Origin of the sequence: Alkalibacterium kapii, assembly GCF_007988865.1 — a bacterium.
In the GTDB taxonomy this organism is placed as follows: domain Bacteria; phylum Bacillota; class Bacilli; order Lactobacillales; family Carnobacteriaceae_A; genus Alkalibacterium; species Alkalibacterium kapii.
On the sequence record NZ_BJUY01000001.1, the window covers coordinates 1 to 204,912 of the forward strand.

A 204,912-nucleotide genomic window follows, 5' to 3' on the forward strand; every position below is an offset into this window, starting at 1 on the left:
CAAAGTAAAATAGTTCTTCAAATTTCTTATCTAAAGCTATACATAATATTAATGCTAATTTAGCAGTAGGATTGAATTGTCCAGTTTCAATTGAACTTATAGTATTTCTAGAAACACCAACCATATCAGCTAATCTTTGCTGAGATAGTTTAGCCTTTTTTCTTGTTTCCTTTAATCTATTTTTTAATATTAATTGCTCCATAAATTAACCATCCAAATCAAACAAGGTCCTATAGCAATTAATAGTCCACCAATTGAACTAATTAAATCTGTTTTCTCTTTATTAGCAAAATATTTTCCTAAATATTCAAAACCTATATATACTCCATATATAGTAAATAAATGAATGAAATCTTTATCATTTATATATTTGATAATCATAATTATAAGTATACCTATTGTCGCTGCTCCTAAACCCCATTGACTCCCTTTTTGAGCTTTATAATTTTTAGCTTCATCATTAAACAAATTTTCTTTTTTAGCTCTTTCTAAGATTTCATCTTTTTCCATAAAAATCCTCCTTGCAAAGTTTACTTGTCTATATTATATTTTAGCCAAGTAAACTTGTCAACGATTTATATATATCAATATGATTTATTTTAAAATTTCATATATTATCTATACGATCCTATTTTTGTTATTTATCTATTACTTCAGTAAGACAATACCACTAAAATACTTTTACCCTACTTGATTTACAACTTCATTTCCTGATATATATATTACTCAATTGAATCATCACCCTGATTTTGAGCATAAAAAAAGATGATTTCTTTAAATTCATCTTTTCTTATTTAGATATGAAATTATAATTATTTAAACTAATGCCATATAATATAAAGAATATGCCTTAATTATAATGTTTTTTAATATAAAACAATCCAATTATAAAAACTATAATTGTGATTGGATAGTTAATACACTTATTTATACTGGATAAAAACATCCCTGCTACAATCCAAAAAACAACTGACATAAATATTAAAAGTAATATTGATCGCATTTTATAATTTTTCCATTATCACTTCCTTGTATCTCCACACTCTAGGTTAACAACCACTGAAACATCGAAATACTTTTTCAGCTCTTTTTTCTTGAAATTATGCTCATCTTTTGTAAAGACAAAATGGTCATAAAAGTGCTTGAATCTCAGGATTTCTATATAGTTTGCTTTTGTATCAACGCAATGCACTCCACATGGCTCGTCTGCGGGAACATATCTACAGGCTGCACTTTTTCTGCGGTGTAGCCGCCTTCTATCAGCAGGGCCAGGTCGCGTGCGAGTGTAGCAGGGTTGCAGCTGACGTAAATCATCTTCTTGGGCTGCATTTCAAGAACAGCGTCGATGAATTGCTGATCCAGTCCTTTTCTTGGCGGATCAACGACGACTAGGTCAGCGGAGCGGCCTTCTTTGCTCCATTCCACCATTACGTCTTCTGCTGCACCGACATGGTAGGTGACATTTTCTATTCCGTTGAGTTCTGCGTTTCGTTTAGCGTCTTCAACTGCTGGTTCAATGATTTCAATGCCATAGACCTTTTTGGCTTTTTCAGCTAAAGCAAGTGAGATTGTGCCAATACCACTATAAGCATCGATGACAGTTTCTTCACCTGTCAGTTCGGCAAACTCAAGCACCTTGCTGTAGAGCACTTCAGCCTGCGAGGTATTGACCTGGAAGAATGAACGATGAGAGATTTCAAACGTGTGATCCAGAAGTTTATCGTGATACTTGTCTTCCCCATGAAGCAGGATAGCTTCCTGCCCTAAAATAACGTTTGTCTTTTTTGGATTCACATTCTGAACGATACTGACAACCTCCGGCAGTTCTTCCAAGATGTCCGGAACGATTTTACTGATCGGAAACAGTTTTGGTGTACGTGTCACGAGAACGATCATCATTTCTCCAGTATGATAACCCCGTCGGACAAGGATATGGCGCAGGTTGCCTGTATTATCTTTTTCGTTGTAAGGTTTGACGCCATAGGTTCGCATGATATCCCGAACGGTCAGAATTGCCTTGTCTATTTCCGGGTCTTGGATTTTAAAGTCTTCCATAGGGATCAAGTCGTGACTGTTTTTTCTGTAGATTCCTGTTTCCAATTTTCCCTTGATTTTTCTGACAGGGACCTGGGCTTTATTACGGTAGCCGAAAGGATTTTCCATCCCCATGACGTCATGAACAGGCATATCAGGCAGTTTGGCTATTTTCTGCATAACGTTTTCCACTTGGTCTTTTTTAAATTTAAGCTGACCTTCATAAGTAAGATGCTGCAGGGGCATGGTTCCTGATTGTGCGTAAGCCTTGTCTTTTATTTCTACGCGATCGGGACTGGTATTGATGATTTTAATCAGCTTGCCGACGCCATATGACTTCCCTACTTTGATCACTTTGAATTCGACAGTTTCGCCTGTTAAGGCCCCTTCAATGAATATAGGGTAATGCTCGATTTTAGCCACTCCCAGCCCTTCATGGGTCAAATCATTGATTTCTCCCTGATAGGTTTTGTTCTTTTCTACTGGCGCTTCGAATTTCTTTTTATGGTTACTCATGTTTTTCTCCTTTTTCTAAGTTGCATGGTTTAGTTATACAAAGTATACAGGTTTTAGTGACAAGACGAAAGCGCACAGTTTTTAGGCTGCGCGCTTTTTTTAATCATCTTTATTTTCAAATTCACGTACACGTTTCTTGAACTCTTCTTCTTTTTCTTCGGCCATCAAATCACGCGTATTGATAGATAAATGCATTCGATCAAGATCGGTCACGATTTCTAAATGCTGCTGGTACATCGTGAATTCAGCAGGCGCATCGCCGCCGTATTCACCGTCGATATTTATCATGAGCTGCTGGTTATTCTGTGTTTCAGCTTTAACGTAGCTCGTTTTTTCGTATAGTACTTTTGGATGCTGTATATGTCGGCCATCATTCATCAGCATCGTAATCAAACGCAGGATTTCTGCAAAATTAGTGGTTTTCACAACAATCAAAGTGAATTTACCGTCGCCTAGAGTTTTATCGGGAGCGATTTTTTCAAATCCCCCCACAGAATTTGTCAAAGCAACAAACACCAATGAGGCGATCCCTTCGTAAACACCGTCATCGTAAGTGATTTTGACTGGAACTTTACCTACGCGAGGAAGCAGTTCTGCCCCTTTTACAAAGTAGGCCAGTGAGCCAAACAAAGATTTCATGTTAGCCGGCACTTCATAAGTAACTTCTGTCAAAAAACCAGCTGCTCCAATATTCATAAAATACTTATCATCTGATTTTGTTTTGACTCTGCCGATATCCATATGGACCGTTTGATTCTTATGAATAAGCTGTGCTGCTTTAACGTAATCATATCGCGGTATTTTTAGTGCCCTCGCGTAGTCATTCGTCGTCCCTGATGGTATGATCGCAAGCTTTGGATGCTTTGAATGTGGTGACATCCCGTTGATCACTTCATTTATCGTGCCGTCACCACCTGCAGCTATGATCAAGTCGAACCCATCTACAGTACACCGGTCTGCTTCTTTCTGTGCACTCAAAGGTTCCGGCGTCGTACAGAAGGTACTGGTTTCATATCCTGCTTTTTCATATTCATTCAATATATCTGGTAGTTGCCTTTTTAGTGTTTCACGACCGGATGTCGGATTATAAATCAATCGTGCGCGTTTTTTCACCGTACATCCACCCCCTTTTCAGATCGCTCCTAGCGTTTATCCATTTCTTCTTTTAACAGTTTATTGACTACGCCAGGATTAGCTTTTCCTCTTGTTTGTTTCATAACGTTTCCAACCAGAAAGCCTAACGCACGGTCTTTACCGTTTTTGTAGTCTTCGATAGACTGTTCGTTTTGGTCAAGTGTTTCCATGATAATAGGCAGCAGTACTTTGGGATCACTCAATTGAACCCAGCCTTTTTCTTCAACAAGTGCTTTCACGTCTTCACTGCCTTTGGTAATCAGTTCTTTGAATACTTTTTTGGCGATTTTTGAAGAAATCGTTCCATCTGCAATCAAATTGATCATCTCAGCGAGCGCTTTAGGTGTCAAGGCTGTCTGATCGATTTCCATCTGTTTTTTGTTCAAATAGGCTGAAACTTCTCCCATCAACCAGTTGGATGCCTGCTTTGGATCTGCGCCATGTTGAACTGTTTCCTGGAAGAAATCAGACATTTCCACAGTGGCAGTTAAAACGATGGCATCATATTCGGGCAGCTGATAGTCTTTCACGTATCTCTTTTGTCGTTCTTCTGGCATTTCTGGAAGTGATGTTCTGATTTCATCGATCCACTCGTTACTTATTTCCAGGTTTGGAATATCAGGCTCCGGGAAGTAACGGTAGTCACTTGACCCTTCTTTCACACGCATCAAAATCGTCTCACCTGTCGCTTCGTCAAAACGTCGGGTCTCCTGCTGGATCGCTCCACCGGCATTCAGTATTTTCTCCTGACGAGTTATTTCATATTCCAGACCTTTTCTCACATTGTTGAACGAGTTCAGGTTTTTAAGTTCCGTTTTTGTTCCAAAAGATTCCTGGCCAACAGGTCTTAAAGACAGGTTGGCATCACAGCGCATCGACCCTTCCTGCATTTTCACATCTGATACACCCGTAAACTGGACCAGCTGTTTGATCGTATCAAGGTAAGCTTGAGCTTCTTCAGGTGAGCGCATATCCGCTTCTGAAACGATTTCTATCAAAGGCGTTCCCTGACGATTAAGGTCGACATAAGAAGAGCCATCTTCACCGTGCGTGTTTTTACCGGCATCTTCTTCAAGGTGGACACGTTCAATGCGTATCTTTTTCTTTTCACCTTTGACTTCAACCTCGATCCAGCCTTCATATCCAATAGGTTCGTCAAATTGAGAAATCTGATAAGCTTTTGGATTATCCGGGTAAAAATAGTTTTTACGGTCGAACTTTGTGTGATTTGCAATACTACAGTTTAAAGCGAGTGCCGCTTTCATTCCATATTCTATTGCCTGTTTGTTAACGACCGGCAATACGCCAGGATGTCCCCAGTCAATAACGTTGGTATTCGTATTCGGTTCAGCTCCAAAATGGGCTGGAGATGGGGAGAACATTTTGGACTCAGTCTTTAACTCCACGTGTACTTCTAATCCAATAACAGGTTCCAAATTCATCCTTATTCTCCTCCTTTAAATACTGGTTTTTTGGTAAGATGGTTTGTTGCTTTTTCATAGGCATAAGCAGTCCTGTAGATCGTTTGTTCATCGAAGGGTCTCCCGATGATCTGCATACCGATAGGCAGTCCTTCTGAAAAGCCACAAGGTATGGAAAGTGACGGAACCCCTGCCAGATTCACAGGGACAGTTAAAACATCAGCCATATACATTGCCAAGGGGTCTTCTATCTTCCCACCGATTTCAAAAGCTGTGGAGGTTGTCGTTGGGGCAACCAGAACATCCACTTGTTCAAAGGCTTTGTCAAAATCCTGACGAATAAGTGTACGTGCCTGTGCCGCTTTTTTGAAATGAGCATCATAAAAACCGGAGCTTAGTGAAAAGGTACCAAGCATGATACGACGCTTCACTTCCATCCCGAAGCCTTCTGAACGGGACTTAACATAAATATCTTCTAATGAATTAATATTTTCAGAACGGTAGCCATAACGAATACCATCAAATCGCTGTAAGTTACTTGAAGCTTCTGAAGAGGCGATAATGTAATAAGCTGGAATACCGTATTTTGAATGAGGCAGACTGACTTCTACGATTTCAGCACCCATTTTTTTATACTCGTCGAGTGCTTGACGTACGGAACTTACGATAGCTGTTTCTTTAGCGTCTTCATGGAAATATTCTTTTGGTACACCGATGCGAAGACCTTTAACACCTTTGTCGATATTTTCTGTGAAATCAGGTGTTTCTCCACGATAAGAAGTCGAGTCTTTATCGTCTGTACCACTGATTGCATTTAAAACAAGCGCGTTGTCCTTCACTGTGCGTGTAAAAGGACCAATTTGATCGAGACTTGACCCGAAAGCAATCAATCCGTATCGGGAAACCCGGCCGTAAGTCGGTTTCATCCCCACAAGTCCCGTGAAAGATGCCGGCTGACGGATCGATCCTCCTGTATCTGATCCAAGAGAAACTGGGATTTGTCCGGCAGCAACAGCCGCGGCTGACCCTCCTGAAGATCCACCAGGGACTTTAGTGAGATCCCACGGATTACGTGTTGTTTTCAAAGCAGAATTTTCTGTCGATCCGCCCATGGCAAATTCGTCCAAGTTCAGTTTTCCTACAGAAATCATCCCTGCCTGTTTCAACTTTTCTACAGCTGTTGCGTCATACACCGGAACAAAGTCTTCCAGCATTTTAGAAGCCGCTGTTGTACGAACACCTTTGGTTGAAATATTATCTTTGATCCCAACGGGTAAACCACTCAAAATATTGTTTGGATCTATACCATTTTTATCTGCTTCTCTTGCTGCTTCAAGTGCTTCTTCTTTATTTAGCGTAAGGAATGCTCCAACTTTTTCATCTGTCTCTTCGATCTTCTCATAAACCGATTCGATCAGTTCGACAGCTGTCCATTCTTTATTCACTAGTTTTTCATGCAACTCTTCTAAAGTGTAATCTAAAAAATTCATCAGGCTTGTCCCTCCCCGTTATCGAACATATCGGGAACTTCAATGTATCCATCTTTTTGGGTTTTTACATTTTTAAATAGTTCTTCTCTATCTGTCCCTTTTACTGCTTTGTCTTCTCTCCAGACATTTGTTTGCTGGAGACCATGATATGTTCCTTCTACACCTTCTGTATCTAATTCCTCAAGCACTTCAACCATTTCGACGATCTGGTTCATTTCTTCAGTAAATGTCTGTATGGTTTCTTCATCTATTTCAAGTTTTGAAAGTTTAGCCACATGCTTGACCGTTTCTTCGTTTATAGCCATAAAACCCTTCCTCCCACTTCTTTTATCATGTTGAAATTATTAATTAAAGATATAAACGTCGTACTCATCCTGGTTACCCTCGCGATTGAGGTAAGATTCTAAACCATTCAGAGATTCTACGTTTATTTGAGTCGGTACATTAGCAGGCAAATACGTTTTACCCGCTTCATTTAAGAATTGCGTAAAGGCAATAATTTCTCCTTTACCGTAAAACTGCGTGGTCACATTGATTTCCAGATTGACGATCTGCTCTTCGATATAATGAGCAAGCCCGGTCACGCCACTAATATTAGGGAAAAAACTTTCGACTTCTGATCTAAAGTTGGCAAAGTTGTTCCCCTCGGCACTCTGCATACCTTCTAGTGGAAAGATGACACGTTCTTCATTGATTTTATTCCAGTCAGAGACCTCTGATTCACTGCCCTCGCTGAGTCCTTCAGCAATAAAAGTTCCTGGAGCGAGATCATCCCGGCTCGATTGTTCATATAAGCCGATCATTACGGGGATCGTTTCCAGACCCGCAACATTTCTGATACGGGAGACGATTTCGTTTCCGATTCTTTTTCCTTCTTCCAGAACTCTTTCTCGAGGGATTTCCTGCTGGTAGGTTGGCTCATATTGTTCGAGCTGGTAATAATCCACTGAGTTTAATGCCAGACCTATGCTGACGCCTGCGAGTTTGAGCCCGTTATCTGTTTCTATATAATAATTTTGTTCAAGTATCGAATTCAAGACAATCGGCTCTCGTTCGCCAGCATCCTTATTGTCACTTGCAGGTGGATTTAATCCCTGCATCTGTTCATCAGTTTCCTCGTCTTCTTGATTTGTTGTTTCTCTTTTCAACCAGTTTGTAACGAGATCAGCAGACAGGTACTGACCTTCTTGGAAAAAATGTTCTTCTGTAGAAAAATACTTTTGCGAATGACGCATCAAATCGATCTCAAACATACGCATATTCACATTTGAATTCAAATTGCGTGTGATTCCTCTGTTTTCACTTGGGGCGTATGTGCCTTCTTCTGTGATGACAGGGCGGTAATAATCTGAATCGATCTGCTCTTTTATGATGGTTGTTTCATTTTGCCCTTTTACGCTTTCTTCCATCTGGTTATCTTCCTGTCCTGTCTCTGACGCACCATCTTCTGCTGGATTACTACAGGCTGCTAGGAACAAAGTTTGAGCAAGTATTAAACCCAGCATGGTTTTCTTTTTCATTTGCTCTCACTCTCTTTTTTAATCATTCATCAATCTCCTCAAGGACTTGCTGTTCATTCAGCACAGGGATGCTGAGTTCATTAGCTTTGTCCAGTTTGCTGCCGGCATCTTCTCCGGCAATCAGATAGTCAGTATTTCTTGACACGCTCCCTGTGACTTTTGCTCCGCTATTTACAAGTTTTTCTTTCAATTCACTGCGTGTAAACTTTTCGAGTTTACCAGTGATGACGATTGTTTTATCTGTAAAAAATGTTGTTTTTTGTTCGATTTCTTCTTTTCGTTTCCCTTTATATTCCATATTGACAGCTGCTTCTTTCAGCCTTTTCAGTAAATGGTCCACTTCTTCAAGCGCAAAGAACGCTCGAATGCTTTCTGCAATGACTTCTCCCATACCTTCGATTGCCTCGATTTGTTCTTTTGACGCTTGCCGTAAACCTTCCATGGTCAAAAATTCTTCGGCCAGTAAGCGGGCTGCTTTCGTCCCCACATGCCGGATTCCCAAGCCGAATATAAGGCGTTCCAGAGAATTTTCTTTGGAGTTTTCTATTGCTTTAAGCAAATTTTCTGCTGATTTGTCTGCAATTTTATCCAATTTCAGCAACTGATCTTTTTTTAAATAATAGAAATCAGCCGGACTTTCAACGAGCGCTTCATCATACATTTGTTCAGCGATGCGTTCACCCAGTCCATCAATATTCATGGCATTACGAGAAACAAAATGAGACAGTTTTTCCTTAGCCTGAGCAGAACAGGCGGGATTCATGCATCTTAAAGCTACTTCATCTTCTAAATGCATTAGTTCACTTCCGCACACTGGACAATGCGTTGGGTAATCATAAGGCTGACTGTCATCCGGTCGCTTGTCTTTAACAACCTTTATCACTTCTGGTATGATGTCGCCGGCTTTACGCACCACGACAGTATCACCCAGTCTGATATCCTTTTCTTTCATAAGGTCTACATTATGAAGACTGGCTCTTTGGACTGTTGTACCGGCAAGTTGAACGGCGTCCATAATAGCTGTAGGTGTTACTACCCCAGTTCGCCCCACGGACCATTCAACTGTCTGCAGACGAGTTTCTGCCTCTTCTGCCGGGAATTTATATGCAATCGCCCACTTTGGTGCTTTGACTGTGTAACCGAGTTTTTCCTGATTTGTTAATTCATTTACTTTAATAACGATGCCATCGATTTCATATGGCAAGTCGGATCTTTTATTCTGATACTCTTCTACAAAGTCCCATACATCCTCGATCGACTCATAGACACGTCGCTCCGGATTCGTTTTAAGGCCGAGTTCATCCATCAAATTTAAGGCACCGGATTGACTGTCGACTGCTTTTCCTTCCAGCCTGGGAAGTGAGTACAAGAAAACACTGAGGTTCCTTGATGCCGTCACTTTTGGATCCAGATTACGGATCGTCCCTGCTGCTGCATTTCTCGGATTGGCAAAAACGGCAGCGCCTTGTTCTTCACGTTTTTGGTTCAGTGCAATGAAAGAAGTTTTTGGCATGTATATTTCACCGCGCGCTTCAAGTGTCAGCGGTTCTTTCAAATTCAAAGGTATAGAACGGATCGTTTTCACATTCGTTGTGACATCTTCACCTTCTGTCCCGTTTCCTCGTGTAACGGCTTGTTTGAATTTACCCTCTTCATATTTAAGAGAAACGGCCAGTCCATCCATTTTCAGTTCACACTGATATGCATAGGCAGAATCCAATGCTTTAGAAATTCTTTGGTCAAACTCCTGAAGCTCTTCTTTTGAAAAAGCATTGTCTAAACTCAGCATTGGTGTGTCGTGCTGTACTTTGGAAAATCCTTCCAGTAAAGCACCGCCAACACGCTGAGTCGGTGAATCGTTTTGAACCAGGGTCGGATACTTTTCTTCCAGTTCAACTAACTCTCTGTATAAGCGATCATACTCTTCGTCTGGAATAGTCGGCTGATCCATAACGTAATACTGGTGACTATACTGGTCAAGTAAAAGAATCAGTTCATCGACTCGTTTTCTCGCTTGATCAAAACTTACATCTTCAGCCATTGTCTTGTCCTTTCTGCATTAAGATTTTTTAACAGTCTATATTTTTTCGATCGGTGCAAAACTTGCCAGTAAAGGTTTGATTCCTACTCCAGGAAAAGCAATATCCAGCTGCAGGTCATCTCCTTCACCACTGATCTTTACAACTGTTCCGATATCCCACACTTTGTGTTTAACCTTCTCACCAACTTGCCAGTCCAGTTTTTCTGCTCCACTGTTTCCTGTTGCGTGAGTCACATACTTCTTTCTTTTCTTCGTCTTTTTATCGAAGGGGTCATTCGCCTGATTGCCAAAGCCTTTGTAAGTACTGCTTGAAAAAGGCTTCAATGAATTGGATTCTTCTATATTTAAAATATTATCGTCGACTTCATCTAGAAACCGTGAAGGACGATTTGACTGCACACGACCGTATAAGGCACGAGACATGGCATTCGTGAGAAAGAGTTTTTCTTCGGCACGTGTTATGCCAACGTAAGCCAGCCGTCTTTCTTCTTCCAGTTCATCTTCATCCATTTCAGCTCGTGATAACGGGAAAAGTCCTTCTTCCATGCCGATAAGAAATACGATCGGAAACTCTAAGCCCTTGGCAGCGTGTAAAGTCATCAAGGTAACTTCGCTTGTCGGTTCTTCTTCCAGTTTGTCTATATCTGAAATAAGTGACAGGTCTGTAAGGAAGGCTATCAGGCTGTCATCTTCCTGCTCTTCTTTATCAAACTGATTCGTTACTGTCAGAAATTCTTCAATATTCTCGATCCGTGTTTCGGCTTCCAGTGTCCGTTCTTTCTTCAAAGTCGGCAGGTAATCTGACTTGTCAAGAACTTCCTCAGTCAGTTCAGTTATGGTCAGGAACTCAGCCATCTTTCTGAAATCCTGGATCATCAAAGCAAAGCCTTCAACTTTCTTGGCGGCACGAGTGGATAAATTGATGCTGCTTGCATTCAAAGCCGCATCATAAAGACTCCATCCCATTTCTTCTGCAGCCAGTGCAAGTTTTTCCACTGTACTTGCGCCGATCCCTCGTTTGGGTTCGTTGACGACACGAGCAAAACTTAAGTTGTCCTTTGGATTAGCGATCAGTGTAAGGTATGCCAAAACATCTTTGATCTCTTTCCGGTCGTAGAATTTATGGCCGCCGATCATTCGATAAGGAATATTTGTCTTGATCAAGGTTTCTTCCATGACTCGAGACTGTGCATTGGTACGGTAAAGTACTGCGAAATCTCCGTATTCACGATCTGGATTTTTTTCAAGTTCATTTTTTATATTCTGAATGATATAGCGTGCTTCTTCGTGCTCATTTCCTGCCCTGTAGTAAGTAATAAACTCGCCGCCATCTCTATCAGTCCAAAGACGCTTATCTTTTCGTTTTGAATTGTTGGATATGACATCATTTGCCGCTTTCAAAATATTCTTGGTGGAGCGATAATTCTGTTCCAGTAATATGACCGTCGCATCAGAGTAATCTCGTTCAAAGTTTAAAATGTTTTCCATATCAGCGCCACGCCAGCCGTAAATACTCTGGTCAGCATCGCCTACCACACAGATATTTCTAAATCTTGCTGCTAAAAGGTTGACGAGTTTGTACTGGGCATGGTTGGTATCCTGGTACTCATCCACATGAATATACTGGAATTTTGTCTGATAGTATTTTAAAACATCTGTGTGTTCTTCAAATAGACGAACAGTCAGCATAATGAGGTCATCGAAATCCAGTGTCTCAGATTGTCTAAGTTCACGCTGGTAACTATCATAACAATCTGCTACGATTTTGCCAAAATAATCCGTTGCTTCAACCCTGAATTCTTTCTCATTTTGCAACTTGTTTTTTGCGTTGCTGATTTCAGACAGGATCGCTCTCGGATTGTATTTTTTTGGATCGATGTTTTGTCGTTTCAGTATTTTTTTAATAAGTGTCAGTTGTTCTCCAGGATCAGCAATCGTAAAGTTTGTGCTGTAGCCAATGTGGTCGATTTCTCTTCTTAAAATACGAACACACATCGAATGAAATGTCGAGACCCAGACATCGCGCCCGCCATCTTTAACGAGTGACGCTACCCGGTTTTTCATTTCGGATGCCGCTTTATTTGTAAAAGTGATCGCTAATATGTTCCACGGATTTACGCCTTTTTCTTGAATCAGATAAGAAATCCGGTGGGTCAGCACGCGTGTCTTTCCGGATCCTGCTCCAGCCATGATCAGTAAGGGGCCATCCGTGTGCGCCACCGCTTCTCTTTGTTTCGGGTTCATCCCCTGTAAAATATCTTCTCGCAGTACCACTGTTTTCATCCTTTCAGGTGTTCATACATTCTTATATTATAACAGAAACCAACATTCTCTTTCCATAACTCTTAATAGAGTTTATGCAGAATATCGATTGGTGATTGTTTCTTAATGTCATTATTAAAATCTTTAAACGATAGTAATGAATTACGTTAATGTAGACGATTTTGAAAGTAAACTGGCAAAATCATCCTTCTGAAAGAGCCTTCTTCAGTTATCTTAAGAAGTCGAGACGAAAAAATGTTAAACTGCTTAAGTTTAGGCTCACTCTTAAGGGGTTTTAACTATTATTTCAATGACTGCTTAAGCTACTGGTTTATTTCAACTAGTTTTGTCCTTAAAAAACAAAACTGCTTAAGCAAAGCTCCAACTCTACCCTTCACCAAATAAAAGAAGGTATTTTTCGCCGGGCCGAAAAATGTCTATTTAAAAAGTCCTTACTCAAACATAAACCTTATGGTAAACTAGGATTTTTTTTGATGTTCGGCTGGTTCAAGCCACTAATCCTATTTATCTGTCGAAACTTCACTATTTTCATCTTCTTCACTTAAACGAGCTCAAAGAAAAAGAGATCATCTATGCGATGACCTCGTTATTTTTCTGACTTAATTTTTTTAATGGATGTTTTGTTTAATCAAAGATATCTGACAACTGTTCCAATGTTTTTTTAAGCTGGCTCGTTCTTATTACTACATGTCCTAACTCTTCTCTATCCCCCTCAGAGAGGTTGCTGTTGTAGAATGTAAATAGCCAGTCTGGCTTAATCTGTGCCTGGGTGAATGCCAGTTTTTTTTCATCATTTTTCATCAGTTTCATAACCAGTGTATCAGAAAGGATTTCATCCACTTCTACGGGCCAGCCAGTGACTGCCTTGATCAAAGCTTCGTATTGTGAAAAGTGGGGATAGTTGAATGTATAATGCAGAGCCCGATGAGGATGGGCAATGATTTCATTTACATATAGTGCGCCACTGCCTGTGGAAAAAATTTCGATTGCCATGACCCCTACAAAATCTATTTTACTTGCAATCGTATGGCCGATCCGTTTTACTTCCTGCTCCGTTTCATCATTTAAACGCGCCGGAGCAATTGCCTGATAAAACTTGTCACTCTGATACTGCATTTCGGTTATGGGAAAGGTTGAAATGTCCCCCTCGCTGTTTTTGACCAGAGCCAGACAGATTTCTTTATCGGATGGCACCCAAGCTTCAAGTACACAGGTTCCTCTAGAGAGATAGTCATTTGACGCTTCGATATCCTCTTCATTAAATAGGACGTAGTTTGACTTGAACCGCTCATCAGTACTATTGGGTTTCAAAACACATGGAAAACCGATACTCTTCACAGCTTCCCTAATATCATCCAATGAAACGATGGTTGCGAAAGGTGCAATGTTAACTTTCACGGATTCCAGGAATGCTTTTTGCAGCATACGGTCTTGAGAAACAGCAAGCAATTCTTCGCCTTGAGGCACAGCTACTGTCTTTTTCATCGTCTCCACCATACTTGAAGGAAACGCATCAGATTCATAAATAATGACGTCGCTCTTTAAAGCGAGATCCATGCAGGCAGTTTCATTTGATAAGTCTGCCTGGATGAACCAGTCAGCTACGTTTTCAGCTGAACATTTTTCATCAGGATCCAGCAAGCGGACATAGTACCCTAACTTTTTAGCAGAAAGAGCCAATAACCGCCCAACACTGCCGCCTCCAATAATACCGATTGTACTCCCCGGTTTAATCCAATTTGTCATTACTTTTCACTCCATGGTCATTTTTCATCAAAAGGACTTTCCAGTGGCTTGTTTTTTACTTGCTTTTTGTTTTTCTTCATTCGTTTTGTCCAGAAACCTCCATTTATATACCTCGGTTCATAAGAAACCATAAATGCCTTTGGCTCGATTTCGTGGATCAGGCGGTATAATCCTCTTTCATTTGACCGTGGTGTTAAGATTTCAAGGACATAGCGGTTCCCTTCTCTGCCATGGGCCTGACTGATTGTCACTCCAAAACCTTCTCCACGCAGTTCTTCGGCAACTTCCCAGCCATTTTCCGGGACAATGGTCGTAACGAGTATATGACCGAGTGCCAGTTTATCTTCTATTTTCATTCCCGCATATATTCCTGTACCAAAACCGACTGCATAAGCAATAATGTTCATTACATTATCTAGATTGTCTAAAACAAGTCCCAATCCTACAACATAAATAGCCACTTCAATCATTGCAATAAAGGGCGCAACTGCCTGATAGCCTTTCATCGTCAACATCATTCTTAACGTACTCAAAGTAACGTACACGACGTTGATTACAAAGATTGTTAGAATTATTTCCCAGTTAAAATTCAATGTATCACTCCTGTATTGAAATCTCATTCATTATGCAATAATAGCTGAGACATTGAATATTGTCTCAGCCTAATCGTTAGTAATCAATGTGCTTACACTTGTTAATCTTGCTCATTTTTGAAATTTATGTGAGTATCATCATTTTGTTTGTTTGTTTCAAGAATAAGTGTGGAGATTCTCGAGCCTTCCATTTTATCAACGGTCAGGCAAAAGTCCTGAACACAGATGTATGCGTTTTCCTGTTCTCTGGGTATACTTCCAAATCCGGTTATAAAATAACCAGCTATCGTATCAACATCTTCTGAATCGATCGACAAATCAAAGTAATCATTGAATTTATCAAGCGGTGTTGAGCCATCGACACTATAAGTAGTTTCATCGATTTGTTCGATTAGACTATTTGATTCATCGTATTCATCGTCTATTTCTCCAACGATTTCTTCCAGTAGATCTTCCAGCGTAACGATACCTACGACACCACCGTATTCATCATTTAAAATAGCCATCTGATTCTGTGTCTTTTTCATTTGAAAAATCAGATCATCAATGAAAATTGTTTCCGGTACGAATAAGGGGCGGTTACTGATTGCTTTCAAGTCGATTGAATACAAAGGCTTATGTTTCGACGCTTGTAAGAGATTTTTGACATGAACGATACCAAGGATATTATCTTTGTCTTCAAAATACAAAGGAACGCGTGAGTGCGGTGTTTCCAGCATCTCTTCTATATTTTCTTCGTTCGGGTCATCATAATCAAGCATGAAAGCATCTGTTCGAGGTACCATGACTTCGCGTGCAATTTTGTTATCCAGCGATAATACACCTTTGAGCATTGAAAACTCATCGATATCGATGACTTCGTGCTGGTGACTGTGTTCGATGAAAGAACGAAATTCTTCCCGGGTAATAGCTTCATCATTGGTAAGAAAATCTATAGGTAAAAGTCGTTTCATGCCTTTTATGGTTATATTAAGGAGCCAGACGATAGGCATGGAAATGTATCGCAGCACTAAAACAAGACCTGACAATTTCATGGCAATCGTGTCCGGGTTCTGTTTTGCGATAGCTTTAGGAAGCTTTTTTCCGAATGACAAAAGTACATAAGTCAATACGATGGCACTCATGATTAAACCAAATACTTGTGACGAAAGAATTGGATTTGTCAGAGATTCAATAATCTGCGTAATCAATAATACGGTTATACCACTTGTCAGCACTGCTGTCAGGGACATTCCTACTTGAATGGTCGTTAAGAATTCATCTGCATTTTCCAAAATCCTCAAAATGCGCTTGGCTTTTTTGCTGCCATCCAGGGATTCTTCCATTATTTTATTTGGATTGATCGATATCATAGCCATTTCAACGGCTGAAAAAAATCCATGTAATACGATTAAAATAACAATAACTACTGTCGGCCCAATAAAGGGCTGTATACTCCAGGGGTCGCTGTTCATAACTTGTCTCCTTTTAAATTCCAATCATGTAAAAACACAGTCACTATATCATATTAAAGTCTTTCTTACAATGCTTTTCGCTCTCATATTTACTTATTTTATCAAAGGTAATATCGACTTCAGGAACGGCTCAAATCGTTCTATAACATCACCGCTTTTTTGTCCTTCAAGTTGTCCAACAAAGGAATAAGAGGTGTCTTCTTCATCAAAAGCATACAAAAATCCATTTGTAATATTGCCGTCATCTCCAGCGATTTCCGCTGTACCTGTTTTGGCTCCTACTTGATAATTCAATTCGTCCAGCACGTGAGACGTACCGTTTGGATTATTTACTGCTTCTACAAGGTACGCCCTCACACGTTCAGCATTTTCAGCTGATATAAGTGGTTCTGTTTTCAGTTGTGTCTCTTCTAAAAGCAGTCGTGGGTATACGAAGGTTCCTTTGTTTAATACCGGAGAAAAGTAAGTCTGCTGGTGAATCGTATTCATCAATACTTCTCCCTGTCCGTATGCTGTATCGGCCAATAAAGCCGGCTTATCGATCGTATTGTCATTGGCTGGCTGCGCAGGTTCCATAGCAAGTGGAAGTTCCAACGATTCTCCGAATGGAAACTGCAGCATACCCTCAACAAAATTCTCCGAGCCCATTTCGAGTGCTTCCATAGCAAAAAAGATATTATCTGAATAAACCAGTGCGTCGGAAAGATCCACCTCAGTGACCGTATCACTGACACGTGTGATTTTTCTGTCTCCGAACTCTTTTATATCCGGAGACCAACTGAGACCTTCGATCGTATTCTTTTTATCTGGCGTTGTCGTCCCAGATTCCAGGAGTACGAGTGAAGTTAAAATTTTAAATGTTGATCCAGGCGCGTAGCGTGCCGTGAAACGATTTAAAAATGGCTGATCTTTGTCGTTATTATAGGCATTGTAGTCTTCTGTTGAAATCCCTCTTGCAAAACTTTGCGGATCATATGAGGGGGAACTCACTAGTGAAAGGAGCTCGCCACTACGCGGATCCATAAGTGACGCCGATCCCGGTTCTGATTCGAATGCCTCAAACAACTTTGTCTGAATTTCACTGCTGATAGTTAAACTTAAGGAGCGACCGTCTATTTTTTCTTGTTCCACAAGGACTTTTTTGGTTTCGCCTTGATCGTTGACCAGCGTTATTTCTCCTCCCGGTTCACCTCGGAGTTCCTGGTCGAAGCGGTATTCTAATCCAGCTTTACCTATGATTTGCCCAGTCTTAAGAGTCGGATCATTTTCGATATCTTCTGCAGATACCTCGCCCACATAGCCAGTAAGATGCGCCGCAGCTTCTCCTAAAGGATATATCCGATCTGTGATTTTTTGATACAAGACACCAGTTACTTCTGGCGTTTCTCCAACGTCAACAGTTTTAAATGGAACAAAGCTTTCCTCATTGACCCAGTTCTGATCAAGCAGTTCCAGTAGTTGTTCTGAAGAAACATCAAAGGTTTTACTTATATTTTTCAGCCGTTCGTCGCGTTCTGTTCCGTCGCCCAACACTTTAGGATACAGCCCCGCTTCATAAGCATCGCCTAAACCAGCCAGCATATTTCCATCTCGGTCGTAAATAGAACCGCGATCCGGTTCTGAATAAGAAAGACTGACCGTGTCCCCTTTTTCCATGCCGGGGAAGAAAAGCGAATGATTCCAAACGACCGCTTTTGACTCTTCTGTTTCCTTGATGTCTGCCTGATAATCCATTTCGCCTGTATTACCTAATACAGTGCTCATGTCAGTTGTATACTTGAACGAATAATCATCAGTTTCTTCATTATAGAGAATTTCATGACTGGTTACTTCGATCGTTTCTACACCAATCGTCTGAAAAACAGACGCATATCTTTCAGACAGCTCTTCATCCGTGTATCCTTTTGTCTCAATTGATTCCAGATAGAGCACATCGACATACTCTTTAAAACGCTGTTCTGTTAATGCTGATAAATAATCGTCCACCAGTGTTTCAACTTCATTTTTACGTTCCTTAGCTAATTGTTCCTTTCTCCAGTTCTGGTAAAAGAAAAAACCACCGAGAAGAACGACTAGGAGACCAACGACCCCTGCTGCTATTCTTATAGTTTTTCTATTTGACTGTTTGCGCTGATTATTATTTTTCACGTCCGAACTCCTTTTCATAAATAGGTGGGCGTTCCTTCGCTGATTTGCTTTTTGCCGCTTGCTGTCATTTAATTTTTATTATCGAAACGATCCAAATCATACGTTTCAATGATGTCAATGACTTTTTTTGGATATGAGGGATCGGTGGCATATCCTGCTGAATAAAGAGCCTGTGCAGCTTCTTGGTAGCTGGAAGCTTCCTGCACATCTCTGTATAGCTTGGGATTCCACTTTGTTCCGCCACTGATAAGTTCGGCGTAATCACGGACAGATGCTTCAAGGGAAGGGTAACTTCTAAAAGAAGCAAAGACTTCTGTCCATTCTTCCTCATATTCTCGTGTTTTGTACTGACGCCCATTTGACTGCCCTTTTATGCCAAAATAATTATTTTCCTGACGAGACAACCCACTCTGACCCCAGTTTGATTCCAGAATAGCTTGGGCGATCGCCACACTCGGTCTAATCCCGTGAGATGATTTTAAAGGGACAACATAACTAGCCACTTCTTTTATAAATTCCTCTTTTGTCCAGTCTGTTTCTCTTTCTGTATCTTTCTCTATTGTCTGACCAATCAGAGCTATTGTACCAAAAAAAGTCAGTGTCAAAACAATCAGAAGTTTTAGAACGGGTGACCGGTATTTTTTCTTCCTGTAGCTCAGAACTTATCCTCCTTATCTTTTTTTATCTTTTATTTAATATTTATCTATAATTCTCTATTCGTCTATTGTTATTACAATCCTATTCAGTCTATAGTCATTTTAACACATTATATGATATCCCAGTAGATTTTAAACTATAGTATTCTTTTAAAAACGGAGAAATTTAAAACTCCCTTCTAGTGTGAAAATTTGTAAATGACCGTTTTCCAGCCAAATAAATTCACGTTTTGAAGAGAGTTTTGTGTTTTAACCTTTCAGTGCTTCTGTAATTTTTTTCAGTTGTTCATTCACTTTATTTTTTTCTATAAATCTCGCAAATCGCATCACTTCTTGTCCATTTACAAAGAGTAATACGACCGGAATAGTAAACACTGTATACTCTCCGGCGATATTCGGCAGTTTCTGCACATCTGCCTGCATTGACACGATTTCCGGATAACTTTCAATTATCGGCTTGATCTGGGGTAAAACCGCATGACATACAGAACAATTTTCACCATACAGATATAATAAGGCTAAGTCATTATCTTTAACGAATGTTTGTAACTCTTTCAGTGAATCTGCTTCTTTAAATCCTTCCATTGTTTCCACCCCTTTTTAAGATCATTATTCTTACGTGTAAATTAATCCTGCGTTTTCAGTGCTTCCACCATATCAACATTCTTTAATTTAAAGTGCATGACTATCATAACTAAACTACTGAAGAAAAACATCAACAGGAATGAATAGAGATAACTCGACCAGGCAATCTGATCGACAAATCGCATAACGTCCAGTTCTGCTGTCTGCAGCACAAACTGGTGCATGAAAATCCCCAGTACAAAACCAACAAGGATACCCATGACCGTCAGTACAAAGTTCTCACGGTAGACATACATTGTTACTTCTTTATCATAAAAGCCGAGAACTTTGATGGTAGACAATTCTCTGATGCGCTCAGACACATTTATATTCGTCAGGTTATACAAAACGACAAAAGCGAGTGAGGCAGCTGAAATGATCAAAACAACTGTAACGATATCCAAACTGTCCATTGAGTCCTGGAATTCTTCTTTTATAGAAGAAACGAATGTTATGCCCAGGACACCATCTTCTTCTGTCAGTTTTTCACCCAGTTCATCTTCGTTGATCGAGTCTTCATATTTAAGCAGACTCGTATTATAAGAAATATCTTCATCGATGACCTGCTCATAGTATTCTTTTGACATGTATACATAGTGTTCGACGTATTGTTCAGAAATACCAGCGATATCGATTGTTGCCGTTTCGCCTTCTTCCCATTCCATTTCCACCGTATCTCCGATGTTTACATCCAAAAGATCAGCAAGTTTATCCGTAATGACCGCACCCTCTTTTTTTAAATCATACCTGATCGACTGGTCGTTTCGGTCCCTCAACACAACAAAGTCCTTGAACATTTCTTTGTCATCTGGAACCAGCAGGGTGGCATCTCGCATTTCGCTGTCTTTCTCTACGGTAACACTTTCCTGCAGTGACTGCAGTTGTTCTTCGAAACCGTCAACCTCATCCAGAGTCTTGGCAATCGACTGCTGTTCACTCTCGGTTGCATTGGGATCTTCAGTTACTATAGCCTGATACAAATTGATTTCTCCAAATTGAAGATCTGTTATATCAGCTATTGAATCGGAAAGTCCAAATCCAGTTAGAAGTAAAGCCGTTCCTCCTGCTACACCAAACAGGGTCATTAGCATACGTCGTTTATATCTGAATAAATTTCTTGACGATACTTTTTGAGTAAACGAGAATCTTTTCCAAATAAATGGGAGTCGTTCCAAGAAAATACGTTTCCCTTTTTTTGGAGCTTTTGGTCGCAGCAAGGTTGCCGCATTGCTGCGTAAAGATAAACGCACAGACACCAGAGTAGATAATCCAGTAGCCAGTAAAGCCGCTATTATTGAAATCAGCGCATAGTTCCAGTAAAATTGCGTCTGAGCTTCCGGCAGATTGTAAAGTGTGCTATAGGCATCAAGAATCACATTCGGGAATAACCAGTAGCCTAAAAACAGTCCGATCACACTACCAAATGAGGTCGCAATAAACGCATATATAAAGTACTTAGCTGCAATCGATGTGTTCCCGTAACCAAGTGCTTTCAGCGTGCCGATCTGATTTCTGCCTTCATCGACCATACGTGTCATGGTCGTCAATGAAATCAGCGCAGCCAGCATAAAGAAAAAGACTGGAAAAATTTTGGCAATTGCACTAATGCGATCAGCATTTTCACTAAACTCTTCGTATCCAGGATTGGATGTTCTGTCTTTTACAAAATATTCCGGTTCTTCCAGTTCAGCCAGCTGTTCTTCAGCATCTGCTAGATCTGCTTGAGCTTCCTCTATTTCTTTATTGGCTTTGGCTTCCTCTTCTTTAAATTCTTCTAAACCTTCTTGATAATCTGCTTCAGCTTCTTCCAGTTCAACTCGTGCTTGTTCCAGTTCTTCTCTGGATGCAGTAAGTTCCTGCTCCAGCTGATTTTCAGCGTTATCAAGCTCCTCTAGGCCTGCGATGATTTGTTCTTCTTGAGCCTGAAGCTGCTGATAAGCAGCGGTACCTTCTCTTTGAGCTTCTCTAAGCTGATTTTTATTTGCCTGTACTTCGTTCAACGCCTGATTTAAATTGTCACGTTCATTTTCAATCTCAGCACGTGCATTCGCTTCTTCAGACTCGAGTTCGTCCAGTCCCGCTTCATAGTCCGCGTATCCTTCGTCGATTTCATTACGGGAATCTTTCAACTCCTGCCGGCCTTCTTCAAGTTCCTGTTTTGCATCTTCGATCTCTGTATAGCCGTCGTTTATTTCTGTTTCGATTTCTTCATATAGTTTGTCGTACCTTTCTTCAGGTCGACCAGAAAAAACTTCTTCCACATCATTTGTTTTTTTCTTTATAAATGACTGATAATCCTCTGTGTAAGATTCATACTGTGAGGACTGGTCAAATAAGACATGTGCATCTGTATAAATGTCCATGTCAAAGACCTCGGATAACACTACAGAAAAACCATCTAAATTACCGTTCCCGATCGTTGTATTCCCTCTATTTGAACGTTCAATGTATAAGGGACTCTTCACAAAGCCGACAACCTCAAAAGTACGCTCAGTAAGTACATCATCCTGATCGTCAGAGGAATCTTCATTAAACGTCACACTGTCACCTATAGCATACTCATCAGCATAATTACTAGTATGATCCAAGGCTATTTCATCAGTTGCTTCCGGCAATCGCCCTTCAATGATTTTTAACGTATTGACGTTTTCCAGATTTTCATTCCATCCATATACCTTTGAGGTCAAACCCGTTCCACTTAAAATGACATCTTTTGTATAAAGATAATTGATTTCGGCATTTTCAACTGAGTCAAGTAATTCTTTGTCTTCATCTGCAAGTCCCATGGTCGAAAACACATGTAAATCGCTTAAATTCTGTTCATCATAGTATGAATCAGCCGTATCGTTCATCACCGGCCCGGTTGCACTTAATCCGGCATAAAAGGCCACTCCGATCAGAATGATTGCAAAAATAGACAGAAAACGGGTTTTACTTCGCGTGATTTCTCTGAATGTGTCTTTCCATAATGCGCTTTTTTTCACTTCCAACCCTCATCTCCTATATATTTTACCATTCAATCGATTCAACTGATTGTGGATGTTCATTCACTGTAATATCTCTTACTTTTGCGTTTTTTATGTCGATCACACGATCAGCCATTGGAGCAATAGCACGGTTATGTGTGATAACAACGACTGTCGCACCAAATTCATCCTTAGACCGGCTCAGTAAATCCAGCACTTTTTTTCCTGTCTCAAAGTCCAAAGCCCCCGTCGGCTCATCACAAAGTAAAAGTTTAGGTTGCTTAGCCAGTGCTCTGGCGATAGCCACACGCTGTTGTTCTCCACCTGACAGTTGGGCGGGGAAATTATCCATCCGGTCTTCTAGCCCGACACTAATGAGGATCTCCTCGGCATCCAGTGCATTAGGCGAGATTTCCGCGGCTAATTCAACGTTTTCTTTAGCAGTCAAGTTAGGGATCAGGTTATAATTCTGGAAAATAAATCCCACATCGTTACGTCTATATTCCGTTAACTGTTTTTCTTTGAAACCGACGATGTTCGTTCCATCTATGATGACATCCCCTTCGTCAGCTGAATCCATTCCACCTAGAATATTTAAAACCGTCGTTTTCCCAGCACCACTGGGACCAACGATCACAGCAAATTCATTCTTCTCTATATCGAAAGTGATGCCATCGTTGGCAACAACTTCCGTTTCTCCTGACTTGTAACGCTTGATTTCATCTTTTACTGTTATATAAGCTGTCATATTTATTCGTCCCTTCTATACTTGTTCCTATCTAGTTATTTTATCATACACGTTTCAATAAAGGCTATATTTTCGAAATCTTCAGTAAAAATTCAATAATAAATCATATCTTGAACAAAATAGACGCCAAGACATTTTTAAAGCTGTGTCACTTGTGTACATCACTCCAAGAAAACTGAAGTCTTTATCTAGCCAAAAAGCAGAAAAAGTTCAATCTTTTAAAATCATTTATAATGGAATATCGATAGACGTTAAAGAGGCTGGACTTTTTGTCCAGCCTCCCCCTACGATCATTTAGCTCTTTCTAAGGCAAACACTTTTAAATAATCTGACTCTGGATGGTGTTTATTTACGGGAAAATCTTCCGGTAAATCGAATTCCTCTAAGAGATATGCGTCAACATTCAATTCCTCAAATGCCTGATTGACGTCTTCAAAAAAACCATCTCTCGTTACATTCCATGCGTTGGTAGAAGTAATGATTAAACCACCCGGCGCAAGAACTTTGACTGCTTCTTTGACTAATTCAGTGTAATCCTTGTCTACACTGAAGGTTCTCTTTTTAGTCCGTGCAAACGTCGGAGGATCTAAAACGATCAGATCAAATACCAAACGGTGCTTCTGTGCATAATCCAAATATGAGAAGACATCCATGACCCGGATTTCATGTTGTTCGCTGTCTAATCCATTGACCTGGAATTGTTCTTTAGTTCGTTCTTTACTCCTGTTGGCGACATCCACGTTTACTGTTTTCACTGCGCCCCCCATCGCTGCAGCAATAGAAAAAGCTCCAGTATAGCTGAAAGCATTGAGAAACGTTTTTCCTAATCCCCATGATTCCATTATCTTTCTTCTTACGCTGCGCTGATCAAGGAATAAACCTGTCATCCAGCCCTCATCAAGATAAATATTATAACGAATACCATTCTCTTTAACAACAAGGGGTTCAACAGCTTTTTCCCCTTCAATGAACCGACTTTTATGAGGAGCTTTGGGATAACGATATTTTTCGTAGATCCCTTTGAAATCAGAGATCACTTGCTTGAATGCCTGAATGATCATATCTTTATGCTGATATATGCCTTCGCTATACCATGAAAAAACATAATACCCTTCATAATAGTCTATCGTTAATCCACCGATTCCGTCACCTTCTCCATTAAAGAAACGGAAGGCTGTTGTTTGATCATCAGCATAAAATGCTGTCCGTCTGTCATAAGCAGCTTTAAATAGTTTGCTGAAAAATGCCTCATCTATCTGATCGGATTCATTCAAAGAAAGAACGTATCCGATCGTTTTTCTTTCCTTTCCGATATAACCATAGGCAACAAACCTGTTGTGTCTATCGACCAATTTGACGAATTCACCTTCAACAAGGTCATCTTTATTAATAAAATCGAGCTCAAGGAGAAGAGGAAACCCCTTAGAAATTCGATCCGTTGCTAATTCTTTTATTTTTAATACGTTCATGACGCGCTCCTTTTTGTCCTTACATTTTTAAAATCACAACTAGTACAGCATATATCCATGTTATCTAAAGAAATATAACAATTAAAAAGTGGACGCTGATTGGCTGTACGTCCACTTTTCAGATTTAATTCAGTTTATCTACTTTAGGCTTTATCTCAGGATCCAGTGTCTGAATAAAAGCATTGAAATTCATTTCATCGATCAGCTCAGGTGCATCTGATTCATAAAGTGTTTCACTGGATAATCCTTTTCTTTCTTTTAATAATGTTTTCCCGTCTTCAGCTTTCAAGTTTTCCAGCTGATCAGCATAGATATATTCATTAGGTTCATAACCTTGAATCGATGTTGGCGAATAAAAACGCAGCAAGTCAAGCATCATGACCTCATCAGAATGTCTTAATTCTTCTCTCGCTTCATTACGGAGTTCCTTAAGTTCTTTCGTTTCTGTTTCAGAAAGTTCTTCTGTAATATCTACGCCATCTTTATCATAAACAGTTTGACCGATAAATGTATAGTCTTCAGTCATAACACGACCATTTCTGAGTGGTACTGTATTGTCATGTTCGCCAGACAGCAGATCCTGTCCCATAAATAAAAACTCATCTGTTTCAATCCCCAGCAAATGAAGAAGTGTCGGCAGCATATCTACTTGTCCGCTGTAAGTCTCAAACTCTTTACCATTTCCTGCACCTGGAACATGCATGATCAGAGGGACACGCTGCATTTGCGCATCATCGTATTCATTCCACTCTTCTCTCTCTTTACCGACTAATTCGGCTAGACGCGGGTTGCGCATATTCGATATGCCATAATGATCCCCGTAAAGAACAACGATGGAGTCTTCATACAGACCACTGGCTTTCAGATAATTAAAGAATTCTTCGATAGCCTGGTCGAGATAATTAGCTGTCGCAAAATACTGATTGATTGTATCGTCAGATGTTTGTGCTAAGGGGAACCCCTGGTTTTTTTCATCTAAAGGATATGGAAAATGATTTGTCACCGTCACGAACTTAGTGTAAAAAGGTTGCGGTAACTGCTCGATATATTCGACAGAATCTTTGAAAAACAATTTGTCTTTCAGGCCGTATTCCAGCGATCGGTCTCCTGATACATTGTAAAAGGATGAATCGAAGAAATAATCATATCCAAAATTTCGGTAAGTGTCTGTTCTGTTCCAGAAAGAACCCACATTCCCATGAAAAGCAGCAGAGGTATAGTCCCCTTTTTGCTCTAAAATGGCCGGAGCCGCATGAAAAGTATTGGTTGATCCCAGCGTTTGAAACGCACTGCCTTCTGATAATCCATATAGTGATGTTTCAGCTAAAACTTCTGCATCACTTGATTTTCCCTGTCCTGTCTGATGAAAGAAATTGCTGAAACTGTAGGAGTCTTTGTTATGAAACAGGCTGTTGACAAAAGGCATGACCTCGTGTTTGACTCCTGTTTCATCCTCTAATTCATAATCGATCACAAACTGCTGCACACTTTCCATCGCAATGACGATCACATTTCGGTCTTTAGCTGCACCAAAATATTGTGGATCGGGTTCTGTATAGTTAGCCCTGGTGAAATCGATAATATCATTTAATTGAGTTTCGTCTGCACTTGCCCTGATCTGACTGTTTTGAGCTGTTTGGAAAAGATCATAGCCAGCAAAGAAATTCAGACCCATATATTTAACAATATAATTTCTGTCAAAGGTTCGAGTCAGCAACTGTGGGCGATCTATTTCCGCCAAAGTCAGATTCCCTGCAAAAAGCGCTAATCCTAATGCAGTAACAGCAAAAATTTCACGTTTTTTCACTGGCTTTTTATAAAATTTCAAAATACTCTTCTGTTTGCGGATGTACATGCCTATCAGTAAAAAGACGTCAAACCAATAAATGAAGTCCCAGGGTCTCATCATCGCAAAAGTTGAAGCAATGACTCCCTTGGAAACATTATTGGAACCAACTAGAATGTTGGTTGTCAGAAAATCTGAAAATTCTCTATAATAGAGTACATTGGTGTAAAGCAGCAGCGTTGCCGAAAGTAGTAATCCCAGCAAGACAAAAAATGATGTTTTAGGTTTCTTGAAATAAAGAGAAATAGAAAAGAATATGAGTGTTATTGCCAATGGATTTATCAAAAGCAGGAAATGCTGAACAAAACCGGACACACCCAATTCGAATTCGATCCAGTACGCGGCGTATGTTTTAATCCAGAATAGTAAGCTGACTATACCGAATAACATATTCCTTTTATTGAAAAGTTGCTTCTTTTTAAACATAGTAAGTCCTTCTTTTTTTATTTTTTTGAAAATAGTTTTCATTGATCACAGAATTTTTTATTCCATTTAAACTAACCCTTATTATAATGGAAATAAGGGTTAGTAATCAATACTAATATCTTCATAATAGACGAGGCTGGGTCAAATGTCCCCAGCCCTGTCTATTTTACTGTCGATAATTTTAAAATCTGCTCTTTTAGTTAGGCTGATCGAATATTTACGGATAATACCATCAAAACTTAGTTATCTAGTATCTATTCGCTCAATGACAAGTCTAATTCTTTTTTATGCTTTGTCTGGAAACGTAATGGTGAACGCTGTTCCTTCGTTGGGTTCACTTTGCACAGTAATACTGGCCTGATGAAGTTGTACTAGTTGCTGGACGATCGCCAATCCTAAACCAGACTCTCCAAACTTTGTTTTGGTTCGAGATAGATCTGCTTTGTAATATCTTTCCCATATGTTTTCCATTTGAGACTCAGTCATACCGATCCCTGTATCTCTGATGGCTATTTCGGTACCTTCAGCAACTTTTTTACTTGTTATTTTAATCGTACCATTTTGTGTGAACTGCAAAGCATTTTTGATTAAGTTGACCAAGATTTGCTTCAATCGGTCATAGTCAGCATAAACATACAATCCCTCCATCTCACCAACGATCAGTTCGTTTGAAGATTCTTTAATGATCTCTTTCATCTGTTCACTTATTTCTTCAACGATTTCAGCCAGTGGGATATGATGCTTACTTAAAATGATACGATTGGAACGGATATTTTCGTAATCCATATTTTCATTGACTAAACGAATCAGTCTCCGCGTTTCTTTTCTCATCAGTTTGATGCTGCGCAACCGCTGATTTTCTGGAATTACATCATGTTCCAAGCCTTCAAGCAAGCCATTGATCGTTGTTAATGGTGTGCGCATCTCATGGGCAGCATCCTGCATAAAACTTTTTCTTCGTTCTTCTTGATTAAATACTTCGTCCTGTGATTCTTTCAAGGCAATCACCATTCGATTGAAATCTCGAGTTAAAAAATCTATTTCATCGCGTTTATTGTGTTCGAGTTGAATATTATAATTGCCGCCTGCCACTTTATGCGCTGCTTTACGCAACCGATTGACCCGTTTCACCTGATAATGCGCGAAAATCACACTCATAAATATAGCTGCAATAGCTGAAATAAGGAACGCATTAAATAAGTTGCCTTTTAATTCTCTCATTTGACGATTGATATGACTGATTGGTGCAGTCACTGTAATAAATCCCGCAAAGTTCTGATCATTCTCATTGAAATAAGGTAAGTAGACCAGAGTTGTTTCACTAGGGTTCCCTAACAAATCTTCACTGTGTGTAGTTAAAGAAATCCGTTCTCCTGATTTCAGCTGATCCAGCTGTTCATCATCAACGTTAGCTCGAAAATTATCAGGAAGATTCGGATACAGAATCCTTCCTCCATCGTCAAACACAAAAAAAGAGACTTCCTGCTCAGCCAGGACACGACGTATCGTATCCAGCTGAGTAGGATTCAAGTCTTCATCAATAACAGATTCAGCATAACTGAACAATCTGCTTTCTGTATCATTTAAAGCTGTTCTCCTGCCAAAAAGCACTAATGAAATGATCGTAATTGTCATTAAAAGAACAATCACAGCTAAAAAACCTAAAAACTGTTGAAAGAAATAAGGGAGCTTCATTTTATTCAATCGTTTTGGTATCATCGAACTTATAACCTACTCCCCAAACTGTTTTGATCACTTGCGGTCCATTTTCAGAAACTTTCTGCCTTAATTTTTTTATATGTGCGTCGACTGTCCGCTCATCTCCAAAATATTCATAATCCCAAACCAGTTGAAGCAGCTGTTCGCGCGAAAACACGCGTCTTGGACTGTTTGCCAAGGTGAACAGCAAGTCAAACTCTTTAGGTGTCAAATTATTTAGCGGTTGCTCATATAAGCTGACTTCACGAGTCGTGCGGTCCATTTTCAAATGTTCTGTCTCGATGTCATATGTTATGTTATCAGCAGCCAGAGAATCGCTGTGACTTACTCGTCTTAAAAGAGATTTTATTCGTGCAACGAGCGTCAAGGGACTAAACGGTTTTGTAACATAATCATCCGCTCCAATTTCCAAACCAATCACTTCATCGCTCTCAGAATCTTTAGCAGTTAACATGATAACTGGAATGGTCTGAGATTCTTTTCTGATTTCTTTGCAGATAGTTATACCATCCATGTCAGGCAACATAATGTCTAATATAATCAAATCAAATTTATCTGGAGAATCAAGGTATATGTTTAAACCCTCTTTCCCATTATGAACAAAGGTTGCTTCCCATTCTTCTTTCAGGAAAAACATTTCAATCATTTCACATACGGATTCATTATCTTCAATCATTAAAATATGCATAATTTTCCTTCTCTCTTAGTTGATTCAATCTTATTATACATACCATAGTTGAATTTTTTGTGTAAATCAATGCATGAAACTTAGAAATCTTTTCATTTGTGACAGTAAAATGACTAGTGCAGGATATGTACCGGTTCAAAGTGAAAACCTGACAGCATACCCTGCACAGCTCATTTGGAATAAATTACTTTTTTACTTTTCTTTGAATAAATTCGATGTCTTCGACCAGCATTTCCACGACAAATTTTGTTTCGTTCTCGTGTGTCTGATACTTACGGGACTGCATTTTTCCATTAAGAGCTATAAGATCCCCTTTTCCACAATACTTTTCCATAATTTCCGCTTTTTTCCCCCAAGTAACGAATGGGATAAAGTCTGCATCAGAGCTTCCATCTTTTTTGAATGGCTTTCTCACTGCCAGTACATTATTCGTCACACATCTGTCCTCTCCTATATTTCTTAACTCAATTTCTTTTACTATTCTTCCAACTAATGCAACTGTATTCATGTGATTCCTCTTTTCTAGTTTTAGTAGGAAAAAAAAAGACCCTTTCCTCTAATTATAATATTGTTAAAAGAAAAAATTTCTCACGAAAAAAAAGAGCGATTTACAGAAAAATTAACATCTTTCCGTAAATTGCTCTTTTGTGAGTGTTTAAAAAATATAATCTAAAATATTCTGCCAAATTTCAGGATTGAATACATCCATCGGTTCTCCGGCTCCACCAATGACACTGTATCCAATCATGGTGCCTATTATGAAGGCTGCAGCAATCAATAAAATAACCACAAGAATTTTCAGGATATATATAAGTATGTCTTTAAAAACTGTTTTCCAGGTCACAAGGATTCACCTCATTCAATTCATGACTTAAACTGTTCTTATCTTCTTCTGCTTTTCAGATTTTCAAGAAGGATCCCTGTGCCAAGCGCAACAGAATCCAGCGGGTTTTCTGCTTTGAATACAGGCACCTTCAACTCTTCGGCAAATAACAACTCAATGCCATCCAGTAATGCGCCGCCCCCTGTGAGGATGATGCCCCGATCAATAATATCTGCGGATAATTCAGGAGGGGTCTGTTCAAGAACAGCTTTTGCCTGTTCAACAATGATTCCTATCGACTCCTTAGTCGCTTCAAGAACCTCAAGAGAAGTGATGGTGATCGTGCGTGGTAGACCTGTCACCATGTCTCTTCCTCTGACATCCATCTCATCGTTACGGTCGTGATCATACATCACGCCGATTTCTTTCTTTATTGTTTCAGCTGTCCGCTCTCCTATAAGCAGCTTGTGTTTCTTCTTGACAAAATGTGTAATATCATTGTCAAGAGTATCACCGGCAATTTTGATAGAACGGCTGGTTACGACTCCACCCATGGACAATACAGCAATATCACTGGTTCCTCCACCAATATCGATAACCATATTGCCGCTTGGCTGAAAAATGTCCATTCCTGCGCCAATGGCAGCTACCTTTGGTTCTTCTTCGAGATACACATTTTTACCGCCGCTCTTTTCAGCGACTTCTATAATCGCTTTCTGCTCGATTGCTGTAATATTCGTCGGACAGCAGATCAGTATATTCGGTTTGGATAAAAAGCCTTTTACATTTAATTTATCAATGAAATATGTCAGCATTGCTTCAGTAATGTCAAAATCAGCTATGACACCACCCTGCAGCGGACGGATCGCTTTGATGTTTCCTGGTGTTCGTCCCACCATCATATAAGCGTCCTCACCAACTGCCAGAACGTCGTTTGTTTTTGTGTCTAAAGCGACAACAGATGGTTCATTTAAAACAATACCTTTTCCTTTTACGTGGACAAGCACATTTGCTGTTCCTAAATCGATGCCAATATCTCTAGCCATCGTGTTTCTCCTCTCACCTATTATTAACTGTCAATCTTTTCGGGATGCTTATTAAAAATAGTTTTTCTCTACTAATGATACTTAAGATTTAAAAAAAGAGCAACACTTAATTGCTTTTCCTATCTTTTGCTCTGCATCACTGGACATAAGAAAAAGAGAACGGCAAACGAAGCCAGGCTTCTTTCTCCGTTCTCTTACTATTTCTATTTAAGCAGAAACTACTTTATTTCCGCTTGTATCTTTTGTTTTTTCATTGATTCGTTCGATATCAGCACCTAATGCTTTTAATTTATGGTGGAACCTGGAATATCCTCTATCTAAATGGTGGAGTTGGGTCACCTGAGTATGTCCTTTTGATACAAGGCCAGCTAATATCAGTGCGGCTGATGCACGCAAATCTGTTGAAGAAACTTCTGCACCCTGCAGTGTCACTCCACCTTGTATAATGAGACTCTGTCCGTCTATTTTGAATGAGGCATTCATTTTACGAAGTTCTTCCATGTGCATAAAGCGATTTTCAAAGACAGTTTCTCTCATAATACTCGTTCCCTCAGCTGTTAACTGAGCAATAGTCATAGGTGCTTGTAAATCTGTTGGAAAACCAGGATAGGGCTGTGTTTTGACATCTGTCGGGACCAATTTCTCCGGGCCGATCACTTTAAGTCCCTCAGTCGAGTCTATAAATGTTGTTCCCATCTCTCTTAACTTGGAAATAAGAGGTTTATTATGTTCACTAACTGCATCTTTGATCAAGATCTCGCCTTGTGTGATAGCTGCAGCCACCATGAACGTACCGCTTTCGATACGGTCTGGAAGAACAGAATGGTCTGTTCCAGAGAGTGATTTCACTCCTTTGATACGTAAAGAATCTGTTCCGGCACCAATGATTTCGGCTCCCATTCTGTTCAGGAAGTTAGCTAAATCAACGATTTCCGGTTCCCGTGCAACGTTTTCGATCACACTGGTCCCCTCAGCCATTGTTGCGGCCATCATTATATTCTGGGTGGCTCCGACACTTGGGAAGTCCAAGTAAATATGAGCAGCCTTCAATTTATCTACAGAGGCTTCAATGTAGCCATTCCCGACAGTCACATTCACACCCATTGCTTCAAACCCTTTTAAATGCAAGTCGATAGGACGAGAGCCTATCGCACATCCACCAGGCAAAGCAACTTTCGCATAACCGTTCCTTGCAAGTAATGGTCCCATGACAACGATAGATGCCCGCATTTTGCTCATGAAATCAAAAGGCGTTTCCGCATTCAATTCCTTTTCAGCATTTGTCTCGATCGTCTGATTTTTTTCATCAAAGCTAACGTCAACATTTAAATGTGTCAGTACTTCGTTCATAATATAAATGTCTGAAAGAAGTGGTATATTATCTATAACATTTGATCCTTTACTCGCTAATAGTGTAGCCGCTAAAATGGGCAGTGCAGCATTCTTCGCTCCATCTATATTAACAGATCCCTTTAGCTGCTTCCCCCCACCTACTATAATTTTCTCCATTCTATGTCCTCCATTTTCCTGTTCCAGTGATTCCCTATCTCATGTCTGATTTAAAAAGTTAGTAATAATAACATCTCAAAATAAGTGCTGTTCTAAACACACTTGATATAGTATATCAGAAAGTTTATTGAAGAGGAACATAATATCCTCCTATCTTTCATGACATCTTTGTGACAGTGAAGCTGTTTTGTTACGGCTCACGCCAGCCTTAAAATAAGAAAAATATGTTCTGCAGCGAAAGAATAAAATCGATAAAAAAGTTGCTTACTGTGTAACCGATAGCTATTGAAACAACGATATACAGCGTCCGTGCTTGCGGAATATGGTTCTTTTTTATTGACACATCAGTCTTTAAAGCCTGCATCGACCAAAAAGCTACAAATATGAAAAATACATGTGAGACAAGATTTATCAAAGACTGCATCACGACAAGTGGCATACGTTTCATCCTTTCGTAATTATAGTAGCATAAACTCTCATATATTTCATTTGTTATGCATGTTACAGAAATAAAACAGAATCAGTAATGAATGTAAAAAATAAATCTATACTATTCGTCCATAGTTTATTGATGTTACAACAAGCAATTGTGGGGAAAGTATTTCTAAACACAACCTCTGTCGCTTTGTGAAGGCGAGAAAGATTGATAACTACCTTGTTTTTAATAACTGAAAAGGTGTAAATAATGAGGTCTGGATCTGGACGCTTTTCTAATAATAGTCACCTAAAGTCCTTGATGAGAATAGGAAGTGTGTTGGAAATGATATAGACTTAAACAAAATTAACATTTAAGCTCAGCCTCCCGGAAGACACACCGCCTACCGTGGTCTCACTATACATGGGATTTGAGACTGTAAAAAAGCTCTCCAGATAAATCTAGACAAAATAAAACAGGAAGGCCAGATACTTCGCTTCTGATCTTCCTGTTTTTTCATGATTACATTGTACCGAATAATCGGTCTCCAGCGTCACCTAATCCGGGTATAATATAACCCTTTTCGTTTAATTTTTCATCTAAAGAAGCAGTATAAATATTAACATCCGGATGGGCATCCTGTAACACCTTGACCCCTTCTGGTGCTGCTACTAAACAGACAAACTTGATGTTCGTTGCACCACGTTTTTTCAGTGCATCGATAGCCGCTACAGCAGAACCACCTGTGGCCAGCATAGGATCGACAACTAAGAGTTCCCGTTCTGATAAATCAGAAGGCATCTTTATGAAATACTCGACCGGTTCCATTGTATCATGGTCACGATACATCCCTACATGACCCACTTTAGCTGCAGGAATGAGATCCAGCATGCCATCGACCATTCCTAATCCAGCTCTTAAAATAGGAACGATAACGACCTTTTTACCTGCTAATTGTTTCTGTACCGTTTTTACTATCGGTGTTTCAACTTCAACATCCCGCAGCGGCATCTCTCTTGAGACTTCATAAGCCAGCAAACGTGCGATTTCATTAACAACTTCACGAAAATACTTCGTACCTGTATTTTTATCTCTTAAAATCGTCAACTTATGCTGTATAAGCGGATGATCTATAACTTGAAAGTTTCCCATGATCAGGCTCCTTTATATCCATTTCTATCTCTTTTATTATTGTACAGAAAGTTTACAGAACTTTCCAGAAAAATCATGCTTCAGTATCCTGTAATCATAGAATCCGGCTTGCCGCTTTTTCAAGTCGATTCATGTAAGCTGTACCGATTCCTTTTTTATTATATGGCTGAACCACGATAGCCGTGATATTTTCTTCGTCCATTTCTCTTAATGACTTGAATAGTCTGGCAGCAGCCTGCTGTGGCTGATTTATTTCTCCCAATGACAACCCTTTTCTCTGGTCAGTTTTTAATCGTTCCAGCCAGTTACTGCTTGTCAGCACGCCTAATGTCTCACCGTCTTTTTCCAATTTATCTATAACCTTCTTTGCCTCATCTAAGCGGGCAGGCAAAATCCAGACAGGTTTCTCTGGTGAATAATGCTTGTACTTCATGCCGGGAGATTTAGGTGCTGACTCCAACTTTTCTGATGGGTTGTTTTCAAAGACCTCCCCCAGTACCGCTCTAAGCTCTTCTACCGTGACGCCTCCCGGTCGGAGTATGGTCGGTTTAGCCGGATCAGTTAAGTCAAGGACGGTCGATTCCAAACCTATTCCTGTCTCACCCCCATCAATGATTGCTCTTATTTTACCATTCAGATCACTTTTGACGTGGCTGGCATTCGTTGGGCTTGGTTTTCCTGAAGTATTCGCGCTGGGTGCAGCTAAGGGTACCCCAACACGGTCAATGAGTTTTAAAGCAAGAGGATGATCCGGCATTCTCACGGCTACCGTTTCAAGTCCTCCTGATACGGATGAAGCGATCGGTCCTTTTTTATTTAATATAAGTGTACAAGGCCCCGGCCAGAAATGGTTGATAACGGTTCTGGCTGTGTCAGGTACAGCTTCAACATAATTTTCTAATTGTTCTAAAGAAGAAATATGAATGATCAGCGGGTTATCCCCCGGCCGTCCTTTAGCTTTGAATATTTTTTTGACCGCGGTTTCGTTTGTTGCGTCTGCTCCTAATCCATATACTGTTTCAGTTGGGAACGCCACTACTTCTCCTTCTTTTAAATACTTTGAAGCTAAGTCTAACTGGCTGACTTCAAGAAAATCTGTCTGCATGTTTATCTCCTTCTATCTATTGCTTATCCTTTATTGACATGGAGCGTCCGGTCATTATTATTAAAATCAGTCCTTATAGCTATGTCAGCCTCTGGGAAATAGGTTTGAAGCATCTCTTTTAATCGTCGACCTTGTCTATAACCGATTTCCAAAATCATACATCCTTCTGGCCTTAATCTTTCAACTGACTGTTCGGCTATTTTCTTGTAAAAGAAAAGGCCATCTTCTTGTGCAAATAGAGCAATGTGCGGTTCAAAATCAATAACCGATTCATCCATCACACTCTTTTCAGATTGACTGATGTAAGGAGGATTGGATAAAATCAGATCAAATTCCCCAGAAACATCTGACATCATATTACTTAGATGAAAGGTGACATCCGCGTTGAGCCTGTGGGCATTCATTTTGGCAACATCAAGGGCTGTCTGGCTGATATCCACAGCAATAACTTCATCTTGCGGACGCTCGAGTTTATGACTGACAGCAAGAACGCCCGAACCTGTCCCTATGTCCAAAACACGTAGAGGACGTTCCGGCAGATTTTTAACGTATCTGTGAAACCATTCTTCCGTTTCTGGCCTGGGAATAAGTGTTGCGTTTGTTATCATGAACTTTCTCTCATAGAACCACTCATGGCCGACGATTTGCTGCGGTGGTCTTCCTTTTCCCGCTTCTTTGATATCTTTGATATATCGATCCCGGGCTTGTTTTGGCATTATTTTATTCTGGCAGCTGACAAAATCCGTCAGAGTTAAGCCAAATCGCTCCTGAAGCAACCATTTGGCGATATTAGGGTCCCGTTTATTTTGTTTTAAAAAAGAAGAAGCCCAGGAGAGGACTTCCGCATACGTTGTTGCTTCTTTAAACGTTTCAGTATTCATTGTTCTTCAGCTGCTCCATTTTTCGGGACGTTTCCCACATCAAAAGAGGTTCAATGATTTCATCCAGCTTACCTGACAAAATCTGATCCAGTTTCTGTATTGTCAAGTTGATACGGTGGTCAGTCACACGACTTTGAGGGAAATTGTACGTACGAATCCGCTCAGAACGATCGCCTGTCCCTACTGCTGATTTTCTTTCTGCATCCACTTCAGCTTGTGCTTCCTGAGTGATTTTGTCATAGATTCGTGAGCGCAGTATTTTCATCGCTTTTTCTCTATTTTTAAGCTGTGACCGTTCATCCTGCATAGCCACAACGATCCCTGTCGGCTCATGAGTCAGTCTAACTGCCGAAGCCGTCTTATTGACGTGCTGTCCGCCTGCCCCACTGGCATGATAAATGTCTACTCTGATATCATTCTCATCGATATCTATCTCAACATCTTCAGCTTCAGGCATAACAACGACTGTAGCTGTTGACGTGTGAATACGCCCCTGAGATTCTGTTTGCGGGACACGCTGCACACGATGGGCCCCGTTTTCATATTTTAATTTTGAATACACATTCGTTCCTGTGATCATCAGTGTTATTTCTTTAAAACCACCGGAGTTTCCAAAACTGGTATCCATTACTTCCGTCTTCCACCCTTGGCCGTCAGCATATTTCTGATACATTTCAAACAAATCACTTGCGAATAGCTGGGCTTCATCACCGCCTGCTGCCCCCCGGATCTCCATGATAATGTTTCGTTCATCATTCTCATCTTTAGGAAGCAGCATGATTTTTAGTTCGTTTTCAAGTTTTTCTTTCTGTTCCTGAAGGTCATCACGTTCTTCCTTAGCAAGCTCTTCCATTTCACTGTCAAGAGAATCCTTCAGCATCTCTTCTGTATCTTCCAGTTCAGAAACAATCGTTCTGTATTTTCTAAAAGATGCCACAGTTTCTCTTAAATTCGCCTCTTCTTTACTTAGCTTCATAAAGCGTTCAGTGTCGCTTATGACTTGAGGATCACTGAGCAGTTCATTCAGTTCATCATAACGATCTTCCACTTCTTCTAATCGGTCAAACATACTCATTCTTGTTCCCTCTCTCTTCTTCACAGTCTATTAAAGGATTATTATAGTGTTTTCTACATACTGGATAATAAGATTCGTTCCCGCCGATAGCAATCTGCTCTCCTACATAAACAGGTCTTCCTTCATGAACCCGCAGATTCATAATTGCTTTTTTATGACAGAACCAGCAGATCGTTTTCATTTCTTCTATTTTATCTGCTAAAAGCAGTAATTCCTGGGACCCCTCAAAAAGTTCATTCCTGAAATCGTTTTTCAGTCCGAATGCCATCACGGGTATTGAGAGTTCATCAACGATTTTGGCCAACTGGTTGACATGTGCTTTGTTTAAAAACTGTGCTTCATCGATCAGTACACAGGCAATATTTTCCGGCAGTGCTTCAACGACAGAAAAAATATCCATGTCATCTTTTACAGGAATCGCTTTGCGCTTCAATCCGATACGGCTGGAAATATACCCAACCTCATCGCGATTATCCAGCGCACTGGTGAACAAGACCACTGGCTTCTCCTGTTCTTCGTAATTGTGTGCGACTTTCAAAATTTCAACCGATTTTCCACTGTTCATTGCTCCATATCGAAAATAAAGCTGCGCCATGTCTGATTACCTGCTTTCCTTAATGTATCGTCTTTTCAACTTCTTCACTGTCTACTTTTAAAGTATTCGATCCTAATAAATTATAAGTGATGAGACCAAAAAGCACAAGTAAACCTAAGCATGAATTCCATATTAGGTGTGATTCTTTTTTATTTAAAAACAGCCGGTCAAAATGTTTTGAGCGTAAGATTATCCTTATTTGAACTGATAACTTTATAATTTTCGTCATATAAATTAATGTTTCTTCCGCATATAGAGGAGTTATGTGCTAAACTAAAGAAAAAAGTGATAGGAGTTATAACATGAAGAAACCTCTATTTTTAAAAGGTGTTTTCAAAGAAAAAATTTGGGGTGGAAAAAAATTAAAGACACTCTTTGATTATTCTATTCCAAGTGATCATACAGGTGAGTTATGGGCTATAAGTGCACATAAAAACGGCGCCAGTACTGTTTTGAATGGTCCGTACAAAGGCAAGCAACTGGATGAGCTGTGGTTAAATCATAAAAACTTATTTGGAGATGCAAAGGAAGAAGTATTCCCTTTGCTTACCAAAATCATCGATGCCCAAACTGATTTATCCGTTCAAGTTCACCCGGATGATGTTTATGGAAAAGAACATGAGAATGAATTAGGTAAAACAGAATGCTGGTACATTATCGATGCTGAGGAAGGTTCAGAAATCTTTTACGGACATCATGCTCAAACCAAGGAAGAACTGATGATGCTGATAGAAAAGGGGCAGTGGGATCAGTTGCTTAGAAAAAAACAGGTCAAAGCCGGTGATTTCTTCTACGTCCCAAGTGGAACGATCCATGCTATTGGTGGCGGTATTGTGATCCTGGAAACGCAGCAGTCAAGTGATACCACTTATCGTGTTTACGATTATGATCGTATTCAAGATAATGGCGAGACAAGAGAACTGCACATAGAGGATTCCGTAGCAGTAACGACTGTACCTCATTCAGATCCAGAACTCAACATAACGGTAGAAAATAAGCCTGATTATAGCGAAGCGACCCTCGTATCCAATTCTTTTTTCACTGTTAAAGAATGGAAAACAGATGGAAAAGCTGCTTTTGAAAGAGAAGGGCTTTACACACTAGTCAGTGTTTTAAACGGTGAGGGAACGTTGTGGGTAGAAAATGAGTCTTATTCTCTCTCAAAAGGCAATCATTTTATTCTTCCGCATTCAGTAGAGAACTGGATCATTGACGGCACGGTCCATATGATTGCTTCTCATCCCGGAAAGTAAATCATTCTGATTATTTCTATAGAGTAACTGATGGTTTTTCATTTTGACAAAAAGTTTTATGTGACTACTTTCCTTGACTTTGATCCTTTCATTAACTACAGCCTTTAGCTTCTTTGGTAAAGAAAAGCAACCACTATGATTTTGTATTTTGATTTAAATAAAAAAGAGATTGGGAAAGTAGCCAATCTCTTTTTTGCTTATATTTTATTATTTAAAATAGCACCTTTAAAGCACCCTCTATTCGTTTTTCGAAAAGGGACAGCGTGTTATTTTCATCTTTTTTATACACCTTGTAATTGTTCATCAGTCGATTGGAATTGTGCGTTATATAAATCAGCATAAAACCCTTCTTGTTCCATAAGTTCTTCATGATTCCCAGTCTCAATAACATCGCCGTGATTCATCACTATAATTTTATCCGCATCTCTTATAGTTGATAGCCGGTGAGCAACGACAAAACTTGTTCTGTTTTCCAGAAGTTTGCCCATTGCACGCTGGATCAGTATCTCTGTTCGGGTATCAACAGAGGAGGTTGCCTCATCCAGTATTAAAACTTCTGGATCGGCAAGGAAAGCTCGCGCTATTGTGATCAATTGTCTTTGACCTTGAGAAATGTTGGTTCCTTCCTCATTCAGCACTGTATCATAACCATCTGGTAGACGTCTGACGAAATCATCTACGTGCGCGGCTTCTGCAGCTTCCAGTATATCTTCTTCGCTAGGATTTTCTTCATGGCTGCCGTATTTTAAGTTTTCCCAAATCGTACCATTGAACAGCCAGGTATCCTGCAGTACCATCGAAAATTTACTGCGCAGCTTATCCCGTTCTATATCTCTGGTATCTATTCCTTCATATCGAATACTACCGCCTTTGACATCATAGAACCGTTCGAGTAGATTGATCAGTGTAGATTTACCCGCTCCTGTTGGACCGACAACGGCAATCATTTCGCCTTCTTTTACTGTCAGGTTGAAATCGGTCATTAGCAGTTCATCCTCGCCATAACCAAACTCAACATTTTCAAATTCGATTTTATAATCCGTGTTTTCTTTAGGTGCCAGTCCAGATTCCGTTTCTTTCATTGGCTCTTCATCCAGCACTTCGAAAACACGCTCACAGGAAGCAATCGTCACTTGAATCGTATTAGCCAAGTTGGCGAGTTGTCTTACTGGTTGTGAAAACTGGTTGACATATTGGATAAAAGCTTGAACATTACCCAGGGATACTGTACCATTCGCGACACCGATTCCTCCAACGATCGCTACCCCAAAATAACCCAGGTCTCGGGCAAAACTGACTAAAGGCATCATAATACCTGTTAAGAACTGTGCTTTCCATGAGGATTCATTCAATTTGGCACTCTGTTCGACAAATTTCTCTATCTCAGCTTCTTCTCTATTATAGGTTTTAACGATCGTGTGGCCAGAATAGGTTTCTTCAACTTGATCATTTAGCGTACCCAGTCTTTTCTGCTGACGAGCAAACTGCTTCTGAGACTTTGGCGCGACATATCCTATCAATAAAAAACTGATAGGTACTGTAACGATCGTAACTAAGGTAAGCTGAATATGATACTGAACATAACGATCAAAACAGTCACAAACTGTACCACACTCATAATGAACTGAGTCAGTGTCTGCTGCAGCGTGTTGGCTATCTGATCCATGTCGTTTACAGCTCGTGACATGATATCTCCATTAGAATGTGTATCATAATATCTTATTGATAAAGTAGACATTTTCTCTTTCAGGTCTTTACGCATGTCATATACAGTTTTCTGGGCAATGTGCGCAGTGATATATTGCTGGAAATATCTGAATACTGCTTGGGTAACATAAACGATCGCTACTGTGATCAGTATGTTTTTTATATATTCGAAGTCGATAGGGAAGGTATCGACCACTTCCCCAGCTTCTCTCATCATTTGACCTTCCTGGAGACCGCGATAAATTTCGGTAGTTGCTTTCCCCAAGATATAAGGAGCTAGAGTAGCCAGTATGGTGGCGCCTATAACTAAAATAAATGTAGCGACCAGCCCCCAGAAACGAGTTGACATATAACGGACCAGCCGCAAAGTTGTTCCCCAGAAATCATCGGCTCTTTTTGCTTTTAAATGAGCGGCGTTTTTTGTGTCTTTCGCCATTAAATGTCCTCTCCTTTCAGCTGAGATTCCATTATCTCCTGGTATACTTTATTTGTTTCTTTAAGTTCTTCATGTGTTCCTTTTCCTACCATTCTCCCTTTATCGAGAACAATGATTTCATTTGCATCGACTACGGTACTGATACGCTGAGCAATGATAACAACAGCTGTATCTTTTGTTTCTGGAGCTAATGCTGCACGCAATTTTGCATCTGTTTTAAAATCAAGCGCAGAGAATGAATCATCAAAGACTAGGATATCCCCTTCTGTTACCAGGGCTCTGGCAATACTTAACCTCTGTCTCTGACCTCCGGAGAAATTACCTCCACCTTGTTCAACATGGCCGTCCAGTTTTTCCGGTAAACTTTCAACAAAATCTTTTCCTTGTGCAATATCTAAAGCATGCCATATTTCTTCATCAGTAGCATCTGGTTTTCCATATCTTAAATTATCTCTGATCGTTCCTGAAAACAGTATCGCTTTTTGCGGAGCAAACCCTACTAGCTGTCGAAGTTCGCCCTGTTTGACATCTCTAATGTCTATGCCGTTGACTTTTATTGAACCACTTTCGATATCATACAGACGTGGGATCAAATTAGCGAGAGTGGTTTTACCGGAACCTGTACCACCGATAATGGCTAAACGTTCCCCTTTTTTCAATGTAAAGTCAATGTTACACAAGGCAGGTTTTTCCGCTCCAGGATATCGATAAGTTACATCTTCAAAGGACAAAGTCCCTTTACTTGTGTTTGTCAATGGCTGCGGATTTTTGGGGTCTTTGATAATATTCGGTGTATCGATGACTTCCAGGACTCTGGATGCAGCAACTTGACCGCGCGGCAGGAAGAAAAGTGCTTGTGAAAACATCATGACTCCGATAAGAATCTGCATAGCATAAGTCATAAAGGCTACCAGGTTCCCTACTTGCATATCACCGACACTGATCAATTGTGAACCAAACCAGATGATCATGATGTTGGTAATACTAATAGCGAAGGTCATAGCCGGCATCATGAACGCTAAACGTGTAAAAGCTTTTATAGAGGTAGATGCAAAATCCCAATTTGCCTCGTCAAAACGTTCTTTTTCATATTCATCTTTATTGAATGCCCGAATGACACGTATACCCGTCAATCCTTCTCTAAAGACTCTATTCAGTTTATCGGTTTTCAACTGTAAAGATTTAAAAATCGGACTCGTTGCTCTTAAAATTAAATACAGTAATAACCCTAAAGCCGGAATAGATATCAGAAACACAAAAGCTAACTGCGGTTCTCTTGTAAAAGCCATGATTCCTGCTCCGATCATAAGAAGCGGAGAAAGAGCCATGACACGCAGTACCATCATCATTACAAATTGAATCTGCATCACATCATTCGTTGTTCTTGTGATCAGAGTCGATGTTCCGAATTTATCGATTTCTTCGTTGGTGAAATAGGCAACGATGGTATAAATTTTTCTTCTTATTTTATCCCCCAGACCTTGGGATTCTTTTGCAGCGAAATATACATTACCCAAAGCGGAAGTAATTGTAACTAGTGTAAAGCCAAGCATGATAAAACCAGTCTGTATAATATAATCGATATCTCCGTCCGCTACACCATTATCAATGATATTAGCAGTGATGGTCGGCATAGCAAGCATCCCGACGATCTGCACCGATAAGAAAACCAGACTCAATAATATGCGCCATGGATTCATCCATTTTCCTAATCTAATCATATCTCTTCCTCTTTCTTGTTTGAAATGGCAATACCATAAATAATCCATTCCAATCGTTTAATAAATAAATCTTGAGTGTCTTTTACTGACAACTCTTTCCAGAACCCTTCCATTATCGTATCATTCAACATACTTAAAATATACTTCAGGATTTCCAGTAGGTCGTTTTCAGTGTTGACCTTAATGTTGTCTCTATTGACGACATCAACGATACGCTTTGCTTTAGGAAGCTGAGAATCTGTGCCTTTGAAATCGACACGTACTTCCCGGTTGATTTGATAGCTCATATGGAGATACATGTTTTCAAAAAAACCGAATTTTTCCGATTCCATAATATACTTGATATATTTTTCACTGAACAGTTTATATCCTTCGTGAAAATCACCATTTTTTTCCTGGAAACTCTTAAGCATTAAATTATGAGAATTATACCTAAACTTGCCGATAAGAAAAAAATACAAATCTTTTTTGTCTTCAAAATATTGATAGAAACTTCCTCTGGAAATTTTTGCATTTTTGACAATATTTGAAATACACGCGTCATTCAAAGATTTTGAAGAAAATTCTTTCATTGCTCCAGCAATCAGCCGTTCTCTTTTATCTTCAGGTAAATTAAAAAATGTTTGAGTAGGCACTCGAATACCTCCTTAGACGTGAAAATTAAATATGACAACTTGTCATATTATGCTATTATATGTGACAAGACGTCATCATGCAAGTGAAAGATATCAAAAAATTATCTCAGTTGCCATTATGGGCAACTGAGATTCATTATTTATTTCGTTTCTTCTATTATACCCTCAGGTCTTTCCATTGTATCCTCTTCCTCATATAAATCAGAATAATTCTTGTACCACTGAAAAATCATCGACACTATTATTTTGATGATCGCATAGCCAGGAATACCAAAAACTACTCCCATCACACCGAATAAGCGTCCGGCAATAAGTAAAAGAAAGATAATATTCACTGGATGGATCTTCAGCGAATTACCTAGAACTTGAGGGGAGATCACTCGACCTTCAAGCAGTTGTTCAACCCCGAAAACGATGAGCACTTTGAAAAGCATAAAAGGTGAATCTACAACTGCGATTATTAGGGCGGGTATTGTTGCAATAAAAGAACCCAGGTAAGGAATCAAATTCAAAAATCCTGCAAATATACCTAAAGTCAACGCAAAATCCAAACCGATGAGTGAAAAACCGATATAAAACATTATCCCCACGAATATTGCAACTATCAGTTGTCCTCTGACGTAAAAGCTTATTTGCCTATTGATATCAGAGAAAAGCTTATTTACTGTTGGCCTGATCTTTGTAGGTATAAACCGGGACAGTGCGTGAGGGATTTCTTTCCCGTCTTTCAGCAGGTAAAAAAGTACAAAGGGTGTTGTAAATAAAGTGATGATCACACGAGTGACCGTGCCAATGAAGCTGCCTATGCCGCCGACTGTTGCGTTTAAAACAGAACTAGTCTGTTCCGTAATGGTTTCAATAAAGGATGAACTTTCGGTTTGAGTCATGAAATTAGAAAAAATACCAATGTTGAACAAGTTCTCGACTTGTCCAATGAAATTATCCCAGTATGACGGCCAGATATCTATAAGTGACAGGACTTGCCTCTGGATGATCGGCACAATGTAATTCATACCTCCTATGATCACCAAAATCACGACACTAAATACAAAGGCTATCCCAGTATTTCTGGAAAATCGTTTGCTTTCCAGCCAATCGACCAGCGGCGTCAGAAGATAATAAAAAATGACCGCAAAAATAATTGGAGGCCCCACGATACTGAAAGCTATTTTTAATGGTTCAAATATATAGGAAATTTTAGCGATCATAAAAATATTCAACGCTAAAAGAAAAAGAACAAGCAGGGCCGCTACAAACTTATTATCTATGATTTGTTTAAAAAACCACGTATTGTACCATTTACTGGCCTGGCTTTTTTTATCTTCGCTATTCACTTCTTTCACCTGCTTTCTACTCGTTGCCTCTATTTTAACATACTCTTACACTGAAAAGGCAAATAGATATACTCTTGTGCTCATTTTATTCATGTTTTTGTACCCTTATCATTTAATCTGTTATACTGGATAAGAAATTCAAATTAAATTGAGGAGGAATAGCATATGTCCCAAAAAATTTTACTGGGAACGTATACTAAAAGAAAAAGTAATGGTATTTACAGTATAGAATTAGACAAAGAAACAAAACAATTAAAACAGTTGAAAGAAGAAATCAATGTTTCTACTCCAACCTATCTGGCTGGCAATAATGATTACAGTCTCCTTTTCTCTATTGCTAAATCTCCCGAAGGAAATGGCGGTATTGCATCTTATCATTATGACAAAGAAAAAGATGCTTATACAAAAATCGATGGTGCTTTTTTAGAGGACAGTGCCCCTCCTTGTTATATTGCTTATGACGAATCGAGACAACTTGTCTATACAGCTAACTATCATAGGGGAGACGTTTCAGTTTATCGGACTTCACCGGAGGGTCACCTAACTTTAGTCGATACGGATACCCATTCAGGGAAATCTGTGCATGAGAATCAGCAGTCTCCTCATGCTCATTATTTCGATATGACACCGGACGGAAAATTCCTTGTTTCCTGCGATTTAGGTTCGGATGAAATTATTATCTATACACTCAATGAACAGGATGAATTGTCAGTTTACGATGCCATATCTGTCACCCCAGGGACTGGTCCGCGACATATCGTTTTTCATCCCAACAACCGCTTCGCCTATGTGTTAGGGGAGTTAAGCAGTGATGTGATCGTTTTTAATTACAATAATGAAAATGGCACACTTTCTTCGGTCCAAACGATTTCATCTATCCCTCAAGATCATGAAGGGTTTAACGGAGCTGCGGCTATTCGGATCTCTTCAGATGGCCGATTTTTATATGCCTCTAATCGCGGACATGATTCCATTGTCATTTATAAAATAGCGGAAGATGGCACATTGTCTCTTGTTGATTATGTTCCGACAGAAGGAGTCACACCTAGAGATTTCAACCTTGACCCATCTGAACGCTTTATAGTCGTCGGTCATCAGGATTCGGATAATTTAACTTTGTTTGAAAGAAGTGAAGCAGACGGTATGCTCACTTTACTGCAAAAAGATGTATTCGCTCCTGAGGTAGTATGTGTCAAATTCCCATCAAGTGAATAACTGTAAACAGTGACTGATCGTATACTGGTCGTTTATCTGCCTTACTGATCTATAAAATTTCAAAAAGCGGCTGGGTCATAGTGCCCAGCCGCTTTTTGGTGTTTCGAATCGAATTTATTTAGATGTCACTGTACCGATTTCAGTCCCTTTAGTTGTTTCTCCTGTTGTGTTCAAACTATAGTCATCCACTTGATCCATATTAGTAAACACGACAATGACGGTGTCTTTCTTGCCCGCATCTTTTAAGCCCGCAAGATCGACTGTTGATATTTTTGTTTCAGAAGTCACTTTGTCTCCTTCTTTTACCAAAGTGTCAAAAGGACCGCCTTCAAGTTCAACAGTATCGATACCGATATGCACAAGAACTTCGATGCCATTATCCAGTTCCAGACCAACGGCGTGCTGGGTCGGAAATACACTGACGACTTTTCCTGAACCGGGTGCGTAAACATCTCCATCACTCGGCGCTACACCAAAACCATCACCCATCATTTTTTGAGAAAAAACTGGATCTTCCACTTCTTCAATTGGTATAACCTTTCCGTTAACTGGACTTGTTAAAGTAACTTTTTGACTCTTTGACTCTTTATCGTTACCTTTAAGAAAATCAAAAATCCCCATAAATCTCCCTGCTTTCTTTTTCATATTATTTTTTTGGATTGCACCTTTCATTATATTAATCATAGCACATACACCTCGATTCATAAATCAAAATGATTTTTTTGTTAGATTTTTTAATATAAGTGGTATTTTCCCATCAAGTTCGATATTATTAGAAAGCAAATATATTTATTGAAGGAGTTATTTACGTGTTTATAGAAATTATCAAGTCAATTATTTTAGGTATCGTACAGGGAATAACCGAATGGCTCCCCATAAGCAGTACCGGCCATATGATCCTTGTGGATGAGTTTCTGGTTTTAAATACCAGTGAAGCATTTAAAGAAATGTTTCTCGTCGTCATCCAGCTTGCTTCGATTCTTGCTGTGATCATAATATTTTTCAAAAAACTCAATCCGTTCGATGGAGATAAGAATGACATAAAAAAAAGAGAAACATGGCATATATGGTTTAAAGTTGCAATCGGGGTGATCCCAGCTGGTGTTTTCGGATTATTATTTGAAGATAAAATAAACGAGATTTTCTTTAACTGGCAAACGGTATCTGTTGCTTTAATATTCTACGGGATCGCATTTATTGTGGTCGAGCGGATGAACAAAGGAAAAAGACCTAAAATCACGAACTGGGAACAGCTGACGTATCGTGTTGCTTTGATGATCGGGTTCTTTCAGGTGCTGGCACTTATCCCAGGTACATCCCGGTCGGGAGCAACTATTGTGGGTGCGATCCTGATTGGAACGGCACGCCCTATCGCAGCAGAATTTTCTTTTTTTCTTTCCATACCTGTTATGGTCGGAGCGAGTATGCTAAAACTGTTCGGTTTTGGTTTCAACTTTACACCTGAGGAACTTATCATCCTACTAGTTGGCTGCTTATTCTCATTTGCTGTTTCCATTTTTGCCATTAAATTCTTGATGAATTACATTAGAAAAAATGACTTCAGTCTATTTGGCTGGTATCGAATCGTAGTTGGAATCGTCGTTATCGGATACTTTGCCCTACTTGGCTAAAGGAACATAAAAAGAGACCAGAAGGCTGCCATGGCCTTTCGGTCTCTTTTTATTAACTACCTTTTAAATCAGAAAGTATGTGGCAAGTAAAGTCAAAAGGAATAAGCCACTAACGCCCCAAAGGACAGGGGTCAGCTTATCTTTTTTACCAATAATGATCTCAACGAATGGGTAAGCGATAAAGCCATACGCCATACCATCAACGATACTTCCTGTAAGGGGTATAAGTACAATAATAAGTACAAGAGGCAACCATTCGATAGTTTTATCCACTTCTATAAACCGCACTGTGAAAGCCATAGAGAATCCTGTAGCCACAATGACAGGCCCCACTGCTTCTGATGGAATATATGATAAAAACGGGGCTAAAAATAAAGCAAGAAGGAACATCATACCTGTAGTGACAGCTGTCAGACCTGTTCTGCCACCTTCGGCTATACCGGCTCCGTTTTCTGCCACTGGGATGGCAGGACTTGTCCCGAGTAGCCCAGAGATGAAACTGGCTATTGCTCCAACTTTATAAGCCTTCATGCTTCTTTTTCCATCTTCCAGCAAGGCTTCGATCATACCGATCGTTTCAAACATCAAAAGCATCGTTAGCGAAAACACCCCGAGTAAAAACTCGACAGAGAAGAATTGGCTGTAATCGATCGCAGTAACAAGCTCACCAAAATTAAAAAGTGGTTTCAAGTTAAAAGATACAGGTACAAAAGATTCAAAATAGATGAGCCAGTAAAGTAAAGTTGTAAATAAAATCGTATATAAAAAGCCGCCTTTTACATTAAAGCGTTTAATAAGCAGTACAAAAATAAGACCTATAATTCCAACTGTATTCCACTTTAGATTTCCCTCAACGATAACACCCATGTTTTCAAAGCCTATCAGCATCAGAAAAAGTCCGATACCCACAGTGATCGCCTGTTTCAGCATTTTCGGTATAGCCTGACTAACTCTACTCATCACGCCCAGTAAAGCAAGCAAAGAGAAAACTGCTCCCGATACAACAACAACACCTAAACTTGACTGCCAGGTCAAACCAATGGCAGCGACCAGAGTGAACGTAAAGAAGGCATTTTCGCCCATACCCGGCGCCATAGCTAAGGGAACATTCGCAAACCATCCCATAAGCATACTACCAATGGCAGAAATAAATATTGTTGAAAAAACACTGAATTCACTTGGGACTCCTGCTTGACCAAGAATCATTGGGTTAACAAACAGAACGTAGGAGATTGAAAAAAATGTTACAAGTCCAGCTAAAATTTCCTGTTTCACTGTCGTTTTATTCTGATTTAAATTAAATCGTTCAAACATCTACATAGCCTCTTTCCTATTAATTGACAACATTCCTCAGTGTACCAAGGTTTTATTGATTTGAAAAGAAAAACTTGTCTCATGAAAAAAGACAAGTCTTTCATCTATATTATGTTAAAGGTTCATCCAGCGGCTGTACGCTATCTTTTTGTTCGCTGTGTTGTTTTACTTTCCAGATATCATCGGCATAACGTTTTATTGTATAATCAGCTGAAAAAGGTGCAGACGAAGCAATGTTTAAAAGCGATTTTCTGGTCCATTCGTCAGTATTTCTATACAAAGCATCCACTTTTTCCTGTGCTTTTATATATGATTCGAAGTCTTTTAATACAAAATATTCATCATTATAATTGACTAAAGAATCAAAAACAGCATAGCCTTCTCCATTTAAACCAGGAATTGTGTCGTTCGTTAAAGCATCCAGGGTGTGACGCAGTTTTTCATTTGACTCATAGATGCCTTTGGAATTATAATTGCCGGCAGCTTTAAGCTCATACACTTCTTTACTGGACAAGCCGAAAATGAACATGTTTTCTTCTCCAACAAAATCCTTTATTTCGATATTAGCTCCATCCAGTGTCGCTAATGTCAATGCACCATTAGCCATGAGTTTCATGTTGCTTGTGCCAGAAGCTTCCATGCTGGCAAGAGAGATCTGTTCACTGATATCCGCAGCGGGTATGATTTTTTCTGCAAGTGACACACCATAGTTTTCAAAAAAGACAACTTTCAGCTTATCACCAACATCGGGATCATTATTGATCAGCTCGGCTAATGAATTGATCACTTTGATTATCTGTTTTGCATACATATAACTGGGAGCTGCTTTTGCTCCAAATATAAAGACCCGTGGAACGAAATCTTTCGATGGATTTTCTTTTATATCCAGATAGCGATACAAAATATGCAGCATATTTAAATGCTGACGTTTATAGGCATGCAGTCTTTTGATTTGAACATCAAAAATCGCTTTCGGATTCACTTTAATTCCTTGTAGTTCTTCAATATAGTCAGCCAGACGCTGTTTATTCTCAAATTTGACCTTGGCTAGTTCTTTGATCGTCTTTTCATCTTGTTCAAATCCTTTAAAGACTTTAAGTTCAGAAGGATTTTTCTTCCACTCTTCTCCGATTTTTTCATCTAATAAACGAGTCAGTCCAGGATTAGCCAGATGCATCCAGCGCCTTTGAGTGATACCATTCGTTTTATTATTGAATCTTTCAGGATACAGTTCAAAGAAATCTTTCAGTACATCCTCCATTAAAATCTCGGTATGAAGTTTTGCGACCCCGTTGATACTATGGCTGCCAATAACTGCCAGGTGAGCCATATTGACGACACCATTCTGTAGAATTGCCGTTTGCCAAGTGATACGGTCTCCGTAAATAGGCGCTGTCGTATCTACAAAGCGCTGATTGATTTCTTCAATGATCATGTAAATTCTAGGCAACAAGTCTTTCATCATATCGATCGGCCATTTTTCCAGCGCTTCTCTTAAAATCGTGTGGTTAGTATAGCTGCAGGTTTTGAATGTTATTTCCCAAGCCTGTTCCCACGACAAGTGCTCTTCATCAAGCAGGATACGCATCATTTCTGGAATGACTAAAGCCGGATGGGTATCATTGATGTGAATAGCTACTTTATCCGGTATATTTTTTCTTGGCAGATTATATTTCTTGTAATGACGAAGGATAGATTGGACTCCGGCAGAAACCATGAAATATTCCTGTTTTAATCTTAACAGGCGTCCTTCGTAGTTTGAGTCATCAGGATATAAAACTTGAGTGATTTCTTTTATAGGTTCTGTCGCTTCAAGTGTATGATAATTTTCTTCTTCTTCCACAGGGATTTCAGCAGACCAGAGTCTCAAATTGTTGACTACATTGTTCCTGTATCCAACCATCGGTGTATCATAAGGAACAGCTAAAACATTTAATGTATTTTCGTATTTTGCTTCCATATAACCCAAATGGTTTTTCTCCAGCCAGACATTTCCGCCAAACTTGACCATGCAGGTAGATTTATCATTACGTGTTTCCCATACATTTCTATAGCGTAACCAGTTCTCCGGCAGTTCGACTTGATATCCATCCACGAACTTCTGTTTGAAAAGGCCATACTGATACCTTATACCGTTTCCATTTCCCGGAACACCGAGAGAAGCCAATGAATCCATAAAGCAAGAAGCCAAACGTCCCAGTCCACCATTTCCAAGGGCCGGATCTGCTTCTGCTTCTTCCAGCTCCTCTAAAGACATGCCCATTTCGTTCAAACCTTCTTTGATCGTATCAAGTAAGCCTAAATTATAAGCGTTGCTTTCAAGCTGTCGACCCGGTAGAAATTCCATTGAAAAGTAGTAAACTTGTTTCACACTATTTTCAACATAGTCTTCTTTTGTCTCTTTCCAATTCCTTGAAAGATAATTTTTTATATACAAACCTAAAGCATTATATAATTGTTCTGTCGATCCTTCTTTGTACGAATAAGCATACATACTTTGAAACTGTGATTTAAATTCTTTTATAAATGCTTTAACTGTTAGTGTCATAATAGCCCTCCATTTGTTGGTCATCAGTATACCCTAAAGGCAAGAATAAAAAAAGATGAACCCTTGATCATTATTTAGTGGCCTGAGATCCTCCGTTTAATAGTTATTGCATATTATCCAAGCTTAATTTAAATTAAGTTAATATAATAACATTTGACAAAAAACCTACTTTTGAAAAAAAGCCCATATGATCTCTTTCTTGAGGTCATACGGGCTTTTAATGGGATGGTTTATTTTAGTAAACAAGACACTTATAATGTTCGACATACTCCTGGGCTGATTTCTCCCAGCTGTTATTTGTATTCATTGCTCTGATCTGCAACTTTTTAAAACTGTCGGGTTTATCATAGTAAACTGTCAAAGCTCTGTCGATCGTGTTGAGCATCGTAATCACATCAAAATCATAGAAGCTGAAACCAGTACCTTCTTGCTGAAATTCGTTATATGGATCGATTGTATCAACAAGTCCACCCACTTCGTGCACAATAGGCAATGTCCCGTAGCGTAATGAATTGAGTTGTGATAAACCACAAGGCTCAAACTGCGAAGGCATCAAAAACAAATCCGAACCTGCATAGATCCATTGAGCAAAATGACTGTCAAAATGTATCACTGCCTGAAACTTCTCAGGATATTTTTCAGTGAAATACTTGAAGGCTTCTTCAAAATATGGTTTACCAGTCCCTAAGAGGACCAATTGGACTTTTCTGAATTTGAGCAGTTCATCCATCGCATCAACAATGAGCTGCACACCTTTTTGTTCATCCAGCCTTGTGACGACCCCAATCAGGGCAGTGTCCGCCTCTATGGGCAGACCTACTCTTTCCTGCAGCGCTTTTTTATTTTTTGCCTTTCCATTTAAGTCGTCTACAGAAAAATTAAATGGGATCGTTGGATCTTTTTCCGGATCATAGGCATCATAATCTATCCCATTGACTATACCCACTAGCTTATGATCGACATTTCTGAGGTCTCCGTCCAGTCCATATCCAAACTCGGGTGTTTTGATTTCCTCTGCATAGGTTGGGCTGACTGTGGTAACAAGATCTGAATAATACAAGGCACCTTTCAGCCAGCAGACTTTATCTCCATATTTTAATCCCTCTTCGTTAAAAGCCGCATAGCCGATATTATAAAAATCAGATAGGATATACTGGTCATAAACACCCTGATAAAGAATGTTATGAATCGTGATTACTGTTTTGATATCTTTTAAAGCATTGATCCAGGCGTATTTATCTTTAAGTAATACCGGAACCATTGCTGTCTGCCAGTCGTTGACATGCAGGACATCAGGGATAAAATCGATTTTCTCCAACATTTCAATAATGGCCTGCTGAAAAAAGGCAAACCGCTCACCGTCATCGCCGTAATCGTATAGATCCGGACGATCAAAGTAAAATAAATTATCAATAAAGTAATAGGTCACTGAATCTTTGACCAGTTTTTTTACTCCGCAGTATTGTTTTCGCCAACCGACTTCTACTGTAAAATCAATAACATCTTCCATTTGTTTTTTCGTTTCCTGATCCATTTTTTGGATAAAGTAAGGGAGAACCACTCGCACGTCATGACCCTGGTCCGCTAACTCCTTGGGTAAAGCCCCCATAACGTCACCCAGTCCTCCAGTTTTGAAAAACGGCGCACATTCAGAAGCGGCAAATAGTAGTTTCATTTTTTTATTCACCCTTTTCTATTTCTCCTTCTGCATAGATGATACTGTCTTTGGCTACAACTATCGGATTTTCTGGTGTGCCTTCCAGCCTGGCTCCTTTTTTCACGTAAACATGCTTGTCAAGGATCACATAATTTAAATACGCATCTTCTTCAACATAAGAATCCTGCATGATGATCGAATTATTTACTTCTGCTCCTTCTGCTATGTTGACTTTTCTGAAAATAATAGAATTCTGAACTTTCCCGTAAATTTCACAATCATTTGCGAACTGGACATTATTTATCTCTGACTTTTTACCATAATAGGTGGGCGCTGAGTTTTTTGGTTTTGTCAAGACAGGATTGGCTCGGTAAAACAGCGCATTGAAATTATCTTCGTTCAGCATATCCATATTGGCCTGGTAGTAACTGTTGATATCTTCGATCACTTTCAGATATCCGGTGTATTCATAGCCAAAAACCGTCTTGTCAGCATCCAGACTGAACTGAATCAGATTTTTCACAGTAACATCTTTTTGCTGTTGTCTTGCTGAATAAAGATGATTTAAAAATGTCTCTTTATCTAAAATCATCATCTCCATATTCAGCAGAACAGCTTCCTCTTCGTCTGTCAATTCGTCAAGAGAATGTAGTCCCGCAATACGTTCCGAATCATTTTCGCTCATAATAAGAGATGTGTGGGTGGAATCTTTACGGACGTCCTTTCTTTTTATCTTTTTATAAATCACTGTAGCGTCGCTTTCTTTTTTCTCATGGAAACGTACCAGAGAATCAAGTTGGATATTTGACAGCATACTCGACCCCATCAGCAGAACATAATCCGCATTGGAACGTGAAACGAAATGATAATGATCATCATAATAGTTTCCTGTATAAAGTTCAGTATCTGCCAGTTCTGCCTTAAGATTGATATGAGAATGTGTAAACACACCACCTCCGACACTTGATTCCAACCCCCATGTAGCGCCGGAGCGAATATGGTCATAAAGGGAGTGCCCGGATCCTGCAATAAACAAGGCTGCAGAAGATGCTTCGATACCAGTTAAACTCGAAAATGGAAAATCGATCAATCTATATCGACAACCAAAGGGTAAAGAAGCTACCGGTCTTCTGTTAGTCAAAGGTTTTAACTTTTCACTGTTTTCTACTAAATTTAAAATAGGTGCGATTTTAATTCTCATCTGAGTAACCTCCTACTTCTTCATCATAACCTACCACTTCAATCGTATCCGTAGTCCCAATAATTTCTGTCCCATCATGAATATGGGCGCCTTCTCCGATAATGGCTTTTTCTATTCTTACATTTTCTCCAATCACCGCATTAGGCATGATGAACGAGTTTTTAATATAAGAATTTTTACCTACTTTTACACTGTGAGAAAGAATAGAATGTTCAACTTCTCCAGCTACATAACAGCCATCCGTAATCATGGAGTCCGTAACTTTAGCACTCTCAGTCAAAAACTGCGGTGTCGTATTTGGATTATTTGAATAGATCCGCCAATTCCTATCTCTTATATCAAGTTCATGTTCAGCGTCTAAAAATTCCATATTAGCATTCCAGAGACTCTCGATCGTTCCAACATCTTTCCAGTATCCTTCAAAAGAATAAGCATAAATAGCTTCATTATTTCTTAAGTAGGCGGGAATGACATGATGCCCAAAGTCTGTTAACTGTCTGTTTTTAGCCTGATTGTCGACCAGATATTTTTTCAGTCTGGCCCAGTTGAAAATATAGATACCCATTGATGCCAGATTGGATTTGGGTTTTTCCGGCTTTTCCTGGAATTCGATAATACGATCTGTTTTATCTGTATTCATCACCCCAAACCTTGACGCATCTTCCCAAGGAACGGGCATAACGCCAACAGTCAATGTCGCTTCTTGTTCCTTATGATAATCAAGCATTTTCTGATAATCCATTTTATAAATATGGTCCCCCGATAAGATAACGACATATTCAGGATCTTTTTTATCTATAAAATCTATATTCTGAAAAACAGCATGTGCTGTTCCTTTGAAGAATTTCTCGCCATCCATACTTGAGTAGGGCTGCAAGATCGTTGCTTCGCCATCATGTCTGTTCAGCCCCCAATTTGCACCATTTCCTACGTGGCTGTTCAAGATAAGCGGCTGATACTGAGTCACTACTCCGACGTCAGTGATGCCCGAGTTGGCACAGTTCGATAAAGCAAAGTCGATGATACGGTAATTTCCACCAAAAGGAACAGCGGGCTTGGCGATTTGCTTCGTCAGTTTTCCTAAACGGGATCCCTGGCCTCCAGCTAAAATCATTGCGACTGTTTCTGTTTTCATTTGTTTTCGGAAGTGTCTATTGACCTTCCTTCCCTCCTCGTAATTACTAGATTTTTATTCTGTTTTATTTAGGTACGCCATAAATGCGTTTAGGTTTCAAAACAACAACACTTAAAGCAGGTAGAATGACCTCTGCAGCGTAGTTTTTACCGTGGATCGCTTCTTCAATCGTTCTAATTATTCCCTGTGGTTCAGTCCATGTGCCTCCTAAACTGCTCCATTCTGTATTCCATACTTCTTCATACTGTCCTTTATAAGGGACACCTACTTTGACGTTTTGTCTTTCTACTGGAACAAAGTTACATAAAACGATCAGGAAATCTCTGGGTTTTTTCCCCTTACGGACAAAAAACAGGGTCGTTTCTTCTTTATTATCTGCATCCAGTATCTCCAATCCTTCAGACTGATGATCTACTTCCCAAAGAGCGCGGTGTTCTTTATAGAAAGCGTTCAACTGTCGAGTGAATTCGAGATGCCTGGCATTCATCGCATCATTGAGATTATCCCACACAAGGCCTTCCTGGAATCTCCATTCAAGAAACTGGCCGAACTCTGCGCCCATAAATTGGAGCTTTTTACCGGGATGCATCATGCGGTAGCTTTCAATCGTTCGCAGCCCGGCAAACTGATTATAGCGATCTCCAAACATCTTGTGCATCATCGATTTCTTGCCATGAACAACTTCGTCATGAGAAAATGGCAGAATATAATTTTCATTGAAGGTGTACATAAATGAAAAGGTGATCAGGTTGAAATGATTTTTTCTATACAAGGGATCCATTTCAAAGAAACGAAGTGTGTCATTCATCCAGCCCATATTCCACTTATAATTAAAACCAAGTCCCCCTTTATGTACAGGGTGAGTGACTTTGGGCCAGGCAGTACTCTCTTCTGCCATCATAAGCGTATCCGGGTGTCTTTCAAAAATCACTTTATTCATGTGCTGAATAAAAGCCACCCCTGCTTTATTGATATTTGTTCCTTCATCATTTGGTTTCCATGGTCCTATATCATAGTCCAGATAGAGCATATTACTCACCGCATCTACCCGGAGTCCATCAAGATGGAACTGTTCCAGCCAGAATAAGGCATTGGAAATAAGGTAACTTCTGACTTGATTTTTCCCTAAATCGAAGTTTAACGTGCCCCATTGAATATTACTGGCCTGATCTGGATCGCTGTACTCGAATTGAGCTGTGCCATCATAATACGCAAGCCCGTAATCGTTCCGATTAAAATGACCAGGCACCCAGTCCATGATGACTCCAATATTTTCCTGATGAGCAGTCTCGACAAATTCCTGAAATTCTTCTATAGTGCCGTATTTAGAGGATAAAGCATAAAAACCAGTTGCCTGATAGCCCCAGCTCGCATCAAGAGGATGTTCCATCAAGGGCATGAATTCGATATGTGTATAGCCCATTTTTTTAACATAGGGGATCAGCTCTTCTTTCAATTCACTGATTGTATACCACGAACCGTCTTCATGTTGTTTCCATGAACTCATATGAACTTCGTAAATATTCAAAGGGCGATCATAAAGCTTCAACCTTTTACGATTAGCCATCCACAGGCCATCTTTCCATTTTTTGTCCGGCAGATCACGGACTACTGATGCATCATTCGGTCTAACTTCAAATTCATATGCAAATGGATCTATCTTGTAAGCGACTGACCCATCTGCCTGTATGATTTTATATTTATAACAGTCACCCTTTTTGGGCCGTGAGTCGGTAAGTTTGAACATCCCCGTTTGTTCAACTTTTTCCATTTGGTCAAGCTCAGACCATGCATTGAAATCTCCCACCAGATAAACCTCTTTTGCATTCGGTGCCCAGACAGTAAAGCTGTACCCTTCACTTACTTTGTTGCATCCCATATTGGTATAACTGTCGTAAGAAGTCCCCTGGTTAAAAAGGTAATAGGATGTCAAATCATCACTACTGTAATTTGAATTTTTTTCATTCTCGCTCATACAAATCCCCCTTTGTGAAAAAAATCACTCTAAAATTCAAAACAATAAAACAAATTATTTATTATGCCATTATTGTAACTTAATAAATGAACTATACCAAATTTTTTAACTTGTGAAGATTTCCCAAATAAATTATTAAAGCGCTTTTATATCGGCCTCAAGACCGATGACATCTTTTCTTTTTAATGGTATGATGGATTCATGAAAGTAATTGCAGAATTCAAGAGGGGAGGTTATATACAAATGGAAGGATTACTACTAGGTTTAGGATTTATAGGTATCGCACTTGCCATCCTCACACCCTTTTTCAAAAGTGGCGCCGGTCTTGCATTAGTAAGCATGGCTGCTTATTTCCACTTTATAGGAACTGAAACTTGGCTGCCCATCGTACTTTTCACTGCAGGTTTGCTGCTGATCGTTTTTGAGATTTTCGTGCCGGATTTTGGAGCGGCAGGGATTTTCGGCATCATTCTTTTAATATCAGGGCTGTACTTAACACTGGGTGATTTCACCCAGACGATAAGGGATTTAAGTTTGTCTGTCGTCATTACAGCCGGTGTCGTCATCTATCTTATTAAAAATGGCTATTCACTATCTAATGTAAACAAGCTTATTCTGCAGACCAATGTCCAAAATTCAACTGATAGTGACGTGCTTGAAAAGGCAAAAGTAAAAGTGAATGACGAAGGTGTTGCTGCTACCCCTCTTCGTCCATCAGGTAAAGTGACTTTTGGTGATGATTCCACTTTGTACGACGTATTAAGTACTGAAGGACACATATCAAAAGGCTCTGCAGTTATTGTAGACAAAGTCAAAGGCACTAAGATAACAGTAAGAAAAAAATAGATTGGAGAAATGACCATGGGTATTTTAGATAATGGATACATCGGAATTATCATCACCGCAATAATAATCATTGTATTGATCAGTATCTTCCTGCGTTTCGTTCCTGTAGGTTTATGGGTCACAGCTTACTTTTCAGGAGTAAAAGTAGGAATCGGTACGTTAGTGGGCATGCGTCTTCGACAAGTCAGCCCCCATTCAATCATCCGTCCTTTAATAAAAGCCACAAAAGCTGGACTGCAGCTGTCAACGGATGAACTGGAAGCTCACTATCTGGCAGGGGGAAATGTCAACGCCGTCATTGACGCACTGATTGCCTCTCACCGCGCAGAAATCGATCTGGAATTTGAGAAAGCTGCCGCTATCGATCTGGCCGGACGAAACGTGTTTGAAGCGGTTCAAGTTTCCGTTAATCCCAAAGTTATTGTGACACCGGATATCGCTGCCGTGGCCAAAGACGGTATCGAAATCATTGCAAAAGCTAAAGTTACTGTTCGTGCAAATATTGAACGCTTGGTTGGTGGTGCAGGCGAAGATACGATCATCGCCCGTGTAGGTGAAGGTGTCGTTACAACTGTTGGTTCTGCCGAAAGACATTCAGACGTTCTTGAGAACCCTGACATGATTTCTCAAACCGTGCTAGGCAAAGGACTGGACGCCGGAACAGCGTTTGAAATCTTGTCTATTGATATTGCTGACGTGGATGTTGGTCGAAATATTGGTGCTAAACTGCAGACAGAACAAGCAGAAGCTGACAAAAACATTGCCCAGGCAAAAGCTGAAGAGCGACGTTCCATGGCGATCGCCCAGGAACAGGAAATGCGGGCTGAAACGCAGAAAATGCGTGCGAAAGTTGTTGAAGCTGAAGCTGAAGTACCTATGGCCATGTCAGAAGCTTTACGAAGCGGTAATTTAGGCGTCATGGATTACTATAAAATGAAAAATGTCAACGCCGATACAGAAATGAGAACAGCCATATCCGGACAGTCAACTGAAGAAGAAGAGTGATAACTATGCCTCTTATATTTGGTTGGATCATTCAATTAATCGTCTTTTTTGCTATCGTTTCTTCTATCGCAGGTTTCTTTTCTAAAGCTACCAAAAATGCAACTAAACAAAGAAATGTGAGTGACCCGAGCGAAGTTGAAGCACCCAGAAAAACGAATGAAAAAATAAGACGCAATGAAAAACATTCAAGAGAAAAAAGTGAGCGACTTAAAGACGTGTCGAAATATACACGTACTAAAAGAGCAAGAGACCGTGTACGGGAGTCCTATAAGCCTATGATCAAAGAAGTGGTTACAATAGAAGATCCTTATCGTGCTAAAAAAGCGGATCACTCCCCTGCATTTGATAAAAAGAAACTTAAAAGTGCTGTTATTTATAAAGAAATATTAGATAAACCTGTTTCTATGCGAGATGACTGGTAATCGGTCAAAAGTAAAAAGCTTCAAACAAGATGGACGTTTTTGTATACGTCATGTCTGTTTGAAGCTTTTTTATTCTAAGTGAGTCATAAAAAAATCTCTTTTTATTTCAATAAATCTTTCAATATTCCTGAGGATTTGAAATAAAGTTGCCCGTGTTTCAAATTCTTCTCTTGTTTTAGGTAAGTCTGAGTTTCTATAATGACGATATAAAGCAGAAATGTGTTCCAGCTGAGCCAGTACTGGGTTTTTTTCATGAAGTTGTTCGGAGAGGTCATTGAACAATTCTGCAAGCATGTCATTTTGTTTCTTTTCAAGTTTGATTGCACTAATATTCTCAATGTCCATTCTCAATAAATCCAACTGTCTGGCTCTCATATCTATATAATCCATATAATATTCACTATTTTCCATTAAGCGATTTTCATAATCCAACAAAGCGACTTCTTTTGTTTCATCGAGTAATACTGATAGTTTTCGAGCTTTCAGTTTCAGCTCCCTGTATACTGTCTCGCCCATCAGGTAAGTATAAAACAGACGTAAAAACTGACGCAGTTCTTCTTCGATTGCGTTTATCCTCTGTTTTAAATCTTCCTCATAAGAAGGCATCCACATATTGAAACTTATCGCAGTCACTACACCTATAAGCACCAATAAAAATTCGTTTATCTGCATGTTTAAACCTATGTTCTCTGCTATGATGAAATGACTAACAAGAACCGAGGAAGAAGCAATGACAGATTCAAGCCCAAGCTTAAATGCCGTTGGAACGAAAAACAGCAAAAACAAGCTGAACGTCCAAACTGAATACCCCAAAAAATAAAATATGATCGAAGCTATGATAAACGCGATCACCGTTGCGCCGATTCGCTGTAAAGCAGTTGTTATAGACTGTTTTTTGGTGTCAGAGACACTCAATATAGCCACAATCCCTGCAGCATAAGGAGACATAAGTCCCGCACTTCGTGCAATGAGTATGGCGATCGAAGTAGCCAGGATCATCTTGATCATTTTGATATTCTTATTCAACTAATTTATCCTCTCTTTCGATAGGATGCTACTGCATTATTTTCTCTTTTACATTTGGCCATCGCTACAGCGTCCCCGACTTTATGATCGATATCAATAGCCATAACCCCATGATTCCTGCGCCAATGAAAATGATTATAGCAAAAATGGAAACACCTGCAGCTTCTGCCATGACAAAAATAAAAGCTGAGGCAAGGATGAGCGCTGCAATAATAACCGCAAACACTAAGCGGTTGACCATTTTGTTGACTTCCAGCCATTTATCCTCAAAATGTACCAAATCTAGATGGACTAACAATCTTCCATTGTTAATGGTATCCAGCGCTCTCTTGAGTGCTGACGGGAATTTGATTGAATCTTTGACTAATTGATAGGCGTTTAGTTTAATTTTTTCAGAAGATATCGATTCGAAAATTTCAATGTCATCGCTTGCCTTTACATAATCTGATGCGATTTCCATAATGTTGATATCCGGGTGCAGGTCAGTTACAACACCTTCTAAAATGGTCAGCGTTTTTGCTAAAAGAATAAAGTCATTTGGCATGACCATCTTATACTTACGTGTAACGTGTAAAACGTCTGCAAAAAATGAATTTAAATTGATTTGGCCAAAACTTTTTGAAATGTATGACTGATAAAATTCATCCAAATCTTCTGAAAACTCAAACCGATTGATTTTTTCTTTTGTAATCGCCATTTGAAGCAAAAGATTCATAAGTTGATCAATATCTTCAAATACAATGGCCCGCATTAATTTGATCAGATCTTTCTTTACAGATTCTGATAATTCCCCTACAATACCAAAATCTATAAACATGATTTTATTGTCACTTAAAATAATATTCCCTGGATGAGGATCGCCGTGGAAATAGCCATCCTTGAATATTTGTGAAAGAATGGAGTAAACCAGTTTTTCTGCTATATCTGTTTTATCATAACCAGCTTTTCTGATTTGATCTAGATTCAAACTTCTTATCCCCTCGACAAAATCTTCTACGAGCACCCGTTTTGACGTATATGGCAAGTAAGGGGTGGGGACACCGACAGCCTTGTTATTTTTATTTAACTGTTTGAACTTTATGAGTGCTTGCCCCTCGTTTCTAAAATCCAATTCTGTTTTTGTTGTTTCTTCAATTTCATTGAAAGCAGCTTTTACATCTACCAGCATTTCTTTGACTGTCTCCGGAGCTATGGAAACGATGCGGGAAAAAAGTTTTATATCTCTCAACAGATTTTCTTCGATTTCAGGTCGCTGGACTTTAATTACAACGTCTTCACCCGTTAAAAATTTTGCCCTGTGGACTTGAGCCACTGAAGCACTGGCTGTAGGTTTTTCTTCAACCCATTCAAAGACATCTTCAAGGTTTTCTTTAAATTCCTCATAAAATATTCGCTTTATTTCAGAAAATTCAAATGGACTTGCATCCTCTCTTAACTTTGAAAGCTCTTCTATGTAGTTAGGAGGCAATAAATCCTGCCGCGTCGATATGATTTGACCAATCTTTATAAAGCTTGGACCAAGCTCTTCAAAAGCCAGACGCAAATTTTTAGCATCTTGCTCTTTGTGCTTTGTTCGCAAGCGTGTACGGTAAATATGTCCAAAACCATAAGAAGCTAGTACGCTGGCAATTTCTCTCAAACGTTCTCGGTTACTTTTCACTTGTCCGCCTCCTATCTGTGAGTTAAAAAGAGGTGCTGACCAAGGATATGATCAACACCACCAACCTTATGAATCAGTAGACTTATTTTCCAGTTTGTTTTCTAATTCTTTCACTTTTTCTTCTAATTCATCTATATCCTGTCTCTGTGCTACGTTCATTTCCAGCAAGACAGCTTCAAGTGTTTCTTTGTCTTGAGCAGAGAGATTACTATTTTTCTTTTGAATCAATTCTTCTGTCAGCTTCTTACCTTCCGATACGGTCAATTTCCCGCGACTGACTAATTTATCAACTTGTTCTACCGCCTTCTCAACGGCAATAGCTGTTGAACCAACACCGATCAACAACGCTTTTTTTATATCTTCCAACATACGATGACCCCTTTCATTATTTTACACTCTTATTATAACATTCCTTTTGACTTATGTCAGATATTAGCCCATCGAAGCATGATTCTAAGGGACACTATTCCCAGCAGCCCGGTAAATATCATACCATTCCTCACGTGTAATTTTCACTTTGGATGCTTGCGAATAATTTTTTATGCGCTCGGGAGTCATTGTGCCTAGAATGACTTGCATTTCCGCCGGATGTCTCAAGATCCACGCAATAGACATCACCTCGTTATCCACGCCGTACTTATCGCCGATCTCTGACAATCTATCATTTACTTTCTGATATTTTGGATTATTTAAAAAGACACCATCTTCTGCATGAACAGGCGACCAGGGCTGAATGGTCATATCATTTAAACGACTATAATCCAGTACAGCACGATCGTGATCCAATGCATTTTCATCCTTAGTGTTGACATGTATGCCTGCATCGATCATTCCCGTGTGCATGAGACCAAACTGCAGCTGATTCGTTATCAGTTCCTGGTCGATATACTTTTTTAAGAGTTCGATTTGTAGCGGGCTGTGATTACTTACACCAAACTGTTTAACTTTACCTGCTGAGTGCAACTGGTTAAAGGCTTCAGCGACTTCTTCAGGCTCCACTAATGTGTCTGGGCGATGCAAGAGCAACACATCCAAGTACTCTGTACCTAAGCGTTTTAGTGATTTCTCTACTGATGATACGATGTGTTGCTTAGAAAAATCATAGTATCCTGATCGTATACCTGTTTTTGATTGCAGAAAAATATCGTCTCTATTTATGAATGTGTTTTTGAGCGCGTCTTTGAATCGTTCTTCTGATTCACCTTTTCCATAAATATCTGCATGGTCGTAAAAATTGATTCCTTCATTATACGCGGTCTCAATCACTCTTGATGCTTTTTGTGTATCGAGTTCTGACATACGCATACATCCTAAAGCGATTTCAGAAACATTTAAATCTGATTTGCCTAATTTTATTTCTTTCACGATAATTCCTCCATATGATTAGTACATTCAGTTTACTCCATATAGAAATAAATTGCTAAATTAACACTTGAGAAATCAACAGAATCAAGTTGACATTCAATCCTTTCTTAATGTGACAAAAATATGTCAAATAGATTACTTATATTAAATTAATTTAAATGTGACAAAAAAGTGTCAAATAGTGTTGCATTTTATATTTATTCATCTAAAATAGTAATTGTAACATCTTGTTCACACTTTTCTAAATTCTTAAATCGAGTACATATACTCACACCTGGACTTTTGAAAGGAGTCATCGATCATGATTACATTGTACGTTTCTCCAAGCTGTACATCTTGCCGAAAAGCTAAAGCCTGGTTGGAAGAACAGAAGTTACCTTTTACCGAAAAAAATATTTTCCATGAGCCGCTAACCAAACAGGAAATCAAGCAGATACTTAGTCTGACTGAAGAAGGGACAAGTGAGCTGATTTCTTATCGCTCACAAGCTTATCAATCTTTGACCCTTGATATTGAAGAATTATCCATGAATGAATTATTGGACTTATTTACAGAACAACCCAGTCTGATACGTCGTCCAATTATAATGGACAATAGAAGACTTCAAATTGGCTATAACGAAGAAGAAATAAGATGCTTCCTTCCTCGTGAGGTCCGAGAAATCGAATTGGCAGAAATACATCGACAATTGGCTATTGCTGAATTAGCCTGATTTTAAAAAGAGTAGGATCTCCTACTCTTTTTTGTTTTTTGTATCATAATAGTCGTCATTGTAACTTTTATTGATTTCTTTACGCTTTTTACTGTCTGTCCCGTTTTGACTGGTCTCTGATTTTTCTCCTTTATTTATATTGTCTTTGCTGTCCTCTGATTCTTCTTCGTTGTGCTCTTTTTTTTCATAAAAAAAGACATTGTGGATTATTTTTAGTACAGGTCTCATCAAAAGAAAAAAACCGGCGAAAATAAAGAGATACTGTCCCAAAGTCTTCATCTCTGTAAATGTTTGAAGTATACTACCGATCAAATATAACCCACCAGTGAATAAATCGTTGATTAAAGAAACGATCGTGTAATAATTTTGGAAATAAATCCTGAAGGTGCCTATTTTAACAATCACATCTTCTGCTTTTCCTGGATCAAGTTCGCGTTCTTTTTTTTCGATCTCAGGCTTTTTTGGTTTGAATAAGTCCTTGCCACCCATTCGCATCTCACCTTTCACTAATACGGTTACTTATAGAATAGCAAAAACAGACTACTTGGTCATGAAATTAGCCTTATATTATTTTTATTGAAAAGTAATAATTTTCTATATATCAAAAAAGAACTCAGAGTCATTCTCCAAGTTCTTTTTCAGCTCTTCTCTTTAGTGCTTAGTCATTCGTAATGAGTTCCAAAGGTGCTGCAATATAATCTTCGATGTCTTCACCATCGAAATAATCATACGCTGTCTCCATTGCTATGCGACCCATTTCTATAGGCTGTTGTGCAATCGTAGCGTCCATGCGTCCTGCTTCAATAGCCTCTAGTGCATCATCATTACCATCAAACCCGACAACAACGATATCTTCTGCTAAACCGGCAGCTTCAATTGCTTCAAGAGCGCCTAAAGCCATTTCATCGTTTTGCGCAAAGACAGCTTCTACATCTGAATTACTTTGAAGCATGTTTTCCATAACTGTCAAACCTTCTGAACGGTTGAAATTGGCTGTCTGGCTATCCACAACGTCCAGCCCTTCTTCGGCAACATTCATGAATCCTTCTCCTCGTTCACGTGTGGCGGATGCTCCTGGAACACCTTCCAGCTGCACTGTAGTTGCTCCTTCGCCAACCAGATCGATGATATACTGCGCAGCCATTTCTCCACCTTCAACGTTATCCGAGGCAACCAGTGTGATTACTTCTCCACCTTCAGTTGAACGGTCGATCGTGATTACAGGGATACCGGCACTGTTGGCAGATTCGATAGCTGGTTCAATGGCAGCAGAATCGACTGGATTGATCAACAGGATATCCACTTCCTGTTGAATAAGGTCATTGATATCGTTCAACTGCTTTGCCGTGTCATCTTGAGCATCAACCGTGCTCACTTCTGTTCCTTCAGATTCAGCCGTATCAACGACTCCTTCTTCCAATGAAACAAAGAATGGATTGTTTAATGTTGAGACCGAAAGTCCAACAACCATCTCGTCTGGTTGGACATTCTCGACTCCTTCTCCACCGCTGTCTTCCGTGTTGTTTCCTTCTAAACCTGTCGTTCCACAAGCTCCTAGTAGTAGTGCAGATGCTGTAAATAAAGCAGCAATTTTTTTCATTTTTATTTCCTCCTAATAGTTTTTATACATATTTTTAATATTTTTAATCATTTTTTCTGTCTAACAAGACAGCGATGATAATAACGATACCTTTGACGACCTGCTGATAAAAACTCGATACACCGATCAAGTTCAGCCCATTATTAAGAGTTCCTATAATAAGTGCCCCGACAAGTGTGCCAAATAAACGTCCACGACCTCCTGAAAGACTGGTCCCGCCTAAAACAACCGCTGCAATAGCATCCAATTCATAGGATGTCCCTGCTGTTGGTTGAGCTGAATTCAATCTGGAAGTTAATATCATTCCTGATAAGGAAGCCATAAATCCGGAAATAGCATAAACAGCTATTTTGATTCGGTCACTTTTTATTCCAGCAATATATGAAGCATTCTCATTCCCTCCTATAGCAAATGTTTTTCGTCCAAATGTCATCTTGTGTAAGAGGACAAATAAAATACCAAAAGCAATGGCCATCAAGACAACTGGGAAAGGTATACCGAAAAGATACCCTTTTCCGATAAATTGAAAGAAAAAGCTGTCGCCGATGCCCGTTATCGGGTTTCCATCTGTGTAAACCAGTGTCAAACCACGGTAGATCGTCATTGTAGCCAGTGTTGCAATAAACGGTGCTGTTTTACCTTTTGTAATAACGATCCCGTTCACGGCACCTAACAATCCCCCGATGAGCAAAGCACCAAGTACAGCTAAAACAGGGTTCCAGCCACCAGCGATCATTCCTGCGCCTAATGCTCCACTTAGCGCTAAAGTCGATCCAACAGACAAATCGATTCCGCCGGTAATGATAACGAACGTCATCCCGAAAGCAATAAGACCATTAATAGATACCTGACGGAGTAAATTCAAAATATTACCGATCTGAATAAAATTAGGATTCATGATCGTTACAAAAATCATCAATACAATTAAGGCGAAGAATGGCCCCAGTTTTCTTAACATTTCACTTCTTTTTTCTTTATTTTTTGACATACTACTTGTTTCTGTACTCATTTGGCTCCTCCTGTCGCTAAAGTCATAATTTTTTCTTCTGAAAGTTCCGCTTTATCCAGTTCTCCAGCAATATGTCCCTCATGAACAACAATCACGCGATCGCTTATTCCAATTATTTCGGGTAAGTCACTGGATACCATAATGATCCCAACACCGCGTTCAGTAAGTTCTTTCATCAGCATATAGATCTCACGTTTTGCACCAACATCGACACCTCTTGTGGGTTCGTCCAAAATCAGGACCCGAGATCCTGCCCCGATCCATTTGGCCAGAACAACTTTTTGCTGGTTCCCTCCGGAAAGTGTTTTTACGGGTACTTCGCCGCTTACTGTTTTAACCGTAAGACGCTTGATCAATAGATCAGCAAATTCTTTTTCTTCTTTGGTGTTGATCCATCCTGAACGGCTGAATTCAGATATAGAAGGCAGGGATATGTTTTCCCTCAAAGAATCCTCAAGTATCAATCCTTCTTCTTTCCGATTCTCAGTTAAAAATCCTATCCCTTTCTCAATAGCATCAGCAGGTGATTTTATCGTTATTTCTTTGCCATCTAGCTTCACTTTTCCCGAAACCGGCTTGTCGATTCCAAAAACAGCACGCATAATTTCTGTTCGGCCAGCTCCCATCAATCCGGAAACGCCTAAGATTTCTCCTTGTCTGACATTGAAACTGATATTTTCAAAATCTTTACCATCACTTAGATTCAAAACTTCAAGCAAGACATCTCCATTTTTTGTTTCAATATCAGGATAGTAATCATCCAGATCCCGACCGACCATTTTTCGGACGACTTCATCGTTATCAGTTTCTGCCGTCGGTTTCGTATCAACGCTGACACCGTCCCGCATCACCGTGATCCTGTCACTGATAGCAAAAATTTCTTCCATCCTGTGGGATATATATATAATTGCAACATTTTTTGCTGTCAATTTTTCAATAGTGTCAAATAATACTTTTATTTCACGGTCTGTAAGTGCAGCTGACGGTTCATCCATAATGATGACTTCAGCATTTGACATAAGCGACTTTGCAATTTCGACTAATTGCTGCTGTCCAACAGACAGCGTTCGCATTTCTCTATCCAGGTCAATGTCGACGCCTAAATCTTCAAACAATTTATATGCTTCATTACGCATTTCTTTTGTTTTGATCCAGCCCCAGCCTGTTTTTAACTCTCTTCCCATAAAAAGATTTTCAAGAACTGTCAGATCAGGCCACGTAATCATTTCCTGATGTATAAAACTGATCCCGTTTTCTTCTGCTTCTTTCGGATTATCAAAGGTTCTTTCTTGTCCATTAATGATGATTTTTCCTGAATCATATTCATGTAATCCTGTCAGTATGTTCATCAGAGTTGATTTTCCGGCACCGTTCTCGCCCATTAAAGCATGAACTTCACCTGACTTGATGTTTAAATCAACGCCTAAAAGCACTTTATTGCTTCCAAAACTTTTGACGATCTCTTTCATTTCTATTTCCACTGTTACACCTCCTAGAAAATAACACCAGATTGTAAAATGACATTGGAATAAGGTGTTGCTTCGCCCGTTCTAATGATAGCTTTTACATTTTTTGAGCGGTGTTTCATTTCTTCATGAGAAACCCATTCTACGTCTATATCATTTGTCGCATTTTTGATTGCTTCTAACTGTTCCTGGTTATTACTTTTTATTTCGTTAGCTATCATGTACTTTTCTACTTGCATTTCTTTTAAAACAATATCAAGGACATCAATGAATCGCGGCTTTCCCATATCGATGGCCAAATCGATTTTTTTAACTCCTACAGGAATAGGGAGCCCAATATCGGCAATCATAATTTGATCTGTGTGTCCAAGATCAGCGAACACTTTACTTATTTCGCTATTCAATATGCCATTCTTTTTCATATACGCTACTTCCCTTCATTTCTGCTATAGTGGGTATTCCTGTCTGTGCTCCTTTTTTCTGAATCGAAAGCGAGGCTGCTAAATTACCAAATCGAATACTTTCTTCAATAGATAACCCGCTCGACCAGGCTACTGCAAAAGCACCATTGAAAGTATCTCCAGCACCTGTCGTATCGACCGGGATCACTTTATTAGCCCGCACCAGTCGTACTTCTATCCCATCATGGTAATAGACACCTTTAGAACCCGACGTAATAAGTAGTTTATTCGGGTAGCGCTTTAAAACCTCCACCATGTCTTCTCGTGGAAATAAAACTGAAAATTCTGTTTCATTCGGCGTAAGAAAACGTACTTTTTCAATTGATGCTTCATTCAGTTTTCTAGCTGGTGCAGGATTATAAAGGACCGGCGTGTCGATTTCGGAACAAAGGTCTATCACTTTCTCAATCGCTTCAACAGGCACTTCGTTCTGTAAAATAACTAAATCACTTGCTTTCAATGTTTCTTGAGCTTTTTCGATACGCTCGGCAGTCAGCGCATTATTGGCTCCTGGAATATAAATAATGCTGTTATCGCCATCTTTTACAGTAATCATAGCAGATCCGGATGTTAAGTGTGTAACCCGTTCCACATCGTCTGTAATAATTCTATTTTCTTTTAAATTATTTAACAGTTCGTCTGCGAACGTGTCTTTTCCTACTGTTCCGATCATTGACACCTCTGCACCTAAACGTGCGGCAGCAACGGCCTGGTTCGCGCCTTTTCCCCCGAAAGCTGTTGATAGATTCTGTCCTTCTACTGTCTCTCCTATATCTGGTCTTTTGTCTGTTTCAATTATAAAATCTGTAGAGATGCTCCCTACTACGGTAATCTTAACCATTTATTCATCCTCGCTTTCTATTTTTTTCTCAGAGAATCTCTGATCATTAACTTGGGATCCAGCTTTATCCGCTTTTTACTTATTTTATTTTTATTTATTAAGCGTATCAGTAAATCAGAAGCCTGATAACCAAGTTTAAATGCCGGCTGTGATATCGTAGTCAGACCCGGATAAACGAGCTGACTGAATGGTATGTCATCATATCCGATCACCTGAATGTCATTGGGTATATGCAAGCCTCTCGTTTGAGCTTCTTTCATTACAGCCAGAGCAAATAAATCATTGCTCGCCAGTACACTGTCTATTTTTTTATATTTTCTGAAAATAACCTCAGCTGTTTCTTTAGCTTCTTCAATAGTGAATGACCGTGTCTGGTGTATCTCGTAGTTGACATCTGTTGGATTTAACACTGATAAGATACCTATCAACCGATCGATCGATCCAGGCACAGATTTTGGTCCTGCTATAATAAGCACATTACCAGGTTTCCTGTCCATGATTGCTTGAGCAGCCAGGATACCGCCTTTGACATCATTTGTATACACAGCATAGTCATCTTCTTCCAGTACCCGGTCAAGCATAACGATAGGCATGGAATGATTCTGACTGACCGTTCCCTCTACTGCTGATAAAACACCAGCCACATTCTGCTGTCCAAAAAGAGTCATGTAGTCCTGTTTTAACTTGCTGCCTTCTTCTACATTCCCAAGAATCACACTGTACCCATTTTCACGTGCATTCTCTTCGATACCTTTCATCAGCAGAGGAAAATAGGGATTTGAAATATCAGGCAGCAAAAGTCCGATCATTTTGGATCTTTTCTGGTATAACGACCGTGCAACTTCGTTAGGAAAATAATCTAACGCTTTGATGGCTTCTTCCACTTTCTTTTGTGCCGCTTCACTTACATAGCCGTTTTTGTTTAATGCCCGGGAAACAGTCGCTACAGAGACTCCTGCATATTTTGCTACTTCTTTTATCGTCGCCATTTTTTCACCTGCTTCAAAGCTCATTGATATACTGTTTCGATTACTAGTTGTGATCGGGTGTGTAACCGATTACAGTTTTATAATACCATACCTTTTTGAAAATGCAACCGTTTTTCTAATAAATTTGGAAAAAATTTGAAATCTAAACTTTTTTTAAAGTCAATTAATTTTAAATATTATTTTGTGCAAAAAAAATACGGACAGTTTGGCCTGTCCGCATAGCTGCAACCTTTTGAATTAGGTGAGGTTCACGTTCACATCGTGAATGCCTCTGATACCAACTTCCTGTTGTGATGATCAAACATCTGTATCCTGCATGAAGTTTCCACAAACCGTGGAAACATTCGACTCATCGCATGAAACTAATATAGCATATTTCATTCAGCTTCACAATACTTTTTTATTAAGTACGGTTTCCAGCCAAGTCTTGGCAATATATCCATGTCCAGCAACGGTTGGATGGACGCCGTCTTCACCTGTATAGTAACTGAACCCATTTTTTATCCCTTGAGTATTTAAAAGTCCATCAAGCGGGATCAGTTCCGCCTGATATTCTTTCGCCATTTTCCTAACGATCTGAATACGTGGATCCAGGTCATTACGCCAAATCATGCGGTCTTTGGGGTAAGGAAGCACAAAAGGTTCCATTAAAACCACTCGTGCATCCGTGCGTTGATGAAGAGATTTAAGTAAAAAACGGTAATCCGATTCAAATGACTCCAGTTCTTCTTTGGTCACTTGTTTATTTTGATTTTGGTTGCTTCCAGTGTCGTTGATCCCTATAAGCAAGGTCACAACATCCGGATCGATATCAAGACAGTCTGTTTCCCATCTGCTCTTTAAATCACTTATTGTATCTCCTGCAACTCCTCTGTTTAAGCAAGTCAGTCTCTTTTCCGGCATGATCGTTTGAAGATACGCAAAGATCAGTAGTGGGAATCCCCGGCCTAAATCTGTCGGATCCACTTTGTCTCGTCCGCCATCTGTAATGCTGTCTCCAATAAATAATAAAGTATCCCCAGTTATTATTTTCATATCAGTTTTCTCCTTAATTCTAAGACTCGCTCTATCAAGATATCGTACGGGTGTTGCTCATTTACATACCGGCTTTATAACTTTGACTTAATTTTGCCCGACTTTCATCATAACGTCAAGCTTTATTAATCATTTTTACCGATAAGGCAAGAAAAATACGAAATAATGAAAAGGCTTAATAAGTTGTTGACATTCTAATTTGTATGCGTTATCATTTAATTAGAAATAAAGTTAGTAGCAATACTACTCTTTTTCATAAATCATCTCCTTTCTATGCAGGCGCCTTTGCGGAAACAAGGGCGCTTTTTTTGTCTTTTTTTATTCTTCATAGATTTCTAAGGGCAGTCCATCAGGGTCTTTAAAGAAGGTGAATTTTTTACCAGTATAAGGATCTATCCTTATTTGTTCACATTTTATTTCTTTCTTATCGAGTTTAGATACGGTCTTGTGGATATCCTTCACACCAAAACAGAGATGTCTGAGTCCAGCTGCTTCAGGGGCGTTTGGTCTTTTGGGTGGATTAGGAAATGAGAAAAGTTCGATCTGACTTTCTCCTGCTTTTAAATCACATTTATAAGAATGCCGTTCTTCTCGGTAAGCTTCGTTGATGATGGGAAACTCGAGCAGTTCTGAGTAAAAATGCCTGGAGACGTTATAGTCGCTTGCAATGATTGCAACATGATGGATAGTATTGAACAAGTTTATCTCTCCTCGTAATTAATTGATAGAAAAGGTATAGTAACTTTAAAGGAACAATTCAGTTACTCTACTTTTTTAGATTGAAGGCGTTAAGTATGGATACAACTTTAGTTATTTTTAATCAGCTGCTTCAGATGTATATTATAATGATGTTTGGTTTCGTGTTAGTAAGATTTAATTATTTGAATATGGAGGGCAGCCAGCAATTAGCACAAGTGGTGACTAAATTCATCATCCCGATCGTCATAGTGATGTCGTTTCAGAAGGATTACGACTCCAGCCAGCTCTACTTATTGTTTAAAACGTTTATCGGTACGTTGGCGATCATCCTTTCCAGGATAGCGCTGGCGCATACTCTCCTTAGAAACCGATCCAAAATCGACCGGTACGCTGCTGTATTTTCTAATAACGGTTTTATGGGTATTCCTATTGTTTTAGAACTTTTAGGATACGAAGGCATCTTCTACCTGTCTGTATATATCGTGACCTCTACTGTATTTCAATATACGTATGGAAAGTGGATGTTGTCGGAAGGACGAGAAGTCATCACGCTTCTTTCCATACTAAGTAATCCTGCTAGTCTGGGTGCTTTCATTGGCCTCGGGCTTTATCTGTCGCGTATTTCCTTGCCTACGATATTGTATAACAGTCTGGATACGATCGGCAGTCTGAGTTCTCCTTTAGGTATGATCTTGCTTGGCGGCTATCTGGCCCGCAGCAAAGTCAAGGATATATTCTTGAGAAAAGCCAACTACTGGACTGTTGCTGTCCGGCTAATTATATCACCAATAATCGGTATTTTCCTGTTGTGGGTACTGCCCATAACCCATCCATCAGTCCTTCTCATTTTGGCGATCACTAACGCTACTCCAACAGCTGTCAATACGGCAATCTTTTCACAGCTCTACGGGGGCGATTATGAATATGGTGCCCGTCTCATTGTGCTGGCAAGCCTACTATCTATTGTGACTATCCCGCTTATGATCAGTCTGTCTTCTGCTTTCTTCTTGTGATCTATTCAAAGTAGAACGAGAAAATTTCAGATAAAGGATAGGTCTAAAAGCTGATACCTGCCTTGTACCTAAATAAATAATGTTAAATTTTGTAAAGAAAATAACTACTCTTTTGAATCGTCAAACTTTTGGCTATAGAAAAGACGGCATCCAATGCCAGACATTGGATACCGTCTTTTTTATTATGATGCGCACGAGAAGACTCGAACTTCCACGGGGCATCTGCCCCACCAGCCCCTCAAGCTGGCGCGTCTACCATTCCGCCACGTGCGCTTTAAGTCTAACAAAAGTATCTTATCAGTCTCGCTGTCAATTGTCAATATCCTTGTCATAAAAAAATATCTGTTAGTTATGATTTTTCGTATTATATGATAAGGTTGAAAGAGACAGTAATTTAAGTAAATTTATAGAGGAGTGACGTCAAAATGATAAAGAATGTCGTATTCGATATGGGGAATGTACTCATCAACTACGCTCCAGAAGATTTTATAAAGTCATTCACACCAAATACTAAACATCAACGATTATTACTTGACGAGGTTTTTTATTCGGACTTATGGCAGCAGTATGACCGGGGGACTCTTACAAAAAATGATGTTGTTGAAAAAGCTTCAAAAAACTTACCAGCCGCTCTTTCTGCATCTGTATCAGAAGTTATGGACACATGGCATGAAAAAATGACACCCATTTTAGAGATGGAAAACATTTTGAAACGTCTTAAAGAAAACGGCTACAGTCTTTATCTGTTTTCCAATGTTTCCCATGATTTCCATCACATCAAGCGTATCGTCCCAGGCTTAAACTACTTCGACGGTTTATTTATTTCTTCGGATTGGAAGAATTTGAAACCTGAAAAAGAAATATACCAGCAGTTTTTTGAACATTTTAATCTGGATCCTTCAGAGTGTTTCTTCGTGGATGATTTAGAAAAAAACATAAAGGGTGCCACAGTTTTTGGGATGGATGGTCATGTCTTTGATGGAAATATTTCCAAGCTCGAAGATCACTTTCGTCACGTTGGTATTGATATTTAATTTCAAGAAAGAGCTGATGATCAAATATCATCAGCTCTTTATCGGTTCAACAAATTGTAATTTACCTCTGCATTTAGCACAGACATATTTATCTGTGTCAAAACACCGCTGTCGTTTGACCACTGTTTTACATGTTAGACACTGATATTTAAGAACTCTTTTAGGTTCATTCTTCCCTGTTAAAGATGGGGTAAATCGGAGCCCGCCGACTTCTTTAAGCAATTTTTTGAATGTTTTATCTTTATGCTGATAGCCCTCTCCACTCAAGTGTAAGTGATAATGACACAGTTCGTGTTTAATGACACCAACCAGTGTGTTTTCATCTGTTTTTAACAAGAGTTTTGGATTAAAGTCTAAATTATGCGTTTTAAGGTGATAGCGGCCACCTGTCGTTCTCAATCGTTTATTAAATACTGCTTTATGCCTAAAAGGTCGATCAAAAAAGTTTAACGATACTGTTTCAACCAGCTCTTGTAATTCTTCTGTTTCCATAAAGTTTCCACCTTTTAAAAAAGAGACCATTGATATTTTGCCCTCTTTTTTAATGATTTTACTTGTCTGCATTTTGAATCATAGTAAGTCCGATACGTCCTTTATTCAAATCTACAGAATCGATCCAGACTTTAACGATGTCACCCACTGCAACTACATTACTTGGGTGTTTGACGAAAGAATCACTTAATTTAGAAATATGAACTAGGCCATCCTGTTTCACACCGACATCCACGAATGCGCCAAAATCGACGACATTCCTGACTGTTCCTTCTAGCTCCATACCTTCTCTTAAATCTTCCATGGTCAAAACATCCGTACGTAAAAGTGGTGCCGGCATGTCATCACGCATGTCACGTCCAGGAGCAACAAGCGCTTTTTTGATATCTTCGATCGTTTCAATGCCGAGACCTGTTTCATTGATGATCGTATCATCATCGACCAGTTCCAGACGAGCTTTCAAATCAGCTGTACCTAAATTTTCTTTTGACAAGCCGGTCATTTCAATGATTTTTTCAGCTTCTTTGTATGTCTCCGGGTGAATACCCGTATTATCGAAAGGTTCTTTTCCATCCGGAATACGCAGGAAACCGACAGACTGTTCAAAAGCTTTTGGCCCAAGGCGCTTCACTTTTTTAAGTTGTGAGCGATTGGTAAATTTGCCGTTTTCTTCCCGGTAAGTCACTACGTTCTCTGCTGTGGTTTTAGTCAGTCCGGATATATGTTTCAGCAATGCAGCGCTGGCTGTATTGACGTTCACGCCTACCTGGTTGACCACAACTTCTATAACAAAGTCCAGCTGATTGCTCAGTTTTTTCTGGGAGACATCGTGCTGATACTGACCGACCCCGATAGCTTCCGGATCGATTTTAACCAATTCAGCCAACGGATCCTGAAGACGTCTGGCGATACTGACGGCACTTCGTTCTTCTACTTGTAAATCAGGAAATTCACGACGCGCCTCCGCACTAGCTGAATAAACCGAAGCCCCTGCTTCATTGACAATAACGTAAGCTACTTTTTTATCCACTTCTTTAAGTGACTGGGCAGTGAATGTTTCTGATTCACGACTGGCTGTGCCATTGCCTATCGCTACAGTATCTACATTAAACTTCATGATCATATCCAAGAATTTCCCTTCAGCTTCCTGGCGTTTAGCGGCTGGCGCGGGTCTGTGAGGATAAATCACATCAACCGCAAGAACCTTCCCTGTCGCATCGATAACTGCCAGTTTACACCCAGTACGGTAGGCAGGATCCAGACCTAAAATGATCTGATCTTTTAAAGGAGCCTGCAATAGCAGATTTTTGAGATTCTCTCCAAAGACATCGATCGCCTGTTCTTCGGCTTTCTCGAATAATTCATTTCTTATTTCCCGTTCGATCGCCGGGCCGATAAAACGTTTATAGGCATCATTAATAGCCTCTGTTACTTTTTCGGTTGCTTCCGTCTGTTCTCCATAGGGTAACTCTTGTCTTTTCATATAGCGATTGATATAATCTTCATCCACTGCTATGCTTACAGAAAGAATATCTTCCTTCTCCCCGCGGTTCAAAGCTAGTATCCGGTGAGAAACTAAGCTGTCCAGTGATTCTGAGTAGTCATAGTACATCTCAAAGACACCTTTTTCATCGGCTTCTTCGTTCTTTGCTTTAGAAACGATTTCACCTTTATTATAGGTGTATTCTCGGATCCACTCACGATAAGTTGGATTATCCGAAATATATTCCGCTATGATTTCATGTGCACCTGCCAGAGCATCTTCTGTAGACAAAACTTCAGAGTCTTCGCTGATATATTTTTTGGCTTCGTCGTTTAAGGAGCCCGAGGGATAACTTAGTATCCATTCAGCTAAAGGTTCAAGTCCTTGTTCTTTAGCAATCGTTGCTTTAGTGCGGCGTTTTTGTTTATAAGGACGATATAGGTCCTCTACACGCTGCATCTGATTTGCAGACTTGATTTCTTTTTCAAGTTCCGGCGTCAGTTTGCCCTGTTCTTCAATGGAAGTCAAGACATCCGATTTACGTTTCTCCAGATTAGTTAAATAAGTATGGCGTTCTTCGATCTCTCTGATTTGAACTTCATCTAGTGACTCGGTCGCCTCTTTACGGTAACGAGCGATAAAAGGGACGGTATTACCATCGCCTAACAAGTCGAGTACGGATGTGATTTGTTTTTTCGTGTAACCTTTTAAATCCTTTATTAATAGATTCAACACGTGTTTATTTTCTTCAGTCAAAATGATTCATCTCCAATACTTTTGTTCAACTCATTTAGTTTAGCATAAATTTTTTGAAAAATAGAGTGCGAACTTTCTCTAATAAGTGCTCGCTTAAATAGTTTTGATTGTTGCATTCGACATTACAGCTCCAAAAATGCTCACTCAAATAAAATTCATCACTGAGTTCGACATTTCTACTCCAAAAGTGCAGACTCAGATAGTTTTAACCGCTGAGTTCGACATTTCTACTCCAAAAGTGCATACTCAGATAATTTTAACTCTTGAGTTCGACATTACAGCTCCAAAAATGCTCACTCAAATAAAATTCATCACTGAGTTCGACATTTCTACTCCAAAAGAGCAGACTCAGATAGTTTTAACCGCTGAGTTCGACATCTCTGCTCTAAAAGTGCATACTCAGATAATTTTAACTCTTAAGTTCGACATTTCAGCTCTAAAAATACTCACTCAAATCGTTTTAAGTTCTGAGTTCGACATCGTAACTAGAAAACTGCATACTCAAATAAACTAGAACGGTGAGTTCGACATAGCTCTAAAGACTTCAACGATATATCTCAAGTGCCTTTGATAGCATAACATTATAACTAGTGAGTGGTAAGTAAAGTATTATGAATTTCTATTTTCTATTAAAAAAGAGCGAACCCTAAACAGGATCCACTCTTAAATATCAAATACGAAGAGACTTCTTTCCAGCTGGTTTTTCAGGCGCTTGTCTCTCCAATGCTTGCTGCTTCCTAAACAAGGAGAAATGAACGTTTTGTCTTCTTCATGGTGTATTTTTCTGAAGTGTACATGACCCATGATACTATACTTTATAGATTCAAAGTCCTTGTACACTTTTTCATAACTTTTTGCACCAAGAAAAGCATTGGCAAAGTCATATATGCGATGCGGCAGCGGAACAACAAATTCCTTGTGCGTGGCGATATGCGTCATCAATATGATATTTTTATCTTTTACAGTGCTCAAATCTCTATACAGTTGACTTAACATTTCCCGGCTGACTTCTTTATCCTTTTGATTCCAATCTACAAAATGCAAGTCGTTCCAAGATGCAAATCCGTACTTCTTTTTTTCAAACTGTTCCTCAGTATACTTCTGGTGATCTGCATAACCGTAGTCATACCAGCCGGGTGTTCCAACGATCGCCCAGTCTTCATTTAAATCATAAGGTTTACCCACCAGGGAGTACTTTTGCTGATTAAAAAAGTGATTGATTTCGTGACTGTCTGTGACGTCATGATCTTTAGCCCAATAATCATGATTACCCGGAACAAACTTTACAGGTATACCACTTTTATCTGATAACTCTTCTAGAAACGCATGGCTTTCCAGATAATGATTGGATATATCTCCGGCTATCAGCAACACATCGATAGCCTTTGCTTTCACCATGGTGTCCAAGAGAGACAACGTCGTTTCGTCTTTTTCAAGGATCCATTTATTTCGATCGATATGCAGATCAGACAGTGTTCCTATTCTCATGTTAACTATGAATCCTTCTTTCTTAGATAATTAGAAAATGCGTAGCCTTTATTCTCCACTTCATAGTGATCCACGATCCCATCTTTATCGAAAACAACACCATGTATCACTCCGCCATATACTGCGCCACCATCAATCCCGATTTTCCCGTCTCCTGAATCCCATATATCTGTATTTGTCTGCTTTTCATTCAACATTGCTGTAACGGTATGCCCAAAAACAAAGGTTTTATCTGTTTTGTTTGGCTGATCGTAAAAACCTTCCCTTATCCATACATAATCCCGTTCTGTTGAGTCACGCCAATCTTTTAGAGTCAAATCTACGCCGGCATGCACGAATACATAATTCTCCCACTCGTAAATGAAGGGTAAAGATTCGATAAATGGTTTCAACCAGGGTGCCTCTGATTGTAAACTGGCGGCAAGTTCAACGGCATCGTATTTTCCTTCTTCCAATTTAAGAAAAGACTGGATCGTTACCATGCCACCATTCATTTTATAATTTGCCGCCGCATATTGAGGTCTGTTTAAAAAATTCAGAAGCATTTCTTCATGGTTCCCTCTTAAACAGACAGCACCTTCTGTATCGACAAGTTCCTTAGCTAATAAAAAGCAGGCTTTAGGGTCTTCTCCTCTGTCACCTAAATCTCCGATCAGGATCAACTGTTCTTCATCAGGCTTCCAATACTCAAGAATCTCTTTGAACATCGTTATCTGTCCATGGACATCACCGATCACAAAAACTTTATTTTTCATTTGAGTATTCCCTCCTAAATATCATGGATTAAATCACTACTGTATTCATAGTTTACCACATATCAAACACGCACTCTAAATGGATACTCTTTAACCTAAGCAAAAAGGGCACTTAAGATTCGTGTACTTTTTACTGGATACCAAAAAAACGAATAGATCCTATAAGAGGCATCTACTCGTTCTTTGTAGCTATTCATTGACTGTTAATTACATAAAGGATCAGTTTGTTGTCTATTTTTTAAATCAAACCAAGAATCACAAAGTTGAAGATAAACAAAGCTGTCGTTGCCCATAAAACAGGATGCACGACCCGGACCTTTCCTTTAACGACTTTCGTGATGATATAAAATAAAAATCCAGCTGCGATTCCGTAAGAAATACTGTAAGTGAAGCCCATAAAAATCGATGCGAAGAAAGCAGGAATGGCTTCTTCCAAGTTGTTCCAGTCGATTTCTGAAAATGCGGACATCATGAGAATACCCACAACGATTAGAGCCGGGGCTGTTGCTGCTCCTGGAACGACCGACATCACTGGCGAGAAGAAAGCCGTCAGCATAAATAACGTCCCGGTAGTTAAACTGGTCAAACCGGTACGGCCACCCGCGCCGATCCCAGCTGTACTTTCAACAAAAGTAGTGACAGGCGATGTGCCGAATACTGCACCGATCGATGTTGCAACTGTATCGGCAAGCAAGGCTTTTTCCATTTTAGTATTCAAGCCATTCCCTTTACCCATGGCTTTCTCGTCCTCAAGAGTGAATATACCTGCTTTTCTCCCTGTACCGATAAAGGTTCCGATCGTATCGAAGACATCTGTTAAGGTAAATGCAAAAATCGTAATGAGTATAAGTGCATATCGTGATGGATCAGCTAAAAGAGAGCCAAGTCCCTGCGAACCAAACGCTGCTCCAAACGTCGTTCCGAGCTCTCCAAAGGCAGACAGTATGGAATTAGCCGGATTACTGAGTCCAGATAAATCAGTCACACCCATCGGAATACCAATAATCGTAGTCAAGACGATCCCGATCAGTATCGCTCCCTTAACTTTGGCGATCATCATCACTATCGTTATGACTAAACCTATCAATGCAAGTAATGCATAGGGATTGGTAAAGCTTCCCATGTCGGGAATGATGCCGCCCCCGGTCACTACAGTATTGATCGCCCCGTTGATCTCAGTTCCTGCAGTGTAAGGTTCATTGTTTACAGAAATGATCGATTGTCCTTCAGACGTAAACGACAGCAATTCTGCATTCTTTAGACCAATGTATGCGATAAACACGCCAATGCCCCCGCCTATGGCATGCTGCAGTGATTCTGGAATCGCATGGATGATTTTCTTTCTGATCGAAGTAACAGTGATCAAGATGCCTACAACACCTGTTAAGAAGACCATGAACAGTGCTTCCTGCCAGCTAAAACCGAGTGCAAAGACGACTGTGTACGTAAAGAATGCATTCAAGCCCATCCCCGGGGCCTGCGCATACGGTACATTTGCATATAAAGCTAAAATGAGCGTACCTACCGCAGCGGATATGACTGTTGCTAAAAACACTGCTTGAGTCGGCATGCCAGTCAACGCCAATATTTGTGGATTAACGAATATGATATAAGACATGGCAAAAAACGTTGTCAGTCCGGCTGCAATTTCTGTTCCTGCTGTGGTGTTGTTCTCTTTCAAGTGAAAGAATTTTTCAAACAAAGATAAAACCCTCTTTCGTAATTTTTCTCCATTTCCGTGGAGTTACTCTAAAGGGTTACCTAATAAAACAATGGGTAAAATAGATGTAAGTAAAAAAAGACGGTTTCCCGTCTTTAATCAACTACACCATAAACAATAAATACGTATTGTTTAATCTAATAGTCAATCCTTTAAGGGGATTGGTAGAAACTATAGCCCATATCGCTAAATTATATTAGATAACACTTATTAAGATGATTCAATCATAATATAGCACTTTGATAAATGCAAAAAAATAACGGAAATTTAATTGTAATTTAATTTAAAACATTCGTAAACAAACGCAAAACGAACATTATAAGATTAGAAAACATTTACATTTAACTAAAAAAACGAACATTAACGCAACTTTATCTATCGTTTTATATATTGCGATTTGGCCTTTATACAAGCTTGAAGATTTCATGATTTTCTTTCATATTATTAGAAAGTCACTCTTTCAACCTGTATAATTAAGAGAGTTAGTTTTTTTACAATAATATAAATAGAGAAAGGACGTTTCAAATATGAAAGGAAAAAAATGGATAGGACTAGTTTTATTTCTAGCTTTTGTAGGGTTTGTCGCCTATAGTATTTACAGCAGCCAGCAGGGGGAAGAAACAGTGACTGTCCGTACAGCCGATGTTATGAAACAAGACATTACAGAAACGATCGTGACTACAGGAATAATCGAACCGAGTGAATCTCAGCAGATCGCTGGGCAAGGCGTGGTTTCTGAATTGAATGTTTCCGTGGGAGATACTGTTGAAGAAGGCGATACACTAGTCACTTATGTGAACGGGACCTCTTACGAAGCAGAATTCAATGGGACGGTCACAAAGGTCAATATAAAAGAAGAAGCAGCCGATACCAATGCTCAGCAGGGGCGCCCGTCACTTGTAGTGGAAAACTTGAACGATCTGCAAGTGGCTCTGCAGTTATCACGTTCAGATGCCAGCGAAGTCGAAGTAGATCAGAACGTTGTTTTGACTTATCACGATAAGGAATTTGAGGGAACGGTATCGGAAATCGATCCGGTAGCTACTCAGCAGCAGACTCAAACAGGTGTGGCTACTTTATTGGGCGCAACTGTCACTTTTGACTCAGACACCTCAGACTTGATCGCCGGTTTCGAAATCGATACGGATATCATCGTTGACTCTAAGGATGATATCATGGTTATTCCAGTAGAAGCCCTTAACTATAATGAAGATAACGAACCTTATGTGTTTACTGTAAACGATGGCCTTGCAGAACGCAAAGACATAGAAACAGGTATCCAGTCGGAAGCCAGTATTGAAGTTGTAAGCGGCGTATCTGAAGAAGATCAAGTAATCTTGTCTCCAAGTTCCAACATTGAAGATGGTATTGAAGTTGAACTAGAAAACTAAAAGGAGGATATCTCGTGATAGAAATTACCGATATAGAAAAAATATATCGTTTGGGTGGAGAAACTATAAAAGCGCTGGATAAAGTGACTCTTTCCATTGAAGAAGGAGAATTCACCTCCATCATGGGTCCAAGTGGTTCCGGTAAATCCACCCTTATGAATATATTAGGACTGCTCGACCGATTTGACAGCGGAAAATATATGCTTAACGGAACTGATGTGACTGGATTATCCGATGCGGAACTGGCTAATATCAGAAACAAGGAAATTGGTTTTGTGTTTCAATCCTTTAACTTAATGGCGCGCATGAATGTACTAGAAAACGTTATGCTTCCGCTTGTCTATGCAAAAGTTCCGACTGCCGAACGAAAAAAACGAGCGACAGAAGCATTGGAAAAAGTAGGACTCGGTGACCGTCTGTATCATTTGACCAATGAAATATCCGGCGGTCAGAAACAGCGTGTCGCTATCGCCCGCTCCATTGTCAATCGCCCTTCTGTTTTAATGGCCGATGAGCCGACAGGAAATCTGGACTCTAAAACAACGGAAGACATTATGCGTATTTTCCAGGATCTGAATGATGAAGGGACAACGATCGTCATGGTAACTCATGAACCTGAATATGCTGTCTACACGAAACGCATCGTTCACTTTAGAGACGGTCAAATTACGGAAGACGAAACCATTACACCTGAAAAGCTTTCAAAAGCGGAGGTAGATTAAGTGTATATCAAAGAAAACTTCAAAATGGCTCTGGATAGTATATTTGCAAACAAGATGCGTTCGTTTTTAACGATGCTGGGGATCATTATTGGTATTGCTTCAGTTATTGCAATTCTATCTGTAGGTAACGGTGCCGCGAAGGAAATCACAAGTACATTCAGTGATTTAGGAGCAACTACGATCGATCTATCTGCAAATAATACAGAGGATCCAAACGATGCACTCAAACAAGAGGACCTGGTCGTTTTAAAAGATTCCATAGAAGAGATTCGTTATATTTCACCCAACCAGCAAATTACGGGAACAGCGTCTACTGACATGGATTCCCGCCAGGCTGTCCTTTCATATGGGACTCCTGATTTACAATATGTCAGCCAGGCAATGAGTTCCAACCTAGTCCACGGACGTTATTTCAACCAAGTGGATTTCGATGAGAACAATGATGTAGTCGTTATCGATACGGATGGTGCTGAAGCATTGTATGGACGAACGGACGTCGTCGGCGAGACGCTTTCCATAAACGTTTCCCAGACACGTCTTGATCTTCGGATCGTAGGAGTCGTGGAAGGTTCGTTTGCTGACATGCAGGGTGCGTTTGACACAGATCAGATCCCCTTATTCATGGCCATGCCGCAGTCAACGCTCGGACAGCAGCTGCCTCAGCTGGCTGGTATGAATTCAGCTATCATAGAAGTAGAAGATACAGAACAGATCGAACCTGTTTCCAATCAAGTCGTTCGACTTCTGGAGCTGCGCAATGATGCAGTTGGCGATAACGTCTATAATGCCAGGAATTTCCTCCAGGCTCTCGATCAAGTAAATAATGTTCTAAGTCTCTTTATCAACTTCATCGCTGCTGTTGCAGGTATTGCCCTGCTTGTCGGTGGAATCGGAGTTATGAATATTATGCTTGTTTCTGTGACTGAACGAACGAGAGAAATCGGAACGCGGAAAGCTCTCGGTGCCACTACTCGAACTATCTTGATCCAGTTCTTGATGGAAGCCATTATCTTAAGTCTGATCGGCGGTATGATCGGTCTGACTCTTGGTATATTGCTTTCAAATGTCATTGCCAGTGCACTGAATATCGTACCGGTCTATACTCTCGGAAGTGTTGTTCTGGTTCTTGCCTTCTCGACTGCAGTAGGTGTGTTCTTCGGAATTTATCCTGCGCGTAAAGCGGCAAAACTCAATCCTATCGATGCTCTAAGGTTTGAATAAGTTTAAATAATTTGGAAAACAAAAGCCCTTTGAAATCATTCCTGATTTCAAAGGGCTTTATCTATATATTTAGAGCACAATGACAAAGGAGTCGCTTAAAGTAATTTCAAAATAACGAAATTAATAATAAATAAACCAGTTGCGATCCATAAAATGGGATGTATACGACGTGCTCGTCCTTTTACAACCTCTATGGTGATATAAAAGAAAAATCCAGCTGCTACGCCGTACGCTATGCTGTAAAACAAACCCATTACAACAGAAGCAAAGAATGCCGGGATGGCTTCTTCCATTTTACGCCAGTTTATTTCAGAAAAAGCGGTAAGCATAGTGAAGCCAACAACAATCAGTGCGGGTGCTATGGCAACTCTTGGGACAATCGATATGACTGGCGAAAAAAAGATTGCAAGTAAAAAAAGTACGCCAGTAATTAGACTTGTTAGGCCTGTACGTCCGCAAAACTTTGATTCCTGAAGCACTTTCCACGAATGTAGTGACAGGTGATGTTCCAAGCACAGCTCCAACTGAAGTGGCGACAGTATCAGCAAAAAGTGCGCGTTCCATTCTGGTTTTCAATCCACTTTCTTTCTGGATTGCCTTTTCATCTTCTAATGTAAAAATCCCTGACCTTCTGCCAGTTCCAATAAATGTACCGATCGTATCAAAAAGATCCGTTAATGTGAAGGTGAAAATAGTGAAGATGATTAGGATGTAACGAGAAGGATCCGCTATTAAAGACCCCAAACCTTGTGGACCAAATGCTGCTCCAAACGTTTTTCCTAGTTCACTAAAGTTTGATAGAACTGAGTATGCTGGATTATTAATAATCGAAATATCTGTGACACCGATTGGGATACCCACGATAGTCGCAAAAATTATGCCGATAAGGATGGCTCCTTTTACTCTTGCAATCATTAATATGACTATAAAAATAAGGCCTATTATTGTGAGTAAGGCAAAAGGATTATTCAAACTTCCCATATCAGGACTGATTCCGCCTCCAGTAACTAATGAGCTGAAAGCATCGATAACCTCCTTACTGATAGTGTAAGATTCGTTATTCAAAGACATGACCGCCTGATCATTTGGCATGACTGTCAGTAATTCTGCATTTTTTAAACCACTGTAAATTATGAATATACCAATGCTTCCTCCGATAGTATATTGTAAAGATAGTGGGATAGCTTTAATGATTTTTTTTCTGATTCGAGTTACTGTAATTATAGTCCCGGCAATACCTGTTAAAAAAACCATACATAATGCTTCCTGCCAAGTAAATCCAAGTGCAAATACCACTGTGTAAGTGAAAAAGGCATTCATCCCCATACCTGGTGCTTGAGCGTAAGGTACATTTGCATAGAAAGCCAGAAAAAATGTACCTACAGCGGCAGATAAAGCAGTCGCTAACAAGATAGCTTGTGTCGGCATTCCTGTCAGTGCTAATATCTGAGGATTGATGAACAGAACGTAAGCCATAGAAAAAAACGTCGTCAGCCCCGCAGTAACTTCTATTCCAACAGTTGTTTCATTCTTCTTCAACTTAAAAAATTGCTCTAGCATTGGAATAACCTTCTTTCATATATTCCAGCTCACATCACCAATCAAACTTTGGTAAGGGAATACTTGATTCATAAGATTAAAACTTTTGTAAAGCAAATAATTTTATCACTGAAATAATTCATAACCCTTTTCAGACTCATTTAAAAAGATGCATATGCGTGTCGCTAGTTCTAAGTTTTTCATTTGCTGACTCAAATGGTAAAGTCTTTAAGTTAACTGATATTGGACTTGCTTCAGCTGACTTAAATGGTAAAGTCTTTGAGTCTACCGATATCGCAGCTACTTCAGTTAACTCAAGTGATAAAGTCTCTGGGTTAACCGATATCGCACCTACTTCAACTAACTCAATTGATAAAGTCTCTGGGTTAACCGATATCGCCCTTACTTCAACTGACTCAACTGATAAAGTCTCTGGGTTAACCGATATTGCCCCTACTTCAGCTAAATCAAACGAAAAAGTTTTTGGGTTTGCCGATGATGGTTTCACTCCCGGCTCAAATGGAAATAAAAAAAGACGGTTTCCCGTCTTGGATCAACTAATATATAAACAAAACCGACTGTTTAATCTAATAGTCAATCCTTTAAGGGGATTGGTAGAAACTATAGCCCATATCGCTAAATTATATTAGTAAACATTTGTTAATCTGATTTAATTTTAGTATATATACATGTATATATCAATAGACTTTTAACAGTTGGACGTTTTATTTATCTAACTGACCCTTACACTTGGCAGTTACGAAATAACTATAGGCGTTTAACGCATAGTCACAAATTCTTCAGCTGCTGTCGGGTGTATGGCTACGGTACGATCAAAATCTTTTTTAGTCGCGCCCATCTGAACAGCTACAGCGAATCCCTGAAGCATTTCGTCCATTCCTTTTCCGACACCATGTAATCCAACAATTTTTTCGTCTTTACCCACGCAGACAAGTTTCATATAGGCTTTTTGTCTGTTAGCTGTGATGGAACTATGCATAGAGGTAAATGTCGATTTATATATTTTAACTTCACCTTCTGGATATTCTTCTCTAGCCTGCTTTTCTGTCATACCCACTGTGCCTATAGGTGGATGTGTGAAGATAACCGACGGAATATTTTTATAGTCAAAATACTCATCAGGTTTGTTATTGAATAGTCTCTCAGATAACGAGCGGCCTGCAGCAATGGCGACTGGGGTCAGCTCTGCTCGTCCCGTCACGTCTCCCACTGAATATATGTTACTGCTGGTCGTATTCTGGAATCGATCGACCTCTACATAGCCTCCGGGATATAGATTGACTCCAGCAGCTTCTAAGTTTAGATTCTTTGTATTAGGCACGCGACCTGTAGCCCAGAGTATTTCTTCCGTTTCGTGGGTCGTCCCATCCTCAAAGTGCAATACGTATGAATGCTCTTGCTTTTTTTCAACACTGACGAGCGTTTTGTTCACATGAATATTCATGGTCTCATTTTTTGTTAAAGCTTGATATCCTTCACAAATAATAGAATCAAAGTTGTAGAGGGGGGCTGGTTTTCGGACAAACATATGAGTGTCTACTCCAAAGGCATCCAGTATCCCACTCATTTCCACACTGATATATCCACCGCCGATCACTGCTATGCTTTTTGGCAGTTCCTCAAGATAGAAAACATCATCTGACACGATCCCGAATTCGCCACCTGGTATATCCAGTCTCTTTGGTTTTCCACCAGTTGCAATGAGGATATGTTCTGCGGTTATATTCTGATTATTAACTTCTACTGTGGACTCGTCGACAAAGGTTGCCTTGCCTTTTATGAGGGTGACGTTATTGGAATCGAGTCCTCTTTTATAAACGGTATGCAAAAATGAAATATACTTCTCTCTATTTTGTCGCATTTTCTTGTAATGAAAAATCGGATCCTGTTTCAATTCGATCCCATAGTCTTTGGCATATAGATCCAGGAATTCCAACATTTCAGCAACATGCCACATGACTTTTTTTGGTACGCAGCCTAAATTGACACACGTTCCTCCAAGTGCATTTTCTTCAATCAAAGCAACACGGGCGCCATGCGTTCCTGCACGATTAGCTGAGGCTATTCCCCCACTTCCCCCACCTATCACTAAATAATCATAATCAAATTCTTTGGTCATTATTTATTCCCCTTATTCGTTATTGGCTCAACATCAATAAAATCATATGTTTTACGTTCTGCCTCAAAGTAGTATTTTCCTAATTCGTATTTGTATTTTTCCCTTTTGTCCCAAGGCTTATGCTTGCCCAGGTAATGGATGAACACAACCTTATCCTCAATCATCTGAAAATTGTACTTGTTTGGAAAAATCACTTTAAGCTTTTCATAGACCTTAGGATTCATATTATAAATACGCCAGTCTTCTTCTTTTATATCATTGACATAAAGCATATTGAAAATGTCCTGATCTGGTAGAATGAGTATGGATTTGTTTTCTCTGATTGCTTCTACGATTTGGTCAGGATTCCCGACCCGTCTTAGTTTTTCCAAATTCATCAGTACGACACCCGAGTTGAAATAGTTCTCTGATTCAAAATTACCTAGTCGTATGTTATTAAATGGCTGGATCCATTTTGTTTTATACTTATAATTTGTAGCAATAAAAGAATGTCCATCGAACGTCTTATTGTAAAATGTACGAATATCACCGACATTGATGATATCCGGATCTAAATATAATATCCGGTCGATATCAGCAGGTAAAATATACGGTGCAAACATCCAAAGATACATCTCCAGAGAATAATATCGAGTGATAGCTAATTTGTCTGATGGTTTGAAAAAGTCCTTGCAATAGATAACAACTAATTCGTGATCGCCGTTTTTCTCAACAAAAGTTTCTAATTCCTTTAATGTTTCTTTACTGATCCCTGCATGGAGTAAGTACATGCGAAATGATTCGTCCGGGTGATTTTCAATAATAGAGTGAATTAGCACACGCAACGGATAAACATAATTTTCATCTAAAGAAAATAACAAATTGATCATGTCGGTCCCTCCAATCCTATAGCTTCTTAATAATATTATACCGACTATTCAATAAAAATACACGTGAAGGACATTTTTATCGAGTTAAAACTGAAAAATACTGCTGCCGGTACTTCTAAAGGCCAACTCAGCATAATCTTTTCTCTTTGCAACACTTCTTAATTCTACTATAATTAGAATTAACACGTAAAGAGGAGAAAACCTATGGAGGATATGAGTAAGAAAACCTTGTACACAAAGTTATTTAAATCCACCTTTTTTCTGAGTATGTTTACTTTTGGAGGTGGGTATGTCATTGTTCCTTTAATGGAAAAAAAATTCGTGAATGAACTGGGCTGGATCAATGAAGATGAAATGCTTGATTTGATAGCCTTAGGTCAGTCATCGCCTGGACCCATAGCAGTTAACACTTCAATCCTTATCGGTTACCGTATGGCTGGTGTCCCAGGTGCAATGGTCACTGTTTTAGGGACCATCATTCCTCCGTTACTGATCATGACAGCTCTGGCGTATATTTATATAGCTGTAAGGGATAATGCCATCGTCAACAATATCCTGCTTGGTATGCAGGCGGGCGTTGCCGCCATCATCGTCAATGTCGTATATGATATGGGTAAGCGAATCGTTGTCCAGAAAAAAATCATCCCTATTCTCGTTATGGCAGCTGCTTTAATAGCGGGGATCGTTTATCAAGTCAATATTTTATGGCTTTTATTCTTTTCTGGAGTCATCGGTGCGCTGACAACGTTCTGGAAACTCCGACAAAAAAATAAGGACGATGAAAAATGATCTATTTAAATTTACTTTTCAGTTTCTTTCAAATTGGATTACTCAGTTTCGGTGGTGGCTATGCTGCCTTGCCCCTCATCGAACAGGAACTCATTCATGACCAGGGCTGGATAACAAATCAGCAGTTTATTGATGTGCTGACCTTATCTGAAATGACTCCAGGCCCCATAGCCATAAATGCTGCGACATTTTCCGGAAACCAGATTGCAGGTATTTTAGGTGGTGCTGTAGCTACTGTGGGTGTCACCCTTCCTTCTGTCATTATCGTTCAGCTACTGGCTTATTTTTATTTCAAATACAAGAACATTGAAATGGTGCAGGGTATCATCCAGGGATTAAGACCAGCAGTCGTTGCTTTGATTGCATCAGCCGGACTCACGATTTTCCTGACTGCAATGTTCGGACACAGTGACTGGCCGATCGATTTGACCGAGCTGAATTATGTCTCTGTTATTTTTTTCGCTATCGCCATCTTTTTTTTGAGAAAGTTCAAAGCAAGTCCTATTCACGTTATTATCCTTACGGGTATTTTAGGTGGGATAGTTTATTCAATTGGATAATAGTAAATAGATTGGTGTGCTGATGCAACTGAACATCGATCTATTTATTATATTATGGATCATTACGTAGTTAACACATTTAAAACAAACAATCAAAAGAGGGATCATTATGGCTATTGATCAATTGGAAACTCTGACTCGTTTATTGCTGGCAGCACTAGTTGGGGGAATGATAGGTTTTGAACGGGAACTAAAAGGACGAGATGCTGGTATACGTACGCACATGCTCGTGAGCTTAGGTGCAGCTGTTATTACGATGATACAACTGGAAGCAAGCGATTGGCTTCTGGATTTTTCAAAGAACAATCCCGAACTAGCCAATGTATTGACGTCAGATATTACTCGTTTAACTGCTCAAATAGTAAATGGGATCGGTTTTCTTGGTGCCGGAACAATCATCGTCAGTAAACGTACGGTGACTGGTCTTACGACTGCAGCTTCTATATGGGCTGTGGCCAGTCTGGGTATCTCTGTTGGTATGGGTTATTATTTTTTAGCACTGGCGGGTGCTGTGATCATGCTGATTGTCTTGAGACTTTTGAAAACATTATTTAAAATCGACCGTACAAAACAGCTGGAAATAAAGTACAAATATCGGAATGAAACCTTGGATTATCTAGAAAAAAGTTTTATGGAACATAATATTTCAGTGGTCAATACGGATCATTGCATTACTTACCTGGATGATGGAACCAGCTACTGCGAAGACCTTTACACGTTACACTTACCCAATAACTTCAATACGATGGACTATATTTCTAAAGTGGGTTCCCATCCAAATGTCTTGAAAATAAATACGATCAAAACACATTTTGATACTTAATATTATCTGCGCGAATAAAAAGAGGTTGAAACGATGGTTTCAGCCTCTTTTTTCTTGTTTAGTTTTAAACTGTCTGTGTCTGTCTTATCTCTTCTGCTATTTGATTGATTTTTCTTAAGCGATGATTAACACCAGACTTTGAAACGCCGCCATTGGGTAAAAGGTCTCCCAATTCTTTTAAACTAATATCAGGATTTTCCACTCTAACAACTGCCATTTCTTTCAACTTTTCAGGCAGCGTGTCCAAACCTTTCATCTGTTCAATCAACTTAATATTCTCAATTTGCCTTGAAGCTGCATCAATGGTCTTATTTAGATTGGCATTCTCACAGTTCACTAAGCGATTAACTGAATTCCGCATATCTCTGACAATACGCACATCTTCAAATCTGAACATACTACTGGTTGCACCAATCAGTGCTAAAAAGTCGGCAATTTTTTCAGACTCTTTCAAGTAGACAATATATCCGTTTCTGCGTTCATGAACACGTGCATTCATATCAAATCGCTGCATCATATCACAGATATCATTGTTATGTTCTTCGTAACTAGAATGTATTTCCAGATGATAACGACTAGTATCCGGACTGTTGACAGAACCTCCAGCCAAAAACGCTCCTCTTAAGTAAGACTTTATTTTTTGCTTATTGTTTTTTATTTCTGCTTGAACATGCCCATGATAAAGCATGCCGTCCATGATGCCCAATTCTTTTAAAACGACCTCAGACCCGCCTTTTAAACGTACGATATACACATTATTCTTTTTTAGTTTCATCTTTTTTCTGACAAGAAGTTCTGATTCAACATCAAAATTATCTTTGATCAGAGAGTATATTCTTCTGGCAATAGCTGCATTTTCCGTCTGTATGTTCAGCAAAAACTCATGATCCAGTATACTCAATGTCCCGTTCATTCTTATTAAAGCGGCCAGTTCTGCTTTAGCATGTTCTGGATGCACTTCCAGCATGGTTAGTTCTTTTTTTACTTCAAATGCGAATGACACGCTTTTCACTTCCTCTTAAATGCACATCTGCTTTATATACAGCATTTATTTTATAAATATTTTTTGATTTTTCTTTGACTATTGAAAGCTGTTTTAAATATTTCTTCTGCAACTTTCTCGCCGTTATGGTAAACACTTTTTTCTGTCAACAGCAAAAAATCATCTGATATGATCATAGGTACTTCCGCTTTCAGTCCTTTAAAATCATGCTCAACTTGAAGGAGATATTCTTCGTTGACTTCCTGTTCAATATAATCACTTGGTACAACACCAATATTAGTCAGAGCGATATCTATGAATTTTGTCCCTAAATGTTTATGCAGGACTTTGATGTGATCAGCATCATTCAAGTCTTCTGTTTCTCCTAACTGCGTCATGATATTGGATATATAAACGACTTTTGCTTCTGTTTCCACCAATGCTTTACCGATGTCCGGGATCATAATATTGGGCAGAATACTTGTAAACAAGCTTCCGGGCCCCAAAACGACCATGTCGGCATTCATTATAGCCGAGATGACTTTTCTGCTCGCTTTGACCGGTCGCTCTTTTGTAACGCAGGTTACGGATACTTTATCGATTTTTTTTCCTTTTTTCGGGATTTTCGATTCTCCAGTTTCTCTCGTGCCATCTACATATTCAGCATGCAGATTCAGTGGTTCTTCAGCGGCTGGATAGACATGACCTTTGATATGCATCATTTTAGCCAGCAGCTGTATAGCTTCATAGATATTTCCATGCATATCTGCCATTGCAGATATGATCAGATTTCCTATAGTATGACCACTTAGATTACGATCGTCCGTTCTGAAACGATATTGGAATATTTCTCGCTGGAGCTCGGGGATTTCAGATAGTGCGGTCAATACATTCCTCAAATCTCCTGGAGGAACAGCGTTGAAGCTTTTACGTAAAACACCACTGCTTCCCCCATCGTCAGCAACTGTCACGATTGCCGTGATGTCCGCATCTTTTTCTTTTAAACTTTTCAATATAACAGGTAAACCTGTTCCTCCACCGATAACAACTATTTTGGGTTTTCTCTTTTTAAATGTTTCCTGTCTCATGATCGCACAGTTGACTCCTTTGCTTTATCCTTGTCACGATGAGAAACATTCACATGATACCCATCCGTTTTGATGCTTTTTGCTATTCGTTCTACCAATGCAACCGACCGATGTTTTCCGCCAGTACAGCCAATGGCAATAGTCACGTTGCTTTTTCCTTCTTTTTTGTAACCAGGGAGTGTAAAATCTATTAAATCAATGAATTTCTTATAAAAGGTGTCTGTTTCAGTCTGCTGCATCACATAATCGTAAACAGGTTTATCAAGTCCCGTCTGAGGTCTCAATTCTTCTATATAATGAGGATTGGCCAAAAACCTTACATCCATAACGATATCAGAATCGATTGGAATGCCATATTTAAAACCAAATGAAACAATTTCGACTCGAAACATTTCTTTTTCTTTTTCTTTGAATTCAGTGATCAATTTTTTTCTCAATTCACGCGGTGTCAGCTTTGTTGTATCTATGACGAGCTGTGCACGCAATTTTATATCATTCAGTAAATCTCTTTCTCTTTTTATGCCCTCGATCGTTCTTTCGTTTTTCGCCAGAGGATGAGCTCGTCTGGTTTCTTTGTACCGTGTGACCAGTTCTTCATTCGTGGCTTCGAGAAAAACGATCCGTGTAGTGATATGAGGAGTATTGTCCATAGTAACGAGTACTTGATTTATTTCTTCAAAAAAGTCTTTCATCCTCAAGTCCATTACAAGTGCTATTTTACTGAACTGTCCAGTTTCCCGTACAAGTTTCCAAAAAGTCGGCAATAAATTCGGCGGCATATTATCTATACAGTAATACCCCATATCTTCGAAACTCTGCATTGCGACCGTTTTACCTGCACCGCTCATTCCCGTAATAATGACAAGTTCAAGCTTCTCGTTCATACTACTCACTCCTGTTTTAATCTGTAAGTTGCTGTATCCCTGTTGTTTCTTTAGTCTACTTATTATAACATTCCTGGTGTGTCATTACTAGCACTCAGAAAAGATGTCTGTGTTAAGTTTCAGAACATTTCATTTCTTTGTCAAATCGCAGAATAAAAGCCGATGCCAAACAAAAATCGTTTGACATCGGCTTCCCTTTTGATTTTATTGTTCGCTGTATTTTAAAAATCGACTCTAGAACGTATATCTTCTTCGAAAGCTTCCATCTTTTCAGTAACGGCTACACCTGAGTCGTCACAAGCTGAAAGGTAAAATTTGATTTTTGGCTCAGTACCAGATGGGCGAACCGCGATCCAACTTGAATCAGCCAGGGTATATTTCAATACATTTGCTGGTGGCAAGTCAATTGTTTCTGTGGTGTCACCAGTTTGCCTTGTTTGCGTTTTAAAATCTTCCATCTTCACAACTTGTATATCTCCAAATTTATCAGGTGTTTTTGAACGGAATGTTTGCATGATTTCATTGATTTTTTCTGTTCCTTCCATTCCATCCATTTTTACAGAAATAGTCTTTTCTTTATAGTGACCATATTCGTGATAAAGTTCATGGATAGTATCAAATAAACTGTATCCCTGCTCTTTGAAATAGGCAGTCATTTCAGCAACCATAACAAGCGCTTGAATTGCATCTTTATCTCTTACAAAAGGTTGTATGAGATAACCATAACTCTCTTCGAATCCGTACATGAAAACATTGGAATGATCTGCTTCAAAGGCTTTGATTTTTTCTGCTATAAACTTGAAACCAGTCAGAACATCGATTGTTTTCACGCCATACTTATCACCTATAGCAGTGGGCAGGTTACTGGATACAATAGATTTGAGCATCACACTGTTTTTAGGCAGTGTTTCTTTTGTCGAGAGTGCTTTAAATATATATTCAGTCATTAATGCAGCGATCTGATTACCAGTCAGCACTTCATAATGTCCTTTAGCTGTTCTCACAGCCACTCCAAGACGATCGGCGTCGGGATCAGTCGCTATAAGAACATCGGCGTCTACTTCAGTCCCTTTTTCAATAGCGAGTTCAAATGCTTCGGGATCTTCCGGATTTGGTGATTTTACTGTAGTGAAATCAGGATCGGGCTTGGATTGTTCTTCTACAAAATAAACATTTTTAAAGCCAATTTGCTCCAAGGCTTTCTGACCAAGCATTTGCCCTGTACCGTGAAGTGGAGTAAAGACGATTTTCAGCTCTCTTCCCTGTCGGTCTGTCAAGTCCCCGTCGATCGTAACTGTCTTGACCGCTTCAAGGTAGGATTTATCTACCTCTTTTCCAATAAATTTCAGTAATCCTTCTGCTAGGGCTTTTTCTTTATCCATAGCTTTAATGGACAGAATGTCTTCGACACTTCTCACATAAGTAGTTAATTCATCTGCTTCTTTTGGCGGCAGCTGACCTCCATCAGCGCCATAGACCTTATACCCATTGTATTCTGGGGGGTTATGACTGGCTGTTATCATAATGCCTGCTGCAGCTTTAAGATGTCTAACAGCAAAAGATAACTCTGGTGTTGGTCGCAGTTCTTCAAATACATAGGCTTTGATACCATGTTCGGCTAAAGTCAAAGCAGCTTCCACCGCAAATTCCTTAGACATATGACGGGAATCGTAGGCAATAGCAACGCCTCGATCTTTTAGTTTTTCACCTTGATTTTCTATGAACATGGCCAGTCCTTCAGTCGCCTGACGAACAGTATAAATATTCATACGATTCGTTCCTGCTCCAATGATCCCGCGCATTCCTGCTGTTCCAAACTCTAAAGATGTATAAAAGGCATCCTCAAGTTTAGCTTCATCATCTTTATGTTTTTGTAAATCCTGCTTTAATGATTCATCCAGCTCTGAATAATTGAGCCAGTTCTGATACTTTTCTTTCCAATCCATTAATATCCCTCGTCTCTAATTATATTTTTCAGTCGCTTCTTATGTTTTAATTGTATCATTTCTCCCTCTATTTTGCATGAAAAAAGAAAAGATATATCTTCTATCCAACTTAGATGTGTTTTCTGCTGATGCCAGGTTTATTGTAGAATATAAAAAAAGAGCTTGAGAGCGACCTCAAACCCTTTTTTCTCTAATTTAAATGTTTTGTTTCTCAATCTGTTCCTTCAACTCTTCAACATACTGATAAGCTGCATTACCAGCGACTGATCCGTCACCAACTGCAGTTGCTACTTGTCTCAGTACAGTGTCTCTGACATCTCCAACAGCAAAAATACCAGGTACTTGAGTCATCATGTTTGCATCTGTTTCGATCCAACCCTCTTCATCGGTGATCGGTAAGGATCTGAATGCTTCTGAATTAGGCAGCAGTCCGATATAAATGAACGCTCCATCCGTTTTTACAGTTTCGATTTCACCATTTTTGACATTTTTTATTTGTACTCCTGTGACACTTTCGTCTCCGATGATTTCTTCGACCACTGAATCCCAAATAAATTCGATTTTTTCATTCTTAAACGCACGATTCTGGAGGATTTTTTGTGCTCTAAGCTCATCGCGACGGTGAATGATCGTCACTTTATCAGCAAATTGGGTCAGGTAAGCACCTTCTTCAACAGCTGAATCGCCACCGCCGACAACGACGATTTCTTTGTTTCTAAAGAAGGCACCATCACAAACTGCACAGTAGGATACTCCTCGACCATTTAATTCAGCTTCGCCTTTAACACCCAACTTTTTGTGTTCTGCACCTGTAGCGATAATAACTGATCTAGCTTGATATGTTTCACCAGATGTAACGACTTCTTTTTTTGTTTCATGGTCAACGATTTCAAGTACATCGCCGTATACATGCTCGGCTCCAAATTGCGTTGCACCTTCCAGCATCTTCATTGACAAATCTGGTCCTGTTATGCTTTTAAATCCTGAGTAGTTTTCTATTTCAGCCGTATTGTTCAACTGACCACCCGGTATGCCTTTTTCCAGTATTAATGTTTTTAAGTTTGAACGTGAGGCGTATAAAGCAGCTGTTAAACCGCCAGGCCCTGCACCTATTATAATAACGTCATAAATAGTATTTGTATCTTTCATTTAAGTTTTCCTTTCGTTGAATACTAAGTTGTTATTCTTGAAATAATTACTTACTTTTAGTAAGCATTCGACATTCTTATATTACCAGATTTTAATTTTTTGTCAAGCATATAAAATCCTTCCATAATCAACAGCACTTAAATGTTCTGTTTACCATGAAAGGAAGATGTTCTGCTGATCATTTATTCTCGTTTTCTAGTCTGAATGGATACGTCTACAGTAACCTTAATTATTCTGCTTTACCTTTACGCTGCATGAGATTGCGCAGTACATATTTTACTTCAGCATCATTATACAAAACTTCGTATATCGCTTCAGTTATCGGCATTTCTATACCATGCTCTTCAGCCAGTTCGAAGGCAGCCTGTGTAGTCGAAACTCCTTCTACGACCATTCCCATATTTGAAAGCACTGATTCTATTTTTTTACCTTCACCTAACTGATAGCCCGCTCTCCAGTTTCTTGAGTGAGGGCTCGTGCAGGTGACAATGAGATCCCCCACACCACTTAGACCCATGAATGTTAGAGGATCGGCTCCCAACTCTAGACCAAGACGACTGATTTCAGCAAGTCCCCGAGTGACAAGCCCGGCTTTCGCATTATCACCATAGCCAAGTCCAGCAATGATACCTGCTCCGATAGCAATGATATTCTTCAATGCTGCACCGATCTCAACACCTATGATATCTGTATTTGTGTACACTCTGAAATAATCATTTATGAATAGTTCTTGTACGTACTGAGCACTTGTCTGGTTCAATGATGCGGCAGTGATCGTAGTTAAATCACGCTTAACGACCTCTTCAGCGTGGCTGGGTCCAGATAAAGCAACGATGCCTTCAGTATGATCGTCTGACAACTCTTCTTCTAATATAACAGAAATGCGTTTATGTGTTTGCTGTTCTAATCCTTTAGAAGCATGGATGATCGTCAATTTTCGATCGATTATCTTGTTTAACTCTTTTGCCAGTTCACGTATGCCACTCGTTGGTATAACTACAAGGATAGCATTCGCGCCTGAAACAGCCTGCTTTAAATCAGTCATTGCAACGATTTCTTTCGGAAATTTAAATTCTTTTAAATAGCGTTTGTTCGTACGGTTAGTGTTGATTTCATTTTTTTGAGATTCTTCTCTCGTCCAGATATTGACCTGGTGTCCGTTTTCCACTAAAACGCTCGCTAAAGCACTTCCCCATGATCCGGCACCCAATACAGCTATTTTACTGCTCAATTTCTTCCCTCCTCGTATTTCCATGTTTCAATTATTTTTTTCTCTGATCATATTTTTTCTTTTTTTCACGGAATTCCTTTTCTGGTTTTATCCCTTCAGAATAATAAGGCGGTTTAGGATAGTCATAAAAACGTCTATAAATCAACAAGCCGATGCTTGTAATCAACAGAAGTAAAGAAAGGACCTGGGAGACACGAAAATCTCCAATATAAAGACTGTCAGTTCTCATTCCTTCAATGAAAAAGCGTCCTAAGCCGTACCAGGCTAAATAACCTAAAAAGATTTCGCCTCTCAACATCAGATCTTTTTTAGCTCTTAATAACATGAGCACTACAAAACCAACCAGGTTCCATACAGATTCATATAAAAATGTAGGATGATAATAGGTTCCTCCTATATTCATCTGTTCAATAATAAATTCAGGCAATCGAAGGTTCTCCAAAAATTGACGACTGACTTCGCCTCCATGTGCTTCCTGATTGATAAAGTTTCCCCAGCGGCCAATAGCTTGGGCAAGCATCACATGAGGCGCTAATATATCTACTAAAAGCCAGACAGGGACATCATTTTTCCTGCTGTACCAGTACATTGTGATGAAACCCAGGATCAGTCCGCCATATATCGCTATACCGCCCTCCCAAATGAAAAAGATACGTATGGGGTCAGCTAAATACGTTGGCAATTCGAATAAAACATAATATATTCTTGCGCCGATCAGCCCCATCGGTATCATCCAGAAAGCCAGATCTACTATAAAATCTTCACGGATCCCCAGTTTATCTGCTTCTCTTATGCTGAGCCAAACAGCTAAAAACATCCCGGTGACTATGATGATGCCGTACCAGGCTACTTCTATTGGCCCCAGATTAAAAGCAACCGGGTCAATACTTCCGATCATATTCTGCATATATAAATCTCCCATCTATTCTTCCTCTGTGTTCTTCTTGATTAAATTATTCAGATTATTTTCAAACGTTTTTGTAGCGTCGTAACCCATCTCTTTAGCACGGATGTTCATTGTGGCAATTTCTATAATAATCGATAAATTTCGTCCGACCCTTACTGGAATAGATAGTTTTGGAATATCGACATTGAATATTTGCATTTTATCCAAATTATATCCTAGTCGGTCATATTTTTTGTTGCGGTCCCAATGTTCAAGATTTATGACAAGGTCGACTCTTTTTTTCAAACGTATAGCTCCGACCCCAAATAGATTTACGACATCGATGACTCCGACCCCTCTTATTTCAATGAGGTTTCTCAGTATTTCAGGAGGTTCTCCAACGATGCGCCTTTCATCCATCATGTAAAGTTCGACTCTGTCATCTGCGACTAAGCGATGTCCCCTCTGAATGAGTTCGAGAGCTGTTTCAGATTTACCTATCCCCGAGTCACCTATTATAAGAACCCCCATGCCATACATGTCTACGAGTACGCCATGTTGAGAAATACGTTCAGCTAGTCGTTCTTCGAGAAAATTAGTTACGTTGGAAGATAAACGTGTAGTAGAACGTTTTGAAAGAAGAACAGGTATTCCTTTTTCTTCTGCAGCTTTTAAAAGCTCTCTTGGCGGTTCCTGATTTCTAGAGACTAAAAAAGCAGGTGTTTCAGCTTGACACATACGCTTCATGACAATATAACGTTCATCGCTTGTCATTTTTTCAGCAAATGATAACTCAGTTTTTCCTAACAGCTGTACCCGATCTACCGGATAAAAATTGAAATACCCTGTCAGTTCCAGCGCCGGTCTTGACAAGTCACTAACTAGAATTTCTCTGTCGAGATTTTCTTCACCAACGACGACACGAATATCATCCATGGAGTCGACCAATTCTCGTATTTTAACAGAAGCAACCATTGATTATCTCCTTTGTATATTGATAAAAGCATACCTTCATCATATCACATCTAACAATGTCATAATAGAAATTTTGAATAGACGCCATGAAAAAACAGAGTAGAATATTCTACTCTGTTTCTTTAAACCTTTAGTTACAAGTAATGCTTGTTTCAGCTTTTTTATATATTGGCACTATTGAAATAAGCATTAAGTGCCGACACGATTACAGCTACTACTAAAGCAAGGAAAAATGAACTGAATCCGAAACCACTGACCAGTGCGGCAGTCAGCCATAACATCAAGCCGTTTATGATCAGATAAAACAATCCCAGAGTCATGATCGTTATTGGTAAGGATAAAATAACAAGGATCGGTTTCACGAGGACATTCAATATTCCAAAAACAACAGCAGCTATTAATGCCGTCAGCCAGGACGATATAATAAAGCCATCGAGGAACCCCGCTAATGCCAGGAAAATCAATGTATTAGCTAAAATACGCTGCCACCATTTCATTGATTAAAAGTCACTCCAATCCTCTTCTTCAACTTTCTCTGCTTCTTTTCGTTTAGGTTTTTCATTATATTGGCTGAAAGAAGCAGATCCTTTACTGTTATTGCGAGTAACGTGGTCACCATCGGGCATAACAAGCGCCAGCAGCAGATAAATCGGTACCGTTGATCCAACGCCGATAAACGTAGCCACAACGACGATGACTCGGAGCAGGACAGGATCGATATTGAAATATTCACCTAAACCACCCAAAACTCCAAATATCACTTCATTATTTTTTGATTTCGTCAGTTTTTTCATTTATAACCCCTCATTTCCTTTCTGATGAATTTTCCGTATCTTTCAATAACACATTACCAGTTGTAGTAGAAACATTAAAGTCAAACGATGTTTCCTCTTTGATTCTTTTGAATCGTTTTGTTTTTTCAGATTTTTCTTCTATTTCAACGTTACTTAAACGGCTCTTTATTTCTCCAAAAGTTGCTTTGGCTTTACCTTCAATGGTAACATTATCAGGAATAGCCAATTTTACATTTCCATTGACAGTTGATGCTCTAAGTCGCTTCACTGCATCACTCTTAAGGGATACTTTTACTTCTCCGTTAGTTGTAGTGAGATTAGCACTCTCGATTTCACCTTCATAAGCCAGGGAACCATTCACAGTGCTGGCAAGTAGATCTTTAAGCTGACCATTTTCTACTGTGATCGAACCATTAGATCCTTTAGCCTCAAGCATCGTCCCTTTCAAGCCATTGAAGAGGATCGACCCATTTGTTGATTTAACAAAAATATCCTGTACCGACAGATCACTTACTGCAATTTTCCCATTCAACATATTAATTGAAAGATAGTCATACGTGATTTCAGGCAACGTAATTTTCAAATCAACATACACACGTTTATTGGGAACGTGAATAAGCAGCTTGTCTTCATCAGCAGTAACTGTGCTACGCGCTTCAAATGATTCTTTTGGTGTATTCTCATTCATTTTTCCATACAGTTTCCCTTTTGCAGCTATCGATACTGTTTCAGGTTCCCCTTTTTCTATTGAGATTTTCCCATTTGCTACCTTGATATCGATGATCGTCGCTTTAAAATCGTTCAATGTCCACTCTTTGCTGTAATTTTTAGTAGCTATTGAAGGAAATTTCAAATTAACATTCTTCCAGTCAAAATTATCCAGAACACTGTCGACAGATGAGCGCAGAGTCGTTTTTAAATCTTTATCAGAGGCCTGATTTATCTTCTTTTTGAACAATGAAGACATTTCTTTGCCTGCTTCTTCGATTCTCTTTCCTGCTTTTGATAACTCCTCATTCGCTTCTTTTTTCCAATCTTCAGGAATGTCAAATTTAGCAGTCGCTTGTTTTGCTTTCATTTTCCATTGTTTAACTTTTGATCGGTTCAATGCTTTAGCAGTTTCTTCTTTCTCCTGTTTCAACTGGTTCTTTTTTTCTTCAAGAACATGTATCCTGTCTTTCAATTCTTTTAAGCGGTCATCATTTTCCAGTTCTTCTTTCGAGAGTTCTACTTGATCTAACTGCTTGAATAACTGATCGATTTTATTGCGAAGTGATAAAATTTCATTTGTATTATCGACGTCATCCAACTGTTTGACCAGTTCCAGTTCTTTTTTAACAAAAGATATTTCTTCTTGTATAGCTTGTTCCTTTTCCTTTGAGTCTGTCTCGTTATCTTTCACAAAACGATCATATTGAGCTCTTTTTTCATTCAATTCTGATTCGACTTCTAAAAGCTGCTGATCCAATGTATCCAGTTTGACTGAATAAGTGTTTATTTCTTTGACCAGTTCTTCGATTTCCGTTTCAGCATTGTCCTTATTCTGTTCGGCTTGCTTTCCATGAGATTCTACTTTGGACTCAGTTTCTTTTTCACTGGTAAATTCTTCTTCTTCAACTTTTCTTTCTTCTTTGCTGATCGTATTTTCCAGAAGATCCAGTCCTTCTTCAGTTGAAAGTATGCCTTTTTTCATCAAGTCTATAATACGTTCTTTTTCACTCATTTTAAAGTCCTCCTATAAACGTTCTTCTGATCACTGCATAATGAATTATCATCTATATTCATTATGCAGCAATTATCAACTAATGTCATAGGACTTGCGACTGATTTTTTTGATTTATCGATCCGGTATTCGTTGAATTCAGAGTTCACATCATTTTTTTGTCTGGTGCTTTTCAAGGATTTTATTTAAATAGTAGCCAGTATAGCTTTCTTCGCATGCTGCAACTTCTTCAGGGGTTCCTGTCGTTATGACGGTCCCCCCACCTTCGCCACCTTCAGGTCCCAAATCTATGACGTGATCCGCTACTTTTATCACATCAAGATTATGCTCGATCACAAGAACAGTATTGCCTGCTTCTACCAGGCGGTCAAGTACTTTCAAGAGCCTGTCAATATCATCTGCGTGCAAGCCAGTCGTTGGTTCGTCCAGAATATAAAAGTTGTGACCGTTTTGTCTTTTGTGCAGTTCACTCGCCAGTTTCATCCGCTGGGCTTCTCCACCAGATAACGTCGTTGCCGGTTGACCAAGTGTCATATACCCCAGCCCTACATCAATGATCGTTTGAAGCTTGCGTGCGATTTTAGGAACATTGGAAAAGAAGCTGACCGCTTCTTCTATCGTCATTTCCAGTACATCTGCTATATTTTTACCTTTGTATTTTACTTCCAGTGTTTCAGAGTTATAACGTGTGCCATGACAGACTTCGCACGGGACATAAACATCAGGAAGAAAATGCATTTCTATTTTCAAAATCCCATCCCCCTTGCAGGCTTCACATCTTCCGCCTTTCACGTTGAAGCTGAAACGGCCTTTTTTATAGCCTCGCATTTTTGCTTCATTCGTTTTAGCAAACAAGTCACGTATATCATCAAACACGCTGGTATAGGTCGCAGGGTTACTTCGAGGTGTACGGCCAATAGGGCTCTGATCGATATCGATGACTTTTTCCAGCTGCTCATATCCTTCGATGGTCTTGAATTTACCTGGACGCTTTTTGGATTTCCCTACTTCTCTTGCGAGTGCTTTATGCAGGATCTCATTCACTAAAGAACTTTTGCCGGAACCAGACACACCTGTAACCGCAATAAATTTACCAAGCGGAAAATCGACATCAATATTCTTTAGATTGTTTTCTTCTGCCCCTTTGATTTTAATATATCCTTCATTGCTGGTACGTCTTTCGTCTGGTATAGGAATTTCTTTTTCCCCTGAAAGATACGCTCCTGTAATGGACTGAGGCGCAGATGCAATTTCAGCTGGGGAACCTACAGCTACGACTTCTCCACCTTTTTCTCCAGCGCCTGGCCCAATATCCACAATATAATCGGCTGCACGCATGGTATCTTCATCATGCTCGACTACGATCAGTGTGTTCCCTAAATCTCTCATTTTCTTGAGTGAGTCTATCAGACGGTTATTATCTCTCTGGTGCAGTCCGATTGAGGGTTCATCGAGTATATATAAAACGCCCGAGAGATTGGACCCGATTTGAGTCGCCAGTCGGATCCGCTGCGCTTCGCCGCCGGATAACGTTCCTGCTTTACGGTTTAGAGTTAAATAATCTAAACCAACGTTTCTTAAAAAGGATAGCCGGTCATTTATTTCTTTTCTGATTGGTTTAGCTATCGCTGTGTCGTTTGCTGACAAATCCAGTGTTTCAAAGAACTCTTTTGCATTTTCAATAGAAAGCTGATTCACTTCCCCAAGATCCCGTCCTTCGATTTTGACGGACAAGGCTTCCCGGTTTAAACGTTTGCCATGGCAGACCGGGCACTCCAGTTCAGTCATATACTGCTGCATCGTTCTGCGGGTGTAATCACTGTTGGTTTCGTGATATCTTCGTTTAACGTTGTGAATGACCCCTTCAAAAGGAATCATGGTATCTCTTACACTGCCATAGTCATTTTTATAATGAAAATGAAATTTTTTCTTTTTTGATCCATACAAAACAATATTCTGTTGTTTTTTAGGTAATTTTTTAAAGGGAACAGTCATATCGATTCCGAAGGCTTCACAAGCTTGAGAGAGCATTTGAGGGTAGTAGTCCGAGCTAATGGGTTGCCACGGGAGTAAAGCGCCGTCTTTCAAAGACAGAGACTTATCGGGGATGACCAGATCGATGTCCACTTCGAGCTTCGTACCTAAGCCATCGCATTCAGGGCAAGCGCCAAAAGGAGCATTGAACGAGAATAACCGCGGCTCCAGCGGCGGCAAAGTGAATCCACACACCGGACAGGCGTAGTGCTCACTGAAAAGCACTTCTTCACCACCGATGATATCTGCTATAACGTAACCTTCACCAAGTTTTAATGCCGCTTCAAAAGAATCAAACAAACGCGCACGGATTCCCTCTTTTAAAGCGATTCGGTCTACGATCACATCGATGGAATGATTGATGTTCTTATCTAATTCAATTTCCTGATCGATATCAACGAGCTCTCCATCGATACGTAGTCTAACATATCCTTCGCTTTTTATTCTTTCCAGTACCTTTTTGTGCTGTCCTTTTTTCTCTTTAATAACAGGAGCCAGAACCTGAAGTCGTGTGCGATCGGGATATTCCAGTATCCGGTCGACCATCTGTTCGATCGACTGACTTTTTATTTCTGTTCCATCGTTCGGACAAATCGGAGTGCCTATTCTCGCATACATCAATCTCAAGAAATCATTGATCTCCGTTACCGTCCCGACGGTTGAGCGTGGGTTGTTGCTGGTGGTTTTCTGATCGATCGAAATTGCAGGACTTAATCCTTCAATACTGTCCACATCCGGTTTGTCCATTTGTCCCAAAAACTGTCTCGCGTAAGAAGACAGCGATTCGACATACCGTCTTTGTCCTTCAGCATAAAGAGTGTCGAATGCCAGAGAACTTTTTCCTGAACCAGACAATCCTGTCATGACAACTAATTTATCTCGTGGGATTGTAATATCAATATTTTTTAAATTATGAGAACGTGCACCACGTACCTCAATTTTGTCATTAGCCATACTTTCATCCTATCTTGATTAATAATTGTTTTTTGGTTTATATTTCTTGAATTATTTTATTGCCTTTAATGTTTAATAAGTTGTTAAAAGAGAGAAAAAAAGTTGTCCCTCTTTTCTCTCTATCTCTAAACTATTTTACCATATTTATTCATCTATGGCGAATGTCTGTTCTATCTTGTGATTATTCAGGATATTATGGGTTATTTTTTCCAATTCAGATTGATTCGTAAATTCTCCTCTAATTAAGTCAGGCAGAATCTCTGTTAAAAAATACTGTACGCTCTTCAATTCTTTGAATTCCAGGATAGTATCCAGTGACTCCTGATAGATTTCATTAAACAAGGGTTCCGGATTTCCTTTTTGGATTTCGCCGAATGATTCGTATAAAAGGTCTACTTTATCCGCTACTGACAATATTTTACCTTCCATCGATTCATCTTTTCCTTCTTTCAGACGTTCGTGATAGATTGCCTGAAATTCTTCTGGGAACTCTTGCTGGATAAAGTGATGGGTCATTGATTCCTCAACATGAGCGAGACGGCCTCTTAAATCGGGATCAGCATACTTCACAGGTGTTTTTATATCTCCAATAAATATTTCAGCATAGTCGTGGTTTAACGCTTTTTCATAGAGTGCTTTCCAGTTTATCTTGTTGCCTCTGTTTTCTTCAACAGTGCCTAGAAATTGGGCAATTTTTGTTACTTTGAACGAATGCTCTGCTACTGAGTGTTCTTCGTATTTGAATTTTCCAGGACAGCGGTATATCTTCTCTAAATCACTTAAACTTTTGAAATACTCATGGATACCCATCATTTTCTCTCCTTTTTGGTAAAGTCACTCCATAGTATCAAATTATGCCCAGTGTTTCCACTTTTTAGTTTTCAAGAAATTAAATATCCAGTCTACTTTAATCTAATAAGATATTTCTTCCAGTAAAACCAAGCCCAGATCATGAGCGTCTTCTTCATAGATAGGTGTTTCTGTCATAACGAGTTCTCCATCGATGCGTTTTATTTTAAGTTTACTGTATGAACGGTTATCAAATAATGATTCGGTCAAATCTTCAATTATACTTAAAGAATGCTGATTAGATTCCACAAGAACATCTCCTACTTCGATAGCCATCCTGTCTGCAGGACTATTGGGTCTGACAGCAACGACGCGCAGGCCATCCTGGTCGGGTCCGAATTTAAAGGCCCATTTTCTTTCTCTTTGTCTATGTCTATATAAAACATAAATTCCTCCAGCTAAAAGAATGACCAGCCCTATTGTGCTTAAAGCTTCGATATAAAATGTCAGACCAAAAACGATCCCATTCACTATAGCCAGAATGATAAAATCTTTTATAATAGCTTTTTTTGCTGATGCCGGCATTTGCGCTTGTACGGTGTATCTGAAACCTATTAATACGGGAAGCAGTAAAAAGGAATAAGTATCATTGCCGATAGAAAAAACAGGCCACCACTCAAATAGAGCAGTCATCGTGTCTCCTGGTACTACCACCGCTAAAGGGACTAGCCATAAAGGTGTCATCCGGAAGCGGGCAACGAGTTTCCCTCTTTTTGTTTTCAAAAATCTTGGTACATATTTATTTAGACTTTGTTTATATAGTACTCCAATTGTACTTATCAGTATAAGTAAAGCTAATAGATAAACGACCTGGCTGCTTTTATCAGTCATTGCCGTCTGGCTGACGATGGGACTGTTCCACTGTTCTAAAATTTCTCCAAACAAAGATGTATCAGTCACAAACATGTTCAATAACACCATAACTAGTCCGGAAACACTGAAAGTAAATATCGGATGAATAAATCGGTACCCCAATCCCAAAAGTAAAAGAGTAGTGATTTGATAGATGATTATCCAGTCGATAGTAACCGGCATCCCTATAAAAATAGACAGTATTGAGAGAACGGCCCCTGGTATAAGTCCCCATGTAAGCAAACGTTTGATTTCATAATTTTCTTTGTAAATGACTGTCCGTAACTGATTTCTTGAATACTTGAATCGTCTGCTTTTAGATAAGAATGTTAAAACGATACCTAAAATAAACGTGGGCTGCAATACAAATAATAAAAGCGCAAGTGCTGCATTCTGGAATAGTGTCATAATATTCATCCTTTAAATTCTGTATTTTCTTTATTTTATCATACAAAAGCTCAACTTACTTTATTTAGACAAAAATAGCCCTTAATGTGAACAGTTCGGTTCACATTAAGAACTACTAAACGCTTTTATATATTTGATTTAGCACCAATATACTATGCAACTTGCAAATATATTACATTTCTTTTTCTCAACTTATTTAGGTTGTCTCAATTAAACTTTCAGAAACTTCCTTATCGACAATGCTGATCCAATACTTCCAATCACAACACCAATTGCAAGAAGCAGCGCTATAAGCTGAATCAGGAATGGGTTAGGTGGGAGCAGACTGAAATATGTGCCGGACAAGAAATTCATTATCGTGTCGAACCCGCTGAGATAAATATAAGAAATAATCGATACCGGGATCAATGCGCCGACAAATCCTATCAGAGCTCCTTCTATAAGGAATGGCCACCTGATGAACCAATTGGTCGCACCTACCAGTTTCATGATTTCGATTTCTGTTCTTCTCGAAAAGATTGTAATTCTGATCGTGTTGGAAATCAAAAATATCGCCGTAAAGATAAGCGCAATGATAATGACTGCACCAATGTTACGGACGGTGTCCATGATTTCAAATAACCGATCAGCCTCTGCTCCACCGTAATTGACATCATCCACTACCGGTCCGATTTCTTCTGCTTCCGCTGCTACTTCTGATGTAAATTGAGGCTCAGTCGTATTCAGAACAAAAACGTCATGCAAAGGATTGTCGTCTCCTTCAAATAAACCGAATTCTTCACCGTAGCTTCCCATAACATCATCAAGCTCTTTTTCTCTGCTTCTAAATTCTATGTCTTCAACGTTTTCGATTGCTTCAAGGTCACTTCTAAGCGCTTCTCTTTCTGCTTCTTCTGAACCTGTCGCAACATAAACCCTCACGCTCACATCTTCTTCAACATCTGAAGCCAGTTTGTTCACGTTCATCAACAAAGCGATCAGACTGCCTACCAGCAGTAAAGTAATGGCTACAGCACTGACAGCTGCAAAAGTCATCCAGCCATTACGAACGATACTTTTAAATGACTCTTTAAAGTGTCTTCCAATTGTTCTAATTTTCATAACCGTACTCCCCTCTTTCCTGGTCACGGGCTATGCGTCCATTTTCAACAGCTAACACACGATGTCTCACGCGGTTAACGATTTCGCTGTTGTGTGTCGCCATGATTATCGTCGTTCCATGGCTATTGATTTCTTCAAGCAGGTCCATAATACCTTCAGCTGTCTCAGGATCCAAGTTCCCTGTAGGCTCATCTGCGATCAATACGCGCGGCATATTGGCGATAGCTCTGGCTATTGCTACACGCTGCTGTTCCCCACCTGATAGTTCGTTTGGGAACATACGAACTTTGTGCTTCAATCCGACCATATCTAAAACTTCCAAAGTTCTTTTTTCTATTTGTTTTGGATTTTTATTTACAACTTGCATGGCATACGCAACATTTTCGTATACAGTCAGACGGGGGAGTAATTTAAAGTCCTGGAAAACAACGCCGACATGTCTTCTGAGAAACGGTATTTTTTTGTTTTTCAGATTCATCAGATCAAATTCGCCAACTTTGACGGTCCCTTTAGTTGCTATTTCTTCACGATAAATCATCTTTATAAAGGTTGACTTACCTGCACCACTTGGCCCGACCACGTAAACAAATTCACCTTGTTCGATCGTCACATCTAATCCGTTGATAGCTGTGATGCCGTTAGGATATTTTTTATAGACATTTTTCATCTCTATCATTTAATATATCACCTATCTATTCATTATTGTTATTCGTTCTGGTAAGCGAACATGAGCATTTCACTTGCTTTTTGTAACCTTATTTATTATAGCATCATTTAAGCAGATGTCTGTTTTAATAAAATTACAATCTTGTTTCAAAGAAAAAGACTTAATCTTATTTTCAGGCTTCATATTACTATATAGATAAATCTTGATCAGTCTCTCTATAAGATTATATTTGTTAATATGACAGGCTATAGAGCCTCCTTGATATTCTAGTTTCATAAAAATAAAGAGATTTAAAGTCACGTATTTAATGTTACAGACCTCTTTACATTCCCTTTTGACTATGGCTAAAATGTGACAAATTATGAGTTCGAATCAACACTGAGTTGGACGTCGGTATTCTCAATTTTCATACTTGTTTGTAATTACAGTTCCCTCTGTCGACTTATCTAGTTTGTTATTTGTTCCAGAAGTTTCGTGCTAATAGAAATTATTGCGACATGTTTTTGCGGTTTGGTTTCCAAAAAGGTGTTCCAATATCCATTTAGCGACATGTTTTAGTTACTTAGTCCCAAAAAGATGCGCCAATATCCGTTTTGTGACATGTTTTAGTTGCTTAGTCCCAAAAAGATGCGCCAATATCCATTTAGCGACATGTTTTAGTTGCTTAGCCCCAAAAAGGTGCGCCAATATCCGTTTAGCGACATGTTTTAGTTACTTAGCCCCAAAAAGGTGTGCCAATATCCGTTTTGTGATATGTTTTTGCGACTTGATTATCAAAGGCTGTTCCAATATATATTTGAGTAGAGAGTTCTTTAAAACAAAGCGTATAAAAAAACAGAGTAAATAATCCTACTCTGTTAAAAAGTTTAACTTTTTGATGTCACTATAGTTTGTCCCGATCTATTTGTACATTTTATGATAGCTTGTATTAATAAGCTTATTCCATCCTTTGAGCTTCGATGCTGGAGAGCCAGTGAGTTAGAGACATTACTTCAGATTTTACTTTGAACTATTTCGATAACTACTTCTTCATTGTCGATCTTAGATACGCATCGATGAATGGATCGATATCCCCGTCCATTACGGCATCCACATTGCCTGTCTCTGTATCTGTACGGTGATCCTTGACCATGGAATACGGATGGAAGACGTAGGATCTGATTTGGGAGCCCCAGCCGATTTCTTTCTGCTCGCCCCTTATCTCAGCCATCTCCTGTTCTTTCTCTTCCATTTCCTTCTGATAGAGTTTGGCTTTCATCATGTTCATTGCCTGCTCTTTGTTTGCCATTTGGGAACGTCCCGCCTGACTGGAGGTGACGAACCCCGTTTCTTTATGCGTGATTCGTACAGCAGAATCTGTTTTATTGACATGCTGTCCACCAGCACCGCTTGCTCTAAATGTATCGACGCGAATGTCATCGGGATTTATTTCAATATCGATATCATCACTTATTTCAGGGATCACATCGATCGAAACAAAGGAAGTATGTCGTCTTCCACTCGAATCAAATGGAGAAATACGCACAAGCCGGTGAACCCCTTTTTCTGCTTTCAACAGACCATAAGCATTTGTTCCGGAAACTAGGATAGTTACACTTTTGATTCCAGCTTCATCTCCACTTTGATAATCTAAAACTTTGTAGGTAAAACCTTTTTTCTCGACCCACCGTGTATACATACGATAGAGCATTTCGCCCCAATCCTGCGATTCCGTTCCGCCAGCTCCCGGGTGCAGTTCCATGATAGCATTGTTTTTATCATAAGGATCACTCAATAGCATATCCAGTTCGAATTGATTGACTATTTGATCAAGTTCGGTCAGATTCGATTCGATTTCAGCGCGAATATCCTCGTCCTCTTCTTCTTTCAGCATGTCCAGCAAAATACTTGTCTCTTCGATCATTTCTTCCATTTTACTGAAGGTCTGGGTGACTTCTTTCTTTTCATTGGCTTCTTTTATTATATTTTGAGCTTTTTCCTGATTATCCCAAAAACTGGGATCGGCCATCATATGATCGAATTCAGCTATATCTGTTTCCAGTTTTTCTAAGTCAAAGAGACCCCCTGAAGTTTTCGACATTGGTTCTTGCTTCATTTAATTTACTCGTCATTTCACTTATTTCCATAATTTGCCTCCATTTATCGATTATATGGAATGAAAGGAACGGATCAGCATCCGTTCCTTTCGCTCAATTCTTACCCTAAACGTGTTTTTACTTTTTCATCATTGGAACGATTTGTTTTTTCTGACTTTCGGCGGACTTGTTTTTTGTCGCTGCTTGGTTTAGCCTGTTCTCGCTCAAGGTTTTGTCTAATCTGGGATTTCATCAACAGACGAGTGACTTCATATTCAATTTCACCGATCATTTCTTCAAACAATGTGAATCCTTCTTGCTGATATTCTGTCAGCGGATTGAACTGACCATAAGAACGCAACCCGATCCCTTGTCTCAACTGATCCATCTGGTCGATATGGTCTGTCCATTTTCTGTCTACGACGCGCAAGACAACAACTTTTTCAAACTCTAGCACTTGCTCTTTACCATTCAACTGAGATGTTTTTTCTTCATAATGCGCTAATGCCAGATCAACAAGCAGTTTTTCGATTTGATCAGCAGACTTGCCTTTAAGGTCTTCTACACTCAGTTCTTCTGGATGAATAAGAGTTGAATGGGCAAAGTCTTCTATGTGATCCAGATTCCATTTAGATGAATCTTCCTCTTGCGTATTCAACTGTACATAACGCTGAATTGTACGCTTGATCATAGGAACAGTCGCATAGTTTAATGACTCATTTTCCATAATAACTTCCTGACGCTGTGAGTAAATGACTTCGCGCTGTTCCCGCATGACATCGTCATATTTTAAAACGTTTCGGCGGGTATCGTAGTTGTTACCTTCCACACGTTTTTGAGCAGACTCCACTTGACGGCTGATCATTCGACTTTGAATCACCGCGTTATCTTCAGCGATTTTTAACTGTTCAAGAACCATTCGAATACGTTCAGAACCAAAACGTTTCATCAGGTCATCTTCAAGTGATAGATAGAACTGAGAAACACCGGGGTCTCCCTGACGACCGGCACGTCCTCTCAGCTGGTTGTCGATACGTCTTGATTCATGTCGTTCTGTTCCGATAACAGATAACCCGCCCAGCTCTTTTACACCAGGGCCTAACTTAATATCTGTACCACGACCGGCCATGTTCGTAGCGATCGTTACTGCTCCGGGTTGACCGGCATTGATAACAATTTCAGCTTCACGGAAATTGTTTTTAGCATTCAATACTTCATGAGGGATGCCTTCTTTTTTCAGCAAATCACTGATCAGCTCAGAAGTTTCGACAGCTACAGTCCCTACAAGGATCGGTTGCCCTTTGGCATGTCGCTCTTTGATATCAGCTACGACAGCTTTGAATTTGCTTTCCAGTGTAGGATAAAGCAGATCATCGCGATCATCACGAATCAGAGGTCTGTTCGTTGGAATAGCTATAACATTCATATTGTAGATTTCCCTGAACTCTTCTTCTTCCGTTTTCGCTGTACCAGTCATTCCTGACAGTTTTTTGTACATGCGGAAATAGTTCTGGAAAGTAATCGTCGCCATCGTTTTGGATTCTTTTTGAATCTCGACATTTTCTTTTGCTTCAATAGCCTGATGCAGACCATCAGAATAACGACGGCCTTCCATGATACGTCCGGTAAACTGATCAACGATTTTAACCGCGTTATCATCCACCACATAATCGATATCTAAAAGCATAATGTAATTAGCTCTTAAAGCCTGATCCAAGTGATGCACGAGGGCCTGGTTTTCGATATCGTATAAATTTTTCACATGGAATGTGCTTTCAGCTTTTTCGATACCTTCTTCAGTCAAAGAGATAGATTTAGCTTGTAAATCTATCGTGTAATCTTCTTCCTCTTTCAGTCCTTTTACAAAAAAGTCACATCGTGTATAGAATGATGTGGATTTATTCGCTTGGCCTGAAATTATCAGAGGTGTACGGGCTTCATCGATAAGGATGGAATCGACTTCGTCCAAAATAGCAAAATTCAAAGGACGCTGCACCATTTGTTCTTTATAAACCACCATGTTATCTCTCAGATAATCAAAGCCTAGTTCATTGTTCGTCGAATAGGTAATATCGCAGAGGTAGGCTTCTCTTTTTTCAGCAGACGTTTTTGAGTTGAGGTTCAATCCGACCGTCAAGCCCATCCATCGGTACAGCTCACCCATCTCTTCGGCGTCACGTGTAGCCAGATAGTCGTTTACTGTAACGACATGTACACCTTCTCCTGCTATCGCGTTTAAATAAACAGGCATGGTAGCTGTCAACGTTTTACCTTCACCTGTTTTCATCTCGGAAATGTTTCCTTCGTGTAATGAGACGCCACCCATCAACTGAACTCTAAACGGATAAAGTCCCAGAACCCGGCGAGCCGCTTCTCTGATTGTCGCAAACGCCTCAATCAGCATATCATCAAGTTTTTCACCTTTAGCATACCGGCTTTTAAATTCTTCTGTTTTTGCTTTTAACTGTTCATCTGTTAAAGCTTCCATTGAACTGCTTAGAGCTTCGATTTGATCAGCAATTTTTCCATATCTTTTAAGGACTTTGTTGTCATTTTCAAATATTCTTTTTAATAAATGAGCCATGAATGTAAATCTCCTCTATCGTTTCTTTTCTATTACGATACTTTTTGAACTTCTCATACTGTCCTATCATACCATTATTAAAGGTCAAATAAAAGGCCTCGCAATACATATATATTGGAATCAAGTCCTTCTGATCGAAATATAAGAAAAGGCTTACACTAAAAAGCGCTAATGTGTTAAGATTGACTCATAATATTATCGAGGTGAACAGTAATGCAACGCTTATTTTTTGTCCGACACGGAAAAACTGAATTGAATCTGGGAAAGTATATTCAAGGTGGAGAGATCGATTCCCCCTTGCTTGAACAAAGTTTGATAGATGCCGGTAAAACAGGTAGATATTTGAATAATAAACACATCCAGCATGTGATCGTCAGTCCTCAGGAGCGTGCTGTAAAGACTGCCGAAGAGATCACGAAGGAATTCACTTCTCCCTATACCGTAGACATCGCTGAAGGGTTCAAGGAAATGTTCTACGGTGACTGGGAAGGTCAGCTTATTGCAGATGTGGAGAAACGCTACCCTACTCTCTTTAAATATCTAACGCACCACCCTGAGTTATATGATCCAAAAAATATCAAGGGCGAGACCTACGAAGAGCTGACAAGTCGAGGCAGACAAACGATCATGGATGCCGTCAGCCAATATCCAGAAGGAGACATCCTTTTTGTGGGTCACAGTATTCTGATTATGTGTACTGTTCTGTCCTTATTGGGAAAAGGTGTGGAAGAATACCGTTCGTATCCGTCTTTGGATAACACAAGCATCACCGTCTTAAATTATGACGGCCACCACTTCACTCTGGAAAAATGGAACGGCACGGAGCACCTGTAAAAAGTGAATTGATTACTTTGAAATAACTTTTTAATAGACAAGTTTTGTTACCTCTAGTGATTGGATCACTTTTGGAGCTGTTGTTCGGGAGTGTTTGATAATTACGGGTTGTTGAAAGGGTGTTGTGGATACTTCCTGGGAAATTTTGATGTGAATCCATTTCTAAATGCCTTGTGTGACGACTTTTTGAAGATTTTCAGATGCAACTTGTCTCTAAACGGGTTTTGTAACTACTTCAAATGAATAAGCACTGTTGAACATGTCGCAATACTATCTTAAGAATCATTTGATTAACTATATAAAGAACGAAAAGAGAGCGGGATAAACATCCCGCCCTCTTTATTTAGCTTTAATTATAATGGCGCTGGATTTGACGAACTAGTCTGTTTCGATCAGTCCGTATTTTCCATCGTTACGTTTGTAGACAATGCTTGTTCCATTTGTATCTGCATCTTCAAAGATAAAGAAGTTGTGCCCGAGCATATCCATCTGAAGGACGGCCTCTTCGGCATCCATAGGTTTCAGACTCAAACGTTTTGTTCTGACGATCGCTGCACTCAAATCTTCTTCTTCATCATCTTCGACGTTCAAATCAGCCCATAGATCGTTATCAACTGGCTGAGGTGCGTCGACACCCTGTGATCGTCGGTTTTTACGATTTATTTTTGTTTTATATTTTCTCATTTGTCGCTCCAGTTTATCGACAACTAAATCTACGCTTCCGTATAAATCTGGGGAAGTTTCCTCTGCGCGCAACACCACGTAAGGCAGTGGAATAGTGACCTCTACTTTTGCCGTTTTGTCAGAGTATGTTTTCAAATTAACGTGTGCATTGGCTTCTGGCACATCATTAAAATATTTCTCGATTTTTCCTACTTTCTTTTCTACGTACTCTCTTATGGCTTGAGTCACCTCAATGTTTTCTCCTCTAACGTTGTATCTAAGCATAATCCTTCACCCTTCCAAATCTAGTATAGTCTCAATTAAAAACAGCAATCAAGACCACCATTAAGCAATTCTATTTCAATTGCTTAATTCAATTATACCTGATAGCGTTTGCTTTCTCAATCAAAGTACATCTTTTTCATCAACTTAAATCACCTGAATAATGAGAAGGTCTGAATGTCCTTTGGCTGACACGTTTTAATGGCATCGTAAGCATGGAACATGGTTCTTCCTGTTGTATATAAATCATCTACAAGAATGATTTTCTTTCTTTTCAACTTTTGTTTCATTTCACCATCGACTATAAAGGGTTGGGGGGGCGTCAATCTGTCCTGCTTATTCTTTTTTGCTTGTTTTTCTTCATCTCCAATATTTTCCAGGACTTTAATAAAAAGTATACCCGCGCTTTCCAATAAGAGTTCCACTTGGTTGAAACCTCTTTTTTCCATGCTTTTACTGCTCGATGGAATCGGAATGACTGCTGTATCTTTTAGCGAAGGTTCAAAGTGATTCTTTAACGCATGAGAAAAAAGCAACGACAGTTCACAGTCGCCCATGATTTTATATTTTTCCATATAATCTTTGGCGAAAGAATTATAATAATAAAGACTGTAGTGTTTAAAAGAATCATTCGGGTAATGTTTGCTCCAATCGATGCAATCTTGACACCTTTCTTTTTTTGACGGCTTACAGCAACTGACACATTTTTCTGTAATGTCAGATACTAAGTCTAATCGACTGAAACAGTTGCTGCAGATATAAGGCTTTTTTGGCTTTTCAAAAAACAGTTGTGAAAAAGACATTGGCAGTTCGATTGCTTCTGAACACCACAAACACCGGCTCATTGAATCAGTCCTTGTCTTCGTGCCAGTGCATTCATTCGTTTTATCTGTTTCACTGCACCTTTTATTGCTTTTGTCCATTCTTGGTGATAAAAAGTGACTTGCCCTTTCGGATAGTTTTTTGACCGTCCTACTCTTCCAGCAATTTGAACAAGGGCAGATTCAGTAAAAACAGTATGATCAGCACGCCAGACGATCACATCAATATTTGAAAAGGTCACCCCTCTTTCCAGAATGGTTGTCGTTATTAAAAAATCCAGTTCCTCTTTACGCATTTTTAAAACTTTTTCTTTTCTTAGTGGATCTTTAGAATGAACGCATTCAAAAGTGACCTCTTTGAAAATGGAAGCAAAAACAGGTCTTATCTTTTCCATCAAAGTCACAGTAGGTATAAACAATAAAAATTTCTTCTTTTTCTGGATCATCTCTCGCATATGTTTAATGAGTATTGTTTTTTCAATATTTTTTCCAGTGATCATGTTATTTTTGTGGCAGTGCATTTTTGGCACTGGTAAAGTAAAGCCATGATAACGTGCAGGAAGGATCACTGCTTCTATCTCTTTATTTCGTATTCGTTTCTGCATTTTTTTATCTGGAGTAGCGGTCAAATAGATAAGGCTGGATATCTTTTTGCGTGATTTTTCTGCAGCAAATCGGAGTGCTTTACTCATATGAAAAGGAAAGGCATCCACTTCATCAACAATCAAAAGATCAAAGGCTTCCTGGAAGCGGTACAGCTGATGGGTAGTGGCAATGACCACTTGGGTGTAGCAATAGGTGTCTTTTGCTCCACCATACAACAGGGCTACCGACACGTTCTTGAATGCTGTTTTTATTCTTGGCGCTAACTCCAGGCAGACATCTACTCGAGGCGAAGCTATACATACTCGTTTGTTGTTTAAAAGGGCGTTTTCTAACCCTTTGAATAGCATCTCTGTCTTACCCGCACCCGTTACTGCCCAGAGGATCATTTCTTTATTTTTACTGATCGTCTCATTGATCTTATCTGAAGCTTTTGTTTGCTGGTCTGAAAGAGTTCCTTCAAAAAATAGACAAGGTTCTGTCAAATGCTGAAATCGACCAGGGTCAGGCATTGAGTATAAAGAAGCACAGGCTCTTACTTTCCCCAAACTGATACATTCGCGACAATAAATGCAGTTTGCTCCGCATATACAAGGGTATGTTTTAGTTAAATTAGAGACCGTTCTGCATCTGGCACATATTTTCTTGCCCTTATGAGTTATGAAAGCAGGTTGTACAGACAGGCGCCTCGCTATATCTTCTGTCAGTAAAACGGGTAATTCTTCTTTCAATAGGCTTCTGCCGTATAATAATGATTCATCCATTTCTTCACTCCTAAACGTTTGGTTACTATATATATTTACCAACGCTTAAAAAAGTAACTTTTTTTCCAAATAAAAAGACATCAGGACTCTGATGTCTTTAACTTATATTAAAATAATAGCAAATTATAATCTATTGATATCCATCGTCCACGCCATCCCTACGGCACCCTCTCCAATATGAACACCCACAACAGGGCCTAAGAAGCTGAAGGTAAATCTTACCTCTGGAAATCGGTGTGCCAGTTTTTCTTTGAACGCCTGGGCTTCTTCTTCACAGAAAGCATGCACAACGGTCGCTTCGATCGGATAATCTTTTTCTCTAATAGATTCTTCAAGTAGCGTTTCGATTTTCTTCAACGCTTTCTTTTTAGTTCTGATTTTATCCCAGACAACGATTTCTCCTCCTCTAAAGGTTAGAACAGGCTTGATTTTCAATGCCGTTGCGACACCACCCGCTGCTCGAGATAGACGTCCGCCTTTAATAAGATTTGTTAAATCATCGACAATAAAATATATTTCAGTCTCTTTTTTTATTTCATCCAGTTTTTCAATGATTTCATTGACTGAAAGACCCTTTTTCGCCAATTTTGCGGCAGCTCTTACGAGAAAAGCTTGACCGGCAGCAGCCATTTCAGAGTCATAGGGGTAAATATTGATGTTACTCATCGAATTAGCTACGCTGTATGCATTTTGAAATGTCCCTGATATACGGCTGGATAAATGAATGCTGATGATAGCATCATAGTTTTCTTCCAATTCATGATAAAGTTTAGTCATTTCACCGACAGTTGGCTGGGAACTTGTTGGAAGCTGATCCACTTTTCTTACTTTCTCAAAAAAAGTATCAGATGTAATGTCGACTTCTTCTTTAAATACTTCATTTTGGAATATTACGGATAGCGGTACAAAATAAATGTTGTCTTGTTCGTATTCTTTCTTGTTTAAGTAAGCAGTACTATCTGTTACAATAGCTATACGCATTTTATCACCTCGTTTTCTTGAAAGTTGATCTGGTAATCACTTTTATACTATAGCATGTTTCTTTTTAATCTCCAACACTAAGACTATATTGAAAGGTGCAAAAAAATGGAAAATCACCGCACGATCAAGCAAAAAGGCTCTCACGAAATCACGATAAAAAAATCTCGTTTTATTTGTACGATTGAACGAACAGAATCAGAAGAAGAAGCCCAGGCGTTCATTGAACGTATAAAAAAAACACATTGGAAAGCGACACATAATTGTTCAGCCTACCTCATCAACGGACAGACATTGATTCAGCGGGCTTCAGATGATGGAGAACCAAATGGGACTGCAGGCATCCCTATACTGGAAGTACTGAAAAAAAAGGAACTCCTGAATGTGACAGCCGTGGTCACACGCTATTTTGGCGGAGTCAAGCTCGGTGCCGGCGGCCTGATCAGAGCATACGGGAAAGCGACAAGCAGCACCCTCGAAAGATTGGGAATCGTTGAAAAAAAGCTTCATCGCTTTGTATCTTTGACTGTATCATATCCTGTAAGTGGTAAACTTCAGAATCTCCTTGAAGAATCGCCCTATATGATTCATTCGATCGATTATACTGAAGAAGTTACGTTTCATTGCCTCATACCAAGTCCAGACATCGATCATTTCAAAGAAAAAGCAACTGACTGGACGAATGGAAGCATTTCTTTTCAAGATGGGAAAGATGCCTGGATAGAAACCCCAGTAAAATAGTAGAAAGTGTAATGTTTTTTATTATCTTTTGGTGGTAGCTTTTTTTGATATTCAGCCTCTCTTTTCACTTAAAGATTGACATATCAAGTCTTTAGCATAATAATAGGAATGAAATAATCAATGATCCAACTTAACTTAAAGGAGCAGCATAGTGTCAAAATACAATAAACACTCTCATTCGACGCGTACACAAACAACAACTAAAAAAAAGAAAAGAAATCAGCGTATTATTCTAAGTATCCTGATTCCACTTTTCACCTTCATTCTTATAGGTGCGATATATCTGGCCAAATTATTTGCGACGGTCGAAAATGAAATCGATGCTTCTTATGCAGAAATCGACCGACATACTCCTGTTGAGAAAGTAAATCCGATCGAGGAGCCTGTCTCTTTTCTTTTCATGGGAGTAGACAACAACGAAGAACGTCAACTAGGTTCGACCCGAGCGGATTCTATTATTTATGCAACACTCAATCCAGTTACACATGAAATGAATATGGTGTCTATTCCAAGAGATACCTATGTTCCTATCATCAGCAAAGGGACGACTCTTCGTTACGACCGGATAAATTCCGCTTATGCTGCTGGAGCAGAGAGTGCTATGGTTGAAACAGTTGAAGCCTGGCTTGGTATACCTATTCACTATTATGCCACCTTTAATTTTGCTGCTTTTTTGGATATCATAGATGAACTTGGCGGCATAGAAATGGATGTTCCTGTGGCTATTAATGAAATGAACTCCAATGATCAGTCTGGTTCTATAAAACTGGACAAAGGCTATCAGACGTTAAATGGTGAAGAAGCTTTGGCTTTAGCGCGCACGAGAAAAATCGATAACGATGTGAAACGTGGCGGACGTCAGCAGCTCATCATTGAAGCGATCATCAAAAAGGCTTTGAAAATGGAATCTATCACAAAATATACAGGTATTGCTGAAACAGTGGGCAGCAATATGCAAACAAATATGCGTATGAACGATATGCTCGCGGTAGCTCAAACAGGCCTGAACGATTCTTTTTCAATCTCTACACATATCTTCGAGTGGTCAAGTTTCACCGAACGAGGCATGGATTTAGTCAGAGTACAGTCAGATAGTTTTATATCCATTCAAAATGAATTAAAAGAGTCACTTAATCGAACAAAAAGTTCAACCAGTTCAGTCATGACGAATCAGAACGAATCTGTTGACAACAAAAACAATCGCAACAATTAAAAAAGCCGCCTCACATTCGTTCATAAGTGCATGACGACTTGAGGGGCTTTTTTATTTATTCAGTTTTTTGACGAACCGTTTGATCACACCAAGTATCGGACGTTTATTTTCATCCACAAGCCCGATGATTTCTACAAACAACAGCACCCCGACAAGGACAAACACCGTCAGCACGATTGAGCCGATGAAGGTTGAAAAATTGTAGAGGAGTGCAATGATAGAAAAAATGGCAGATACACTGTATATCGCCAGCACTGTCTGTCGATGTGAAAGGCCTAGCGTCATAAAGCGATGGTGGATATGACTCTTGTCAGCCACAACGATGGACTGTTTATTCATTTTCCTTCTTACCATGGCAAATAGAGTGTCTGTAATAGGTATCCCCATGATGATAATAGGCAAAACCAGTGAGATAAGCGTAGCATTCTTCAGTCCCTGTAGCGAAAACACTCCAATCATGAAACCTAGAAATAATGCCCCGGTATCTCCAAGAAAAACACTGGCAGGATGAAAGTTATATGGCCAGAAACCTGCAATCGCTGCTACTAATATAAATATCATAATAGAGACGGATACTTCTTCAATGGTTAAAAAGAAAAAACCGATGATCCCCATGGTTGTCAGGGCAATCATAGAAATCCCGCTGGCCAAACCGTCCAGACCATCGACTAGATTGATGGCATTTGTAAAACTTATGATCCATAGCACCGTAAATGGAAAGTTCAACGACCCGAATGCCAGCGTACCAAGGTACGGAAAGGTCATTGTCTCAAGGGCCACGTCCCCAAAGAAATAGATCACTGTTGCAGCTGCAATCGTTCCAGCCAATTTCACTAAGGGGGATAGTTCAAGCAAGTCATCCAAAATACCTGTGATAATAATGAGTGTTGAAGCCAGAAACAGCGGGATCAATTGACTGCGTGGTATGGGCAGTAGAAAAAAGACAGCAAAATAAAAGGAGAGATAAATAATGACTCCCCCCATTGTCGGCATGCTTTTTTCATGAATCCTTCGTTCATTTGCCTCTGGATTATCTGTAATACCATATTTATAAGCCAGTCGAGTGTACAGAGGAGTCAATATCAGGGCAGTCGCCATCGTGAATAGACTGACAAGAAGTACGACAAACATATCAAACATAATCATTCTCTTTTCATGCTAATTTGTCATCATTATAGCATTCTAAACTTTTAAAATACAATTGCAATTATTCTTAAACTACATTAAACTTATAAGAAGATAAAAAGTCAGACAGTTATTTTTGGAAAAGAGGCTCTCATGAGATCAGACAAACATAGAAATAATAAAAACAAGATTAAATGGTTAAAACGATCTGTGCTTATTTTAGGCTTGCTCATTATTACCACACTGGGAATGATTGCCGGTTACTATGCAAATGAAGTAAAAGATTTTTTAAATGAGGTTAATAAAGATACACCCGAAGAATTAAGAGATACAAGTGAACAGGATAAAACTTTGCGTGAACTGCAGCCGATCTCTTTTCTGATCGCCGGCCTGGATGCCGAAGGGGCAGGTGAATCAAGGCGCTCAGATTCCATCATTGTAGCAACTGTCAACCCGGAGAAAGAATCCACAAAGTTACTTTCTATTCCCAGAGATACTATGGTCACTCTACCTGAAAGCGGGATACAGGAAAAATTCAATGCTGTATATCCAGAGGTCGGCATCTCAGGACTAATAGATTTTGTGCAGGATTATCTGGATGTCCCTATTTCATTTTACGCCACGCTGAATTTTGAAGGTCTTGTCGATCTCGTAGATGCTGTTGGCGGCATCACTGTGAATGCGCCCTTTGCTTTCACAGTGCAAGACAGCACCGAAACCTCGGATGCTATTGTTATAGAAGAAGGGTTTCAGGAATTGAATGGGGAAGAAGCTTTGGGGTATGCCAGAATGAGAAAGCAAGACCCCAGAGGTGATTTTGGCAGACAGGAACGACAGCGAGAAGTCATTGCGGCAGTTGTAGATGAATTAGTGTCATTAAGTTCCGTTACAAACTTTACTGATATTTTAAGTGCCATACGTCCAAATCTTCAGACAAACATGACCGGCCAGCAGATGATGACAGTGGCGACAAATTACAGTCCTGCCGCCAATACCATTGAATCAGTCACTCTTTCAGGAGAAGCTTCATACGAGTACATCGAAAGGTATAATACGGAACTTTACGTCTGGAATCCGTATGAAGAATCATTAAAAGAGGCACAAAACGCTTTACGTGAACATCTTGAACTGGATTCTAAAACAGACAGAAATGAAATCAAAAACCCTGATGAATTGATTGAAGAGTCAGAGAAGAATTAAACGATACGCTGAACATAGTACAGTCCAGTTTTAAAATCATCATCTAATTTTTTGTTTCATGAAAAAATGTCACCACTCTTAAAACGCCATTGCAGACGTTTTTATAGAGAGGTGACATTTTTTATACTTATTTTAAAAGACAGAAAGCGGGCACATGTTGCAGTGTCAGCCTGATCAGCTTACAACTTGCTGGCTGCTTCCTCATCTACGATCATGATGACATCCTGATGTTTCTGCAAAATACTGGCAGGTACTTCTTCTGTTACAGGTCCGTTGACAGTTTTTTCGATAGCATCTGCCTTATTGCTGCCAAAAGCCATTATAATGATCTTCTTAGCTGCCATAATTGATGCGATACCCATAGAGTAAGCATATTTAGGCACTTCATCTTTTGATTCAAAATATCTTTTGTTCGCTTCGATCGTCTCATCAGTCAATGCTACTTTATGGGTAGTGCTGTCAAAGGATGTTCCAGGCTCGTTGAAACCGATATGAGCATTCGTCCCAATACCTAGAATTTGGACATCGATAGGGTTATTTTCCAGGACTGTGTTGTAGCGCTCAATTTCCGCTTCTTCTGGAGCCAATCCATCCGGAATATGTGTCTCTTTGAAAGGTTTTTCGTTGAAAAGCTGCTCTTGCATAAAATAAGCATAACTTTGAGGGTGTTCACTTCCTATCCCGATGTATTCATCAAGATTGACTGCTATTTTATCAGAAAAATCCAATTCACTTTCTCTAAGTTCTTTATAGAGCGTTTCGGGTGTGCTGCCTGTTGCCAGCCCAAACACTAGAGCATTCTTTTCCATAGCTTTCTTTATATGATCGAAAGCAAACTTACCGCCTTCTACTTTATCCTTTACGACTTCTATTTTTATATTCGATGAATTAATTGTACGCATTGATTTTTCCTCCTAATATCGTTTGTTTCAAATTATAATTGTTATCCAAAACGACCATATCTGCATCAAATCCCGGTTTCAGCTCTCCCTTGGAGGAAAGATTGAATTCTTTCGCTTGATTATATGAACTCATTTTTACGGCTTCTTTTACAGAACATCCAGTGAAGGCCATCATATTTTTGAAGGCATCGATGAAAGTCAAAACACTCCCTGCTAGAGAACCATTGCTTAATCGGGCCTGCTTATCTTTCACGATGACTTTTTGTCCACCTAATTCACTTTCTCCTTCAGGTATCCCTTTGGCACGCATAGAATCAGTAATCAGCTCGATACCGTCAGCGCCTTTTGCCTTATACGCAAGTTTGACCATTTCTTCAGAAATATGAAACCCATCGACGATCATTTCAACTGTTACATCATCTTCGAGCAGACCAAAGCCGCTCACGCCGATTTCTCTGTGGTGCAGTCCCCGCTGACCGTTGAATAGATGCGTGACATGGGATGCTTTTGATGCCTTGAGTTCAGCATATTTAGCTCCGGAATGTCCAGCAGAGAGAATGATATTATTCTCCTGACAGTACGTCTCAAAATCACTGACATCCCCTGTTTCAGGTGCATAAGTGATCAGACGAATACGATGGCCACTCAATTCCTGCCATTTTTTCAGTATGTCAAGTTGCGCGAGTCTAATATACTCTTCTGGCTGAGCACCTTTATGATCTTTGGAAATAAAAGGGCCTTCAAGATGGATTCCTTGTATCATCGGGTTCATCTCTGCTGCTTCATTAATGGCTTTAAGAGAGGCCTCGATATTTTCATCCGACTGGGTCATGGTTGTCGGAAAATAGGAGGTGATCCCTTCCTGGAGCATTTTTTCAGTCATCTCGCTGATTTTTTCAGGGTCTGCATCCATGTTGTCACTGCCATAACCACCATGACTATGCACATCTATAAACCCGGGGATCACATATTGTCCTTTTGCATCTATTTCTTCATCTTCAGCCTGTTTCTCATAGGTGTCCATTTCACCCAAAGCAATGACCTTATCTGAGAAGCGAATAAACCCCTGTTTGATTTCCTGTTCACCTGATACGATGTGTGCATTTATATATACTTTCGTCAATTTTAAAACTCCCTTCAGTTGATAACTAACATTTCCTCAAGTAGTAAACTTTTTGACCATACTTGGTCGAATCTGATCCTATTTCCAGAAATCGTCAAATACAGTCACGGGCATGTGCCGTTTATGTTGCGTCTGAAGATACCATTTCTCAATTTGTCTTGCTGACTCTTCTGCTATTATTTTACCTTCCAGATAGTCATCGATTTCGTCATAAGTGACCCCTAGGGCTACTTCATCTGCAAGACTTGGTTTATCGCTTTCAAGGTCAGCTGTCGGTATTTTATCGATGAGATGGATTGGCGCCTGCAGCTCTCTGAGCAACTGCCTGCCTTGCCTTTTATTCAAACGAAACAGCGGATTGATGTCTACACCACCGTCACCAAATTTTGTATAAAAGCCAGTCACTGACTCGGCTGAATGGTCCGTGCCAAGTACGACCCCATTCATATCCCCAGCTACTGCATACTGTACGATCATCCGTTCACGCGCTTTTATATTTCCTTTGTTGAAGTCGCTTAAAGTGAGTAAATTGGCTTCAATACTTTTTTCTGTAGCATCAACTGTTGGCTTGATATCCACACGCATGACTTTATCCGGTTCGATCCATTCTATAGCATCCATCGCATCCGTTTCATCCGACTGTACGCCATACGGCAACCGGACTGCTACAAAAAGATAATCCTGTTCGCCAGTTTCTTCTCTTAATTCTTTGACAGCCATTTGTGCCAATTTACCCAGCAGCGTTGAGTCCTGCCCTCCAGATATTCCAAGCACCAGAGATTTAAGGAATAAGTGCTTTTTTAAATAATCTTTCATAAAGTCGATCGAACGCCGGATCTCTTTTTTTGGATCAATAGTAGGAGAAACCTTCATTTTCGCTACTATTTCCTTCTGTATTTCAGACAGCATCTTTATTTCCCCCTCTTTTATTGCTTATTTTTCATCTAGAATTTTGAATGTATAGCAGATGTATCCTTTGCCGTTTCTTTAAATAACTGGATCGTTTCCACTTTACTGTCAAAAAGCTTTTGTGAAAGGTCAACAGGGTAAGGCTCAGGATTCAGTAAACGTGTATGTTCCTCCCACTGTTCTTTGAGGCTTTTTTTTGCATACGCTTTGATTTCTTCAAGCGTCGGCAACTCATAGACAAGGGTTCCATCCACTATGATGTCTTGAAGCAGTGGACGCGCACTGAAATCTTTTAATGTCTTGTTGATATATGTGTACTGCGGGTGAAACATGAACAGCTCATCCTGCTTATCTGGTCGTTCATCATATAGCGCTACATAATCTCCTTCAGGTTTTACACCGTTATAAGAGCGTATACGCCATACCTGTTTTTTTCCTGGTGTCGTTATCTTAGATGCATTGGATGTCAGCTTTAAGGTTGGATACATTTTCTGATCGTCCCCTTCAACAGCAACTATTTTATATACGCCTCCCAAAGCCGGCTGGTCAAAAGCCGTGATCATCTTAGTGCCCACACCCCAGACATCTATTTTAGCACCCTGCATTTTGAGATTCAAAATGGTTTCGGCATTCAAATCATTGGAAACGTAAATTTTCGCTTCAGGGTAGCCTGCTTCATCCAATTGTCGTCTGACCCGTTTAGACAAATAAGAAAGATCGCCGGAGTCGAGTCGGACACCAAGAAAGTTGATTTTGTCACCCATTTCGTCGGCAACCTTGATGGCATTAGGAACCCCTGAATCCAGGGTGTGGTAGGTATCTACCAGGAATACACAGTCTTTATGTGTTTCGGCATATGACTTAAAGGCGTGATATTCGTTGCGGTAAGCTTGAACTAATGCATGAGCGTGGGTTCCAGATGTTGGTATGCCGAATATTTTGCCAGCTCTGGTATTGCTGGTCGCATCGCATCCTCCTATATAAGTCGCCCGTGCTCCCCATAATGAAGCGTCAAATTCCTGTGCCCGTCTTGCTCCAAATTCTAAAATGGGGTCATCTCCAGCCGCAGTCTTTATCTGAGATGCTTTAGTAGCAATAAGGGTTTGAAAATTAACAATATTTAAAAGTGCAGTTTCTATAAGTTGACAGTCGGCAATCGGCCCTTCAACTTGGATCAGCGGCTCGTTGGCAAAGGCCACCTCTCCCTCTTTGAAAGCTCGAAGTGTCCCTGTAAATTTCCATTCTTTTAAATACGTTAAAAAATCTTCCGGGAATTCTTTTGTTTCTCTTAAATAGCTGATATCCGTCTCACTAAAAGAGAGCTTTTGTATATACTGAACCACTCTTTCCAGTCCCGCAAATATTGTGTAGCCCATTCCAAAAGGATTATTCCGGTAATATACTTCAAAAACAGCTTTATTAAGGTGATTTTTCTTTTTCCAGTACGTGTAGATCATATTGAGTTCATAAAAATCAGTATGTAATGCCACGCTGTCATCCACATAGGTCTGTGCCATTTTTTTTCCTCCTTCATAAATATCGTTTCTCGTATTATAGTATAGCATAACTCATGTATTCTTGCGCTTATTCTGTATATAAAGTCTTTATAGCTATAACAAAAAAACCCTGAAATAAACTGTTGTCTATTTCGGGGGTTCTGTCAAGATTTTTTTATAAAAAGCCAATACTGACTGCGCTTGTTTCTTCAATGTAAACATTTCAGCATGTTTATAAAGCTGTTTCCCTTTAAACCTCAGCTCATCTTTTTCCCATGAATGATAGGCATCTTCCAGTGCTCTTTTCAAGGCATAGCGATCATTGGGGGCAACAAGCCAGCCCATCGATTTGTCTTTGATTATTTTGTTTACATCGCCTACATTTGAAGCAATAGCCGGCACCTTTTGGCTTGCCGCTTCCAGAAGCGATAACGGGAATGTTTCGCTCAAGGAAGGGAGGACAAACACATCTGCCTGGGCCAGCACTTTTTTGATTTCCCCTGCAGACAACCAGCCTTTAAACTGAATCTGGTGTTCTAATCCGTATTCTGCCGCTTTTCTACTCAGGCTGTTCAAGTCTTCACCATCCCCGCAAACCATCCATCGCCAATTACTTTTATCAAAAGTTGCCAGTACATCCATAAGCAGGGTATTGCCTTTGATTTCGGTCAGCCTTCCTACAGTAACCAGAGTAAACAACTGTGTTTTTCCTGAGTTTGGTCGAGAAGGTGATTCAGGGAACAAGATACCATTGTGGATGACCTTTATCTGATCAGAATCTACATCTCTACTTTGGATATAAGACTTGATTTCATTGGAAACAGCTATGACACCATCTGCTTTATTGAACGTACGGATATGGATACTTTCAAATACCTTTCCCTTAAGTCCTTGATTATTAAAATCCATCAACGGATGACTGTGCAAAGTTATTATCCATTTCAACTTGACAAACGGCTTTAAAAATGCGAAGAGGGTATTTGCCCGAGGTCCGTGAGTATGTACAAGTGAATAACCCTGTTTTTCAATAAATCGCTTCAATCGAAATAACACACTGAGATCAAACTGGCTTTTTTGCTCGAAAACATATACATTTATATTTTCTTGACGAGCCGCCTTTGCTACAGGACCTTCTTCAAAAACGATCAAGTCGATCTGCTGATTCTTAAGCTCTTTGAGCAGGGAGACGATATGAACGCGTCCGCCCCCCGTTTCATTTCCGGCATTCAAAAAAAATGTCTTCATTGGCCTTTTTCCTTTTTCTTCTGTCTATAAACTTGTTTGATAAATCTGGGGAGCACTGCCATTCTTTTGTATCTCGATGGTTGTCTGACCAGGCGGTACAACCACTCTATGTGGAGAGACTGTATCAAAGCAGGTGCTCGCTTAGTCTTTCCAGACAGAACATCAAAACTTCCTCCTACCCCAACGGCTATGCCATGAGAAGCTTGACTTAAATAATTACTTATCCATTTTTCTTGTCTTGGAAAGCCAAAAGCTACAAAAATCAAGTCAGGTTCAGTGGCTTTTACCTTTTCAATCATTTCAGGATCCGCATGATTAAAATAACCGTGATGATACCCTGCAATATTTATATTTGGCCATTTTTTTTTCACTCTCGATACTGTTGATTCAATGACTTCTTCTTCTGCACCGATAAAATAGACATTCCTTTTCTCTAAATCAGCCATTTCCAGTAACCCTAGCATAAGTTCATATCCTGGTACACGTTCTTTGATAGGTTTACCTAGAGTACGTGATGCTTTTACGATACCAATACCGTCCGGGGCTATATAATCTGCCTGAAGCAATAACTTATAATAATCTTCATTGTCATGTGCATACATGACAATCTCAGGATTTGCAGTTACCAGAAAAGTTTTCTGCCTATTATTCATGCGTTTATATAAAGCATTTAAAAAGTCCTTTCGAGTTATGTTATCGAACGGTATCCCTAGAATCGTTACTTTGGTTTCCATTGTATGCTCACCCATTCTACTGACTTTTACTGCATAGTGATCATGATCAGGTGAACGATCAGCTTATACTTCACCCATCAATCCGATGAAACATCATTTTTTCCATTCTCTTTGACTTTTGATAATAATCTGTCAGCACGGTTAAAAATCTGACTGACGGTTTCATTTTCTCTATATTCAGCAACTCCCGAACTGATCGTCACTTCAGCCGGTTCGCTGAATTTGTGGCTTTTCAGTTTACCATGAATTGTTTCAGCAATTTTCTTTGCCTCGTTTTTCTTGACATCAGGGAGGATTATTAGAAACTTTCCTCCTTCAAAAGTGCCTGCCGGAAAGTCAGGGTTCAAAGTGTCCTTAATTGCTTTGGCAGCTGCTTTTATGACTTCATCACCGAATAAGGGACCGAACAATGCGTTCTGGTGTTCAAGATTGTCGATATCTAAAATAATCAAAGAAACCGTTTGACGACTGTGTTTATTCACTTCAGATAAAATCTGACCTAATTTAACGAGAATATTAGTGCGATTAAATAAACCTGTCAATTTATCCAGTTTTGACAGTTGCGCCCATTCTTTGTTTGCTTTTTCTAGTTCCGCTTTTTCAGCCTCATAATTTGTTATGTCAAAAACAATGCCGGAAAGAAACAGCGGTTCACCACTTATTGAACGCTGAGTAACTGTTCCCCGGTCATAATAGGTTTTATACGATCCATCTTTAGCCTGGATTCTATATTTCACTTCCCAGACGGGAATCTTACCTGATAAATGATCTTTCATGACTTTCATAACATGTTCGTAATCTTCTGGATGCAGGCGATTAGTGAAAAACTGGAAATCAACAAACTCTGGAAGGTCTTCTTTTTTGAAACCCAGGGCTTCGGCTTTTTTCGGATTAAATGAAACTTTATTTTCTTTGAAATCCCAGAACCAGTGTCCTAAATTGCCGATCCATGAAAACTCCAGTGAATCCTGCTGCTCTTGCAGATTTAAAAGCTCTTTGTTCAAACGTTTGACTGCCTCCAGCTCATTTCTCAATCGTCTGATTTCTCTCTCTTGATTTTCATCACTCATCTCATCCGCCTCCTTTTTACCAGTATAGTACAGTCTGGTCATATTTTATATTCAGTAACGGCAGATTTCTGTGTCCATCATGAGATCCGTCACACAATCGTCATAAATTCACTTTACATTTCTGCCCGATCACTTTTCTTTCTAGTGCTTTTTAAGCAGCAGCAGATCGATAAAATGATCCGTTGTTTTATGCAGGATCATATCTGCTCTAAACCGTGTAGGCAATATAAATTCTTCCAGGTTTTTAAGATTTATTTTTCTCCAGACCTTGCGTGCCATATCAAAGGCTTCTTTTTTGTCTCCAATAGCATAGGGATAATAATAGTTGGACGGGTCTTTAAAAGCAGTCTTCAACAATAGTCCGAAACGCTCAAGGTACCACTTTTCTATTTTCTTAGGTTCGGCATCAACATAAAAACTGAAATCAAAAAAATCACTGACAAATATCTTTTCGTTCGTGGGAAGCTGAAGGACGTTGATCCCTTCAACAATTAAAATATCCGGATGATCGATTACTTCAAATTCGCCCGGCACGATATCATACAGACGGTGAGAGTAAAGAGGAACTTCAATATTTCTTCTACCACTCTTAACATCTCCCATAAAACTGATCAACCGGTGCATATCGTAACTTTCTGGAAATCCTTTACGGTTCAACAGGCCACGTTCTTCTAAAACGCTGTTAGGATAAAGAAAGCCATCCGTTGTGATCAGACTGACCTTCAAGTCCGGATAAGCACGTGCCATCATTGTCTGGAGAAATCGTGCCAGCGTACTTTTCCCTACCGCCACGCTTCCGGCAATACCGATGATATAGGGATCCCTTTTGTGTGGTTTGCTTAAAAAATGCTTGATTTCATCTTGTCTTTCATGGTAATGCTTAATGTATTTGTCTAAAATTTCTAATATGGGTAAATAAATTTCTTTTACATCCATAACTGAAACATTATCATTTAAAGACCTTAATGCTTCTACTTCAGCATCTGTAAGCATCATTTTTTTATCTTTATTCAATTCTTTCCACTCTTGACGATTGATTATAAAAAAGGAATCTGAATCCTTCATGCGAAGACCTCCACTCTTATCATATTTATCTTTAACAGTTTACCAAATTTCTATACGCTTTCACACTACTGATTGATATTCTTTGATATTCTGATTTATACAAAACTTTAGCATCCTGTGATATGATAAAATGAATGGGTATATACAACCAGTTCATTTAACTGAGTTTCAAATCAACGTTGTAAAATGAAACAGACAAAAAGAGGTGAGTTTATGAAGAGTACTTCAGCATCACACAGTGGGAAAGCTCATGGGAAAATTATTCTCATTGGTGAACATGCTGTTGTTTATGGTGAACCCGCGATCGCTATTCCGTTTAAAGCAGCATCGGTAGAAGTCATCATAAAAAAAACAGACAGACCTGTTACGATTACATCAAATTATTACGCCGGTGCTTTGAGTAAGGCTCCGAAAGAATTAAATTATTTAAGTGTTTTATTACAAAAAATCAGCAGCGATTTTAAAAAAACGATTGATCATATTGACATCAATATAACCAGTCACATCCCACCTGAGAGGGGAATGGGATCAAGCGCGGCTGTTTCAATGGCCTTTGTTCAGGCGCTTTTATCGTATTTCGATATAAGTTTAGAAAAAGAGCAGCTTTTATATTATGTTGATCTTTCAGAAAAAATAATTCATGGTAACCCCAGTGGCATCGATGCACGCATTACCAGCAGCGAAGAACCCCTTTTTTATAAAAAAGGATATGTTTTCGAATCACTCCCTTTAAATATAAGCGGTTATCTTGTCGTCGCTGATACAGGTGAAACAGGCCAAACTAGTCGAGCCGTCGCAGATGTAGCCAAGGCGCTGAAAAACAACTATGAAATAGCTGAGCCATTGATCCGACATATTGGAGAACTGACTCTGAAGGCTAAATCAGCTATTTTCAACAATGATCTTTACACACTGGGCCGGACACTCTCAAAGGCGCACGAATCTCTCAAACAACTAACAGTCAGTAATAACAGTCTGGATCAGCTGGTCAAGACTGCCTTGGAAGCTGGTGCATTAGGCGCTAAGCTGACTGGAGGCGGACGTGGCGGCTGTATGATCGCACTGGCCACCTCCAGAAAAAAAGCAGAGAGTATTGAACATAAACTACTAAAACAGGGAGCCGCAAAAACTTGGATCCACAGGCTCAAAGGAGAGGATATAAATGAGTAACTGGGTGAGAGCACACACGAATATCGCTTTAATCAAATATTGGGGCAAAGAAAATGAAAATCTGATCATACCGATGAATAATTCTCTTTCTTTGACGTTGGATGCTTTTTACACAGAAACAAACGTCACTTTCGATGACGATTTAAAATCTGACCAGCTGTATTTGAATGGTCATATGCAGGATTTTAATGCTTTGATCAAAGTTAAGACCGTGCTTGATCTGGTTAGAAAAAAAGCAGGTATAAAAACGAAAGCTAGAGTTGACAGTTATAACTATGTGCCTACAGCTGCCGGTCTGGCTTCTTCAGCTTCAGGACTCGCCGCTTTAGCTGGTTCTGCCAGTCGCGCTGCCGGCTTGGACCTTTCTTCAAAAGATCTTTCAAAACTTGCACGCAGAGGTTCGGGTTCAGCATCCCGCAGTATATACGGTGGTTTCGCTGAATGGCAGAAAGGACATAGCCACGAGACGTCTTTTGCCGTACCTGTAGACGCGGCGGACTGGGATATCGGTATGCTTTTTATCGTTGTCAATGATAAGAAAAAAGATATTTCGAGTCGGGAAGGTATGTCAAGAACTGTTAATACCTCACCCTTTTATCAAGGCTGGCTGGATACCCTGGATGCTGACTTGAATACAATGAAAGAAGCGATCAAAAACCAGGATGTTCATAAAGTTGGCGAAATTGCCGAACGGAATGCATTGAAAATGCATGCAACCACTCTTGGAGCTAAACCACCTTTTACTTACTGGTCACCTGATAGTATAAAAGCAATGGATGCAGTGAAACAGTTGAGAGAGACAGGTTTTTCTGTTCATTTCACTATGGACGCAGGTCCAAATGTCAAACTTATTTGCAGACAATCTGAGTTAGAGGACATAAAGCATCATTTGCTTGTGGACTTCAAGGAGTCTCAACTGATTTCAGCTAAACCAGGTCCAGGCCTCCATGCTATATCAAAACCAAATCTTTAACAGAAAAGGTGATCAAATGAAGAAGGCAGAAAATAAAGCACCCGGAAAATTATATATCGCTGGTGAGTATGCGGTCGTTGAATCGGGTTATCCAGCCGTTATAGTCTCGGTCGATCGTTTTATAACAGTATCCGTTTCACCTTCAAATGAACATTTCGGAAAGGTATTATCGGCTTCCCTTTCACAAACTCCTCTAAAATGGAGACGAAACAATGATCGAATGAACCTTGAAACTTTCAATGAAAAAGCTGATATTCTATTGAAAACACTGGAAATAACTGAACGCTTTTTGAAAGAACAGAAAATCACACTCCCTTACTACGACGTTCACATAAAAAGTGACTTAGACAGTGCTGACGGGCTGAAATACGGCCTAGGTTCCAGTGGAGCTGTGACAGTCGCAACGATCCTGGCAGTTTTACATTCTGTAGAGTTTGAACTTAATGATGATAAATTATTCAAACTTGCTGCTGTCGTTCATACTTCATTGAGAAAAAAGGGGTCACTGGGAGATTTAGCGGCTGCTGTTTATACGGGTTGGCTGGCTTACGCTAGTCCTGATAGAAAATGGATCAGTGACCAGCTGAATGAGAGCACTCTCTCACTGCTCATCGAAAAACCATGGCCAAAGCTTAATATAGAACGATTAAATCCCCCTGTTTCTATGGAGCTGCTGGTTGGCTGGACTGGCCAGCCTGCCTCAACAGAGTCTTTTGTTACTTCTTTCCAAAAAGACCAGAAGACGATCAGTTATCAGACTTTTTTAAACGAGAGCAAAGCTATTGTACTCGAACTGATCACAGGGTTAAAAACGAATGATCGTGACAAAATAAAAAGGGCTGTAGATATTAATAGAGGACTTCTTTTGACAATGAGTCAAACAAATCATTTTGTTTTAGAAACACCTCAGCTCTCTCTTCTCAATGACATTGCAGGCAAACACGGGGCTGCTTCAAAAACATCTGGTGCCGGTGGCGGAGACTGTGGGATTGCCTTTGTTGAATCATACAGTCAAAAAGAGAGCATTATAAAGGAATGGCAGGCTAACTTTATTGAACCCTTACCTCTTACAGTGTATGATAAACATAATTAACCAAATCTGGAGTGTAGCTTATGTCAAAAACCAACAACCGAAAAAATGAACATGTATCTTTGTCAGAAAAATTTTATCCAGAAGGCGATTCTTCCTTCAAGGATATTTCATTTATTCATCATTCTTTACCCGAGTGTGATGTTAAGGATATCTCACTTGACGTCACACTGGACGACCTTCACTTCTCTTCTCCTTTTTTCATCAATGCAATGTCCGGAGGCAGCAAGTGGACTGGGAAAGTCAATGAAAAGCTGGCATTGATCGCAAGAGAAACCGACCTTGCAATAGCAACAGGCTCAGTCAGCGCTGCACTCAAAGACCCGACTGTGTCCGAGTCCTTTCAAATCGTTCGCAAGACGAACCCACATGGACTGGTTTTTGCTAACCTTGGCGCTGGACATGGTCTGGAAAATGCCAAGCGTGCTGTTGATTTATTGAACGCCGATGCCCTCCAAATACACTTGAATGCACCTCAGGAAATCGTTATGCCAGAAGGAGACCGTGAGTTTTCTCAGTGGATCACAAACATTCAATCGATCGTAGAAGATCTACAGATCCCTGTCATCGTAAAAGAAGTCGGCTTTGGCATGTCTAGGGAAACGGTTCAGCTACTTGAGACATTGGGTGTAAGTCTGATCGATATCAGTGGTAAAGGCGGCACGAACTTTGCACAGATAGAAAATTTTCGTAGAAAAGAATTCAAACTGGATGATTTTGAATCCTGGGGACAATCAACGGTGGTTTCCTTGCTCGAAGCTCAAGAGAGTATATCCCAGGCTTCGCTCATTGCATCGGGAGGAATCAGACGTCCAATGGAAATCGTCAAGGCTTTAGCTTTGGGCGCCTCCATAAGCGGGCTTTCCAGTCAAATCATGCATATGGCTCTGAGTGATTTGGATGAAGCTATCTTGTCTTTAAACCACTGGAAAGAAGAAATAAAGCGTATCATGACTTTACTGGGTGCCAGAACTGTAGATGATTTAAGAAAGACTGATGTCCTGATTACTGGTCAGTCAGCAGAATGGTGCGATGCTCGAAATATCGACAGGCGCCGCTATGCTTTTCGCTCTAAACAATGATGATCCTACTCATTAAGTGCTCTTTGAATGAAGGTTTGATCTGTCTATGAAAAAGAAAACATCATCGGTGTTGACTTATGTCTGGTTGACTCTATACATTATCCTGCAATTGACTTGGGGATTTCTGCAGTCATTCGTCGGTCTTTGTTTGTTTCTGTTCTTTGTCAACGCTCCCCATGACTTTTATCATGGCAGCATCCGTACAAAATGGCCCTCCCTCAAAGGAGTTTCACTGGGGTTATTTATTTTTACGCCTGATGAAAACGATAAGACTCTGCAAAAAAAGTATCAGAATAATCAGATTTATCTAGAAAACTTATGTAATCGTTTATCTGTGCACGAATACGGCCATACTTATCAGTCTCTTTTGCTCGGTCCCTTCTACCTTGTCATTATAGGAACTGTTTCCTGGTCCTGGGCAAATCTGAGCAGATATAAGAACTTGAGAAAAGATTATGCGGTCCCCTACTCTTTTTGCTGGACGGAAAGTTGGGCAAACAGGTTAGGGGAATGGGTATTAGGCGAACCTTCCATCACTTTTTGATCAAAGAGTAGAACAAACAGCGCAGGACAATTATGGTTCTCCTGTATTCTTTGTGGAGTCAAAGACAGGTCTGCTTTTTGGTGCACCTTTATAAAAAGAATAAGAGACTGGGACCAATTTTGTCCCAGCCTCTTATTCTTTTTAAACCATTAAAGAAAGCAGTGTAATAGCAATGATTCCCGTGAGCATCGACCAGAGTAAACTTTTTGTTTTCAGTGCAATAAAAAGAACGATGATAGAAGGCAGGAGTTTGATATTTTCATCCGGCTGCAGAGAGAATGATCCCTCCCAAAAAAACACATCTGAAGCGACCAATGCAGCAAAAACCGAAACCGGTATGTAAGTCATCCAGCGACTGAAAGACGGTGATATCTCTTTTTTACTTAAAAAAAGAAGAGGTAAAAACCTGGGAAGAAAAGTAACTGCTGCCATGCCTATTATCAGTATAAATGATCGACTAGTCATTTGACCTCACTCCTGTTCTTTTTGAATTTACTTCTATATAATACCCTATCATCGATGCTAAAAGCGTAGCTATAACCAAAGCAATATTATGTTTAAGAAGTAGAGTGAAAAAGACAGATAAAACAATAGAAATAACTGCGGTTATAATGTATGTTTTCGAAACGAACTGCATGACCATCATGCAGATGAACATCGCAATCAGTGCATAGTTCATGATTTGAGTATTGATAATGAACTGACTTCCAATAACTCCGCCTAATGCAGTACTCACAGCCCAAACCGAATAGTTGAAAAAGTTTGTAACAATAGCGTCATTTACTGTCCAGTTGTCTTTTTGAAAATTCGAATAGTTGATACCAAATGATTCGTCCGACAGCGTATGACCAAAAAGTGCTAGAAATCCGACAGACTTATTTTTAACATGTTTTGAAATGCTGGCTGCCATCAATATATGCCTTAAATTCAAAAAAAAGACCATTAAAATAATAGACGGAACGGATGCCCCAAGCACCACCATACTTCCTGCCAGAAATTGAGCTGCCCCTGCGTAGACAAGGAGGCTCATAAGAAATATAGACATGACACTAAATCCCGCATCAAACAGAACGATGCCACAAGCAAGACCTAATGCCGTGTAACTCGCCATAATCGGCAAACCTGCTTTTAATCCCTTCAATATTGCTGTATTTCCCATATTATCCTCCTTTGAAAATAAGCTTTTGTTCATATAGCATAGCTGATTTTCTGTATTAAAAAAAGAGCCAGATAAAAGTTCTGCCTCTTTTTCCAAATAACTCCTGTCAATTATTGAACACAATCATGACTGATATTGTTCTTTCTTCTCGATTTTCCTCGGCATCTCAGTACTCTATCTTTTCCACTGGCTTTCAGCAATGATGTTCACTTCCTTATACTAACTTTTTTCAGCGAAACAGTTGGTGATTGGTTACTCACTCGTATTGTTTTTTTTCAGATAGCCCTTTATTTCTAAAATCTTCTTCATCGGTCACTACTTCTATCGTCACGTGATCCTGCACATGATTTTCTCTTGCGATCTTTCTTATATTTTCTTTCACCTTCTGCTTCTTGCTGATATCCGCTGACTCTAACAGAACGGTTACTACCAGTGCATTCTCTTCTCCGTCTATTGACCAAATATGAAAGTCGGAAATATCTTTGACACCTGTCAGATTTTTTATTTTATCAACAATCTTTTTGACATCCGCTTCCTCAGGTGCGCGATTCAGTAAAATCTTCATTGTACTTATCAGCTGTGGAAAAGTCAGATAGAAAATATATCCTGCTATAAGCATAGATAAAATCGGATCCAGCCGGTACCAGTCAGTGTAATGCATGGCGATACTTACAATTAATACCCCTATCCAGCCAAGAACATCTTCGAGCATATGAAGGCTGAGTACACTTTCATTTTTTGAAGAACCTCTGCGCAATAGGATGGTTGCATAGCCATTCAGCACGATAGCCACTATGGATAGCCAGATCATCCCGGTCACATCCACAGGTTCTGGATCGATAAGGCGGGGGATACTTCTGTAAATAATAAACAACGACCCTCCCAGCAGAACCACAGCAGTCACGAGTGCTCCCAGTAAAGAAAAACGACTATAGCCAAAGGTGTATTTATTGTTTCTTTCTTTTTCTGAATACTTTTGGAAAAACCAGGCAAATCCTGTTGAGATAGCATCGCCCAAATCATGTAAGGCGTCGGACATTATGGATACACTATTAAATATAAAGCCGAATACAAACTCAACAACCGAGAAAATAAGATTTATAAAAAATACGATCCCAATATTTTTTTTAGCCTGGTCCTTTGGTTTCTCTTTATCTAACTGTTCACTGGTATGATCTTCATTTTTCTGTTTTGCTTCTTTTTCGGACATGATCGGTGTCCTCCTGTCTTTTATTATATGTAAACCAGATGCTTCATTTTTCTATTTTTGGCTATCGTTAGTCGAGTAAAAGTCCTGCTAAATGCAAGTAAGCCTTACTGCAATGGTACCACCTGTTGTTAATTTTTCAATTAAAAGGATTGTCTTTTCAGTATTTTGAACAGTGTGATACGTGCACACGGTCTACGTATACTAAATACTTATATCTTATTTATTTATGGGTAGGACATAAAATGCGTATCTTATACTGACCGCAAAGTTTTTTGTAATCAAGTAGACATTAAAACAGACAGTTAGTCTCCACTGAAGTGCAGTTTTAATGTTAGTTGGCCGTATACCCCTGTCTAGGGCCAAGTGGTTGCTTTTTAGTACTTGAGTGGAAGCTAAGACGTGAGAAGGTATAAGTATCGACACAACTCAATTTTTGATACTATTATCAATATCTTGTTGAACACTTTAAAAGACCGTGTCAAGCCTTGCTGAGCTTGACACGGTCTTTTAAAAATTAGTATGAATATATCAGTTTGATTACTGTACGATTTGGTGGATAAGCGTTGGTGTCGTTGCTTCATCTGATATCTTGATATTGTTTATAATCTTATCGACCACGTCTTGTGTAATTTCTTTGTTGGAGTAAAGAGTAACTAAGGCTTCGCCCTTCTCCACTTTATCACCGATTTTTTTATGAATGTATAATCCGGCTGCCAAATCAAGCTGGCTTTCTTTGGTCTCGCGCCCAGCTCCAAGCATCATTGCAGAAATACCGATTTGATCTGCTACGATCTCGCTTACTTTCCCGGATGTTTCAGCTGTGACTTCTTTCGTATATTCTGCTTTTGGAAGAACGTCATCAGGGTTATCTGCCACTGAGGCATCCCCGCCTTGGGCAGCAATAAACGTTTTAAAGACATCCAGCGCTTTACCATTCTGCAAGTTTTCTTCAAGCTTTGCGCGTGCCTCATCTAAAGATGAACCCACTCCACCTAAATAAGCCATTTGACTCCCTAAAACAAGACACAGTTCTGTTAAGTCTTCTGGTCCGTGTCCTTTTAATGTATCGATAGCCTCTTTGACTTCCAAACTATTTCCAATAGCATTTCCTAAAGGCTGACTCATATCTGAAATAACTGCCATAGTATTGCGTTCGACAGCTTCACCAATATTAACCATCGTTTCGGCAAGTTCTTTGGCTTGTTCAACACTCTTCATGAATGCTCCAGCACCTGTTTTAACATCTAAAACGATCGCATCAGCTCCGGCAGCGATTTTTTTGCTCATGATCGAGCTGGCAATCAGAGGAATCGACTCCACGGTACCTGTCACGTCTCTAAGTGCATACATTTTTTTATCTGCTGGTGTCAGATTTCCTGACTGCCCTACTACAGCCACTTTATTTTTATTTACAAGGTCAACGAATTTTTCTTGTGTAACTTCTACGTTAAAGCCAGGCACCGCTTCCAATTTATCGATTGTTCCGCCCGTATGACCCAGTCCTCGACCACTCATTTTAGCCACTGGAATACCCACACTCGCAACTAAGGGCGCTAATACTAGCGTCGTTGTATCACCTACGCCGCCTGTTGAATGTTTATCGACCTTGACCCCTTCGATAGGTGACAGATCGATTTGATCGCCGGATTCTACCATAGCCATCGTCAAGGCACTGCGTTCTTCATTATTCATTCCATTGAAGTAAATAGCCATTGCCATAGCACTCATCTGGTAATCAGGAATATCATCGGCAGTATAGTGTTCGATCATCCATTTGATTTCGCTTTCAGTCAAACTTTCGTTGTGCTGCTTTTTCTCGATTAAATCAATCATACGCATAATTCTTTCACTCCTAATTATTTACTTATACTATACAGTGTACCATAAAGTAACGATATAAGTAGGGGGATTTAGCTAAGTAATGATAAGAATATTCCAATAATCTGACTCCTGACTATATGATTCAGTAAAAAAGTGGTAGAATTACTTAGGATGATAAAATATTCTTAATAAGGAGAGATTTCATGACTAGTCAACGATTGAATACTTTTTTAGAAAAGAATCTACAGGAATTAAAAGATAAAGGACTTTACAACGAGATAGATGTTCTTGATGGTCCAAATGGAGCGAAAATTTCTATCGATGGGCATGAACTAATCAATATGTCGTCTAATAATTATCTAGGCTTTGCCAATGACCCGCGCTTAAAAGAAAAAGCGAATGAAGCTACTGATATTTACGGCGTTGGTGCAGGTGCAGTGCGTACAATCAATGGTACACAAGCGATCCACAAAGAACTGGAACAAAAAATCGCAGAATTCAAAGGAACGGAAGCAGCCGTCGCTTTTCAATCAGGCTTCAACTGTAATATGGGCGCGATCCCAGCTGTTATGAATAAAAATGATGCCATTTTGTCTGATGAGTTGAATCATGCATCGATCATTGATGGCTGCCGTTTATCAGGAGCCAAAGTTATCCGTGTCAAACATCAGGATATGGATGATTTACGTGCGAAAGCCAAAGAAGCTGTAGAGAGCGGTCAATACGAAAAAATTATGTATATTACTGACGGTGTATTTTCTATGGATGGCGACGTTGCAAATATTCCGGGTATCGTGGAGATCGCTGAAGAATTCGACTTGATCACTTATGTGGATGATGCACATGGTTCAGGCGTCATGGGCAAAGGTGCCGGAACAGTTAAACACTTTGGACTGCAGGATAAAATCGATTTCCAGATGGGAACTCTTTCCAAAGCAGTTGGTGTTGTTGGCGGATATGTGGCCGGAACGCAGAATCTTATCGATTGGCTTAAAGTCCGTGCACGTCCCTTCCTCTTTTCTACATCGCTTACGCCGGCAGCATCGGCGGCATGTATGGAAGCCATTGACATTATGACGAATTCTACTGAAGAGCATGACAAACTTTGGGAAAATGGCCGCTACCTTAAAGAAGGATTAAAAAATCTAGGTTTTGATATCGGTAACTCAGAAACACCAATCACCCCATGTATCCTAGGCGAAGAAAAACTGACACAGACTTTCTCAAAACGTCTAACTGAAGAAGGAGTTTACGCTAAATCCATTGTTTTCCCGACCGTTCCACGCGGGACTGGACGAGTAAGAAATATGCCGACTGCCGCTCATACAAAGGAAATGCTGGATGAGGTTCTGGCCGTATATGAAAAAGTCGGTAAGGAATTGAATGTTATAAAATAAAGAGACAAAAAATGGAGAAAGAGGATCGGGCAAAAGCTCTTTCCCTTTCTCCTCTTTCTAAAAGATAAAGGTCGGAGGTTTTTTTTTGAAAAAAATATTGATTACAGGTGCTCTTGGACAAATCGGTTCAGAGCTTACGTTGAAATTAAGAGAAGTTTACGGGGCGGAGAATGTTGTGGCTACCGACATTAAAACACCGCAAAATTCAAAAGTCGTTTCAGAAGGTATTTTTGAACAGTTGGATGTGACTGATGCAGCACGCATGAATGATTTAGTGGAAACATATGATGTGGATACCTTTATCCATTTAGCTGCTTTATTATCCGCCGTAGCCGAAGCTAAACCCAAACTAGCCTGGGATTTGAATATGGGGGGCTTACTTAATGCACTGGAAGTTTCTAGAGAACATGATCTGACATTCTTTACCCCCAGTTCAATTGGAGCATTCGGCCCAACAACACCGAAAGACCAAACGCCTCAAGTAACGATCCAACGGCCGACTACCATGTATGGCGTGACAAAAGTAAGCGGCGAATTGTTGTGCGATTATTATCATCAAAAATTTGGAGTGGATACACGCAGTGTCCGTTTCCCTGGACTCATTTCCTACGCTACACTTCCAGGCGGCGGGACGACGGATTATGCTGTGGATATATATTATGAAGCACTGGCAAATCATTCATACGCCTCATTTATTGCAGAAGGTACATATATGGACATGATGTATATGCCGGATGCGATCGAGCTGATCATAAAACTGATGGAAGCTCCTGCTGATAAACTTTTGAATCGCAATGCTTACAATGTCAGTGCAATGAGCATAGCGCCAGAGGATATCGCTCAGGAAATCCAGAAACATATACCGGATTTTGAGCTGTCATATGATGTCGATCCTGTCAGACAACATATCGCTGAATCATGGCCCAATGCCCTTGACACTACTTCGGCTAAAGAAGAGTGGGGTTTTTCTCCTAAGTATGATTTAAAGAAAATGACAGAAGATATGCTGAAACAATTAAAGAAAAAGAACTAAATGAGAAAGACTGCATTTATCCATGAAATGATAGCTTTGTGGATGAACGCAGTCTTTTTTATCGAGATATAAGAATAAGATGTGGAAGGCGGCCTGTTGTCGCCTTTTTTCATTTTGAATTAACTTGCTCAAACTCATTTTTTTGACTTGAAGTAGGTTCATATGGTGTCATATTAGGAACTCAAATCAGGTTTCTCCTTGAGCTGCTCTTATAACACTTTACAGTGGTAACTCATCTTAACCCCTTTAATGGAGTTAGTATTATGAGCGCTTGTAACAGCTACCCGATCACACTTATTGTTTTGAGTTACCATTAAAGAGGGCTATAGTATAAACTCGAGCACAAACAACTACTGGAGTTCCTGTTATATCGCTGAATAATAGTTTCTCGAACCACTTTCTCTGCGTGAGTTCCCATTATTAGACTATCAGTCCATATCACCTATCTTCATATAAAGATTAACAGACACAATAAGATCGATTTCCTACTCTTCCCCTGTATCTTTTATCGCAATTCAATCAGCGCTTGACATCTTTTACTTCTGGTCCATTTTCTGTACCCACAATAACTTTGGTCACACAGTCCAAAAACAGTCCGTGCTCTACAACCCCTGTCAGAGAATCCAGCCAGCTCGCAAGCTCATGCGGCTTATCGATTTCTTCCAAATGAAGATCAATAATGTAATTTCCTGAATCCGTCAAATATAAGTCACCTTTATCGTCTTTTCTAAAGCTTGGCTTCATATGTTTTTTTTCAAATAGACGAAAAACTTGCTGACAGCCAAATTTCACGACTTCTACCGGTAATGGAAAAGCACCCAGTTTATGAACCAGTTTGCTGTCATCCACGATCCATATCACTTCGGCTGACTGATTGGCTACCATCTTTTCAAATAAATGAGCACCCCCGCCTCCTTTTATTCCCTGGTAGTCATCAGAAATCTCATCGGCTCCATCAATGGTAAGATCGATTTTTTCTATGTCATTGATATCTTTTAAAGGGATTCCCAACTTTCCAGCATGGTCTGCTGTTCTGTTTGAAGTCGTCACGCCAGTAATAGACAAGCCCTCTTCGTTTACACGTTTTCCTACTGCTTCAACCATATAATAAGCGGTAGATCCTGTACCAAGTCCTACAACCATCCCGTCTTTTACAAATTCGGCCGCTTTATTTCCTACCATTTCTTTAAAATTCATTTTACCGACTCCTTATTGTTTGTATTACTTCGATTATAGCACAGAAAATAGGCTGGAAAAAAAGAAGTGAGCATCCTAATTGGACGTCACTTCCTCTCATCAGTTTTATTTCAACGTTTTGAATTTTAAAAACAAGTCATTATATAGGCCTATAAACTCTTGTCCCAAATCTTCATATACTTCCAGTTTCTCCAGGGTACTTTGATCAGGATAAAACTGTTCATCTTCAATCGTCTCTTCTGCAAAATAGGCCATTGCCGCTTTATTTGGGGTACTGTAGCCGATATAATCAGCATTTTGAGCAGCTACCTCAGGGACAAGCATAAAATTGATGAAAGCATAAGCTGCTTCTTTGTTTTTTACCGTATAAGGAATAACCATATTGTCGAACCATAAATTCGACCCTTCTTCAGGGAGTATATAGTGGATGTCCTCATTTTCCCATATCATGTCAGCTGCCTCACCGGAATAAGTCACTGCCAGACCCGCTTCTTCCTGAATCATATACATCTTGATTTCATCAGCGACAAGTGCCTTGATATTGGGAGCTAGGTCCGTCAGTTTGTCGGCTGCCGCATCCAATTCGTTCCGGTCTTTAGAATTCAAAGAATGTCCCGTAGCCTGCAAACCGATCCCAAGCACTTCTCTGGCTCCATCGATCATTAGAATGCTATTACGATATTCTGAATCGAATAAGTCCTCCCAAGTCATTGGAGCATCCTTGACCATGTTTTCATTATAAGCGATGCCTAACGTCCCCCAAAAATAAGGTATTGAATACTGATTACCCCGATCAAAACTCAAATCCATAAACGCACCATCTATATTTTCGAATCCGTTTATTTTTTCATGATCAAGTGGAAGAACAAGGTCTTCTTTTATCATTCGAGCAATCATATACTCACTCGGAATCACTAAATCATATCCTGTTCCGCCCTGCTCGACTTTCGTATACATTGCTTCGTTTGAATCAAATGTTTCATAAATCACTTGATAGCCTGTTTCTTTTTCAAAGCGTGAGAGCAGTTCTGGGTCGATATAATCTCCCCAGTTATATAAATGGAAGATATCTGGTTCCGCAGTGCCACTGGTGTGCTGCAAAAGATTCTTGGTAAAGTGCAGACCACTGGCGAGCAACACGATCAAAAAGGATAGAACTGTCAGCTTTTTCATTAAGGTCTCACCGCTTTCTCGTGATTAGTTGGATCCAAAGATAAGGGTTGTTTTTTTGAACGCTGCTTTTTCTGTATAAAATAATAGATAAGAACGAGGCCTATCGTTACTAAAAAGAGAAGCGTACTCAATGCATTGATTTCCAGGCTCACGCCTTGACGCGCACGCGAGTAGATTTCAACCGCTAACGTTGCAAATCCATTGCCTGTCACAAAAAAAGATACTGCAAAATCGTCGATCGAATACGTAAAAGCCATAAAGAAACCTGCAAAAACACCTGGACGGATGTCCGGCAAAATGATTTCTTTCAAAACCTGCCACTGATTTGCGCCCAGATCTCTGCCGGCTGTGATCATGTGTTCATTCATTTCTTCAAGTTTCGGTAAAACCATCAATACAACGATAGGTATGCTGAAGGCGATGTGAGAAACAAGGACGGAATAAAAGCCTAGTCTGAAACCGATCAGCGTAAACAACAGAAGGAAACTGGCTCCTATAATGACATCAGGAGAAACAAGCAGGATCGTGTTCAGGTTGATAAGGATGCGTTGGGTCCGCTTCGCTCTGGAAAAATAAATACCAATAGCTCCCAGTGTACCTATTACAGTCGCAGCGAGAGAAGAGAGTAGCGCCACGCGCAGTGTATCAAGAGCAATAATCAAAAGGCGCGTGTCTTTTTGAAGCGCTGAATAATGTTTAAAAGTGAAACCTTGAAACTGATTCATCGTTCCGGCTTTATTAAATGAATAAAAGAACAAATATAAAATCGGCAGATACAGCAGGATGAAAACGACAGCAAGATAGACCGAAGAGCGTTTTGTATTCTTTTTCATTATCCGATGCCTCCTCTTTGATGTTTACGAGTAAGCCCCATAACCACAAACACGATTACAATCAGGACGATCCCCATCACAGATCCCATCCCCCAGTTCTTTGTAACGAGAAAGTGCTGTTCAATCGCTGTTCCTAATGTCATGACACGGTTCCCTGCTATGAGCCGGGTCAGCATGAAGAGCGACAAAGAAGGAATAAACACGGCCTGGATCCCACTTCTCACTCCCGATAAGGATAAGGGATAAACAACTGAACGAAACGTCTGCCACTCGTTTGCTCCTAAATCCCGGCTTGCTAGAATCAGCGATCCTTCAATACCGTCAAGGGCATTAAATAACGGCAGCAGCATAAAGGGAATTTCAATATACGTAGCAACGATCAAAAAACTCGATCGTGTAAAAAGGAGCGGCTGAGGGCCGACCCCCATCACACCAAGCAGCTGGTTGACGAGACCTGACTGACTCAGTATCCCAATAAACGCATAAGCTTTAAGCAGGATGTTTATCCACGTTGGTAAAATCAGCACTAAAAGCCAAAGTTGTTTGTGTTTTGTCTTTGTAAGAAAGTATGCGGCAGGATAACTTATAAAAAGAGTCATGGCAGTGATCAAAAAAGCGTATAAAAAGCTTTGTCCCGTCATATACAGATAAACGGGGGATGTAAAATAACCCTTGAGATTTAAAAATGTAAAGGATCCATCCATATCTCTAAAGGACTGAAACAGCATCAAAAGGACAGGTACAACAACGAACAAGCCCATCCATAAATAATAAGGGGCGGACAGCAGCTTTCTTTGTTTATCCATGGAAATCGGCTCCTTTTTCATCCGCGTTCACAGATGTCGTATACTGCTCTATCCGCTCATCAAAATCTTCTTCTGTCTCACTTAAACGCATGATATGAATGTCTTCAGGCTGAAACGTGAGGCCGACAATTTTTCCTGATTCTGTCTTTTTTGTAGAATGTATCAACCACTCATTGCCGCTCTGGTCAAGGCCAACGATCTCATAATGAACGCCGCGAAAAAGCTGTGTTTCAACCGTTATTTGTATTTGACCAGCATCAGCGTCCGTGACTGTCAAATCTTCCGGACGTATAACGACATCAACTTTTTCATTTGTATTCATGCCGCCATCTACACAAACAAACCGTTTGCCAGCAAAAGATACGAGATAATCAGAAAGCATACGTCCCTTTACAATATTGCTTTCACCAATAAAATCAGCAACGTAGCGATTGATGGGTTCATCGTAAATATCCATAGGTGTACCTGTCTGAACGATCTCTCCATTTTTCATGACCATGATTTCATCACTCATAGCAAGTGCTTCTTCCTGATCATGTGTAACGAATAGGAAGGTGATCCCCAGCCGGCGCTGCAGTGCTCGCAGTTCATACTGCATTTCCGTACGTAATTTCAAATCAAGCGCTGAGAGAGGTTCATCCAGTAAAAGAACATCCGGTTCATTGACGATCGCACGCGCTATGGCAACGCGCTGTTTCTGTCCGCCCGACATTTCTGTGGTCTCTTTGTTTTCAAATCCATTCAGACGTACGAGCTGTAGAGCTGTCTTTACCTTTTCTCTTATTTGCTGTTTACTTATTCTTTTCAATTTCAATCCAAAAGCCACATTATCAAAAACATTCATATGAGGAAACAAGGCATAATCCTGGAAGACGGTGTTGACTTTACGTTTTTCAGCAGGCGTGTTGATGGCATTATCTCCATTCAAGACGACGACTCCGCTGCTAGGCTGTGTAAAACCCGCGATAATATTAAGAATCGTCGACTTCCCGCAGCCTGAAGGACCTAATAATGTATAAAACTTTCCTTTTTTCAGTTCAAATGTAATATCTTTCAAGACATATTCTTCTTCATACTTTTTTTCAACGTGCGTGAAGGAAACAATATTTTTTTCCATCAACAAAAACACCCCTTTTAAAACCGATTTTATCGAACCTCATTATTATATCGGCTAAGGGGTGAAATGCAATATTTATTTGATTTATATAACCTGTTCATCAAGAAAATGTGTTCAAAAATTGGCGATAAAACGACACAGTTTTAAAAAATCATTATTAAACTAACTGCTTGTCATTCTTTACTGTTTTTATAGTTTTGGATGATGGTTTCACATACTTCATGAGTGAGTAATGCACTTTTTAATGAAATGGGATTTTCTCCACCTGTTTCCACTGCTTGTATAAAGGCTGCTATCATAGGAGCAAAGCCTCTTTTTTCCAGCATTTCTACCCAGTCACCTGCTTTAGTCATCATGGCTCCTTCACTGTTGTAGGTCGTTTTATCGGTAAGGTTTTTCAAAATGACTGTCGCTTCAGGACTTTGTACTTCATATACTTCAAGTTTTGCTCCTGATTCATTATTTATAGCAACATAAGCCGTAGATTTTGATGTCTTAAGCATCACCCATGCTCGCTTGAATCGACCCCTTTCAACAACAATATCAGACTGAATGACTTCCGGCGGTTCATCCATGAGATAGAGCGCTGTATCCAGCGGATGGATCATCAAATCATAAACACGATAGCGCACATCGAAATCTGTGTTATCGCTTTGGTTTTTTTGTAGGATCAGATGATTTTTATTCGGTAATTGCTTGATCTCCTGAACCATAGGAGCAAAACGTCTGTTGAACCCCGTCATAAGAAGCGTTTTCTGTTTATCTGCATACGTCAATAACGCTTTCGTTTGCTCACTGTTTTCAGTCAGCGGTTTATCGACAAACACAGGGATTTTCTTCTTTAAAAATGCCCGACATACGTCCTCGTGAGTGTCTGACGGCGTGTGGATAAAAACGGCATCCACACGCTCCAAAAGATTTTTCCAGTCAGTAAACTGACGATCCTCAGGAATGCCGTATTTTTTCCCTACTGTTTTTAACGTATCCGGTGTACGCGTCGAAAAATACCATTCATGCTTTGTATGTCGAGCTGTATAAATGGGTAAATATGCTTTTTGAGCAATGTTACCTAATCCTATGACACCTATTTTCAAATCTTTGTCCCTCCGTAATTTTCTCTTTAACGCTATAATTACTATACCATGCGTCAGAGTCATTCCCTTTATAAAAAATCCACTCTCATATAAGGAGAATGGATCGTTTTTATATCAATTTGTACTTTCATCAGCAAGTGAGATTTTACTGAAGGTTGATTTCAAAGACGTTTTTGCCTTATCAATCAGAACACGTCCTGTTTTTTCATTTGAAACCAGATCTTGTCCAATGATCTTAACTTCAGTTTCAAGGGTAACACCATCTTTTTCAAGGATCACTTCTTTGATATGTTCAATCAATTCGATATAATCTGTCGCTGTGGCGTTATCGATATTCACAATGAATCCTGCATGTTTCATTGAGACCTGTGCGCCGCCCCATGTATAACCCTGAAGACCGGCATCTTGAATAAGCTTGCCTGTAAAGTAGCCTGTTGGACGTTTAAAGACAGAACCACAAGAGGGGTACTCGAGTGGCTGCTTGGATGTCCTTAAATAACTAAGTTCATCCATTTTAGCTTTGATTTCTTCTGGATCGCCAGCTTCTAATTCAAAAACGACCTCTAACGCAATATCATCGGTTTCCTGCATGATACTGTGTCTGTAATCAAAATCCATCTCCTCATTCGTCATTTCTTTGATTACACCTTTTCGGGTCAGTAACGTGACTTGTTTGATCACTTCTTTGACCTCGCCTCCATAGGCACCGGCATTCATGTAAATGGCTCCCCCGACACTCCCCGGGATACCACAGGCAAACTCGAGCCCAGTAAGTTCTGCTTCTAATGCACGTTTACTGACTTCGATCAAAGGTGCACCGGTAAGCACACGGATGGTCTTGTCTTCGATCGTGATTCGGTTCATATCAGTCAGAATAATCGTAGCTCCGCGAATACCACCGTCTTTGACGATCAAATTGCTGGCATTGCCTAAAATAGTTGTCGGCCAGTCATTTTCATTCAGCCATTTCATTAAAGCTTGAACTTCTTCTTTACTTTTAGGGAATATCAAAGCATCAGCAGGTCCACCTGTTCGGGTATAGGTATACTTTGATAAGGGTTCATCAATTTTTATATTAGCATCTGGAAATGCCTTTACTAGATCTTTTATAGTCATCGATTCAGTGATTCCTCTCATTTTAAATGGTTGCTTTATATTCATTATATTATTCTTAGTTAAAATAAGCATATTCAGTTTAACATTATTATAGGTAATTGTGTAGAAATATCAATCAATTGTCACTTTATAGACACTCAACCGTTTTCGCTTACTAAACCTTTTTGGAATTATCTCCGTCAAAACAAAAATGTGTGTAGCTTGCTTTTCAGTTCCCGGTTATCTATAATTAATTTGACTTTTAAATTTATTATGCGGGAGTAACTTGCAGGCGAACCTGTTGCAGTGCCACCATCCGTAGACTGATCATCTGCTGGTGCTGTATTAAATAGTGAGACGCATACGGGACAGTCATCACTTATTCCGTATGTGTCTTTTTTTCTTACTCCCCATAGAACAGAAAGGATAAAACAATGAATTATTATCAGGAGACGAAAGATAAGGTACTTGAAGCCGTAGACACTTCCAGGGAGGGTTTGAGCCAGTCTGAAGCTGAAAAGCGTCTGGAAGAACAGGGATACAATGAGATTACTCGAAAAGAGAAACGTTCGGTTTTTTCTTTGTTCATCGAATCGTTCAAAGATCCAATGGTCATCGTGTTACTCATTGTGGCTATTGTCCAAGTCATGATTGGCGAATGGATCGAGTCGCTCATTATTTTTGTAGTATTGATCCTCAATGCGATTTTGAGTGTGGTTCAGACAAAAAAAGCAGAAGATTCGCTTGAATCATTGGAAAAAATGTCGGCCCCTACTGCTGACGTTTACCGAGATGGAAAACAAAAAGAAATCGAATCGAAAAACTTAGTTGCAGGTGATATCGTTGTTCTTGAATCTGGAGACAACATTCCTGCAGACGGTCGTCTGATCGAAGCCGAATCTCTGCAGGTAGAAGAAGGCGCCTTGACTGGAGAGTCAGTGCCCAGCCAAAAGTCAGTTGAACCCTTAGAAGGAGAGACCCCTTTAGGCGACCGCGTTAATATGGTTTACAGCAGTACCATGGTCACAGCAGGTCGAGGTGTCATGGTGGTTACTTCAACAGGCGAAAAAACTGAAATGGGTAAAGTGGCAGAACTTGTCCAAAACGCTTCTGCCAAACAGACTCCACTCCAGAGAAAACTAGCTGATTTCAGTAAAAAACTGGGTATCGCTATTCTTCTGTTATCTGTTCTGATATTTGGTATTCAAGCTGCCCGTATATTTTTAGGTGGTATGGAAGATGTGACAGTCCCACTGCTTAATGCCTTCATGTTTGCTGTCGCTGTCGCTGTTGCCGCTATTCCAGAAGCTCTCCAGTCGATCGTCACCATCGTTTTATCTGTCGGTACAAATAAAATGGCGAAACAACATGCCATAATCAGACAACTGCCAGCTGTTGAAACACTTGGATCGACCAGTGTCATCTGTACAGATAAAACGGGAACACTGACTCAAAATAAGATGACAGTTGTTGATGATTATATTCCAAACGGAGAATCCAATCTCTTTTCAGGCGACAGCAGCTCCTGGAGCGAATCAGAGAAAATACTGATGCAGATCGCTGTTTTGACCAACGACTCAACCATCAATGATAAGGGCGAATCAAGCGGTGATCCTACGGAAGTTGCGCTCATAGCTTATAGTAATAAACAGGATCTTCCTTATGAATCAGTAAGAGATAAGTATCCAAGACTTGCTGAACTCCCCTTTGACTCAAGCCGTAAGCGTATGTCGACAGTTCATGAAATCGATGGCGAAAAACGTCTTTTGACTAAAGGCGGTCCCGATGTTTTGTTCAGGTTGTGTAACAGAGTGAAAATGAATGGTGAAGTCGTTGATCTGACAGAAGAACGTTTAGAAGAGCTGAAACAGAAGAATGAAGACTTTTCCGATCAGGCTATGCGCGTCCTTGCTTTTGCCTACAAGCCGATCGACTCAACGGAAGTCAGTATTGAAGATGAAAATGATTTAATCTTTATTGGTCTTTTAGCTATGATCGATCCGCCTCGCGAAGCTGTTTACCATGCTGTAGAAGATGCTGCTAACGCAGGTGTCCGTACAGTTATGATCACTGGAGACCATAAAACAACAGCACGTGCGATCGGCCGTGATTTAAATATATTCAAAGAGGGCGATCTGGCCTATACTGGACAAGAACTGGATGCCTTGTCTGAAGAAGAGCTGATGGAACAGCTTGAAGATATCAGCGTTTACGCTCGTGTTACTCCAGAAAATAAAATCAGAATCGTTACAGCTTGGGAAAATTATAACCAGATCACAGCAATGACCGGTGACGGGGTCAATGATGCTCCCGCATTGAAACAGGCAGATATCGGAATTGCTATGGGTAGTGGAACCGATGTGGCAAAAGATGCTTCAGCCATGATATTGACGGATGATAACTTTGTTTCTATCGTGCGTGCGATTTCAGTAGGCCGTACGATTTACAGCAATATCAAAAAATCGATTGCTTACCTATTCTCAGGAAATCTGGGTGCCGTTTTGGCGATCATCTTTGCTTTAGTGGTAAACTGGGTCAACCCATTTACTGCCTTGCAGCTGCTGTTTATCAACTTGGTCAACGACTCCATGCCAGCTATTGCTTTAGGGCTTGAACCCGCAGAACCAGATGTCATGGACCAGAAACCGAGAGATCCAGATGAATCTATTTTCTCTGGAAATACATTTAAAATCGTTGCTTTCCGTGGTGTATTAATAGCCATTGCGGTCATTATATCCCAATATATAGGATTACAGACTTCAAATGAAATGAGTGTTGCTATGGCCTTTACAACACTTATCCTCTCACGTACGCTACAGGTATTCCCGGCGCGTTCAAACGTGGAAACAAGTGTTGGGGCTGGATTTTTCAGTAACAAATTCGTCCTTTTAGCTTTTGCTGCCTGTATGACCTTGTATGGTATAACATTGATTCCCGCTGTCAGAGGTATCTTTTCTATCCCCGCAGCCTTTGGTTTGACTGAATGGTCAATAGCTGCCGGCTTAGCTTTAGCTACCACAGTGATAATGGAATTAAAGAAAGTGGTTTTACCTTATAAACCTGAATAGACTCTAATTTTGTATGTGTGTAACCCTAAAAGGCTACGCACATACATTTTTGTTATAATCAACTTGAAACTTTTTCTTTACGTGCTATACTGTAAAGACGAAATATAGAGAAATTAAAAGAGGGTTTTTTATGAATTTCACAGCTATTGATTTTGAAACAGCTAATCGTCAGTCTCACAGTGCCTGTTCTGTTGCACTGACTGTGGTTAAAGACAGCAAAATCGTTGACGAATATTATACACTTATTAAACCAGAAACCTGGTTCAATCGCATGAACATTAATATACATGGCATCACAGAAGCAGATGTTTTTGATGCCCCAAAATTTCCTGATGTCTGGAACGAAATGAAACAGTTCTTCACTCCTGATCAGTTAGTCGTTGCTCATAACATGCCTTTTGATAAGCGCATTTTGACTGGAACACTCCATTATTACGGTGTCGCCGCGCCGGGTTTTAAGACTTTATGTACTGTGCAGTCGTCCCGCTCATTGTTGAAAGGGAAAGGATTACCCAATCATAAGTTGAACACTGTTGCTGAATATTATGGTATTCCGTTAAATCATCACCACGCATTAGATGATTCGAGGGCCTCTGCCAGTATTTTGATCAACCAGGAAAATGAGTACGGTACATCTGCACTCAACCGGTTTATTAAATAAGTTAAATAAAGAAGCCAGATGAGATGCTCTGGCTTCTTTATTTTTATATCATCTTGCTCATAAGACAAACATCCAAATAGCGTTCTTTGTCTTTAACACCACGTTCCATAACTGCTTCGAGTTTAAAGCCCAACTTTTCATAAAGATGACGCGCACGCTGATTGCGTTCCTGCACTTTTAATTCCAGTCTACCGAGTGTCTCTGTCTCTTCAGCCCATGACAGCAACTCCTCCATCATCATTTGACCGAGCCCCATTCCCCAATAGCTCTGGTCAATGACGATCCCTACTTCTCCAATATGTTTGATTTTCGGTTTCAAAGAAGCACTGATGGAGGCTATCCCAATGATTTCATTTTGTACCGAGGCTACGAACACAACATTATTTGAAGAATCGTAAATTAAATCGAGTTGTTTTTCTTGATCCTTCAGGCTTAAGCTAAGGTCATCCGCCCCCTGGGTCAAGTAGCCTGTTTGAGTGGCTGTTTCATTTAATAAATCGATAATGGCCTCAGCATCACTTGGAATGGCTTCACGAATGATGCAGTCGATAGCTTCACTCATTGTTTTAACTCCTTTAGGATCTCTTGATACGGTTCACCATGAGCTTCAATGATCAGTTCACGTTTTCCTGAATCATTCAACACATTAAAACGAATCATTAGATAGTCTTTTGGGAGCTCTTCTTTCATAAATGATCCCCACTCAACGACGCTTACACCTTTTCCATAAAAATATTCTTCTAAACCAAGATCCTCATTTTCTGCATGTTCAAGCCGGTAGAGATCCATATGATACAAAGGCAGGCGACCTTCTGTATATTCTCTGATCAGAGTATAAGTCGGGCTTTTTATGATTCTCTGTATACCCAGCCCCTTAGCGATGCCTTTTGTAAAAGCCGTTTTCCCCGCACCAAGCTGGCCTTCCAGCAATATGGTCATCGATGGCTTTAAGTAACCGGCGATCTTTACAGCTAGTTGTTTCGTTTCCAGCTCATTATTTGTAATGATTTGCATAAAATCCCTTCTTTACTTTTTACTAATCATCATCCTATCACATTCTTCTACAAAAAACACCTCTAATTGCAGGTAGAAACGGTCGTCCATACCAGCACATGATATCGACAGAACCAGGAATTTTAGTTATACTTGACTTTAGAAACAGGAGGTATTTGAATGATTCAAGTAAAGCAAATCGAAACAGGAAGTATTCAGGAAAACTGTTATATCGTATATAAAAAAAATGAAGCCCTGATTATAGATCCCGGCAACAATAAAGAAAAAATCTTATCTGAAATAGAAGTTCTTGATGTTATGCCCAAAGCTATTTTACTCACTCATACCCATTACGATCATATCGGTGCCCTGGAAGTTTTGCGTCAAAGTTACAATGTCCCCGTTTACGTGGGAAAACAGGAAAAAAACTGGCTAAGCAACCCACAATTGAATCTTTCCAGTTACAGTGATCATGAGATTATTGCAAAACCTGCCGAGTTTATTTTTGAAGTGCCATCCACAATAAAAATTGGTCTCTTTTCTTTTAAAGTTGTTCACACACCTGGTCATTCTCCCGGAAGTGTCAGCTTTATTTTTGAAGAAGGAGAATGTGTCTTTTCAGGTGACGCTTTATTTAAAGGCAGTATTGGACGGACAGACCTTCCAGGAAGCGAACCAGAGAAGCTTATACCGGCGGTCGAAGAAAACATTCTGAGTCTGCCTGACCACTACATTGTCTATCCGGGTCATCTCGCTTCAACGACTATACTGCATGAAAAACAGTCGAACCCCTTTTTTAAAAATGGAAAGGTGAGATAAAATGAAACGAATCTTACTTTTGCATACGGGAGGGACTATATCCATGAGTACCGATCAGCGAACGGGGGCTGTGAAACCAAGCGATGAACACCCTCTGCATCAGTACAGCCAATTGTTTGAAGAAAATATTGAAATCATTGAAGAGGATATTTTAGAGCTCCCGTCTCCTCACGTTACATCAGCAGATATGCTGAAAGTCAAAAAAAGGCTGGCCAAAGCTATTTGCAGCAAACAATTTGACGGTGCCGTGATCACTCACGGTACGGATACACTTGAAGAAACGGCTTATTTTTTGGACTTGACCTTGGATTCAACTTTCCCAATAGTCTTAACGGGGGCTATGCGTCCGATAGACGAGATTGGTTCCGATGGGGTAAGGAATCTGCAAAGTGCCATCTGGACCGCACTTTCTGAAGAATCAGTGGATAAAGGTGTCCTAGTCGTCATGAACGAAGAAATACATTCTGCGCGTTACGTGACCAAAACGCATACGACGAACGTAGCAACATTCAGAACGCCAACGTTTGGGCCTATTGGGATCGTCTCAAAAAATAATGTGCGCTTTTTTCAAAAACTTGTTTTCGAAGAAACATATGATGTCAACGCGGTTACCAAAAACGTTGCTTTGCTTAAAGCTTATACCGGGATGGACAGTACACTTTTTTATGCTCTTGATGATGCAAATATTGATGGTCTTGTCATCGAAGCACTTGGTGCTGGTAATATGCCCCCTGCAACGCTCCCGGGAATTAAAAAACTTTTAGATAAAGATATTCCAATAGTTATCACGTCCCGGGCGTTCAATGGGATCGCACAAGATATTTATGCCTATAAAGGCGGCGGCAAGCACTTGAAAAAACTGGGAGCTGTATATGCGCCTGGGCTAACTGGAATAAAAGCCCGCATCAAGCTGCAAGTTCTACTTGAGCAAAATAGTTATCTCGAATTGATCAAAACACATTTCAATTAAATCGAATTAGAAAAAGCAGCTCAAAATTATGAGCTGCTTTTTTCTATAATTTAATTGTTTTTTCAAGTTCAAAAATCATGAATTGAGAAAGATTACTCAACCAGTCTTTATTCAACCATGTCCATGAATCCGTTCGTTCATTATTGAAATATCGCAGCGAAAATACCTCTCGTCCATCATTTAAAAAAACTTCCATAGCTGAATCTTCTAAAAATAACTGAAGGGAGGATAGTGTTTCTTTCAAATATACCGTCCGTGTTTCACGAGTTGAATCCAGCCAGTTCGTTCTTTCAATTGTGAACTTTCTTTCTGAGGCTTCATAACGAAGATCTATTTCATTACGCAAAGTCCAAGTGAATGAAGATGCACAAGTATCCCACTTACACGTGATCTCCTGTTCTGATGTCGTAAATAAAACATTGTCTTTTTTAGAAATATCTTTCAACATATCATATGATTGAATACGCAATTTTTTCAATTCATCAACAGGCTTTTGAATCAATTGATTCTTGACGAACATGATTTCTCTTGGCAATGACAAGTGGTGAATCCAACCATCTTTAACCGTCGGAACTGCCGCTTCTTGCTTCGGAGGCATGGCTCCCATCCATCCAAACACAAGGGTTCTTCCTTGGTCATCTTCAAACGATTGAGGGGCATAAAATTCAAAGCCTCTATCCATTTCATTAAATTCTTTTATCTCAGGAGTGAACCTACCATTCTCAAAGTGGCCTAACATATACCCCGTCTGGAATATATTTTGATATAATGTACCCTTTGCTTCTATTCCTTGAGGAGAAAAGACAAAAACATCTTTCTTATTTAATCTCAAAAGATCAGGACATTCCCACATGTAACCGAAATCTGATGGCTCATCAGTAAGTTCTCCTTGAAAATCCCAGCTCAGAAGATCTTTAGAACTGTATATTATAGCGGTTCCTTTCAGGTCTTGTGTTTGGGCACCTAACACCATCCAATAAGACTCATTGCCCTTCCAGACCTTGGGATCTCTTACATGGGCTGTATAGTCTCCTGGGTGTTCAAACAGTGGCCCATGCTTTTCAAAATGTATACCATCTTTTGAAACAGCAAGACATTGGTAGCTTTCTCGTTCTCCCTGAGCTTTTTTTACATTTCCTGTATAGAAAATGTAAAGTTTGCCGTCTTTTTCAATGGCGCTTCCTGAATAACAGCCATTTTTATCATACCAGTTGTCTGGACTCAAAGCGGGCTTTAGATAAGACCAGTTAACAAGGTCATCTGAAACAGCGTGACCCCAATGTTTGTTTTCATGTGTAGTCCCCTCTGGATTCCACTGAAAGAAAACATGGTATTTATCCTTAAAATATATCAGCCCATTTGGATCGTTGATCAGTCCTTTTTGAGCACGTATGTGATAGTTAATAGTATGATCATCAACTATTTTATTTTTTTCCAACAATAGTTCCCTCCAAAATCTTTAAGCATTTGAACCTTCAATATCTTCTCTCATTTTATCTGAGTAACCGAATAAATACGTTAGGCCGAATGCTACACCAATAGCTACTAAATTAGACAGAATATACCAGAGAATCTGATCATTCAAATATAAAAGTGTTCCTGGAATAACAGTAACAGCCATTCCTGTTGCAGCTAAATTTAGAATGTCGGCCAAGAAACCACCAGCAGCTCCTCCAACTAATCCAAAGATAAAAGGTTTGATATAACGCAGATTCACACCAAAAATAGCCGGTTCAGTGATTCCTAGAAATGCTGAAAGTGCAGACGGATAAGCTAGTGCTTTTAATTTCTTGGATTTCGATTTGATTGCTACAGCAAGCGTGGCTCCACCTTGAGCAGCAACACTGGATGTGATAATGGCATTATACGGATTCACTCCTGTATTAGCCAACAGCTGGATTTCTAAAAAGTTAAAGATGTGGTGAACACCGGTGATAACCAAGATCTGATTCAAACCTCCAATAAGGATTCCTGCTAATCCTAGTGGCAAGCTTAACAACCAGACGACTACATCCAACACAACTTCTTCTAACGAGTGGAAAATCGGTCCAATAACAAAAAGAGAGAGGACACTCATGACCAGTAACGTGCCGAATGGAGAAATCAAGAGATCCAAAGTCTCAGGCACAACTTTTCTGAACCTTTTCTCAACTTTTGCCCCAACATACCCAGCAATGAACGCTGGTAAGACGGTTCCTTGGTAACCTACGACAGGAATGAAGCCGAGCATAAAAATCGGCGAAGCATCTCCGCCTGCTACAGCGTATGCATTAGGAAGTGCCGGATTTACGAGCATGAGCCCTAAAACAATACCAATAACAGGAGACCCTCCAAAAACTCTGAACGCTGACCATGCTACTAAGGCAGGCAAGAATGCAAAGGCAGTATCAGTTAAAACTTGAGTATACAACAAGAAATTGGCATTAATATCCGCAGGTGCTACACCAAAGAGCGCCAGAACTTGTTCCTGTGTCAACAGTCCTCTAAGTCCCATGAACAGTCCTGTCGCTACGAGTACTGGAATGATAGGTACAAAAACATCACCAAATGTGCGAATCGCCCGCTGAAAAGCATTTCCTTGTTTCTTACTTTCTTTTTTCATCTCACCTTTGGAAGTTCCGGATATCCCCAATCCTGTTACTTCATTATAGATTTTGTTGACTGTTCCTGTCCCAAAAACAATTTGATACTGACCGGAATTATAGAAAACTCCTTTCACTTTCTCGGTATTTTCAACTTCAGTTTCATCCACTTGTTCCTTGTCTTTCACCATAATACGCAATCTTGTTGCACAGTGAGCGACTGAATCGATATTATCTTTACCTCCAACACCTTCAATAACTTGCTTGGCAATTTCTTTGTTATCCAACATTTTTAACCCTCCATTTTTTGATTCCAGCTATATTGGAACCGGTTCTATTTCAGTGTATAAGAATTCGCTTTCTTTGTAAACCCTTTTTTAAATGTTTTGAGTGGTTTCTCTGACAACCAATTCGTTGGGTACAACTTGATACTGCGCCACTTCTTTTTTTAAAATCATATTTTCCAGGGTGTCAACAGCCATTTCACCAATAGCATAGTAAGGATATTTAATGGATGTGAGGGCTGGGGTTACAAAAGATAATAAATCATACCCCCCGTGACCGGCCATAGAAATATCTTCAGGAACAGATAGCCCAAGTTCAGAAGCTGCTTTCATTACAGCTAGAGCAATTGTATCTGTGGCACCAACTATAAATGTTGCCTTGAGATTTTTGAGTTCATTTATTGCTGTTTGATACGCTTCCTGCATGATAAAAGAAGTTTCAACTGAACGGACCCTTGTTCCTTCTTCTTTATCGATCTCTTCAATAAAGCCGTTATAACGGTCTTGTCCCACAGCCTTATCTTCACTTGATACCGTGAAGTACAAGAAATATTTATGTCTCAACGTCAGAGCATGTTTCGCGATTTTTCTACCTGCGCCATGATCATCATGCACAATAGAGGGGATATCTTTAGAATACTGTCCTAAAACGAGACAGGGAAGTTCAATGTTTTTTATTGCTTCCCTGTGCTCAGCTGTTATACTTTTTGCTAAAAAGATAATGCCGTCGACCTTCTGCTTAGCCAGAGCATAAATATCTTCGATTTCTCTTTTCTCGTCCTGATTTGCATTTGTAATGATCAACTGATATCCCAACTCATGTGCTTTTGCATCGATACCAGATAATACTTCATTAGTGGATGGTGAATTAAGGCGTGGAATAATCACTCCGATCATGTTTGTCTTTTGAGCTTTTAAACTTCGTGCAAAGGTATTTGGTTTGTAACCTCTTTTTTTTACGATTTCGTCTATTTTTGCCTTTGTTTTCAGGCTGACTGAGCCATTGTTCAAATAGCGGGACACAGTACTCTTGGCCACGCCGGCTTCTTTTGCGATATCATTGATCGATACCATTCCTAAACTCCCTTCTCACTTTTTTCAGTCCATTTAAAGCTGGCTGAGGCATGAGTGGTGCCATCAACTTCGATACGGTGATCTGTAAACAATTCATCTGTAAGCCGCTTGCTCACCTTACTCGTTACCGTATTCCCTTCTTTAACCTCTTTATCAAAGGTGATAATACCGTGTCTGATTGCATGCGTCTTTAAAAATGCCGAATTTAAACTATCTAGTAGCCATTCAATGTATTTTGAGTTATTGACATGGTTATTCGTGTCGATATCAAAATACCTCACCTCATAGCTTTTCTCATCTATCTGGCTTTTATCAATTTCATGAGGTTTTAATTCTCGCCTGATTCTTCTGGAAAAAAGCGCGGCATAAGGTGCAACCACTTCGTTAGGTATCCTTACCATTTTTCTCGTTGCATGATCCATTAATGCAAAAGTTACTTTAACTTCAATCAGTTGATTATTTTGATTATCTCTTACAATAAACGTACGGTATGTAAAAAGTTTATTATATTCAGTCGCAAAGGTTTCGATTTCAATTTTTTCTTTTGCATCGGGTAAGCGATCGATTTTGAATTCATATCTGAGAATGATCCAGCTGATGTCTAAATTTTCCATGTATGACTCTTCTCGCCCTAACAATGCTGAATGATTTTCAGAAACTTCTATTAAAAGATTGACCAGCATAGACAAAGTTAACTGATGATTACGATCACACATGTAATAAGGTATTGTTTCTTTCTGTTTATAATGATTCAACTGCTTTTCACCTTTCCTAACTCGAAATTCTTTCTATTCATTATTATTATACTCTAAAAAGAGCTGACTCCTAGATGAATTATAAAAAGAGTAGAAATTTTTCACAATTTTTTTATTGCTTTTCTTTATATCCCGTGCTTCGTTGTATAAAGTTAATCCTTCGGCCCTTTGAATGACTGATCAAAATTTCTTGATTTTAATAATAATCAGTTATATCCTATTGTAATCAGGCCACATTTTGTATTAAAATATGGTCTGTGATACAATCAAAAATAGAGCTAATTTTAATCTTGCTTATGATTTTCTCATTTATTCATTTATTTGTTGTACGTAAATTCAAGGTTAAAATTTAATTCTATTTAAATTTTAGGGAGGAAATTGTTCCATGAATGATTCTGAAAAGAGAAATAAAGGCTTTCTCGGCTTTATCGAGCGTTTTGGTAATTCATTACCGCATCCAGTCATTATATTTGTCATTTTAGCTTTAGCTATTATCTTAATATCTGATCTGGCCGCTCGCTTTGGTGCTCCAGTTGAGTACTTCAATGCCAGTGAGGGAGATTACGTCACTGTGGAAGCAGTCTCACTGATGACCGGAGAGGGTCTTGCCCACATATTCAACAGTGCCGTTGATAATTTCACAGGGTTTGCTCCACTGGGTACAGTACTTGTGGCTATGCTGGGTGTTGGTGTGGCTGAATGGTCAGGTCTGATATCCAGCACTTTGAAAAAATTACTTAGAAATGTGCCAACAAGCTTGCTGACTGCGTCGGTTGTCTTTGCCGGGATAATATCTAATATCGCTTCTGATGCTGGATACGTTGTCGTTATACCACTTGGGGCAATCATCTTTGCCGGTGCCGGCCGCCATCCTATTGCCGGTTTAGCAGCAGCTTTCGCGGGTGTATCTGCTGGGTTCTCAGCTAATCTTATTTTTGGTCCTACCGATGCTCTGCTTGTTGGTATTACAAATGAAGCCCTGTCTTCAGGAGGGATCGATTATGATGTGGCAGTTACTGCAAACTGGTACTTCATGATTGTCTCCACCTTTGTATTGACCATTGTCGGAGCGTTTGTAACCGAAAAGATCGTTGAACCTCGATTGGGAGAATACACTGGGAACTACAAACCAGACGATGAACCCATCACAGCTATTGAAAATAAAGGTATGCGCAATGCCCTGATCGCTTTACTTGTGTTTCTTGGCATCATGGCCTGGCTCATGATCCCGGAAAACGGTGTCTTAAGGTCACTTGACGAAGCCACTGGCAACATGACGCTCGACAACTTCCTGCGAAACGGTTTGCTGTTTATGATTTTACTGCTGTTTGCTGTTCCTGGCTATTTCTACGGTAGAACAACAGGCAAAATCAAGTCATCTCATGACTTGGTCAAAGGTATGTCAGAGTCGATGTCTTCAATGGGTGGTTACCTCGTTTTGGCTTTCTTTGCCGCTCAGTTTATCAACTACTTTTCCTATACTAATTTAGGTCTGATATTAGCAGTAAATGGTGCTGAATTCCTGGAAGCAATCGGCTTCGTAGGCTTACCTCTGATTCTCGCATTTATTATCGTTACAGCGTTCATCAACCTGTTTATTGGATCTGCATCAGCTAAGTGGGCAATCATGGCTCCCGTCTTTGCTCCAATGCTGTTCGAAGTTAACATTGCACCTGAAATGACACTGATGGCTTACCGTATTGCTGACTCTTCAACAAACATCATCTCTCCATTGATGAGTTATTTTGCAATGATCCTTGTTTTTGCCCAGCGTTATGACAAAAAGAGTGGGTTGGGGACAATCATCTCCACCATGCTGTCTTACAGTATTGCCTTTTTGATTACTTGGTCGCTCTTGCTCATTATATGGTTCGTCTTCGGATTACCACTAGGTCCAGGCGCAGAAATTACATTATAAAAATTGCTAGAAAAGATATGTTCTCCTCTTTTGGTGAACATATCTTTTTTGCTAATGTTTTACTTAGTATAAAAAAAGGAAGAGACCTTAACATTTACAGTCTCTTCCTTTTATCTATATTTTATTTTTAAAATAAACTCTTTTATTGTAACAGTCCGGTTGACCTGCTGCAGACTCAGATACTTATAAATCTTGAGTCTACACTTTTCCTGCCCAAATGTCGAACTCATGCGCCAACATCTCGTTGAGTATACACTTTTACAACCCAAATGTCGAACTCATGCGTCTACTTCTCTCTGAGTATGCACTTTTACAACCCAAATGTCGAACTCATGCGCCTACTTCTTTTTGAGTATGCACTTTTACAACCCAAATGTCGAACTCATGCGCCTACTCATCTCTGAGTTAACACTTTTTCATCTCAATTGTCGAACTCGACCGTCTGATACTCTTTGAGTCTGCACTTTTACAGCTCATATGTCAAACTTGACCACCTGCTCATCTCTGAGTCTGCACTTTTCAAATTTTATTTCAATCTGGCCAAAGCACCCATTGGATCCCAGGGTTCCAGTTCGACTACAGGTTTTTCCAAAGCCTTGAGCCATTCCTTGTCGATATATTTCTTTTTCACAGCGACCTGATAATTGTATTCTTCAAACCATTTATCAGACATCGAATAAATGCCTTTGTCTCCGCTCTTATCGCCCCAGCTGTTTTCGACTTTCCATTTGATTGGATTTCTTTCACCATCCAAGTCCACACCGACAAAGACCATGGCATGAGTTAGTAAACTTTCACCATAGTCCAGGCGTTCAGCTTTGGTTAATTCCACCGATTCGCCTAAGGTCGCTTCATAATCGTAGGCCTTGTCATCCATTATCCCTGCTTCGCGATCGAGCATTTTACCGACATCACAGCCAAACCAAACCGGTTCACCATCTTTGATCGACTGAATCGCCGCTTTCTTCAAGGCTTCTATAGGGGCATTGACATACTTGACAGGTGCTGCTTCTTTGATCGTGCCCAGATATTTCACTGTATAGGCTTTCCCAAAAGGCTTGTCTTCTGTAGGCGCATTGATCAGGCTGATGCGTTCTTCCAAGTCCCAGGCCACGTATTTTTCAAAAAATTCACGCGGAGTGATGTCACTGATGCGGTGAAAATTATTATTTTTGTCACGATACTCATAAGTAAATGACTCAGGGACTTCACCCAATGACTTGACTAATAAAGTGTATACGAAATAAAGATAGGTTTCCTTCTGCTCGATCAACTGCTCTCTGGTGCTGCCTGTTTCATGAAGTTTACGGATTTTAGCTGCAAAGTCTCTCAATTTGGCCGTAAGCAGCTGATTAAGCTCATTGGTGTTGGACGAGTGATAAGTTTCCGGCATAATGGACTTCGGTACAGCACCATATTTTTTCAGGATACCGGAGAACATGTCCCACTGACCGCCATCCTGAACAGGATCCGTCAATAAATGCTGGACCAAACGAGAGTTGATCGATTCTTCGACCGTTTCAATAATGTTATCTAAAAAATAGTTCGATTTCTCAAGTTTATCCCAGAACAAGGTATAATTTTGTGAGAATTCAAAAGTTTTCACGTTCAGTTTTTCCATCGTATCTTTTCTCGCCGTATTCAAAGCAGCGAACATCCAGCAGCGGCCACTGGATTTTTGATTAGTGATCTCGCCTTTTTCAGTTTCATTGGAAAATACAAAATTATGGCGTCTGCTTAAGTTGTTATCGATAGACGATTTATTGATTCCCACCTTGGCAATCGCATTTTGTATTACTCGATTTGTTTCTTCTTTATTGTATTTATCCTTGAATTGATCCAAGGATTCTTTTGTAATTTTTTCCATATTGATATCTCCCTCACTTTATCCTATTTTATACAAAAACTTCAAAAATGACAAGGTGTCATTTATCTGCTGAAAGTCAAAGTCCCTTTCTATCATGCATAACTGTCCCTTGATAATTAGGCATTGCTTCTTCATCATTACACCTTTTATATGTTAAACTATACTATAATTGAAAGGAGAACTGATTATGCATTACGGTAGTTATCGTCATACACATGCAACTGTTGATCTCGATAAGCTGACAGACAATTATAACCGAATGAAAGAAAAATTAAGGCCAGACACAAAGTTTATGGGTGTTATCAAAGCAGATGCCTATGGTCATGGTGCTGTAGAAGTGGGGAGGCACTTGGAAAAACAGAATGTAGATTTTCTTGGCGTCGCTGTTTTAGATGAAGCCGTAGAACTTAGGGAAGCAGGTATAAAATGTCCTATTCTACTTTTGAGTCCCATTGAACCAGAAACGGTCTTAACGGCAATAGAATACGACATATCGATGACTGTTTTTTCTGATACAGTAGCAAAAAAAGTTAAAGAATCAGCGGAAGCAATGAGTAGAAAAGCTAAAATTCATTTGAAAGTCGATTCAGGCATGGCTAGAATTGGTATAAGGACAAGGGAAGCCGCACTTAAATTTTGTCATTCCATGTCGTCTGAATGGGTTCAGTTCGAAGGCATATTCACTCATTTTGCTGAAGCCGAAAATATAGAGGATCCGGCTTTTACTAAACATCAATTCGAATTTTTTATGGATATCGTTAATTTTCTTAAAGAAAATAATATAAAGTTTGATCTGACCCATTGTTGTAATACTGCAGCTGCACTTTTGTATCCAGAATATCATTTGGATATGATACGCACAGGTATTTCACTGTATGGCTACCATCCAGATAAATCTCTTGAGAAAGAAGTCACACTTAAGCCAATACTGAAAGTAGCTACTCATGCTGCTTATATTAAATCTGTAAAAAAAGGGACGACCATCGGTTATGGGCGCTCTTACACGGCTGACGAAGAGCAGACCATCGCGACCATTCTTTTAGGTTACGCTGACGGCATCCAGAGAGAACTGTCAAACCGCTGGTATCTATCGACAGGTAAACACCAGGCACCCATCGTCGGTCGCATATGTATGGATCAGCTAATGGTCGATGTCAGTGATATTCCTGATTTCAATGAAGAAACTGAACTCATTTTTATAGGGGATTCAAAAGCAGGTTACTCAAGTGCTTATGATATTGCAGACTTGACTAACAGTTTCCATTACGAAGTTTTGTGCGGCATCGGTAAACGTATTCCCCGTATCTATATAAAAAATGGAAAGATCACAGCCAAACACAATGCATTGCTGAATTAAAACAAATAATAAAGTACCCTCCCGTTATTTTCTTTATAGCGGGAGGGTACTTTTAATGTTTTGCTTTACTCATTAGATTGGTGTTTTAGTCTAAAATTTTTATATCCAATTGGCGACGACCGAATGCCCATGCAGCATCTAAATCTTCCATGTGGATATCAATACGTGTACCGTTGATAGCTCCACCAGTATCTCCAGCAACAAATTCACCGTATCCTGGGATAAATACTTTAGATCCTAATGGAATCACATTCGGATCCACTGCGATAACGCGTGAGTTTTCTCTTAAGTCGATACCCATGAATGTGAAGTTACTTAAACTCGCCTGGTTTCTTGAATAAGCGGTAGCTTCAACTGAAATCCAGCGTCCAGCTTCTTCTTTTTTGTTTGACTTATTAGAAGAAGTTGAAGCTTTCTCTTCAGCTTTTTTAGCTGCTGCTTTTTCGGCTGCTGCCTTTTCTGCTGCGGCTTTCTCGGCTGCTGCTTTTTCGGCTGCTGCCTTTTCTGCTGCTGCTTTTTCAGAAGCTTGTTTTTCTTTTGTTTCTTTCTTTTCTTTTTCTACTTCTTTTACCTCTTCAGGTGTTTCTGTTTCTTTTACTTCATCAGTAGATACGTCATAACTAACAACTTCTTCTTCTTTTTCTACAGAAATAACAGAAGAATCCTTACTTAGATAAATCGTTCTTCCGACTTGGATCAAGCTGCGGTTGTCGATGTCATTCACTTTTACTAATTTATCAACAGAAATATCTGTGGCTTGAGAAACGCCCCACAGGGTATCTCCCCATTGGAAAGTATACTCTAGGGTTTCATCTTTATCATAATCAGCTTTAGCGGCGTTGATGTCCTGTTCGATTTCAAGTACTGTACGTGGTGCCCAGTTTGAACTTGCACTTGCTTCCGTATCATTTGATAAAAACATAAGGCCTGCTGCTGATAATGTGAGTCCTGCTTTGATCAATACGTTTTTTTGAATAGTCATAAAATATATTCCCCTTTTCATATAATTCGATCGGTTAGGTTTATGAGCAGTAATCGTGCGTGTTTAAGTCATCTCCTGAACAACTGTATGTATCTTACCACGCTAAACCGAAAAGAAAAGAGGTTTGAGTGTATTGTCACTTTCTTTTAGTTAGTTTGTATTATAGCTGAATTAATGTAACACCAGTATTTCAAAATAGAGGTATTTTGTAACAGTGTAATATAAAAAGTGCTTTTATCCTGTTAAATTGACTATAAAAAAGATTTACACTCTTAATTGATTCCGGTCATTATAGTATTCTCTGTAGCCTAAGTAACTGGCGATGAAACTTGCAATACTCGTCACTGCTATCAGCATGAACATTACTACGATCTGATACCTTATTGCCGCTGTGGGATTGACCCCAGCAAAAATAAGTCCGGACATCATTCCTGGCAGGCTGACTAAACCCACAGTTTTAGTTCTATCGATCGACGGACTCATGCCTGTTTTAACACTCGCTCTGATAATACTCATTGATGCCTGCTTCTCATTAGCACCTAAAGCAAGTTTCTCCAGCACTTGCTGGCGCTGGTCTGTAAATTTATTATTAAGAGCCTGGAAAGTAAGGCCAATGGCAACCATAGCATTACTTGCGATCATCCCAGTAATCGGTACGATTTGTGAAGGGATCCATTCGATGACTCCTGAAACAATCATCACCCCCAGCGTAAGTGCCGTTCCTGTTCCAATAGCTGTAAGAGAAATGATTAAAGAATGATCGAGTCCTTTACTTCGTTTATGCGCATTATACCCAGCATTAAAAACGATAAACAGAACCATGGCAAGGGTCAGGAAAAAGTTATCGATCTGTATAACATATTTCAATATGTAACCAATCGCAAATAACTGAATGACTGCTCTTACCCCTGCGATAAAGATATCATTACCTAAATGCAATTTTTCTTTATAGTCTACAAGTACCGCTATCACTAGCAGTCCTGTTGACATTAGTAATGAAAGAAAACTGATTTCTAAATTCGAATCCATTACTTCTGTTCCACCTTTCCTTCTGAAATACGTATAACCCGTGTAGCTCGGCTGATTTCTCTTTCATCGTGCGTGACCGACAGGATTGTCATTTTATCTTTTTCGTTCAAGTTTTTTATTATATCGAAGAGTATATTCTTATTCTTCATATCTAAAGAACTCGTCATTTCATCAAGTAAAAGAACATCCGGTTTGAACATTAAATTTCTGATCAGTGCCACTCTCTGCTTTTCTCCACCTGACAACTCTTTTACTGGTTTTATAAGATAAGATCTATCGAGTTTTACCTGCTCTAACCATTTTATACTTTTCATTTCATCAAATTTTTCATCACGAATCTCGTACGGAAAAGCCAGATTATCTTTAACATTCGTTCCAAAAAGAGTCGGGTTTTGAAATAAGTAAGAAACCTTTTTACGATATGTGGTTGGATCGATTTCTGCTATATTCCTTTCTCTGTAGTTTATTGTACCTGTCGTTGGCGTCAACATACTTGCAATCAATTTGAGCAGCGTACTCTTCCCCCCGCCAGATGGCCCCGTAATCGTTATATGTTCACTAGCCTGGACAGAGAAATCAATCCCACTTAATATTTTTTCTTTTCCTGTAGTAAAACTTACACTATTTATTTCCAGTATTTTCTCAGTCATCGATTGTTCCTTTCTATTCCCTTTTATTTCTATAATTTTTACGCTGCAAAAGATACACTCACATTTCAATAATCCCATTCTTTTTGGGCTTCAGTGATTCTTTGTGCTTGAACCTCTTCTGACAAGTAGGTAAAACCTTCTCCAGTTACTTCTTGCACCTGCGAAATCGTCATGAAGGCATTAGGATCAATCATTTCTACGATCCGTTTAACACGAAGAACTTCCCTGCGACTGATGATGATGTACAGTATTTCTTTCTTTTCTTTAGTAAAGTAACCTTTTCCATCTAAAATCGTGATACCCCGTCCTAATTGCTGCTCAATTGCTTCAGCGACTTCTGCATATTTTTCTGAAATGATAAAGAAGGATTTCTTTGGATTCAAACCTTCCAGGACAAAATCGATCATTTTACTTTGAATATATAAATTGATCAACGTTAAAAAGACATTTTCTGCACCAATAATAAATCCACTAGGTACAACGATCAGTATATCGATCAAAAGCAGGGCGGTCGGAATGGCGAGCCCCGCATATTTCTGAAGTAGTTTAGCTATAATGTCACTGCCGGCGGTAGTTCCATGTCCCAGCATGATCAAGCCAATACCCGCGCCCATAAACAAACCTGAGCCAATTGGAGCGAGCAGCATAGTTTCAGGGATGAACGCCCATTCTTTTACCACCAGTAAGAGGACAGATATGATACCATTCGCTATTAAAGTATAATAGAGCGTCCGTTTATCCAGAAACTTGTACCCAATTGCAAGGATGACAATATTGACGATAAAAATCGTATAAGAAGGAGGAATACTGAAAATATAGAACAGAATTAGAGAAAATCCTGTTAAACCGCCTTCTGTCAGTTCGTTCGGAACAGTAAACGCATTTACACTGATTGCGTAAAGTAGAGAGCCAACAAAAATGAGTGTCAGATTTTTCAATCGATTTTTAGTTATCCACTTGTTTTTCATCAAATCCTCCTGACTTATAAACACATGTGCCGTCTACATACGTTGCAGCGACAGTGATGGTTTTTATTTCTGCTGCTTCACACTGAAAGATATCTTTATCCAAAATAATAAAGTCAGCCAGGTATCCCTCTTTGAGACGGCCTTTTCGTGTTTCTTCAAAGGATGCATAGGCTCCTTCGTAAGTGTAGGCATCAACAGCATCAAAGATATCCATAGCTTCCTCCGGTAAGTAAGGATAGTCGTCAGAAGAGTCCAGACGCTTTCTGGTAACTGCACATTGAATGTTGTAAAAAGGATTAAATGAAACAATCGGCGCATCACTGCTGAAAGACTGGTGAATACCTTTGTCCTTCATCGTTTTAAATAAATATGATGTGGATGCTCGTTCTTTTCCTATACGCTCATGAATAATAGGGATGTCGTCATTTAAAAAGATAGGCTGGACATACACCAGATACCCTTTCTCTTTTACCCGTTCGATAAGTTCATAATCTGTGATCTGCATGTGATTGATGCCGAGTCTTAATGGATTGAGCTGATTCTTTTCGACTTTGTCATAAGCATTTAAAACCGTTTCGATCCCGCGGTCTCCTATAGCATGGGTAATCACTTGATAATCATTCTCTACAGCCTTTTTCACTTCTTTATAGAGGGTTTCTTCTGACTTGGTCAATAGTCCTCTGCTCTCGTTATTATCAGTATAGGGCTTCCTTAACGCCGCTGTTCTTGATCCAAGCGTTCCGTCGATAAAGAATTTGACAGGGCCGATTTTATTCCAGGCTGTCCCTTCATGAAACGCGTAACGGCTTTTGAAAAAATCCGATAAATATATTTCGTTATTAAACCAAATTTGCTGATAAAACCTTAGAGTCAGCTTTCCTTCATTCTCAAGCTCTTCATACAAAGTCAATGTTTCCGCTATATTGTCGTCTTTCGCATCATTGGTATGCACTGATGTCAGTCCCACTTTATTGGCTGAATGCATCGTTTTTACTAACTGTTTTTTACGTTCTCTCCTAGATTTTTTGGGTAATTTAGACTTTACTAAATCCACAGCACCCTCAGTTAATATTCCTGAAGGTTTATTCGAAGCATCTTTTTGGATTTCCCCGTTCAGGGGCGGTTTGGTTGCTTCATCGATACCAAAATAAACCAGCGCAGCCGTGTTCAAACTCATCACATGCCTGTCAACACGTGTCAAGACGACGGGGACAGTCTCTGATATCTTATCCAAGTCCAGACGGTCTGGCATTCTCTTTTCATCCGTGAACGACGTATGATTCCAGCCTTCCGTGTATAATATATCCTTGTCTGTTAATCGATTATCTCTTATGTAATCTTGACACCTTTTGATGAGCGCTTCTATTGATGTAACATCGGCTATCGGCAATAAATTCAAGTATTCTGAAGTCATCAAGAAATGAAGGTGTGAGTCAATAAAGCCTGGTAATACTGTCTTACCTTTTAAATCAATCACTGAATATTTTTCTGTTTCGCTGATCAGCTGCAGACAGGTTTTATTTGATCCAGTTTTCAAGATCCGATTATCTTCTATGACAAAAGCTTCCGTAAATGTATTTCGTTCAACGTAAATTTTTCCATTTATAAATGCTTTCATGAACTCACCCTTTCAAAAAATAGTGTCTTATATAGTATAGCGTTAAATAGAACGCAATGCATCGTTTCTCACAAAAAAAGCCAGAACTGTTAAGTCCCGACTTGTTTGGATGTTCTTTTTTTATAGCCAGCTTCCCGTAAACTGATGGATGCCATGTGTATTTTCTGTCGCATCCACTTCTCTTGTCCAGTAATCTTTAGGAGAGAAGTATTCACGTGGAAAGATGACACAGTTTTCCACTTCCTGAAATGTATTATTCGGCTTCAGTCCTCTTTCTATCATGATTTCAGTGATCCTTATCACGTTCGTTTTGTCATCCCGTGATCCATCCGGCAAGATAAATTCTCTATCTTCGTAGTCATTGTAAAGTTCTTCTATGAATGGATGGTGTGGTTCTGCACCAATGATTCCAGTAGATATTTCTGTCTCGATTTCAAAACTGAAAAAGGCAGGATATTTCCTGAAGTCATCAATCGGTTTGATGAGTTCCATGTCTGTGTCACAGTATACACCACCGTATTTATTCAAAGCGTATAAACGAGCCACATCCGAAACAAATGCCCAGTCTTCTCTTTCGTAAGCTTGTTTCACGTAAGTTCCATGTTCGTTTGGATCAAAATTCGATTCGTCCCATCGTTTGATTTCCCAGTCTGGACAATATTTTTTCCAGCTTTCCAGACATTTCTGTTCCAGCTCGCCGAACTCATTTCCGCCAAACCAGGCATAATGAATAATTTTAGGTATCATAACTCTCTCTCCTCATCTAAAGTGTTAATTTAATTCTAACAAATTGATACAGTCAAAATCGATTATAATGACTCAACTGATTTCAAGAAGTGATTATACGACAGACTTTTTATAAAGAGGTATCAATTATTAGGAAAAACCAGTCACTTTATATATAATGAGAATATCTTTTCACAGGATATACGTACGCATAAACCCGTTGTACGGGAGAAAGGCATGAAGCGGATGAAAATCATAAGAAAAACACTCACACTACTATTTGTCTTGATCATAGGCTTTTGGTTAGGTTCGAGTGATATACTCGGTAACACGCGAGTGGGCAGCTGGTTGAATTCGGCTGCTGACTTTTTCCCTAATCAGATGGAAATACAGAAGTTGTCAGACTCTTTCGATACACTCCCGATCATTAAGGATTTATCGCCTGCCGAAAATCAAAAGGATCAAAATGAACAAGTTCAAACGATAGTGGAAAATAATAACCATGCCGAGGTCGACTATAAAGTCGTCGAGCAAAGGGTATTGATCCAGTTAAATAAACTTAGGGAAAAACAAGATCTTAAACCGTTGACTACTAATGAGGCACTCAAAACGGCAGCAGTCATCCGGGCAAGAGAAACAGAAGAATCTTTTTCTCATACTCGTCCTGATGGCAGGGGCCCTTTCACTGTTTTTGAGAACGAAGCGGTCGACTATCCATATAAACGCGTTGGAGAAAATTTGGGTATGGCAACGTATTATAAAAATGAAAAAGAAATGGCAGACCTCCTGTTTAATGGCTGGGTCGAGAGTGAAGGACATTATGAAAACATGGTTAACCCCCAGTACAAGGAGATCGGTATTGGTGTACACTATGATGGTGAATTCCTTTACGTTACTCAGATTTTTGGAACACCTCTCTATTAACCTTATATTAAAAAGCAGGAAGGCATAAAGGGTTGGCTTCCTGCTTTTTTTATTAACTTGTGAACACTTATTTTTCATATAACGTCGGACGACGATCAGCGTAAATGGGTATATTGTGACGAATTTGCTTTAATGTGTTTAAATCAATTTCTCCCCATATAAGCATTTCTTCTTCTCTACCGGAAGAAAGGATTCTTCCAGACGGATCAATTATACTCGAATGGCCACAAAAATTCATGTCTTTTGTCGTCCCGGTACTATTGGCTCCTACGACAAACATCTGATTTTCTATTGCCCTCGCTGACAGTAGCGTCTCCCAGGCAAATAATCGGGGATGTGTCCAGGCAGCAGGGATAAATAAAATCTTTATTCCCGCCAATGCCATTGTCCTGATCCACTCAGGAAATTCCAGATCGTAACCGATCGCTACGCCGGCCTTTACTCCGTCGAGCTCAAAGATTCCCAAGTCTTGACCCGATGTGAAAATTGTTTGCTCTTTAGCTGGTGTGTACAGGTGGACTTTACTGTAAGTATGCATAAGTTCACCTTTACGGTCAAAAGAATAACTTGTATTGTATAATTTGTTTTCGGACTGATTAACTACTGATCCTCCTACAATGTTGATACCATGTTCTTTAGCGAGTCCCCCCAAGAATTTCTTTGTTTCTCCACCTTCAACATCCGCATACTTTTCAGTATCAGAAGGATAAAAAGATGTAGACCACATTTCAGGCAGCACAATGACATCTGGCTTATTCTTCATCACTGCTGTTCTCACATAACTAATGATTTTATTTTTGTTTTTCATGCGCTGATCAACGGCCAAATCAATCTGGGCAATAGCTATCTTCATTCTCCCTTCTCCTCTCTTTTTGTTTAACATCAGTTTATCAATAATTCTCATAGATAACCAAGCTGAGCTTTCTGATTTAATATATTCGTTAACTTAAAATTTCCTTGAGTACAACCGATAAAAAAAGAACCTCCATTTTGGAAGTCCTTAGTTTTGTATTTTCACATTTCACGCATGAGTAATTTTTCCGTGATTTCTTTGATTATTTGCTTTTCTTTAGTGTCCGGCAATTTACTGATACGTTTCAATGCTTTACGGGTATATTTTTCTGCCATTGATTTTGCTTCACTCATTCCGCCTGATTCATGAACGAACCGTTGTATTTTTTGGGCATCTTTTTGAGTGATCTGACTGCCCATTTCCAGTAGCGCCTTGATTTCTCTGTTCTCTTTTCTCAAAGAAAAAATAAGAGGAGCAGTATAAATACCTTGCCTTACATCCTCAAGGACTGGCTTACCAAAATTTTCAGATGACTGAGTATAATCCAGCACATCATCAATAATCTGAAAAGCCATTCCAATATGACTTCCAATGTAATAGCAGTTTCTGGCAAAAGCTTTAGAATTTCCGCCCTCGATTGCTCCAGAATAACAGGCTAAAGCAAATAATTGTGCAGTTTTCCCCGAAATTTGTGTTAAATAATCCCGAATGCTCATATCTTTTTTATATCGCAAATGCATCTGATTTAATTCACCCATTAAAATACGTTCCATACCTTTAGTATTGATAGATATGTCTTCGACCGTATTCGCCTGTTTGGATAATATACGAAAGACCACAGTAAAGAGGTAGTCACCTGCATAAACAGCTACGTCTTTTCCATATTTCGATTGAATCGACTGTTTTTTTCTTCTGGAAGAAGCATCATCTATAATATCATCATGAATAAGTGTAGCTGTATGAAGCAGTTCTATGGCAGCTGCTACAGAACGCGCTCTTTCAGGAGAATGGTCCTTACCAAAGGTTGAAAACAGTAAGGTATATGCCGGTCGCAGAAGTTTCCCGCCAGAATGAAGCATATCTAAAATAGCTGCTTCAATTTCTTTATTACGAATAAATACTTCTTTATCGATCAACGCAATTGTTTCTCTCAATTCATTTTTCACTTCAGGATACAGTTCCCACATCGGATGTATCTGCATATTGATTCCTCTTTCTATTTTGCTCACGTTTCATAACAAGGTAAATCATCGGTGATTCACCTTTAATATACCGATTTTACTGTGATTATTCAATATCGAAAATAATGTGTGTATACTTCTAATTTGTATTATTTTTCACTTAAAAAAAAGAGTGAAGGAGAGCATTAATCTTCCTTCACTCTTTTACTTTAATAAAAATATTTCAGTTTATTGCCGCTTGTGTACAGGTTTTGTCCTTCCATACCACCAGTTCCCCGCTACTTTCTGTATCCAGGGAATGACATAATAGTCTAAACCGAAGGCACGACCGGAACCGTTCATCAAAGCAATAGCTGCGAAAATAAACCAGATATTCACCCAGTAGAACATTGCTGATAGGGTAAAGCTAATTACTAATCCAATCGTTGCAGCACTGACTAGCCAGGTAAACAGTCCTGCTATCAGCGCCAGACCAATACCGATTTCAACAACAGTCATCACTTTCTGGAAAATAAGTGCGATTTCAGGAGTAGGGATCATGAACTCCATGATCGATTCAAACCATCCTGGCATTTCATTTAAGATGGCCATTGGTTCTTCACCATAAACAAAGCTCAGACCGAATATTGGATCAGCAGCAGACGCATCAGCAGCTGGAGATGCACCGGATGTCGCATCCTGGAGCCAGGAGAATGGTAAAGCCACGTAATCCCCGAACCAGCTTTCTGATCCCAGTATACCAAAAGCTTTCTTTAACCCCTCAACAAGCCACATACTACCAAAGAAGAGTCTTAACGGAACAGACCAGAGAACGTTACCGTATCTTGATAAGTGTCCGCGGAATATATTGCGTTTATCTTTGATATGGAAAAATTCGTGGAAAATGTATTGAACGGCGTAATAACCAGAACGAATCTCAAAGAAGTAAAGCAGATTGACTAAGTGCTTGATCAGCATGGCAAAGAAACCGGAAAGGCTGATTTTGCCTAATAATTCGGCAACGCCATAAGTTGAGCCAATCGATACCATAAACCCTTGATAATTACTTTCGTGTTTATGTTTTTCTGACCCTTCGATTGAAGCTATGATATTATTTGCTGCTGTATGTCCAGTTTGCTGTGCAGCTTGAACGATTTGCGGCGTTGGAGCGCCACCTTCTTCAATGTAATAAACAAGGTCTCCAATAACGTAAACGTCGTCATATCCTTTAGCTTCCATATATTCATTGACCACTAAACGATCTGCACGTGCTTTTTCCAGTCCAAAGTCTTCAGTATCTGAATTAGCTTTGACACCGGCAGTCCAGATCAAGGTATGTGTCGGGATGATTTCTCCAGATTTCAGTTCAATATGATCTTCTGCTACTTTAACTATAGGCGAACTCTTTAATATCTTGATGCCTCGTTTTTCCATATAACGTTCTGCTTTATCTGCATTTTTACGGGAAAGCATATTCAAAATGGTTGGGATAGCTTCAACAACGATCAGAGAGATTTCATCTGGATCGACCCTATGATCTTTGGCCAGTCGTTCTTTCCAGTCTGCCAGTTCACCGATCATTTCAATACCTGTAAAACCAGATCCGCACACAGCAAAAGTCAGCATAGCTTTGCGTTTTGCATCATCACGCACGTAAGCAGCTTCTGCTACAGTTTCTTCAATATGCTCACGAATCTTAATAGCGTCTTCCATTGACCAGAGAGTAAAGCCGTGTTCTTTAACACCTGGAGTCCCATAATCGTTCGGTTCTCCACCCATTCCAAGAATAAGGTAATCGAAAGTATATGAACCTGCATCAGTCTGAACGACTTTTTTATCGTGATCGACATTTGTAACATCGGCCGTTACTAATTTCACGTTCTTTTTACGACTGAACAAGCGCTGTAAATCGAATTGTATCGCATCAGGTTCTACTCGTCCCCCTGCAACCTCATGAAGTTCCGTCATATACGTCTGGTAGGGATGACGATCAATCAATGTTATCGTAACATCTTTATTTTTCTTGAATTTTTTTGCTAGTCTCTTAGTAGCTGATACACCGGCAAATCCAGCACCTACGACGACTATATTTTTCTGGGACATGTTCGCACTCCTTAATATTGTTTAATCCGTAGTTTAAACTCACTTTTTTTCACTAAATCTTAAAACAATCAATCATAATATCAAACTCACAAATGATTTGATCAAAAAAACAACAGTGATAAATGTTTAAACCTTCACATACAACAGGGTTTATTATACATTAGACGAAAATAATTGTCTAGCTAATTCGAAGTAAAAGTAATTTTAAAAAAAGATTTATTAACATTTTGTGACAAGTGCGATTTAATAACTAGGTGTTCTAAATTTGATCCTTTATCACTAAGATATTCACATTGAATTCTTTTCACATTTAGATATGTAGATAGCGCTGATTTTATGATATAATCCTCATCAGTAAGTTTTTCATTCGTTTATTTTCAGTTACTTTATTGAACTTTATAAAAAAAGGACGTGCACAATGAATATTTCAGTTTTTTTAAAATTAGTGGAAATCCAAACCAAGATAGCCAGTCTATTTCCTTTTCTACTCGGCGTTTTGTTTTCAGCTTATTATTTTTCTGAGTTTCATCTGGGGAATACACTCCTCTTTTTTGTTGCGATGTTATTGTTCGATATGACAACTACCGCAATCAATAACTTGATGGACTTCAAAAAAGCAAAGGATGATAATTACCGGAGAAATACCAATATCATCGGACAGTCTGGTATTTCAGAAAAATCCGTCGTCTATCTCATTCTTTTTATGCTGACTTTGTCAACTGTTTTAGGGATCCTACTCGTCTTTCAAACAAGTATTTTACTGCTGGCTATCGGAGCCGTCAGTTTTGGCATCGGCATTTTTTATACGTATGGGCCGATTCCCATATCACGAACCCCTCTTGGAGAGATCCTTTCGGGTTTAACAATGGGCTTTGGTATTTTCTTTATTTCAGTCCTGATCAATGATGTAGATCATAACTTGATCGATATCACTTTCAGTGGTGCACAATTTTTATTGAGCGGTAATGTGCTGGATATCTTTGCTGTCTTCTTTGTATCCCTTCCGACCGTATTTCTTATAGCGAATATCATGCTTGCCAATAATACGTGTGATCTCAAAGAAGATATCGCCAATCACCGATTCACCCTCCCTTTTTATATTGGAAAAGAAAAGGCAGTCCAACTGTTCAACCTCTTGATGTATCTTTGTTACATCGTGATTGTTCTATCTGTAATATTAGGCTATCTTCACCCTGTGATGTTAGGTGTACTCCTGACATTTCCGCTCGTTAAAAAGAATTTGGATACTTATAATGAAAAGCAGGTAAAGCAGGAAACCTTCGTTGTGGCCATTAAAAACATCGTTCTATTCAGTAGTGCAGAAGTCCTTCTCTTAATTTTCAGCTTATTATTAAAATGACTCCTCTTGCACAATCACATGAAATAAAAAACAAGCCCTACCAGATCACCGATTAAAGTGATCTGGTAGGGTTTTTACTTGTTATTTTTAAACTTTTAAAACTGTTACATCATTCCACCCATGCCCGCTGGATTCATTCCACCGGCAGGATCGTTGTTTTCTTCAATAATATCTGCAACAGCTGCTTCTGTCGTTAGCAGTAATGCGGAAACTGAAGCGGCATTCTGCAAAGCAGAACGAGTCACTTTCGTTGGATCGATGATCCCTGCTTCAACCATGTTTACCATCTTGCCTGTTGCGGCATTGAAACCAATACCTGATTCAACGTGTTTAAGACGTTCAACAATAACGCTGCCGTCTAAACCGGCGTTCTGTGCAATTTGACGTACAGGTTCTTCAAGGGCACGTAAAACGATTTTTACACCGGTCGCCTCATCATCTGATACGTCAATCGCTTCAATGTCTTTTAGAATATTGATATAAGCTGTTCCACCACCTGCAATCACACCTTCTTCAACTGCAGCTCGTGACGCATTCAGAGCGTCTTCAATACGTAATTTGCGTTCTTTGATTTCTGTTTCAGTGGCAGCACCTACTTTAATTACAGCCACTCCACCTGCTAATTTGGCGATACGTTCCTGAAGTTTTTCGCGATCGAATTCGGAGGTTGTTTCTTCAGCTTGAGAACGCAGCATATTTACACGCTGTTCAATGGAAGCTTTATCTCCCGCGCCTTCAACGATCGTCGTATTATCTTTAGTAACGACTACCTTGCCGGCTGTCCCTAACTGATCGATCGTCATATCTTTCAGATCCAGTCCTAAATCGCTCGTAATGACTGTACCATTCGTCAAGGTAGCAATATCTTCCAGCATTCCTTTGCGACGGTCACCAAAACCAGGAGCTTTGACAGCAACTACATTGAGCGTTCCCCGGATTTTATTCAATACAAGGGTAGGCAATGCTTCACCTTCGATATCATCAGCAATAATCAGGAGAGGGCGATTCTGCTGCATGATATTCTCGAGGACAGGCAGAATTTCCTGAACAGATGATATTTTTTTATCTGTTATCAAAACATATGGATTATCCAAGCTGGCTTCCATTTTTTCATCGTCAGTTACCATGTATTGAGATAAATAGCCACGGTCAAACTGCATACCTTCAACAACATCTAATTCAGTTTCGATACCTTGAGATTCTTCGATTGTAATTACACCGTCACTGCCTACTTTTTCCATGGCATCTGCCAGTAAATGACCGATTTCTCCATCACCTGAAGAAATCGCTGCGATTTGCGCAATGGATTCTTTATCAGCGACTTGAGTTGAAATGGCCTGGAGTGACTCCACAGCTTTTTTCGTAGCTAATTCGATCCCTCTACGGATACCCACAGGATTGGCACCAGCTGTAACGTTTTTCATTCCTTCGTTAACGATGGCTTGTGCTAAGACAGTTGCTGTTGTTGTACCATCTCCGGCAATATCATTCGTCTTGCTGGCAACTTCTACAACCAGCTGAGCACCCATATTTTCAAATTTATCTTCCAATTCGATTTCTTTTGCAATCGTAACACCATCATTCGTGATTTGAGGTGCCCCAAAAGATTTATCCAAGATCACATTTCGGCCTTTTGGACCCAAGGTAACTTTCACAGTATCTGCTAATTTATCTACTCCGCGAAGCATTGCGGCACGAGCGTCTTCAGAAAATTTAATATCTTTAGTCATGTTTTAATTCTCTCCTTCATAAATTATATTGAAAATTAAATACTTGATCCTGATTTTTTAGTCGATGATTGCGATGATGTCAGTATCTTTGACTACTAAATATTCCGTCCCCTGATACTTGATTTCAGAACCAGCGTATTTTTCAAACATCACTTTGTCATTGACTGACACTAATGGTTTGGCGTAGTCACCATTTTCAAGCAGCTTGCCTTCACCAACAGCTACGACTACTGCTGTCTGTGGTTTCTCTTTCGCAGAATCCGGCAGGACTAGCCCACTCGCAGTTTTTTCCTCTTCTTTTTTCACTTCAAGAAGTACACGGTTTCCTAAAGGTTTCAACATAGTGTAATCCCTCCATAAGTATTTGTTTTTATTTTTTCACGATTTAATAGTGAAAACTCGGTTTTAGCACTCTAACAGTTAGAGTGCTAACTCCACTTCTAAGTATATTCAAAACAATGGAATCTTGCAAGTATTAACTCAAAAAAATCAGGATTTGAGTTATATGGAAAACAAAGTCTTTTTGTGTTAAATTACTTATATTGTATAACTCTCACAAAAGGATGACTTTAATGAATAACTCGATTCAAAATAAAAAAGCAGCCACCCGCATCATTCTGCTTTTCATACTGGTTCAACTTTTATCTGGCATCGTCCCTGCTTTTCTACCTCAGTCACTCGGACTAAAAGCTGTACTGGTGCCTACCCTCATATTTTTTGCATTAGGCGCGATCGGTGCTGTTCTGATTGAAAAAAGATTCAATATGTCCTTTGCTTTTGAAGAATCATTCAGCTCTCAGAAAAAAGATGTACTGATCTGGGGGATCTTAGGCGTGTTTGTTGCTCTCTTTGCACAAACTATTGCCAACTTTATCGAAGTCCAGTGTTTAGGCTCCGGTACAGAGTCAGTCAATACGCAAATTCTTGTCGATTTCGTCAAAAAATACCCAGTTTTTATACTGGCCATCGGAATAGCTGGTCCTATCTTAGAAGAATTTGTTTTCAGAAAGGCAATATTCGGCATGCTTATTGGAAAGACAGGAGGAATCGGTGCTGCTGTTATCAGCTCTCTGATTTTTGCTTTCATACACTTTGACGGTTTTCTTTTAGTTTACTCGTCTATGGGCTTTGTCTTTTCATGGCTTTATTTCAAGACTAAAAGTATCTGGACACCAATTATCGCTCATTGTCTCATGAACATCATGGCTGTTCTAGGAAACGTCTATCTCTCTTGAGAGATCAAGACTCTCTATTCAGAAAGGATTATTATGACCGAAAAACAATTAAAACTGCAAATAGTGTTTAAATATGTATTATTTGCCCTGTTCCTCTTTTTTACTATCGATTCCGTTTCTTCAAGTGGATGGGGGTTCTTCTCTGTCTTGTTTGCACTTTTCGCAACAAAGGATTTTGTGAACGGGACTCGCTTGGCACAAGCTTATTTTCGCATCAAAAAAAAGAAGTAAAAACAAAAACGATCGCACTCTATCACTGAGTGCGATCATTTTTGTTTTCAAAGCATAAAGTCGTCTAGATCCTCATCGTCATCACTGTTTTCCATATCCTGATAATAATTAATGAAGTATATCAAAGTCTGCAATTCATTCGTCAAATCAACGTTATGGACTCTGATATGTTCTGGTACTGTTACGCGGATCGGTGTAAAGTTCATGATTCCCTTGATTCCACCTTCGACCAGTTTATTAGCCATATCCTGCGCAATATCGGATGGGACAGTCAAAATAGCTACATCGATTTGCTGTAAATCGAGCTGTTCTACCATTTCATTTATAGAATAAATAGGAACCCCCTGCTGGATAGTTCCGATCAATTCTTCTTTGACATCAAACCCCGCACTGATTCTTATATTATTATTGCGGCGGAAATTATAATTAAGCAAAGCCTGACCCAGATTACCCACCCCAATAAGTGCAACATTCGTTAATCTATCCTGATTCAAAGTTTTACTGAAGAAATTCATCAGAGCTTCTACATCATAGCCATAACCTCGTTTACCAAGCGCCCCGAAATACGAAAAATCGCGTCTGATCGTGGCACTGTCGACTTTTACGGCTTCGCTTAATTTAGCAGAAGAGATACGCTCTTTACCTGCTTCATATAAAAATCTTAAGTAACGATAATAAAGCGGCAACCTTCTAGCCGTCGCTTTAGGTATTTTTTTTTCAACCATTTCCATTCTCCTCATCTTAATCAAAAACCAAATTCAGCATAAGTAATACAAATCATCGTATATAATTTCTGTATATTCACAAACTTTATAATGATTGTCCTTCACTATTATAGCATTAATTTTATTAAAAAAAAGGTAAACAACCTTAATTTCAAGATATTTTCTTTATGTCAATGAATATGAATGATTTATATGAATTGAAATCTCTGATCTTTGTGAATCCATTCTTATAAATTTCTATTCATTAATATATTTTATATAATAAAGCTCCTTTCTAAGATTGTTATCTATTGTATATATGCTAAACTGTTAGTTGATGACTGAAAGATGATTTTATGAAAAAGAGGTACTCAGATGATTCTATTACAAACAGAAAAAATATCGCGTTATTTTGGCGCTGAAAAACTATTCGACAATGTTTCCGTCGAAATCAAAGATGATGCGCGAATCGGGTTGGTTGGCAGGAATGGTGCAGGAAAAACAACGCTACTGGAAATTTTATCCGGCAGAGAAGAACCGGATTCCGGTAATATCTTCAAGAAAAAAGAGCTGACGATCGGCTATTTAGATCAGCATACCGGTCTGGATTCTTCTTTGACCATCTGGAATGAAATGATGAAAATCGCTGAACCCCTCTTGGATATGGAAAAAGAGATGCGAGAAATCGAGGTTCAATTAAGTGATCCTTCATTGGAAAAATCCGGAACAGATTATGAAGAATTACTTAAGCGTTACGACTCTCTTCAGCTTGCTTTTCATGAAAAAAATGGATATGGGATCGAAAGTGAAATTCGTTCGGTGCTTTACGGCTTCCGGTTTTATGAAGAAGACTACGATACGCCTGTTAAAAATTTGTCGGGTGGTCAAAAAACACGGCTTGCCCTTGCCCAGTTGCTTTTAGAAAAAAGGGACCTACTGATACTGGATGAGCCGACAAACCATCTTGATATCGATACATTGTTTTGGCTGGAAACGTACCTGCAAAATTATTCAAAGGCACTCTTGATCGTTTCCCATGATCGCTACTTTTTAGATAAAGTGGTCAAGGAAATTTATGAAGTCAATAGAGGGACTGTGGACTATTATCCTGGAAACTATACCAACTATTTAAAACTAAAGGCCGAAAAAATCAAACGTGAATGGAAAGTTTTCGAGAAACAGCAGAAAAAAATTACCAAACTCGAGGACTTTGTAGATAAAAACATTGTGCGCGCCTCAACCACTAAACGTGCCCAGGCAAGGCGTAAACAATTAAAAAAAATGGACACCATTGGTAAACCACAGGACGATGAGAAAAGTGCTCACTTTCAATTCCAGAAGGATAGAACTTCCGGTCAGGTTGTTTTACAGACTGAAGACTTGACTGTTGGATATGATGACGCTGCCCTTTCAAGCGGGATAAATCTCGATGTACGGAAAGAAGAAGCGATAGCCGTTGTCGGACCCAATGGTGTAGGGAAAACGACTTTACTGAAAACCATCAATCAAATGATCCCTCCTCTAAGTGGTTCCATAAGTTATGGTGCCAAAGTGGATTTGGGTTACTACGACCAGGAACAGAATTTACTGAATAAAAGCAAAACTGTTCTGGACGAAGTTTGGGATGACCATCCAACCCTACCGGAACAAACCATCCGAACGTTATTAGGGTCGTTCTTATTCAGCGGAGATAACGTTGAAAAAACCGTTGCTTCTTTAAGTGGTGGAGAAAAAGCACGTGTAGCATTGGCAAAATTATCCTTGGAACAAAACAACTTCTTGTTATTAGATGAACCTACAAATCACTTGGATATAGACTCAAAAGAAGTGCTGGAGAATGCACTTATTGACTATGGCGGGACGCTTTTATTTGTGTCTCATGACCGCTATTTTATCAATAGGATCGCAACTAAAGTTATTGAATTAAATGAGCACGGAGCGGATGTCTATCTTGGAGATTACGATTACTATCTTCAAAAAAAGGAAGAACTTGAAGCTCTAAAACAATTGAAGTATGTTCCAAAAGATAGTGATGAAGATGAGAAAGAACCTTCTCAATCTCAGACCAAACAATCGTTTGAAGAACAAAAAGAGGCACAAAAAAATCAGAGGAGATTAGAACGGGCTATTCAGACGATCGAAGACGAGTTAGAAGATGTAGAATCAGACCTGGAAGTGACCCAAGAAAAATTAAGCGATCCGGATATCGCTAACGATTTTGAGAAGTTGGAACAACTAGCTAAGGAGAATGAAGCACTTCTTCATAAACAAGAACAGTTGCTGGAAAAGTGGGAAGAAAAGCAGATCGAACTTGATGACTTACTTTAAAGTGTTTCTTTGAAAGCATTGGGAGCGCATTACTTATTTGCACCTTTACAGCTTACTTTGATAGACACGAAGGTGTATTCCAATTTGTTGCGTGCCCTTTTCTTCTGATTTATGAGCGAAAAGGGTACGTACTTTTTGAATGTGTCCCCTTTTACTCTGATTTATGAGCGCCAAGGGCACGTATTCATACTTTGCATGACCTTTCCCACGTCTTTTTGAACACAAAGGGCATGCATTCATACTTTGCGTTACCTTTCTCTCTTCTTATTGAACACAAAGGGCACGTATTCTCCCTTTTTCACTCCCTTATAACCATAATCAACTACAAAAAAGTTGTAACGCATAGGATAGGAGCGTTACAACTTTTTCTATTTTATTCAGATGTCCTTTATTATACGGTTAATCCAGGTCTTCCGTTCAAGGAATAGTCGGCATAGTCGTTATTTCTTAATTGAACAAAAGCAGCTGCACCGATCATAGCGGCATTATCTCCACATAATCTTAGCGGTGGAATAAGGAGCTCTACCTCATCTAGTTCTTCAAAAACAGCTTTCTCAAGTGCCGTACGTAATCCCTGATTCGCAGCAACGCCGCCTGCTAATACAAGTTGCTTTACATTTTTTAGTTTAGCTGCTCGGATCGTTTTGCTGACGAGTACTTCAACGACAGCTGCCTGAAAACTGGCTGCTAAGTCATTATGATTTAATTCCTCATCCTTTTGCTTAGCATTATGGACAGTATTGATAAAGGAACTCTTAAGTCCACTGAAACTAAAGTCAAAATTATCATCTGTCATCATTGCGCGAGGAAAGTTGTATGTATCTTTTCCTTCATGCGCCATCTGGTCTATATGCTTACCCCCAGGATATGGCACTCCAAGCACGCGTCCAATTTTATCATAAGCTTCACCAACTGCATCATCTCTCGTTTCACCAATGATTTTATAAGAATCTTCTGACTCCATATAAATAAGTTCAGTATGCCCTCCACTAACGACAAGGGACAGCAGAGGAAAAGTTAAAGTATCAACTAACTGATTGGCAAAAATATGGCCCTTGATATGATTCACTGCGATAAGTGGTAAGTCATGTGCGAATGCAATAGCTTTTGCCGCATTTACCCCTATTAAAAGCGCCCCAACTAAACCCGGTCCTTCAGTAACAGCAACGGCATCTAAGTCAGAGTATGTGACATCAGCTTCTAATAGCGCTTCTTCAATAATGAGGGTGATTTGTTCAACATGGTGGCGGCTGGCGATTTCCGGTACGACACCGCCGAAACGCTGGTGACTTTTGATTTGTGAAGCCACAATATTTGATAAAATCGTCTGTCCATTTTCAATGACAGCCGCACTTGTTTCATCACAACTTGTTTCTATCGCTAATATAAGTTTCTTGTCCATCCTTTTCCTTCTTTCATATTCTATATCTCATGATCACTGCATCTTCAACTGGTTGCGAATAATAGTTTTTTCTCATAGTGAACCCTTTGAACAGATTCTCTCTGTAAAACGTTTGAGCCGCCAGATTAGACTTTCTCACTTCCAAGAAAATCACTTTTACTCCTTGTTTTTTACATATTTCTTTGAAGTGTTCAAGTAAGTAACGACCAATGCGCTGGTTTTGAGAGTCTTTAGACACAGCAACGGTATAAATATCAGCTTCATCAAACAGGATTCTGCCCCCGATGTATCCGATCACACGATTATTTACTTCTGCTACAAAGAAAACGAGATCCTCTCTTGCTAGTGTTTCTTTGTACTGTTTTTCTGTCCAGGGAGAACCATAGTTAAATACCTGATCAGCAATTTCATAAAATGCATTTTCTTTCCTCTCGTGGTAATTATAACGTCTGATTTTCACTCTTTCGTTTGACATGGAACACTCAACTTTCTTTCATCAATCGCTTGTTTTTGTCAAGCAAATAGATCATTTCCAGCGCATCCTCATTATCTTTTGCATAATAGCCCTTTTTCAAACGACCTTCTTTAAATCCAAGTGTATAGTAAAGACTCTGGGCCGTATGGTTAGACACTCTAACTTCCAAAGTGACTTTTTTCATCTTTTCTTCTTCCGCAATATAAATTATTTCTTTCAGCAAATATGTCCCTATCCCCTGTTTTTCATAATCCGGAATCGTAGCAATATTTGTAATGTGTGCCTCTGCCATAACGAACCAGGCACCCACAAACGCTATGGGTTCCTCATTTTCATTATGCAAAATAATATAGAAAGCATTTTTGTTGTACCGTATTTCATGCAATACAGCTATGCGATCCCATGGGGTATGCCCGTTATAACAAAGCTTTTCTATTTGCAGAATATGATCCACATCACGCTCGTCTGCAATTTTAGCTTTTAAAAAACGTTTATCAGAAAGGGTATAAAAATTTTGACGTAACTTTATTCCACTTGAAACAGGTATGAGTGTTTTCCTTTTTGAGTAAGTTAGCTTTTCTGTGAACCATTGTTTAAAGTTTTTCAACCCATTGACCCCCTTGTGGCAAGTCAGGATGTTCAGCTATCCAGTTTTGTTCAGCTTCAGCCAGTTTCAAATATTCTGGCTCAAACAAATGTTTATTTACTGGTTCACGGTTTTCTCCTCTCTCTGCCAGAACACTCGCGCGGATATACTGTCGACTAAGCGGGAGTTGGATCTCTTTTTCACTTAATCCTTTGAATGCTTCATTATGCTTCGATCGATCTGATCCAAGCAGTTGAACAGGGCCGTCTAACTTCTTCAAATAACTTGCCCATTTTTCAGCAGAAATATGCGTATCATTTTCTATTTGTATAAGTTTTCCATTCTGATACTGGTAAAGACCTGTATAAATATTCCCACGACGCGCATCAAATATCGGGACACAATAGGATCCATCTATCTGCGCCCCATTTGCAGCCAGTACTTCCAGACTCGAAACCCCAACAAGTTCGCTATCTAAACTAAAGGCTAAAGTTTTAGCTACGGTTACGCCAATGCGAACCCCTGTGTAAGACCCCGGTCCTTTTGCTACGACGATTCGTGATATATCCTTAGGCGCCCATTCTGCTTCTTTCATCATATCGCTTATTGCAGGCATCAATTGTATACTGTGGTTGCGTTTAATATTAACAGTCCGTTCAGTGACTATTCCATCGTCATTGGTCAAAGCAACAGACATTATTTGATTGGATGTATCTATAGCCAATAGTTTCATTCGTAGACTCCTCTTGATCATCGTTATATTTAGCTTAATTTTAGCATAACTTCTAGTCTTTTAGAAACGATTCAAAGAATGTTAAATCATATCTTTTGCAATAGTTCAGGATGCATCATACAATAATTATATATTAAACCACACTATAAAGGAGTGCATTGATTTGGACGAGAATAAAGAAAGCTTGAAGCAAAAAGCCAAAGGTGCCAAAGATAAAGCTGTTGGAGAAGCTAAAGAGGCTTATGGTGAGGCAACCGATGACTTAGGCAAACAAGCGGAAGGTAAAGCTCAAAAAGCTGAAGGTCAGGCACATAAAGCCGTCGGAGAAGTAAAAGAAGACGACAACAATAAAAAATAAGTGCATTAAATACTCCATCCTTATCGAGTTGAGGGTGGAGTCCTTATTTTAGTTATGGATCAAGGAGGCATTCATATGAGCAAAATTTTAATCACAGGAGCAACCGGAACGATTGGTACCCAGCTGACAAAGCATTTAAAAGATGCACACGATTTAATTCTGGCTGACATCGACTTCTCGTCTTTTCCATCCTATTTGAAAGATAACGTTGAAATTAAACAAGTAGATCTGACCAAGCTTGATGCATGGGAAGGGTTACTTGATAATGTCGAATATGTTATTCAGCTAGCAGCAAATCCCGATCCAGATGCTGATTTTTATGATGAACTCGTTGGGTTGAATTATGTTTTACCCCAGAACTTGTTTGAAAGTGCCTTGCATGCCTCAGAATTAAAACGAATCATCTTTGCAAGTTCCATTCATGCCAGCGATGCTTACCCGGACAATGTTCAAGTCAAGACTACTGACCAGCCACGGCCGGACGATCTGTATGGTGTCTCAAAAGTATATTTAGAAGCACTGGCAAGCTATTATGCTTTCAATAAAGGTATCGAATCCATTGGCATACGTATCGGTGACTATAAAACCGATGATCAGGAGCTGGATCCTGATACTGATTTCTACGGAAAAGCTATGTACTTCTCAGCAAGAGATATGAACCATCTGATTGACTGCTGCTTAAAAGCTGAGTTAGATGAACCTTATCTGCTGGTGAATGGTATTTCCAATAACAGCTTCCCTCGTTTAGATATCTACTCTGCACAATTAAAACTTGGGTACAAGCCGCAGGACAATGCTTTTGAGAAATAAAATAGAGCATAAATAAAATACATCTTTTTTTTTTCATTTAAATGAAAAAACTCCTGTCTATAGTTGAATTAGGCAGGAGTTTTTTTCGTTTCTTTAAGATTTATCCTCGTTTATTTTCTGAGATGCTTTCTCGCTCAATATGCTCTGTCGACATGATAACGGTTTTGGTACTTATACGATTTGATTTGATCCGTTCGTGTAGCAGATTTATCCCACCGATACCCATCTCCTCAGTGTATACTTTTACTGTAGTCAGTGCTGGGGAAACATATTTTGCAGGAGAAGTATCATTGAATCCGATAATACTTATTTCTTCTGGCACCTTGATGTCTTTTTCGTACAATGCTTTAAGACATCCAATGGCGATAGCATCATTGGCAGCAATGAAGGCAGTTGGACGCTGCTTTTCTTCCAGCGCATCAAGAGCCCTCAGCATATTTTCTTTGCCATCCTCTACGCTGAATTCCCCAACGAAAAAATAAGTTTCTTTATATAGTTTTTTACTTTCAAGATATTCTCTTACATATTTTTCTCTGGGATCTTCCCACTGTCCTGATCCATCACTGTAAGATTCTCTGCCTCCAATGAAACCAATCTTTTTGTGACCTTTTTCAAGGAAATGATCAATTGTTTGCTGCATAGCTTTTTTGAAATCTACGACTACGCAGTCGATCGCTTTTTTTGGTAAATAATCCACGAAACATAGGGGAACGTGATGGCTTTGCAGACGTTCTACTTGTTCTGAACTGAATTTACCAATTGCCAGAATACCAGCTAAATCTGGTTCTTTTATGAATTCACTTTCTTTGTAAACACGATAAAAAGAGTATCCCAAAGTTTTCGCACGCTGTTCTGCACCCAAGCGAATGGACATATAATAGATATCCTGAAGTTCCTCTGCCTGTGAGTACCAGTTTACTATCGCCAGCATCCCTTTCGTCTTAGAGGCTGGTTTTTTTTTTGACTGATACTCTAAGGCTTCAGCTACTTCAAAAATCCTTTTCTTTGTTTCTGCTCCAACAGCAAGGGATGGATCATGATTCAATACCCGGGAAACGGTTGATGTCGAGACCCCGGCTTTGTCTGCTATGTCTTTTAACGTTACCATAACTACTCTCCTCATTTACCATTCACACAAAAACGTACCCATCAGTTATTCTCTAATGCCAAAGTGGTAAATTGTTTGTGAATGAAAAGTTTCTCCAGGCCTTACTATGATATTACCAAAGTCCCTGTTATTGATGGCATCTGGCAGGGTCTGAGTCTCTAAAGTAATCCCTGCATAGGGTTTTACTGATTCACCTGCAATCGTAAAATCATCCACTGCACCATTATGTGTGAAAATCACTACACAATTACGATCAGTATAAAAAGTTAATTCCCGCCCGCTACTCGGATCATAAAGTGTCCCTTTTACATCTTTGCTCTGATCCAATATAAACGGATGATCAAGACCATTCAATGATTTGATCTGATCATCTTCAGATAGAACAGCTTGTTCCAGCGGCTTTTCTTTCCTAAAATCGAAAGGCGTTCCTTCTACACTGATTTTATCTCCGCTCGGTAATTTTTCTTCATCCAGCGGAACATACGTAGCACTCGAAAGCTCCAGCTGATGTTTTAAAATCGACGTTTTAATGTCTCCTGTAAGATTGAAGTAAACATGATTCGTTGGATTAAAGAGAGTTGGTTCATCGGTCACTGCTTTATAGTCAATGACCCAGTCATTACTTTCCGTCAATGTATAAGTCACAGTGATCTGCATCGTGCCTGGAAAACCGCCCGCCACGGCTTGACTTTCGCATGTAAACATGAGTTTCCCCCGCTTTTCATCAGTCTCAATCTGCCATAGTTCTCTATCCAATCCTTTTGAGCCACCATGGATAAAATTCCCATTTTCATTCGTCTCTACCTGATAAGTTTTACCGTCCAGCGTGAACTTTCCTCTAGATAGGCGTCCAGCTACTCTGCCGACAGTTGCTCCGTAAAAAGGACGATGATTCAAGATATCTATAAGATTGTCGACTGTCAGTACAATATTTTCTTTTTTTCCTTCTTTGTCAGGCACACAAAGTTTAGTAATAGTAGCACCAAACGGAATAGCACTCAATGATACATTGTTTTCATTAGTCAATGTGTATTCATAAACGGCAGTATTTTTATATCGACCAAAAAATTGTTTAGTCAGCTTCACAGTTATCCCCGCTCTTTCATTTTCTATTCGTCATTATCTTGTCAGTTCTTTGATAAAACGCTGAAATGCCGCTTGACCTTCCTTGTCACGTTTAAAGACGCCTGCATCCTGCAGCACTTGTAAAAAGACATCTCCAACAGCTTCGTCTACAACTTCAGTAACGTTCTGGGCTGTGATATCGTTTTGCTGTTTCAGTTCATCCGCCCATTCTTTATGAATGGCATCTACCGAGTCATTTATACCGACAAGATACTCTTTGACGGTTTGAAGTTCGTCTTTAAGACGCGGAGGAAGTATAGCGAGACCCATGACCTCGATCAAACCGATATTCTCCTTTTTGATATGCTGCACTGGAGGATGCGGATGGAAAATACCGTCTGGATACTCTTTGGATGTTCGGTTGTTTCGTAAAACAAGATCCAATTCATATTTTTCTCCATCGCGACGAGCAATAGGTGTGACTGCATTGTGTGGTGTTCCGTTTATTTCTGAAAGAATACCCACTGTTTCATCTGAGTACCCTTGCCATTTTTGCATGATAATATCTGCTGTTTCCACAACGGCTGTTTTATCTCCCCCGGATAAACGAATGACTGACATCGGCCATTTAATAACTGCGGCTTTTACATCCGGTTGACTGTCGATCGTAAATGAATAGTCTGCTTCAGCTTTCTCTAGTGGAAACGTATGCCGTCCTCCCTGGTAATGATCATGTGACAGGATCGATCCTCCTACTATTGGCAAACCTGCATTGGATCCGACAAAATAGTGTGGAAAAGTAGTTAATATATCAAAAAGATTTCGTATAGCCTGTACCCCTACATCCATTTTTCTATGGTCAGAAGACAAAAAGATACTGTGTTCATTGTAGTAGGCATAAGGCGAATATTGAAATCCCCACTTTTCGCCATTTACATCGATTCTTATAATACGATGATTGGCTCTTCCAGGATGGGTCAAGTGCCCTTCATACCCTTCATTTTCCATACACAACTTACACTCGGGATAATCGGTTTGAGTGTTTTTGGCTAATGCGATCTCTTTTGGGTCTTTTTCCGGTTTTGATAAGTTGATCGTTATTTCAAGATCGCCATATTCAGTCGGATGAGTATACTCAATGTTTTTTGCTATTTCTCTTGTTTTGATATAGTTATTCTCCTGGCTCAACTTAAAGAAAAAATCCGTTGCAGCTTTGGGTTCTTTATTGTATTCCTGCCAAAACAACTGGTTTATTTTTGAAGGCAGCGGGGTAACGATATCCATGATTTTTGCTTCAAAGACATCTCGACTTGATGGTAAATTTTCTATTATTTCTGTTTCAACGGCATGTTCCACTAGGGCATCGAGCATCTCTAGTTTATGGTGATTATTTTTGGAAGGTAAAAGCTGCAAAATCTCTTTCTTTTCAAAAAGATCAAGTAATCTGTTCGTCAGATAAATACGATCTAACGCATCAACTTCCCCCGTCTTAATATAATAATCCAAAAAATCTGTCATGATCTGATCGATAGACCCTTTTTTATAATTTTTATTCATAAGTCACCCATTCCCTGGCTCCATCTGCTGTTTCTGCAATATAAAATTCAGCATCATGGCCCATTTCATTTTTAAAGTTGTCTTTCATAGTATCTATAAACGTATTGACCTGGTCATTTTCTATAATTGCAATGCAGCAGCCTCCAAAACCGCCTCCGGTCATTCGGGCACCGACCACACCTTTTTGTTTCCAGGCAGTTCTTGAAAGAAAGTCTGTCTCTTTTACCGTTACTTCGTAATCTTCGTCCAAAGACTTATGCGAAGTATTCATATATCTCCCAAATTGGTCCAGATCTCCTGCTTTCAAGGCTTCTGCTGCCTGTTCGGTCCGTTCGTTCTCGTAAACAGCGTGGCGCGCCCGTTTCAACAGGTCATTATCTTTAATGACATAGTTGTATTTTTCAAAAGTTTCGACCGATAAGTCTCCAAGTGTCTGTACATCGACAATTGTTTGCAATTGCTCCAATGCTAGTGCACATTGTTGTCGGCGCAAATTATATTCTGAATCAACGAGCTCTCGGCGAGTCATTGAATTCATTATCACTATTTTATGATCGGGCAAATCAACCGGAATCTGTTCATATCTGAGTGTGTTGGTATCCAGCAGCATTGCATGATCTTTTTTTGCCATACCAACAGCAAACTGATCCATAATACCAGAATTGAGTCCTAAAAACTCATTTTCAGTACGCATCCCAAGTTTGACTAATTCTAGTTGGGAAATTTTTAAACCAAATAATTCTTTTACCATAATGCCTGTCAAAAGTTCCAGTGAAGCAGATGATGACAAGGAAGCCCCATTTGGAATAGTGCCATAGATATAAACATCAAAACCATTTGGCAGCGATCCTGCTTTTTCTTCAATATAGTTTAACATGCCTTTGAGGTAGTTAGCCCAATTGTCAGATTTTTTGAAAGATAATTCTTTTGTATTAAATACAATTTTCCCTATATCGGGAAAATTTCCAGATACAGCATGGATTTCATTGTCCTCTCTCATGCTAATCACACCATATGTCCCCATCGTTATTGCACAGGGGAAGACTTTCCCGCCATTATAATCTGTATGTTCACCTATTAAATTTATCCTTCCAGGAGAAAAGAATATTCGATCAGCTTCATAATCGAACTGTCTTTTGAATTCCTGCCTTAACTGTTCAGGTTTCACCGTCTTCACGCTCCTCATATTTTCATTCTTATTGTATTTCTTTTAGTAAAAATACTCAAGTAAATTTACTAAATAATTAGATTGATTCAAGTTGATTCATTATTCACCTTATTGAAATGAACGTACATCTGAAATATGATTTCGTAGACTCATGATCTAGAATAGTCACTGTTTTTATATACATTATTCACAAATAATTAATCTCTTGCATCACTAAGTCATTTAAATATATGTTATAATCTAATTAGAAACAATACATTCAACTGAACGATTATTATGTAAAACAGTGGAGGTTTTAACTATGTATTTACCTTTTTTCTATGACCCAACATTTATATTGATTATTATTGGTCTGATTATTTCAGGTGCCGCCAGCATGTACGTGCAGTCGACTTATTCAAAATACAGCGAAGTAAAAAGTAAACACGGCTACACCGCTGCTAATGTCTGCCGTCAGATTTTAGATGCTTCTCATCTGAAAAACGTGCGCTTGGAAGGTATCAGAGGCAACTTGACAGATCATTACAATTCAAGAGAGAATGTTCTGCGCTTGTCTGATTCCACACGGACGTCAACATCTGTTGCTGCAATAGGCGTTGCCGCTCATGAGGCTGGTCATGCTCTTCAGGACCGCGATGATTATGGTCCGCTAAGATTGCGTGCCGCTTTAGTTCCTGTCACTAACTTCGGTCAGACAGCAGCCTTCCCTATTCTTATATTAGGTATGTTTTTGGGCGAAGCTGGCGCTACGATGATCAATATTGGCATCATGCTTTTTTCTCTGACACTGCTTTTTCAACTGGTTACTTTACCGGTCGAATTTGACGCCTCTAAAAGAGCGATCCGTATTCTCGAAGAACAAAGCTTACTGACCAGAGAAGAAATACCTCAGGCTAAAAAAGTTCTGAATGCCGCAGCCCTGACATACATTGCTGCTGCGATTGCTTCTTTCTTGAGTGTTATGCGTCTCTTCCTGATTTTTGGAGGACGCAGCAACGACTAGCATGTAAACAGATAGATATATAAAGGGTGAAACGGGAATCTTTTTCTCGTTCCACTCTTTTTTGATAATTTTTAGAGTCAAGCAATCTTGACTCATTCATTCTTGTCACGTTCATAGTGCTATATTTTTGATATCGTCAGCGAAGCAGTTGTCCGAGAAAGAAGGGTTAGGTCAATTCATGTGCATTTATGATTGATTGAGTCCAGTAAAACTTTGATAACTTCTTAAATCATCCCAATCCAATAAGAGTGTCATCTTCGGCTCATTCAAACTGCTTGTCTGTTTGATATTTGAACCATTTAAAGGCTTATGCACTCTATTTTATTCTTTGTTGGTTTCTCATCTGACTGTTTAGTTGTTTTTCCTTCTGATGTCATATTTTTTTCAAAATCGATGATATCTAGTATACTGAAAGTACTTGTTTTATTTGAAAAGGAGGAAAATTATTTTGGATATATTACTGTGGTTTTTAGTTATTGCTTTTTTTATAATTAGCTTTTTAGGACTTGTTTTTCCTGTGCTTCCCTCTGTTTTTGCTGTATGGGGTGGCTTTTTGGTTTATCATTTCTTTATAAATGATGCAGCACTCACTGTGACCTTCTGGATTTCCATGCTCGTTTTGACAGTCATCCTGTTATTGGCTGATGTCTTTACTAATTCTATGGCAGTAAAACGATTCGGGGGCAGTAAATTGAGCGAACGTGTAGCGGCTGTTTCTGTTGTGATTGGCGTCTTTGTTTATCCACCCTTTGGTATTCTGGCTGTTCCTTTTATTGCAGTTGTTATCACAGAATACTGGCAGCACAAAGATTTGTCATCTTCACTGCGTGCCGCGACCGGAACACTCGTTGGTTTTTTAAGCGGAAAAGTTGCGGAAGGCATCATCCAATTCATCATGATCAGCTGGTTCTTCTTACTTGTCTGGTTTTAGTAAATAAACAAATAAAAAAGCTACAAACCCTATTAAAGGAGTTTGTAGCTTTTTTAAATCAACCGACGTTAGAACCTATTTCTTTTCTCACTACTTTTGCGATCCGTTCAACGTATTGATCGACTGCTTCTTGTGTAGGAGCTTCAGCCATGACACGCAGCAATGATTCTGTTCCGCTTGGACGAACAAGGACACGTCCATTGCCAGCCATTTCGTCTTCAACTTCTTTGATCACCCTGCTTATTTCAGGATGTGACATCACGTTATGCTTATCAGTCACCGGTATGTTTACCAGTTTTTGAGGATAAGAAGTAACTTCCTCTGCTAATTCGGATAATTTTTTCCCTGTTTCTTTCATGACATTAAGCAATTGTACACCAGTCAGTAACCCGTCACCTGTGGTATGATAATCAAGAAAAATCACATGGCCGGATTGTTCTCCGCCTAAGTTGTAACCATTTTTAACCATTTCTTCAACAACAAATCTGTCTCCAACTTTTGTTTTTACAGATTTCAAGTCGTGAGCTTCCAAGGCTTTATAGAACCCGATATTACTCATTACTGTTGAAACGATTGTATTCTTTTTCAAACGTCCTTCTTCATGCATGAACTTTCCACAAATATACATGATTTTATCACCGTCTACAATATTTCCTAATTCATCGACAGCTATCAAACGGTCACCGTCACCATCAAAGGCCAAGCCTACGTCAGAGCCTTTTTCTTTAACAAATTCAGCAAGATAGTCCGGATGGGTACTACCGACACCTTCGTTTATATTTAAACCGTTCGGCGTATTACCAGTGACTTCAAAATCAGCATCTAGATCAGCAAATAAACGATTCAGTAAAGGACTGGCTGCGCCATTTGCACCGTCTAAAGATACATGTATCCCGGATAAGTCACCGGAAATCGTCTGTGTCAGGAACTGAATATATTTTTGCAGTCCTTCTTTATACTCTTCTGAAGTACCTAAATCATCTGCGCTTGGACGCGGTAGATCATCTACGTCTTCATCGATCAGGTTTTCGATTTCAGCTTCCTGTTCATCAGAAAGTTTGAAACCATTCGATCCAAAGAACTTTATTCCATTATCCTGTACAGGATTATGTGAGGCAGAAATCATGATACCAGCAGTTGCGTCCTGTTGTCGCGTCAAGAAAGAGACACCAGGCGTAGTAATGACACCTAAGCGCAGTACTTCAACGCCAACAGATAAAAGGCCAGAGATCAAAGCATATTCCAGCATTCTACCAGAGATTCGCGTATCTTTACCGACCAGCACACGTGGGCTGTCAGTTTCAGCATGCTGCGATAAAACATATCCACCATAACGTCCCAGCTTGAAGGCTAATTCTGGTGTTAGTTCTTTATTCGCTACTCCTCGGACACCATCAGTTCCAAAATATTTTCCCATTATAAAAATCTCCTCACGTTAGTGTTATCAACTATTTTTTTATGATTCATTATCATTCACTGCATCGTCTGCATCGACTTTATTTACTCGAATCAAAACATCTAATGTTTCTGGCTCGATTTTATTAATACCCTCTGTTGCATTTAACGGTATCGTACGTATGGTAGATTCTGTCACTCCAGAAAGATCAACCTCTACACTATAGTTTTTCAACTCTTCTATAATATCAGATTCTCCGGTAATCGTCACGTTCTCCGGTTCACCCTGAGCATTTTCTAATGTGTATTCATAATCTTTATTTAGTGTGCCTGATTCTTCCAGTACGATCGGTACTGTTTTTTGTATGCCTTTAACTGGTATGGTCACATCAATTGTTTGAGGGGTGATATTCACATTTAAAGGATCCCCCATGTCATCAAGCACCAGTACATTCAGAGTCATTTCGATATCTTCAGTGATATTTCCCTCTTCAGGCATTACGACGACCATAACATCACTGATTTCTTCCATAGTAGATAACGCTCCTGACACAGTCACAGTTTCACTTGAGAGTATAGGACTTTCGGATGTGTAGCCTTCTTCCAGATGTGCATTTTCGTTGAATTCTACCCGCACTTCATAATCTTTTACTCGCTTTTCCTCGATTTCAAGTAAGACTTCCGAAGGCATGATACTGTACTCAAGCTGATTACTGAGGCCTTCTACTTCGAGAGCTATGGTATGTTGTCCAGGGCCTAACTCATCAAGATTTGGAGTCTTTATAGTGAAATTCTGGGTCGCGAGAGTCTGTGTTAAAATTGCCTGTGGCCCCTCCAGACGTATGGTTGCTGTTTCTGGTATACCTGAAACGAAATAAGTATCGCGGTTGACAATGATATCTATTGGCAAGTTGGTTACCACTTCTGAACTTGTTATACTCGCGCCGTCAGTGGGATCGGTTGACAGATTCCGCGACTCATTCTCAAACGCGACAAAAGAAAACAGGACTAGGGCAAAGAACAGGGCTATGAGTTTGGAAACCCAAGGATTTTCTACATTCATTTCCCCCACACTCCTTTTCTGACAGCTTCTATAAATTGCTGCAAAGGACCTTGTGTCTCTTTTTCTTTTTCCGTCTGCACAATTTCTTTGTTTAAATATTCGACGACTTCCTCCTGGGTCATATCATTGATGAGATTGCCCCTACGAGAAATACTGATATCGCCTGTCTCTTCTGATACGATCAGCGTGATGGCATCAGAAACCTCAGACAGGCCGATTGCTGCACGGTGACGCGTCCCTAATTTCTTGGGTATTGCAGGACTTTCTGAAAGTGGAAGATAGCTTGCAGCTGTGGCCACTTTGAAGTCTTTTATAATGACGGCACCATCGTGCAAGGGTGTATTTGGTATAAAAATATTAATCAGTAATTCTGATGACAAATCAGCATTGATTGGGATTCCTGTCTCTATATATTCCTCAAGACCGGATTCCATTTCGATAGAAATCAATGCACCGATCCGGCGTTTCCCCATATACTGAAGCGCATGGGAAAGGTGTTCCACAACTTGTTCACTGGGATTGGATTTCCTTTTTCTGCTGAAAACCGATCCTCTGCCTAAATGTTCTAATCCACGCCTCAATTCTGGTTGAAAGATAATAATAAGAGCTAAAGCTGACCATTGTATGACAAAATCGACAATAAACTCTGTTGTATTTAGTTGAAACAGGACACTTACCAGTTTTAATAGTAAGATGACACCAATTCCTTTTAGCAGTTCCACGGCACGTGTGCCTTTAACTATTTTCATAAGCTGATACATAAAAAAAGCAACAATTAAAATGTCTATAATATTGATCCCAGTTCGCCAGGACAATAAACGAGACCAGTCAAATGTTCTCAAAAATTCTATCGGCATTATGCCACCTCCACAATCTAAACATATACCTTGTCAGTATACCATATAAACAGGCCATATAAAGAAGTGAATTTTATAGTTTAAAATTAATTCACATACAACTATATCTACTTTTCAAGTATAATCAAAAAGACTGTGCAGCAAATGCCGCACAGTCTTTCTTATTACTGGGCTACTAGGATTCGAACCTAGGAATGACGGGATCAAAACCCGCTGCCTTACCGCTTGGCTATAGCCCAATAAATGGAGGGAGTAGGATTTGAACCTACGAACCCGAAGGAACGGATTTACAGTCCGCTGCGTTTGGCCACTTCGCTATCCCTCCGTATTATAGATAATGCCGGCTAAAGGAATTGAACCCTCGACCCACTGATTACGATTCAGTTGCTCTACCTACTGAGCTAAGCCGGCATTCTTACGCTTTTTATTAAAGCGCTATGACCCCTACGGGATTCGAACCCGTGTTACCGCCGTGAAAGGGCGGTGTCTTAACCGCTTGACCAAGGGGCCAAAATAACCTGTGCTCTTTAAGCACAAGTTATATTCTATAATGAAAAGAATAAATTGTCAATGATTTTTACCGAAAAGTTGTTTTAAAAACTATTTCGCATGAATATGATCGTATTTTTCAGGTTTCCGTTCAAATAAAGCTTCAACGTAAGGGCAAGAAGGTATAATTTTTTTATCCGCCTTTTCCATTTCTGAAACAACACGGTCGACTAATTTCTCTGCTATTCCTTGACCTCTCAATGATTGATCGACAAAGGTATGATTAACATCGACCTTATCATCCTTTGGTACATAGGTAATTTCTGCAACTAATTTATCGCCTTCCTTTTTATAAAAACGATTGTCACCTTTTACAAATTCCACTACACTCACTCCTTATGTCTTTATAAATAAGTGTACCATGAGAGTCGACAAAGTACATTAAATTTGTTTATTTACAGAGTTTCTCGTTTAGTTTAACGCATTTAACAGATCACTCTGGATGTGTAACTCAGAATTATAAAAGAAACATAATCAACTTCTCTATAGGTTTCTTTTATAGTTCTGTTGATTTATACCAACCAACTTCATTTACTGCGCTATCTCTGAGTCTTACCCCTACTTACCTTAAATGTGGGCATGCACGATTTTTCGAAGCGCTGGGACAACGTCTTCTTCGAACCAAGGGTTTTTATTTAACCAGCCGTGATTCAGTGGTGAAGGGTGCACTAGCGGTAGATAATCAGGTAAATATTCTTGATAATGTTTTACGGTTTCGGTCAACGTTTTTTTCCTTGTTTTTCCTAAATAATACTTTTGAGCATGACTGCCAACAAGAATGATCGTCTCAAGCTGGGGCATTTCTTCCAGTATCATAGGATGCCATATTTCCGCAAATCCTTTACGGGGAGGGATATCCCCTGTTTTTGCTTTTCCAGGATAATAAAAATCCATTGGCAGATGGGCAATCACTTGCGTCTCATAAAATGTTTCTCTTGAAATTCCCATCCATTTCCGTAAACGGTCACCGCTCGGATCATTCCAGAACATTTGCGTTTCTTCAGCTTTGCGTCCTGGAGCTTGCCCTATAATAGCTATCTTCGCCTCTTTAGACGCCTTGTACAAAGGCTCAATACCTCGATCGGTATAACTGGCATTCATGGGTTCCGCCATTATTTCTTTTTTTATTTCATTAAAAACTGTCATTTATACAATATATCCTTTCTATTTAAAAGTTCTGGTGTGAATACGACATTTTGATCTGTGTATATTTATTTACTTCACAGCTTATTCTTGGTAAACGCCACTCTTCTGCAAACAATGAGTCACTCAAGTAGCAGTGACTTTCGATAAACATAGTAAAAAAAGCAGTCTCAATTCATCTTTTTTAATGTCATAGTGATTCTTCACTGGAAAGTACAACCTTTTTAATTTTTCTAAACTTAATCACTCAACGGAAGCATTTTATATGCTGAGTAATGACACCATCAGTATCGATTAGATAGTATGTTTTTTATTGCCTATTCATTCACCAGTAGTGTGTAACATATGTTATTTCTTAAATTCACCCCGCTAGTATAATTTCATTATGATAAGTTTGACTTATATTTAGTGTAACATAAACAACATTATCTCTAAGAGGTGTGAAATTACAGGGCTGTGAAAAAATCAGCGCCGTATATTTAAAATGATTTTTAGTGTGTTAAATGAACTCAGGTTGAACCAAAATCAATTCATAGTTAAGGTTACTCTGGTTCTTTCATAGTCATTAAAAAAGGTTACATAAATGAAACCAGTTTACCAAAGACACTTTATAATTACAGGTAAAAACAGGTCCTTTGATTTAAATGACCATATTAAGTAAATAGGTTAAGATACAAAAAACATCTTCAATTATTATCAATATAAAAGAAGATGGCAGATAAGACGTGAACTGAAGATGTCATTAAAATAAATACACATAGCAGTCAGCTTTCTCTTTTACCCATTACAAAAATGAGTAAGTAAAATACCAAGAGCGAAACACCTAAAACAATCGCTACCCCTGCTTTTCCTTGTGGTGAGTCAAATAAAACAGAAAAACAATCTATCTAGTCAGGATCCCTAAAATCGCTGAAACGACTAAAACAGGTATGAAGGGCAGCCATATTTCTTTATCTTCTACTCTAACGAATATTAGCATGAGTCCGATGGCTATTAAAACAATCAATATAATTCCCAAATTTCCGATTAAATCAGTTGTTAGAGGTGTGGAAGTCAATAGTGTAATGAGAAAGCCAATAATCAAAGCGCCCACGCCTAATATACCTAATGTAGCTTTGCTACGCTTACCTTTGAATCGATATAATCCTGTACCTATAACCCAAACTATACCCATTGCCATAACAGACCAGTACAGTGCACTTACAATGAAATGACCAATATCCAGATTTATTTCTGGTGAAACTAGCGCGGGTAAAATACTTACTGCACTAAAAGCTCCTAATGCCATAAAGATTATCTTTATAGTATCGAAAATATTTACAGATAATTGACCTATAATTTCATCAGCAACTTTTTCAGGTTTTCTTCCGAAATATTCTTCAGCTGATATACCTTTTTCTTGTGATTCTAATATATCTTGTAAGATTTCTAATAACATTTCTTCACTTTGACGCTCGTCCTTAAATAAAGCTCTAGCTCTGATATAAACAAGTAAGTCAGCATAGTATCTTGCATTTTCTTTGTTTAATGACTTCTGTAAAACAGTATTCTTTTTTTATTAATTCCTTTTTTTCATTTTACTGATTCCCTCCTATCAAGTTATCAACACTACTTTTCAACTTAGACCACTGAAGGATGAATTGATTTTTCTCCTTTATACCTTCCTTTGTCAGTGAGTAATATTTTCTTTTTGGGCCTGCATCGGATTCCCTCATAATTCCCTTTATTAAATTCTTTTTTTCTAACGAAAGTAAAAGTGGGTATATAGTTCCTTTGGTAACATCAGTAAATCCAAACTTTGTTAATTCCTCACCTAATTTATAACCATACAACTCCTCTTGATCAAGCAGAAGTAAAATACTACCTGATAATATACCTTTCAGCATCTGAGAATTTATTTTATTTTTCACTCTCATTCTCCTCTAGTTTGCTTAACAAGTTAATTATACTAAACAGACAATATCTTGTAAAACATAATAGCGCTGAATTTTTACACACATTGCCCCTGCCACTATGGTTCGACATACAATACCCTTTTTTGCTTACGTATCGTGGTACAAAATTATTCGCCTATCTATAATTAAAAAAACTCGTTATCTATCATATTAGTTTTGATAGATAACGAGTTTTTACTTATTTTAATTTCTTAGTAAAGTTTATAGAAGTAAGCCACTTGCCGGATTTGAACCGGCGACCTCATCCTTACCATGGATGCGCTCTACCTACTGAGCTAAAGCGGCTGATTATACTCAAAAAAGTA

Annotated in this window: 180 protein-coding genes, 6 tRNA genes, 2 pseudogenes and 2 riboswitches; of the genes and pseudogenes, 41 read left to right on the plus strand and 147 right to left on the minus strand. The window is 39.5% G+C overall.

Features of this window, described 5'->3' with window-relative positions; genetic code table 11:
* From AKA01nite_RS00005 to AKA01nite_RS00160, 32 genes are all read right to left on the minus strand, one after another.
* A partial coding sequence (locus AKA01nite_RS00005) for a helix-turn-helix transcriptional regulator (RefSeq protein ID WP_146922547.1) occupies window positions 1-202 on the minus strand: 202 nt, incomplete at its 3' end.
* Complete coding sequence (locus tag AKA01nite_RS00010; RefSeq protein WP_146922549.1) at window positions 190-510, minus strand: DUF6442 family protein; 321 nt, start codon at window positions 508-510, stop codon at window positions 190-192. The genes AKA01nite_RS00010 and AKA01nite_RS00005, both read right to left, overlap by 13 nt.
* A 648-nt stretch (window positions 511-1,158) precedes the next feature.
* Window positions 1,159-2,550 (minus strand): 23S rRNA (uracil(1939)-C(5))-methyltransferase RlmD, encoded by a 1,392-nt coding sequence (rlmD, locus tag AKA01nite_RS00015; protein ID WP_146922551.1) that lies wholly within the window; start codon window positions 2,548-2,550, stop codon window positions 1,159-1,161.
* Window positions 2,551-2,649: 99 nt separating this feature from the next.
* Window positions 2,650-3,663 carry a diacylglycerol kinase family lipid kinase gene (locus AKA01nite_RS00020; RefSeq protein ID WP_146922553.1) on the minus strand — a complete coding sequence of 338 codons (1,014 nt, stop codon included), beginning with the start codon at window positions 3,661-3,663 and terminating at the stop codon, window positions 2,650-2,652.
* Window positions 3,664-3,692: 29 nt separating this feature from the next.
* Entirely contained in the window at window positions 3,693-5,126 is a 1,434-nt protein-coding gene (gene gatB / locus AKA01nite_RS00025) for an Asp-tRNA(Asn)/Glu-tRNA(Gln) amidotransferase subunit GatB (RefSeq protein ID WP_146922555.1), read from the minus strand.
* A gap of 2 nt (window positions 5,127-5,128) precedes the next feature.
* On the minus strand, window positions 5,129-6,598 hold the full coding sequence (gatA, locus tag AKA01nite_RS00030) for an Asp-tRNA(Asn)/Glu-tRNA(Gln) amidotransferase subunit GatA (RefSeq protein ID WP_371860838.1): 1,470 nt from the start codon (window positions 6,596-6,598) through the stop codon (window positions 5,129-5,131).
* Window positions 6,595-6,900 (minus strand): Asp-tRNA(Asn)/Glu-tRNA(Gln) amidotransferase subunit GatC, encoded by a 306-nt coding sequence (gene gatC, locus AKA01nite_RS00035; RefSeq protein WP_146922560.1) that lies wholly within the window; start codon window positions 6,898-6,900, stop codon window positions 6,595-6,597. Before gatC ends, gatA begins: the two co-directional genes overlap by 4 nt.
* 39 nt (window positions 6,901-6,939) lie before the next feature.
* The gene (locus tag AKA01nite_RS00040) at window positions 6,940-8,115 is read right to left on the minus strand and encodes a CamS family sex pheromone protein (RefSeq protein ID WP_146922562.1); all 1,176 of its coding nucleotides are present in this window, start codon (window positions 8,113-8,115) and stop codon (window positions 6,940-6,942) included.
* 22 nt (window positions 8,116-8,137) lie between these two features.
* Window positions 8,138-10,156 (minus strand): NAD-dependent DNA ligase LigA, encoded by a 2,019-nt coding sequence (gene ligA, locus AKA01nite_RS00045; protein ID WP_146922564.1) that lies wholly within the window; start codon window positions 10,154-10,156, stop codon window positions 8,138-8,140.
* A 36-nt stretch (window positions 10,157-10,192) separates the two neighbouring features.
* On the minus strand, window positions 10,193-12,430 hold the full coding sequence (gene pcrA / locus AKA01nite_RS00050; protein WP_146922566.1) for a DNA helicase PcrA: 2,238 nt from the start codon (window positions 12,428-12,430) through the stop codon (window positions 10,193-10,195).
* Window positions 12,431-13,063: 633 nt separating this feature from the next.
* Window positions 13,064-14,185 carry an ATP-grasp domain-containing protein gene (locus AKA01nite_RS00055; protein WP_146922568.1) on the minus strand — a complete coding sequence of 374 codons (1,122 nt, stop codon included), beginning with the start codon at window positions 14,183-14,185 and terminating at the stop codon, window positions 13,064-13,066.
* Between the two features lie 17 nt (window positions 14,186-14,202).
* Entirely contained in the window at window positions 14,203-14,778 is a 576-nt protein-coding gene (locus tag AKA01nite_RS00060) for a DUF2179 domain-containing protein (RefSeq protein WP_246116947.1), read from the minus strand.
* Window positions 14,779-14,879: 101 nt separating this feature from the next.
* Window positions 14,880-16,232, minus strand: a complete 1,353-nt coding sequence (locus AKA01nite_RS00065) for a hemolysin family protein (RefSeq protein WP_146922572.1) — start codon at window positions 16,230-16,232, stop codon at window positions 14,880-14,882.
* A 93-nt stretch (window positions 16,233-16,325) separates the two neighbouring features.
* Window positions 16,326-18,380: a penicillin-binding protein PBP4(5) gene (gene pbp4 / locus AKA01nite_RS00070; RefSeq protein ID WP_186805029.1), complete on the minus strand. Its 2,055-nt coding sequence runs from the start codon at window positions 18,378-18,380 to the stop codon at window positions 16,326-16,328.
* Between the two features lie 68 nt (window positions 18,381-18,448).
* Window positions 18,449-18,985, minus strand: a complete 537-nt coding sequence (locus tag AKA01nite_RS00075) for a glycoside hydrolase family 73 protein (RefSeq protein ID WP_186805030.1) — start codon at window positions 18,983-18,985, stop codon at window positions 18,449-18,451.
* A gap of 300 nt (window positions 18,986-19,285) precedes the next feature.
* A complete protein-coding gene (locus tag AKA01nite_RS00080; protein ID WP_146922578.1) occupies window positions 19,286-19,621 on the minus strand; it encodes a thioredoxin family protein in 336 nt (111 codons plus the stop codon).
* Window positions 19,622-19,662: 41 nt separating this feature from the next.
* Window positions 19,663-22,644 (minus strand): ABC transporter permease, encoded by a 2,982-nt coding sequence (locus AKA01nite_RS00085; RefSeq protein ID WP_246116954.1) that lies wholly within the window; start codon window positions 22,642-22,644, stop codon window positions 19,663-19,665.
* A gap of 25 nt (window positions 22,645-22,669) precedes the next feature.
* Complete coding sequence (locus tag AKA01nite_RS00090) at window positions 22,670-23,374, minus strand: ABC transporter ATP-binding protein (RefSeq protein ID WP_146922580.1); 705 nt, start codon at window positions 23,372-23,374, stop codon at window positions 22,670-22,672.
* Window positions 23,375-23,664: 290 nt separating this feature from the next.
* Window positions 23,665-24,843 carry a class I SAM-dependent rRNA methyltransferase gene (locus AKA01nite_RS00095; protein ID WP_146922582.1) on the minus strand — a complete coding sequence of 393 codons (1,179 nt, stop codon included), beginning with the start codon at window positions 24,841-24,843 and terminating at the stop codon, window positions 23,665-23,667.
* A 124-nt stretch (window positions 24,844-24,967) separates the two neighbouring features.
* Complete coding sequence (locus AKA01nite_RS00100) at window positions 24,968-27,115, minus strand: LTA synthase family protein (RefSeq protein WP_146922584.1); 2,148 nt, start codon at window positions 27,113-27,115, stop codon at window positions 24,968-24,970.
* A 285-nt stretch (window positions 27,116-27,400) separates the two neighbouring features.
* Entirely contained in the window at window positions 27,401-28,834 is a 1,434-nt protein-coding gene (locus AKA01nite_RS00105; RefSeq protein WP_246116948.1) for an ATP-binding protein, read from the minus strand.
* A complete protein-coding gene (locus AKA01nite_RS00110; protein ID WP_146922586.1) occupies window positions 28,812-29,522 on the minus strand; it encodes a response regulator transcription factor in 711 nt (236 codons plus the stop codon). The genes AKA01nite_RS00105 and AKA01nite_RS00110 overlap by 23 nt, the downstream gene beginning before the upstream one ends.
* A gap of 184 nt (window positions 29,523-29,706) precedes the next feature.
* Complete coding sequence (locus tag AKA01nite_RS00115; protein WP_146922588.1) at window positions 29,707-30,030, minus strand: single-stranded DNA-binding protein; 324 nt, start codon at window positions 30,028-30,030, stop codon at window positions 29,707-29,709.
* Between the two features lie 147 nt (window positions 30,031-30,177).
* Window positions 30,178-30,366: a DNA-directed RNA polymerase subunit beta gene (locus AKA01nite_RS00120; protein ID WP_146922590.1), complete on the minus strand. Its 189-nt coding sequence runs from the start codon at window positions 30,364-30,366 to the stop codon at window positions 30,178-30,180.
* Between the two features lie 38 nt (window positions 30,367-30,404).
* Window positions 30,405-31,391, minus strand: a complete 987-nt coding sequence (gene mreB, locus AKA01nite_RS00125; RefSeq protein WP_146922592.1) for a rod shape-determining protein MreB — start codon at window positions 31,389-31,391, stop codon at window positions 30,405-30,407.
* A gap of 207 nt (window positions 31,392-31,598) precedes the next feature.
* A complete protein-coding gene (gene murA, locus AKA01nite_RS00130; RefSeq protein ID WP_146922594.1) occupies window positions 31,599-32,900 on the minus strand; it encodes a UDP-N-acetylglucosamine 1-carboxyvinyltransferase in 1,302 nt (433 codons plus the stop codon).
* A gap of 208 nt (window positions 32,901-33,108) precedes the next feature.
* Entirely contained in the window at window positions 33,109-33,339 is a 231-nt protein-coding gene (locus tag AKA01nite_RS00135; protein WP_146922596.1) for a DUF1146 family protein, read from the minus strand.
* Between the two features lie 498 nt (window positions 33,340-33,837).
* A complete protein-coding gene (gene upp, locus AKA01nite_RS00140) occupies window positions 33,838-34,467 on the minus strand; it encodes a uracil phosphoribosyltransferase (RefSeq protein WP_146922599.1) in 630 nt (209 codons plus the stop codon).
* A gap of 94 nt (window positions 34,468-34,561) precedes the next feature.
* Window positions 34,562-35,572, minus strand: coding sequence for an L-threonylcarbamoyladenylate synthase (locus AKA01nite_RS00145; protein ID WP_146922601.1), 1,011 nt, complete (start codon window positions 35,570-35,572; stop codon window positions 34,562-34,564).
* Between the two features lie 23 nt (window positions 35,573-35,595).
* A complete protein-coding gene (prmC, locus tag AKA01nite_RS00150) occupies window positions 35,596-36,453 on the minus strand; it encodes a peptide chain release factor N(5)-glutamine methyltransferase (RefSeq protein ID WP_146922603.1) in 858 nt (285 codons plus the stop codon).
* Window positions 36,443-37,522 carry a peptide chain release factor 1 gene (gene prfA, locus AKA01nite_RS00155; protein WP_146922868.1) on the minus strand — a complete coding sequence of 360 codons (1,080 nt, stop codon included), beginning with the start codon at window positions 37,520-37,522 and terminating at the stop codon, window positions 36,443-36,445. Before prfA ends, prmC begins: the two co-directional genes overlap by 11 nt.
* Window positions 37,515-38,123, minus strand: a complete 609-nt coding sequence (locus tag AKA01nite_RS00160) for a thymidine kinase (RefSeq protein ID WP_146922605.1) — start codon at window positions 38,121-38,123, stop codon at window positions 37,515-37,517. Before AKA01nite_RS00160 ends, prfA begins: the two co-directional genes overlap by 8 nt.
* Before the next feature lie 302 nt (window positions 38,124-38,425).
* Here AKA01nite_RS00160 and manA point away from each other — a divergent pair, with 302 nt between their 5' ends.
* Window positions 38,426-39,376 (plus strand): mannose-6-phosphate isomerase, class I, encoded by a 951-nt coding sequence (gene manA / locus AKA01nite_RS00165; RefSeq protein WP_146922607.1) that lies wholly within the window; start codon window positions 38,426-38,428, stop codon window positions 39,374-39,376.
* A 281-nt stretch (window positions 39,377-39,657) separates the two neighbouring features.
* Here manA and AKA01nite_RS00170 read toward each other — a convergent pair.
* The 4 genes and pseudogenes from AKA01nite_RS00170 to AKA01nite_RS00185 all read right to left on the minus strand — a co-directional run bounded on the left by AKA01nite_RS00170 (window position 39,658) and on the right by AKA01nite_RS00185 (window position 45,209).
* A pseudogene (locus tag AKA01nite_RS00170) lies at window positions 39,658-41,519 on the minus strand (ABC transporter ATP-binding protein).
* Window positions 41,519-43,240, minus strand: coding sequence for an ABC transporter ATP-binding protein (locus AKA01nite_RS00175; protein WP_146922609.1), 1,722 nt, complete (start codon window positions 43,238-43,240; stop codon window positions 41,519-41,521). The pseudogene AKA01nite_RS00170 and the gene AKA01nite_RS00175 overlap by 1 nt, the downstream one beginning before the upstream one ends.
* Complete coding sequence (locus tag AKA01nite_RS00180; protein ID WP_146922611.1) at window positions 43,237-43,875, minus strand: TetR/AcrR family transcriptional regulator; 639 nt, start codon at window positions 43,873-43,875, stop codon at window positions 43,237-43,239. Before AKA01nite_RS00180 ends, AKA01nite_RS00175 begins: the two co-directional genes overlap by 4 nt.
* A 140-nt stretch (window positions 43,876-44,015) precedes the next feature.
* Window positions 44,016-45,209 (minus strand): AI-2E family transporter, encoded by a 1,194-nt coding sequence (locus AKA01nite_RS00185; protein WP_246116949.1) that lies wholly within the window; start codon window positions 45,207-45,209, stop codon window positions 44,016-44,018.
* A gap of 165 nt (window positions 45,210-45,374) precedes the next feature.
* On the opposite strand from AKA01nite_RS00185, the gene AKA01nite_RS00190 reads away from it, so the two are divergent.
* The gene (locus tag AKA01nite_RS00190; RefSeq protein WP_146922613.1) at window positions 45,375-46,424 is read left to right on the plus strand and encodes a lactonase family protein; all 1,050 of its coding nucleotides are present in this window, start codon (window positions 45,375-45,377) and stop codon (window positions 46,422-46,424) included.
* Window positions 46,425-46,538: 114 nt separating this feature from the next.
* Here the strand turns inward: AKA01nite_RS00190 and AKA01nite_RS00195 are convergent, their stop codons facing one another.
* Complete coding sequence (locus tag AKA01nite_RS00195; RefSeq protein ID WP_146922872.1) at window positions 46,539-47,045, minus strand: PTS sugar transporter subunit IIA; 507 nt, start codon at window positions 47,043-47,045, stop codon at window positions 46,539-46,541.
* Between the two features lie 188 nt (window positions 47,046-47,233).
* Here AKA01nite_RS00195 and AKA01nite_RS00200 point away from each other — a divergent pair, with 188 nt between their 5' ends.
* Window positions 47,234-48,055 (plus strand): undecaprenyl-diphosphate phosphatase, encoded by an 822-nt coding sequence (locus AKA01nite_RS00200; RefSeq protein ID WP_146922615.1) that lies wholly within the window; start codon window positions 47,234-47,236, stop codon window positions 48,053-48,055.
* 63 nt (window positions 48,056-48,118) lie between these two features.
* On the opposite strand, the gene AKA01nite_RS00205 is transcribed toward AKA01nite_RS00200, so the two are convergent.
* The 6 genes from AKA01nite_RS00205 to glgB form a co-directional block, all read right to left on the minus strand.
* On the minus strand, window positions 48,119-49,369 hold the full coding sequence (locus AKA01nite_RS00205; RefSeq protein ID WP_146922617.1) for an NCS2 family permease: 1,251 nt from the start codon (window positions 49,367-49,369) through the stop codon (window positions 48,119-48,121).
* Window positions 49,370-49,478: 109 nt separating this feature from the next.
* On the minus strand, window positions 49,479-51,917 hold the full coding sequence (locus AKA01nite_RS00210; protein ID WP_146922619.1) for a glycogen/starch/alpha-glucan phosphorylase: 2,439 nt from the start codon (window positions 51,915-51,917) through the stop codon (window positions 49,479-49,481).
* 235 nt (window positions 51,918-52,152) lie between these two features.
* On the minus strand, window positions 52,153-53,592 hold the full coding sequence (gene glgA, locus AKA01nite_RS00215) for a glycogen synthase GlgA (RefSeq protein WP_146922873.1): 1,440 nt from the start codon (window positions 53,590-53,592) through the stop codon (window positions 52,153-52,155).
* A 4-nt stretch (window positions 53,593-53,596) separates the two neighbouring features.
* Window positions 53,597-54,775 (minus strand): glucose-1-phosphate adenylyltransferase subunit GlgD, encoded by a 1,179-nt coding sequence (glgD, locus tag AKA01nite_RS00220; protein WP_146922621.1) that lies wholly within the window; start codon window positions 54,773-54,775, stop codon window positions 53,597-53,599.
* Window positions 54,765-55,910, minus strand: coding sequence for a glucose-1-phosphate adenylyltransferase (locus AKA01nite_RS00225; protein ID WP_146922623.1), 1,146 nt, complete (start codon window positions 55,908-55,910; stop codon window positions 54,765-54,767). Before AKA01nite_RS00225 ends, glgD begins: the two co-directional genes overlap by 11 nt.
* Before the next feature lie 64 nt (window positions 55,911-55,974).
* A complete protein-coding gene (gene glgB / locus AKA01nite_RS00230; protein ID WP_146922625.1) occupies window positions 55,975-57,885 on the minus strand; it encodes a 1,4-alpha-glucan branching protein GlgB in 1,911 nt (636 codons plus the stop codon).
* 243 nt (window positions 57,886-58,128) lie between these two features.
* On the opposite strand from glgB, the gene AKA01nite_RS00235 reads away from it, so the two are divergent.
* The 3 genes from AKA01nite_RS00235 to AKA01nite_RS00245 are packed head-to-tail and all read left to right on the plus strand — an operon-like array spanning window position 58,129 to window position 60,158.
* The gene (locus AKA01nite_RS00235; protein ID WP_146922627.1) at window positions 58,129-58,731 is read left to right on the plus strand and encodes an NfeD family protein; all 603 of its coding nucleotides are present in this window, start codon (window positions 58,129-58,131) and stop codon (window positions 58,729-58,731) included.
* Window positions 58,732-58,746: 15 nt separating this feature from the next.
* Window positions 58,747-59,736, plus strand: a complete 990-nt coding sequence (gene floA, locus AKA01nite_RS00240) for a flotillin-like protein FloA (protein ID WP_186805031.1) — start codon at window positions 58,747-58,749, stop codon at window positions 59,734-59,736.
* A 5-nt stretch (window positions 59,737-59,741) separates the two neighbouring features.
* Window positions 59,742-60,158, plus strand: coding sequence for a hypothetical protein (locus AKA01nite_RS00245; RefSeq protein ID WP_146922631.1), 417 nt, complete (start codon window positions 59,742-59,744; stop codon window positions 60,156-60,158).
* A gap of 69 nt (window positions 60,159-60,227) precedes the next feature.
* Here the strand turns inward: AKA01nite_RS00245 and AKA01nite_RS00250 are convergent, their stop codons facing one another.
* From AKA01nite_RS00250 to AKA01nite_RS00265, 4 genes are all read right to left on the minus strand, one after another.
* Window positions 60,228-61,184 (minus strand): aromatic acid exporter family protein, encoded by a 957-nt coding sequence (locus AKA01nite_RS00250; RefSeq protein WP_146922633.1) that lies wholly within the window; start codon window positions 61,182-61,184, stop codon window positions 60,228-60,230.
* 64 nt (window positions 61,185-61,248) lie between these two features.
* Window positions 61,249-62,844: an ABC1 kinase family protein gene (locus AKA01nite_RS00255; protein WP_186805032.1), complete on the minus strand. Its 1,596-nt coding sequence runs from the start codon at window positions 62,842-62,844 to the stop codon at window positions 61,249-61,251.
* Between the two features lie 66 nt (window positions 62,845-62,910).
* Complete coding sequence (locus tag AKA01nite_RS00260; RefSeq protein ID WP_146922637.1) at window positions 62,911-63,213, minus strand: phasin family protein; 303 nt, start codon at window positions 63,211-63,213, stop codon at window positions 62,911-62,913.
* A gap of 84 nt (window positions 63,214-63,297) precedes the next feature.
* Window positions 63,298-64,209 (minus strand): aldo/keto reductase, encoded by a 912-nt coding sequence (locus AKA01nite_RS00265; protein WP_146922639.1) that lies wholly within the window; start codon window positions 64,207-64,209, stop codon window positions 63,298-63,300.
* A gap of 301 nt (window positions 64,210-64,510) precedes the next feature.
* Between AKA01nite_RS00265 and spxA the strand changes: the two genes are divergently transcribed.
* Entirely contained in the window at window positions 64,511-64,921 is a 411-nt protein-coding gene (gene spxA / locus AKA01nite_RS00270) for a transcriptional regulator SpxA (protein WP_146922641.1), read from the plus strand.
* A 21-nt stretch (window positions 64,922-64,942) separates the two neighbouring features.
* Here the strand turns inward: spxA and AKA01nite_RS00275 are convergent, their stop codons facing one another.
* From AKA01nite_RS00275 to gloA2, 9 genes are all read right to left on the minus strand, one after another.
* Window positions 64,943-65,410 carry a YrhK family protein gene (locus tag AKA01nite_RS00275; protein WP_186805033.1) on the minus strand — a complete coding sequence of 156 codons (468 nt, stop codon included), beginning with the start codon at window positions 65,408-65,410 and terminating at the stop codon, window positions 64,943-64,945.
* 169 nt (window positions 65,411-65,579) lie between these two features.
* Entirely contained in the window at window positions 65,580-66,521 is a 942-nt protein-coding gene (locus AKA01nite_RS00280) for a D-ribose ABC transporter substrate-binding protein (RefSeq protein WP_146922645.1), read from the minus strand.
* A gap of 43 nt (window positions 66,522-66,564) precedes the next feature.
* Window positions 66,565-67,530, minus strand: coding sequence for an ABC transporter permease subunit (locus tag AKA01nite_RS00285; protein WP_222592453.1), 966 nt, complete (start codon window positions 67,528-67,530; stop codon window positions 66,565-66,567).
* On the minus strand, window positions 67,527-69,011 hold the full coding sequence (locus tag AKA01nite_RS00290; RefSeq protein WP_146922646.1) for a sugar ABC transporter ATP-binding protein: 1,485 nt from the start codon (window positions 69,009-69,011) through the stop codon (window positions 67,527-67,529). The genes AKA01nite_RS00285 and AKA01nite_RS00290 overlap by 4 nt, the downstream gene beginning before the upstream one ends.
* An 11-nt stretch (window positions 69,012-69,022) precedes the next feature.
* Window positions 69,023-69,418 carry a D-ribose pyranase gene (rbsD, locus tag AKA01nite_RS00295; protein ID WP_146922648.1) on the minus strand — a complete coding sequence of 132 codons (396 nt, stop codon included), beginning with the start codon at window positions 69,416-69,418 and terminating at the stop codon, window positions 69,023-69,025.
* Window positions 69,393-70,298: a ribokinase gene (rbsK, locus tag AKA01nite_RS00300; protein WP_146922650.1), complete on the minus strand. Its 906-nt coding sequence runs from the start codon at window positions 70,296-70,298 to the stop codon at window positions 69,393-69,395. The genes rbsD and rbsK overlap by 26 nt, the downstream gene beginning before the upstream one ends.
* A 17-nt stretch (window positions 70,299-70,315) precedes the next feature.
* Window positions 70,316-71,287 carry a LacI family DNA-binding transcriptional regulator gene (locus tag AKA01nite_RS00305; RefSeq protein ID WP_146922652.1) on the minus strand — a complete coding sequence of 324 codons (972 nt, stop codon included), beginning with the start codon at window positions 71,285-71,287 and terminating at the stop codon, window positions 70,316-70,318.
* A gap of 387 nt (window positions 71,288-71,674) precedes the next feature.
* Window positions 71,675-72,322, minus strand: a complete 648-nt coding sequence (locus AKA01nite_RS00310; protein WP_146922654.1) for an SGNH/GDSL hydrolase family protein — start codon at window positions 72,320-72,322, stop codon at window positions 71,675-71,677.
* 318 nt (window positions 72,323-72,640) lie between these two features.
* Window positions 72,641-73,021, minus strand: a complete 381-nt coding sequence (gloA2, locus tag AKA01nite_RS00315) for an SMU1112c/YaeR family gloxylase I-like metalloprotein (protein ID WP_222592454.1) — start codon at window positions 73,019-73,021, stop codon at window positions 72,641-72,643.
* Window positions 73,022-73,116: 95 nt separating this feature from the next.
* Here gloA2 and AKA01nite_RS00320 point away from each other — a divergent pair, with 95 nt between their 5' ends.
* A complete protein-coding gene (locus tag AKA01nite_RS00320) occupies window positions 73,117-74,034 on the plus strand; it encodes an AEC family transporter (protein ID WP_146922658.1) in 918 nt (305 codons plus the stop codon).
* Between the two features lie 188 nt (window positions 74,035-74,222).
* Here the strand turns inward: AKA01nite_RS00320 and AKA01nite_RS00325 are convergent.
* Window positions 74,223-74,307, minus strand: a tRNA-Leu gene (locus AKA01nite_RS00325).
* Window positions 74,308-74,459: 152 nt separating this feature from the next.
* On the opposite strand from AKA01nite_RS00325, the gene AKA01nite_RS00330 reads away from it, so the two are divergent.
* On the plus strand, window positions 74,460-75,068 hold the full coding sequence (locus AKA01nite_RS00330) for an HAD family hydrolase (protein ID WP_146922660.1): 609 nt from the start codon (window positions 74,460-74,462) through the stop codon (window positions 75,066-75,068).
* A gap of 30 nt (window positions 75,069-75,098) precedes the next feature.
* Here the strand turns inward: AKA01nite_RS00330 and AKA01nite_RS00335 are convergent, their stop codons facing one another.
* The 5 genes from AKA01nite_RS00335 to AKA01nite_RS00355 all read right to left on the minus strand — a co-directional run bounded on the left by AKA01nite_RS00335 (window position 75,099) and on the right by AKA01nite_RS00355 (window position 81,744).
* Entirely contained in the window at window positions 75,099-75,560 is a 462-nt protein-coding gene (locus AKA01nite_RS00335; protein WP_146922662.1) for a SprT family protein, read from the minus strand.
* 58 nt (window positions 75,561-75,618) lie between these two features.
* Window positions 75,619-77,799, minus strand: coding sequence for a Tex family protein (locus tag AKA01nite_RS00340; protein ID WP_146922663.1), 2,181 nt, complete (start codon window positions 77,797-77,799; stop codon window positions 75,619-75,621).
* 663 nt (window positions 77,800-78,462) lie between these two features.
* Window positions 78,463-79,287: a metallophosphoesterase gene (locus AKA01nite_RS00345; RefSeq protein ID WP_146922664.1), complete on the minus strand. Its 825-nt coding sequence runs from the start codon at window positions 79,285-79,287 to the stop codon at window positions 78,463-78,465.
* 5 nt (window positions 79,288-79,292) lie between these two features.
* Complete coding sequence (locus AKA01nite_RS00350; protein WP_146922665.1) at window positions 79,293-80,042, minus strand: metallophosphoesterase; 750 nt, start codon at window positions 80,040-80,042, stop codon at window positions 79,293-79,295.
* Between the two features lie 238 nt (window positions 80,043-80,280).
* Window positions 80,281-81,744 (minus strand): NCS2 family permease, encoded by a 1,464-nt coding sequence (locus AKA01nite_RS00355; RefSeq protein ID WP_146922666.1) that lies wholly within the window; start codon window positions 81,742-81,744, stop codon window positions 80,281-80,283.
* A gap of 139 nt (window positions 81,745-81,883) precedes the next feature.
* Window positions 81,884-81,981, minus strand: a riboswitch (purine riboswitch).
* A 308-nt stretch (window positions 81,982-82,289) separates the two neighbouring features.
* Here AKA01nite_RS00355 and AKA01nite_RS00360 point away from each other — a divergent pair.
* From AKA01nite_RS00360 to AKA01nite_RS00370, 3 genes are read left to right on the plus strand one after another with little or no spacing between them, the layout of a single operon-like run.
* Window positions 82,290-83,153 (plus strand): efflux RND transporter periplasmic adaptor subunit, encoded by an 864-nt coding sequence (locus AKA01nite_RS00360; RefSeq protein WP_146922667.1) that lies wholly within the window; start codon window positions 82,290-82,292, stop codon window positions 83,151-83,153.
* Window positions 83,154-83,167: 14 nt separating this feature from the next.
* The gene (locus AKA01nite_RS00365) at window positions 83,168-83,875 is read left to right on the plus strand and encodes an ABC transporter ATP-binding protein (RefSeq protein ID WP_146922668.1); all 708 of its coding nucleotides are present in this window, start codon (window positions 83,168-83,170) and stop codon (window positions 83,873-83,875) included.
* Window positions 83,876-85,096 (plus strand): ABC transporter permease, encoded by a 1,221-nt coding sequence (locus AKA01nite_RS00370; RefSeq protein WP_146922669.1) that lies wholly within the window; start codon window positions 83,876-83,878, stop codon window positions 85,094-85,096. It abuts the gene before it with no gap.
* A gap of 95 nt (window positions 85,097-85,191) precedes the next feature.
* Here AKA01nite_RS00370 and AKA01nite_RS00375 read toward each other — a convergent pair.
* The 4 genes and pseudogenes from AKA01nite_RS00375 to AKA01nite_RS00390 form a co-directional block, all read right to left on the minus strand.
* Window positions 85,192-86,656, minus strand: a pseudogene (locus tag AKA01nite_RS00375) (NCS2 family permease).
* A gap of 136 nt (window positions 86,657-86,792) precedes the next feature.
* Entirely contained in the window at window positions 86,793-87,143 is a 351-nt protein-coding gene (locus AKA01nite_RS00380) for a hypothetical protein (RefSeq protein WP_146922670.1), read from the minus strand.
* 63 nt (window positions 87,144-87,206) lie between these two features.
* Window positions 87,207-87,304, minus strand: a riboswitch (purine riboswitch).
* A gap of 109 nt (window positions 87,305-87,413) precedes the next feature.
* Window positions 87,414-88,775, minus strand: a complete 1,362-nt coding sequence (gene gor / locus AKA01nite_RS00385; protein ID WP_146922671.1) for a glutathione-disulfide reductase — start codon at window positions 88,773-88,775, stop codon at window positions 87,414-87,416.
* On the minus strand, window positions 88,775-89,644 hold the full coding sequence (locus AKA01nite_RS00390) for a glycosyltransferase family 8 protein (protein WP_146922672.1): 870 nt from the start codon (window positions 89,642-89,644) through the stop codon (window positions 88,775-88,777). The genes gor and AKA01nite_RS00390 overlap by 1 nt, the downstream gene beginning before the upstream one ends.
* A 204-nt stretch (window positions 89,645-89,848) precedes the next feature.
* Here AKA01nite_RS00390 and AKA01nite_RS00395 point away from each other — a divergent pair, with 204 nt between their 5' ends.
* From AKA01nite_RS00395 to AKA01nite_RS00405, 3 genes are all read left to right on the plus strand, one after another.
* Window positions 89,849-90,433 carry a chromate transporter gene (locus AKA01nite_RS00395; protein ID WP_307722971.1) on the plus strand — a complete coding sequence of 195 codons (585 nt, stop codon included), beginning with the start codon at window positions 89,849-89,851 and terminating at the stop codon, window positions 90,431-90,433.
* On the plus strand, window positions 90,430-90,993 hold the full coding sequence (locus tag AKA01nite_RS00400) for a chromate transporter (protein ID WP_146922674.1): 564 nt from the start codon (window positions 90,430-90,432) through the stop codon (window positions 90,991-90,993). Before AKA01nite_RS00395 ends, AKA01nite_RS00400 begins: the two co-directional genes overlap by 4 nt.
* 109 nt (window positions 90,994-91,102) lie before the next feature.
* The gene (locus AKA01nite_RS00405) at window positions 91,103-91,816 is read left to right on the plus strand and encodes an MgtC/SapB family protein (protein ID WP_146922676.1); all 714 of its coding nucleotides are present in this window, start codon (window positions 91,103-91,105) and stop codon (window positions 91,814-91,816) included.
* Between the two features lie 64 nt (window positions 91,817-91,880).
* Here the strand turns inward: AKA01nite_RS00405 and whiA are convergent, their stop codons facing one another.
* The 18 genes from whiA to secA form a co-directional block, all read right to left on the minus strand.
* Window positions 91,881-92,819, minus strand: a complete 939-nt coding sequence (gene whiA, locus AKA01nite_RS00410; RefSeq protein WP_146922678.1) for a DNA-binding protein WhiA — start codon at window positions 92,817-92,819, stop codon at window positions 91,881-91,883.
* 50 nt (window positions 92,820-92,869) lie between these two features.
* The gene (locus tag AKA01nite_RS00415) at window positions 92,870-93,886 is read right to left on the minus strand and encodes a gluconeogenesis factor YvcK family protein (protein WP_146922680.1); all 1,017 of its coding nucleotides are present in this window, start codon (window positions 93,884-93,886) and stop codon (window positions 92,870-92,872) included.
* A complete protein-coding gene (rapZ, locus tag AKA01nite_RS00420) occupies window positions 93,883-94,770 on the minus strand; it encodes an RNase adapter RapZ (protein ID WP_146922682.1) in 888 nt (295 codons plus the stop codon). Before rapZ ends, AKA01nite_RS00415 begins: the two co-directional genes overlap by 4 nt.
* 221 nt (window positions 94,771-94,991) lie before the next feature.
* Window positions 94,992-96,716 carry a phospho-sugar mutase gene (locus AKA01nite_RS00425; protein WP_146922684.1) on the minus strand — a complete coding sequence of 575 codons (1,725 nt, stop codon included), beginning with the start codon at window positions 96,714-96,716 and terminating at the stop codon, window positions 94,992-94,994.
* 195 nt (window positions 96,717-96,911) lie between these two features.
* A complete protein-coding gene (trxB, locus tag AKA01nite_RS00430) occupies window positions 96,912-97,865 on the minus strand; it encodes a thioredoxin-disulfide reductase (protein WP_146922686.1) in 954 nt (317 codons plus the stop codon).
* A 229-nt stretch (window positions 97,866-98,094) separates the two neighbouring features.
* Entirely contained in the window at window positions 98,095-99,096 is a 1,002-nt protein-coding gene (locus tag AKA01nite_RS00435) for an NAD(P)H-dependent glycerol-3-phosphate dehydrogenase (RefSeq protein ID WP_281282428.1), read from the minus strand.
* 31 nt (window positions 99,097-99,127) lie between these two features.
* The gene (gene lgt / locus AKA01nite_RS00440; RefSeq protein ID WP_146922690.1) at window positions 99,128-100,003 is read right to left on the minus strand and encodes a prolipoprotein diacylglyceryl transferase; all 876 of its coding nucleotides are present in this window, start codon (window positions 100,001-100,003) and stop codon (window positions 99,128-99,130) included.
* A gap of 15 nt (window positions 100,004-100,018) precedes the next feature.
* Window positions 100,019-100,957, minus strand: coding sequence for an HPr(Ser) kinase/phosphatase (gene hprK, locus AKA01nite_RS00445; RefSeq protein ID WP_146922692.1), 939 nt, complete (start codon window positions 100,955-100,957; stop codon window positions 100,019-100,021).
* A 161-nt stretch (window positions 100,958-101,118) separates the two neighbouring features.
* Window positions 101,119-101,454: a phage holin family protein gene (locus AKA01nite_RS00450; protein WP_146922693.1), complete on the minus strand. Its 336-nt coding sequence runs from the start codon at window positions 101,452-101,454 to the stop codon at window positions 101,119-101,121.
* A 3-nt stretch (window positions 101,455-101,457) separates the two neighbouring features.
* Window positions 101,458-101,751: a PspC domain-containing protein gene (locus AKA01nite_RS00455; RefSeq protein WP_146922695.1), complete on the minus strand. Its 294-nt coding sequence runs from the start codon at window positions 101,749-101,751 to the stop codon at window positions 101,458-101,460.
* Window positions 101,752-101,761: 10 nt separating this feature from the next.
* On the minus strand, window positions 101,762-103,474 hold the full coding sequence (gene liaX, locus AKA01nite_RS00460; protein WP_146922697.1) for a daptomycin-sensing surface protein LiaX: 1,713 nt from the start codon (window positions 103,472-103,474) through the stop codon (window positions 101,762-101,764).
* Window positions 103,475-103,624: 150 nt separating this feature from the next.
* Window positions 103,625-106,462 carry an excinuclease ABC subunit UvrA gene (gene uvrA, locus AKA01nite_RS00465; RefSeq protein ID WP_146922699.1) on the minus strand — a complete coding sequence of 946 codons (2,838 nt, stop codon included), beginning with the start codon at window positions 106,460-106,462 and terminating at the stop codon, window positions 103,625-103,627.
* Between the two features lie 144 nt (window positions 106,463-106,606).
* Window positions 106,607-107,272, minus strand: a complete 666-nt coding sequence (locus AKA01nite_RS00470; protein ID WP_146922701.1) for an HD domain-containing protein — start codon at window positions 107,270-107,272, stop codon at window positions 106,607-106,609.
* 102 nt (window positions 107,273-107,374) lie between these two features.
* The gene (locus AKA01nite_RS00475) at window positions 107,375-108,571 is read right to left on the minus strand and encodes a PDZ domain-containing protein (protein ID WP_146922703.1); all 1,197 of its coding nucleotides are present in this window, start codon (window positions 108,569-108,571) and stop codon (window positions 107,375-107,377) included.
* A gap of 210 nt (window positions 108,572-108,781) precedes the next feature.
* Window positions 108,782-109,672 carry a permease-like cell division protein FtsX gene (gene ftsX / locus AKA01nite_RS00480; protein WP_146922705.1) on the minus strand — a complete coding sequence of 297 codons (891 nt, stop codon included), beginning with the start codon at window positions 109,670-109,672 and terminating at the stop codon, window positions 108,782-108,784.
* Window positions 109,662-110,348 carry a cell division ATP-binding protein FtsE gene (gene ftsE / locus AKA01nite_RS00485; protein WP_146922707.1) on the minus strand — a complete coding sequence of 229 codons (687 nt, stop codon included), beginning with the start codon at window positions 110,346-110,348 and terminating at the stop codon, window positions 109,662-109,664. Before ftsE ends, ftsX begins: the two co-directional genes overlap by 11 nt.
* A 1,012-nt stretch (window positions 110,349-111,360) precedes the next feature.
* A protein-coding gene (gene prfB, locus AKA01nite_RS00490) for a peptide chain release factor 2 (protein WP_146922709.1) occupies window positions 111,361-112,465 on the minus strand; the annotation gives its coding sequence in 2 pieces (ribosomal slippage) (window positions 111,361-112,401 and window positions 112,403-112,465; 1,104 coding nt in all).
* Window positions 112,466-112,535: 70 nt separating this feature from the next.
* Complete coding sequence (gene secA, locus AKA01nite_RS00495) at window positions 112,536-114,998, minus strand: preprotein translocase subunit SecA (RefSeq protein WP_146922711.1); 2,463 nt, start codon at window positions 114,996-114,998, stop codon at window positions 112,536-112,538.
* Between the two features lie 213 nt (window positions 114,999-115,211).
* Here secA and AKA01nite_RS00500 point away from each other — a divergent pair, with 213 nt between their 5' ends.
* Complete coding sequence (locus tag AKA01nite_RS00500) at window positions 115,212-115,832, plus strand: histidine phosphatase family protein (RefSeq protein ID WP_146922713.1); 621 nt, start codon at window positions 115,212-115,214, stop codon at window positions 115,830-115,832.
* Between the two features lie 378 nt (window positions 115,833-116,210).
* Here AKA01nite_RS00500 and hpf read toward each other — a convergent pair whose 3' ends face one another.
* The 4 genes from hpf to AKA01nite_RS00520 form a co-directional block, all read right to left on the minus strand.
* Window positions 116,211-116,780: a ribosome hibernation-promoting factor, HPF/YfiA family gene (gene hpf, locus AKA01nite_RS00505; protein WP_146922715.1), complete on the minus strand. Its 570-nt coding sequence runs from the start codon at window positions 116,778-116,780 to the stop codon at window positions 116,211-116,213.
* Between the two features lie 149 nt (window positions 116,781-116,929).
* Window positions 116,930-117,622 (minus strand): ComF family protein, encoded by a 693-nt coding sequence (locus AKA01nite_RS00510; protein WP_186805034.1) that lies wholly within the window; start codon window positions 117,620-117,622, stop codon window positions 116,930-116,932.
* Window positions 117,619-118,965 carry an ATP-dependent helicase ComFA gene (locus tag AKA01nite_RS00515; RefSeq protein WP_146922719.1) on the minus strand — a complete coding sequence of 449 codons (1,347 nt, stop codon included), beginning with the start codon at window positions 118,963-118,965 and terminating at the stop codon, window positions 117,619-117,621. The genes AKA01nite_RS00510 and AKA01nite_RS00515 overlap by 4 nt, the downstream gene beginning before the upstream one ends.
* Before the next feature lie 123 nt (window positions 118,966-119,088).
* Window positions 119,089-119,946 (minus strand): DegV family protein, encoded by an 858-nt coding sequence (locus tag AKA01nite_RS00520; RefSeq protein WP_146922720.1) that lies wholly within the window; start codon window positions 119,944-119,946, stop codon window positions 119,089-119,091.
* 105 nt (window positions 119,947-120,051) lie between these two features.
* Here AKA01nite_RS00520 and AKA01nite_RS00525 point away from each other — a divergent pair, with 105 nt between their 5' ends.
* Both AKA01nite_RS00525 and AKA01nite_RS00530 read left to right on the plus strand, forming a co-directional pair.
* Entirely contained in the window at window positions 120,052-120,684 is a 633-nt protein-coding gene (locus AKA01nite_RS00525; protein WP_146922722.1) for a YigZ family protein, read from the plus strand.
* A 151-nt stretch (window positions 120,685-120,835) separates the two neighbouring features.
* Window positions 120,836-121,897, plus strand: a complete 1,062-nt coding sequence (locus AKA01nite_RS00530) for an LCP family protein (protein ID WP_146922724.1) — start codon at window positions 120,836-120,838, stop codon at window positions 121,895-121,897.
* Between the two features lie 51 nt (window positions 121,898-121,948).
* Here the strand turns inward: AKA01nite_RS00530 and AKA01nite_RS00535 are convergent, their stop codons facing one another.
* Window positions 121,949-123,037: a glycosyltransferase family 4 protein gene (locus AKA01nite_RS00535; RefSeq protein ID WP_146922726.1), complete on the minus strand. Its 1,089-nt coding sequence runs from the start codon at window positions 123,035-123,037 to the stop codon at window positions 121,949-121,951.
* A gap of 138 nt (window positions 123,038-123,175) precedes the next feature.
* On the opposite strand from AKA01nite_RS00535, the gene AKA01nite_RS00540 reads away from it, so the two are divergent.
* Window positions 123,176-124,222, plus strand: a complete 1,047-nt coding sequence (locus AKA01nite_RS00540) for an LCP family protein (protein ID WP_146922728.1) — start codon at window positions 123,176-123,178, stop codon at window positions 124,220-124,222.
* Between the two features lie 179 nt (window positions 124,223-124,401).
* Here AKA01nite_RS00540 and AKA01nite_RS00545 read toward each other — a convergent pair whose 3' ends face one another.
* From AKA01nite_RS00545 to coaA, 8 genes are all read right to left on the minus strand, one after another.
* Complete coding sequence (locus AKA01nite_RS00545) at window positions 124,402-125,100, minus strand: glucosamine-6-phosphate deaminase (protein WP_146922880.1); 699 nt, start codon at window positions 125,098-125,100, stop codon at window positions 124,402-124,404.
* 10 nt (window positions 125,101-125,110) lie between these two features.
* The gene (gene nagA / locus AKA01nite_RS00550; protein ID WP_146922730.1) at window positions 125,111-126,247 is read right to left on the minus strand and encodes an N-acetylglucosamine-6-phosphate deacetylase; all 1,137 of its coding nucleotides are present in this window, start codon (window positions 126,245-126,247) and stop codon (window positions 125,111-125,113) included.
* Window positions 126,248-126,325: 78 nt separating this feature from the next.
* Window positions 126,326-127,153, minus strand: a complete 828-nt coding sequence (nadE, locus tag AKA01nite_RS00555) for an NAD(+) synthase (RefSeq protein WP_146922882.1) — start codon at window positions 127,151-127,153, stop codon at window positions 126,326-126,328.
* Between the two features lie 38 nt (window positions 127,154-127,191).
* Complete coding sequence (locus AKA01nite_RS00560; RefSeq protein ID WP_146922732.1) at window positions 127,192-128,673, minus strand: nicotinate phosphoribosyltransferase; 1,482 nt, start codon at window positions 128,671-128,673, stop codon at window positions 127,192-127,194.
* A 126-nt stretch (window positions 128,674-128,799) separates the two neighbouring features.
* Complete coding sequence (locus AKA01nite_RS00565; RefSeq protein WP_146922734.1) at window positions 128,800-129,897, minus strand: glycosyltransferase family 4 protein; 1,098 nt, start codon at window positions 129,895-129,897, stop codon at window positions 128,800-128,802.
* Window positions 129,894-130,631, minus strand: a complete 738-nt coding sequence (locus AKA01nite_RS00570; protein WP_146922736.1) for a WecB/TagA/CpsF family glycosyltransferase — start codon at window positions 130,629-130,631, stop codon at window positions 129,894-129,896. The genes AKA01nite_RS00565 and AKA01nite_RS00570 overlap by 4 nt, the downstream gene beginning before the upstream one ends.
* Window positions 130,632-130,708: 77 nt before the next feature.
* Window positions 130,709-131,701, minus strand: a complete 993-nt coding sequence (locus tag AKA01nite_RS00575) for a sensor domain-containing diguanylate cyclase (protein ID WP_186805036.1) — start codon at window positions 131,699-131,701, stop codon at window positions 130,709-130,711.
* Between the two features lie 141 nt (window positions 131,702-131,842).
* Window positions 131,843-132,766: a type I pantothenate kinase gene (coaA, locus tag AKA01nite_RS00580; RefSeq protein WP_146922740.1), complete on the minus strand. Its 924-nt coding sequence runs from the start codon at window positions 132,764-132,766 to the stop codon at window positions 131,843-131,845.
* Between the two features lie 213 nt (window positions 132,767-132,979).
* Between coaA and mvk the strand changes: the two genes are divergently transcribed.
* The 5 genes from mvk to AKA01nite_RS00605 are packed head-to-tail and all read left to right on the plus strand — an operon-like array spanning window position 132,980 to window position 137,625.
* Complete coding sequence (mvk, locus tag AKA01nite_RS00585; protein WP_146922742.1) at window positions 132,980-133,936, plus strand: mevalonate kinase; 957 nt, start codon at window positions 132,980-132,982, stop codon at window positions 133,934-133,936.
* Entirely contained in the window at window positions 133,929-134,909 is a 981-nt protein-coding gene (gene mvaD / locus AKA01nite_RS00590) for a diphosphomevalonate decarboxylase (protein WP_146922744.1), read from the plus strand. The genes mvk and mvaD overlap by 8 nt, the downstream gene beginning before the upstream one ends.
* Window positions 134,910-134,925: 16 nt before the next feature.
* Window positions 134,926-136,002: a phosphomevalonate kinase gene (locus AKA01nite_RS00595; RefSeq protein ID WP_186805037.1), complete on the plus strand. Its 1,077-nt coding sequence runs from the start codon at window positions 134,926-134,928 to the stop codon at window positions 136,000-136,002.
* A gap of 20 nt (window positions 136,003-136,022) precedes the next feature.
* Window positions 136,023-137,081, plus strand: coding sequence for a type 2 isopentenyl-diphosphate Delta-isomerase (fni, locus tag AKA01nite_RS00600; protein WP_146922748.1), 1,059 nt, complete (start codon window positions 136,023-136,025; stop codon window positions 137,079-137,081).
* A 46-nt stretch (window positions 137,082-137,127) separates the two neighbouring features.
* The gene (locus AKA01nite_RS00605) at window positions 137,128-137,625 is read left to right on the plus strand and encodes a hypothetical protein (protein ID WP_146922750.1); all 498 of its coding nucleotides are present in this window, start codon (window positions 137,128-137,130) and stop codon (window positions 137,623-137,625) included.
* A gap of 141 nt (window positions 137,626-137,766) precedes the next feature.
* Here AKA01nite_RS00605 and AKA01nite_RS00610 read toward each other — a convergent pair whose 3' ends face one another.
* From AKA01nite_RS00610 to AKA01nite_RS00625, 4 genes are all read right to left on the minus strand, one after another.
* Window positions 137,767-138,090: an AzlD domain-containing protein gene (locus AKA01nite_RS00610; RefSeq protein ID WP_146922752.1), complete on the minus strand. Its 324-nt coding sequence runs from the start codon at window positions 138,088-138,090 to the stop codon at window positions 137,767-137,769.
* A complete protein-coding gene (locus tag AKA01nite_RS00615) occupies window positions 138,083-138,784 on the minus strand; it encodes an AzlC family ABC transporter permease (RefSeq protein WP_146922754.1) in 702 nt (233 codons plus the stop codon). The genes AKA01nite_RS00610 and AKA01nite_RS00615 overlap by 8 nt, the downstream gene beginning before the upstream one ends.
* 256 nt (window positions 138,785-139,040) lie before the next feature.
* A complete protein-coding gene (locus AKA01nite_RS00620; RefSeq protein ID WP_146922756.1) occupies window positions 139,041-139,994 on the minus strand; it encodes a cation diffusion facilitator family transporter in 954 nt (317 codons plus the stop codon).
* 537 nt (window positions 139,995-140,531) lie between these two features.
* On the minus strand, window positions 140,532-141,833 hold the full coding sequence (locus AKA01nite_RS00625; RefSeq protein ID WP_146922759.1) for a pyrimidine-nucleoside phosphorylase: 1,302 nt from the start codon (window positions 141,831-141,833) through the stop codon (window positions 140,532-140,534).
* Window positions 141,834-142,018: 185 nt separating this feature from the next.
* Between AKA01nite_RS00625 and AKA01nite_RS00630 the strand changes: the two genes are divergently transcribed.
* The gene (locus AKA01nite_RS00630) at window positions 142,019-143,212 is read left to right on the plus strand and encodes a glycine C-acetyltransferase (RefSeq protein ID WP_146922761.1); all 1,194 of its coding nucleotides are present in this window, start codon (window positions 142,019-142,021) and stop codon (window positions 143,210-143,212) included.
* Window positions 143,213-143,297: 85 nt separating this feature from the next.
* Window positions 143,298-144,245, plus strand: a complete 948-nt coding sequence (locus tag AKA01nite_RS00635) for an L-threonine 3-dehydrogenase (protein WP_146922763.1) — start codon at window positions 143,298-143,300, stop codon at window positions 144,243-144,245.
* A gap of 519 nt (window positions 144,246-144,764) precedes the next feature.
* Here the strand turns inward: AKA01nite_RS00635 and rpiA are convergent.
* The 7 genes from rpiA to murB all read right to left on the minus strand — a co-directional run bounded on the left by rpiA (window position 144,765) and on the right by murB (window position 151,581).
* Window positions 144,765-145,442, minus strand: a complete 678-nt coding sequence (gene rpiA, locus AKA01nite_RS00640) for a ribose-5-phosphate isomerase RpiA (RefSeq protein ID WP_146922765.1) — start codon at window positions 145,440-145,442, stop codon at window positions 144,765-144,767.
* Between the two features lie 105 nt (window positions 145,443-145,547).
* Window positions 145,548-146,615: an ABC transporter substrate-binding protein gene (locus tag AKA01nite_RS00645; RefSeq protein ID WP_146922767.1), complete on the minus strand. Its 1,068-nt coding sequence runs from the start codon at window positions 146,613-146,615 to the stop codon at window positions 145,548-145,550.
* Complete coding sequence (locus AKA01nite_RS00650) at window positions 146,615-147,448, minus strand: ABC transporter permease (protein WP_146922769.1); 834 nt, start codon at window positions 147,446-147,448, stop codon at window positions 146,615-146,617. Before AKA01nite_RS00650 ends, AKA01nite_RS00645 begins: the two co-directional genes overlap by 1 nt.
* Window positions 147,448-148,254 (minus strand): ABC transporter permease, encoded by an 807-nt coding sequence (locus AKA01nite_RS00655; RefSeq protein WP_146922771.1) that lies wholly within the window; start codon window positions 148,252-148,254, stop codon window positions 147,448-147,450. Before AKA01nite_RS00655 ends, AKA01nite_RS00650 begins: the two co-directional genes overlap by 1 nt.
* Window positions 148,247-149,371 carry an ABC transporter ATP-binding protein gene (locus AKA01nite_RS00660; RefSeq protein ID WP_146922773.1) on the minus strand — a complete coding sequence of 375 codons (1,125 nt, stop codon included), beginning with the start codon at window positions 149,369-149,371 and terminating at the stop codon, window positions 148,247-148,249. Before AKA01nite_RS00660 ends, AKA01nite_RS00655 begins: the two co-directional genes overlap by 8 nt.
* Window positions 149,372-149,544: 173 nt before the next feature.
* Window positions 149,545-150,465 (minus strand): Gfo/Idh/MocA family protein, encoded by a 921-nt coding sequence (locus tag AKA01nite_RS00665; protein WP_186805038.1) that lies wholly within the window; start codon window positions 150,463-150,465, stop codon window positions 149,545-149,547.
* Between the two features lie 114 nt (window positions 150,466-150,579).
* Window positions 150,580-151,581 (minus strand): UDP-N-acetylmuramate dehydrogenase, encoded by a 1,002-nt coding sequence (gene murB, locus AKA01nite_RS00670; RefSeq protein WP_146922884.1) that lies wholly within the window; start codon window positions 151,579-151,581, stop codon window positions 150,580-150,582.
* 413 nt (window positions 151,582-151,994) lie between these two features.
* Between murB and AKA01nite_RS00675 the strand changes: the two genes are divergently transcribed.
* Together AKA01nite_RS00675 and AKA01nite_RS00680 are read left to right on the plus strand one after the other, a co-directional pair.
* Entirely contained in the window at window positions 151,995-154,628 is a 2,634-nt protein-coding gene (locus AKA01nite_RS00675; RefSeq protein WP_146922777.1) for a cation-translocating P-type ATPase, read from the plus strand.
* Window positions 154,629-154,758: 130 nt separating this feature from the next.
* A complete protein-coding gene (locus AKA01nite_RS00680; RefSeq protein ID WP_146922779.1) occupies window positions 154,759-155,289 on the plus strand; it encodes a 3'-5' exonuclease in 531 nt (176 codons plus the stop codon).
* A 43-nt stretch (window positions 155,290-155,332) separates the two neighbouring features.
* On the opposite strand, the gene AKA01nite_RS00685 is transcribed toward AKA01nite_RS00680, so the two are convergent.
* Both AKA01nite_RS00685 and tsaE read right to left on the minus strand, forming a co-directional pair.
* Window positions 155,333-155,851, minus strand: a complete 519-nt coding sequence (locus AKA01nite_RS00685; RefSeq protein WP_146922781.1) for a GNAT family N-acetyltransferase — start codon at window positions 155,849-155,851, stop codon at window positions 155,333-155,335.
* Entirely contained in the window at window positions 155,848-156,303 is a 456-nt protein-coding gene (tsaE, locus tag AKA01nite_RS00690) for a tRNA (adenosine(37)-N6)-threonylcarbamoyltransferase complex ATPase subunit type 1 TsaE (RefSeq protein WP_146922783.1), read from the minus strand. Before tsaE ends, AKA01nite_RS00685 begins: the two co-directional genes overlap by 4 nt.
* 162 nt (window positions 156,304-156,465) lie before the next feature.
* On the opposite strand from tsaE, the gene AKA01nite_RS00695 reads away from it, so the two are divergent.
* On the plus strand, window positions 156,466-157,101 hold the full coding sequence (locus AKA01nite_RS00695) for an MBL fold metallo-hydrolase (RefSeq protein WP_222592455.1): 636 nt from the start codon (window positions 156,466-156,468) through the stop codon (window positions 157,099-157,101).
* A gap of 1 nt (window position 157,102) precedes the next feature.
* Window positions 157,103-158,071, plus strand: a complete 969-nt coding sequence (locus AKA01nite_RS00700) for an asparaginase (protein WP_146922787.1) — start codon at window positions 157,103-157,105, stop codon at window positions 158,069-158,071.
* Between the two features lie 43 nt (window positions 158,072-158,114).
* Here AKA01nite_RS00700 and AKA01nite_RS00705 read toward each other — a convergent pair whose 3' ends face one another.
* From AKA01nite_RS00705 to AKA01nite_RS00720, 4 genes are all read right to left on the minus strand, one after another.
* Window positions 158,115-159,512 carry a glycoside hydrolase family 32 protein gene (locus AKA01nite_RS00705; protein ID WP_246116951.1) on the minus strand — a complete coding sequence of 466 codons (1,398 nt, stop codon included), beginning with the start codon at window positions 159,510-159,512 and terminating at the stop codon, window positions 158,115-158,117.
* Window positions 159,513-159,530: 18 nt separating this feature from the next.
* Window positions 159,531-160,943: a sucrose-specific PTS transporter subunit IIBC gene (locus AKA01nite_RS00710; RefSeq protein WP_186805039.1), complete on the minus strand. Its 1,413-nt coding sequence runs from the start codon at window positions 160,941-160,943 to the stop codon at window positions 159,531-159,533.
* A gap of 87 nt (window positions 160,944-161,030) precedes the next feature.
* Complete coding sequence (locus AKA01nite_RS00715; RefSeq protein WP_146922789.1) at window positions 161,031-162,011, minus strand: LacI family DNA-binding transcriptional regulator; 981 nt, start codon at window positions 162,009-162,011, stop codon at window positions 161,031-161,033.
* Window positions 162,012-162,013: 2 nt separating this feature from the next.
* Entirely contained in the window at window positions 162,014-162,766 is a 753-nt protein-coding gene (locus AKA01nite_RS00720) for an acyl-[acyl-carrier-protein] thioesterase (protein WP_146922791.1), read from the minus strand.
* A gap of 385 nt (window positions 162,767-163,151) precedes the next feature.
* Between AKA01nite_RS00720 and AKA01nite_RS00725 the strand changes: the two genes are divergently transcribed.
* Window positions 163,152-164,684, plus strand: coding sequence for an AbgT family transporter (locus AKA01nite_RS00725; protein ID WP_146922794.1), 1,533 nt, complete (start codon window positions 163,152-163,154; stop codon window positions 164,682-164,684).
* A gap of 526 nt (window positions 164,685-165,210) precedes the next feature.
* Here the strand turns inward: AKA01nite_RS00725 and AKA01nite_RS00730 are convergent.
* Window positions 165,211-166,551 (minus strand): C1 family peptidase, encoded by a 1,341-nt coding sequence (locus tag AKA01nite_RS00730; RefSeq protein WP_146922795.1) that lies wholly within the window; start codon window positions 166,549-166,551, stop codon window positions 165,211-165,213.
* 187 nt (window positions 166,552-166,738) lie between these two features.
* On the opposite strand from AKA01nite_RS00730, the gene alr reads away from it, so the two are divergent.
* The gene (gene alr / locus AKA01nite_RS00735) at window positions 166,739-167,908 is read left to right on the plus strand and encodes an alanine racemase (RefSeq protein ID WP_146922797.1); all 1,170 of its coding nucleotides are present in this window, start codon (window positions 166,739-166,741) and stop codon (window positions 167,906-167,908) included.
* 85 nt (window positions 167,909-167,993) lie between these two features.
* Here the strand turns inward: alr and AKA01nite_RS00740 are convergent, their stop codons facing one another.
* From AKA01nite_RS00740 to AKA01nite_RS00765, 6 genes are all read right to left on the minus strand, one after another.
* Window positions 167,994-168,890: a 3D domain-containing protein gene (locus AKA01nite_RS00740; protein ID WP_146922799.1), complete on the minus strand. Its 897-nt coding sequence runs from the start codon at window positions 168,888-168,890 to the stop codon at window positions 167,994-167,996.
* A 264-nt stretch (window positions 168,891-169,154) separates the two neighbouring features.
* Entirely contained in the window at window positions 169,155-169,919 is a 765-nt protein-coding gene (locus AKA01nite_RS00745; RefSeq protein ID WP_146922801.1) for an ABC transporter permease, read from the minus strand.
* Window positions 169,919-170,569 carry an ABC transporter ATP-binding protein gene (locus tag AKA01nite_RS00750; RefSeq protein ID WP_146922803.1) on the minus strand — a complete coding sequence of 217 codons (651 nt, stop codon included), beginning with the start codon at window positions 170,567-170,569 and terminating at the stop codon, window positions 169,919-169,921. Before AKA01nite_RS00750 ends, AKA01nite_RS00745 begins: the two co-directional genes overlap by 1 nt.
* A 65-nt stretch (window positions 170,570-170,634) precedes the next feature.
* Window positions 170,635-171,537, minus strand: a complete 903-nt coding sequence (locus tag AKA01nite_RS00755; protein ID WP_146922805.1) for a YitT family protein — start codon at window positions 171,535-171,537, stop codon at window positions 170,635-170,637.
* Complete coding sequence (locus tag AKA01nite_RS00760; RefSeq protein ID WP_146922807.1) at window positions 171,515-173,155, minus strand: amidohydrolase; 1,641 nt, start codon at window positions 173,153-173,155, stop codon at window positions 171,515-171,517. Before AKA01nite_RS00760 ends, AKA01nite_RS00755 begins: the two co-directional genes overlap by 23 nt.
* Window positions 173,156-173,275: 120 nt before the next feature.
* On the minus strand, window positions 173,276-173,902 hold the full coding sequence (locus AKA01nite_RS00765; RefSeq protein ID WP_146922809.1) for a glycosyltransferase family 32 protein: 627 nt from the start codon (window positions 173,900-173,902) through the stop codon (window positions 173,276-173,278).
* 216 nt (window positions 173,903-174,118) lie between these two features.
* On the opposite strand from AKA01nite_RS00765, the gene AKA01nite_RS00770 reads away from it, so the two are divergent.
* Window positions 174,119-174,805: a CAP domain-containing protein gene (locus AKA01nite_RS00770; protein ID WP_246116952.1), complete on the plus strand. Its 687-nt coding sequence runs from the start codon at window positions 174,119-174,121 to the stop codon at window positions 174,803-174,805.
* Window positions 174,806-174,872: 67 nt separating this feature from the next.
* Here AKA01nite_RS00770 and AKA01nite_RS00775 read toward each other — a convergent pair whose 3' ends face one another.
* From AKA01nite_RS00775 to AKA01nite_RS00785, 3 genes are all read right to left on the minus strand, one after another.
* Window positions 174,873-175,658, minus strand: coding sequence for a carbon-nitrogen family hydrolase (locus AKA01nite_RS00775; RefSeq protein WP_186805040.1), 786 nt, complete (start codon window positions 175,656-175,658; stop codon window positions 174,873-174,875).
* A gap of 161 nt (window positions 175,659-175,819) precedes the next feature.
* A complete protein-coding gene (locus AKA01nite_RS00780) occupies window positions 175,820-176,800 on the minus strand; it encodes a polyprenyl synthetase family protein (protein WP_146922813.1) in 981 nt (326 codons plus the stop codon).
* A 207-nt stretch (window positions 176,801-177,007) separates the two neighbouring features.
* Complete coding sequence (locus AKA01nite_RS00785) at window positions 177,008-178,861, minus strand: FAD-dependent oxidoreductase (protein ID WP_146922815.1); 1,854 nt, start codon at window positions 178,859-178,861, stop codon at window positions 177,008-177,010.
* A 418-nt stretch (window positions 178,862-179,279) separates the two neighbouring features.
* Here AKA01nite_RS00785 and menA point away from each other — a divergent pair, with 418 nt between their 5' ends.
* A complete protein-coding gene (gene menA, locus AKA01nite_RS00790; protein ID WP_146922817.1) occupies window positions 179,280-180,221 on the plus strand; it encodes a 1,4-dihydroxy-2-naphthoate polyprenyltransferase in 942 nt (313 codons plus the stop codon).
* A 104-nt stretch (window positions 180,222-180,325) separates the two neighbouring features.
* Here the strand turns inward: menA and groL are convergent, their stop codons facing one another.
* Window positions 180,326-181,951: a chaperonin GroEL gene (groL, locus tag AKA01nite_RS00795; protein ID WP_146922819.1), complete on the minus strand. Its 1,626-nt coding sequence runs from the start codon at window positions 181,949-181,951 to the stop codon at window positions 180,326-180,328.
* Window positions 181,952-182,008: 57 nt separating this feature from the next.
* Window positions 182,009-182,293: a co-chaperone GroES gene (gene groES / locus AKA01nite_RS00800; protein WP_146922821.1), complete on the minus strand. Its 285-nt coding sequence runs from the start codon at window positions 182,291-182,293 to the stop codon at window positions 182,009-182,011.
* A 230-nt stretch (window positions 182,294-182,523) separates the two neighbouring features.
* Between groES and AKA01nite_RS00805 the strand changes: the two genes are divergently transcribed.
* A complete protein-coding gene (locus AKA01nite_RS00805; RefSeq protein WP_186805041.1) occupies window positions 182,524-183,186 on the plus strand; it encodes a CPBP family intramembrane glutamic endopeptidase in 663 nt (220 codons plus the stop codon).
* Window positions 183,187-183,219: 33 nt separating this feature from the next.
* Entirely contained in the window at window positions 183,220-183,417 is a 198-nt protein-coding gene (locus AKA01nite_RS00810; RefSeq protein WP_146922825.1) for a DUF4305 domain-containing protein, read from the plus strand.
* Window positions 183,418-183,464: 47 nt separating this feature from the next.
* On the opposite strand, the gene AKA01nite_RS00815 is transcribed toward AKA01nite_RS00810, so the two are convergent.
* Entirely contained in the window at window positions 183,465-184,142 is a 678-nt protein-coding gene (locus tag AKA01nite_RS00815) for a redox-sensing transcriptional repressor Rex (RefSeq protein ID WP_146922827.1), read from the minus strand.
* Between the two features lie 354 nt (window positions 184,143-184,496).
* On the opposite strand from AKA01nite_RS00815, the gene AKA01nite_RS00820 reads away from it, so the two are divergent.
* Window positions 184,497-186,449 (plus strand): ABC-F family ATP-binding cassette domain-containing protein, encoded by a 1,953-nt coding sequence (locus AKA01nite_RS00820; RefSeq protein WP_146922829.1) that lies wholly within the window; start codon window positions 184,497-184,499, stop codon window positions 186,447-186,449.
* Between the two features lie 391 nt (window positions 186,450-186,840).
* Here AKA01nite_RS00820 and tsaD read toward each other — a convergent pair whose 3' ends face one another.
* The 4 genes from tsaD to tsaB are packed head-to-tail and all read right to left on the minus strand — an operon-like array spanning window position 186,841 to window position 189,645.
* The gene (tsaD, locus tag AKA01nite_RS00825) at window positions 186,841-187,851 is read right to left on the minus strand and encodes a tRNA (adenosine(37)-N6)-threonylcarbamoyltransferase complex transferase subunit TsaD (protein ID WP_146922831.1); all 1,011 of its coding nucleotides are present in this window, start codon (window positions 187,849-187,851) and stop codon (window positions 186,841-186,843) included.
* A gap of 13 nt (window positions 187,852-187,864) precedes the next feature.
* On the minus strand, window positions 187,865-188,326 hold the full coding sequence (gene rimI, locus AKA01nite_RS00830) for a ribosomal protein S18-alanine N-acetyltransferase (RefSeq protein WP_146922833.1): 462 nt from the start codon (window positions 188,324-188,326) through the stop codon (window positions 187,865-187,867).
* Window positions 188,327-188,333: 7 nt separating this feature from the next.
* A complete protein-coding gene (rimI, locus tag AKA01nite_RS00835) occupies window positions 188,334-188,933 on the minus strand; it encodes a ribosomal protein S18-alanine N-acetyltransferase (protein WP_186805042.1) in 600 nt (199 codons plus the stop codon).
* Entirely contained in the window at window positions 188,920-189,645 is a 726-nt protein-coding gene (gene tsaB, locus AKA01nite_RS00840) for a tRNA (adenosine(37)-N6)-threonylcarbamoyltransferase complex dimerization subunit type 1 TsaB (protein ID WP_146922837.1), read from the minus strand. The genes rimI (AKA01nite_RS00835) and tsaB overlap by 14 nt, the downstream gene beginning before the upstream one ends.
* A gap of 163 nt (window positions 189,646-189,808) precedes the next feature.
* Here tsaB and AKA01nite_RS00845 point away from each other — a divergent pair, with 163 nt between their 5' ends.
* A complete protein-coding gene (locus AKA01nite_RS00845) occupies window positions 189,809-190,003 on the plus strand; it encodes a CsbD family protein (RefSeq protein WP_146922840.1) in 195 nt (64 codons plus the stop codon).
* Between the two features lie 75 nt (window positions 190,004-190,078).
* The gene (locus AKA01nite_RS00850) at window positions 190,079-190,813 is read left to right on the plus strand and encodes an NAD-dependent epimerase/dehydratase family protein (RefSeq protein WP_146922842.1); all 735 of its coding nucleotides are present in this window, start codon (window positions 190,079-190,081) and stop codon (window positions 190,811-190,813) included.
* Between the two features lie 100 nt (window positions 190,814-190,913).
* Here AKA01nite_RS00850 and AKA01nite_RS00855 read toward each other — a convergent pair whose 3' ends face one another.
* From AKA01nite_RS00855 to AKA01nite_RS00870, 4 genes are read right to left on the minus strand one after another with little or no spacing between them, the layout of a single operon-like run.
* Window positions 190,914-191,921 (minus strand): LacI family DNA-binding transcriptional regulator, encoded by a 1,008-nt coding sequence (locus AKA01nite_RS00855; protein WP_146922844.1) that lies wholly within the window; start codon window positions 191,919-191,921, stop codon window positions 190,914-190,916.
* A 45-nt stretch (window positions 191,922-191,966) separates the two neighbouring features.
* Window positions 191,967-193,007 (minus strand): aldose epimerase family protein, encoded by a 1,041-nt coding sequence (locus AKA01nite_RS00860; RefSeq protein WP_246116953.1) that lies wholly within the window; start codon window positions 193,005-193,007, stop codon window positions 191,967-191,969.
* A gap of 33 nt (window positions 193,008-193,040) precedes the next feature.
* Window positions 193,041-194,543, minus strand: a complete 1,503-nt coding sequence (gene galT, locus AKA01nite_RS00865) for a UDP-glucose--hexose-1-phosphate uridylyltransferase (RefSeq protein ID WP_146922846.1) — start codon at window positions 194,541-194,543, stop codon at window positions 193,041-193,043.
* Window positions 194,536-195,711 carry a galactokinase gene (locus tag AKA01nite_RS00870; protein ID WP_146922848.1) on the minus strand — a complete coding sequence of 392 codons (1,176 nt, stop codon included), beginning with the start codon at window positions 195,709-195,711 and terminating at the stop codon, window positions 194,536-194,538. Before AKA01nite_RS00870 ends, galT begins: the two co-directional genes overlap by 8 nt.
* Before the next feature lie 301 nt (window positions 195,712-196,012).
* Between AKA01nite_RS00870 and AKA01nite_RS00875 the strand changes: the two genes are divergently transcribed.
* Both AKA01nite_RS00875 and AKA01nite_RS00880 read left to right on the plus strand, forming a co-directional pair.
* Complete coding sequence (locus AKA01nite_RS00875) at window positions 196,013-196,714, plus strand: zinc metallopeptidase (protein WP_146922850.1); 702 nt, start codon at window positions 196,013-196,015, stop codon at window positions 196,712-196,714.
* A gap of 448 nt (window positions 196,715-197,162) precedes the next feature.
* Complete coding sequence (locus AKA01nite_RS00880) at window positions 197,163-197,645, plus strand: DUF456 domain-containing protein (protein ID WP_146922852.1); 483 nt, start codon at window positions 197,163-197,165, stop codon at window positions 197,643-197,645.
* Between the two features lie 58 nt (window positions 197,646-197,703).
* Here the strand turns inward: AKA01nite_RS00880 and glmM are convergent, their stop codons facing one another.
* The 12 genes from glmM to AKA01nite_RS00940 form a co-directional block, all read right to left on the minus strand.
* Window positions 197,704-199,062, minus strand: coding sequence for a phosphoglucosamine mutase (glmM, locus tag AKA01nite_RS00885; RefSeq protein ID WP_146922854.1), 1,359 nt, complete (start codon window positions 199,060-199,062; stop codon window positions 197,704-197,706).
* Window positions 199,063-199,101: 39 nt separating this feature from the next.
* Window positions 199,102-200,103: a CdaR family protein gene (locus tag AKA01nite_RS00890; protein ID WP_146922856.1), complete on the minus strand. Its 1,002-nt coding sequence runs from the start codon at window positions 200,101-200,103 to the stop codon at window positions 199,102-199,104.
* Window positions 200,100-200,960, minus strand: coding sequence for a diadenylate cyclase CdaA (cdaA, locus tag AKA01nite_RS00895; RefSeq protein WP_146922858.1), 861 nt, complete (start codon window positions 200,958-200,960; stop codon window positions 200,100-200,102). The genes AKA01nite_RS00890 and cdaA overlap by 4 nt, the downstream gene beginning before the upstream one ends.
* A gap of 167 nt (window positions 200,961-201,127) precedes the next feature.
* Window positions 201,128-201,199, minus strand: a tRNA-Gln gene (locus AKA01nite_RS00900).
* 5 nt (window positions 201,200-201,204) lie between these two features.
* Window positions 201,205-201,285, minus strand: a tRNA-Tyr gene (locus tag AKA01nite_RS00905).
* Between the two features lie 13 nt (window positions 201,286-201,298).
* Window positions 201,299-201,371, minus strand: a tRNA-Thr gene (locus tag AKA01nite_RS00910).
* Between the two features lie 27 nt (window positions 201,372-201,398).
* A tRNA-Glu gene (locus tag AKA01nite_RS00915) sits at window positions 201,399-201,470 on the minus strand.
* Between the two features lie 90 nt (window positions 201,471-201,560).
* Window positions 201,561-201,833 carry a GNAT family N-acetyltransferase gene (locus AKA01nite_RS00920; RefSeq protein ID WP_146922860.1) on the minus strand — a complete coding sequence of 91 codons (273 nt, stop codon included), beginning with the start codon at window positions 201,831-201,833 and terminating at the stop codon, window positions 201,561-201,563.
* A 243-nt stretch (window positions 201,834-202,076) separates the two neighbouring features.
* Complete coding sequence (locus AKA01nite_RS00925) at window positions 202,077-202,655, minus strand: uracil-DNA glycosylase family protein (RefSeq protein ID WP_146922862.1); 579 nt, start codon at window positions 202,653-202,655, stop codon at window positions 202,077-202,079.
* Between the two features lie 880 nt (window positions 202,656-203,535).
* Window positions 203,536-204,090: a DUF1129 domain-containing protein gene (locus AKA01nite_RS00930; RefSeq protein WP_186805043.1), complete on the minus strand. Its 555-nt coding sequence runs from the start codon at window positions 204,088-204,090 to the stop codon at window positions 203,536-203,538.
* Window positions 204,091-204,229: 139 nt separating this feature from the next.
* Window positions 204,230-204,562, minus strand: coding sequence for a PadR family transcriptional regulator (locus tag AKA01nite_RS00935; RefSeq protein ID WP_186805044.1), 333 nt, complete (start codon window positions 204,560-204,562; stop codon window positions 204,230-204,232).
* A 257-nt stretch (window positions 204,563-204,819) separates the two neighbouring features.
* Window positions 204,820-204,892, minus strand: a tRNA-Thr gene (locus tag AKA01nite_RS00940).
* Window positions 204,893-204,912 lie beyond the last annotated feature (20 nt).

Coding starts and splice junctions, on each gene's coding strand:
- AKA01nite_RS00660 (WP_146922773.1), bottom strand. CDS start 149,371: ATGGAAAAAAATATTGTTTCCTTCACGCACGTTGAAAAAAAGTATGAA.
- AKA01nite_RS00565 (WP_146922734.1), bottom strand. CDS start 129,897: ATGAAGACATTTTTTTTGAATGCCGGAAATGAAACGGGGGGCGGACGC.
- AKA01nite_RS00415 (WP_146922680.1), bottom strand. CDS start 93,886: ATGAGACAGGAAACATTTAAAAAGAGAAAACCCAAAATAGTTGTTATC.
- rlmD (WP_146922551.1), bottom strand. CDS start 2,550: ATGAGTAACCATAAAAAGAAATTCGAAGCGCCAGTAGAAAAGAACAAA.
- mreB (WP_146922592.1), bottom strand. CDS start 31,391: ATGGCTAGAGATATTGGCATCGATTTAGGAACAGCAAATGTGCTTGTC.
- AKA01nite_RS00610 (WP_146922752.1), bottom strand. CDS start 138,090: ATGACTAGTCGATCATTTATACTGATAATAGGCATGGCAGCAGTTACT.
- tsaE (WP_146922783.1), bottom strand. CDS start 156,303: ATGCAAATCATTACAAATAATGAGCTGGAAACGAAACAACTAGCTGTA.
- AKA01nite_RS00335 (WP_146922662.1), bottom strand. CDS start 75,560: ATGGAAACAGAAGAATTACAAGAGCTGGTTGAAACAGTATCGTTAAAC.
- AKA01nite_RS00405 (WP_146922676.1), top strand. CDS start 91,103: ATGGCTATTGATCAATTGGAAACTCTGACTCGTTTATTGCTGGCAGCA.
- murB (WP_146922884.1), bottom strand. CDS start 151,581: ATGACTATAAAAGATCTAGTAAAGGCATTTCCAGATGCTAATATAAAA.
- AKA01nite_RS00350 (WP_146922665.1), bottom strand. CDS start 80,042: ATGAAAAATAAAGTTTTTGTGATCGGTGATGTCCATGGACAGATAACG.
- AKA01nite_RS00890 (WP_146922856.1), bottom strand. CDS start 200,103: ATGAATGTAGAAAATCCTTGGGTTTCCAAACTCATAGCCCTGTTCTTT.
- ligA (WP_146922564.1), bottom strand. CDS start 10,156: ATGGCTGAAGATGTAAGTTTTGATCAAGCGAGAAAACGAGTCGATGAA.
- AKA01nite_RS00730 (WP_146922795.1), bottom strand. CDS start 166,551: ATGGAAAAAATTACAAAAGAATCCTTGGATCAATTCAAGGATAAATAC.
- AKA01nite_RS00510 (WP_186805034.1), bottom strand. CDS start 117,622: ATGAGCCGGTGTTTGTGGTGTTCAGAAGCAATCGAACTGCCAATGTCT.
- AKA01nite_RS00535 (WP_146922726.1), bottom strand. CDS start 123,037: ATGTTTGATATGTTTGTCGTACTTCTTGTCAGTCTATTCACGATGGCG.
- rapZ (WP_146922682.1), bottom strand. CDS start 94,770: ATGAACGAGAAGCTTGAACTTGTCATTATTACGGGAATGAGCGGTGCA.
- spxA (WP_146922641.1), top strand. CDS start 64,511: ATGATTACATTGTACGTTTCTCCAAGCTGTACATCTTGCCGAAAAGCT.
- AKA01nite_RS00815 (WP_146922827.1), bottom strand. CDS start 184,142: ATGGTTGAAAAAAAAATACCTAAAGCGACGGCTAGAAGGTTGCCGCTT.
- AKA01nite_RS00360 (WP_146922667.1), top strand. CDS start 82,290: ATGAAAGGAAAAAAATGGATAGGACTAGTTTTATTTCTAGCTTTTGTA.
- AKA01nite_RS00620 (WP_146922756.1), bottom strand. CDS start 139,994: ATGTCCGAAAAAGAAGCAAAACAGAAAAATGAAGATCATACCAGTGAA.
- AKA01nite_RS00470 (WP_146922701.1), bottom strand. CDS start 107,272: ATGGGTATCCATGAGTATTTCAAAAGTTTAAGTGATTTAGAGAAGATA.
- AKA01nite_RS00745 (WP_146922801.1), bottom strand. CDS start 169,919: ATGGATTCGAATTTAGAAATCAGTTTTCTTTCATTACTAATGTCAACA.
- AKA01nite_RS00685 (WP_146922781.1), bottom strand. CDS start 155,851: ATGAGTGAAGCTATCGACTGCATCATTCGTGAAGCCATTCCAAGTGAT.
- hpf (WP_146922715.1), bottom strand. CDS start 116,780: ATGCTTAGATACAACGTTAGAGGAGAAAACATTGAGGTGACTCAAGCC.
- prfA (WP_146922868.1), bottom strand. CDS start 37,522: ATGTTTGACCGATTAGAAGAAGTGGAAGATCGTTATGATGAACTGAAT.
- prmC (WP_146922603.1), bottom strand. CDS start 36,453: ATGAATACTGAAACGTTTAAAGAAGCAACAACGTATGCGGAAGTCCTC.
- glgB (WP_146922625.1), bottom strand. CDS start 57,885: ATGAGCGAGAATGAAAAAAATTCAAATTACAGTAGTGATGATTTGACA.
- fni (WP_146922748.1), top strand. CDS start 136,023: ATGTCAAAAACCAACAACCGAAAAAATGAACATGTATCTTTGTCAGAA.
- AKA01nite_RS00655 (WP_146922771.1), bottom strand. CDS start 148,254: ATGGATAAACAAAGAAAGCTGCTGTCCGCCCCTTATTATTTATGGATG.
- AKA01nite_RS00775 (WP_186805040.1), bottom strand. CDS start 175,658: ATGAAGATAGCTATTGCCCAGATTGATTTGGCCGTTGATCAGCGCATG.
- AKA01nite_RS00625 (WP_146922759.1), bottom strand. CDS start 141,833: ATGCGTATGATTGATTTAATCGAGAAAAAGCAGCACAACGAAAGTTTG.
- AKA01nite_RS00780 (WP_146922813.1), bottom strand. CDS start 176,800: ATGCAGATACATCCGATGTGGGAACTGTATCCTGAAGTGAAAAATGAA.
- lgt (WP_146922690.1), bottom strand. CDS start 100,003: ATGCAGAATATGATCGGAAGTATTGACCCGGTTGCTTTTAATCTGGGG.
- uvrA (WP_146922699.1), bottom strand. CDS start 106,462: ATGGCTAATGACAAAATTGAGGTACGTGGTGCACGTTCTCATAATTTA.
- AKA01nite_RS00065 (WP_146922572.1), bottom strand. CDS start 16,232: ATGAACAGCGACCCCTGGAGTATACAGCCCTTTATTGGGCCGACAGTA.
- manA (WP_146922607.1), top strand. CDS start 38,426: ATGAAGAAACCTCTATTTTTAAAAGGTGTTTTCAAAGAAAAAATTTGG.
- AKA01nite_RS00540 (WP_146922728.1), top strand. CDS start 123,176: ATGAGATCAGACAAACATAGAAATAATAAAAACAAGATTAAATGGTTA.
- AKA01nite_RS00575 (WP_186805036.1), bottom strand. CDS start 131,701: ATGAGTGATGAAAATCAAGAGAGAGAAATCAGACGATTGAGAAATGAG.
- AKA01nite_RS00395 (WP_307722971.1), top strand. CDS start 89,849: ATGGAGGATATGAGTAAGAAAACCTTGTACACAAAGTTATTTAAATCC.
- upp (WP_146922599.1), bottom strand. CDS start 34,467: ATGGGAAACTTTCAAGTTATAGATCATCCGCTTATACAGCATAAGTTG.
- hprK (WP_146922692.1), bottom strand. CDS start 100,957: ATGGTTGCTTCTGTTAAAATACGAGAATTGGTCGACTCCATGGATGAT.
- gatB (WP_146922555.1), bottom strand. CDS start 5,126: ATGAATTTGGAACCTGTTATTGGATTAGAAGTACACGTGGAGTTAAAG.
- AKA01nite_RS00455 (WP_146922695.1), bottom strand. CDS start 101,751: ATGAAAAAACTGACGAAATCAAAAAATAATGAAGTGATATTTGGAGTT.
- AKA01nite_RS00275 (WP_186805033.1), bottom strand. CDS start 65,410: ATGGGTGGCAAGGACTTATTCAAACCAAAAAAGCCTGAGATCGAAAAA.
- AKA01nite_RS00110 (WP_146922586.1), bottom strand. CDS start 29,522: ATGCATATTTTAATGATTGAAGATAATGAATCCGTATGTGAAATGATT.
- liaX (WP_146922697.1), bottom strand. CDS start 103,474: ATGAGTGAAAAAGAACGTATTATAGACTTGATGAAAAAAGGCATACTT.
- rpiA (WP_146922765.1), bottom strand. CDS start 145,442: ATGAATTTTAAAGAAATGGTAGGAAATAAAGCGGCCGAATTTGTAAAA.
- galT (WP_146922846.1), bottom strand. CDS start 194,543: ATGAATAAAAATTATAAAAAAGGGTCTATCGATCAGATCATGACAGAT.
- floA (WP_186805031.1), top strand. CDS start 58,747: ATGGGTATTTTAGATAATGGATACATCGGAATTATCATCACCGCAATA.
- AKA01nite_RS00740 (WP_146922799.1), bottom strand. CDS start 168,890: ATGACTATTCAAAAAAACGTATTGATCAAAGCAGGACTCACATTATCA.
- AKA01nite_RS00425 (WP_146922684.1), bottom strand. CDS start 96,716: ATGGATTGGAAAGAAAAGTATCAGAACTGGCTCAATTATTCAGAGCTG.
- AKA01nite_RS00105 (WP_246116948.1), bottom strand. CDS start 28,834: ATGATACCAAAACGATTGAATAAAATGAAGCTCCCTTATTTCTTTCAA.
- AKA01nite_RS00040 (WP_146922562.1), bottom strand. CDS start 8,115: ATGAAAAAGAAAACCATGCTGGGTTTAATACTTGCTCAAACTTTGTTC.
- AKA01nite_RS00630 (WP_146922761.1), top strand. CDS start 142,019: ATGACTAGTCAACGATTGAATACTTTTTTAGAAAAGAATCTACAGGAA.
- AKA01nite_RS00515 (WP_146922719.1), bottom strand. CDS start 118,965: ATGGATGAATCATTATTATACGGCAGAAGCCTATTGAAAGAAGAATTA.
- mvaD (WP_146922744.1), top strand. CDS start 133,929: ATGAGTAACTGGGTGAGAGCACACACGAATATCGCTTTAATCAAATAT.
- AKA01nite_RS00875 (WP_146922850.1), top strand. CDS start 196,013: ATGTATTTACCTTTTTTCTATGACCCAACATTTATATTGATTATTATT.
- AKA01nite_RS00145 (WP_146922601.1), bottom strand. CDS start 35,572: ATGCAGACAGATTTTCTTGAAGTCAGCCAGTTAGACTTAGCTTCAAAG.
- AKA01nite_RS00100 (WP_146922584.1), bottom strand. CDS start 27,115: ATGTTTAAAAAGAAGCAACTTTTCAATAAAAGGAATATGTTATTCGGT.
- rbsD (WP_146922648.1), bottom strand. CDS start 69,418: ATGAAAAAGAATGGCATATTGAATAGCGAAATAAGTAAAGTGTTCGCT.
- AKA01nite_RS00390 (WP_146922672.1), bottom strand. CDS start 89,644: ATGATCAATTTGTTATTTTCTTTAGATGAAAATTATGTTTATCCGTTG.
- AKA01nite_RS00570 (WP_146922736.1), bottom strand. CDS start 130,631: ATGGAAACCAAAGTAACGATTCTAGGGATACCGTTCGATAACATAACT.
- ftsE (WP_146922707.1), bottom strand. CDS start 110,348: ATGATAGAGATGAAAAATGTCTATAAAAAATATCCTAACGGCATCACA.
- AKA01nite_RS00205 (WP_146922617.1), bottom strand. CDS start 49,369: ATGTTTGAACGATTTAATTTAAATCAGAATAAAACGACAGTGAAACAG.
- gor (WP_146922671.1), bottom strand. CDS start 88,775: ATGACCAAAGAATTTGATTATGATTATTTAGTGATAGGTGGGGGAAGT.
- AKA01nite_RS00715 (WP_146922789.1), bottom strand. CDS start 162,011: ATGGTATCGATCAATGATATCGCAAAAGAAGCCGGCGTGGCCAAGAGT.
- AKA01nite_RS00520 (WP_146922720.1), bottom strand. CDS start 119,946: ATGCGTATAGCTATTGTAACAGATAGTACTGCTTACTTAAACAAGAAA.
- AKA01nite_RS00765 (WP_146922809.1), bottom strand. CDS start 173,902: ATGATACCTAAAATTATTCATTATGCCTGGTTTGGCGGAAATGAGTTC.
- AKA01nite_RS00760 (WP_146922807.1), bottom strand. CDS start 173,155: ATGAAAGCATTTATAAATGGAAAAATTTACGTTGAACGAAATACATTT.
- mvk (WP_146922742.1), top strand. CDS start 132,980: ATGAAGAGTACTTCAGCATCACACAGTGGGAAAGCTCATGGGAAAATT.
- AKA01nite_RS00650 (WP_146922769.1), bottom strand. CDS start 147,448: ATGAAAAAGAATACAAAACGCTCTTCGGTCTATCTTGCTGTCGTTTTC.
- AKA01nite_RS00135 (WP_146922596.1), bottom strand. CDS start 33,339: ATGCCACTTGTCGTGATGCAGTCTTTGATAAATCTTGTCTCACATGTA.
- glmM (WP_146922854.1), bottom strand. CDS start 199,062: ATGGGAAAATATTTTGGAACTGATGGTGTCCGAGGAGTAGCGAATAAA.
- trxB (WP_146922686.1), bottom strand. CDS start 97,865: ATGAAAGATACAAATACTATTTATGACGTTATTATAATAGGTGCAGGG.
- tsaB (WP_146922837.1), bottom strand. CDS start 189,645: ATGAAACTATTGGCTATAGATACATCCAATCAAATAATGTCTGTTGCT.
- AKA01nite_RS00855 (WP_146922844.1), bottom strand. CDS start 191,921: ATGGTAACGTTAAAAGACATAGCAGACAAAGCCGGGGTCTCGACATCA.
- cdaA (WP_146922858.1), bottom strand. CDS start 200,960: ATGCCGATAGAATTTTTGAGAACATTTGACTGGTCTCGTTTATTGTCC.
- AKA01nite_RS00805 (WP_186805041.1), top strand. CDS start 182,524: ATGAATAACTCGATTCAAAATAAAAAAGCAGCCACCCGCATCATTCTG.
- AKA01nite_RS00605 (WP_146922750.1), top strand. CDS start 137,128: ATGAAAAAGAAAACATCATCGGTGTTGACTTATGTCTGGTTGACTCTA.
- AKA01nite_RS00755 (WP_146922805.1), bottom strand. CDS start 171,537: ATGAAAAACAAGTGGATAACTAAAAATCGATTGAAAAATCTGACACTC.
- AKA01nite_RS00225 (WP_146922623.1), bottom strand. CDS start 55,910: ATGAAAACAGAAACAGTCGCAATGATTTTAGCTGGAGGCCAGGGATCC.
- AKA01nite_RS00280 (WP_146922645.1), bottom strand. CDS start 66,521: ATGAAAAAAATTGCTGCTTTATTTACAGCATCTGCACTACTACTAGGA.
- AKA01nite_RS00195 (WP_146922872.1), bottom strand. CDS start 47,045: ATGGGGATTTTTGATTTTCTTAAAGGTAACGATAAAGAGTCAAAGAGT.
- AKA01nite_RS00330 (WP_146922660.1), top strand. CDS start 74,460: ATGATAAAGAATGTCGTATTCGATATGGGGAATGTACTCATCAACTAC.
- AKA01nite_RS00710 (WP_186805039.1), bottom strand. CDS start 160,943: ATGTTGGATAACAAAGAAATTGCCAAGCAAGTTATTGAAGGTGTTGGA.
- AKA01nite_RS00770 (WP_246116952.1), top strand. CDS start 174,119: ATGAAGCGGATGAAAATCATAAGAAAAACACTCACACTACTATTTGTC.
- AKA01nite_RS00310 (WP_146922654.1), bottom strand. CDS start 72,322: ATGAAAATAATAACTGGGGATACTTTATTATTTATTGGAGACAGCATT.
- secA (WP_146922711.1), bottom strand. CDS start 114,998: ATGGCTCATTTATTAAAAAGAATATTTGAAAATGACAACAAAGTCCTT.
- ftsX (WP_146922705.1), bottom strand. CDS start 109,672: ATGAAAATTAGAACAATTGGAAGACACTTTAAAGAGTCATTTAAAAGT.
- alr (WP_146922797.1), top strand. CDS start 166,739: ATGCATTACGGTAGTTATCGTCATACACATGCAACTGTTGATCTCGAT.
- AKA01nite_RS00925 (WP_146922862.1), bottom strand. CDS start 202,655: ATGACAGTTTTTAATGAAATAAAAAAAGAAATAATGGCGGAACCCATG.
- AKA01nite_RS00245 (WP_146922631.1), top strand. CDS start 59,742: ATGCCTCTTATATTTGGTTGGATCATTCAATTAATCGTCTTTTTTGCT.
- AKA01nite_RS00615 (WP_146922754.1), bottom strand. CDS start 138,784: ATGGGAAATACAGCAATATTGAAGGGATTAAAAGCAGGTTTGCCGATT.
- AKA01nite_RS00725 (WP_146922794.1), top strand. CDS start 163,152: ATGAATGATTCTGAAAAGAGAAATAAAGGCTTTCTCGGCTTTATCGAG.
- AKA01nite_RS00115 (WP_146922588.1), bottom strand. CDS start 30,030: ATGAATACAGTTGCATTAGTTGGAAGAATAGTAAAAGAAATTGAGTTA.
- AKA01nite_RS00055 (WP_146922568.1), bottom strand. CDS start 14,185: ATGACAAATTGGATTAAACCGGGGAGTACAATCGGTATTATTGGAGGC.
- AKA01nite_RS00700 (WP_146922787.1), top strand. CDS start 157,103: ATGAAACGAATCTTACTTTTGCATACGGGAGGGACTATATCCATGAGT.
- glgA (WP_146922873.1), bottom strand. CDS start 53,592: ATGAAACTACTATTTGCCGCTTCTGAATGTGCGCCGTTTTTCAAAACT.
- AKA01nite_RS00160 (WP_146922605.1), bottom strand. CDS start 38,123: ATGGCGCAGCTTTATTTTCGATATGGAGCAATGAACAGTGGAAAATCG.
- AKA01nite_RS00190 (WP_146922613.1), top strand. CDS start 45,375: ATGTCCCAAAAAATTTTACTGGGAACGTATACTAAAAGAAAAAGTAAT.
- AKA01nite_RS00095 (WP_146922582.1), bottom strand. CDS start 24,843: ATGAACGTATTAAAAATAAAAGAATTAGCAACGGATCGAATTTCTAAG.
- AKA01nite_RS00235 (WP_146922627.1), top strand. CDS start 58,129: ATGGAAGGATTACTACTAGGTTTAGGATTTATAGGTATCGCACTTGCC.
- AKA01nite_RS00345 (WP_146922664.1), bottom strand. CDS start 79,287: ATGAGAATAGGAACACTGTCTGATCTGCATATCGATCGAAATAAATGG.
- AKA01nite_RS00400 (WP_146922674.1), top strand. CDS start 90,430: ATGATCTATTTAAATTTACTTTTCAGTTTCTTTCAAATTGGATTACTC.
- AKA01nite_RS00175 (WP_146922609.1), bottom strand. CDS start 43,240: ATGATTAGATTAGGAAAATGGATGAATCCATGGCGCATATTATTGAGT.
- AKA01nite_RS00260 (WP_146922637.1), bottom strand. CDS start 63,213: ATGTTGGAAGATATAAAAAAAGCGTTGTTGATCGGTGTTGGTTCAACA.
- glgD (WP_146922621.1), bottom strand. CDS start 54,775: ATGAGAATTAAAATCGCACCTATTTTAAATTTAGTAGAAAACAGTGAA.
- AKA01nite_RS00475 (WP_146922703.1), bottom strand. CDS start 108,571: ATGACACTATTCCAGAATGCAGCACTTGCGCTTTTATTATTTGTATTG.
- AKA01nite_RS00500 (WP_146922713.1), top strand. CDS start 115,212: ATGCAACGCTTATTTTTTGTCCGACACGGAAAAACTGAATTGAATCTG.
- AKA01nite_RS00680 (WP_146922779.1), top strand. CDS start 154,759: ATGAATTTCACAGCTATTGATTTTGAAACAGCTAATCGTCAGTCTCAC.
- murA (WP_146922594.1), bottom strand. CDS start 32,900: ATGGAGAAAATTATAGTAGGTGGGGGGAAGCAGCTAAAGGGATCTGTT.
- AKA01nite_RS00750 (WP_146922803.1), bottom strand. CDS start 170,569: ATGACTGAGAAAATACTGGAAATAAATAGTGTAAGTTTTACTACAGGA.
- AKA01nite_RS00090 (WP_146922580.1), bottom strand. CDS start 23,374: ATGACAGCTTATATAACAGTAAAAGATGAAATCAAGCGTTACAAGTCA.
- AKA01nite_RS00080 (WP_146922578.1), bottom strand. CDS start 19,621: ATGGAAGGATTTAAAGAAGCAGATTCACTGAAAGAGTTACAAACATTC.
- AKA01nite_RS00930 (WP_186805043.1), bottom strand. CDS start 204,090: ATGTTATTAGAAATCTTACAAGATATATTAGAATCACAAGAAAAAGGT.
- AKA01nite_RS00450 (WP_146922693.1), bottom strand. CDS start 101,454: ATGAAATGGTGGCAGCGTATTTTAGCTAATACATTGATTTTCCTGGCA.
- AKA01nite_RS00595 (WP_186805037.1), top strand. CDS start 134,926: ATGAAGAAGGCAGAAAATAAAGCACCCGGAAAATTATATATCGCTGGT.
- AKA01nite_RS00285 (WP_222592453.1), bottom strand. CDS start 67,530: ATGAGTACAGAAACAAGTAGTATGTCAAAAAATAAAGAAAAAAGAAGT.
- rimI (WP_146922833.1), bottom strand. CDS start 188,326: ATGTCAAACGAAAGAGTGAAAATCAGACGTTATAATTACCACGAGAGG.
- AKA01nite_RS00210 (WP_146922619.1), bottom strand. CDS start 51,917: ATGACACTAACAGTTAAAGCATTTATAAAAGAATTTAAATCACAGTTT.
- AKA01nite_RS00820 (WP_146922829.1), top strand. CDS start 184,497: ATGATTCTATTACAAACAGAAAAAATATCGCGTTATTTTGGCGCTGAA.
- coaA (WP_146922740.1), bottom strand. CDS start 132,766: ATGAAGGATTCAGATTCCTTTTTTATAATCAATCGTCAAGAGTGGAAA.
- AKA01nite_RS00850 (WP_146922842.1), top strand. CDS start 190,079: ATGAGCAAAATTTTAATCACAGGAGCAACCGGAACGATTGGTACCCAG.
- groES (WP_146922821.1), bottom strand. CDS start 182,293: ATGTTGAAACCTTTAGGAAACCGTGTACTTCTTGAAGTGAAAAAAGAA.
- AKA01nite_RS00560 (WP_146922732.1), bottom strand. CDS start 128,673: ATGGCACAGACCTATGTGGATGACAGCGTGGCATTACATACTGATTTT.
- tsaD (WP_146922831.1), bottom strand. CDS start 187,851: ATGGACAAGAAACTTATATTAGCGATAGAAACAAGTTGTGATGAAACA.
- rbsK (WP_146922650.1), bottom strand. CDS start 70,298: ATGGTTAAGATTACCGTAGTAGGGAGCATCTCTACAGATTTTATAATT.
- groL (WP_146922819.1), bottom strand. CDS start 181,951: ATGACTAAAGATATTAAATTTTCTGAAGACGCTCGTGCCGCAATGCTT.
- gatC (WP_146922560.1), bottom strand. CDS start 6,900: ATGGCTATAAACGAAGAAACGGTCAAGCATGTGGCTAAACTTTCAAAA.
- AKA01nite_RS00525 (WP_146922722.1), top strand. CDS start 120,052: ATGGAAAATCACCGCACGATCAAGCAAAAAGGCTCTCACGAAATCACG.
- AKA01nite_RS00675 (WP_146922777.1), top strand. CDS start 151,995: ATGAATTATTATCAGGAGACGAAAGATAAGGTACTTGAAGCCGTAGAC.
- menA (WP_146922817.1), top strand. CDS start 179,280: ATGAATATTTCAGTTTTTTTAAAATTAGTGGAAATCCAAACCAAGATA.
- AKA01nite_RS00320 (WP_146922658.1), top strand. CDS start 73,117: ATGGATACAACTTTAGTTATTTTTAATCAGCTGCTTCAGATGTATATT.
- AKA01nite_RS00305 (WP_146922652.1), bottom strand. CDS start 71,287: ATGGCGACGATAAAAGAAGTAGCAAAATATGCAGGAGTCTCTGTAGCG.
- AKA01nite_RS00645 (WP_146922767.1), bottom strand. CDS start 146,615: ATGAAAAAGCTGACAGTTCTATCCTTTTTGATCGTGTTGCTCGCCAGT.
- AKA01nite_RS00810 (WP_146922825.1), top strand. CDS start 183,220: ATGACCGAAAAACAATTAAAACTGCAAATAGTGTTTAAATATGTATTA.
- AKA01nite_RS00785 (WP_146922815.1), bottom strand. CDS start 178,861: ATGTCCCAGAAAAATATAGTCGTCGTAGGTGCTGGATTTGCCGGTGTA.
- AKA01nite_RS00010 (WP_146922549.1), bottom strand. CDS start 510: ATGGAAAAAGATGAAATCTTAGAAAGAGCTAAAAAAGAAAATTTGTTT.